Raw genomic sequence first — 230,686 nt, forward strand, 5'->3', positions numbered from 1 at the left:
TCATGAAAGACATAAAAGATGTAACATTAAAAAATATAGACAGCGGGGTGATCCGGGGAGAAAAAACCCGAGTCCTGGCCCCTTTAACGAAAAAAACAGGCACATTACCCCTGGAGGTACGGGAACGACTTCAAAAGATCATGGATGAATATGCCGGGGGCATTTCCATGAATTACGCGCTTCATGAGGAAAGGCTGCTGGAAGCAAGACGATTGTTAAAATGCCTAAAGGACCGCATGAAAGACGTGGCAGCCGTAAATAATTATCATCTGGTTGAGGCCTTAGAATGTATAGACAGAATTGATGTTGCAAGGGTGCTGGTAGAACATCTGATCTACCGCAAAGAGTCGCGATGGGCATGTTATCAGACCAGACTGGATTATCCACAAAAAGATAATAGCCGGTGGCTTACCTTTGTTAATTCCATTTATAATTCAACTATGGACGAAATAAAAATGGTGGAAAGGCCTTTGTGCTCATGAGTATCTACATCGATGAAAACATTTGTAACGGATGCAAAGGATTGCCAGAGGCACGATGTGAACGCATTTGTCCCGGAGACTTATGTTATCGCAAGGAAAATACGAAAGCGGCGATTCGTGACCAGTCTGCATGCTGGACCTGTGCATGCTGTGTGAAGGAATGTCCGGTGCAGGCAATTGAACTGAGGCTGCCTTTCCAGGTGTGCAGCGACGGATCTTCTTTAAAAGCGCGACTGAAACGTGACAAAACGATTTGGACAATATGGGATGCCGAAGGACATCAAGAAGAATTTATTATTCAGGCAAAATGTTTGAAAGGAGATTAAAGAATGGCAGTAAAAAACATTGCCCCGCATGGGGGTAAACTTGTCAATAGAATTGTTTCTATGGAAGAACGGGAAATGTTGCTGGATAAAGCCACTCACTACGACATGAAAAAAATCCAGCTCAATTCTCGTGAGATGTCAGACCTCGACATGATTGCGGTCGGGGCAATGAGTCCGCTGGAGGGATTTATGTGCAAAGCGGATTATGATAATGTGGTGGACAACATGAGGTTAGCCAATGGATTACCATGGTCAATCCCGATTGTTCTCGCAGCCACAAAGGAGGAGGTCGAAGGACTCAAACCAGGCAAGGATGTTGCCCTTATGGATCAAGCTAACGAGGTGATCGCTATTTTACATCTGGAGGAAATCTTTCATCACGACAAACCGAAAGAATCCTTAGAAGTCTATGGCGTTGATGATAAAAAACATCCTGGCGTGGATTATGTTTATAAAATGGGAGAATATCTTTTGGGTGGTAAGGTTAGTGTAGTCAACCGAACAAAACCCTCCGATTTTTTATCATATCGGCTGGACCCACTTGAGCTGAGGGCATTGTTTGTGAAAAAGGGCTGGAGGCGCGTGGTTGGATTCCAAACTCGTAATCCTGTACATCGCGCTCATGAATATATCCAGAAATCCGCCCTGGAGATCGTGGATGCCATCCTTTTGCATCCTTTGGTAGGAGAAACAAAAAGCGATGATGTGCCTGCTGATGTGCGGATTAAGAGTTATGAAATTCTTTTAGAGAAATATTATCCAAAGGACAGGGCAATGTTATCTGTTTTTCCCGCAGCTATGCGGTATGCGGGGCCTAGAGAGGCCATCTTCCATGCCCTCGTGAGAAAAAACTATGGCTGTACACACTTTATTGTGGGGCGAGACCATGCGGGGGTAGGAAATTATTACGGAACATTCGACGCCCACTATATCTTTGATGAATTTGATCCGCATGAGATAGGAATTACACCGTTATTTTTCGATCATACGTTCTATTGTAAGGCCTGTAACGGTATGGCTTCCTATAAAACATGTCCTCATGATTCATCCAATCATGTCATTTTGAGTGGCACAGAAGTCCGTAAAATGCTGAGTACAGGGCAAGCTCCGCCACCCACCTTTACAAGACCAGAGGTTGCAAAAGTACTGAGTGAATATTACCAGAAGTTAAAATAGCTTTCGTAATTATTTTGCCCAAAAGCCGGAGTGGTATAGGTGATAGAAACCATGATTAATGAGGCCTTCGGCTATTTTTCAATGTAGAGCGAAGAGGATCTTCGCTCTACAACTGCACCTTTGAAATTCCTATACAGCAAAAGTACAGGGGCGAACGACTGTTCGGCCCCTGTACTTTTGACAATACTGAATCACAGGCATTTAAGTTTGTTTATAACCCTTTCGCAACGGTAATGCCTCTCGTCGCAACAAATGATTTGACGGTCACAAGGTCATGATCGTCCCGTGCAACAATCGTTACTATATTAGGTCCTTCCTTCAAAAGCAGGTTTGTATTAATTTCCAGCCGGCTCTGTTCTTTCTGTGCAGGAAATTTATTGGATTTGAAAAAAACCTTATCGTTATTAATCAGGACGTAGGCATGTTTCACATAGATATCGTCTTCTATGGTGACTGATAGTGGTAATTGATCATTTCCAAATAATACATTCGATAAGGATTTGCTCATGGTAATTACTGGCGGCACTCGTTGCAGAAAAGGTTCTAAAGCGCTCGGTTCGGTCCGTGCACCATTCGATTCAACAACCCCTTTTGCTGATACCCACCCGTACCGATCACCTGGAAGCGTTATCCGGAACCATTCCGGGTTTTTTGCATCATATGTCAAACAAGTTCCATCCTTCATCATTGATAACACCGGCGAATCAAAAGACGTTCCCCCATACAGTGGGGTATGATTTCTCCGCACCTTCACAAGACCGGAAGACGGGGTCATTTTCGACTTGCTTGCTACGACGGGGAAGGTGAGTTTGTTGGTTACGAACGTCCCGAAAATCATCTCGGAGATAACCACATCGACACTGAATTTGTCCAAAGGCATTATTTCCTTTACAACGAAAGACAGTTTTACTTCTTTTGTTTCTCCAGGACTTAATGTCCCGATTTCCGCCCTGCCGTTCTTTATGAAAACTTCCTTATTACTTAAATCTTTTAAGGTGACTACATTTTTTTCAGCAGTCCCTTCTCCAATGTTTTTTACGAGGACAAGGAGGTCTATATCCTCTCCTGTCTGTATTAATCCATCCCCATTATTTTTTGAGGAGTTCTTTACCGTATCCAGAATCTGATATGAATAAGCAAAAAGTGGCCGCAGAAGCGCCTCGGTAACTATATTAAATTTGATATCCTTGGGATTACGGCTATTCAATTCTTCAAACTTGATAGAGATTTCGTCTTCTCTGTCGAGAGAATTTTTGGGGATTTCTATTGTTGTAGAATATGACTTAGTACTTCCCGGATCTATTTTGCCGAGGATAAACTCGAGTTTGTCGAAGAGTCCGTTTTTGCTTGATGATATGCCGCGCAACTGATGCAATGGCGTTTCTCCGACGTTTGCCACGTTTATGGTAAGCGTAATCTTATCGCCGGCCTTTACTCGTCCGTTTGCAGGATTTGTGGAAAAAGAAACATTCGTTTTTGCCGTTCCAGTGCTTGTACCAGCAGACCAATCAATATCAAATTTTTGAAGCACTTGGGCAATTTTCTTTTCCTCCGACCTGGCAGTTTCCTCTATAATGGACGAAGAATTTCGCAAAAATGCTTCCCGCTGCCAGGCTGTTGCATTCGTAAGTAATTTTTTGGCAAAAATGACATGAAAGTCCGTGTTAAAATCCGGCAGTTTATAGGGATCCTCCGCCTCCTCCTCCGATTCTTCGGTTTTCTCCTTTTCCTTGGTTTCTAAATAGTACTTGAGGATGGCATAAGGAGTTTCGTCTTTGCGATGTTCATCAAGATGTTGTTTGAGGTCTTCTTCGCGGAGGGCAACAATGCCCCGGAAAAGGTTAATAGTATCTTTTGCAACGGTCACAGGGACTAGTTTAATGTCGGGTGTAATACCCACCGACTGAATATCAGTAGACAATGGGGTGAGATATTTAGCGATGGTTAATTTTAATGCCGAACCATCCATAAGTTCAATGAGCTGCTGTACAGAACCCTTGCCAAAGCTTCTGTCACCAACAATTACCGCACGGTCATTTTCTTTCAGCGCCCCGGCAACAATTTCAGCGCCTGAGGCGCTTCCAGCATCGACAAGCACCACGATTGGATAAAGCGCTTCGTCTGTATCAGTTTTTCTCGCTTCTTGTACCTCTTTTGGATGTCCACTCGGACCGACCGTGATAACAATGGCACCTTTCTCGAGAAATTTATCGGCAACCTCTATGGCTTGGTCCAAGAGCCCCCCGGAGTTATTTCTCATGTCAATAATCAACCCCTTTAATTTATTATTGGATGTTTTCAAACGTTTTAAGTGTTCGTTCAGACATTGAGAGGTATCGTCCTGAAAGTTTCTTATCTTTATATAGCCTAAATCACCTTCCAGAGATGCGGATTCTACCGTTGGAATAACAATAATTTCCCGTTTGAGAGTAACCAGCTTGGGCTGGGCTGCCTTTTCGGTGAAAACTGAAAGCGTAACTGCAGTTCCGGGATCCCCGCGTAATTTTCCAACGGATTCCGTAAGGTTCATGTTAACGGTTGACTCTCCGTCAATTTCAATGATTCTGTCTCCAGCCTTCATGCCGGCCCTTGCTGCTGGAGTGCCCTCAATCGGAGATATTACCGTAAGTACGCCTTCCCGCAAACCGACGACCATCCCCAACCCACCAAACTTGCCTGTAGTGCCTATCTTAAACTCATTAAACTCCTTGGGTGGCAGAATAACGGAGTGTGGGTCCAGTTGTGTAAGCATACCGTTAATTGCAGTGTATTCAATGTCGTTTGCGGTAAGAATTTCCAAGGGTTGACGATTCGTATTGATAAAGGCAAGAGCGTCCTGAAGAATCTCAATCATATCTTTAGAACGGTGAATTTTAGAAAGATCGTATGTTTTTGAAACATCATCGACAGTAACCTTTCCTGTGGTGGTACTTTCTGAAAAGTCTACCAATACTTCCGGTATAATCCTTTCCTCCCACGAAAGCGCCTCTTTAAGCATTTCCACTGTTTTGATACGCTCAGGGTCCACATACAATCTATTCACATAGGAACTAACTATCCCTGATAACCGAAACTTGTAATTCGTATCTTCCTTTGCTGCCCGTTTTTCAAAGTGCGGTTCCAATCCAAAGGTTGTATTAAAGCCTGTGAAAAAGCAGAAAAAAGAAGGCAAGGATAGGAATATTGTCAGCAAACAGGTAAAGGTAATTTTTGATTTCATGCGCTGTCCCTTTTGGAAAAAATGGTATTCTCGTGATTATTTTGAAGAAAAAGCAAAACGCCTTTTTTTCTCGCTGATCCAGTATGACGAGAGGATTTTTCTATACTTTTTCTTCTAACGACTTTACAGTTTTTCTTTTACTCTTAAGTATAAAAAGAGAGGAAATATTTATCAAGGAAATACTCATGGTATAATCTTTCCCATAATCACCGGCTCCTTTGCCCCTGTAGCGGAGGGGATATTATTTCGGTTTCCGGAAATCGTTTCATTGGCCAGGATGGCAAAGGCGAGGGCTTCCTTAACGTTGGGTGCGATACCAAAGGTATTGATGGAATATATTTTCATGGAAGGAGGAAAATATTGAATAAGAAATTTTATAAGGGTGGCATTATGGACTCCACCGCCTGAAACGATTATTTCAGATATATGATGCTTCGGTAAAATCCACTGCTTGTAACTGTCTGCAATGGTGCGCGCCGTAAACATGGTAACGGTTGCCAGGATGTCCCGGCCTTCGATGCCGGAACGTACAGCATTTTTGTACAGATTGTCCGCAAACGGTCTCCCGAACACTTCCCTTCCGGTAGTCTTTGGGGGAGACTCTATCAGATACGGGTGCGCAAGAAGGGCGGTCAAAAGCCTGTGATTTACCGATCCTGTTGCAGCGAGTCTGCCGCCCTGATCGAAGTGAGATGCATTATTTGTGACAAGCTCCGTAATGCGATCAATCACCATGTTGCCCGGCCCTGTATCGAAGGCGATTACGTCATCAATACCGCAGTCACGGGGCAGAAAGGTAACATTGGCAATTCCCCCGATATTTTGCAAGACACGCCCCCTTTCCTTATCTCTAAAGAGGATGAAATCAACATACGGAATAAGAGGCGCGCCTTGCCCGCCAGCCGCTATATCCCTCGGACGAAAATCGGCAACGGTAGTAATACCTGTCTCCTGGGCAATGACAGAAGGTTCACCAATTTGCAGCGTCGAAGAACTATACTGAGTATTGATAGAATCATCGAATATACCCTTTTTTCCTGAAAAGGGATTCGCCACAGAGGGAATAGAAGGATTGGGCAAGTGATAGATAGTCTGCCCATGCGAACCAATAAGGTCAATATCCGTGACAGGAACGCGTCCCTTGTTTGCAACGGATTTCGCTGCTTCCGCAAAGAGTTTCCCAAGGTAAAAATTGAGCTGGCAGACCTTATCAACTGTGCCCGTTTCGCGATTGCTGGTTTCAAGGATGGCGTTGCGAGTTGTCTCGTGATACGGATAGGTCTCAAAGTCCAGAATGTTTGCCTTTGTATCTATTCCATTCCCGGTAATTTCCACAAGGCAGGCGTCTATACCATCGGCAGACGTTCCCGACATGAGACCAATGACTTTTTTGGGGTCTTTCTGCCGTAACCGCAGGAGTTTATTTAACATTTTTGGGTTTAATGGTGAGGACTGGACCGGCTTTTATAGAGTTCTGCCTCACGATCAGCGTCACCAAGCATTCCCTTGGAACGGTACAATTCTTCGAGTACCTTGTGCACATCTACCATGTCAGGATTAACCTCAAGCGCTTTTTTAAGAGACGACTCGGCGTTGTTGAAGTCCCCTTTTTCTTTATATACCAGGCCAATGGCGTAATGAAAGTCTGCCATGTCCGGACGTACCGTCAATGCCTTTTGCCACACAGAAATAGCGTCATCCATTTTCCCGAGTTTCGTATAGGCAATACCCAAATTGTAATATATCTCTATTTTTTGCGGGTTAATTTCAATGGCCTTTGTCCATTCTGCAACAGCATCATTGAATTGTGCCTTTTTTGTATAAAGAATACCCAGATTGTATCGTGAATTTACTAAACCCGGATTCAGATCAATGGCCTTACTGAATGATTTGATCGCATCCTCCTCCTGCTTTTTGTGGACATACACAAGCCCCAAACCTTCGTGTGCCTCTGCATAATGGGAGTTAATGTCAAGGGCTTTTTTGAAGAAAGAGATCGCTTCGTCTGATTTCCCTTTTTTGTTGAGGATATTCCCTTGCCCAACAAGAGCTTCTACCATCGAAGGGTTCAGTTCCGATGCCTTTTTGTAAGCTGCAAGAGATTCATCAAGCATGCCCTTTTCATCGTATAAGAGACCCAGATTGTAATAGACCACTGCATCGTTTGGATTGGCTTCCAGAAGTCTTTTGTTCCTTTCAATTTCTTCATCTGCCATGGTTTTCTTGTGGACGGCAGGCACTTCTCCCTCAAACCTGATAGAGGCAGCATGTTGGGTTTCGGGTTGTGTGTCAGATTCTTTTTTTCCACAACCAAGGCTACAGCAAAAGAGAAACGTTATAACAGGAAGCAATGAAAGAATATATTTTCTAAAATGCACCATAAAAATCCTTTTCTTTAATATATTTTATAAGGTATCTTGATAAAGGACATTGTTTCCGGATTTCCGCTTTCAGAGGAATGCTAATTATTTTATTATATAGTGTAATGGCCATTCGTCAATCTGAAATTATGAATCGTTAACGAAAGCACTCTCATATGCAAAATCATGGTCTAACAAGGGCTTTGGGATTTTTCGATGTAATTTGTTTAGGCATTAATAGCGTAGTGGGCGCCGGTATTTTTTTATTACCAGGGCAACTTTCCAGCCTGGCCGGAAGAGATGCTTTATGGGTGTTTCCATTATGCGGTATCCTTTGCTTCGCTATTGCCCTGTGCTTTGCAGAAATGGGCGGCATGTATAATGAAACCGGCGGTGCATACCTTTATGCCAAAGACGCCTTTGGTCCATTTGTGGGTTTTTTCGTGGGCTGGATGATATGGCTTTCATCGATCATTGGATGGGCCTCGGTTGCGAGCGGTTTTGGCCTTTATTTGGGTTATTTTCTCCCAACAGAAAATGCGTGGGCAAGCAAAATAATTGTTACCATCCTGATTGTAGGGTTAAGTACCATTAACTATTTTGGGGTAAAACCAGGGGCAAGGACGATTAATTTCTTTACCATAGGAAAACTCTTGCCTTTGCTTATCTTCATTGGTGTGGGATTATTTTTTATCCGCAAAAATAATTTTTCTTTATTAAAGGGGAATGAATGGGAATTCATGAGGAAAGAGGGACTGGCAGTATTTTCTCATGAAAATTTTAGTGCAGCAGCCATTATGGCTTTGTATGCCTATACCGGGTTCGAGTTTGTCGTAGTACCTGCCGGAGAGATGCGGTGTCCCCAAAAGGACATTCCGCGTGTACTGTTTTTTGTACTGATGCTCGTTACCGGTTTGTATGTTACCATTCAGATCGTAGCCACAGGGACGTTTCCCGGACTTGCCTCATCAGACAAACCTTTGGCAGACGCTGCGAGATATTTTATGGGGGCGATGGGTGGCGTCATTATTGGCACCGGGGCTTTGCTTTCTATTGGGGGTATCAATGCCGGGATTGCCCTGACCAGTCCCCGGAGTCTTTATGTGCTTTCTGTCGATGGATTTCTTCCCCGAATATTTTCCAGTATACATCCGACATATCATACCCCTTATTGGGCCATTATCGTCAACACGGGTTTAACGCTTATATTAAGCTTAACAGGCAGTTTCAAATATCTGATTGCGGCAAGTGTTATGGTAAGTATCCTCCAGTATATTCCCACCTGTTTGGCTGTCATTATACTGAGGAGACACAAACCAGAGTGGGAGAGGAGTTACAAGATACCTGGTGGGTACTGTATTCCCATCTTAGCATTGGTGATTTGTGGTTGGCTGATATGCCATGTGGAGCCGAAAGTAATAGCGGCAACGGCTGTAGCGATTGTTGTATCGTTGCCGTTTTATTTTAAGAGAAAATGAGTAAGATGAATTCATTTGAAAGATACCATAAATATTTATAAAATATTTATGCTGATACATGCAATAAATTTGTGGAGAGAATACATGTCTAGAACAACCATAACATTGCCCAATTCATTGTTGGACGAATTGATGTCAGAAGTTGAGGCAAAAAGCAAAACCGAGGCCGTTGTAAAAGCCATTAAAGATGAAATACGGATGAAAAAGATGGAAAAAATAAAGGCAATGGCTGGCAAGATGGAATTCACAAAATCCGCAGACAAACTCAGGCACGAAGATGAAAGACTCAGGTAAGATTCTGGTTGATACATCGGCATGGATTGAGTTTTTTAAAAAAAAGACCCCTATTATAGGGGTGTTTTGGAGTTAATAGATAATGCCAGGATTTGTTGTGTGGGGATTGTGTTTGCTGAGTTGTTACAGGGTGCAAAGTCCCAAAAGGAGCTTGACGTCTTAAAGGAGTTTTTGTATGTATTTGATTTTCTTCCCGAAACTACGGAAATGTGGAGAAAAGCTGGCGAGTTGTCTTATTTACTCCGGCAGAAAGGCAAGGTGGTTGGACTTTCGGACTGTTACATTTCTGTAACTGCAAGTTCAAATAATGCAAAACTTTTAACTCTGGATAGACATTTTGAGGTCATTGGAAAAGAAACCGGGTTGAATTTATATGAATTTTAAGCACCCATTTGATCATGATAAGGATTTTACACATACTACTCGTTAGTGCACTGGCGGTTATCACTTTTCTCAATTCACTGGACAACGCCTTCGTCTATGATGATGTCTTTACCATAACCAATAATTATTTCATCAGAGATTGGGGGAATTTTCCGGCCTTATTTACTCATGATTATTTTAACAGCTCTGGAGAAGTTACCTATCGTCCTGTCGTTACCCTTTCTTATTTCATCGATTACTCGATATGGCGACTCAACCCCCTTGGGTTTCACCTGACCAATATCCTGCTTCATACCATCAGTGCAATACTTGTTTACACGCTACTTTCCCGCATAGTCAGGAACCGTGTCGTTCCGTTTCTGACAGGTATCTTATTTGCCGCACACCCTATATTAACAGAGGCTGTAAATGCAGTTAGTTACCGGGAAGACCTTTTAGCCGCTGTCTTTTTTCTTGTTTCCCTTTTGTTGTTTATTCAATCAACATTCCGAAATCTGCACTCTAAAATCCGCAATTACCTGTATCCCCTTTCCCTGTTTTCATACCTTCTGGCACTGTGTTCCAAAGAAATGGCAATTACCCTGCCTTGTATTATCATTCTTTTTGACTGGGTCTTTGGTGGTACTAACAGGATAAAGAAAAATGCTGTAAAATTTTATCTGGGATTTATGCTTATCAGCGGTTTTTATCTCTTTTTAAGATTCGTCTGGCTTCACAATCCTGTAGAGAAACAGTTGATGCATCCCGGTAATAGTTTTCTGGTAAACCTGCTAACCATGCCAAAGATTCTTGGGTCATATATAAAACTATTATTCTTTCCCGTCTGTTTTAATGCTGACTATATTGTACCGCACACCAAAAATCCGCTTGCAGCGACTTTTATTTGTAGCATTGCGCTTTTGAGCGCAATCGGGGTAATTACCTACAGATTGTATAATCATGCAAGGCATCTCTTTTTCTTTCTCCTCTGGTTTTTTGTTACCCTGGTTCCCACCATGAATATTATCCCTATAGCCAACATTATGGCAGAGAGATACCTTTATCTCCCCTCGGTAGGATTTTGTACGGTACTATCATGCATTTTAATAGGAATCCGGAGACAGGCATGCGCTTTTGTGCTACGGAAAGATGGGAAAATGGGAAGAGGGAAAAATGGGAGTCTCAACTTCACTGCCCCATACCTTCCCAATCGCTCAAATTCTAACCCCAACAGGGCGCTTTCCGTATTCACAACGTGTCTGATATTAACCCCGGCTGTCCTTTATTCACTATCCTCAATTAAGAGAAATGAAATCTGGAGAGACCAGCTTACGTTCTGGTCAAAAACCATAGAGGCTTCCCCTGATAGTTCCAGGGCTCGTAATAATCTGGGTATGATTTACCTCCAGGAAGACAAAACAGATTCAGCAATTCGTGAGTTTCAAACGGCAATAGCTATTGAGTCAGATCCTGAATATCATCACAATTTAGGGATGGCTTACCAGAAGAAAGGCAGGGGAGAAGAAGCACTGGAAGAATACCGTCATGTTTTAGCAGTAAATCCGAACTCTGCCATTACCCATAATAATATGGGCAATATCTTCATTGATAAAGGAAATCTTGATGAAGGCATTTCAAAATTCAAAGAGGCCATTCAATTAAAGCCAAATTACTACGATGCCCACTTCAATTTGGGACTTGCTTATTTCAAGAAGGGACTTTTGGACGCTTCCATGGATGAATTCAAGCTGGCCATCCATTACGAACCAGATCATGCCGAAGCACATAGCTGCCTTGGTACAGTCTATGCCAACAAGGGCTTATTTGATAACGCAATTAAGGAAATTGAGGAGGCCTTACGACTAAAACCCGATTATCCCAATGCATATAAAAACCTGGGGATAATCTATCTCAATTATAAAAAAGATGTTCAAAAGGCTTTGTACTTTTTCCACGAATTTCTGAGGTTGGATCCTAAGAATAAGGAGGCGGATGCGATAAGAAAGACTATTGAAGAACTTCAGGTATCGCGCTAAATATAATACGTTTTCTGCGGTCTTTGTAATAGGACGTCTATTTCCTTCTTTCTCTGTTCAAATTCCTTGTTGCCAGTTTAACGATATCGAAAAGACCTGAGAATCTAGCCGGGGCGTGTTGCCAAAGACAAAGATACGCCGGGGAGCGCCCCGTTCTTCTTCACCTAGGATATTGTAAAAAGGATAGTTTAAGGCCGTATGGATAGCGATATTGCCTAATGCAGAGCCATCGATGCCCACAACGACAAGGTTTTTAATTTTCTTTGATGCTTTATAAGTTTAAATTCCCGTTAAACTGCAGACGTCTGTCAACCTTATTTCTTAATTCATCTTCATCCAGGGCAAAGGAAGGGCAAATCTCGATTAAACCAATAACATTGCCTTGCGAGTCTGTGGGAATAGAAATGCCTGCCTCTCGCAGCCATCGTCCAAACAAATTAACCATATCCTGTCGCGATGTAGCCGGAGAGTTTTCCCCCTCCATATTTTTTACGGGTGAAAACTCATCTTCCCGAAGAACTTCCATGATCACGCTTTTCTGTACGTGTTTTAGTATATCAAAGATGAAACTCTCGAATTTAATGGCATTGTTCTTCTCCGGAATAATGGTCATACCATTTTCATTCAGATATGGTACCCTTTTTATCGCGGCATGATAAGGAGGCGTCTCTCCTCTCTGGTGTACTTTCTTAAGAAACTCAATGTTCATCATATGTACCGCAATATTCGCGGCATTAAACGTTAATGTGCCATCCTCTTTTTTTGCATACATATCCTCCCGGCTCAGTTCACTGTATTCAATCACCTGTAAATGCCCGTTGATGTTCACTACAATTCCCACCTTTTCTTCGGGGTGGCATTTTTTTACAATTTTCAATGACATCTCTGCATGGTTCATGAGATGATAGCCAACAAAAATGGGATCGGCAATCTTTATCAATACGTTATCCACCTGATGATAGAAGATATGCTTAATACCCCGTCTCTCCATGTCGTCAAGAATGCCTTTTTCTCCGAGAGCAATGATTGTTCCCCCATGACCATTAGGACTCATTACAATATTTGATTTAGAATCCATGAGTAAATTTCCCTGAAGGTCCACAACAGGGAGCATACCCTGGGTAAAAAAGCACACCTGTTGAGGGTCTAACCCAAAGAACCGGTGCGACTGAAAGAAACCTTGAGTCGTAGGGCCATTGTTTTCACTCGTCATGATATACCACGGAATGCAGATGCTGTACCTTTGTTGAATTGCACGTATCTTTTCTGCATGCAGTTGAAAGATGCTCTTTCTGACAATTGGCGTAATGGGAAACGTCCCCTTAGGGCCATTGATTCCTAATCTTGTTCCATCTCCACCAGCGACGGTAAGGATGGCAACCTCGCCTTTCCGTAAAGAACCTTCTCCAATCTGTTTCGCCCTTTGTGCAGTTCCTTTTTCAAAATCGTTTTTGGGAATGGGTATAATGTGTGGCGGAGTTATATTACCCCGAACTGGTTGTGGGGTCTTCAAAAGGGCATCGTTGACAAGATCCTTTATCAGGCAGAAATCAATAGAGGCTGTCTGGCTGATCAGCTTCTTCTTTTCTGAAGGGGTTATTTCATTCCACCATCTGAAGATATGGGCTTGTCCCGCATCAAAGGCATTCTTAATATAACTTTTGTAGGCTGGATACTCTTTTTCCGGTGTTTTTCTCTGTAAGGTTTTATTATTAACCGGAGAATCAATAAGAGAATTAGGAAGATTCATGAGTACTTCTCCTGATAGTGAGTTAATAAAACAAAGATAACTATCTGATTTTTTATTGAATATCTATGCTCTTTCATTCCAATGTATGATGTTGATCTACATTTTTTCTTTAATGTTATACCACAATGTTATACCACCTTTTGCCTCTTGAGATGTTATTAATAGCTCACTTTTTCAAAAAGTCCACAAGACAGATTAAAATCTTTAAACTTATCAGACCGGTTAAGTATTAAAAAGCTTTTTGGTGATTAGAGGAATTATCGACAAAAATGCTAAGAATTTTATAAGAATGAAATGATTATAGGTCTAAATTATTTACAGTTACACGTAAAACACCTTTGCAAACATCCTTTAAAACAAAAAAGCCTTACTGCAAAGATATTTATTTAAAAACATCTTCGGCAGTAAGGCTATCTTACAACACGTCCTTGTAAGTTTAAAGACCCTTTACTTTGCGCCCCCTGATCGCTCAGGGTTTGCCTTTGTCGTAATGTCTCTTTTATTTTAGAATTGCTTGTCTTATACCATTTATAAAATCATCTGTCAAACAAAAATTTAAACATTTTTAATCATAGGTCAATTCATAATCTATGGAATTATAACTAATTTCTCTTCAATAACAAGGATTTTTGCATCTAACATATTTAACCCTTTTGGGAATTTACCCTTGAAATAACTCTGGAATAACAGTAACCTTAAGCGTAATACTTATAATCGGAAAAAGAGAAAATATTTTTAATGAAAAAAACAGTAATTATTATCGCGATCATTGTCGGTTTTGTAATCGGAATAACAGCAACTGCTTACATCCTTATCAAACGGGCAACCTCTGATGAAGCAATAAAGGGCCGTTTGTTAAGCATGTTGAGAGATTTTGGAGAGGCTAAAATTGATCACGCGCATATGGATTTTTTAGAAGGGATTGAAATCGATAATCTATCGTTTGTTGGGACATCGGAGGATGTCCGGGGTAAGTCTCTTAAAATCCCCAAGATCGTATTAAAATACAGTCCCAAAAGTCTTTTCAAAGGCAAGCCCGTCATTATCAATGCTATTATTATTGCCCCCGAATTGACCGTAGAAAAACCAACAGACATTTGGTCACTCCTTGATGCCATCAAGGCAAACTTTGATAAGCTGGAAATGCCTGCCTATACGGACGCATTAAGGCAAGGCATAGAGATCCGGAACCTGAAGATCCATATCAAAGAAGACCCTCAGGCAAATAGCCCGGAAATCAAGCTATCGGGAATTGATATCACGTTTCTCCCATACGCTGGCTCTTTTCAAGACCTTTTGATCAAAGGAGATATCAGTGATGAATTTTTGGGGAATTACTCATTTACCATGAAACTGTATCCCGGCATCCCCAAACTTGATGTTGAGGCCTATGCAAATAATATTGAGATGAACGAGGACTTTTTGAGTAGATTTCCTTATATTGGCAAGATGCTCTGGAACGATTATAAACCCACGGGAAAGGTCAGCGTATCCTGTAACGCGAGTTTTCATAATCGGGATCAGCAAAAAAAGATGGACTATGGAATCAGCATCCACATCAACGGACTGGAGGCTATGTATACAGATTGGCCGATCCTGATTTATAATCTGAATGGCGAGGTAGAATTGAATCCAGAAAAGCTGTATCTTAAGGGGCTTGTGGGTTATATCAAATGTGGAAACTATACCTCTCAGGCCGAATTCAAAGGAGAGTTTAATCTCTATGGCCCTCAAAAAACCTTTGTAATAACGATTCCTAATTTATATGTAAATCAGGAACTGCTGGAAAATATACCTGAATTCGGCAAACAGGTATGGTCAAAGGTGCAGCCTATTGGTTTAGTAGGCCTGACCCTTCAGCATAACGAAGGGGAAAATCAGGAACGTAATTATTTCCTGACGGTGAATTGCAAGGGATTAGAAATAAAACCTCAGGATTTTTCCCGGCCTATATCGTATGTGAATGGAGAGTTCAAGTTAGCCAATAACGTCATCGTGTTTAAAAATACCAGTGGTTTTATCCAATGCGGGGATCAGTCTGTTTTTGCTGAAATGAATGGCGTTTACGACATGAATAGCGGCCGAAAGATATTCAATCTCCATGCCCCGCACCTATCCATCACAGAGTCCTTTTTGAAGGACCTCCCCAACAAGGAAATTGGTGAAAAGCTTTGGACAAATTTGCATCCAGCAGGAACGGCAGATATTAGCGCCAATTTTCAAGGTTTCGGCGAAAAGAAGGCCGATGATTATACCATGGAGATCAACCTCAAGGATTGCGAGATTTTGGCCGGCGCATATAACATCCCTCTTTGGGGGGTGTCAGGAAGACTGGAGATCAATAAGAGGGGATTTTTCAGCAAGCACATCGACGCCAAATGCTGTGGAGGACATGTAGAAGGGACGCTATCTATCCAAACAGACACTAACCCGCATCAATACAAGGGAGAATTAAATTTTTCAAGGGTTGCGCTGGAAGAACTGTCTCAAAAGGTCACAAAAACAGAAAATTCGTTGTCCGGGTTGCTTTACGGCAACATAAAATTTCAGGGAAATGGCACAGATCCCAAAAATTTTCACGCTGAGGGACAAATCAATGTAAATGAAGGGTATCTCACTGAGGTACCTATCATCCTGAGCGTTTTTGACTTTCTAAACCTCAGTTTATCTAAAAAGGAAAGTTTTCACAGTGCAAAAGCAAAGTTTATGGTCAAAGATGGCATAATTCATATTGAGGACGGAAGGGTCTTTAGCGATACAATAGAACTCAATGGTCGTGGAAATATCAATTTTGACGGTAATATTCACATAGATGTTGTTGCCGGATTCAACAAGGGCTTATTTTCTCAGCTTCCTATTGTGGGGAAGTTTTTTGACTTAGTGGTGGGTGGCGTGCGAAAACAGCTAACGATGGTAGAAATCAAAGGCACATACTCAAATCCAGAAAGCCATTCAGTCCCTTTTAAGCCCCTCACCCAGTCAATCAAGAACATGTTCGAGGTACTACCGAAGGAAAATCATGAAATTACAAAAGCCACCGAAGGCAGGAAAATAGAGAACGACTCTCTTTGATATATGCTGGAACATTTCTTTTCACCAGGAACAGTTGCTGTCATTGGCGCCTCCCGCGAAGAGGGGAAGGTAGGATACGATTTACTCAAAAATCTGGTCACGTATGGGTACAAGGGGAAGGTCTACCCGGTAAATCCCCATGCAGAGAATATCCTGGGCATCAAGACCTACACAAGCCTTAAGGAAATCAACGACACGATTGATCTCGCGGTAATTGTTGTGCCCGCTCCACATGTGCTGAAAGTGGTGGACGAATGCAGCGCCAAAGGGATTGATTCGATCATTGTTATCAGCGCCGGCTTTAAAGAAAGTGGTATTGACGGGGCATCGAGGGAGCGGGAATTACATCAGAAAATCAAACAACATTCGGTACGTATGCTCGGACCAAACTGCCTCGGTTTGATCGATACGCAATCATTCCTCAATGCCTCTTTTGCCGCCGATATGCCAGCACAGGGTAATATCGCGTTCATTTCCCAGTCAGGGGCGCTTTGCACTTCAGTCTTGGACTGGGCAGTGAACGAATGTATCGGATTTTCCAAATTTATCAGCATGGGAAATAAAACCGACATTGATGAGGTAGACCTTATACAAGTTATCGATGAGGATATCCATACGAAAGTTATTCTTGGGTACTTAGAAGGGGTAAAAAACGGAACGGCATTTATGAATGCCGCAAAAAAAATCACGAAAAAAAAACCCGTGATTGTAATAAAATCCGGGGGTACAATGGCAGGCGCAAAGGCAGCCTCATCGCATACGGGAACATTGGCTGGCGCAGAAAATGCTTTTGATACGGCATTTAAACAGTCAGGAATTTTGCGTGCAAAAACAGCTGAAGAACTCTTTGACTATGCCAGAATATTCAGCCATCAGCCGCTACCCAAAGGACCACGCATAGCATTGATCACAAATGCCGGCGGACCAGGAATTATTGCAGCAGATGCGGTGGAACGGTCGAAACTGGAAATGGCGTCATTTTCAAAGAATACCATAGACCTCCTCCGCGCCGCCTTACCGGCTATGGCAAATATATATAACCCCGTCGATGTGCTGGGAGATGCAAAGGCAGACCGGTATAAATTTGTTATCGAAAAAGTAATAGAAGACCCCAATGTAGACACAATTCTTGTCATTTTGACGCCTCAAACCATGACGGAAATAGAAAAAACGGCAGAAGTAATAGGCGAGATTGCAAACCGTACCGACAAGCCCATCGCAACCTCCTTTATGGGCGGCAAACGGATTGGAACGGGCTTAGAGGTTATGCGACAGAGAAAAGTGCCCAATTATCCATTCCCTGAGCGTGCAATATCAGCCGTCGAAGCTATGTACAAACACACCTTATGGCAAAAAAAACCTGCGTCAAAAATAAAAAAATTCATTATTCAAAAAGAGAAGGCAACATCAATCGTTGAGAAAATAAGGCAAATGGGACGTCAATATTTGTGCGAAGATGAGGCAAAGCAGGTTATTGCGGCCTATGGCTTCAGGATTCCCCAAAGCATCCTTGCTTCCACAGAAGCAGAGGCAGTGCAGGCCGCGGAAGAGATTGGATACCCGGTTGTCGCAAAGATTTCTTCACCGGACATCCTTCATAAATCTGATTTTGGCGGAGTGAAAATCGGAATAAAAGATGCGGCAGAGATCCGGAGGTTTTTTTCTGATGTTACCCAAAAGGCGCAAAGGCTTATGCCATCAGCCGAAATAAAAGGCGTCCTGGTGCAACAGATGATTACAGGCGGCAAAGAGGTAATCCTCGGGATGTCCCGCGATCCACAGTTTGGTCCCTTGTTGATGTTTGGCCTCGGTGGTATTTATATAGAAGTGCTAAAAGACGTCACGTTCCGGATAGCGCCCATTGGGCCAAATGAAGCAGAAGAGATGATTCATGAGATTCGGTCTCTTCCGCTGCTAAAAGGTGTGCGTGGTGAAAAACCTGTGGATATAAATGCCCTTGTTGATGCTATTTTAAGGCTTTCTCAGTTGGTGACAGATTTTCCCGATATTCTGGAAATGGATATAAATCCCTTGATTGTTTTCCCTGAGGGAGGAGGCGCCATGGCCATAGATGCGCGCATGACGATATCGCAGACAGCAAATTATACTCAAAATGCTCACAAAATGTAAATTTTATACAGGGGGGTGGCACGGACAAACTCCGTTTGTCCGTGTTGAACTTGCATACGTTACCTATGAATCATCCATTTTGAAACGTAGATATACAACACAGTGTAATTATTGCAAGTCTAAATGGAAAGTGAAAATGCAAACTGTAACACAGGGGCTGGGTAACCCCGCCCTTACCTTTTTGCTGTGCTGTCAGGAGTTTCCTCCTGACAGTTTATAATATGTTTTTAGTTATGTATTTGGCACGAAAATACCTCTCACCCTAACCCTCTCCCACAAGGGTCAAGGGAACTTTCCCTCCCTTGGCTTCGTCGTGAGCTCTGTCGAACGATGGGAGGGATTAAGGAGGGTGATATATTTTCATGCCCTTTTGCGAGCTATTATGGCTCATGAATGTTTACTGTATAAAAGGGGGTTATTATGATACCCGTATTTATTGCCTCTGTTTCGCCCTTTTCCGGAAAGAACTTAATTTGTCTCGGCTTAGGATTAAAATTCAAGAGGGACGGCTACAAAGTCGGGTACTTTAAACCCGTCGGATTTTCACCCGTTCTTATTGAAGACATACTTACTGACGAGGACGCCGCCTTCCTTTCAAAGGCGCTGGAAGTTGATGGGCCGCTCCAATCCATTTGCCCTGTGGTGTTAACTGATGAAATTATTGGACGCCTGATACGTGGAGAGGAACTGAATATTCGCCAGAAGACGTTGACTGCCTTCAATCTTGCATCACAGGGAAAGGACATCATGGTTACGCGGGGGGTGGGAAGATTGTCGGGTGGCACGTGTCTGCGGTTTTCAGAATTGGATTTTATCAAGGAAACACATGCAAAGGTAATCTTTGTGGATAAATTCCAATCTTACATTGATACCCTTGACGGATTTATCTACGCATCAAAGATGTTAGGGGATCAATTGCTGGGTGTTGTGTTTAATTTGATCCCCTCAACAAAGATAGGTTATATACGGGAACTCCTAGTTCCCTTTCTCAAAAACCATGGTATTACTACCTTGGGAATTATCCCAAAAGACCCGATCCTTGGCGCAGTGCCAATCAGAGAAATTGTCGACACCCTTAACGGAACCGTTCTCTGTTGCGAGGATAAAACAGATGAATTGATTGAACATTTCATGATTGGAGCCATGAATGTCGAGAGCGCCTTGAGTTATTTTCGAAAGGTACCAAACAAGGCCGTCATTACCGGAGGCGACCGGAGTGACATTCAACTGGCAGCCCTCGAAACCCCCACAAAGTGTCTCATCCTCACGGGTGAACTGTATCCAAATGCCTCTATTTTGGGTCGCGCACAGGGGATTGGCGTACCGGTTGTTGTGGTGAGATCGGATACCGCAGCGACACTTGAGGCTTGCGAAAACCTTTCAGGGTACGTGAGCCTGCATTCGAGGTCTAAGGTACAGCGCGCCGCTGAAGTGGTAGCGCGGGAAATAGATTTTAAGACCATTTATGCTCAATTGGGGTTATCGAAATAAATATGACTTCAGTTATGGGAAATGCCGTAAGTAAGCTGCCATGCTTTTGTTGTAGCGGGACTGACCAAAAAGTTCCCAAATTCGATTTCTTTATACAACCATTTGCTCTGTTGTTTGCCAGAGATACACACTACAAGCCATGCCAAAATCTGCGAAGCCACAGATACATATCCCTGCTTACTACCCCTCCCGCTTACTATTGCAGGTGTCGGGCTCTGCTGGGACAAGTTTAAAGGTTATTCCCCCGTCAGACATCAATTTCTAGCGGGGCTTGTCATGAGGGACAGGCCTTGGGCGAAAAGCCTCAATCTGTTTTTTCCTAAAACAGATGGTTGATTAACAACTACACTTGTAGTATATTGTAAACATATGGAAATAGTTTTTGATTCTTCCACGCTGATACTTCTGGCAAAGATAGAAATATTGGGGATTGTTTCCGGAGATGTTCATATAATAATTCCCGAAATGGTAAAGGCTGAATGCGCCCGCAAAGATAGCCTTGATGCCAAATTGATTTCTGCTCTTATTGGTAACCATAAAATTGAGATAGTTACAGCAAATAAAAAGGCCGTTGGCATGCTGTGCAGAGATTTCAGAATTCACGCCGGTGAGGCTGAATCTCTTGCTGTTGCGTTAAAGAGACAATTATCGCTCGCAGTGGATGACTTGCCGACTATAAAAGCGTGCAAGATACTGAACATTCAATTTACAACAGCAATACACTTTTTAGTAAATATTGCAGAAAAAGAGAAAATTGATAAAGAAAGGGCAATCGTGAAACTTGAGAAGCTATCTTTATACGGACGATACAGTAAAAGAATAATAGATAATGCTACTAAAAGGCTGAAAGGAGACAAATAATGTCGGTAATAAGTTTAAGACTGAAAGACAGGGAGATAAAGAGAATCAACGAACTAGCCAGAATGGAACATAAGGATAAGTCCACAGTTGCGAGAGAACTGATAGATTACGGCTGGGAATTTCTGATGCTCAAACTTTACAGGGAGGGCAAGCTGTCTTTAAGCGCTCTGGCAGATAAGCTTGAACTTTCGGTAAGCGAGACAGTAGATTTATTGTCAGAATTCGGAGTTGAATCTCCCATAGATTATGACGATTATTTAAAAGGATTTGAGGTATTCAAATAAACATACATGCCGGAAACAAGCAAGGTGACGGATACAGATACCCGCTTACAACTGCAGGTTCAGGCATTGCAGGGACACGTTTAAAGGTTATTAATCCGCAATTTGGCTGAAAGCGGGAGATACTTTGCTCTATCAGATGGAATATAAAAGATTAAATTTTTAGAATTTCTTAAAAGGTAACAACCGATGCCAAAGAGAAAAGGGAAAAATGCCGAAACGACAAATCAATCTGAAGCGAAGGCATATCGTCATGCTGAGGCGGATTCTCCTTTACGTCCGGATGTAGGCATTCAGGCGCAGTTCAGGAAGAAAAAACCTCCCAAAACTTACCGATATGATTCTTCACTTTCTCCTGCTCTGGATTGGGACGGACAAAACTCAACACGAGAGTTGGGTGAGTGGCTTATTGCCATGATTGAAAAGGCGGCTGTGCTTCCAGCGCCACATACCTTTGACAAGCCCCAGGAGTTTAATAATTCTGCAGGACATGTTATTTCATCCGTCAGAGGACTGAATGACGCCGTGGAGCAGTTGAAACGTCTCCAAAAACCTTTTCTTAACTGGACAGGCAAGGCCGAGCGGCTTTCATTTGACGTGCCGACGCTACCACTCTTTGTCCACGAGCGTCTCTCCACGAAGGCGATTATTGAAACCCTGAAAGGACACAGGAAACAAGAGAGACCCAAACAATTGTCGTTGTTTGATCTCTTTGGCGATGAACAGAGATCGGTTACCGACCAGGTGTTGAAGGCTTATGAATACCGGGACAAGTGGGTAAACCGTATGATTCTCGGCGATTCCCTTGTGGTGATGAACTCCCTCCTGCACTACGAAGGACTTGGCGGTCAGGTGCAGATGATCTATTTTGACCCGCCCTATGGCATCAAATTCGGCGTCAACTTCCAGCCGTTTATTCGCAATCGTGTAGTAGATCATAACAAAGATGAGGACATGACCCGTGAACCTGAGATGGTAAAGGCTTACAGAGATACATGGGAACTTGGATTACATTCATACCTTACTTATTTACGTGATCGTTTATTAATAGCACGTTATCTCCTTTCTCCGACAGGAAGTATTTTTGTTCAAATAAGCGATGAAAATTTACACCATGTTCGAGAAATAATGGATGAAGTGTTTGGCGAGAAAAATTTTGTAGCAGTAATCCCTTTTAGGAAAACCGGCAGTCAAGACAGTAAATATATTGGTATAATCAATGATTTTTTGCTGTTCTACTCAAAAGATATAGACCAATTGAAGTTCAATAAACTGTTCGCTAAGAAGAACGTCGTTTTAGATGATCAATACAACTCCATCCTCTTGCCCAATGGGGAAACTCGAAAACTGACTAAAGAAGAAAAACTAAATCTTGAATTGATACCAAAAAGTGCAAAAATCTTCCAGGCTACATCACTTCAATCTGATGGACGTTCGGAAAATGTAGATTATCGTTTTGAATTTCAAGGTTCGATTTATGAACCCAACCCTAAGAGCCATTGGAAAACTTCTCTTGATGGACTAAGAAAATTAGCGGAAAAGGGGAGAATCATAAAAATTGGGAAAGGTATCCGTTACTTGAGGCTTTTAAGCGACTTTTCTTTTACAGAGTTGACAAACTTTTGGGACGATACTTACGCTGCTGCGGATATGGAATATGTGGTACAAACATCAATGGAAGTTATTCAACGGTGCATGTTGATGACAACTAAACCGGGTGATCTCGTGCTTGATCCAACTTGTGGAAGTGGAACAACGGCTTATGTTGCAGAGCAATGGGGCAGGCGCTGGATTACCATTGATACAAGCCGAGTTCCATTTGCGCTTTCACGGCAAAGATTACTTACTGCTACATATCCCTATTATCAGCTTAAAGATGAATCCAGAGGCCCTTCAGGTGGATTTGTTTATGTGCGTAAACAGAATAAAAAGGGTGAAGAAATCGGTGGTATTGTCCCGCATATAACTCTTGGAAGCATTGCCAATAGTGAACCGCCCGCCGAAGAAGTGCTTGTTGACCGGCCTGAAATAGACAACAAAGTTATCCGTGTAACAGGCCCATTCTGTGTTGAGGCGACAATCCCAACGCCTGTTGACTGGGAGGGCGATGGCGTAGAAGACTCTGGTGCTGGTACTGTCGAACAATACGGTTCATTTATTGATCGTATGCTTGAGATATTGCGCAAATCGCCAGTGCTTCATATAGGAGGCGGTAAGAGCGTTACCCTTAAAAACATCCGTCCCCCTGCAAAAACATTATCACTATCCGCAGAAGCAATAGTTGTAAATGGAGATGAAAAACCTGTAGCGTTGCTCTTTGGCCCTGAAAATGGCGCTGTTAGTGAAAAGCTTGTACACGAGGCGCTGAAAGAGGCGAACTTGAGAGGTTACACCCATTTGTATGTAATTGGGGTTGGCATTCAATCAAACGCCAGGATACTGATTGAGAATGCTGTAAATATGGATCTTATTCCGGCAACTTACGTTCAGGCAACTCCCGATATTATGATGGGAGACCTCTTGAAAAACATGCGTTCCAGCCAGATCTTCAGCGTCTGTGGGCTGCCAGAGGTAAGGCTTACAAAGGTAAAACCCAGCGCTCCTTCACCCCAGCCCTCTCCCACAAGGGGAGAGGGAGTCTCTATGTATCAGGTAGAGTTGCTTGGGCTTGACGTCCTCAATCCCGTGACTATGAACATTTACAAACGAAGCGGAAATGACGTGCCGGCATGGTTTCTGGATACGGATTACAATGGTCTCTGTTTCCACGTCTGTCAGGCATTCTTTCCACGCACCAGTGCATGGGATAACCTCAAGCGTGCATTAAAGGGTAGTTATGATGAAGGCGTATGGGATCACCTGGCAGGAACGAAAAGTGTTCCATTTGAGGCTGGTGAACATGGACAGATTGCGGTAAAGGTGATTGACGATCGCGGGAATGAGCTAATGGTTGTGAAGAATCTGAAGGAATCTGTATAACGACCTCTGTCATAAATGGCAGAATTATAACGCTGTCTTTCAGTTTGACAAAAGGAGAAGAACCTCGAATAACTCTGCACTACAAAACAGAGACAAAAAAACCTATCGTAACCCCAGCCTTCAGGCTGGGGGCTAAAAACGAACAAAACCGGGCTTTAGCCCTGATCCAGGGGGGAAAATATGGCATTCGTTAAAATAATGATCCATGCCGTATGGGGTACAAAAAATAGAGAGCCTTATCTAACGAACGATATCAGGACGGTAATCATGAACCATATCAAAGAGAATGCGAAAAATAAAGAAATCTTCATTGATACCTTGAATGGTTATACAGAGCATTTACACTGTCTCCTTGGATTAAATGCGGATATGAGTATTTCAAAAGCAATGCACCTGATAAAAGGTGAATCGTCTTTCTGGATAAACAAACAAAAAATCACACCGTATACGTTCGAATGGGCAGATGAATATTTCGCAGTTTCCGTGAGTGAATCAATACTTGATAAGGTAAGATTATACATCAGTAACCAGGAAGAACATCACAAGAAGGTTACCTTTAACCAGGAATATGAGGAATTCATCAGGAAATACCATTTTGGAAATCACGGCTAAAGCCGTATTTGATCGATATTAATGATCTCCGCCATAAATGGCGGAGTTATACAGGATGTCCCAGAATATATCTACACAGACGATGCTATCCTAAAGGAGCTTGAAAACAAAGAAACTATGAACAGCTATGAAGTTGAACAACCTATCCTGAATTCACCCTATGATGAACCTGCCGAACATTGGCATATTGAGGAAGGAAGACTGCCAGAGATAAGAGCGGGACGCCGTCAGGCAGGGTATTTTTACCGTGACCCAAAAGCGCCCATATCTTTAGGAGAACACGAGGCGCGGGGACAGTGGGTTGAGTTAGCGCTTGTAAACCTGATACGCAAACAGATGAAGGATTGGCGTACAAAGAACTATCCTGGCGTGACAGGGACAACCCTTGAGCTTTTAAAATACTGGCAGCGTGAGGGCAGGCAGCACCGGCTTTTCTTTGCACAAATAGAAGCCGCTGAAACGATCATCTTTTTAAACGAGGCGCGTACAGACTATCTTCAGGGAATTGAAATACCGCTTGACGAGATAAGCGACGAACGAAAAGCCGAAGGCTACATTGCTTTCAAAAGGTATGCCTGCAAGATGGCCACCGGCGCTGGAAAGACAACCGTAATGGGGATGCTTGCTGCATGGAGTATTCTGAATAAGGTCAATGACAGGGGTGACGGAAGATTCTCAGATGTGGTGCTTGTGGTCTGCCCCAATGTCACTATCCGCAATCGTCTTCAGGAACTTGACCCGACAAGAGGCGAAGCAAGCCTATACCGCACGCGTGACCTGGTTCCGCAACACCTCATGTCAGACCTGATCAAAGGCCGGGTACTGGTAACAAACTGGCATGTGTTTGAACCGCAGGGGATTCAGGTAGGAGGTGTGAGCGCCAAAGTCAGTAAGGCAGGTGTGCCTGTACGGATCAAAGGGACGATAACCATAGGACCAAAGACAACCATTGCACGGGGCAAGCGGTATCTGACATCGGATGAATTAGATCGCCAGGTCGCTGCAGGGTTAATTACAATTTTGAGTGAAGAGCGGGACAAACAGGGGAATCTTAAGAAGGTTGCTGTTGAGTCTGTCAAATATGTTGAGAGCGATACGGCTATGGTAAGCCGTGTGCTTGGAAAAGAAATCGGTGGAAAGCAAAATATCCTCGTATTCAATGACGAGGCACATCACGCCTACCGTATTCGCAAACCCGAACCGGATGAAACAGAAGAAGATATTTTCGGCGAAGAAGAGGAAATCGAAGAATTCTTCAAGGAGGCAACTGTCTGGGTTGACGGTCTGGACAGGATACATAAGCTGCGGGGTATTAATTTCTGTGTAGACCTTTCTGCAACCCCGTATTATTTAGGCCGTGTCGGTCAGGAGACAAACCGTACATTCCCATGGGTCGTGAGTGATTTTGGCCTTACGGATGCGATTGAATCCGGACTGGTAAAAATCCCTCAACTAGCAGTTCGAGATACTACAGGCGCTGAAATTCCCGGATACTTCAACATATGGCGTTGGATACTTCCACGCCTTACTCCCGCCGAGCGCGGCGGCAAGAAGGGAACTCCTAAACCTGAGGCGATTCTTAAATGGGCAAACACACCTATTGCAATGTTGGCAGGACTCTGGGAAGAACTAAGGCAGGAATGGACAGAACACAGCCAGGACACCCGCCCCCCTGTTTTTATCCTTGTCTGTAAAAACACTAAAATAGCAAAGGTGGTTTATGAATGGCTTGCGGAAGACAAACCACCGACCGGCATACCTTCTTCTGGAATCGATGGGTTTCTCAATCGTAATGGAAATATACTCACCATCAGGGTGGATTCAAAAGTAGTGCATGAAACCGACACTGAAGGCGCAAAAAGTGACGAATCACGCTGGATGAGATTTACCCTTGATACCGTGGGAAAGACAGATTGGCCCCGTGATAATCAAGGACGCGTAATTTATCCGGAAGGGTTTGAAGAACTGGCAAAGAAACTTGGTCGGCCACTTCATCCACCGGGCAGGGATGTGCGCTGTATTGTAAGCGTTGGTATGCTAACAGAAGGTTGGGATTGCAATACAGTTACTCACATTGTCGGGCTGAGACCGTTTATGTCACAGCTTTTATGTGAGCAGGTAGTAGGACGGGGACTGAGGCGTTCAAATTATGAAGTCGGAGAAGACAGCATGCTCTCTGAAGAGGTTGCTAAGGTCTTTGGAGTCCCTTTTGAGGTAATTCCCTTCAAGCAGAACAAGGCTGGCACTCAAACTACTCCAATAAAGCGATATCATATAACAGCCGTACCCGGAAAGGCTCAATATGAGATAAAATACCCACGTGTTGAAGGCTATCAGCAGGCTATCCGCAATCGTATTACGGTGGACTGGAATGCTGTTGCACAATTGCAGCTTGACCCAATGAACATCCCACCGGAAGTGGAGATGAAAGCGGGCATTCCCAATAATCAAGGACGTTGCGCGCTTACAGGTCCAGGAAGAATTGAGAATGTGGATCTAAACCCGTATCGTGCAGGACGGCGTTTTCAGGAACTGGTCTTTGAACTGGCACGTGACCTGGCGAGGGATTATACAAAACAGCCTGGATGCACAATACCTGCACATATCCTTTTCCCACAGATAGCAAAAATTACAGATAAATATCTTAAGGAAAAGGTTCGACCTATTCCACCAGCAAACATCCTGGATGTGTTCCTGTCTCCTTATTATGGGTGGGTGATTGAACGACTGGTGGAGGCCATAAAGCCAGATGCATCGCAGGGAGAAGCCCCAGAGATACCACGATATGAAACAAGTCGTGGACCTGGCTCTACGGCTGAGGTGGATTTTTGGACAAGCAGGGATGTTCGCGAAGTCATGCACTCCCATGTAAATTATGTTGTTGCCGATACAAAGAAATGGGAACAGGCTGCCGCGTATATTATTGATAAGCATGAGAAAGTTGATGCATTTGTCAAAAACGCCGGACTTGGTTTTGCCATTCCATATTTACATAACGGTCAACCTCATGACTACATGCCCGATTTTATCATTCGCTTGAAATGTGAACCCCCTATTCAGCTTATCCTCGAAACAAAAGGATTCGACGAACTCGCAGAAATAAAGTCACAGGCTGCAAAAAGGTGGGTGGATGCAGTTAATGCTGAAGGTAGCTATGGAATATGGAAGTATGCCGTTGCCAGAAAACCGGAAGAAGTTTCAAAGAGGATTGAAGAAGCGGCGGTGTAACCTTTCACCGGCAAACAAAAGATGGACATGAAAAAGATCGGGAACCTGACGCTAAAAAAGATATAGAAACTCGTAAGGATAATTTTCATCAACACTTGATCGCGATAAATGCTTTAGAAACCGTGTTGCTTTTACGGCAAAAAAACAGAAAGGCGTATTGAGCGGATAATTACCAAGGTGTGGAGAGAAGATGAAAAACTATGAAGCTTAGGTTATTTCCATCGATAGTGATTTTTCTTAGTTCTTACTCACCCTTAGCATTAATATTAATAGTTAAAGATTTCGATTTGAATTCATACCCTTTTAAGCATCCTTATTTTGCTTTTGGGGTTTTAATTATTGCTATTTTAAGTGTAGTTGCTTTATTTTTTGTCATCAAAAATATCAAAAGTGGTTTTCACATAAAAATAGAAAAAATCAGTAATTGTTCAAACGAATTAATAAACTACACAATTCCATATATAGTATCCTTTTTAGGACTCGATTTAAGCAGATTGCATGATATAGCGGCCTTTTCCATTTTTATGATTTTACTTTGTCTTCTCACTATTAAAACACAAAGCCTGTTTATTAACCCCATATTGGCGGTTTGGGGGTATGGGTTATATGATATCCAATTTACAGAAAATAATGTTTTAAAAAATGGCATATTCTTATCAAAACATGACTTGAGTATTGGCAAGTCTTATAGAATACAAAAATTATCAAAATTTATGTACATCATTACTGGAATAATAGAGGAGGGGCAAAATGAGTAGCACTCCGAAGGGAAAGCTTAAAAAAATGAAGTCTTTGGATTTGGATAACGCCAGTGTATTCTTATGGATAATAAAAAGGAAATTAAAAGATAAAAAAGCTGATTATAGTGTTTTGAATGCTGAAATTGAAAATAAACTGTCTGAAAAACTTAAAAAGATAGTAAAGGAAAAATTTGGTAGTTGTAATCAACTAAGAGATTATTCCCACCTTACTGAAGATCAAGACGATGATGTGTTAACGTTAAATTATAAAGAAACTGATTTTCCACAGATTTTTTTAAAAATACAAAAGGGAAGCGATAATCCCAAAGTAGAAAAAACAGAAGATTTATTTGGCACATGGGCTTATGTTATTGAGATAAAACATGATTTTCAGCTTTTAACTTTTACGAAAGTACCAGAAACCTGGGATTTAAAGAAAAAGAAAGGCTTGATGAATTTAATTTTTATAGAGAATAAATTCAAGGATTTAGAAGACAACTCGATTTTTAGAATTCAGAGAAAGATAGACTTCTTCTGTTTTGAGGATATCATTTTTGTTTTGGACAAGAAAAAATTTGAAACGGGTTTAAATTTTAGAGAAGGAATGAAGGCAAATAGAGACGAAGTATTAAAGGATTTCGAAGCATTTGGAATAATTGATGATATAGAAAAACTAAGAGAACGAGTTGGCGAAAACATGAAATACTTACGCAAAATATCGATGATAAAAAATAACGGCTATTATAAAAATGAAGACTTCATAACAAGATTAATTCAAGTAAATATGAAAGAAAAGTGGGGATTAAAAATAGAAGCTAACAAAATTATTATAACCGAGGATAATTTCAATGATGTCTTAACAATACTTAATAATGATAGATTGAAATCCCCAATTACAGAGGAGACTTTTGATGTGCATGTAAAAAGATCTTTAGGAAGGGGCTAGGTGATAATTGCGCTAACAATAAAAGGAGAGAATAAAATGAAAGCTAATTTTGAAGAGTTAAACGAAGTGACAAGAAAATTTATGCTAGAAGAATTTGAATTAGAACAGAGATCAGGAATTCCTTATATTAGTCCACGTTTATCAGATACGGGTAGAATAATATTTCCAGAATTGATGAGAAAATCAATCACATCAGGAGATCCCGAGTCTCTCGAAATATCTTTAAAACATCAAGAATATTGGAATGAAAAGGAGGAATATACGCGCAATGGTATAACAAGAGAACGAAAAATAAATCTCAATCAAGTAGCAGAGCAGTTAGCATTTTCTGAATTCAATACTTGGTATGTTCGGGGATTAGTAAAAAGACTCATCGGAGAAGGGATAGAAAAGTGCCAGATATATAGGGTAAAAGACGCAAAATGGGAGCCAAGCGAATGTAGTAAACATGAAGGACAGATTGTTGATACAAAAGTTATATATAAAGGCCATAGAGCTAAATATTGGCCCGTAATTAATGAATCTGTTTTTTCTATTCCAGCGCAGGCGGGATGTCATCATTCAATAAGAAGAGTAAGATAAATGCAATTATTTAAGATCAATTTTGACAAACATCAAGATTTTGAACTTAGGAATATCAAGCCTTTAATGGGTATATGTGGTCTTTATTTTATCTTCTTGAAGGAGACCGAAATACCATATCCTTTTGGGAAGTCGAGGTTGATATATATCGGCATGAGTGAAAAGAAGACTAACAGTATAGGCAAGAGGCTTGCAGATCACTTCGAGGGTACATCTGGCAATGAAGGAATTGTTAATTACAAGAATACGGAAGGGCTTTATTTTACCTATCTGAACTTTGAAATGCTGAAGCAGATATGGAAACACCGGATAGAAGATTTGGAAAGTTATTTTATTCTTGATTTTGTAGATAAATACGGCGTTTACCCAATCTGCAACAATAAGAGTAGTTTTGAGATTAAAAAACACGATGTGCCAATAGTTTTAGAGATAAACTGGAAGTACTTTGAAAAAGAGGGCATAGAACATGGCTGAACAAATCAAGAGTGGACAGGAAATACTTGATGAATTCTTCTCACAAATAGGGAACATTGAGGGGGTGGATCAGGATGTTGCCCAAACTGTTTTGAGGTTATATCAAGAAGGCAAGCTGACAAATACAAATCTATCAAATGATTTGAGCACAATAAGGGAAAAGGAAGAGCATGAAACTTAAAAGCCTTGAAATAAGCGGATTTAGAGGAATCAGAAAAGATATTAGTATCGATCTTGATTCATCCAGGTCAATCCTTATTTACGGGGATAATGGCAGCGGAAAGAGTTCTATTGCCGATGCCTTTGAATGGTTCTATTACGACAAGATAGAGCATCTTTCATCAGAAGAAATAGGAACTAAGGGTGTTTCCGCTTTAAGAAATATTTTCCTATCAGATAGCAATGATGCTTACGTTGAATTGAACTACTCTGATTCAAAATGTGATTCCAGAAAGAGATTATTTTATAAGAAATCAAAATTAACCAGTGAGTATTCAAACGCTTCACAAAATTTTAATGATTATCTAACCACGTCTTTAAAAGAAAATCTTATTCTCAGATACAAGGATTTATTGAGGTTTATTTTATCTACCAAGGCGGAGAAGCTTGAGGAAATTTCACAAATAATAGGTTTTTCAGAGGTTTCAAAGATAAAAGGTATTCTAAAAAAGGCTGTCAATGATCTAAAGAAAGAACTCAAGCTGAAAAATTTTGACTATCATATAAATACCAAGCAAGCCCATATAATAGAGCAAATCGGTCAAAATATTACGGATGATGAACAATATCTGGGTGCTATAAGAGAATTAGTCATACATCTGAATCTCCCTATTGAAGTTAAGGACAATTCAAGCATAGATACTATTTTAGGGCTTCTCAAGAAACCAGAGGATAAAGAAGCGGTTACACTGCAAATATCCTATGAAAAAGTTATTGAGAATTTAAGTAGCTTTAAGGTTTCTTTCAACAGTATATGCACATCTTATAAAGCATTCTATGAAAAGTGTCAGCAGATTGCACAAAATCAAGAAACGTTCAAAAAAATAAGTCTTGAACCATTATTGTCACAGGGACTTTCGATTCTTGAGAAGAGGTTATATGAAGATGATAAATGCCCACTTTGCTTGCAGGATAAAAGCAGAGATGAATTAATTGATGAGTTAAGAAAGAGGATTGAGGAATTATCCATTTTTAAAAAGGAAAAAGACGCTGCAGAAGAGGAAAAAAATTTAACACAACGGCTTATTCAGGGTGGCTTAACGGAGATAGAAAATGTCTTAAAAGAGAAAAGTTTACTTTTAGAGGAAAATTCTGCCTTAAGAAGAGAAATTGAACAGATAAAAGAAACAATTTCAACAGCTTTAGAAAAAATCAGAAAGGCATCTCTTTCAGAAGTTGAACTAATCAATAAGCTAGAGGATTTTATCAGTTTAGATATAACCGCTCTTCAAAACTCAATTTCCGCTCTTACCTCAAAAAAAGAAAAAATAATTACGGGAAAAAAAGATGACATCATATTTACGGTTTATAGCAAGATTATATCTGTCGGGCAGTCGTACAGTGAGATTAAATCTTATCAAAAGGCTTTAAAAATTCTTACACAACAGCAACAATCTATGGAGCTTATTTATAATGAATTTGTAAAAAGGCAAAGAGAAGGGCTTTGCTCGTTTTTAGAATCTATATCTAAGGATATCAACGATCTCTATTTATTTATGAACGTCTCTGAAAATGTAAGCGAAATCGAGCTTATCCCGATTGACGAGAATGAAGAGTTTGTAGGAATAACCCTGCAATTTAAATTTCACGGCAAACCGGAATCGCCACCCCATAAGTATCTCAGTGAATCACATTTGAATTGTCTTGGGATATGCTTGTTCTTAGCGTCTGTAAAAGCCTTTAACAAGCTCAACAAGTTTATTGTCCTCGATGACGTAATATCCAGCTTTGATACAAATCATCGTGCTCGCTTTGCAAGACTTCTGGTAGAAAAATTCAATGATTACCAGATATTCCTTTTTACTCATGAAAAAGACTGGTTTGAGATTGTCTCGAATATGGTTAAAGGGAAAAATTGGCTGATTAAAAAACTGAAATGGGATCATGAAGATGGAGTATATATAGAAGTACCACTATCTGCTCTTATAGAAGAAATTGAAAGCAAGATAAAAAAACCAGACGTTAGCGGCTTGGGTAATCTGATTCGCAAATATCTTGAACGGCTTTTGAAGGAGATTTGTTTTAATCTTGAGGTAAAGGTGAGATTTCTTTTTAACGAACATAATGAAAACAGAATGGCCAATGAATTGCTGTCAGAATTAAAAAGCAAACTGAAAGATAGGAAATGTGAATTAAAAGATCAGACTGTCTTTGGAAGGCTTAATGCCTCAATGTTTCTCGGCAACAGGACCTCCCATGATAGTACATTTACTGAAAGCATTGATGACATGAAAATGTTTTACGGTGACGTTTTGGAGTTGGAAGGGCTTTTCAGATGTGATCAGTGTAACAATCTTATTTCCAAAAAGCATTATGACGCTGTTGAAAATACAGTAAAGTGTTCTTGTGGCAAAATTAAATATAGTTGGAAAAAATAATGGGACAAAACATTTAAAAATAAATAAGTCCAGCGACTCTTTTAAAAAAATTCGTTGCCAAACTTGACAAAGAGATGGAGGCATTTGAAAGTGTAAAGCTTTTACGGCAAAAGGTAGAAATGTGCATTGGACGCATCATTGCTGAAGTGTGGAGAGAAAATAAATAAAATGATACATGGGTAATAATACAAACCAAGAAACAAATTAATAACGGAGGTCAATATATGAAGGCGGTAAAGAAATTCATTGAAGTAAAAAAAGACAAGAGTGTAACAGTCAAATATCTTCCTTTTAAACCGGGAAGTAAGGTTGAAGTAATAGTGATCCAGACCGAAAGCAAAGAAGATGTTTTTGATTATATGAATACTATCGTAAAAAAGAAGAAAATAAGTCCCAAGAGTTTAAAAGAAGTTGAAAGAATTGTGCATGAGGCTAGAGGGCTGAAGTGATACAGAATTTGGTATTAGATACCAATATCCTTATTTCAGGGTATTTATGGGATGGAAAACCCCGCCAGGCAATAAGGCTTGTCAAATCGACTGATTTCAGGCTTTTACACTGCAAAGATTCTATAACTGAACTGGTTAGAGTTTTATCGGCAAAATTTCAACTTAGCGCACCAGAAATACATGCAGTTGTTTTAGACATAAAAGGCATGGGAAAAAGCATTCGTGTATTCTCAAAAGAATGTCCTATAAAAGAAGACCTTACAGATAATGTATTCATAAATCTTGCAATTGACGGTAATGCAAAAATTATTGTTAGTGGGGATTCGCATCTTTTAAATCTTAAAGAATACAAAAAAATCAAAATTATTACAGTTTCTGAATTTTTAAGCCGCTATTCATAAAAATCGTTGCCAAACTTAATAAAGAAATGGAGTCGTTTGAAGGTGTAAGACTTTTACGTCAAGAGGCAGAAAACCGCATCGAGAATATTATTGCTGATATTTGGGGAAAAGAAATTTATCAGTAAAGGTGATAAAAAGGCCTTTTGGAGATTAAGACAATGATTATAATGATAAAGCTATTTGTTACAGATGATTGTAAACACCTTCATTTGTGTGTTGTTCAATGCTATAAAAAAGTTTAATGTCGCTAGTAAATACGCTTTTTATTGAATTCGTTTCTCTTGATATTAAGAATTTTTTTAATAATAGAGAATAGATACTAAATAAAATTCCAATTTATCTTGAAACTGTGTTTTAATAATTAGATGGCGATTGTATAAAATACTTCACTTTCAATATGGAAGGAAAATCATTATGCCTCTAGCACAAAAAACAAAAAAACATCCCTACATTGTTTCTCTGAAAACCCATTGTGGTGGAAGTCCTGTTATTGCGGGTACTAAGTTTCCTGTGCGGTCTGTTGTATTTTATATTCTCAGACAGGGTATGACACCAGAAGAGCTTGTAAAGGAGTTTTCGCATCTTACCCTTTCACAAGTCTATGACGCACTTTCCTATTATTGTGAAAATAAAGAAAAAATAGATAAAGAATTAGCCATTAAAGAATCTGATTTAAGGCAAAAATAGCATATGTCTGACGTATCGTTATACCTTGATGAGGACGTTAGAGTACTTTTAGCAGAAGTGTTACGCAATAGAGGTTATAATGCCTCGCATGTTCTTGAAGTTGGAAGAACTGGCAAAAGTGATCCGAATATTAATTTTCAAAGATATTCAGACCATCCTTGAAAAGGCCCGTTCAAAGTCTTTCAAGGCTGTTAATACGGCAAGGCTCTTCTTGAAGGGCTTTCCGAAAAACTCAGCTGAGAGTACGGGGAAGGCTTCAATATAACCAATCTCAAATATATGCGTCAATTTTATCTTGCCTTTCCAATTCGTCACACACCGCGTGGCGAATTGACCTGGACGCATTACAGACTGTTATTAAAGTTAGAAAAAGCAGAAGCACGAGAGTTTTATGTAAACGAGCCAATCGGAATACTTCTCTGTGCCCGAAAGAATGATACCGTAGTGAAATTCACGCTTCCTGAAGGGCAGAAACAGATATTTGTCTCTAAATACGTCCCCTACCTGCCCACCGAAGATGAGCTAAAGGCCGAGTTGCTCCGCGAGAAGGAGATTGTTGAGATGGAATTCAAGCTGAAAAAGGATATTTCATAAAAAATAGAAGGCGTGCGCTTCCTGTGGCAAGAAGCGAAAAGGTGGATTGAGAGGATTATTGCAGAGGTGTCGGGAGAGGAAAATATCACATGAAACTTTTCTCAATAGAAGGCATCATTGAACTTCTCCAGCAGCTTAATGAAAAGCAGGCGGATGAGCTTGAGGGCCAGCATCATGATTTTAAAGAGTGGAAAGGTCATGGCAGGAGCGCAAAATGGTACAAAGTTTAACAAGATGAATTGCGTCATATTTGCGCCTGGTGCAAATATATTGCTAATGGAAAGTTATTACTTAACAAATTCTTACTAAAAAATTTAGTTTTCTACTGTTTAAGACACAATATATGAGGTATGATAGTTTTTTTACAATAACTATGCAGGTTGGTGTCGTATTGCAAAACCCTGCAATTCCATAGATATTTGCCGTTTATTATCCTGTTGAAGATAAGCATGGGCTGGAATGATTATGAACAAACTTTATCAACATTATGAAACTTCTTTTGAGTGATGTAGCTCTTTTTGCTAAAATAATCTATGTCAATTATCGAGGTATATATACAAAGGGCTTTTAAACTCATTTCAGGGACGGTATCTAAAAAAGATTGGCATGGAGTGAAATGGAATTTTCTTTGCCAGAGTGAGAAAATGAGATATATCCCTAAATATTTAAAAAGTGTGCTTTCTATCTAAGGAGTTTTTATGTTCAAGGATTTCAAAAAAATACCGTTTAAAATGCCAAAGAAGTTTTCCATCTGGCATATTATTATCACCTTTGGATTCTTTATCCTGCTGCAGATGTATTTGATGAATCCCGGAGTAAGGGATATCACGTACAGCGATTTTAAAAAGTTGATCAAAGAGGGAAATGTCCTGGAATGCCGTATTACCCATACGATGATTCGTGGCAAACTGAAAGAGATTGAACGTGGCACCACAAAAAATGCCATCTTCATTACAGCCCGCGTGGAAGACCCGGAGCTGGTAAAAGACCTGGAATCCATGGGTGTGAGGTATGCGGGGCATTATGAGAGTCCATGGTTCAGGACGTTCTTTTTCTCCTGGGTGATGCCACTATTAATCTTATTTGTGATCTGGCGCTTTGTTTTTAAACGGTTCGGTCCCGCCAGCAGTATCATGACCTTTGGCAAAAGTAAAGGGCGCCTCTATGCGCAGGAAGACCTGAATGTTACCTTTGACGACGTAGCGGGAATCGACGAGGCCAAGGAAGAGCTACAAGAGATTATTGAATTTTTGAAGACACCTGAAAAATTTCGCTCCCTGGGGGGGAAAATACCGAAGGGCGTTTTGCTCGTGGGCGCCCCCGGAACAGGGAAAACCCTCCTGGCGAAGGCTGTGGCTGGCGAGGCAGGAGTGCCCTTTTTTAATATGAGCGGTTCAGAATTTGTTGAGATGTTTGTCGGCGTAGGCGCTGCGCGGGTGAGGGATCTGTTTAATCAGGCGGATCAGAAAGCGCCATGTATTATCTTTATCGATGAACTTGATGCCCTTGGCAAGGCACGCGGCTCAAATCCTATGGGCGGACACGATGAGCGGGAACAGACATTAAACCAGTTGCTGGTGGAGATGGATGGATTTGATTCCAATAAAGGGGTAATTATCATGGGCGCCACCAATCGTCCCGAGATGTTAGATACCGCTCTTTTACGGCCAGGAAGGTTTGACCGTCAGGTGGTCGTTGACCGGCCCGATCTTCATGGTCGTGAAGCAATACTGAAAGTGCACGTAAAGGATGTAAAATTGGAAAAGGAGATTAATTTGCATTCCATTGCCGCCATGACACCGGGGTTTGTCGGCGCAGACCTTGCCAATCTCGTGAACGAAGCAGCCCTGCTTGCAGCGCGAAGAAATAAAAAGGCAGTGGGTATGCCGGAATTTGAAGAGGCGATTGACCGCCTTATGGCAGGCCTCGAGAAGAAGAAGCGCCTGATGAATAAGAAGGAAAAGGAGATCGTTGCCCATCACGAATCAGGCCACGCGCTGGTTGCGTGCTCGGTGCCGCATGCAGATCCCGTTCGCAAGATATCAATGATCCCCCGTGGCATCGGGGCGCTGGGATATACCTTGCAAAAACCGACCGAAGACCGATATCTTATGACCAGGACGGAACTTCTGGACCGGATAGCAATATTACTTGGAGGGAGGGTTGCAGAGGAAATTACTTTTAACGAAATATCGACAGGCGCACAGAACGATTTAGAAAAGGCCACAGAGATTGCCAAGTTGATGGTCAAGGAATACGGTATGAGCGATAAGATGGGTTTGGTGACCTTCGAGCAAGGCGACAGGCCGCTCTTTTTGGGCGGAGGATTTGCCGCCAGTAAGGAATATAGCGAGGAGACGGCACGGGAAATAGATTTGGAGATTAAGAAGATCATGGACGAATCGTTCCATCGTGTAAAAGCATTATTGACTGAAAAAAAGGAAATTTTACGGGGTATGGCAAAGACGCTTATGGAACAAGAGGTGATTGAGGGAGAAGAGCTGAAAAAACTCCTGGAGGAACTTCACAAGGCCAATGGAAAAAATGCGCCTGCTACACAGTCATCTTGAGTCTTTTTTGGAATAGCAACTGGATTTTATGATATTCTCGGGGAAATAAAGAATGGCGTTGAAGACATTTATCAGCAAATATAAGTATTGCGCTATTGGGATTTTGATTGCCATGAATTGCTCCGCGGTAACTGTTTTTAAACTGAACGGCCTCGCTTTCGGCCTGGTAGTTCTGGCCTTTTGCTGTACCCTGCAGTTTCTGATTAATGACGAAGAACCCGACAAATCGACCGAAAAGGAATTGGATGCCATTTCCGAAAGATTATTCCACAGGGTCATGAATATCGTTCCGGAGATTGTTTACGTCTCCATGTTTGACGGTTCTGTAAAATATATCAGCGATGGGATAGAAAAGCTGATAGGATACAAACCGGATGAAATTTACAAAACACGAAATTTGTTACTCCATCTGGTGCATCCCGATGATAAAGAAAAGGTGTCGAAACAGATACAAAACCTGCAAAATGGAAGTGAGGCAACGATAGAATATCGGTTATTAAAAAAAGACAGGACATATGTTTGGGTCTCCGATTATCTGAATACCATCAAAAATGAATGGGGCAATGTAACCCACTACAACGGCATTCTGGTTAATTTTGATGAGAGGAAAATAACCGATAAGAATTTGCAAAGCCTGAACGCCAGGATACACCAATTAAATGACATGGTCAATCATCATGCGGTGCGAGATAGCCTAACGAATATCTACAACAGGCGATATTCACTCGTAATCCTGCAGAATGAATTTAACCGGGCACGCGCACAAAATAAGGCATTGTCCTGTCTGCTGATGGATATCGACCATCTTGAACCGATCAACAATCGATATGGATATTTCATTGGAGATCGTATTATTACAGAAGTCTCAAAATGTCTCCAAAAACATATCAGATCATCTGATGTGGTCTCCCGGTTTGGGGAAGACGAGTTCCTGATTATATTGCCGGAAATTGATAGTGGAGAATTGGACAGGATATCAGGTCTCTTGGTAAATGCAGTAGAAAATTGTCTCGTAAAAGACGAGGAAAAGAATCTGAATATTGATTTTAGGGTAACGGTAGGGACAAGTTCTGTCACTACGCTGACAAAAAACATCACCGATTTAATTGAACAGGCAGGCAAGGCGCTCTATGCTGCCAAGGTGTCGAAGAAGGCGCGTTCGAAAGGGCGGCCGGTCGCTGAACTGAAAAGATGAGAAAGACAAAAGTTTCTTTTCACAAACGGGGCGATGGAACTCTGCCGGAAATCATTACCATTATCCCGCTGAAGGACGATGTGGTTTTCCCGCACCTGATTCTTCCGTTAGACCTGACCGGAGAAGGGTTGGTAAAGGCTATAAACGACGCCACCATCAAGAACGAATTTATTGGCGTTGTAGCATTAAAGTACGGTGTCGATTCGCCAAAACCCAATGACTTTTACGAAGTTGGAACCGCCGTTAAGGTCGTTCAGGTATTAGAAGCTACTTCAGACAATGTAAAAGTCCTTATAGAAGGCGTGATGCGAATCAAGGTCATGGATTATGTGCAAACAGAGCCGTATTATAAAGCTCGGGTGGAAGAAATTCGTGAATTTACGGAAAAATCTGAAACGATCGATGTACTTGTGCAGAGTGTTATCACACTCTTTAAGCTGAGCGCCATGCTGGGAAAGACCTTGCCTAAAGACCTGATTTCTATGATCGATACAGTCAATAATCCATCAATACTGGCAGATCTGGCAGCCATTTATCTGGAATTGCCTGTGAATGAAAAGCAGAAATTACTGGAGATGATTGATCCCCAGAAGCGATTGAGGGTCGTATTCCACTACCTGAACAAAGAAGTCCAGTTGAAAGAAGTTCGGGGGAAGATTGATGAAGAAGTCGCCAAAGAAATGTCAAAGACCCAGCGGGAATACTTCCTGAGAGAACAGTTAAGAGCTATTCAGAAGGAATTGGGACAGGAAGACTCCCATATGGAAGAACTCAATAAACTGGAAGATAAGATTAAAGAGGCAAAGATGCCCAGGGAGGTAGAAGATGTGGCTATGAAAGAACTAGAAAGATTAAGGGACATTAATCCCGCATCGGCAGAGTATCCGGTTTCCCGGACATATCTGGATTATCTCATTAACATTCCCTGGAACAAAAAGACGATCGATAACCTGGAGATCAATCAAGCAGAGCGGATTTTGAATGAAGACCATTACGGTCTGGAGAAGGTTAAAGCGCGTATCCTTGAATTCTTGGCTGTACACAAATTAAAGGAAAAGTTGAAAGGTCCTATACTCTGCTTCTGTGGCCCTCCGGGAACGGGGAAAACATCATTAGGAAAATCGATTGCACGTTCTCTGGGCAGAAAGTTTATTCGCATCTCTTTGGGGGGCATTCGCGATGAAGCCGAGATCCGGGGGCACAGACGTACCTACGTGGGCGCATTGCCCGGACGCATTATGCAAGAAATCTGCCGTGCGGGATCTAGTAATCCTGTATTCATGCTGGATGAGATTGATAAAATCGGTGCAGATTTTCGGGGAGATCCTGCTTCCGCCCTATTGGAAGTCTTAGACCCTGAACAAAACGTTAGTTTTGTGGATCATTATCTCGATGTTTCTTTTGACCTTTCCCATGTGTTATTCATCACAACGGCAAATATCCTTGATACCGTTCATACTGCACTGAGGGATCGGATGGAGGTCATATATCTCCCCGGATACAGTGAAGATGAGAAATTGAAAATAGCACACCAATTCCTGATCCCAAAGCAAATCAAAGAAAATGGATTAGAAAACCATCCTGTCATATTCCAGGATCAATCCATTTATAAGATCATTCGGGAATATACCCGGGAGGCAGGGTTGAGAAACCTCGAACGTGAGATTGGGTCGATCTGTAGAAAGATTGCCAAGGAGATAGTTGCCGGCAAACAGGTCACAAAAGAAATAGCGCCGGAGATAGTAGAAAAATTTCTTGGCCCAAGAAAATACTTCTATCAGGTCGCCGATGAAGAAGACAGGGTGGGAGTAGTTACGGGTCTTGCCTGGACAGAGACAGGCGGAGATATAATCTTTGTAGAGGCATCCCGTATGAAGGGAGAGAAAGAGCTGACTCTTACGGGACAATTGGGCGACGTCATGCAGGAATCGGCCATTGCCGCACTCAGTTATGTCCGCAGTAATGCAAAGCGACTGGCTATTGACGAGAATTTCTATGATACTTCAGAAATTCATATCCACGTCCCTTCCGGCGCTATACCGAAAGACGGGCCTTCTGCGGGCATTACCATGTGTATGGCGCTGATTTCGCTCCTGACAGGCAGACACGCCAGGAGAGAAGTGGCGCTTACCGGTGAGGTCACATTGACGGGAAATGTGTTGCCGATTGGAGGGGTGAAGGAAAAGGTGCTTGCGGCCATAAGGGCCGGGGTAAAGACGATAGTACTACCCTTAAAAAACAAAGACGACTACGAAGAAATTGATAAGGAAATCCGTGACAAAATCCGGTGTGTTTATATCCAAAAGATCGATGATGCCATAGATACGGTACTAATTCAAAGGCAATAGAGAGAAGGAGGGAGAAATCCGTGATCAACATAAAAAATATACTCTGCCCAATTGACTACTCGGTATATTCTGAAATGGCTTTAAAATATGCAATCGAATTTGCCGAAAAATACCTGGCAAAGCTCTACCTGATACACGTCCTAGATATTCGTATTTATGACATTAATGATCCGGATCTCTATAACGTTACTATAGTAGACGCAGAAATGATAAATAAGTTGCGGGAAAGGTTGCTCAAGTGTGTGAATGAAGATACGAAAGGCAGGATATCGGTTGAGGCTGTTATTATCCAGGGGATCCCTTTTGCCGAGATCATCAAGGCATCAAAAGAGTATAAGATTGACTTGATTGTGATCGGCACGCACGGTAGGACAGGTCTCTCCCATGCCATTATGGGCAGTGTGGCAGAAAAAGTAGTCCGCAAGGCCCCCTGTCCGGTGCTTACGATAAGACATCCTGAGCATGATTTTATCATGCCGTAGTGTGTAGGTTTTTAAAAGAAAGCGGAAAATGAGCTTATAACTTGAGCACTTTATGACTAAATATATACTTATAGACCACACCGCGGATATCGGGATCGACGTGTTCGGGGCCACATTACAGGAAATATTCGCAAATGCGGCGTTTGCATTATTTGATATCATTACGGACTTATCGAAAGTGGAAGGGACGATCGAATATACAATAAGCATTTCCGGGATAGATAAAGAACAACTCCTCGTCAATTGGTTAAGTGAATTATTGTACCTGCATGAAGTAAAAAATCTCCTATTCAAGGATTTTTATGTTGCAGACGTTCAGGACACTCAATTAAACGCATCAGCGCGGGGTGAGATATTTGCCGAAGATAAACATGTGATTAAAACGGAGATCAAGGCCGTTACCTATCATTGCTTATCGATCGTCCAGGAAGATCACCAATGGAAGGCTCGGATTATATTTGATATATAGGTAAGCAGTAGGGGCAAAACGTCTGTTCGCTCCTATATCGTTTATCCATTTAGCTGAATGCTAAATGCTTATGTTTATGAAAAGGGGTTTTGTTTTATGACAGATGACAAATATAAAATTCAGAAGATAGATGACTATCGCTGGCGAATTCCAAGGGAAGGCAAGATGCGGGTAGATGGCATTGTGTACGCCGATGCGCACATGCTGGAAGATATTCAAAAAGACGAAAGTTTGCAACAGGTGATTAATGTCTCTTTTCTTCCGGGGATTATAAAACATTCGCTCGCAATGCCAGACATCCATTGGGGGTATGGTTTCCCTATCGGAGGCGTAGCGGCATTTGATATGGACGAGGGTGTGGTTTCCCCCGGCGGCGTGGGCTATGATATCAACTGCGGGGTAAGATTACTGAGAACCGGGTTGTATCGTGTTGAGCTTGTCAATAAGCTGGAATCTGTAGTGAATACCCTATTTGCCAATATCCCATCTGGGGTAGGGTCCCATCGCAAAGATTTGAAACTTTCTCAACAGGAAGTAAAAAACGTGCTCAAGAACGGCGCGCGATGGGCGGTCTCGCTGGGTTACGGCACAAAAGAAGATTTAGAACATATCGAGGAAAAGGGATGCATTGCGGGGGCTAACCCTGAACTGGTTTCAGGGCGGGCCATTGAACGTGGCCTGGCTCAATTGGGCACCCTTGGTTCCGGAAATCATTTTGTGGAGGTTGGCTACGTATCAGAGGTTTATCATGTGGAGATTGCACGTGTGCTGGGACTCGAAAAAGATGGCATTACCATCGTGGTGCACACGGGCTCAAGAGGATTGGGTTATCAGGTTTGTGACGACTTCCTTCGGGTCATGATAAATGCAGCTCGAAAATATAGCATAGAACTTCCGGACCGGCAACTCTGCTGTGCCCCGATTAACTCTCAGGAAGGGCGGGAATATCTTGCCGCAATGGCCTGCGCGGCCAATTATGCATTTGCCAACCGGCAGATGATTACCCACTGGGTTCGTGAATCCTTTGAAAGGGCATTACACATTGGTCCAAAGGAGTCCAAAATTTCCCCGGTCTATGATGTGTGTCATAATATTGCCAAATTTGAAGATCATATCGTGGAAGGTGAGAAGAAGCGGTTGTGTGTGCATCGGAAAGGGGCAACACGTGCGTTTCCACCTAATCATCCCGATACCCCCGATGCATATAAAGCAGTGGGTCAACCCGTTTTGATACCGGGGGATATGGGTCGTTGTTCCTATGTGCTTGTGGGCACTGAGAAGGCATATGCTGATACCTTTGGGAGTACCTGTCACGGGGCAGGAAGGGTGATGAGCAGAGGTCAAGCGACGAGGACGGCCAAAGGCCGAAGCATTGCCCAGGAGCTGAAGGAAAAAGGCATCCTTGTCCGTGCCGACAGCCGTGCCACGCTGGACGAAGAGATCCCAGAGGCATACAAGAATGTAACTGAAGTTGTGGATGTCGTCGAACACGCCGGTATCAGTAAAAAAATTGTCCAGTTAAAGCCGTTGTGTGTTGTTAAAGGGTAGCTTGGTAGTCCTGAAGTGCATTTTGGCAAACCATACAGAGTTGGTGCAAGAAAACTGTACGCATTGGACTTAATTAGAAAAAAAGAGATATATGCGACTGAAAAGATTTGAAGACAACTTTTTGTGTTGTCGAGCCCTACAGGTATCGCATCCGTCATATTGACAAATAATGTTTTAGAACGGTACACTTTGGATACTTCACAAAACATTGAGATATATGCAGCACAAAGGTTTCAGATGGTGCAGTACCAGCTCGTAAGCCGTGGTATTCAGGACGAGCGCGTGCTAAAGGTGATGTCGGAAGTGCCCAGACATCTTTTTGTGCCAGAATCATACCGGCACGCTGCGTATGATGATTGCCCTTTGCCCATAGGAGAAGGGCAGACGATCTCACAACCCTATATGGTAGCTATTATGACACAATGCCTTGAATTAAAAGGAAAAGAGAAGGTATTGGAAATAGGGACAGGTTCAGGATATCAAGCTGCAATACTGAGCAAATTGGCAAGCCATATTTACACAATAGAGCGGCATGTAACACTTGCGTCAAGAGCAAAAACTATTTTAAAACAAATGGAATATGATAATATAGACGTAATCGTGGGAGACGGGAGCCTGGGATTGACAGAGAAGGCGCCATTTCATGGGATCATTGTCACGGCCTGTGCGCCTCATGTCCCAGAGTGTTTATTAGATCAGCTTGAAATCGGCGGGCGATTGGTAATACCCATTGGCGATCCTTACAATCAGGTATTATATCAGGTTCTGAAAACGAAAAACGGGGTAGAAAGCCGAGCCATCTTGGAATGCGCCTTTGTACCTTTAATCGGTGAAGAAGGCTGGAAAACGGAATAATCATATTGGAAAATATACATTATCTGAAGAAAGACAATAATGCCTAGAGATATTCCCGTTGGCAACGGTTCATTATTGGTTGCATTTGATGCGGACTACACCATTCGAGATCTCTATTACCCACGTGTGGGAAAGGAAAATCACGCGCTGGGAAATCCAAGCAGATTTGGTGTGTGGACCCGTGAAGGGTATTCGTGGATCAATGCACGCGATTGGAAGCTTTCCCTGGGATACCAAAAAGAAACCCTCGTAACTAACGTACGGGCGTTTCATGAAAATCTGGGTCTTCAGCTTGCCTCCAACGATGTTGTTGATTTTGAGAAGAATATCTATATGCGCAAGGTGACCGTTCGGAATCTAAAAGATAAAGAAAGAGATGTCCGTCTTTTCTTCCATCAAGACCTGAGTGTAATGGAGAACGAGATTGGCGACACGGTATTTTATGATGCAAAGCTAAATTGCCTCATCCATTACAAAGGTCCGCGCTATTTTTTGGTGAACTGTTCTGCCGGAGACGTCTGGGGCGTAAGGGAATATGCAACGGGAATCAAGAGACATCGGGGCGCAGAGGGAACATGGCGTGATGCCGAGGATGGCATTCTGGAAAGGAACCCCATAGCGCAGGGGTCTGTGGATTCAACAATCGGTATTCCGTTGAAAATTCCGTCTCTCGGAGAATCTGTTGTGTATTACTGGATCACTGCCGGCAGGAATTACGGTGAGGTTGATGCCCTGAATGACATTATTTTAAGCGAAAAACCACAAAAGATAATTGACAGGACGGCAAGTTACTGGCGCCATTGGGTAAATAAAGAGGAATTTAACTTTGGAAACCTGCCAACTGACGTCGTTGATCTTTTTAAGAGGAGTCTGCTGATCCTCATGACACAGATTGATAGCGGTGGCGCTATTATCGCCGCAAATGACTCAGACATCCGACAATATGCAAAGGACACCTATAGTTATATGTGGCCAAGAGACGGCGCGCTGGTATCCCATGCACTGATGAAGGCGGGATACACCAACGCATGCCGGAATTTTTTTAACTTTTGCGCAAACGTTATTACACCATACAATTTCTGTGCAAGCGTTATGGTGGAGAATGGTTTTTTATTGCACAAATACAATCCTGACGGCTCTTTTGGCAGTTCCTGGCATCCATGGGTAAAGGGTGAGGAGATACATGTGCCGATTCAGGAAGACGAAACAGCCTTGCTTCTCTGGGTACTATGGCAATACTATAACCTGTACAGAAAGATTGATGAAATACGCCCCCTCTATCACTCCTTTATTGAAAAAGCAGCGGACTTTCTTGTGAGTTATCGAGATGAACAGACGGGGCTGCCACTTCCCTCCTATGACCTGTGGGAAGAACGGCGTGGTATCCTCTCCTTTACAACAGCCACCGTATATGGCGGACTCATGGCTGCCGCAAACCTTTCTGATATATTTTATCACACTGAAAAGGCGACGTTATACAGACAGACTGCAACACAGATTAAAAAGGCAATCGATCAACATCTTTACAGCGAGAAACATAAGAGATTTTTGCGCATGATCTATCCAAAGGAAGACGGGGAATATGAGATCGATGCAACAATTGATGCCAGTTTGTATGGGATGTTCGCTTTCGGTGTATATGATTCCAATGATATCAAGATACAAAATACGATGGGAGCAATCGAAGAGGTCTTATGGATCAAGACCAAGATAGGAGGAATTGCACGGTATGAATATGACCAATATCAACGTGTCGGAAATGATGACACGATTCCGGGAAATCCATGGATAATCTGTACCATGTGGTTAGCACAATACTATGCATCAACGGCAAAGTCTGTTGAAGATCTCGAACGTGTGGTAAATTATCTACGCTGGGCCGTGTCCCGCGCATTGCCCTCCGGCGTGCTGGCAGAACAGATAAATCCATATACCGGAGAACCTATTTCCGTTTCTCCGTTGACGTGGAGCCATGCTACCGTAGTACAGACGGTAATGGATTATCTTGAAAAGCTGCAGGAATTACATACCTGTGATCGATGCGGGAGGTCGATATTCCGTTATGATCGGGCAGGTCGGCAACAGGTAAAAAAACATTCTCCGACACAGGGAGGAGAAATTTCTGACCAGGAACAGATCCAATACCTTGATCAGGCAAGTCTGAAAAAAGGCAGTGACAACATTCATGTGAGCGTGGATCAAAAGCAGTGTGTTGGTTGTGGAATTTGTGTTGAGAAATCACATGGAGTTATGGATGTGGTCGAGGACAAGGCAAAGATTATTGCCGAGAAGGCGGCAGACTGGGATATCCCGCCAGGATTTGAAAAGTGCTGCCCGTTAGGGGCAATTACGGTGGAAAAGAAATAAAAAGGAGTGGGAGAGTTTGCTCAAACCGTGTCGCTGGTTACCACTGATAAAACCATTACGGATTCCAAACTTGTGTCAGTGGTTTGGCAAGTGTTCTTTCAGCCAATTTAAAGATCATGCGGTGTTTAATGCGAACACCTTGTGGCCTCTTCTTTGTATCCGTTATAATCTCGCCTTGAAAGTTATCTGTGAACTTTCTCCCCAAAAGGCCATGACATCAGAGGCATCGAAGTTCACCAAGGCATGTTCTACCAGTTCAGAGTAGATCTCAACCAGGCTTTGCCGATCCTTGAACATCACATCGGTAGCATATTCCCCTTGATCCAGCGCCCAATAATATCCTTTGGAAAATATCTTTTTGATTCAGGGCAGAACGGCATTTATTTGCCGGAAAAGAGCATCAAATGCCTTTGCAAAATTGACGCCAGGAAAGAGACATCATTGATTTGCAAGGAATAGCCATATTACTGGCAAACTGAAGACCAGGAATTGTGCCACAATGACATTATTAAATGGTTGGATTAAAAGAAGAAGATGATATAATAATATAGAAAATTTTCAACTTTTCAGAATTCATTTTTTCACTCTATGCAGGAAAATATTTCATGACAAAAATATATATGGACAATGCTTCGGGTACACCCATGCACCCGAAGGTAGTAGAGGCTATGATGCCGTTTTTAAAGGAGGGTTTTGGCAATCCCTCGAACCTGCATCAATTTGGAAGAATTACGAATGATGCCATACAAACAGGACGGGGACAAGTAGCCAATCTTATTAACGCAAAACCGAATGAAATCACATTTACATCGAGTGGTACGGAGGCCAACAATTTTGCCCTGAAGGGCATACTCGCTGCCCACAAAAAGAGGGGAAATCATGTTATCACCTCACAGATTGAACATTTTTCCGTGCTTAATCCCTTAAAATCATTAGAAAAATCAGGATACGAAGTTACCTATCTGCCTGTTGATAAATATGGGATGATAAATCCCGACGATGTTAAAAAGGCAATGAAAACCACTACAACAATGGTGTCCATAATGTATGCTAACGGAGAGATTGGAACGATTGAACCAATGAAAGAAATCGGGGTAATCACAAAGGAAAAGGGTGTCATTTTCCATACTGATGCCGTTGCCGCAGCAGGAAACATACCCATTGATGTCAGAGAAGCAAATATTGATGTCCTGAGCATGTCTGCCAATCAATTTTACGGCCCGCCGGGGGTTGGGGCGCTTTATTTAAGGGAAGGAGTAAGAATACTCCCTTTCATGGAGGGTGGTGTGCAGGAAGGTGGCCGCAGGGCAGGAACGGAAAATATTATTGGCATTGTGGGTATGGGAAAGGCCTCTGAACTGGCAAAGACAGAAATGACCCAGCGCATGGATAAGGTTCAGAACTTGAGAAACCAGCTAAGAGATGGCATAGTAAAAAATATTAATCATGTGCATATCAATGGACACCCGATGAATCGCCTGCCGGGGAACCTCAGTTTGTGTTTAGAATATATAGAAGGTGAATCGGTTTTATTATTCCTGGATATGCAGGGAATAGCTATTTCCAGCGGATCTGCATGTACCTCCCGGTCGCTCAAGGCGTCTCACGTCATCATGGCCACGGGCGTAGACGCTGCACTTGCACAGGGAACGGTACTTTTCAGCTTAGGAATTGATAATTCCGGGGATGATGTCAAATACGTCCTGGAAAAGCTGCCTTCCATCGTTGAACGGTTAAGGCAAATGTCCCCGTTATATACGAAAGGGAAGTAAAGTCTTTACAATATCTTATATTTTACCAAAGTGATGTGAGGTAAAAAAGATCAGGAGGTCTATCATGGTGACGGTCATTATAGAAAAGAAAAAATATACCTATGAGGATTATCTGAAAACCCCCGATGATAAGAGGTATGAACTTATCAATGGAGAATTACTTATGACCCCCTCACCGATTCCAAAGCACCAACAAATCTCCGGGAAACTTGAATTTATGTTGAGAAAGTTTATTACAGAAAATAATCTTGGTGAGGTGTTTGATGCGCCATGCGATGTTTACCTTGACAATGAAAACGTAGTGCAGCCCGATATACTGTTCATCTCTCAGGATAGATTGGGTATTATAGGCGAAAAAAATATACAGGGTGCACCCGATCTTGCAATAGAAATAATTTCAGAAAATAGTGTTTACAGGGATATGGTGCAAAAAAAGAGACTCTATGCGAGCTTTGGCGTTAAAGAATATTGGATAGTACTTCCAAAAGAGGAAGAAATAGAGGTCTATGTCCTGAAAGATAACACCTACCAGCTTTATGATACCTATAGGAACACCGGTATTCTTGAATCACCCTCTCTGAAAGGTTTGAAAATAGTTTTAAAGGAAATATTTTGAGATTAGGAGTTCTAATATGCAATATAGCGCAAAGGTAATGGATCATTTTGCAAATCCCCGCAATGTAGGAGAGTTCCCTGATGCTGATGGTGTGGGGGAGGTTGGAAATCCAGCCTGTGGCGACATTATGAAGATGTCCATCAAGGTCAAGGATAACGTAATTGTCGATGTGAAATTCAAGACCTTCGGTTGCGGCGCTGCCATAGCAACCAGTAGTATTTCCACAGAAATGATTAAGGGAAAGACCCTGGACGAGGCCTTACAACTTACCAACAAGGCAGTGGCAGAGGCATTGGATGGGCTGCCCCCGGCCAAGATGCATTGTTCCGTACTTGCCGAAGAGGCTATTGAGGCAGCCATCGATGATTATCTCAAGAAGACGACTGGTAAAGGACTTGAAAAGAAGAAGGAACATGCACACGATGAACATCATGGGCATTAAATTCGATTCCATAAGAAATTGTTTCAAAAAAGATCGGTTTATTCGTGAAAAAAATTGAGCAACTCTCTATAACGTAAATCAAAATTTAAAGTAGGAATTTTTCATGCAGGCAGATGAAACACTGGATTGTTATGGGCTCATGTGCCCTATGCCCATCTTTAAAACTTCCAGCAAAATCAGGAATGTTGAAATAGGGAAGGTGCTTGAGGTCATTGCCACAGACGAAGGTATCAAGAAGGACATTGTTTCCTGGTGCAATACTACAGGAAACGAACTCCTGGAAATCAAAGAGGAAGATGGAGAAATTCACGTTTTTATCAGAAGGCGAAAATAGGTATTGCCATAAGTAAATCCGTAGGGACATGGAGCGCCGTGTCCCTAGCTATCCCAATCTGATAAAAAAAGCAAAAACAAGCCATCTCTTATGGCCCCCCCTAAGCAGTTATACGGTTATAATTCTTCATTTCTCTTCTTTTCCCTTTTCAATGCTCTTTCGAATCAACTTGCGCAGGATAAAGCTACGTTCTGCACCACCCAAAAGTATTTTTAGATTTTCGTACAGGGTCGGATCCGCTATCAGGGCACCCACAGTACCTTCCCCATCGGCAATCTTTCCGGTAATCTCATGCAGAGACCCGGTAGTCTTAACCAGTTTTTCCATGAGTTGTTTGCCTTTCGGGTCGTACATAAGGGAATAGAGTAATCCGTCGCCTTTTTGGAAGGCATTAATACTTTCATTGAGTGACGCAGAGATTTTGTTTAATGATTCTGCAAAACCGCCCTCCTCAAGCTTTTTAAAAATTTTTGAAAAGGATTCAACGGTGCTGAGAGAGTTCTCAAGTGCAGCGGTATAATTGATCGGCTCTATACTTTTTATTGAATCGCCATCCTCCACCACAGGCTCAAGGCATGCACCAGACATAATTTCCACATAAGAATCCCCCGTCACATAGCTCAACCACTTAATAGTAGCAAAGGAATCACGGGTTATATTTTTCTGAACCGATTTATCCACCTTTAGTAACACTTCAATCCCTTTACAAGGCAATTCATTGGGCAAAACAACGTTCTTTACCTGTCCTATTCCCACACCCATAAATCGTACCGGGGCACCTGGCTTCAATCCGTATACATTCAGAAACTTCGTTTTTACTGTAATCTGAGGCGCAAAATATCCTTTTTGAGAACCGAGAATAAAGACCATGGCGCCAAAGCCTGCCAAAGTTATCAGGGTAAAGATCCCTGCCCGCAATTCAGCAAATTGTTCTTTTGTCATACGAAGCCCCTTTACTCACAGATAGTGCCACTGATAAAATCTTTCACAATCGGTATCTTGGAGGTTGCAAGTTCCTTCCATGTCCCAACGATAATAATCTTTCCCTCATGAAGCATGGCAATCCTGTTGGAAACGGTTTTCACACAGTGCAGGTCATGCGTCACAACAATTGTGGTAACCCCCAACTTCTTCTGCAATTCAATAATCAACTCATTAATGCGTTGTGCTGTCATCGGATCTAGTCCTGTCGTGGGTTCGTCGTACAAGATAATATCAGGTTCTGTAGCAATCGCCCTTGCCAGTCCGACCCGCTTCTTCATCCCACCGCTCAATTCTGCCGGCATCTTGTTTTCAATACCGCCTAATCCCACGAGCTGTAATTTTTCAGCTACCCGTACTCGTATTTCTCCCTCGGTAAGTTGAAGGTGCTCCCGGAGCGGATAAGCGATATTTTCAAACACCGTGAGTGAGTCAAAGAGGGCCGCCCCCTGAAACAACATCCCCACATGTTCCCGCAACTGAATCAGTTCGTCTTCCCCCATTTTGGTCACATTTTTACCAAAGACCATAATGTCGCCTTTATCAGGCTTCATAAGCCCAATTAATTCTTTCAGGAGTACACTCTTTCCAGAACCACTCCCACCAAGGAGGGACATAATTTCGCCCTCCAGGATGGACAAGTTTATCCCATTATGGACCGGAAGTCCATTAAAGGATTTGTGGACATTTTTAAATTCGATAATTACCTTAGACATTAAATCTGCGGTATCAAAGTTTTTTCATTGGTCTTATGATTACATTGCTAGAACAGAATCAGAAACAATTTTGTCAGGAAAAAATCAGAAATCAGGATCAGGATCGATATGGTCACGACGGTAATGGTCGTAGAACGGCCGACACCCGTTGTGCCTCCGGTAGTTTGCAGGCCAAAATAACAACCAAGCACAGCAATAAGAAACCCAAAAAACACCGTCTTCCCAATGCCACTCAATAAATCAGAGATCGTAATCGTTGTTAAAACGGAATCGATATAGAAAGTACGATCTATCTCAAGCTCAAACAGCGCAATAATCATACCCCCAAATATCCCAACGATATCTGCCGTAACTGTAAGCAATGGTAATGTAATCATTGCGGCGAGTATCTTGGGGGTCATCAGTTTTTTCACAGGGCTTGCCCCCAGGGCACGCATGGCATCGATCTGTTCCGTTACCTGCATGGCGCCAATCTCTGCCGCAATACCGGACCCCACCCTTGCGCCTACCATGATTGACGCCATGACAGGACCCAACTCCCTGACAAGGGATAAGGCAACTACACTGCCGACATATATCTCGGCACCGTACATACTTAATCCATAAATCGTCTGCAAAGCCATCACCATCCCTGTAAACAGGGCAATGAGATCAACCAACAGCAGCGATCCTGCCCCGAAGTTGTCTATTTCCCGGAGTACCAGCTTCAGGTTGAACGGGGGTACAAAAATCCCCACAAATCCCTTGATCGCCAACAAGGTCACCTGACCCACCGAGAGGATAAACTTTTTAGCTGCAACATCGATGGATAATAAAATATTCATAGGTTATTCTTACTGTCCCTTAATAATAAGTAACCGCTTCTCTAAGTATCGTTTAATATTTCCACAAAACCTATGTTCACAAGGAATTATTTTTTGTAAATCTAAAAGTCCTTACCATATTCTCAAAATCACCCTTCACAGAATCAAATGAATCTGCCGGAGCCCAGTACACCAGATCGTAAACCTTATCTCCCACCTTGATGACATAGGAGTTGATCTTTAATTTGTTATTGTCCATTTTACCCTCTAAAATGGTATGTAGCGCACTTTGATTATCTACAAGCACAGAGTCCTCCGATACGATTTTCTTGGCTGTCATTCCAATAAGAAGATGTCTCTTGAGCATTTCCAGAGAAAACCCTTTATTTTCTATTTTACTGGAGATGATGGCAATCATGGCTTTATATTGTTTATGCCATAAGGCTATATCCACTTTATCTGCCATAACCGGTTCCCATCCATTTCCAGGTATGCCTACAGTATATCCTTCGTGCCGAGGGAAAAAGATGCCCTCTTTAATTTTTAGCGCGGCGCAACCACAGACATAAAGGAAACTTGATATGCTTAACCAGCAGATTGCCTTTTTGATTGAAAAACAACTCACTATGGGCTCCTTTTGTTACAAAAACATCTTGATAAGAGTTAAGTCCTTATATACATTCGGTTTCTTTCTGTCAAGTATTTTTCAAAAGAAAGGGTGTCTGTCTTTTGAGTAACAATACTTGACATATCGTTACCATTCATTTAACATAGAAAAACTATGATTTCAGTTGATACAGCGATAAAGATTGTTGCGGATACCGTCGAACCACTGCCATCCAGAACAGTACCCTTTGAAAATACCCTGGGGTTCTGCTTAGCCCAGGATGTGCAATCCGATATCGATATGCCTCCCTTTGACCGCTCGGCAATGGATGGCTACGCTATCGTTGCGGAAGACACTACTGCCGCTCCCTTGGAACTAGCCGTTATTGAAGACATTGCAGCGGGTCACATGCCCACAAAAAAGGTATTACATGGACAAGCATCCAAGATTATGACAGGAGCCGCCGTACCTGAAGGGGCAGATGCCGTGGTCAAGTTTGAGGAAACAGAAGATATCTCAAATAATCGTGTAAAAATTCTCAAGTCCGTTCGCAAAGGTAGTAACATCTCAAGGCGCGGCGAGGACATGCAGGCAGGGCAAACCGTTCTTCACAAAGGTATGCCTATAAGGCCTCAGGAAATTGGCATCCTTGCTATGGTGGGAAAATCCCGTGTAGAGGTATTCTCTGCACCAACGGTAGGCATCATCTCTACCGGCGATGAGCTGGTGGATGTGGGATGTAAGCCTTCCACTGCACAGATCAGGAATAGCAATGGTTATTCTCTGTCTGCACAGGCCAGACGTTTAAAGGCAGAGGTTGAAATCCTGGGTATTGTTAAGGACACGAAGGAAGAAATTTCAGATATTATGCGCAGGGGTTTGCAAAAGGATATACTGATCCTTTCAGGCGGCGTCTCCATGGGGGAATACGACCTGGTAGGAGACGTAATGAAGGATTTCAACACAAAGATCTATTTTGAGAAGGTGGCGTTAAGACCCGGGAAACCTGTCATTTTCGGCAGAAAGGACAAAACCTTTATCTTTGCCCTACCGGGAAACCCGGTAGCATCTTTTGTTACCTTTGAATTATTCATTTACCCGGCCATCCGAAAGATGATGGGATTCTCCGACATCCACAGGACTATGCTAAAGGCATCTTTGGAGACTGAGATACTCGTTAAGAGAAAGCGTCGTGAATACCGCCCCGCATCCCTTCGCATGCATAATAACGCATGTCTGGTTTCTCCGGTAGAATGGCATGGCTCTGCCGACCTGTTGGCTACTACCAGGGCCAACTGCCTGCTTATCGTCCGCGAAGACGCAGAAAAGCTTGCCTTAGGGCAACTGGTCGACGTTATACCCCTGGATTAAATTAGGCCTTCGGCAATTTTTTATCGCGAAATATATCAACCTGTAGGGACACGGTGCACCGTGTCCCTACTTTGAATTCCTTACGTTAAATTATGCCTTTGGCAGTTTCCAAAACCTTGAGCAAAACAAATTTTGTAAAAATCCTCATCCTTTCCCTCCTAACCATTCTTTTTTTATGCCTTTCTTTTCCACCTGCTGACCTGGGGTATCTTGCATGGATTGCTTTTATTCCATGGCTCTTCCTTATGGTAACCGAAGAAAGGTATATTTGCCTTACTGCCTTGTTTGTCGGGGCGGTATTCTTCTTTATCCAGCTTTCGTGGTTACGCCATATAGCTATTATTGCCTGGATTTTGCTGAGTTCGTATTGCTCTGCATATTTTCTCACCTTTGCATTCTGTACCCGATTTATTGTCTTTAGATTGAAATATCCACTCGTTATCGTTGCACCCGCAATATGGATAGCGCTTGAATTTATACGATCATTTCTCCTTTCCGGATTTCCCTGGTTTTTTATTGGACATACACAGTCTCAGTATCTGCCGGTAATACAGGTCGCCGATATCACCGGCGTTTACGGCATCTCCTTTGTCATTGTCACGGCCAACGCGGCTCTTGTCGATCTCATAATCTGCTACCTCATAAACAGGCGCAAAATCCCCCCCCTCTCCCCCCACCCTTACAAAGGAAGGGAAAAAGAGTCGATAAAAAATTTATTGAAAAGGGAATATTTTGCAGAACAATATGCTAAGTGTTTGCTCCCTGGACGAAAATGTATCTTTTTCAACCTGACGTGCACCCTCCCTCTAACGCTCCTGACGGCTGTCCTGTTATACGGGTTGTACTGTCTCAATCACTATGAACCTGAAGAAGGTCCCATCGTATGCATGGTACAGGGGAATATACCCCAGGATTTAAAATTTGAGTCTACCGAAGAAGATCAAATCCAAATCCTAAAGAAATATGCTGACCTTTCAAAGGGTGTTAAAGGGAGAGCAATTGACTTGCTTGTATGGCCAGAAACGATGATGCCCGGATTACTCAACATCAACCCTGAGCTCACGGGCAGAAAAATCGATTTCCTGTCCCAGCTAACCGCTACCCAATTAGCACAGGATTTAAACACAAACTTACTTTTCGGAGGGATCGCCCTAACCCTGGCCGGAGAGGAACAGGTTTATTTTAACAGCGCCTATTATTATAACAGAGGCGGAACCTTATTAGACCGCTACGACAAGGTTCATCTTGTGCCATTCGGAGAATTTACACCCCTGAAAAGATATTTCCCTTTCCTGGCGAATCTTGTGCCTTACGAAATTGGTTTAACCTCTGGTAACAAGAGGACATTATTCCATTTGGATACCCTCAAAAATGGAAGTTTTACGTTTGGTTCGTCTATCTGCTATGAGGATACAGTGCCATCTTTGATCAGAAAATTTAAAAAAGACGGGGCAGATTTCATGTTAAATATAACGAATGATGGCTGGTTTCGCGATAGCGCCGAGCTTGACCAGCATCTTGCCATTATGGTATTTCGGGCAATCGAGAACCGCATCTGTATGGCACGCGCAGCCAATACCGGCATATCTTCCTTTGTCGCTCCCGATGGCACTATTTATGACAAGTTATCAGACGGCAGGGGAAGATACAGAGAAATTAGTGGCACGCTCATAAACTGTATAAAATTCGTGAAAAAATATAATCCTTTCTATACCATCTACGGGGATTGGTTTGCAATTCTTTGCACAGCGGCAACGGGAATTGTACTTTTCATAGCCATCTTGAAATCCAGGGTTATTTGTTACCAAAATTCCAGGAGGGGAACCAGCTAACCAGCTTCTTTCTCCAAATTTTTTCAACTTACTTTTTAGGGGGTTAAGAGATTTCCACTTGACATTTTATAAATAATAACCGTATAATTAGATTTGATTTAGTACTAACTATAAAATACAACAATACTTGTGAAAAATGCACAGTAAAATCGAGTTCCCAGCAGAAAAACAATACTCCGAATGCACCCATTAGATTTCATATTAGGTTTTGTCTCAACGGACATGGGGATCGACCTTGGTACGGCGAACACGCTTGTTTGCATTCCTGGACAAGGGATTGTGTTGTCGGAACCGTCTGTTGTTGCGGTAAAACCAGGAACGAATAAGGTTCTGTTAAATGGGAACGCGGTAGGAAACGTTGCCAAGTCCATGCTGGAAAAGGCGCCAAGCAGTATCTCTGTTATACGCCCGCTCAAAAATGGCGTCATAGCGGACTTTGATATCACCGAGGCAATGCTCAAATATTTTATTACAAAGGTACATAAACGCAAGTGGGGCGTTCGGCCAAGGATATTGATTGCAATTCCATCGGGTATTACGGCTGTGGAGAAACGGGCGGTAGTCAATTCAGCAGAGCGCGCCGGTGCACGAGAGGTTTACCTTGTCTCTGAGCCGAAAGCGGCAGCAATTGGAGTAGGCCTACCGGTAGGCGAACCTGTAGCAAGCATGATCGTTGACATCGGCGGTGGAACTACAGAAGTCGCGGTCATCTCACTAGGTGATATATTCACGCACCAAAGCCTCAGGATTGCAGGAGATGAATTTGACGAATCCATCGTCCAGTATATACGGAAAACCTATAATCTGGACATTGGACACCGCACAGCAGAACAAATAAAGATTGAAATCGGCTCTGCCTATCCTTTGGAAGAAGAACTTTCCATGGAGGTCAGAGGCCGTGATGCCATCGCAGGGTTACCCCGGGCAACGACTATTACCTCTGTAGAGATCAGAGAAGCCTTAAAAGAGGCCTTCGATAAAATTGTAAGCGGCGTGAAGTCTACCCTTGAAAATACAGCCCCGGAGTTAGCATCGGATTTAATAACCAATGGTCTGGTATTAGTGGGTGGTGGCGCATTGATCAGGGGCATGGACAAACTCCTGGCAGAAGAAACGGGACTACCTGTACAAGTGGGTAATGACCCACTGACAGCCGTTGCAAGGGGAACGGGTTATCTCCTCGAAAACCTTGATTTATTTAAGTCTGTTTTACAGGATGAGGACATCCACTCCTAGTTTCAGCGATCTCATAAAAAATCCCCTTGTAACCATCAGTACCCTTTTAGCAGTATCCCTGGTCTTGCTATTTTCATCGCCAAAATTTTCAAATCGTATCAAAATGACCTGCGTTGCCCCCATCAGACCAGTGCAGTGGGCAACCTGTTTCTGCAGTAATTCAGCCAGTAATTTTTTTGATAAAATCATCTCTGCGTGGCAAGATGCGCACGGGAAGAAACAACTGGAAGATCAGGTAACCCAGTTCAAAAATAAAGTTGTAGAACAGCAGGATACCATATACAAATTACAAAATAAATTACACACCTTATCAAAATTCCAGACAGAAAATAAAAATACCAAAACAAAATTGATACCGGCAGACATAATCGGATATGACACATCAAATTTGAGAAAAAGCATCATCATCAATGCCGGCTCAAAACATGGTGTAAAACCCGATGACATAGTCGTATCAAATAATGCACTTGTTGGAAAAATTACCTTGGTAAGCGGAGGAAACAGCGTTGTTCAGCTTATTACAGATCCCGCGTCGCGCATACCTGGAAGGATTGTTCAAACGCGGGAACAAGTCATTGTTGAGGGGGATGCTACGGTTTTTTGTAAATTAAAATATGTACCGCGCTGGGCAAAGTTAAAAACCGGTGATGATATCGTCTCTTCCGACATTGGCGGATTCTATCCATCATCTCTGCCGATAGCTACGGTAATGGAAAACAAAACGAAAGATGGCGACCTCTTTCAATCGGTAAAGGTATTGCCCAAGGTAAACATTTCAAGAATTGAGAGCGTACTTGTCGTTTTGAATTAAGACTCATGTAGACCGAAGAAACTGTCGCTCTACTTTCTGTATCGTACAGATTTTTACAAACGAATATACTGGTATACAATACATTATGCGGTGGCTTACATTTTTTTGTATCCTATTCTGCATCTCTCTCTTTCAGTCAACTATGATACATTGGATCAATCTCGGATCGGCAGTGCCCGATCTGTACTTTCCTTTCGTAGTATTTTATTCCTTTCTGACAGATGTGAAAAAAAACACCCTTGCAAATTGGCTCACGGGCTTTTCAAAAGATCTATTTTCGGAAGGAAGCCTTGGAATAAATTCCATATTTTTTGTTGCTCTCGGTTTTTTTATCTGGTCCTTCAGAGACATACTGTTTCGGGGACATTTGGCTACCCAGGTTCTCATCACATTTATCTTTTCCGTCATATACAACATCCTTTACGCATTGTACATCTCGGTCTCTTTTCATTCACTCCGTTTTCCATCAACACTCTGGATAATCTTTTCCTGCTCCTTTTATACAGCTATGCTTGTCCCTATCCTGTTTTGGATATTTAATAAATTTCAGCCCACCCGGAAGCTTTTTTTCAATCAAGGGTAAATAACCGATGTATCCCTTTCGTTTCAAGATGATACTCATTATTTTTTTCCTGCTTTTTACCGGCATTGTTGTCCGGCTTTTTCAACTCCAGATTATTGAGAGTGATAAATACAAGGGCATCTCCAAAACACGCCGCCTTACTTCTTATGCATTAGATTCCATACGGGGTTCTATTGTTGACAGACATGGAAATGTCCTTGCGGTAGACCATCATACCTTTGATATAACTGTCCAATACAAGAACTTACTCTATTGCGCCATCACGTACAAGAACAAAACAATCTCACGGATTCCTGAGATGGAAGTGCATAAAAAGACAAAAAAATCCTGCAAAGAATGTCATGAGAAGCAAGATGTCTGGCTAAAAAAACTATCCCAATTGTTAAATATCCAGCCGGAGAAATTGTTGGAAGGCACAAACCAGATAATCGAAAGGGTGGAGAAACTGAAGCAAAATATAGAAAAAAAATATGGCAGGGCCGTTCGCATCAAGGAGGAAACGGACTTTTACCCCGTTGCTGCCAATGTTGCCTGGGAAAAGGTTATTCAAATAGAAATAAACCAGGACAATTTCCCGGGTACACGTATTACTCCCAAACCAAAAAGAATTTACCCTGAACAAGAGCTGGCAGCACACATTTTAGGCTATATGAGTAACCTCAACGAGGACGAATGGAAGGTACACAGCAACAACTGGAATAATTTCATCCTGGCATCCAGCAGTGCCGGCGACGATACCTCTTCGTTACTTTACGACGGTTACGCTAAAAATGATACGGTAGGAAGGGCAGGCGTTGAATCACAATACGAGGAAGAACTGCGCGGACTACGCGGCAAAAGATTTGAGGAAATTATTTGCAAAAATACACAAATTGAAAAAACCGTATTGGAAAGACCGTCCATTCCCGGGAATACCCTTTATCTGACTCTCGACAGTCAAATACAAGCTCATGCAGAAAAATCACTTGGTAAAAATCTCGGCGCTATTGTTGTTATGAATCCAGGGACGGGAGAAATACTCGCCATGGCAAGCAACCCGCGCTTTAATCCCAATACTATCGATAAAGATTTCAGCAAACTTATCAGGCGCCCCTCAAAACCGTTTCTCAATCGGGCTGTACAGGGTGCATTGCCACCAGGGTCTATCTTTAAGATTATTACAGCAACAGCCGCCCTGAGTTCAAATTCCATAACCACCCAAACCCCTTTTGAGTGCCCTGGTTATACGAAGTACAAAAATATCGTTTTTAGATGCTGGTCAGACTATGGTCATGGATTAGTTACCCTGGAAGATGCCATCCCCTATTCATGCAATGTATTCTTCTTCGAGACGGCAAAGATGCTTGGCGGAGATACCTTGTATGCATGGGCAAAAAAATTCGGCATCGGTGAGAAGACGGGTATCGATCTTCCTCATGAAAAAAGCGGGAATTTGCCCAAAACGGCTACTACGGCATCTGTCATGAACGTTGCCATTGGGCAGGGGGCATTACTCACCACGCCACTTCAACTGGTTCGGGCATACGCTGTTATTGCAAATGGAGGCACACTGGTACAACCTCATCTATTATTAAAAATCACCAATAGCCGGGGGGAAACTGTCCGGTCATTTCAATCAGAGAATACACAAAAACTTCAAATACCACCCGCTATTATAAGCACCCTGCGCATGGCTCTTCAGGATGTAGTTACCCGCGGCACTGCCAAAGACAAAGGACTGGATATATACAAGGTCGCAGGTAAGACCGGCACCGCAGAAACAGGACGCCACAAAGACAATCATGCCTGGTTTGTCGGTTATGCGCCCTACGATAACCCGCAATACTGTTTTGCCATTCTCGTGGAACATACATCAGGACATGGCGGAGATATTGCAGGTCCCATCGCCACGGAGCTTATGTCGTATCTGTTTCCCGAAATGAATCCGGCATCGTAGAATTTTAATTTAGGCCCTGGTGACTTATAAATACAAATTTTCATGACAGGTATCCACCCCCCTCGCCCCCGCCAGCGGGGGACAGTTGATTGTCCCCCTCAGTGAGGGAGATTAAGGGGGAGGAACCTTTTGTTTGAAATTCCTGCAAAAATAATTTTTACATTTTTATCTGTATTTTTCATCTTAAATCTTTTATCTTTAATTTCTTTCTTTATAAAGAGGGTTAACGAATGAAAGGCATCATCCTGGCAGGTGGCAGGGCTACGCGGTTGTATCCGGTAACAAAAGGCATCTGCAAACAATTGCTCCCTGTGTATGACAAACCGATGATTTATTATCCCTTATCGGTCTTATTGCTGACAGGGATAAAGGATGTCCTTATCATTTCTACTCCTGAGGCACTTCCCAGATTTAACGACCTGTTAGGCGATGGGAAAGATTACGGAATAAAAATCGGCTATGCTCAACAACCAGAACCCAAAGGATTGGCCGAAGCCTTCATTATCGGGGAAAAATTTATCGGCGGTGACAGGGTCTGCCTCGTTTTGGGTGACAATATCTTCTTTGGCCATGGCCTTTCAGACATCCTCAAAGAAGCCGCTGCTCAAAATGAAGGAGCAACGGTCTTTGGATATTATGTAAAAGACCCGCAGCGATATGGTGTCGTTGAATTTGACAGGAATAACCATGTCATCTCCATCGAAGAAAAACCAGCACATCCAAAATCTAATTGGGCAGTTACAGGGCTCTATTTTTATGATAACAGCGTGGTCGAAATAGCAAAAAAAGTGAAACCGTCGAAACGGGGCGAACTGGAGATTACCGACATCAACAATGCGTATTTACAGAAAAACCAATTAAAGGTCCAGTTAATGGGACGTGGTTATGCCTGGCTTGACACGGGGACGTACGATTCGTTAATTGATGCCTCCCTCTTTATAAAAACCATTGAGGACAGGCAGGGATTAAAAATTGGCTGTATCGAAGAGATTGCCTACCGGATGGGGTTTATCGATGCTGAGCAGGTGCGGAAGTTTGCAAACCAGATCAATACCAGTTACGGAGAATATTTAAGGAAAATATTACAGGAAGGATAGCAACATGCCTTTCTCTTTTACAAAACTGGAGATACCAGAGGTACTCGTAATCGAACCAAAGGTATTTCCCGATTCCCGGGGCGTTTTCGCGGAACTCTATAAATATCCCGATTTTTCAGACTGTGGTATAACAAAACACATCGTCCAGATCAACTACTCGAAGTCTGAAAAAAATGTGCTGAGAGGACTCCACTATCAGAAAAACCCCATGGCTCAAGGGAAGATCATGCGGGTAATATCCGGTGAGATTTTTGATGTTGCTGTAGATATACGGCAAGGGTCTCCCTCTTACGGAAAATGGGTGGGCGAAACATTATCATCGGAAAATATGAAAATGCTGTATATACCCGAAGGGTTTGCCCACGGATTTTGCGTGCTCTCTGATACAGCGGAAATTACCTATCAATGCACAAATACCTACTCTCCGGAAAATGAAAGGGGAATTCTCTGGAATGACCCTGATATAAATATACCATGGCCCGTAAAAAATCCGCTTTTATCTGAAAAAGACGTCCGGTTCCCTTTGCTGAAGAAGGCGGATAATAATTTTCGTTTTGCTTAGACTGGCGAGTGATACGATGTCTTTACCCTCTTTTTTACCACTTTTAATTACCGGTGTGACCGGGGTGCCCGGTTATAGCGCCTTTCAGTATTTTCATGCAAAGTACCCAAACCACGTTACGGCTATCCGTCCCGTCCGATACTGGCCGCTAAGAGGAGAAGGTATTATTCCTCTGGATATAGAAGACCGTAAAGGACTTGCGGAATTGATGAAAAAGAAACGGTTCAGGTCTGTTTTGCATGGAGCAGGTTCCTGCGCCTTAAAATCCTGTGAGATGAATGCCGTGCTGGCCTATCGTGTGAATGTGCAGTCGGTCTTAAATGTACTGGAAATGATCGGGGGGCATGAAGTTCGGCTGGTTCATCTCTCTACAGATTTAGTATTCCCGGGAAAACCGGAAGGATTATACACGGAAGAGGATCCCGTATCCCCCGTCACGATGTATGGCAAGACTATGGCCATCGCCGAGGAAGTTGTTCTGCTCAGGTATCCGTCTGCGGCAATTTTCCGGATATCGCTGCCCATGGGGGTCAGCGTAAACGGACATGCCGGGGCCATTGATTGGATACTGTCCCGGTTTAAAAAAAATAATCCAGCCACGTTATATTTTGATGAAGTACGGTCGCCTTTCTATTGTGAAGATTTCAATAGGATTATGGAGCTAACCCTGGGAAACGAAATCAAGGGCATTTATCATCTCGGTTCGCACCGGCATCTCAGTCTTTATCAGATCGGACAAATTGTAAACAAGGTCGGCGGTTATATCCCACACCTTCTGAAAGGGTGCATGCGGAAAGAGGCCGGCCCAATGCCCCCGAGGGCAGGAAATGTAACGATGAGCAACCGGAAACTCATCCATGCTTTGGGGGCAGACCCATTCCGCAAGTGGCCTTACCTTGAAGACCATGTCCCTGACGGAAAAGACTGGCATCATCACCGCCCTTCCCATATGGTTTTCCATTCGGAACAAATTCATACATGTCTCTACCGAATCCCCATTGCCTGTTGAATTGGGACATACTTCAGCCCAACTTTCTGCGAAAGTGGGTTAGCTACTGTGCCCCGCTGGCGGGGGTAAGGGGGTGGAAAGGCGTAAGTAAGAATCCGTGCAGGTTTGCAATTTGAAGCCGTTATTGTGCCTGTACTGTACCAGGAAAATTTCCATGACAAAGCCAAATATTATTTAGCAGGTTACCGGAATTATTCTTAGGGGTCGTACAAACGGTACGGGTGTGGAAATTGCCATTGCTAAAAACATCGTTTTTGCGCAAATGGCCTTGACGCTATCTGATTTAAACTGTATTATTGCCGGAAAATAGATCAGAAAGATAAAAATAAATGTTGTGCTACATGAACCCGCGCAAGTGGTGTTACAATTAAACACAGGAGACGAAATCATGAGAGACGAACAACTGCTAGAACGGATTACGACGAATCCCAAAATTATGGTTGGAAAGCCTGTTATACGGGGAACACGTCTGACGGTCGAATACATTCTGAATCTGCTGGCGCACGGGGCAACGGTGGAGGAAATCCTCCAGGAGTATAAAGGTCTTATGCGAGAAGACATTCAAGCCTGTATTTTATTTGCTACCAAGGCGCTGGAAAATACCACGTTTATGCCGTTAATCATGGAGTCGGCGTAGATGCGCTTTCTTGTGGATGAGTGTACAGTACCTGCCGTTACTGAATGGTTGCGTAGGGAGAAACACCAAGATTGCGGTTTGCTCACAAATAATGCACAGTCCAGAAGGGTAAGCTCAGCTCGCATCGACATCTCACCCTCTATCAGATCGGACAAATTGTAAATAAGGTCGGTGGTTATGTCCCACACCTTCTGAAAGGGTGCATGCGCAGAGAAGCAGGACCAATGCCCCCGAGGGCAGGAAATGTCACGATGAGCAATCGGAAACTCATCCATGCTTTTGGGGCAGACCGTTCCGCAAGTGGCCTTATCTTGAAGACCATGTCCCTGATGGAAAAGACTGGCATCACATGACCGCCCGGACCACATGGTCTTTCATCCGGAGCAGATTCGCAGGTGTCTTTATCGGATTCCAGTTGCTTGCTGAATAATTTATACTACTTCACTGTAGAGATGCAGAGGGTTTACAGAAAAATAATTACGAAGACGCCAGTAATCTTTTATAGAACTTTACTTTAGATGGTTTTAAGATTTTTCTTTATAGAGTTGAAAAGCCACAAATCACTGGATATACTCATACTGCAAATGTACCTGTTTGTAATAATCGGGATTACATTACAAATCTAAAATACATCACACCGAGACTCAATTATGCCAGATCAAAACTTAGTGGCTTTCAACCCAAAGCATATCCAAGAAGAAATTATTGACCAATATTTCGCAAAAGACAACAATCGGCCTTGGATTGTTGGGTTTAGTGGCGGAAAAGATTCTACCATGTTGCTACAGTTAGTATGGTATGCTTTAAAAACCATACCGGTAGAGTCGCGAACAAGGAAAATTTATGTTGTCTGCAACAATACATTAGTAGAAAATCCAAAAATTCTAGAATACACTGAAAAAATATTGGATAAAATCCAAAAGGCGGCTGTGGAGCAATCATTGCCAATAACTGTACATCGCACTGCCCCCAAACTTGAAGATACATTTTGGGTAAATTTGATAGGGAGAGGGTATCCGGCACCAAATAATGTTTTCAGATGGTGTACTGAAAGAATGAAAATCAACCCGACCACACAATTTATCCTTGAAAAGATTTCTGAAGAAAACGAAGTAATAATTCTCTTGGGAACAAGGAGTGAGGAGAGTGCCCGAAGGGCAAAGAGTATAAAGAAATTTGAGATTCAGGGACAAAGATTAGGAAAACACATTTTGCCTAGTGCATATGTTTATGCGCCCATCAAGAATGTGCTAACGGAAGAACTTTGGCAGTACCTTTCGCAAGTTCCTTCACCCTGGGGAGCTTCAAATAAGGAATTAATTACTCTTTACAGAAATGCTAATAATGGTGATTGCCCACTCGTAATTGATAATACCACTCCGCCCTGTGGCAATAGTCGTTTTGGTTGTTGGGTTTGTACCGTTGTTAATAAGGACAATTCAATGGAAGCCTTGATTGAAAATGGCGAAGAATGGATGGAGCCTTTGATGGAACTTCGTGATTTATTGGTTACCTCACGGGGCAGCGAAGAATACCGTGAAAAAAGAAGGCGGGACGGTACAGAGAAAGAAGGTATTTTGGGACCGTACAAATCTTGGTTCAGGGCATTCTTCTTAGAAAAACTATTCCTTGCTCAAAAAGAAATCCAACAGACGCAACCGAATATTACCTTAATAAGCTATCAGGAATTAGTGGCTATCCAAGTTACGTGGTATAGAGATAATATTTTTAACTATAAAGTATCTGATATTTACAACAAGGTGTTCGGAACCAATATTGTCCTGAATGCGGGCGATGACAATTTAGTAAGAGAAAAAGAATTGCTGAAAGAGTTATGTAAGGAAAACCCTAAAGATTTTGAATTAATCAATGACTTGCTTGCGTTGCAAAAGACAAAAACAATTTTAATGAACAACAGAGGATTACAAAATGTACTGGAAAACCGGCTTGAACAATTTGTTCGGGGAAAAACGGGCTAAATATGTTTGTTGATAAAATTATTTTGGAAGATTTCCGTATTTACTATGATTATCATGAATTAAATTTTTCTAAGAGCAGCAAAAAGAATGTTTTTATTATATCCGGGAGCAATGGTTTCGGGAAGACTACACTTCTCAATTCGTTAGTTTGGTGTCTCTATGGCAAGTTGATGGTGGACGTAGATGAAAAGTTTAGAAAAGAAATATATGAATCCGGTGGATATAAACATTTTGCCATTGAAAATTTAAACAAGCTTGCACGAGAGAACGGAAAACTTTCTTATCAGGTTTCCATAACATTATCAGATATTATTATTCCTTCTTTGCCCTGTAAAGAAGTTAAAATTACAAGAACTTTTGACGTTGAAAAGGGTGAAGATTCTGTGGAGGTTTTAGTAGATGGAATGGAAAATGAGCTTACACGGGAGGTCGGACAAGAAATCTTTATCAACGATTTTATTCTCCCGAAAGAAATTGCCAAATTCTTTTTCTTCGATGCTGAAAAAATTGTGTCCCTTGCAGAAATAAAGTCCATTGATGACAAACGCAATCTCAGCAAGGCATATTCGGAAGTATTAGGGATAAAGAAGTATGAAGATTTGAAAACTAATTTAGAGGATTTAAGGATCCGCTTTAAACGAAACTCAGCTTCTGAAAAAGACAGAAATAAATTTGAAGAACTCCAAAAAGAAATAACACAATTCAAAAACGTAATTCAGGAATGCGAAAGACAGATTACGATATTACAGGAGGAAAAGGCCTCTAAAAAACGATCATCGGAACAGTATCAGGAAAAACTTATTCGTGAAGGAAATACCATCACGGTTGAAGAATTAAACGACCTTAAAAAACTAAAGGTGAAACTTACAGAGGAAGCGGATGCAATCAAAGCGAAACTAACAGAACTGTTGGACCTTATTCCTTTTGCCAATGATGAATATTGTTCCGAGTTTATTGGAGTAAGAATCAAACGATTTTTCTCGGATCAACTTGCTGCTTAAGAGTGAAAGATAAAATCAAAAAGTTATCCTATTATATAAACGCTTTTCAAAAGCTAAGAAGGGATTATAAAAAGGGAGGTGCTCCCCATAAACCTATCTTGCTTTTAAGCATCATTCAAGCATATGAAAATAATCTGATTGCAAGTAATAAAATTTACATTACTCCAGAATTGGTTGGCTTCTTCAAAAGCAATTGGGCTACTTTAGTAAAAACCGACCACGATTTAACATTTGCACTTCCGTTTTATCATATGAATTCTGAACTTTTTTGGAGAATTATTCCAAATGCCGGGTGTGAAAAATGGATAGAAGCTAAAGGCTCAATGAGAAGTTTCAAAAATTTAAACACTGCGGTTGCATATGCCGAAATTGATTCTGAATTATTTGAATTACTTAAAGGAAAAGAAAACAGAGAGATTTTAAGACAAACTTTATTGGACAAATATTTTCCAGACACGAAAGGTAGTTACACGAGTCACAATGAAAACGATTACCTAAACAATTTAACAAGTGAAATTTTGGAAGAGGAATCAGCAGAATATCGTAAGCATGTTCAAGAGTTGAAAAAGAAGTTGGATGAAGAGAACTATCAAGAAGAGATTTATTTAAGAGGAGGTATCTTTAAAAGAGAGATACCAAAAATTTATAACAACACCTGTTGTATTTCTGAATTTAGGGTGGATGCAACTATTAGTATCTCAATGATTGATGCGTGTCATATCATCCCATTTAGTGAAAGTTATGATGACACAATAAAAAATGGGATTGCTTTGTGTCCTAATCTACATAGGGCATTTGACAGAGGGCTAATTTCAATTGATGATAATTACAAAGTAATTGTTTCAAAGAAATTTATAGAAAGCAAAAGCAGTTATTTATTACGACAATTTGAAGGTAAAATGATTTTATTACCTACAGAAAAGAAATTTCATCCCAGCATTGAAAATCTTTCTCAACACAGAAATTACCACAAGGATAACTTATCATAATTGCTATTAAAAATAGATAATCACTTCCTATAGTCTTTATATCTAAAACTTCCTTTGGAAACAAACCAATTATGACAATTATTGATAAATCATTAGAAGTATTTAAGGAATACAAATCTAATTTTGATAAATATAGAACAGAAACTCTTTCAGAATCTGATACACGGAGTAAAATATTAGATAAATTGCTAATCGATGTTTTAGGATGGTCTGAAACAGATATAAAAAGGGAAGGATATGTAAAAGTTGGTTTTTTTGATTATGAGTTAAGCACTTCCACTATAATGTACCCCAAAAACTGGACAGTATGTTAAGATAGAAAATCATGCCTGGCTAAAGGCAGGCATGGAAGAGAAAAAGGTTTGGAAAGGGGGTATAAAATAAGAGGTGGAGAGGAAGCAATATAATGGGGAATTTAAGGCGAGAGTAGCGATAGAAGCGATAAAGGGGGAGAAGACTGCAAACGAGCTAGCAGGGCAATATGGGGTACACCCAACGCAGATAGCACAGTGGAAGAAGCAGGTAATAGAAGAGATACCGAGGATATTTTCGCTGAAGAAGGTGCAAGATGCCAGAAAGGAGGATGAATTGCGTGCGTCGTTGTACCAGCAGATAGGGCAATTGAAGGTTGAACTGGATTGGCTGAAAAAAAAAGTTGGGATCAACGGTTGAGGAAAGGAAGAGGTTAATAGAGCCAGAAAATGAGGAGATAAGTGTAAGTCGGCAGTGTGAGTTACTGGGGATATCCCGTTCAGTCTTTTATTATAAGGCGATTGGTGAGAGTGCATATAATCTTCAATTGATGAACCTGATAGATGAGTATTATACGGGGTATCCGTTTTATGGGGTAAGGCGGTTGACGGCATGGTTAAGAAAGGAAGGGCATGAGGTAAACCCTAAGAGGGTAAAACGGTTAATGAGGAAGATGGGATTATATGCGATCTATCCGAAGCCTTGGCTAAGTAAAGGAGGTGAAGGACACAAGAAATACCCATATTTACTCAGAGGATTGAGTATAGAGTATCCAGATCACGTGTGGTGTGCGGATATAACGTACATACGGCTCAATCAGGGGTATGTATATCTCATGGCAATAATGGACTGGTATAGTCGGTATGTGCTGTCGTGGGAGACATCAATAACCCTGGATGTGGGATTTTGTCTGGAAGCATTAGACAGGGCAATAAGGAAGGGATGCCCTGAGATATTTAACACGGACCAGGGATCGCAGTTTACGAGCAATGCGTTTACTGGGAAATTAGAGGGAGCCGGGGTAAAGATCAGCATGGATGGAAGGGGACGAGTGTTTGATAACATTTTTATAGAGCGTTTGTGGAGGTCGATAAAATACGAGGAGGTGTATTTAAAAGACTATAAGACGGTAAGAGAGGCAGTGGATGGTTTAAGGAGGTATTTTGATTTTTATAACAACGAGAGATTACATCAGTCGCTTGAATACAGAGCGCCAGCAACGCTGTATTGTAGTAACAAAAAGGCACGGAAAGGAGAGATGGTAAATACTCTTGAACTGACCGGGTAAAAATGGCAAGAAAGCAAGAACGGAGAAATGCACAGCGGATGAGCAGAAAAACTCCATTCCGCTCCGCTCCATTCCGTTTTCCTGCTCATCAAATAATTAAAAGATACTTCGCATAAACAATACTAAAATTCTATCTTATTTTTATTAAATAATTGTCTAGACAATGGGGTACACCTTACACTTTCAAATTTGTTATAGAGGCCAAAAAAACTTTAGAAGTCTTAAAATTACCTGATAAAGGGGATAAATTTAAAATAAAAACTCTATTAAAAGGTAATGGAGAATTCATAAAACAGATTAGAAATTACATCATACATAGAGACTTATCTTATGGTGTTATCTCAAATGGACATCAATTTATTATCGGAAAATTTGTCAATACAGATGGTAGTAGTTGGGAAGAAAATGAATGTTACGTTTTTCAAACCTTGGATAAAATTGAAAAAAACTTCATCGCTTTTTATGGGTTGCTTTCAAAAGAGAGTATTTTACATAATGGAAGAATTAAACTCTTCGAAGATTCTCACATAGGCAAAAGAATAGCTAAATCTTCTCAAATTGATAAGAGAGATGAAGAGCTTATTAGAAATGATCTTAGTGCTCATATAGTACCAATCATATCACAGATATTTAGAGAGATTGATAATCCCGATGAGCTAAATAATTATGAGACGTTAAAAGCTTGCTATATTAAAAATGAAGATGTAGAAAAACATAACTCAGAGCTAAATATTCTTTTTGAGGACAACCCGCCAACTTTTGATGCAAGAGTTCTGCGAGTTAGAAACACTGAAAACACTCAAAAACAGATTAAAGAAGCTATTTGCCAACAACAAAATAATATATTTGATCCAATCATAATTATAGGCGGCAAAGGTGTTGGAAAAACAACGTTTATCAAATATTTTACAGAAGTTATCTTAACTAAAGATATAAAAAGAAATAGACCCATTCTTTATCTAGATTTTAGAAATTATACAAAACAACAAATACAAGATACCAAAACAATATATGCAAATATCCTAAACCAACTATATGAGAAATATACAGACTTAAATCTAAGTAATTTTAATATCTTGAGAACAATTTACCAAAAAGAGATACAGAGAAAAATTGATGGTATTTGGAATCCATTTAAAGATAAAAAAGAAGTGCTAGATAGTAAAATTTCTACTTTTCTTGAGGAATTATTAAAAGATAACATTGAAAATTTAATTAAAGTCTCAAAATATCTAATATCTAAATGTAGAAAAAAGTTATGCGTAATTTTCGATAATGCAGATCAACTTGACGGTGAATCACAAAAGGAAGTGTTTCTTCTTGCACAAAGTATTCATAGAAACGTTGATTGTTTAGTAATAATTTCTTTAAGAGAAGGTTATTTTTACCGATGGAAGAATAAACCCCCGTTTGATGCTTATCATTCAAATATCTTTCATATTACAGCACCTTCTTATAGAGAAGTTTTGAAAAAGCGACTAGAATATGTTATTAAAAATTTCAATTTTAACAACATTAAAGAAATTAAAGGCTATAACAATAATAAATTATTTGAACTATCAGGAAGTTGCCTTTCTAATCTTTTTAAAAGCTTATATAAAACATTATTTAATGTAGGTAATTCAGAAGTTTTAAGATTTTTAGAAGAGACATCTTATCCTAATATTAGAGACGGTTTAGAAAAATTCAATTTATTCCTCATATCAGGCCATACTAAAATTGTAGATTATATGATGAGTGACTCTTACAATATTCCAATATGGGAGTTTATAAAATCTGTTGCTCTTGAATCTAAATATTATTATCAACACGAAAATCATAGTTGTATATACAACATGTTCAATCCTTGTAAAAACAACAAAAATCATTTTACAAAAATTCGACTTTTGAATTATTTGTATAACATTGCAGAAAGTACCTCTTATAAAGAGCACTATACTGTATGTGATTATCACATAAACTTATTTATTAAAGCTGGTTATACTAAAGAAATTATTTTAAATGAATTATCTGAACTACTTGAATTTAAATTAATTGAAACCAAAAATTTATCCTCTGATATTGAAGATGATTCCAATCTATATGAAAATTCAGAAATAAAAATTACCCAAGCTGGAATTTACTATATAAAAGAATTAATAAATCGTTTTCATTATATCGATTTAGTTTTACAAGATACTCCTATTTATGATGATCAATATTATGAACAACTATTAAATGTATTTCCTCAATCGGATCATTCTGGGAATAGAGATATTAATGCTAGGGTAAACTGTGTTAAGATTTTTTTGGATTATTTAAAAAAACAAGAAATCTTAGATCATACTAGAAACGAATTAAACTTAGGGGAAAAGGCACTAGATTTACAAATAGTTGATTCTATTTACAATGGTGGATTAAAGCATGATTTAGAAAGAATAAAAGTTAAAACTTAAATAAAAAATTATTCCTTTCAATAATATAAATTGAAAATTAATAAAATAAGTACAAATATAAAGCTTAAAAACAGTCTTGACTTACTCTAAAATGCTTTAGTGGAACACAAGATTCATGATATTACTTTATAAGTAAATACAGTATAGGTATTTTCAAAAGTTCCCTTTCCAAATAATCCCTGAGTTCTCCAATCCTTTTTGCATCGGTTTCCATTTCCTGTTTGGCAATTTCAGAAGCTTTCCCTAAGCCGACAATACCAGGGACATTCAGTGTGCCGCTTCTCAGGCCCTTTTCATGTCCACCACCGTGAATTAGCGGGTTTAGTTTTACTTTATTTGGTTGTCTGCATCGTATATACAAAGCTCCAATTCCTTTTGGTCCGTAAAATTTATGACCAGAAAAACTCATTAAATCAATCCCAAGGGCATTTACATTTATCGGAAGTTTTCCCACTGCCTGTGTTCCATCCGTCATAAAAAATGTCCCTTTGGAGTGAGTGATTTCGGCGATTTCCTTTATCGGCTGTACGACCCCAATTTCGTTATTAACCAGCATCACGCTAACAAGAATGGTATCCTCCCGAATACTTTTCCTGACTATATCTAAATCAAGCAGCCCATCAGATCGTACAGGAAGATAGGCAATCTCGAAACCCTTACCTTCCAAATATCGGCAGGTATCCAAAACGGCAGGATGTTCTGTAGCAACTGTTACAATATGTTTACCTTTATCTTTATAGGTTTCAGCTACTCCTTTTATAGCAAGGTTAATTGCTTCCGTAGCGCTGGAAGTAAAAATGATCTCACTCGTTTCACAGCCAATTAAATCAGCCACCATTATCCTTGCATTTTTAACCGCCCCGTGTGCCTCAACACCAAACGGGTGTATACTGGCAGCATTGGCGTAACTCTCCGTTAAAAAAGGCATCATTGCCACTAAAACACGAGGGTCAAGCTTAGTTGTGGCGTTATTGTCTAAATAGATGATTTTGGACATTTTTTGTACTAAAAGCAGTGCAATATTTTAAGGCAGATATATTCGTAATATACCCTTTGCCTCTTTTTCTACAAACAGAAATTCAATAAATTGAGTATTTCCTTCGCTGCATGTTCAGGTATACTGGAACTGCCAACTTTATATTGAAAACAGGGCTGTAGTTAGTTATAGTAAACATCATTCTTGTACCAATTACCACGCTTTTAGATACTTTATTTGAGATTCTTAACCTATCTATGAAATATCAGGAAATAATAACAATCGAACCTGGCAAACGTTGCGGGAAACCGTGTATTCGCGGTATGCGCATTACGGTGTATGATGTATTGTCATATTTAGCGGCGGGAATGACCACACAAGAAATACTAAAAGATTTCCCTTACCTGACGAAGGAAGACATTCAGGCATGTTTGAGTTATGCTGCTGATCGTGAGCGTCAGTTATTGATAACGCAGTCATGAATCTCCTTTTCGACCAAAACCTATCGCCAAAATTGGTTGAAAGTCTTGCTGATATATTTCCAAATTCGACTCATGTATATTTGAATGGACTTGACCGTGCGACAGATAACGAAGTCTGGAGATGGGCGCATGAACATGGTTTTACCATTGTGACTAAAGATGCAGATTTTAATGAATTAAGTATTTTGCAAGGTTTCCCCCCTAAAATAATTTGGATTAAAGCGGGTAACTGTACTACTGCCCAAATTGAGAGATTAATACGAACACATTATGAAGCCATACAACAGATGCAAAACGATCCGAGTGTTGGAATTCTTTTGCTAAAATAGAACGTTCTGTAAAATACCGTGTAAATCATGTTCTGTAAATTAGGCTCTCCATATAAGTTTTAATACCTCTTCTGCTGCATGCTCAGAAGCCCCTGGCTTTCCCATCTTATCCATAAGCAGGGATAACTCGTGAATACAAGCAAGTCTTTTTTGAGGATCGTTGAGTAATTGTATAGCTTGACTGGCAAGCCAGGCGTAATTCTTCCTGCACATGAGGAGTTCCGGAACAATCATCTTTTGGGCGAGTGTATTCACAAGTCCGATGTAAGGGGTAATAAGAAACGGCCTTGCTATGAAATAGGCGAAGGGAGATATTTTGTAAACAATAATCATCGGTTTGAGATAGTAAGCGATCTGTAATGTAATCGTACCTGCACCGGCGATGCAAAGATCGGATGCCTTGATTACTTCATGGACGTTTCCCACCATAATCTTACAATTGACTCCAGACTCTCTTGTAATGGTTTGCACAAGATCAAGGTGTTGTTCATCACTGCAGGAGACAAGAAATTTTACGGAAGGGATTATTTGCTGTATCCGTGCCGCAGATTGCAGTAACAGCGGCAGTATGCGAACAATTTCCTGTTTACGACTGCCTGGAAGAAAGGAGACTATGGTTTCCCTTTGTTTTTTTAGTTCCGAAACAATGCCTTCGTCAATGCCCTCTTTGGAAATCTCATCGAATAATGGATGCCCCACGTAAGTAACAGGAATACCCGCACGTTCATAAAAGGGTTTTTCAAAAGGATAAACGACTATCAGTTTGTCGACCAGCTTCTTCATCTTTTTTACACGCCATGGCGCATGTGCCCAGAGCTGGGGACAAATATAATAAATAACGGGAATCCCCAGTTTTTTCGCCGCCCTGGCCAGATGGAAATTGAAACCGCAGTAGTCGATCAGGATGACGGCATCGGGTCTTTCCTGCTGAAAGAAACGGATGCAATCCCTTTTCATTTGCAGGAAGGTTGTTAACTCCGTTAAGACATGGAGCCACATTAAGGATTTTGTAGACATATCGTGGAGGCAGTGCAAACCTGCCCGTTTCATATTTTCTTTTCCGAGCCCGTAAAATTTTAGAGAAGGGTTTTTTTTCATCAGGCAGCGCATGAGGTTTGCGCCATGGATATCTCCTGATGATTCGCCTGCACTGATAAATATTTTGCAAATGTTAGCCATGGACAATCTTGAGGATATACCGTACAAGGTTTATGATGAAAAATAGGGGCATGAGTAACCAGACAAGAACGAAGACAAAAGAGGTGTCTGTACAAAATATCGCAAAGTACATATCAACAGCGAAGATGATAAGACAGATGATGGGGAGTGCAACAAAGAGTGTTACTATTACAGAAAAGAGGACGGTCTGATGAGAGAATAACAGAAATGAAAGAAAGGTATTAGACGTATAAAACAGAAGAAGCGTACATGACAACAGCCTCGCTTTGGCAAAAAAATAGGTCACCGCAGGCGCTATGAGGGTCACAAATGCAATAATTAACAATACATAAAGTGGCACTTCACTTCCTATCCTTATTTCGGAATCGTACTTTTCCCGTAACTATTCAGCGTATATTCGCTCATAATTGCTATGAGCGAACAAAATCAGGCAATTCGCCATGAAATAGCATCTTTAATGCCTGTCTCAAATTTACCCCTTGTTTTCGACAAGTTGAGAGGTAGCTGCGAATGCGGCAAAAAATCCTGGCTCCCTCCAAAGAACGAAAGCAGCCCGATATTTTCTGCTGAACCTTTGTCATCCTGATGTCGTTTTCAGCCAAATTATTCGTAAAAGGGACGTTTTTATTGTCCATAAACCTCAGGACATCATCCTCATACTTTCGTAATCGTTCCAGAAGATTTCTGGCTTTTGTCCTTTTCACTCGCCCCCTTTTCCCCTTACGGTTTGTTTCATCAGGGGGAGGGCTTTCGGCTTCTGCGTTTTGCAATATCACCCGGTACCTGTGCCGATATTTTTCAGACTCATCGGCGCCCAACATTCCTCCGGCATCGCATGTTGCACGATTTATCTCTTCAAGCAAGGCCTTCATCTCTTTCGCCCACTGCTGCTTATTGTCCTCTTCCCACACACCCTCTAATTCTCTCAGGTGGTGCGCATTACAGAGCGCGTGCGTACAGGGATAGGTGTAATACGCCTTCAAATGGTCGTGACAAAGAATCCCACGAAATTGGGGCAATATTCCTATGCTATCTATTGCCTCTGTCCCTCTCCCTTCGTGAGGATAAAAACATGTCCACTGCCTATTGGATGCGCTATGCAACCAATATCTATCCCCGTTCTTGTTAATACTCGTTTCATCCACATGCAACACCTCTGACTTGGTGAGTTCTGCTTTGCTTTTCTCCTCAAAGATTTCCAGATATTCGTAGGCTTCCTGATTAAAATTGTACAAGGAACCTTCACTCACCGGCATCGACATCTGCTCTTCAAAATACTCCTGAATCCTCTTGTAGGGTATCAGTTGATACTGTGACATATATACTGCATGCGCCTTCAAATCCGCCCCATACTGCGCCGCCTTTGTTATTCCTTCAGGAAAGGGCGCGATAAATCGGTTCCCCTCCGCGTCCTCAACTATCTCTGCACGATACTCTGTTACCTCCCGTGAAATCTTCATATCAAACACCTGGCGCGCTTCGTAACCCACCACCGTATATTCCCCACGCGGCAACTTCCTTTGGTCTACTTTTATCACTTCCACCTTATCAGGGTTCTCAACCCTTTTCAGCGTCACCCCCTCACGACCCTTTTGTCCACCCGCCTTCCTCTCGCCCTTCGCCTTGCTTTCTCTCTTGCGATTCGGATCACTTGAGGGAGGCTTACTGCTGTTGCGACTGTTACGGTTTAAACGACCAACCAGCAGCGTTATTACTACTACCAATAACTCTACCATGGACCTCATGGCTGGCGACAGCACTTTCTCTTCAGAAAGAAGCTTCTCTACTTTTTGGAGCGTTACCTCTATGTCTATATTGTCTATCGTCAATGAATCCGCCTGTATGATGAGCCACCCATTTATTTACTGCGGCTATTATATCACAGGCTTTTTCATCCTTTTTATTGGCGCTATAAGACACGACAAAAGCACGAATTCCTCTTACCAACACCAGCCTGTCCATGTCTGTGCTCTCTCCTCATGTAGGCTGTACTAACCACCTCTACAGGCCATATATGCCACAAACTAATCCAAACGACTCTCTGTCCCGGATATCCTGTCAAACATATTTTAAAATATTTTCACTGAATAGTTACCTTTTCCCTTGAAAAAATCCCGACATTTCATGATATCTAGTTTATTCCATGCCGGGATTTTTTCAAGAGAATTCTTAAGACTTTGGCAAGATGCGATTATCTATTTATGGAAAAAGTCCTGTTTCACACTAAAGGCCAAGCTAATGTGTGGTCGCAGATAAACAAACCAGAATACGATACCCACGAGAACAACACCACCGACGATATTCCCCATAGTGACCGGCAAGAGGTTATTTACAAAAAACCCACTCCAGGTAAGTTGCGAGAGGTCTAATGTTTTCCCCGCCATTTTTTCTGCAGCTGCAACGATGTCTGGATTTTTCCGGAGTACTATCCCGATAGGAATAAAATACATGTTAGCCACACAGTGTTCGAATCCGCTGGCAACGAATCCGCCTATGGGAAATACAATGGAAAGAACTTTATCTGCCACGCTCCTCCCGCTAAAACACAACCAGACGGCAAGGCATACCATTGCATTGCAAAGGACACCCCGTGCCAAAGCCGTCTTAAAGGTGAGATTAACCTTTGTATGGGCAATTAACAGCGCCTTCGCACCGACCATATTATGGAAAAATTCCCATTGGTGTGTTTTATACATCCAGCAGACCATCGTTAAGCTGCCGACTAAATTGCCAAGAAATGAAATGATCCAGTTATTCAGTAGTTCACGCGTTGTAATCCTTTTGCCAACATATCCCATAATAATGAGGCAGTTGCCGGTAAAGAGTTCCGCGCCTCCAATGACAACAAGCATAAGACCAAGAGAGAATACAATGCCTGCAATGAGTGAAGTAAGCCCATAGTGCAGGGTAGAGTCGCATGTTACAAAGGTGGCAAATTGCGCGCCGATTCCAATATAGACCCCAGCCAAAATGCCCAGAATAAAGGTCTGTGCAAAGCTTAACCTTGCCTTTGCGGTAGCGACTTTGTCGATTCGGGAGGCAATTTGCGGGGGTGAATAGGCATCTATATCTATGACCTGGATAGTTTTTGGAACATTATTTTCTACCATATCTTCGGTCTCCTTTATTATTTTTTTGAAGGACGTAAATAGATAAACCAATATACACCTGCAATGAGTACAATACCGCCAAACAGGTTTCCAAGAACGACAGGGAAGAGATTATCTATCAAAAAACCTTTAAAAAAGGTAAGGTTTGAAAGGTCCAATTTTCCCTCGTGCACCTTTTCTGCGGCTGCAAGGACAGCGCTGTTGCCTTTGAGAACAAGGCCCATCGGGATGAGCCACATATTGACGACACAGTGCTCAAATCCACAAGCGATGAGACAAGATATGGGCCAGAGTAATGCCAGTATTTTATCCATATTACTTCTGCCACTATAACATAACCAGATACCCAGACATACCAGGGCATTGCAGAGCACTCCTCTCGAAAAGGCAGCGCCAAATGGTATATTTACTTTGTCATTGGCTGCAAGCACAATTTTAGCGCCAAGGAGATGGTTGTTGATCGTCCATTGGTTGGAGTTGTATATCCATAAAACGAGGGTTAATGCGCCGATAAAATTACCAATAAATGCAATAATTAAATTTCTGGCCAGGTCTTTTCCGGTAATTTTTCTGGCCATAAAAGACATCGCGATAAGACAGTTTCCGGTAAAAAGCTCTGCGCCGGCGATTACAATTAAAACGAGGGCCAGGGTAAAGGCAACTCCTCCTACCAGCTGATTTAAACCATAATTAGAGGTTGCCGTATGTGTTACGAGCATGGAAAGCTGCATCCCCAATGCAATAAATACGCCGGCAAGAATACTTAAGGCAAATGTCGTTAACGTACTCAGCTGCGACTTTGCAACGCCTACTTGTCCCACCCTGTCGGCCATTTTTGCTGGCGCATAGGCATCGATCTCAATAACCGGCATGGCATATTCCTGCGTATTTATACCACTATTCTGCGCATCAGTCATACATTACCTCCCTTCATTTCATTTGTTTAATGTTGAGGATTTCACAATTGTGGTGCAGAGCGAAGAGCATCTTCGCTCTGCAGTAAAAAAGCATAATTTATTATATATAATTAATTCATTTATACTGAATATTCAGCTTACACATATCCCCTGACAGTGAGTAACCAATTAAAAATCATCTGATTTGGAAAAGGTCTGTGCTAAGTACGCTGGCGACGGATTATTGCCCGACGATTTTTGATAACCTTGTTTACCGCCGCAGTTTTATTGCAAAAACCAAAAAATCAACTCAATGCAGATGCGGTTTCTAAAGATAGCATCAAGTTCTGAGATTCAATCTCAGAACTTAATGCAAGGAGTTTAACCTTTCACAGCAGAGGTCATCTGAGGCTGAACAATCTTTTCCTCCTTCTTTAGCGTTGCCTCTTTTGCTGTCGCCGCTTTCACCATGGAAATTATCATATTCACAAAGATAAAACCCCATGCGATGTACGCGGCATAGATGAAATAACTAGAAATATTAGCGATAAAAGGGAGTTGAATAGCCTGAGAAAGTCTTATGGTACAGACTGTATACATGCCTAAAGGGAAGACCATGCCCCAGTAGAGGGGGGAATATTTAAACGGCGTTCTATTATAGATATACTTCCATACCCCAATGATTACCAGAAACGGTATCCACCACGTGCCAAACGACCAGAAAAACAGGGTGAGCCCCTTTGTGAATCCCAGGAAATCGGCATAGGGTCCCTCTATTTTAGGGATATTTATACATAAGATAGATCCGGCCAGGGTTGTGATGGCGAGCGCACCCATATTAATCCAGTAAGGAGGCACAAGCGCATCCGGGGATACCTTGAAAAACACGAGCCGATAAATAATGAGCGTAATAAGGATCATGTAAAGGAAGGAACCAATCATCCACCACACGAATGAGGAAAACATGACAAAGCTGCCAGATCCCCCGAATTTCGGCGCAAGCAAGGCGCCAAGTACGGCGACAGATTGTGTTCCAACAGTGGCGATCAGCCATCCACCATGCATTACAACTTCAATCCTTTGATCACACTTGATAAAGAGCACACTAAAAGCGGACAATGAAACGATCGTCCAGAGAAAGATGCCAAAATACCAAAATATCTTCGCAACTTCCGGTTGGTTTACCACTGTAACGAATTGAGCCCCCAGCACGTTTGTTCCTGCAACGGTGGTAAAAAAAACAAGACTCAATTTCGGATTTGAAAAATCATTGTAGAGATTACTCCAGAACATTCTTACCCGGAGTACTTGGAGCGATAGAACCGTGGCATATGCAAAGAGGTTTATATAAAAGAGTGCATATGCAATACCTTGAAAACCTAAAAGACCGGATGCAATTGAAATTATACCCGTGGACATTACCATTGCAAAATACGCAGGATGGAATGTTTTTATTGAATTCCGAATAACACTCATTTGCTCAATACCCTTTTCTAAAATGTTGACCGATAAGATGACTAACCCCCTAAATAACGAACAAATAATATTCCAAAGTAAATAATTTATTTATATATATTTTCCCGGATGCAAATACCTGTGCATGTTGACTTTATCGATCGGGATGATTTTCACCTCCTATCAACGTCAGTTAAATAACAAAATTGCATTTCAAAGCTGTTATGGGTATTTCAACTTGCTGGCTGAAGTTTCTCCGCTATTTTTGTGGCGTGGAAATAAAAATACATTGCTTTTTGATTATATTCTGCTTTATTATTAACAAGTTTCAATAATTGTTATTTATTATAGCACAAATAAGACAGACTGACAGATAAAATAATTTTCGGAGGTAACTTATGGGAGAGAAAATGATTATTACGAAGGATATGATTATTAATGATGTTATAAAAAAATATCCAAAAACAATTACTATTTTTAGTAAATTTAAGGTGGATTCCTGTTGCGGTGGTGGGGCGAGTATTGAAAAAACGGCGGGAATGAGTGGTGTGGATATAGATTCTTTACTTCAGGCGCTGAATAAAGCTGCAGTATAGCAGAAAGCAAATAGGCCGTGGCTGTTTCATTGCCATTGTGATTTCAGCCGGAACAAACTGTGTTTTAGTATGTCTCCATGGTAAATGCATGGTTATCCACAATTTTTAATATCATTAATTCATGCTGGCAAAAGTCAAGAGTGTTGCCGTTTTCGGTATAGATGCGTACTTGCTGGATATTGAAGTTTATGTCGCCACGGGTGACATGCCTTATATTGCCATCGTTGGTTTACCGGACACTGCGGTTAAGGAGAGCCGTGACAGGGTAAAGGCGGCAGTCAATAATAGCGGTTATAGGTTTCCTTATAAACCCATGACAATAAATCTTGCGCCAGCAGACCGCAAGAAAGAAGGCCCGGTTTTTGAATTACCCATAGCGGTTGGTATACTTATAGCAACACATCAAATCGAGATTCCAGATATCCAGGAATATGCCATTGTGGGCGAGCTATCTCTGGATGGCAGGCTGCGTCCTGTTAAGGGATGTTTATCAATGGCGTTTAAGTGTAAAGAACTGGGGATAAAAAAATTTTTGCTTCCCCCTGAAAATGCGTCTGAGGCTGCTGTCGTTGACGGACTTGACATTATTCCCGTTGAAACCCTGGCAGATACCGTAGGGATTCTGACCAATTCTTCCCCCTTTACACCGTATCGGATTGACCTGGAAGCAGTGTTCAAGGAGTCTTCCGACTACGATATGGATTTTGCTGACGTAAAAGGGCAGGAGCATGTCAAACGGGCATTGACAGTTGCCGTTGCGGGAAGTCATAATGTGATAATGGTAGGACCGCCCGGCGCCGGCAAAACTATGCTTGCACAGCGTATCCCGACAATCATGCCTCGCCTCACCTTAGAGGAAGCCCTGGATACAACCAAGATTTATAGCGTATTAGGCATCCTCGGGCCGAGACAGTCATTAATTGCAACACGGCCTTTTCGTGCTCCGCACCATACGATTAGTACCGCCGGGTTAATTGGCGGTGGTTCATTTCCAAGGCCCGGCGAGATTAGCATTTCACACAATGGCGTGCTTTTTTTAGATGAACTCCCGGAATTTGAACGAAAGACACTGGAAGTGCTTCGTCAGCCCCTTGAGACAGGCAATGTGACGATTTCCCGCGCCTTGAATTCCGTCACCTATCCTGCCAATTTTATGCTGGTATGTGCCATGAATCCCTGTCCGTGCGGATATTACACGGACAACCGGAGAGAATGCCATTGTACGCCGCACCAAATTCAGAGGTACATGTCAAAGGTCTCGGGCCCGTTATTAGACAGAATGGATATTCAAATAGAGGTGCCAGCCGTACGGTATAGTGAGCTTGTTACAGAGAGGGAAATGCAATCTTCTGTGGATATACGGGAAAAAGTGACGGTTGCCCGCACAATGCAAAAAGGGAGGTTTGAAGGCCAGCCAATAAAAGCAAATGCGCATATGTCTTCCAAACAAGTCAAAAAGTACTGTGTAATGGAGAAATCCGCAGAGACGTTGCTTCATCAGGCACTGACGGAATTGGGTCTTTCGGCACGCGGATACACTAAGATTTTAAAAGTTGCACGCACCATTGCAGACCTTGACGAGAGTGAACATGTAAAAGTAGAGCACGTATCTGAAGCGATACAATACCGGGGTCTTGACAGGAGTTTATGGAAATGAACGTCCTTTTGATAGACCCGCCTTTTTATCGGTTTTTCAATTACTATAACCGATATTTCCCTCTGGGATTAAGTTATCTGTCCTCAGTACTGAAAAAAGCCGGGCATCAGGTGACTGTCTATGATGCCGACTGTAACAAAAATTCAAAGGGGATGGATTACACGAGATTGCCTGAAAAATATCGTATCTATTTGAAGGAATTGAAGAACCCGGAAAATCCGATCATAAAGGAGATTTCTGAAACCCTTGCACGATACCAACCGGATGTTATCGGAGTGACAGTTATGACCCCCAAGGCAGCCTCTGCGTTTACCATTGCCTCCCTTGCAAAAAAATATAATGAAAACTGTGCTGTTGTCTTTGGCGGTCCTCATGCAACTTTAAAGGCAGATGAGATCCTGAAAAATACGAGAGGTGTTGATTTTGTTGTAAGTGGAGAAGGCGAGGTTGTATTGGTTGAACTGGTAAACACATTACATACAAAAAATAACAATTTCAGTACCATACAGGGACTTTCCTATCGGCAGGGGGACAAGATTATCCACAACAGTACGAGAAATTTTATTGATAATTTAGATTGTCTTCCCTTTCCAGACAGAGAAACGTTACTCGGCCTGGATACTTATACATCGGAAGATATGGGTTTGCTCATGGGCAGTCGTGGCTGTCCCTATAGCTGTTCCTATTGTGCAACGCAGATATGGACGAGAAAGGTACGGTATCGTTCCTTGGCAAATATTTTGGAAGAAATCAGGTATGTACACCAACGGTATGGCACCCGCCAGTTTACCTTTAAGGACGATTCTTTTACTGTTAACAGAAAGAGGGTCATGGAATTTTGCACTACATTAATTGATACTAACTTAAAAATCAATTGGGACTGCAATACGCGGGTGGATTTAGTGGATTTAGAACTCTTAAAGGCGATGAAGAAGGCGGGATGTAATAGCATCAAGGTGGGGATTGAGTCAGGGAGTGAAAGGATATTAAAGTTAATGGACAAGGGCATTACCCTGAAACGCATAGGAGAAGCAGCAAGGCTTTTTCGAGAAGTGGGCATTCATTGGACGGCCTATTTTATGATGGGTATACCTACAGAGACCAGAGAAGATGTCCAAAAAACCCTGGATTTACTATATACAATAAAACCCAGTTTTGCCTCTATTGGCGTCTATGAGCCATTTCCGGGGACAAAACTCTTTGAAGTCGGCGTTGAGCATGGGCTTGTGAACAGAGAAATGTCCCACGAAGATTTCTTCACCCGTATACCGAGCGACTATTATCTGAAAGACGTGAATCAAAGAGTTGATACCATGGGCTATGAAGATTTTGTCATGCTGGAAAACAAAGTAAAAAGCGCCTTTCATAATTATAATAGAGGCATTATGCGGATCTTTGAGAGGGCAAAGTCCAGAAGTCATGTCTATTTACACAATCCCAGGATCTTTTTCAATGACATTGAAAAATTTTTAGGATGGATACGGTAGCTGTAAATGAAAATTAAAAAAATCGAAAGGTAAAATAAGGTTTTATCCCACATAAAATGAAATTATGACAATAAAGATTTTTAATTATCCCATCGCAAAAAGACTCATTTTGCTCATAGTAGGGGATTTGCTGATTGTCAATGGCTCAATCTTTTTATCGGCGATAATTCGCCTGGGTTTGAGTGGTGGCTGTGAATACCTGAGAAGTAATTCCGCATCATTTGCATTGACAGCCTTAGCTTTTCTCTTTACGTTTTTCTTTTTCGAACTTTACGATATCCGAAAGGATTTCAAATCCATCGGAAATATCCTAACGATTGCCTTTGCGTCTGGCAGCGCCTTTATTATTACAACGTTTTTATTTTATATAAGCTGGTCTTTGCGGATAGGACGAGGGGTATTTATTATCAATGGTGTATTAATTACCCTTTTTATCATCGGCTGGAGGCTTTTATACAGCTATATGCTGGATCAACCCATTTTTAAGAGAAATGTATTAATTATTGGCGCCGGCTGGGCTGGAAAAACTATTTTACAAGAAATAAGCAGGTCGAAAAAATCTGGGTTACGGTTGGTAGGTTTTATTGATGATGACCCGGCGAAGCAAGGGAAACTTATTGGCGGGTTTCCTGTATTCGGTAACCGATATAGTTTGAATACGGTGATACATCAAAATGAAATTGGTTTGGTCGTAAATGCTATTACCCATGAAAAACATGCTGATCTCATTAAGGCACTGATTAATTGTTCTTGGAATGGAGTGGATATTGTCGACATGCCTACCCTTTACGAACAGCTCACGGGGAAAATACCGTTTAAACATATTAATGATATGTGGATGTTGCACGTTGTTATTAGTAAACCCAAATTGTATGGTAAATTGGTTAAGCCCATTATTGAAGTATTTTTTGCATTGATGTTATTTGTGTTATTAATACCGGCCATGATAATTATAGCCATAGTAGTGAAAATGAGTTCCAGGGGCGGTGTTTTTTATACGCAAGAACGTATCGGTAAAGACGGTACAGAATTTACCATAATAAAATTCCGTACCATGGTAGAGAACGCGGAATCAAATACCGGTGCAGTTTATGCAGCAGATAACGACCCCAGGATTACAAAGGCCGGAAGGTTTTTGAGAAAGTGGAGGCTGGATGAGATTCCTCAATTGCTCAATGTAATTAAGGGAGAAATGAGTTTGGTTGGGCCACGGCCGGAAAGGCACATCTTTATCAGGGAGTTTGAGGAAAAGATACCTTTTTATACCCAGCGGCTTGCAGTCAGGCCTGGATTAACTGGCTGGGCGCAGGTAAAGTATCCTTATGCATCTTCAATAGAACAAACAGAAGAAAAATTGCAGTATGACCTCTATTATATTAAAAATATGTCCTTTATTCTGGATGTAGTGGTAGTACTGAAGACGATAAAGGTTGTTTTGTTTGGAAGTGGAAAATGAAAATGATACAAATAGGTGACTCCTTGCTGAGCGTTTACTCTTGTTTTGCCTTCCCGGCCGTTTTGTTCTTCGCTATTTTTTCCTTCAGCCGGTAAGCTTCCTCGATACTATGTAATGCCTCCTGAAGCTCGGGCGATATTTCTAATGCCCGCTTATATTCAGCAATTGCATCCTCGATCTGCCCCTCTTTTTGATAAACATCTCCAAGCATATGGTGAGCAGCAGCCAGCTTTGGATTGTGCTCAATTATTTTTTTCATGTCAGCAGAGGCATCAGGTAGTCTGCCATTTTCCAAGTAAAGTACGCCACGGTTGTAAAGCGCCAAAAGATCGTTTGGCGTAAGCCTTAAAACTTCATTATATTCATCAATAGCTTCTGGCTTCATTCCTTTTTCCGAGTAGATTACTCCTAAGTTAAAATGGGCGCCTGCATGGTTTTTGTTTAAAGACAGCGTTTTTTTGAATATAGAAACAGCCTCATCATAAGCCTTGTTTTTTGTATAGGCTACCCCCAGATTATTATAAGCTTCTCCAAAATTTGGACTGATTTCAATCGCTTTTTTGTATGTGGCAATTGCATCGTCAATCATTCCTTTATCGACATAGGCAGCGCCAAGATTATTATACACTTCTTTAAAATCTTCTTTATTTTGTAAGGCCTCTTTATACGCCACGATCGCTTCATCCTTTTTTCCCTGTAATGCAAGTGATACACCTTTATTGTTATAAAGCATGGCAAGTCTGTTTTTTGCCTCTTTATGGTTGAGGTCTATGGATAGTACCCTTCTATATGTGAGAATGGCATTGTCAGGCGACCCGTTTGATTCATATAAGGAGGCAAGATCAAAAAGCAGACCCGTGTCTTTGGGGATGAAATTGGCGGCCTTTTCAAAAGAGGAAACAGAGTCTGATATTTGCCCTTTTTTCTTGTAAAGGTATGCAATACTTCTATAGCTTTCTGCAAGTTTCGGGTTGATTTCAACGGCCTTCTTGTAAGAGGAAATGGCATCATTAATCATCCCTTTGCTGGCATAGGCATTCCCTAAGTTATGAAATACTTCTGCATCCCGCGGATTCATCGCCAGGGCTTTTTTATAAGAGTTAATGGCATCATCAAAAAGCGCCTTTTTGTTGAAAATATTCCCTAGGTTGTAATATGCCTCGGAATCATTAGGGTTAATTTCAAGAACTTTATTAAATTCACGAATGGCTTCATCGAGATGGGCATTTCTATAGTAAAGAATGCCGAGATTAAAGTGCGCGTTAAGATTGGAAGGGTCCTGCAGGACTATTTTTTGGTATTTTTTCATGATTTCTCTATCGAGAATTTCACCTTCCGGAGATGCAGACATTGCAAGTTTAAGGCACAAAAAGAAGGAAACACCGATCATACCGAAATAGGGATATCTTATTGTATTGCCTTGTACAAACCATTTTTTTTGTAAGTTTTTGCTCATGAAAAATCGCTAAAAGTTATAATATTTTTCTCAATAAGGTGCGTCTTTCATACTCTGAAACCTTTTCTTTATTGATAACTTCTTTTATTTTATGGGGATTTTTTATACCCTTCCATACACTCTTAGCATCTTTTATGCTTATCGTAAGATTGCCAACCCTTAATCGCTTTTGCATCCTTCCTTGTTTGACCGAGATATTATTAATGTCATGGTAAGATATTTCCTTAAATTTTCTTGAAAAAGGGCCTTTTCTAACCAAAACACCCTGATGTGTAATTACATATTTCGTTGTGTAAACGGATAGCATTTTATAAACAATGAAGAGTCCGCTGATTGACAACAGGCATAACCCCGTTATGGTATTGGTGCCAAATGAGGTAAAGGCCAGAAGAATCGAAATTGCAGAAATGGAAAACAATAGCCAGTATTGCCGAACGCTTGGTTTGGAGGATTGAATAATTTGTGTTTCTGTGTTTTTAATAAAAACAGGTTCCTTATTGAGAGTTTTCACAGGTGTTTCTATAGTTTTAATTGACATTAGCTAACCTTCGGGTATATTCCTGAAACCTTCCCATCGATTTGAAGCAAATATCTTGCCAGGGTCTGTTCTTAACGGTTAAAATGCATTCTATCTCAAATTATAGGTAAGGAGGAAGGGTATGTCAAGGTAAATGCGGGGCAATCGTTGAGCGCTGTGCATACCGGGAACATAGGGAAAAACCTGAAATGAAACGTTATACTAGTGAAGTGGATAGAATGGTTTTATGTGGTGAAATATCCAGCTGCCAAAAAAGGCAAAACATAAGAGGGTTGCCCAGAAAGACTTTAAAAAGTCAGTATATTGGGTATTTTTTGTATAAAATTCAATCCCTTTTACGACAAGGGTAATTAGTGCCGGATTCATTAAAATATCGTTCGTGCCGGGAGGAGTAGTATTGCCAATATAATTGATAAGTATACCAATTGTAGCGCTGACAACCAAAGAGAGATACCGGTTTCCTTTCACAAGGGTGATACAAAAGATCACGAATGAATGCGATGCTATGGATTCTATTACTGCATAGAAACTCCTGTAAAATTCGTAAGAGGTAAGAAAGTAAGGGATGAGAAACATAAATAAGAGGGGATCATTTTTCGAATCTTTTCTGTGCATCAGCAGGAAGAAAGAAATAGGGGCAATGAACTTAAGCACATCATTGTCGCTCCAATGACCAATATCGCCTAAAAAAATGCAGGCGACACCAATAGCCGTAGACAGGAATAAAAGTACTACTTCCCTGGAATTCCAGCTGATAACCCACCGAACTAAGAGAAAAACTAATGCTGATTCGAATGCTGTAATACATTCTTTAAGCCAAAATACCTCGCCGTGGATATAAAGCAGGCCTTCAATAGTATCAAGTATAAGTTCCATGATAGTAAATCAAAAAGCTGTGACTGTAAACGACGCCGCATTATTACGTAGATTGACCTTGCTGAGAAAAATCCTTATTTAAATATCTATCTGAAAGCAGGGATTACGGAAGGGTTACAATTCCAGATAGTTACGATGTTAAAAGAGCTCATTATTTTACTACCTATTTCCAAAATTTAAAATGAATTTTTTGCGCTTCTTGGGTTCGGCCACCTACAATTCGACGCAATTTCCGCAAATTGCCTGTATCTCCCCCCCCTATCATTCGGCGAGCTTTCGACTGGACTCACGCCGAAGACTCACAACGAAATCCCCCCTTGCGAAGGCGGAAGGAAAGGTGGTCATAACTTGTCTTATGCTGCGTATTTTGGCTGTTGCAGGGGTATTGTAATGATGAATTTACTTCCAACGTTTACCGTACTTTCAACTTTAATGGACCCATGATGAAGATGAACAATATGCTTGACGATGGAAAGTCCCAGCCCCGTTCCACCCATTTCCCGTGAACGGGCCGGGTCAACACGGTAAAATCTCTCGAAAATACGTGGGATATGCTCTTGCGGAATGCCAATACCAGTGTCTAATATTTCAAACCGGACGGATTTATTGACGAGTTCAACCTTCAAACCTATTCGGCCACCTTTCGGGGTATATTTTATTGCATTGTCGAGTAAGTTGGTCAGCAACTGGCGCAAGAGGTATTCATTTGTTTCTATTGCCGGTATGCGATGGGGTATATCCAGCTCAAAAGTTTGGTTTTTTCCCACACAGTGCTCCTGATACTGTAAAAAAATATTGTCTATACAAGGATGTATATCCAATGTGTGAAGTTCTATCTTTAAATCGTGGGAGTCCAGCCTGGATAGTTCTAAAATATCTTTGATCAGATTGTCGAGTCTCTGTGTGTGTTTCATGATAATAGTAAGAAATTCTTGTGTATCTTCACGTCGCAGTACCTTATTTTCGAGTAATGTTTCTACATATCCCTTAATAGAGGTAAGGGGGGTCCTGAGTTCGTGGGACACATTGGCAACGAATTCCCTGCGGGTATTTTCCAGTTTTCGCAGTTCGGTAATATCGTGGAAAACCATGAGTATTCCGTATGTATTTTTATCGATCTGGATTGGAGAAAGATGTGTTTGCAGTAATTTTTTTTCGGGCGAAGGAATCTCGATTTCGGATGTTCTGGTTGCTTGAATTTTGATTATTTCTCTGACCAAATTGCACAGTTTTTCATTTCTTATCTTTTCCCACAAATAGTCTTTATCCAAAACAACCTTTGATATGCCAAACATGGTTTTTGCTGCATTGTTGATGAGGATAATTCGTTCCTCCAGGTCTGTGGTAATAATGGCATCACCCATGTGAGCCATGATAGCGTCCAGTTTATTTTTATCATCCAGGATCGTTTGCATCCTGGATTGAAGCTCAATGCCCATAGTATTGATTGCATTTGCCAGGTCTCCCATTTCATCTGAAGAAGCGATCTCTGCTTTTCGTGCAAAATTGCCGCGTGCAAAATTTTGCGCTATTCGAGTAATATTTAACAGGGGAGATGTATTTATTCTCAAGAGGACAAAACCAATGACCAAGGTTATCGCAAAGGTAAGGAGTATGTATAAAATAATTGTTTTGATATCAGACTCCGGACTTCCGGTTAATTGATTCGAGTAATGCCCTTTTATGACCTTGCTCACAAAATATCCTATGAGCGCCAAACCTAGGGATAAAAGGGAGATAAAACTGGTAAAAATTTTCCAAAATAATTTATTTTTAAACATGCTGATTTATTCCCTGAATTTGTAACCAATTCCCCGTATCGTGATTATACGGTTTGCAAAGGCCTTTAATTTTTTCCTTAGAGAAGCGACATGTACATCAATCGTCCGGTCAATGACAAATGTCTCAGAGCCAGAAACTGCATCGAGTAATTGATCCCGTGTAAATACTCGCCCTGGCTTGCTGGCGAGTTGGTGAAGCAGCTTGAATTCTGTAAGGGTCAGTGGAATGGGTTCATTCTTTATGGTCACCTCATGTTTATACAAGTCGATGATAAGGTCACCTATCGCAATATAATCTTTTGCTGTCGAAACAGTTTTTGTTCGCCTGAGGACTGCCTGTACGCGCGCCACGAGTTCTTTTGGGCTAAAGGGCTTTGTCATATAATCGTCGGCGCCCAGTTTTAAGCCCATCGTTATATCGGCCTCCTCCCCTTTTGCCGTTAACATTACAATGGCAGTGTTAGCAAGTTCCTGATCTGCCTTTAATTTCTTGCATACCTCAAGACCATCAATTCCGGGTAACATGAGGTCTAATATGACAAGCTCCGGCCTTTCTTTTCTGGCCAGGAACAACGCATCTTCACCATTAAAGGCAGATATTACTTTATAACCGTCTTTTTCAAGGTGATAGCGGATTAATTTTACGAGGTCTTGCTCGTCATCTACAACAAGGATCTTTTCTTTTGACATGGGAGTATCTTATGCCTCAATTCAGTAACAATCTGCTCAATGCATTTTTCTGCCTCTTGCCTTCAACTTCTATCAGTTTTTCTTCAGACTTCTTAAATCAGATGCATTAATAGCTAATTCCTTATCTATTTTTTCCTTATTTTCATAATAATAGGAAAGTGCATCATAGACTTGTGGAAGGGTAAGGTGAGAAAACTCTTTTACCAGCTCTTCTGGCGTCATACCCTGCCTGAGGACATAAAATACAACAGACCGTACGGGAAACTTGGTGCCAGCAATGACTGGGCTTCCGCCGCAATGGGTTTTAAGAGAAACAATGTAGGGATGTTTTTTTGTTTTCTATGTTAGGGGCATAAAGATTTTCCTTATATAAAGACCTTAATATAATTACCGTCAAATTATGAAAACACCGTATTCAAATAAACTGCAAAGATTGAATATTTTCCATTGAGGATAGTTTCATTCAATATTTCCTCTCCCCACACTTCTGCAATAATCCGTTCAATCCGCGTTTCAGCCTCTTGCCGTAAGAGTCGCACGCCTTCCAATATCTCCATCTCCTTATCAAGTTTGGCGCGGAGCAGTATTACTTTCCCTCGTCCCCACAATGTGCCAAATTCGATGAGTCCGCCAAAATCTTTATCGCCAGAAAGTAATATCAAATCGTACCTTTCAGAATATTCTAAAATCTTTAGATCATCGCACCCGGCAAGTTCTACTTCCGGAATAAAGAGAATCTCAAAGCCTGCTTTGCGTAGTTCGTTGATAATGCCAATATGGATATTTCATCTGCAAGTATTTTTATGGTTACTCTTTGTTTACAAAAACATTTACCTCTTCTCCCTGGAATTGTCTTGCGGCAAAATCCAGAGCCGCATCTAATCCTTCTTCCGTCGGTGTTGGATAACCTCGAAGGATTTCCTCTCGGGTCATGCCTGAAGCAATATTTTGCAGTATCAGGGCCACAGATATTCTTGTACCCTTAATGATAGGCTTGCCATTAAGAATGTTTGGATCGCATACGATGAGACTTTTTTGTTGGTGACCATTCATTTCTCTCCTTAAAAACTTTTATACTGTAAATTTGTTAGCTAAAGATATTCTATTCATTTCTCAATATTTTAACAATAAATGGTTCGTGCGCGTTTCCGCCTCTTGCCTGTTTACAAATAGGACGCTGAGCGTTGCTTCTACCGATTCATATCGTCTTCAATAAAAACCGGGAAGATGTCCAAATTGTTTTAAAAACTTCACTTTGTTTCAATCCACTCAATCAGTGACATTATCGAGTTCCACCCACTCTCTACAGTGTTATAATCAACAGGTTGAGTAACGCCACTATCGTCTCGATATGATAGTTCACCCCTGTGAGCGATCTTGTTCCGGCATCTAAATAGGTGGTCGATGTCCTTATATTGGTCGGGGTGGTTGGCGCGAAAACTCCTGCTAAACGCCTCTTCAGCAATCCCTAATTTCAGGACGCCAAGCTGCCCCATGCGTCCAGGGGCGCCCTTGCTAACAAATACTAGTGGGCATTTCTCAACTATATTTCCAAGATGGTCAGTCCACTTGGCGTTCTGAAAGACACGATGTTTAGATGGTAGTTCCATCAAAAAAGGCGTTTTTCAAATGGAATTTGAAAAATCGTATCAATCGATTGATCGCTTTACAGGCTGCATCACCATATTGTTCAATTCTCTTGTCAAAGTATGCAGCCTGTATAGTGTAGTCTTTTTGGCCCTTTTCGTCAGGTATGATCGCTGGTGGTTTCTCATCTTCATCTTTTGAAACACTTACCATAGCTCGGCGGAGCACGTAAGTCCAATATGCGTCTTTGGCCCCTTCGCCCGTTCTGATGAATCTACCACGAGTTGCACAGCAACATCGAACTCCCCAATAGTGCAGTCAAGACGGATAACTTGATCTTCCGGCCATCTAACCAGACACTGTCCTGGCAGATCAACTTCAAAGCGTGCAAATAGTTTACTCATGCTCTTTTCTCAGCGTTTAACACTCCAGTTGTACAACCTTGCTTCAGCAAAGTTGGAAGGCGAACCCGGCCCAAAGTTCTAAATTTCTATCATTTCCCATATAAATCAGATCTCTTAACATTAGTAATGTTTTTGTTTTCGCAGTATTTCTTTATTGTTTCAACAGTCCAATCATCTGCTCTTGGATCTATTCTCACTGCTTCAATAAAACCATCCTCCATTGATGTATAAATAATTTGCCTTTTGTTTAAAAACAATTCTAATAGTTTTCTATTTAACATTTTAATATTAATCATATCTTCTAATAATTCCGTCTGTTTTTCAGAAGATGCGCCAAATAAAAAACCACCTTCTTTTTCAAACCCACGTAATATTCCATGGTGTAAAAAGGCAGATCTCAATTTCCCATAAAGACGTTTAATAAATTCAACATGATTGTTAACATTATTTCCCGTCAGTAAATCTTTAACAAGCTTTTCTATTTCGGATATACGGCTTGTTTCATGCTTCTTACTTATTTTTGTTCCACATTCTTCGCAGGCAATATTACCATTACAAATTATCTGAGAGGCATTTGCTAATTGATCAATTGAAGATAAATAAAGCATCATATAAAGGGTATATTTTAAGTGAAAATTTGGAAGTCTTTCAATCTCTTGAGCCCATGTGTAAGTGTTAAGAGAATTATCAAATTTCTTGAAATCCTCGTTCTTCAGTTTTTGCATCAACATACGATAACTTGCTACTCGACTAATAGGGCTTCTATCAGATACAAGTCCATGAATAATAGTGGGATCGTAAAATATATTACACTTATAATCATCATATAAGTCTTCAAAGTTATTATACTGTTCGATATCTTCCGTTAAATATTCAACTGGGAGGCCTGTAGCAAGCCATATTAAGTTTAGTAGTCTTTGCACATTTTTATAATAATTATTTTCATTTATTTCTTCTTCTGTCTCTAAATATAAACAAGTCGGACCTAAATTATTTGATGAAGTAATATTTTTTGAGTATCTACCAGCAAATACTACAGACCTTTTGATGTCTGAGTCTCTTAAAGGTATTATTTCATATTGAACTGGTCGTTCGAACAATCTCATCTGGGCTGCAATATGGCCTTTTCTTCGGGCAACTCCATGTAAACTGTTTTCCTCCGCATCTTCGTTTCCTCACTGATCCCATTCCTCCCGCCTGAATCTGACGAACAACTCCAGGTAATGACCGGGCGAGCAGTTTTCGATAAGATCGTAGATCTGATTTGGTTTTCGTGAATGCTCCCTCTTCCGGGATGAGATGATGTTTACCTGAGTCCGCCCCGGTTGAAGCGTTCTCATATGCCCGCGAACACCAAACAAGACGAGTTCTGTAACATTTCGAAAATAGAATCCACCCCCCCCGGCCGTCAGGACCTCCGTCCTTCCTGATCTTATACCAGACGATGTTGGTTTTGTAAGTAAAACCCCAACGTTTCATAGCCTCGAGGCCTTCGGCGAGCAAGGCATTTGGAACCCAGAGATAAAGATGCGAGTTCGCAGCGGCAACTTGAGACACCGGAATTTCGCAAATCTCTTCAATGGTCATTGTCGGATAGCGAAGGAGTCTCTGGTGCTCTGGCGCCATCTTCCCGGTGCGGTTCTCGAAACGCCAGGGAGGGTCAGCCAGAATAGTTGAATAAAGGCCACAGGCCTTAGACATGGAATCCTGTGCTGCCGTGGGCTGAGTAATATTAATAATCTTCTGCATAAAGATTTCTTCTGATTCCAAAGACAAGAAGAGGACATCCGGCGCCGCCTCCGCCTTGAATTCTCGGAAGAAGTTTAGGCATATGTGTGGTCGAGTGGCTCCTTATGATGCCCCACAACCAAGACTATCAAAAATCTCCTGCAACCCTATTTCAAGTGCAACCCGGTTCTTGAAACAATCAACTTTAAATGCTTTTATTACGATTTTTGATGGATTCTACACCAGAATTTAACTTAACAATTTTATCCCACAGTATCTTGCTACCATCTGAACTGCAAAACTCATCCATGAATTGCTTGGTAAATTTATTCACAACCTTTACATACTCTGCCAAGAATTCTTCATTCTTTTCCTTTGCTTTCATCAATTTCGCACAATTTTTTGGTTTAAGGTTTGATATTTGATGCATACATTGTATTGAGAATGGCTTCGTACCAATTTATGTGATTTCCTATTTTACCTTCGACCAATCGTAATTCTTTCGCTGTTAGTTTCCTTTCCAATTCCTGTTCTGCAACGTTTTGAACATCTTCAATGTAGAGCCAGGGTAACCAATTAAAGTAGTTTGAATTTGCGAATTTGTTTGTTTGCGTGTGCCGTAAGTCATTCCTAACGTCAGAATATTTTTGATTTTGTCTTTTATAATTTTCTAAATGTGAATTATTCCCTTTCCACAACAATGAGGACACTGTTTTTCTTTAACCTGTTTTATATTTTTGAATGATGCCCACCATACTCCTTCTTCCCAACGCCAATCTTCAAAACTTTTGAATTCTTTGATTGGGATTTTCATTTTCTTCGCAAAACTTTTAAGTGCTTGTTTTTGGGTGGCCGCTTTAACATATTCTTGCCCCCAATCATCTATTTCAGCGTATCTGAGTTTGTAATTTATTTCAAAAGTTTTTTTCATATCAGTATAAATATGTTTTTAAAAACTAAACTATTAATGATTTTAGTTCTATCATTCGTTCAACATTATATTCACCGTCTTTAAAAATGGACTGATTAAATTTTCTTGTTAAACGATTGTTATTTTTTACTTTTTGACTAATGCTTGTTTTGTTGCTGATTAATTCAATTTCGCTAATCAAATTCCATTCTGTTAGATATTGGATGTAATCATTTTTGCCGGTTGTTTTATTTGTGCTATTATTTAAAAACTCATACTTTTCAGCAAATTGAGGAGTAGCAATTCTATTGATAATATCTATCAATTGTTGCATTGTGTCAGTATCTCCTGAAAGAAAGTCCCATAATTCAGATGCTAATAGGAATTCATTTTCTGAAAAATATTTTCTAAATCCCACACAATAATCCATAAATCTTTGTTTATCATATCCTGTTGGCGTATCACTCAAAGGATCGAAAGGGAATGCCAAAAAATATCGAATAACTTTGTCTGGATAAATATTTTTTAATGCTATTTTTGCTTCTAAAACTTTCTCTTTTTCAACTTTAAAAACACCTTTATTGGGTTTAACTGTTTTTAATTCAATGCATACGATTTGCTCATCGTCTTGGAAATAAACATCTGCGATAAAATCAGTTGCATCCATAGTGGGTATTTCGCGAATTGAACATTCGTCATTTTCTTGGTTTAAATCAGGTTTGCTGTACCCGTTTGTTAATTCTGTAATGATTCTATTGATTATACTTTTCTGATTTATAGAAATTTTCAAACCAGTTCTTTTGTTTGCCGTAAATTCCTTTTTCTCGCCACCGCAAAGAATATGAGCGGTTTTTTCTAAAAATGAAACGTCAACAGCTCTATCAATTCCTTCCTCGAAAACTTTTGGAACACGGCATCGTCTGATTCGTCTATAAATTTATGGAAATAGCTTTTGGGGTAATCTTTGCAGTAGCACGGTTATCTTTCTTAAGCCTTATCATAAGCTTCCAGGAATTCTTCCCTGGAAATACCTGCTTGGGTACAAATTACTCTGAGGGTAGAAGCCTTTATCTTTGTATGATTTGGCATGGTCAAGGGGGTTTTGCTTCCGTCGGGGTTATCACGTATCATTGAAATATGTTCTCTTTCTCGCACAATTCGAAAGCCTAAAATTTCCAGTGCCTTGATCACCCTACGTTTCGGTGCATCAACAGGAAATTTTATCATCAGACTTCAATTCCCGCCTCTGCAACAAATGCCTCAAGTATTGGAGGGTCGATATTAAACATTTCACTTCCAAAACTCTCAATATGAAACCGAATTGCTGATTTTATATCAGAAAGGGCTTCCTCATAAGTTTCGCCCTGCCCAACGACAACACCTTTGAGTCCTAAAGGATAAGCCACGCATCCATCCGGATGTTTTTCTACAATAATCTTAAATTGTCTCATGCGTTTCCCTCTTTTAAATACATCTCTATTATTTACCGATTAGCTTACCTTGTATATTTAAGCGATTCGCAAAATATTCTCAAGATAAATCTGAAGTACTTGCTGAATTAATGGGTTACTCTGTCCTTTGCTTTTATCGGGTTTGAAGTATATGCAATTTTTAAGGCTGTGAACTCTGTGGTTTAAATGCCATATCTCAAAACGTCAACAACTCAATCAGTTCCTTCCTCGAAAATGACTTGAACACGGCATCGTCGGACTCGACGATGGAGTTCATGAGGGCGGCCTTGGTGGTGATCATGGAGTCGATCTTTTCCTCCAGGGTGCCTCTGGTGATGAGCTTGAAGACCTGAACGCCTCGGGTCTGGCCGATGCGATGGACACGGTCGGTGGCCTGATCTTCCCGCGCGGCGTTCCACCACCGGTCGTAGTGAATGACCACCGAGGCAGAGGTCAGGTCAATACCCAAACCGCCAGCCATGAGGCTTCCCAGGAAGACGTTGCAGTCAGGGTCGTTCTGGAATCTCTCGACAACCTTGCCGCGATTCATAGTGCTGCCACGCAAGGTCTCGTATCTGACGTCGATGTTATTCAGCCAGTCACCAATAATATCAAGCATCTCCAGATATTGTGAGAAGACCACGACCTTTTCTCCTGACTCCAGGGTCTCTTCCATGATCTCCTTGAAAAGCTCGAATTTGCCCGATGTGGCGCTTTTGGGGCTAGTGCCATTCAATATCAGCTTTGGATGGTCACAGAGCCGTTTCAATTTGGTAAGCAAGGCAAAGATGTGGATGTATTCCACCGGTTGACTTTCATCCCTTAACTTTGCAATAAGCTTGCTTCCCCGTTCACTAATTATGTCTTTATACATGACAATCTGGGCTGGCGCCAGGGTGCAATAGCGCTTCTCTTCAGACTTTGGCGGGAGTTCTGTGAGCACGTCCTTCTTGAGCCGCCTCAATTTAAAAGGGTGGATGATCTTTTTCAAAACCTCTCGTTTTTCGCTATCCTGATATTTTGTGATGGGATTCTCGTACCGTTTTCTGAAGTCATCTATGCTTCCCAGATAGCCTGGCATGAGGAAATCAAAGATCGACCATAATTCTGTCAGCCGGTTTTCGATAGGGGTGCCTGTCAGCGCCAGGCGGCGCTTTGAGTTAAGACACTTCGTTGCTTTGCACATCTGGGTATTGTGGTTCTTGATCTTTTGTGCCTCGTCCAGAACTACGTAGTTCCATTGAACCTTGTTAAGAACTTCCGCATCACGGGAAAGGATGCTATAGGTGGTTAATACAACAGAGGGCGTGTTGCCTGAAAAGAGGGTATTTCTTTCTTTTCCGTAAAACAGGGCTATCTTCAATTCGGGTGCATAAATCTGGAACTTTGATTTCCAGTGATCCAGCACAGATGTAGGACAGATGACCAGGTTGGGCACGTTCGGTTCGGTTTGTAAGGCGGAGAGGATCACCACCATTGCCTGATGCGTCTTGCCCAGCCCCATCTCATCAGCCAGGATACCGTTAAAACCGTTCGTATGCAGGAACCAGAGCCAGTCATAGCCCGACTGCTGATAGGCGCGCAATTCCCCTTTGTAGGAAGAAACGGCAGGCGCCGGTTGTGGCGGTGTGATACGGTCAAAGTTCGCCAGGTATTTTTGTGTCTCGTTGCATGCGGTTACCTTTACTTCCTTGCCGTATTCTGCACGAGTGCGCAGGTATCCCAATTTGGACATCTTGATACGTCCATTTTCAATAATACCGCTGCCGCGCTGCCAGAGGTCCATGATGTCTTTGGGAATTTCTATATAGGCAGTGTCCTTTCTTATGCAGTGGTCTTTATCAAGACATGATAAGATTTCAGAAAGAGTGACGGTGTGCCTTCCTACGGTATAGGTTGGATCCAGCCACAGCCAGTCATTGCCACAAGACTCCACCTGCACATGGGAAACGTCCGGGCTGTCATGAACCTCTATGCTTTGTAATCTTTCAGAAGACTTAAAGGAATCGTCATTGAGTAATGGGTCGAGATCGTGCTTAAGGAAATCAATCGCGGCTTTTTCTTTATAAACCAGCGGTTTTTGTTTATTGAAATAGGGTTTCAAGGTGTAAGGAATGGGCTCGATTGGTCTGTAGGCATTGTTCTGCCATACCCACTGTTCACCGATCCTGTTCCCAGCAGCTTCTTCCCACCGGACGGCCTGCTCATCTTTTTTGCTGGAGCCCTTTAGTTTTAGGATGGGGGATAATTCTATATGTCCTTCTGTGTTTATATCAGCATGGAGATAGGGGACGAGTGGATTCTTATAAAGCTTGACCTTTCTTGCCCGTTCCGATAATTCCACGGTGTTGCTGGAAAATCTTGTTATCTTTTCGAAAACATGCGGGCTTTTTTCTGCTGAGATGTGAACCACGGTTTCGCCGCATTGGCCCGAAACGAGTTTAAGTTCGAGCTGTGGTCCACCGTTGAGCATGTCAACCTTGATGTTGAAATGGCCGAAGTCAGAAAAGATTTCGGTTAACATATCCGTCTGGTTCGGTTCATACGAAGAAAATGGCGAGATCCTGGTAAAAATATTGTCCGGGTCAAAAAGCGTTTTTTGTTGCGGATAGAGTGGTTTATTATGACGTTTCGGTTTATTTCGTTGTGCAATCCACTCCAGGAGAGTAGCAACAATGTGCTTACATATCTCTCCATCCGAGGCATACAAACACTCACAATCCATTTCGTATATTTCTTTTTCATTGGCAAGGATAAAGACGCTGTACGGTACCGATTCGCTCCCTGCAACTTCTGCCGTTAATTCTCCGTCATTATCATATCTTAGATTATGCACACGGCCACTTTTGTAATACGAAAGTCCACGATTGAAGACGCCATTGTTGGCAATAGATTTAATATGTTCTGGTGTGATGGAATCAAAAAAGAATTTCTTCATAAGTTCAAACTTTTGTAAAGAGGGTATAAAGAATAGGGGATTGTACTCAGATACAACATATATATCAATTTGTAAGCAAAAAGTCAACTAATGACCTTAAGTTTTATATCATCTTTTTGACACAAAATTGTTTTTAAAGATTATGGATAAGGAATCTCAATATTAAATGACATTTTTTGTTCTCCAGAAGGCTTTTCCTTCTCTTTTTCATTTTCTTAAGTGCCAATTTCTCCTCACTCTTTTGTGGTTGCCGACGTAGCTATGCCTAGTCAGCTACGTCGGCAACCCCGTATGATAGACAACCTATCTTTGAAATAGACTCAGATAGCGCTGCAAGAATCTTGTAGTCAAGTCCGGTACATAGAATAGTTTCAGGATGAACGAAGTCTCCTGCGATACGAAACATCCTTAGCGATTCTCCTCAGTGCCTTCTGAGCACATACCTTTTCCTATTCGACGGAGGAAATGCGCCGGCTCCATCACTTCAGGCCGTACCTGCCTACGGAGGGCTTCACGAACAAAAGCCACATGATCCACAAGGTGCAATTCCGGATACACCCGGTCGATTGCTTCAATCAGCACCAACTCCTCAACGGCGATGGCTATTCCTGGATCAAACCAGTGTGCAGGCTCTTGCCATTCCCACCCCTGTTTCAATGCCTTACCACCGATTCCGGCTACTGACTTAGCTCGAATGTCGGTCGTGAGTCTCTCCTTAAAGAAATGGGCTGGCTCCATCCAGTCTGTCCGCAGTTTTAAATGGAGGGCATCAAACCAGATTAAGTACAGATTGTAGCTCCCCGCCGCTACCTTCCATGGGTCCGGCAGCGGTCCGAATACTTTGGATAACTCTTTATCAAAAAGCGTATCTTTGAGGTGCTCTGCTCCCATGCACATACGCTTAAATACCCCCTTATCTCCTATCTCGAACACGACAGGCACAGTGGTAGTTACCACAAACCCGATTTGCCGTGATATCCTGTCAAATGCATTATCAATTTCCTTCTGAAATTTCTCCCGAATCCTGATGTAGATGTCGATCAAGTCGTCGTATAGCCTTACGACGGCTGGATGTGCCGGTTCCACCCAATCACGTATACGAGCAAAAGTTTTTTCGTCCATATTGCACCTCCTTATGATTGTGTAATGTCAAATGTGAGAGAAACTCGTCTTCCCCTCATTTTTTACTGACAGCTTCAAGTTATTCCGTTCAAGTCCCCCTTAGTAAAGGGGGATTCAGGGGGTTGTGTTTTTCCTGGGCTATTTTACAACCCCCTAGCCCCCTTTTCTAAGGGGGATTTTTATGCTTCATACTACCCAGAAACCCGCTTAAAAAAATGAAAATTCCCTGTATAATTAAGGTTTTCCATAGTACCCTATAAAAACTTCTTCTTTTTTTATTTCCCCCTTGTCTCCTCCTGGCAAAGGAGGGGATTTAGGGGTGGTTAATCTGTTTGCGGTTTAGCCGCACCATGGGATAGTTCTGGGAAATAAGTTCACCTCCTTTCTTCTTTTGGTTCTGCAAATCGGCTCTTAAATACGTTATAGGGAATTGGCGCTGACGTCACTCCCAACAAATCTGTCTCATCCATCCTTTCGGCCTCTGACGTCACAAATTCCAACTTCTCCAGATTGTCCCTGCTAGAATATGGCATAGGTTTGCAGTTCAGGAAGGACAGCGCTCCGGTATTTGACATAAACCTCGGCACCCTGGCATCCTGACCACGACGGTCGTACGTGTTGCTCAACCAACGCAGAATCGACTCACCCTGGACATGCAAGCCCCTGCTCCTTTCGTCAACACGTTCTCTCATCTCGCGTGCAAAGCCCCGTATCATGACATGATCGTTCGGATCTGCGGTTGTCACGAAGTCATAGATCTGGCAGAGACACTCGTAGGTATCAAGGTTGGTCTGCTTGATAAAGTTACGCACAGATGCACGCAGTGTTTGCGTTAGCACTTCCGGGTGGAAGCGCCGCAGGAGCTGGAAATAGAAATCCACTTGCATATTGAAGTAGTGCAGTCCGAAATCGCTGAAATTGCGATCAAAGAATGTGTAGTTAGCGATTTGATGGAAAGCCTCCGAGCGCGGGTCTTTAAGCCGGTAATCGTATCCAAAGTAGTCACCAAGCAACCTGCCTTCAGTCTTCAGTTTTGCCTCTAACCCGGTACCGGGGTAAGCCTCTGCACGGCAGAAGTTAAATGGATTCTCAATATGCCGTTCGATAAAACGTAAGTTGACCAGGATGTCATCTAAGACTGTGTCAGGCTCAAACATGAGTAAGTTATAGGCGAGATGCACATCAAAGTCATTGAGAATACGCAGTGCATTTAAAATCTGATCGAGGGTGCATTTGCGGTTCAGATTGCGTAGCCCATTCTCATGGGCGTTTTCTACTCCTAAAAATACGCGAAACAATCCAAGGTCGTCCAGCACGCGGATTGAGTCGTGGGTAATGCTATCGGGTCGCGCCTTGACCGCTATGGCAATTCCTTCGATTCCTTCCCGCTGCAGTCCTTCTCGCAGCTCCTCAAAGCGGCGAAGAGCCTTTTCTGGTTTTGGGAGAAAGAAGTTGTCGTCCTGGAAATTAAAGATACGAACATCATGATGAAAGTAGAGATCCTTCATCTCTGCTACGATGTTCTCCACGTTTCGCACCCGAAACTTCTTTCCGCCTCCCCTTTCATACCAGGCGTTGATGCTGCAAAAGGCACAGTTGCGCCAGCATCCCCGGCTGGTCAGAATGCTGGCAATGGGCTTATCAAAATATTCATGGAATGTTATACGTTTTGGAAATGATAATGCGTCAAGATTATCTTGATTGTCCGTTGCAAGGTTGGTTGTTACTGATCCATCAGATTTTCGATAGCAAAGGCCATATACCCTGGATAGATCTTCTAGATGATCAGCCAACATACTAACGATATGTTCGCCCTCACCCAGACAGACCGAATCAAATGCGGTAAAATCCCTGAGCAGATGCTCTGAGTTGAACGAGGCGAAGGGACCACCTGCCGTCAAGTGACCATGATAACAGCCTTCCCGGAGCGCCTGCGCCAGGTGGCAGAATTCTCGCGCGCGGCCTGTGAACATCATAGACAAGCCGGTGATCTGTGGTGAAAAGGCGATTACCCGCTTTACTGCATCCGATATGTCAAACTCTGAATTGAAAGGAACGATTTCCACTTTATGTCCTTTGTGTTCTAATGCAGAGGCTATGTATCGGAGACCAAGGTTTTCTTCCAATTCTGCGCCTACCAATGCAACTTTCATAAATCACCTCTTTCTTGTAATTAAATTAGGACTTCAGCTATTTTTCAATGTAGAGCGAAGAGCCTCTTCGCTCTACAACCGCACCTTTGAAATTCCTTGTATAATAGGCCTACAGCAACTTACATTTGGCCACCTCCCTCTCCCCCCTTTTACGGGGGGATTATGGGGGGTATTTGAAATTGCTGTACATCAATGAGTCGTTATACGATAACTTTACCTTAGAAAATCTTTGAATGTTCCGTTTGAGGGGCGCGGCATAAAGCGCCGCTCCCCTCAAACGATAGTTAGGCAAAACCGCTCGGTCCGTGTTTTACCTCATTTTCCTCGAGCCGGGATGCCAAAGCAGCAGTTAGACTTCCTGTGAAATTGGCGACTCCTCCAAACAGAATCCGATATCAGCTGTGACGCAAAACGCAATCCCATGGCTGCCATAGTTGGTGCGGTCGCACACCACCATGTGAATGACGTATCCGCAGGGGTCCATGCCGGCCGTGTCCAGCCTCCAATGGCCAGACTCGCCTGTGGTAGGCACCGTTGGGAAGGAACGGCTGGTCGCGAAGGTGTAAGTAATTCCTCCGTCACCCGAGAGCATGACCGTGGCCCCATGGGCTGGCCCATCTGGGATGACGTCGAGGCTTATGCTCCCGAAGTGCTGGTTCACCAGGTCGCTCGTGCCAGGGTCATGAGCCTCATACGTGCCGGTCAGGATCGTCCCCACGGGGAATTTACCGCAGTCTATAGCCGGAACGGGGTTGCCGTTGAACTCGGCGCCGGTGATGGTCAAGGTAACCGGGGCGTATGGCTGAAGTGCAATATTTGCCGCAGGAACTGACGATGGGGCGGTGTTGTCAACGCGTACCCTGATTACCTGGGCGCCGGGATAGAATGTGGGAGGACTGACATTCGGATCCTTCGCCTCCATCCTGATTTCCCATTCTCCCTCCATTGATGCGTTCGTCAGCCACCTGGCGAGTTTATCTACCAGCAGGAAGCGGGTGGAGGGAGCCGTGTGGTCTTCCAGGTACTCATACCAGCCCTCGCCAAGGCCATCCGCATCGTCGGTGGCCGTGAGGTTGAGGTTAAATATCGTGTCTCCAGGCGATTCCTCCAACTGTACTGCACCCACGAATTTTGTGACATCAACGTCAACCGTGTTGGTAAGCGGATGCCAGGTGTCAATACCGTCGTCTTTTCGTACCAGGATTCTGTACTTTAGCGGCAAAGCCCCGCCGCCAAAAGAATCAGGCAGGGTGCCCGCAATACGTCCGGTGATGGTAATACCACCTCCAAAGGGGCTCAAGTTCACTGAAAAGATACCAATCTCCGCATCGCCTGTAGCCAGCCCGGTTGCTGGATCAATGTCATCAACCGAGATGTCGCCAACGGTCTCGATAACCGGGGTACGTGCCTCCGCCTTTCCGTGCCGTAACTGGATAAGGCACTCCTCGCGGTTTCCCCAGACCGGGACATAGTTCGGGTTTGCGGGGGGAGGTGGGGTCTCCCAGGATAGAATGGCGCGTAGACGGACGACCTTCGGCCCGGCCTCACAGGGCACTAGATATTGGGTGAAGTCTTTTTTGAGAAAAACAGCATACTGGACGTCCTCCGGCGGGATGGTCTGGAGGTCGTGGACCTGTACGGTGGCCGTGCCCATATAGATGAAACCACTGCCGTCTCCGAAGTCGATCCAGAAGGCTACGTACTCCGTTGACCCCTTGCCGCATAGCCCGCCGGAATAACCGTAAGGCCTTTTGACCGTGAGTACCGCCTCCAGCAGATCACGCTTGGAGCGAAGCCCGATGCACTTTAGCTCTTCAAAGCTGGTGTCTCCGTCCGTTACGACCTGAAGTTTGCCGAAAAGATCCGCGATTTCATTCGCGTTGAGTCCAAGGGACGCTAAAGGGCTGTCCCCGTTTGCTGTGACTAAGGCTGAGGTTGTTGTCTTAGCTGCCAGGAGCTTCTGTGCCTCTGCGAAGCCGAACCGGTGGACTGGCACGCCCTTGTCCGCATAGAGCGCCTTCCTCTGTGACAACGTTGGCGTCGCCAAAGGAGCGGCTTTGACCTTTATATTTGGGTCCAGGCCGGCAATAATTGGGCCAATCGGGTCGGGGATCTTGACCTGAAGGTTTTCCAGCCCTTTTGGCACATCACCCACGAAGAAAGAGTACTTGGGATGAATCTGTACCTGGACGGTCATGACGTTCCCATAGACCGGCGTCCAATTGGGTTGATTTGCCGGCGGCGGCGTGTCCCAGGAAAGGATGGCCCGCACCCTGACAATGTTCTCGGTGGAGCAAAGCCTCTTGAACGGGGTGAAGTCCTTCCTCACGGCGTAACAGAGGGGCTTTTCTCCGGGGATGTTATGGACTCTCACGCTGTCCATTCCCACATCGTGCCAGACCCCGTTGTCGAATATGTCTACGTAGAATCGGACATACTCAAATGACCCCGGGCTGCAGATATCGCCTCCGTATCCAAACTCCTGCTTAACGTGGAGCGCGGCTTCCAGACGGTTGGATGGAGGGTTTAGCCCTACGCACATAAGCTCTTCGTAAGTCGTAATGCCTTGCAATAATTTGACTGGCTTATATGGACTCAGCTCCAGGTTGCCGAAGTAGTTGGGGTTTTGCAGGATCAGCGAACGAAACTGTGCCCGCTCTCGTTCTAATGTTGGTATATTTTCTGAAGTTCCACAAGTTTTCATCACTATCTCCTCCTTTGTTAAGCGGATGATTTTGCACCCACGTCTTTACTGACCATGGTAAGACCGCATCGAACCGATGCGGTTAGATCCACGGTTGTAACGCGTAAAATGTGGATCGTTCGGCTAAGCAATATTTCCGGAATAAATCACAAAAGCATTCGTTTGCATTCACCTCCTTTCATAAGGCAAGAAGAGCCAAGACGGCGCATAAGGCGATTTTGACGAAGCATAGCAAAGGCGGCAACCCTGAGTTGGGCGAAGTTGTTCAGCTATCAACCGCACGCTAGGCGCCTTTTCTGATATTCTTAAAACAAAGAAGCCTTACTGCAAAGTTTTTACTAAACATCTTCGGCAGTAAGGCTATCTTTTTCACTAAAGGATAAGGATCGTCTTTAACTACATCCTTGTATGTTGAAAGACCCTTTACATTGCGCCCCCTGATTACTCAGGGTTTGCCTTTATCGTATGTCTTTGTTTATTTCATTACCATCTACGTCTTCATGTAGTGCTCCACAGGTTGGCGTTAATGACAAGAAACACACGGCCAGTTAAATGGTAAATGGTTTCTGTTTTTCAAAGGCGCGGTTGATCTCACCCACCCGGAAATAGTTTGGCGTTTGGTCGGGTGGCATGCGGTTGACGATGGCGCGGCGAAAGGCCCGGTATCCCTTTTTAAATTTTCCTTCATTCCAGACCTGTAACAAATTAGCAGTAAACAATCCGTTAAACGTACCATCGGCTGACAATTGATTGTCCTGACAGCCGGATATGAGGATTACGGAGGCATTGACTGCATCACGTGATTCCTTTAATTGAGGATCTTTTAAGATAGGATCATAAAATTTTTTGTTGTCACGATACGTGCGTACCGCCACTTCCATCGGCATGAAACGATACCGAATTTCCGGAGAGATTCCCTTTAAGCCCATTGTCCTCATGGCAGACTGATAATAAGCAAGCTTCGTTACCGTGCCACTGTGACAACTATCAGAAAAGACCAGGATACGCACACCCTGCGCAAATTTACCAAGCAAGGAGTAAATTTCGTCATCAACCAGTTCTCCATCATAGAGGCACCACGTTTCATCCTGTGCATCAGCTTCATCGCTGTTCAGGTCGGGGAGTTGGCCGCCGTGACCTGAATAGCTCAGCATAAAGATATCGCCGGATGTTAAAGTGCTGGCCGCCTTGTTGATTCCATCGATGACATTTGCCCGGGTGGCTTCTTTGGTGAGCAGGGTTTTTACGTCAAACCCTTTTGATCTTGCAATCTCCGCCATGTCTTTGGCGTCCGCTTCGCAGGCATTGAGTTCTCCCGACCATCCGCCATAGTGCGCCGGGCTAACGGCATTTAATCCCGTGGTTAAAGCAATCCCTTTTGACATAAAGTCCTCCTTTTTGGTTAAGTTTGTAGGTAAGGGTCTGTTGCAAAATAACTATAAAAACTCCTGCGGGTTCAAGTTGTAACTTGAACCCCACGTTTTATATTATAGTAAGGGTAATGCGGATGTCGATAATGGTTATCATCGTGGTTTCTTCTTTGATGATTCTGACAGTACAAAACGAATTTCTCGGTTTTTCGATCCTAAGTTGAGGATTCCATCGCCGTCGATATCTTTGATGTGTTGGCGAACCTTCTCAAGGCCTTCTTCGTCATTCGGATCATTATTGGTTTGCAACCTATCGTGGAGATAGCCAATCCAGGGCCGACCCTTTGTTTTTCCACACTCAAAGACACGAACGGCATGTCCGCCAGTGGGATTACCGTTATTGTCATCATAAGAAAAAACCAATTCCACATCTTCCCCTTTTTTAATCTCGTCACAGATAAATTTAAAGGTTACTTTAGCACCTCTATCTTTAGATTTAATCCCGCTGCTTCTGAAGTCACCGTTAGGAAGCGCTTCATCGGGTGGGTTTCCATAGCCACGTCCCTGGTGTTTGTGGATGAGCTTATTCTTCAAACCATTCTTTTTTAAATAAGAAAACTTTCCTTTCAGCATAGGTGTAAACCATACACCGTCGCCATCATTGCGTGCTGGTGCGCGGCGATCGGCCTCCATATCCAACTGTCCCACCAATGAATCATCACCCTTCAAACCGGGTTTATGGTCGTGGGGAACGTTGACTCCGAATCTGTCTTCCAAGTACTGGAGACTGTTTGCAATCGACATGGGAAAGCACTGATTCTTGGCCGTTTGTACATTCACAGCGTTTGGCTGTGTGTGTTTCGTGTTTTTTCCTCTGGGTCTGAACTGTATCAGATTAGGTGGTGGTGCTTCGCCGATCACCGCAGTCTGAGAATCGCCAGCGCCTTCGGCGTTCCAAAGTGCAACCCCAACATCAAAGTCGCCTCTTTCACCGTCGGAAAAATCGTCTTGCGGACTAGAAGCAAACTCTATGTGAGCGCTTAGTTCACTAACATCCGTAGGGGTACTGAGACCAAGGCTGAAGTATGTTGTGACTGTACCGTAGTTCACGTCAACAGGTAGATTCTGAACAACCCATCCAGCATCGGAGAAGATATTGAGAAAGCCGCTGGATATATCAGTTGAAGAGGACAGAAGCTCTGGATTTGCACTGACGCGGCCCCAATCTGAATTTTCCTGGGTTACAGCAGAAAAGACGAAATCCACTTGCTCAAAGTTAACACCCTGTCCGGGCCCCACGGTAATGCCATCCGCATTAGCGAGGGTTACCGTGGTATTGGCGGTGAAGATCCAAAGTCCGATTAACACCGGTAATATCGTTGTGATCCTCTTTGTTACCGTGAACCTTTTTTTCATTGTCTGTTCCCTCCTTAACTAATTATGAGTGTCCTGCAAGGCTTGAAAAGCCTTGCAAATAGCCGTATTCCAGCCTTTTTTCATCTTTAAAATCCTCCTTACATCTGGTATACTATTGCTTAGCCACTTGGGTGGCCTGGTGCCACAGTAATCATCAATCATCGACAAACTCGCGAATCTGCGATCCGATTGCCGTGGTTATCCTTTTTGACTGCTCTGTATTGCCCGACACCTCGGCGAGCTGATATTGTGTTACCGCTCGATCAATTACCGCGCGCGAAAGGAACGCAGCATACCAGGGCTGCGGTCCTGGTCCATAGCGCCAGGGATCAGGGTGAGGGCTAGCTCCGGGTGGGAGTGGCTGCGGGTTCAGCAGCGCCCATGACAAGTCGCGGAGAGCTTGGGCAACCGGACCGATAGTACCATACTGCCCCCATGGATCATCGGGGTTTGGATAAGGCACGGCATCGAGCAAATTAACCAATGCGGTTTTCGTGAGAGTGATGTTTTCATTCATGGTTTGATTTCTCCGTTTGTTTTTCCTGCCGAACAGCATTACGTAGGTATACGAAAAGTTGCAACATAATACGGCTTAGTACCGATAATACGCTTAGTGGTAACTTGTTATAGCCCTATTTGGTCATATAACTAAACCCCTTTTTTTACCCGTTAAAATAAAAAAGCCTTACTGCAAAGATATTTTATGGAAAACATCTTCGGCAGTAAGGCTATCTTTTTCGCTAAAGGATAAGGCGCGTCTTTAACTACATCCTTGTACGTTGAAAGACCCTTTACTTTGCGTCCCCTGATTACTCAGGGTTTGCCCTTATCGTATGTTTTTGTTTATTCCTTCACTTTGTAAGACCAGCATTATCACATGCGATTCAAAATAACACGATATCGTTAGATGTCAAGAAAAAAATAATGATTGATATTGAGTTCTCTTTGAAACACTCATATAATAGAGATGAAACAAGGATTAACGAGGTGTTGACAGACAAAAAATAAAAGATGGGTAGTTGTCGTGAACAGAAAAAATAAAATTGAATGTGAGAAGATAGATGCCCTTATTCAACTTGCTATTCAGGAAGATATTTTTACCGGGGATATTACGACTGAAAATCTCATTCCGGAAAACTTGATTGTAGAAGGAGCATTTATAGCAAAAGAAAGCGGTGTTGTTGCCGGGTTGCCCGTTGTTGAACATTTTTTCTCTAAACTCGACAAGAACGTTTTTTTTAAACAATTGGTGAAGGAAGGAGTCTTCATTCATAAGGGTGAGACCATTGCTGTAGTAAATGGCAGATCGAAGGGTTTACTCTCTGGTGAGCGTATTGCCTTAAACTTTCTTCAGAGACTTTCTGGGATAGCAACTCTAACGGCGCAGTTTATTGAACGTATCAAACCTTTAAATACCTTCATAATGGATACGAGGAAGACCATTCCCGGATGGCGATATCTGGAAAAATATGCAGTGGCAGTGGGTGGTGGGGTTAATCACAGGATGGGCCTCTACGACCAGGTGCTGATAAAGGACAACCATCTGGATATAATAAAAAACAAAGTATTATTTAACATATCTTCTCATGATAGTATTATTGAAAAAGCCGTGTCTTTTTTAAAACAACGAATAAAGAAGGGTATTTTGATCGAGGTAGAAACGAGGACGCTGGAAGAAGTAAAGAATGCTCTTACAGCAGGAGTTGATATCATACTGTTTGATAATATGAACATCCAGCTATTGAATGATGCGGTAAAATTGGTTAAAGAGTGGAAATATAATGAGGGAAAACGTCCGCCACTTACCGAGGCATCCGGAAATATTACCCTGGAAAATGTACATCTTGTGGCACAAACGGGTGTAGACAGAATTTCTATTGGCGCTCTTACCCATTCGGCGATGGCTCTGGATATTTCCTTAGAGATATCTATATAAAATTGTTTGCTCGAATTTTTTCAAAAAATGTTTGAATCCGAGAGAGTTGTTCAATAGAATCTACAATTTTGTAAAATTGTTCATAATTTTTCCGATTTTCTGTGAACTCTGCGTTCTGGTTCGAAAATAAGGCCTGACAAATAAGTGTAAGCATAAATATACCAATACCATAGGACAGAAATTGCATTTTCATCGTTTCAGGGTGTTGCTAGCGCAACATGATGACTGGTTCGAAAATTCAAAATTAAGTGTTGACCACTCAAAGGCTTATGGATTTTCATAGTTTCTGGGTGCAGCAAGAGTGGCATGATGACTGTTATGAAAATATGGAACTGAATACTTACGTGGTTGGATGTATCGTATGAAGGCAGTTGTCATAATCCCCGCAAGGTATGCATCGACCAGACTGCCTTTTAAAGTAATCCTGCCGGAAGTCAAGTCTGTCACGGGAAGATATATCATAGAGCATGTCTATCAAAACGTAAAGCAGGCAAGACGAATTCATAAAGTCATTGTTGCTACAGATAGTCAACTTATATACGATATCGTCAAAGGGTTTGGTGGAGAGGCGGAGATGACTTCCGCATTGCATACTTCAGGAACAGACCGGATTGCTGAGGTGGCGGGACGATTAGATGCTGACATCATCGTGAATGTGCAAGGCGATGAACCCGAGATGCATGCGTCTGTGGTTGATCAGGTCATAGATACTTTAGTGGGAGACGATGTTGCGGTCATGGCAACTGTTGCAAATGCGATAACAGATGCAGCAGAATTACGCAATCCGAATGTGGTAAAGGTTGTGCTGGATAATCGTGGATATGCACTCTATTTTTCCCGTTCACAGATTCCTTATGTGCGCGATAGCAGCGATCTGGTCAATGAGCCAGGCATTACATTTCTGCGGCATCTGGGGATTTATGCATATCAGAGGGATTTTCTATTACAATACTCTAAACTTCCAGCCTCGTCTTTGGAGCATGCTGAAAAATTGGAGCAGCTCAGGGCGCTTGCCAATGGTTACAAAATTAAGGTGGCAATTACACAGTATACCTCCAGGGGTATTGATACAAGGGATGATTTGATGACATTTTTGGAAAGATACAGGCATGACTAAGCACATATTTGTTACGGGTGGTGTGGTTTCTTCTCTCGGTAAAGGGCTTAATTCTGCATCCATCGGGATGTTGTTGGAGAGCAGGGGGCTTAAAGTAAGGCTTCAAAAGTTTGATCCCTATGTAAATATCGACCCTGGGACGATGAGTCCGTATGAACATGGGGAGGTATATGTAACTGATGATGGCGCTGAGACGGACCTGGATCTGGGACATTACGAGCGGTTCACCAACAGTAAGACGAACCGGTACTGTAATTTTACGACAGGTTCAATTTATTATTCTGTTATTATGAAGGAACGCAAGGGGGAGTATTTAGGCAAGACGGTTCAGGTAATTCCCCATATCACCAATGAAATTATAGAATGTATCCGGAAACTGGATGGACCTGATACGGATGTGGTTATATCCGAAATCGGGGGTATTGTGGGAGACATAGAAAACCAGCCATTCCTGGAAGCTATCAGGCAGTTTGGCCAAAAGGCGGGCAGGGAAAATGTGCTCTATATTCACCTAACCCTTGTTCCCTTCTTAAGTGCCGCTGAGGAGATAAAGACGAAACCAACTCAGCATAGCGTTGGTATGTTGCGGCAGGCGGGCATTCAGCCCGATATCATCATATGCAGGACGGAAAAACATCTTGGCGCAGAGGTAAAGGAAAAATTATCCCTGTTTTGCAATGTGGACAAAAATGCGATCATTGAAGAGCGGGATGTGAAGCCTTATCTTTATGAGATACCGCTGATCCTTGTTGATCAGGGTTTAGACACATTTATCGTGCAGAAATTGGGGTTAAAAACAAACGGTAATAATATCGACAAGTGGTTGTCAATACTGGAAATACTGAAAAATCCAAGTCAGGCGACAGAGATTGCAATTGTGGGAAAATATATAGCTCATCAATCAGCCTATGAGTCTATTTATGAATCCCTTATCCATGGTGGAATAGGGAACAATGCGCGGGTGCGGGTGCGCAGAGTGGAATCCGAGGAGATCGAAAAAAATGGCGTCAAAGCGCATCTTGAAGGGGTGAAGGGTATCCTTGTGCCGGGAGGGTTTGGTGTGCGTGGTGTTGAGGGTAAGATCGAGGCGATACGGTATGCACGGGAAAACAAGATACCTTTCTTTGGTATTTGTCTTGGAATGCAGTGTGCGGCAATTGAGTTTGCAAGGAATGTATGCAAGCTTTGGGGGGCAAACAGCACGGAATTTGATATGAACACACCTCACCCTGTAATCAGTTTATTGGAAGAACAACGAACGGTGGTTGGTAAGGGGGGGACGATGAGGTTGGGTGCGCAACCTTGTGTCCTTCAGCCAGGCACAAAGGCTTTTCAGGCATATGGGAGTCGGGAGATATCAGAACGGCATCGCCACCGATATGAATTTAACAACAGATATTCGGAGATGTTTGAGGCTAAAGGTGTGGTTTTTAGCGGACACACGCCGAACGAGCAATTAGTGGAGATCATGGAACTCAAAGAGCACCCCTGGTTTGTTTGTGTACAGTTTCATCCGGAATTTAAGTCAAAGCCTACGAATCCTCATCCTCTATTCAGGGAATTTATACGGGCATCCCTGGATCATTGAAAGTGGTCATGGAAGACGTCTTGTGTTTTTGTCGAAGTATTCGTTGTGAATAATTAAAGCTGAATCCCCAGGGTGTTTGCAATCCGACTAAATTCCTCGTTGGTATGAAATGCAATCATAATCCTCCCCCTGCCATTCCTTTCTTTGATGGTAACCTTTGTCCCCAAAAACCTTCGGAATCGGTCTTCCAGATCTTCGATGTGGGGGGTAGATGGCCTTTTTGTAGCAGTAGGGTTGAGTTTGGCCCGTTTTTTTTCTGCCGAAACCATCTCTTCTATCTCCCGAACCGATAACCCTTCCTCGGCTATGCGTTCATAGAGCTGTATCTGTACTTCCTTGTCCTGAATGGCTAATAATGCCCGTGCATGTCCCATGGTTAATGTTCCACGTGAAACATCATCCTGGATTTTTTGTGGCAAGTCCAGTAGCCGGAGATAATTGGTTACAGAGCTGCGGTCTTTTCCCATGGCCTTTGCGACCTGTTCCTGGGTAAGTCCGAACCTGGCGATCAGTTCTTCGAATCCTTTGGCCTTTTCGATGGGATTGAGATCTTCCCTTTGGATGTTTTCTATCAAGGCGATTTCCAGAATATTTGCACCATCGGCATGCCGGACGATTGCGGGTATCTCTTTCAGCCCAAGTTGTTTTGCCGCCCGCCAGCGTCGTTCTCCCGCAATGAGCATGTATCCGTGTGGGAGTGGTCTTACGATGACTGGTTGTAAAATGCCGTGTTTTCTGACGGATTCCACAAGTCCCCGCATCTCTTCTTCGTTGAAGAGGTCGCGCGGCTGAAGATCGTTGGGTTGAATATCTTCGGGATTAAGTCGTACGATTACGTCTTGTCCTCCGTCGGCTTCTATGCCAATAACTCCGCCAAGGAGTGATTGCAGGCTGCGGCTGAGTTTTTCCTTTTTAGACATGGTCTTGACTCCTTTTTCTGGTGGGTTTTCAATTGCATTTCCTGGTTAGGAATGCTAGTATTTAACACACTTTTCCAGGAAAAGATGTTTCACGTGAAACATTCCAAATTAGTGTATGAGATTTTTTTGAATTTGCAAGGGTTTTTATGAACAGATGCGTATTTGCCATTGCAGGGAATACTGGAAGAGAAATTGTCCGGCAGACAATATTTTATTTGATTGGATGTGGCGGAATATTGTTTATATTACTCTCTTTTTCCTTTACTTTATTTGCTTTTGGTGAGGAAACGCGTATGATAAAGGAGATGGGGATATCAACGATCACGATTTGCTGTTTGTGTCTCGCATCGTTGAGCGCCGCAAATACGATATCCAAAGAAATAGAAAAAGGCACTATCATGACCTTGTTGTCCAAGCCCGTAGATAAGGGATCTGTTCTCTTTGGTAAATTTTTAGGGATACTGCTGGCTGTCTCGTCGGTATTTGTGTTGATGAGTCTTATCCTGACTGTTTCGTTGTGCGTAAAGGAGTCTCTCGATTGTCAGGCAGGCGTATTGACGGCATTTAAACGAGTAGGGTATTTAACGGTTTTTCAGCTGATATTTGCATTTTTGCAGGTTGCCATAATGTGTGCCATAGCAACAGCAGGCTCTGTATACCTGCCTGTGATAGCTAACCTGAGTTGTTGTATGGTTATCTACGTTCTTGGGAATGTTATAAATTCTTTCCAGGATATGCTTTATATGAATGGGGATGGAACCCGATGGTGTCTCGCGTTTTTTGGTGTATTTTTCCCAAATCTTGAGGAATTCAGCGCTGTTGGAGTGGAAAATAAGCTTGGGTCGTTGAGTATACATCACTTGGTATTGTTGATGATATACGCAGTGTTGTATACTCTGTTTGTTCTTGTATTAACATTCGTGCTTTTCAATCGTAAAGAATGTCGTTGAGTTGCGTATCTCTCTAATAGTAGAAAGGACTTGTTGTTGATATATGGAGTAATAGGGGACGTACATAGTAACTATGAAGCATTAACGGCAGTTGTTAATGAATTGCGAGAGGAGCGCGTTGATAAAATATTGTGTACGGGAGATATTATCGGTTATGCCGCCGAACCGATAAAATGTATAGACTTAATACGCGAATTAAACTGTATTGTCGTGGCGGGAAACCATGACTATGCAGCGGTGGGAAAATTTCCAGCAGATTATTTCCATAACGATGCAAGGGCAGCAATTTTGTGGACGGCAAAGTATCTCACGGCTGAGTATGTAGAATTCCTGAAAAATTTGCCTTTAGTTATAGAGCTAAACGATATTACCCTTGTGCATGCCTCTTTGAATCACCCGGAATTTTTTGATTATATTACAACTGGGGTTGATGCACAACTTAATTTAGATATCCTAAGAACACAGATTTGTTTTTATGGGCATAGCCATGTTCCTTTAGCCATTTTTGGAGAGAATGGAAGCCTTCGTGTGGATAGAGGGGGTGTTTTTGATTTAAATAACGTCGAGAAGGCGCTTATCAATGTGGGAAGTGTAGGACAACCACGAGATTGGGACATTAGGGCATCTTATGCTATTTATGATGATGAAAAAAAGGTTGCACAGATTAAACGCGCTAAATATAATATCCACGATGCTGTAAATAAAATCTATATGGCAGGGTTACCGGAAATAAACGCCTTGCGCCTCATGGGATAAGCGCTTTCGGCGCCTATGCTTGTCCTAAGTCCTCCCAGATAATTGCTTGTATTTTCCGTTTGATTTATGATCTCCCTTCTCTGGGTTTAAAGGTGTATTAAATATGCCTCCTCTATGTGGTCAAGTTGTTCTATCTCCCTGATGCAGTCTTGAGGTACTGCGGCATCTACGTTTATAATCGTGATGGCATTACCACCGGTCTCCCTCCGGCCAAACGTCATGTGGGCAATATTAATCTTTTTGTCACCAAGAACTCGACCAATATTTCCAATTAAACCTGGTTTATCCTTACCAAAGAGGATAAACATGTGTTCGTCGAGTACTGCCTCGACGCCGTACCCGTTGATATCCACAATCCTTGGTTCATTTTTTCCGAAGACCGTCCCTGATATGGCAGTTTCACCGTTAGCGCTTTTTATCTTTGCGCTAATGAGGCTCGTGAAATCGCTCACACCACTGCTGGTGGTAATATTGACCTGGATACCTCGTTCTGCGATAAGATGTGGCGCACTGACGAGGTTTACACCATCTTCGAGGGCGGGCTTGAGCAATCCAACCATGAAACTATCCGTAACAAGGCAAATATTCTTCTTTGTGATTTCTCCCGTATAAACGAGATCCACAGACTGAATACCTCCGGCGGCGAGTTGGATGAGGAGAGAACCCATCTTTTCCGCCAATGCTATATAGGGTTTCAGAGTGTTAAATTCTTCAATGTTATACGGGGGGAGGTTTACTGCATTTCGAAATCCCTTTCCCGTAAGGGCGTCGGCCATTTGTTCCGCCGCTTCTACAGCAACAGCAAATTGAGCTTCTTCCGTAGATGCCCCCAGGTGCGGCGTCGCAATTACTTGGTCTAGTTCCAGGAGCTTATTGCCTGCGGGTGGTTCTACGTCAAATACATCAAGGGCTGCCCCCGCAACGTGGCCGCTCTTTATGGCATTGTAAAGATCTTCTTCGGAAAGAATTCCGCCCCGCGCACAATTGATAATACGAACTCCCGGTTTCATTATCGAAAATTCCTTTTGTGTAATAAGGTTTTTTGTCTCGCTGTTAAAAGGGACATGAATCGTAATATAATCGGCTTGAGCGAGTAATTCTCTAAGATTTTTTGCAATGTGTATGCTGTATTGAGATGTAATTTCAGGAGAGATGAAAGGGTCGTAACCAATTACCTTCATCTCTACAGCAACAGCGCGTTTTGCAACCTGTCTTCCTACCCGGCCAAGTCCGATGATACCAAGAGTCTTTCCGGCAATTTGGATGCCGGTAAACTTCTTTCTTTCCCACTTTCCCGCCTTTACTGATGCGCAGGCTTGGGGGACAAAACGTGAAAGGGAAAAGAGCAATGCCACGGTATGTTCGGCAGTTGAAGTTATATTTCCTTCCGGCGTATTCATGACCACAATGCCTTTTTTGGTGGCTGCTGGCACGTCTACGTTATCAACGCCAACGCCGGCCCGGCAAATGGCTTTTAGTTTCTCAACTTTTTCCAGCAAAGATGCGGTAATTTTTGTCCCACTGCGCAATATAATTCCATCGCAGTTTGTCATTATAGTCTTTAACTCATCTGCTTTTATGCCGGGTTTGTTTAACGCTCTAATCCCGGCCTTTTCAAGTATTTCAATGCATATGTCTGGAAGTTCATCTGCAATTAAAACCTGCATAGTGTCCTTTCTCACAAAATAGTGTCTTTTCACAGTAATGATAAAAAAAGCAATTATAACAATTTTATTCTTTAAAATCAATTTCAAACTCTGCATTGCTAAGGTGTAGATAAATATTTGCGGTGGATAAGATTTTTTGCTAAACTACTTACCATCTATTTAGAACCATACGTTTTTAAGATGGAGTACTATTCATGAAAGGTATACTTTCCGTTATTGTAAGCATAGTTTTATTCTTCGCCATTTTCAATGCAGGGAATGCTTATGGACAAGGAGGAGAGCAGGAAGTCATGAAGGAGTTTGATGATTTTCAAAAGTCACTTTCGAACTGGATGAAAAACCTGGATAACCTGGGGGCACAATTTACTGCACTTCAAAAAAGTATGGGTGATAGTATGACCCCTTTGAAAGAGTACGAGAAGGTGATAAAAGGGAATGAAGAAAAATTGAATTCAATCGTGTCCAGATTAGAGGCTATAGAGAGGACTTCGTCTGTGGCAGATGTCAAAGGGTTGCTGGATTCGTTTGGCAAGACCCTTGATATCTTAAAAAAACTACTGTCAGATCTTGCGAAGCGGGTTGAGGATCAGGAAGTAAAAACTGCTGTGCTTGAGAAAAGATACCAGGAAGCACAAAGGCCCTTGGAACCCATTAAAAAGGCCATCGATGATTTAAATAAATTAGTGACAGACAAATTGGGTGAACAAGAGAAGAGGATTGCAACCGCTGAAGAAAGTTTGAAAACACGGGTGGCTTCCTTGGATTCCTCGGTAAAAACCTTTGAAGGACAATTGAAGACTATTTCAGATTTGGAAACGAGGATAAAAAAAGTGGAAAAAGGAGGGGTTGGTGTTGCGGGGACAGTGACTACAGAGGCACCACCAACCGTGCCAGTTCAAGTACCTGCTGGAACCGAAACCGTGAAGGTTGCAGAGGGTACGGAAACAGTGGAAGTAGTAAAGGAACATGTTCCTACACCAGAAGAAGAGGGTTTTCAAGAGATAGGAGACGGATTTTATGTACGAAACGTGAGACTTCTTCCCTTTGGGTCATCTTCACAGATCAAAGGCGAGATAAAAAATTTGTCGGATAAAGACCGGAGCATCGCAACATTTGCAATTCGGGTTTTTAACGTCTCTGATACACTTTTATTTACTCAGGATTTTTCAATCAAGACTTTTAAGAAGGGTGACGCTAAGACTTTCAATGAAATCGTCTCCGGATATTCACCTCTGGAGATTGCCAGGTATGAAATTGTCACAAAGAGGAGATACTAAAAGGTGATTATGAAAAAAGGTTTTACAATGTTGTTTATACTATTTTGGGGTATTCTTTTAGCAGGCGAACTGAAGGCAGAGGAAGAGAAGTATCCAGACATGGTCTATGTGCCATCTGGCGAATTCGTTATGGGTGACAATACGCGGTATAATTGGACTTTCCTGCTGGCGTATAATATTTATGATGGACCGGAACATACGGTCTATTTGGACAGCTTTTATATTGATATATACGAAGTGACCAATGAACAGTATAAAAAATTCGTTGAGGAGACTGGATACCATAGACCAAATTGCTGGAATGATGCCCGGTTCAATCGGCCAAATTATCCTGTTGTAGGCGTTACCTGGGAGGATGCTGCTGCATATGCAAAATGGGCCGGGAAAAGGTTGCCAACTGAAGCCGAATGGGAAAAAGCGGCACGAGGCACGGACAAGCGTTTATGGCCGTGGGGAAATAAATTTGATAAAGAGAAATGCACTGTGTGGGAATCTGATTACAGAGAGGGTGGTCTGAGAGGGACAACCCCTGTGGGAAAATATGAGAAATCGAAAAGCCCCTATGGATGTTTCGACATGGCTGGAAATGCCTGGGAATGGTGTGCAGACTATTATGATCAAAATTATTATTCTGTATCCCCGCCCAAAAATCCTTCTGGCCCAGATTCTGGCTTACAGAGGGTTATTCGCGGGGGCAGTTTTCTTTACTTCGGACATTATGCGCGATGTGCCGCCCGTTATCGGGTGCCATGGTATGCGCAAAGTCCACAAATTGGATTTCGCTGCGCAAAAACGGCTGAAAAATAAAACTGCTGATGAAACAGAAGGCCTTGTTTCGATTATAGTACTTTCTCGAAATGAACCTTCGTTTCCCCTCCTTCTTGCACTAAAGATTCTAAAAATAAATCCACTTGAAGAGTGGGGTATTTTTCTATCAATAGCATCCTTGCTTTTCTTAAATCGGCTGTGTGAGTTTCGAATTCAGCAATTTCTGATCCAAAAGATGCCGAACCACCATATGCGCCGCAATCCCTGTGGCTAATAACTACAACCCGGTTTATGAGATGAAGTCTTACGGAGAGAGCAAATTTGCTAAAAAGCAGCGCCCGTGTTTCCGGGTTTACAAGGTTATAAATACTTCCTGGTATAGAAATATGGTCATAATTGTCCTTCAGTCCTAACGTATCATTTATAAACTTCTGGTTTGCAACGGCAAAGCGATAGTCAATACAGGTAATTACTAAGGTATCACAATCAGATCTTGCTGCCGCTGGTTGTACTGCGATAGCTATCTGTTGATTATCCACCAAGAGGTCAGATGAAGATGTTTTATTAGATGCACAACCAATAGGGATTGCTAAAAATGCAGTAAAAGCAAGACAAATTGCCATCCCATTTTTTTTAACAATAAAAAGACCCATTTTTAAACCGATGTGCTTTTGTTTGCGTGCATTTCCTACTTCTGCCGGGCTGTCTGCCGGCCTCTCGGCTGCCTTTTCTTTTGAAAATTTTTGCATGTCTCCCTCTTTTCTAATTCCACGGGCGCATCACAGAAATGCAATGCTCACAATATTTGCTTAAAATTGTATATGCGTTGATGGTCTTTGGACAGTACCGTGGCATAATATAAATATACTTTTAGATGTGGAAATCTTAACCTCATGAGTCTTCGCGCCTTTTTTAAATCTTTGCAAATGGTTTTATACTCAACGAGTGGTTCTGAGAAGTTTTTAGATCCTCCATAGCCGATACTGCAGTCTTGATGCCCTAGAATAACCACACGCTTTACGTGATGTAAACGGACAGAAACACCAAAGGTGTTTAAAACAAGGTTTCTCGTCCTTGAATCAAGCAAATTACGTATAGAACCCGGGATAGATATGTAGTCATAATTACCCTTTAATCCTAATCGGTTATTTATAAATTCTTGTGTTGCTGTTGTGAACCGAAAATCAGTGCAAGTAATTACTAACGCATCACACCAGTGGGTTTTTTTGTCAAAAAACGTTGAATACTTTACGGTTTTGTGTGTTTGTATTTCATCAGTTGACTCATCAGTTGCCAGAGAGGTATTTGTTGTTGATAGAGTCACGATACATGACAGTAGCAGGGCAGTGATAAAACAACAGTTTCGTAGATTCTTTTGCATGTATTGCATCATACGGTATTCTCGGTAAAATGTAGTTGAAGTTAAGAGGGACTTTAATAAAAGTAATTAATTTAGCGTGCATAAAGCAGCAAACCATATTCCAAATAAGAGATTGGCCATAAGTGTTTAACTTGCAATACGATAGCTGAAATGAGATGCTTTTGAAAGATTATGTGCGGGAAAAGAATGGCGCAAATAAACCATTTTTGTGTCGTAAAAAATAAAAATCAAATACACGGTTATTTGGTTTTTCCTGTGTCCGTGCCCCTCGGCTGGTTTAACATTTCCTGGATTTGTTTGAACGTCTTTGTATCTACACGAAGCTTTCCTTTGATATCTGAAACCCCCAATCGTGTGGCCATATCATCGACATCGAGAAGATTTATATCAAGACTTGATATATTCACATCTGCAAGGTTGACATTGCGGGCTGCTTCCAGTGCTACAATAATGTCTCCGCCCATGCCTGAAATTGCCTCTCTTCGCAACCGTTCTCCCTCTGCCTGCGATTGTTTAATTAAAAGATTTCCGTCTGCTTTCCGTTGCTGCTTGTAAAGGTCGCCTTCTGCCTTCTTCTGTATTAAATATTTGTCTGCCTCGGCGAGAAGTTCTATTGTCTTTTTTGTGGTTTCGGCATCAAGTACGGTGATTGATCTCTCCTTATCACCGGTAATCTTTTGGGCAATGGCTTCTGTGTCCGCATCGATCGTTTGAGTAATACCTCTTTGTTCGGCAGCAAGCGCCTTTGATTTGTTCAGAACGTTATCAAGTTCAGCTAATTTGATGTTTTTAATCTTTCTTTCCAGTTGCGGGTCAAATCGCAATTCTAAAATGAGCACATCAATTATGTCAACATGGCGGGGAACTAGTCTCTCCGTAAGCTGTATTTTAAATTCTGCTGCCCTCTTACGTTTTTCTTCCGGATTGTACAAATCTCGTTCCACCATTTTACCGAGCACACTTCTGGCGATATCGCGTGTCTCATTTTCTACGATGATCTTGTACCGTTCTCCAACGCCTATATCCTGACGCAGTTGCCACGCCTCTCCTCTTTTAATTTGATATTTAACGATTATATCGGCTGAGACATCGTAATCATCTGCGGTTCTGATAGCAGCTTCCTTCCGCTCGTCGTGTCCCAGGCGGGAAGGCTCTTTGGCAAGTTCGAGTGTTTGTACTGTGCTGTCATAAAGATCCCATTGATCAATAGCAGTAACTGCCCTGTGCCATCCTGGTCCGTAATCCTTCTGCACGATACCTCGTTTTACACCCCATATGATTGTTCTTACACCAACTTGATCGACGCCTACTTTAATAACAAAGAATTTTATACCAATGACAAACGCTGCAATAAATGCGACGATTCCAATAGGAATTATATATTTTGCGGTAATCTTGCCTATGTGCATTTTCACCTCTTTATTGATCAACGTTAATTGAAAATAGTAAACTTAATCATGGAGATTTGTCCGGCCCAGGCTTTAACGGACTAACCAATGCTGCATCTGGAGGTTCTGGGAACATATAATCGATCTTGGGGGCATCTTCAATATATTTAAATCTCTGTATGCTTTGCGGTGTTTCAACACCCTGCCTGATAATTGGGGTACTTCTGATAATTGCCTGTTTTAGACGTTTGGCATATTCCAATCTTACCAAATTCCTTCCCCCATCTCCTTCTCCCTCTAGTGCGTTGCGTAATAAGCGGACACCTTCTGCTTCAGTCTTTAGTGTAGCAAGAATTGCTTCCGCATCTTTTGCAAGCCTTTCATACTCAGCATCAGCTTCAAACCTTGCTCGGATAAGATATGCATCGGCATCCTGTTTTTTGGCCTCTGCACTACCCCTTGCATCCATAATGCGTTTATCGCATTCCCCCCGAAATCTTGCTACTTCTACTTCCAGCTTTTTCGTTTCCTCAACAACAACCTTTCGCTGGTTTTCTCTTGCAGCGGAAGCCCTGGTTTTTTGTTCTTCAACCTCTTTGTCGGCTAATCTTCGTTCCTGGATCTTTTCAGCATATTCCCTATAATAACGATAGTCGCTTAAGTTTATGGATGTTACCAAAAAACCATGGGGTTCCAACATCTTGTTAATCTCGTCCCGTGCCTTTTGCGCCTTGACGTCACGTTTGGAAGCGATCGGAAACTCGTCCAGTGTTAATTCCCCATAACAATAATAACAAATGGTTCGAGCATAATCGTAAAGCCATTTTTGTTTAAAGACATCTCCCACTCCGGTGTTCTGGACAACGTGTACAGCATAATCGGGGTTTAACATGTACTGTATTTGTAAATCTAATACTACATCACCGCCATCAATTGATTTAACCGTTAATGGGTTGCCCTGCGGATGTTTTTCGTCAATTTCGGCTGAGGTCATTTTTAAAACCTGTTCGCGTTTATCTAATACGTAAATATCCTGAATGAATGGGTAATAAAGGACGGCGCCAGCCCTGTTTATTAATTTAATACCACCGGTAAGATTGTTTACAATTACAGCTACTTCGTCAGCGGCGATCTCTTTCCAGCTTAATTCCCTTCCACCATATATCCCACCAATTATTATGCCGATAATAATCAATGTTATGATTGCTTTTCTGTAAATATGGTAATGCGTGGTTTTTGGCTTAAAATACTTATCCATAATTACCCTTTTCTGCTTAAGATGTTTATTGCCGAAGTATTATAATTTTTTTCGTTTGTAAAAATTAGCTCAGCATTATAAAAGCAAGTCTTCGTAACGTCAATAAAAAAGTAAAAAAGAATAGTCGCTGGCATTGTAAAGGAATGCCATGTTTTAGTATTTGTAAATTAAGTTGTGATGAATCTCGTGGGAGTCGCCAGGTGCTTTGTTTGTAATATTTTTAGTGTGCCAGTTTGTATGAATTCGCAAAAGATTATGCAGATTGTAAAGCAAATTTCATTATTGTAATGCGGGTGTAGTCGTGGTGATGTGTTAGGTTTTTGTTATGGTGTATCGATATCTGATTCTAAGTGTTATATATCACAAATACTAACGTTGGGTTTAGCTGCTCTCTGTGTTTTTGGAATAAAATTTGTTAATGCCAATCATATGTATAATATATGCTCATGCCAGTAGGTGTACAGATTTTGCGGATGCCTAATCGATAATATTTGGTGAAAACAAAGCGGTTTTATGAATGCCGGCAAAAATAAAATATATTTACTTGACATCGATTTGTTTTGTTATTAAAATAGGCCGCTCGAATGTTTAGATAATTAGAAATATTTAGTAGGGTAAGAAACGAGGAGGAGGAGAAAGGAGGCCAAAATACCTTGGTTGACGTTTAATAGTGATTTAGGTTTTCTGGTTAATTGGTAGTACGTTGGGGTCCGAATTACATTAATCAATGGGAGGTGAATATAATGAAACATAGATTGTGGAAGACATGTATTGGTGGGTTTACTGCTGCCGTCTTCTGCGTTGTGACCGGCGCCCAGTCATTTGGGGCAGATGCCAAGTCGTTAGAGGACATGGAAAAAGAATTGAACGCGCTAAGGGCTTCTGTTTCGGCTTTAACAGAGCAGATCGAGACTGTCAAGCAGGAAAAAACGGTAGCTGCAGTATCTTCTGACACGAAGGAGGATGTTGAAGCATTAAAAAACGAGGTTAGCACGTTAAAAGAAGAGATGAAGACTGCCGCACAAGCAGAGCAGGCAATAAAGGCAGAAGACATCGCGGGTAATGTATATTCTGAATTTGCCAAGAAGGTGAAGTTGGGTGGGCAGATTAGAACGAGGGCAGAATATGCCAATGGTTTTTATCAGGTTCCAACAAGCAATGCAACCTTGGGTGGCGCAACGGGCATAGTTGGACGCGGGAAATCAACCGATGATGATTATGTGATGAATCAGACAAGGCTCTGGGCTGACGCCGATGTGAATGAGCACTTGAGGGTATTTATCCAGCTTCAGGATGCAAGGGTGTTTGGCGCCGAAGGAACCACCGTTGGGTTTGCCAATCCTGGGGTAGAAAACAGTATTTTCGATCTTCATCAAGGTTATTTTGATATAAAGCAACTTTTTGATCTTCCGCTGACTGTGAGAGTTGGTCGCCAAGAAATTATTTGGGGTGACCACAGGGTTATTGGTAATTTTGTATGGTCAAATGTAGGCCGTGTATTCGACGGTGGCAGGATTATGTGGGATACCGATGCCATTCACGCTGAAACGTTTGCGGTAAAGGTGGATGAAGATGGACTTTTTGCCACAGACGGAGATGATAGCTCAGATGAAACTGCATATGCTGCCCAGTTGGCATTTAAAAAGCTAGTTCCTGGTGCATTGTTAGAATTGATGTACATCCATAAAAACGATCAGGATTCGTTAGCGAACGTTGCGACGGGAAGCGGTTATGCAGTGCCTGGCGACGGTCCCGTAGAAATCCATGACATCGGTGCAAGAATTGACGGAAAGGTTCCTAATCTTGAGGCTATAGATTATACGTTGGAATCACATGGTCAGTTTGGCGATTATGGCGATCAGAATCAAAAGGCATGGGCGTTTGCTGGTAGAGTCGGGTACACGTTTAAAGATTTGGCGTGGACGCCGCGTTTTGGTTTTGAATATGATTACGCGTCCGGTGATGATGATCAGGATGACAACGATCATGAAACCTTTGATAATCTTTATCCAACAAATCACTGGCAGGGTAACTATGGGTTTATTGATCTGCTTTCCTGGCAGAACATGCATGATTTCAGATGGAATGTTAAGGTGGTACCGACAAATAAGTTAACCGTGCAGGTAGACTACCACTATTATTTGCTTGCCCAAGAGGAAGACGGGTGGTATCTTGCTAATGGAACCTTAGCTGTCCCCAGACCTGGCGTAGGCTATGATGATGATAGCGATGATTTAGCTCAAGAAGTTGATCTGACCGTAAGTTATCAATTGTATAAAAATATTGGTATCCTTGCCGGCTATTCTTTCTTCAAGGCTGAGGACTGGATTAAGGATAACATAGATGACATTGATACGAGCTGGGGATACTTGCAGACTACAGTCACATTTTGAAGTGTGAAAGCTTGCCGATTGTTTCCTATCGGCAACAGTTGTTTAACGTTGTAGTCTTCTTGTTATAGTGCATAATGGGTGTTGCCAAAGCAACACCCATTTTTTTTGAAAGAATTAATGGAAATGGGAAATCGATATTATCCAACCTTTGAAGAATTTAAACGATTGTCTGAGAAAGGCAATGTTGTGCCCGTCTACAGACAATTGTTTGCAGATACCCTTACTCCGGTCTCTGCATTTCAAAAGATTTCAGATACTGAATATGCCTTTTTGCTTGAAAGCGCAGCAGGTGGAGAAAAGATTTCCAGATATTCTTTCCTTGGTACAAATCCGTTTTTAGAATTTACCTGTTTTGGCCCTCGGGTTGAAATAAAACGGGGAAGCAAGGGTGAAGTAGTGCTGTACGCAAACGACCCTCTGTCGGTTCTACATAAGGAAATGAAGTCGTATACCCCCGTGCAGGTGGAAGGATTGCCTGATTTTTTCTGTTGCGGGGTAGGATATGTTGGATACGATACGATACGGTATTATGAGTCATTACCTAATATGCCGAAGAACGATTTGTTGCTTCCAGACATTCAGATTATGTTTTATGACTCAGTAATCATATTCGATCAATTGACAAAAACCATTAAGGTCGTTTGTACTGCAAAAATTGGTGATGGTTCTCTGGAAAACGTGTACGCCCAAACAATCAATAAAATTGACCGCATCATTGAAAAAGTACGAACACCGGTGATGTCATTAAGCGATGATATCGCAACAGAAAAGGAAGTTAGTATTTCGTTTTCTTCAAATTTTGAAAAACCAGATTTTCTCAGGGCGGTAGAACGATGCAAGGAATATATTCGTGCGGGTGATGTTTTTCAGGTTGTTGTCTCACAACGATTTAAGACACAGACACATGCTGACCCATTTAATATTTACCGCGTTTTGCGTGTGATCAACCCTTCTCCATATATGTTTTATCTGAAAATGAATAACCTGAAGCTTGTGGGGTCATCTCCAGAAGTTATGGTGAAGGTCGATGGACGGAAAATTATCGTAAGGCCTATTGCTGGCACAAGGAGAAGGGGAAAGGATGCTACAGAAGATACGTATTTTGCCCAAGAGTTGATTGCCGATCCCAAGGAGCGGGCAGAGCATATTATGCTTTTGGATCTGGGGAGAAATGACGTGGGAAGGGTGTCGCGTTATGGCAGCGTGCATATTGATGAAAAGATGGTGATTGAAAAATATTCACACGTGATGCACATAACATCCAGTGTGTGTGGAGAACTGGAGGAAGGGAAAAGCGCATTTGATTCTTTGAAGGCATGTCTGCCTGCAGGTACCCTTTCTGGGGCGCCTAAAATAAGGGCTATGCAGATTATTGATGAAATTGAGCCAACAAAGCGTGGGCCGTACGGGGGGGCAGTAGGATATTTTGATTTTTTTGGTAACATAAATACCTGCATAACGATACGAACGATTCTGTTAAAGGGTAACGACGCATATATTCAGGCAGGGGCTGGAATTGTGGCAGATTCAGTACCTGAGCGGGAATATGAAGAGACCTTAAATAAGGCAAAAGGATTGTTGAAGGCGATAGAAATTGCCGAAAAAATAACATGAACGACCAGAATTTAAAAGATCGAGCTGAAAAGAAGGTATCGGGCGTTTGATTGGTTGCAAGCATTTTTTTCCTGTTTAGATCTAGCGCCTCTGGCACATATCGCGTATACTCATACTAAGCACAAAATTACCTTCAGAGAGATATTTAAATGAGCCTCGCTAAAATTTTACAAATCATAGGCATTATTGTGGTACTCGATGCCCTTTACTTTGGCATCGCGAAGGACTCTATGAAGCTGGAAGTCCTTCTTTTATTCATTGGTGGAATGATTTTCTATGTGGGACGTATCTTTGAAAAAAGGAAGTAGCGTATCTCGTCGATGGATTGATGAATTATTGCACTACAATAACATTTACTATCCTCGTTGCATATTTCAATAACAGACAAGGCGAAAGATTATTTTTTTTCTTCGATTATTTCCGTCGTGAAGGTATAAATCTCTACATCTTTCTGTTTCCAGGCGTTGGCGGGTAAACCAGCTTTGCTTGCACAGCAATGGGACAGAAATTCTTCTTTACTCCAGCCTGTTTCTGTTGCTACCTGAGGCAAGAAGCATCCTACGTGTAAGCCTTTTTTAATAAATACACCCTGTTTTCCAAGTTCAAAATCGAGTGGGTTGTCAATTAACTTTAGTGGGGATAAAACAGAGATCTCTATTTCCAGGTGGTTTAACTCCGATGGTTTGATCCGGTTGAATTCGAATCGAGGATCCTCTGTTGCCGAAGAAATTGCCATTTCAGAAACAGATTGATAAAGAGGCATATCAGATACGAAACGACCAATACAACCGCGGAGTTGTCCGCAAGTTTTCAGGGTGACAAAAACACCCTGTCTTCCCTGAAGGTTTGCATGATCAGTGGAAAAGGTCGGCCTAGGTTTTTGTTTTACGGCAGCCTCAATGCTCTTTCGGGCGATGTCTAAAATAATTTTTTTGGTTTGTTCATCCAAGGGAATTAGTATTTTCAGTAATTAAAACATGATGTAAAACAAAAAATCAGTTTTAAAAGAAGTAGAGTTCAGGTTCTGTCCCCTTCATGAAATACGTCTGCGGTAAAAATATAAAATTCCATACCATCCTCTTTCCAAGCATCGCGTGATAACCCTGCTTTTTGACAAAGGTGGCACAATGTTTCAGCCCTCCCCCATCCTTGTTCTACGGCAACCTGTGGAAGAAATACGGCGCTGGCAGGTCCTTTTCGAATAATAATTCCATCTTTGCCAACCATGAATTCAACCGGATCATGTATCTTTTCCAGGGGGCTCAAAACTGAAATCTCTATAGTTATATCAGAGACTTCCTTGGCGTCGACAGGGGGAAATCTCCTGTCATTCGAAGATGAGTTAATTGTGTTTTCAATAACGCCCTGAAAGAGAGATGTCCTGGGGAGTATGTGCCCAATACAACCACGCAGTTCGCCGGATTTTTTTAATGTTACGAAAACCCCGTATTTTTCTTTTAATCTCAGGGGTAATTTGTCGGTTACATGGTCAAGTTTTTGAGAAGTACCTGTTTTTGTGTAGGTCTCCAGGGTATTCCGGGCCAGAGATAGTAAGAGCACCTTTTCTTCGCTGGTTAAAAGGGATTGTTGGCTGATGGACGTTTTTTCCTGCGGAAGCGGAATATGTAACCCTGATTTGACTTCCGAAGACTTTGTGAATAAAATGGATGCATAGCTTACAGAAAAAGAAAAGTCCCTGGATTGGTGTCCGGAGGTATCGTAGTTTAGAATCTCTCCTGATGCATTATCAGGTAATAATTTCAAAAGCAATTCGATCGGCATAATTCCACAAGCGTTTATCCCAGTTTCTTTTCGGTAGGTTTTGAGTCCTTCAAAATCTTTATTCAGAATTTTGTCAAATGCACCATAGTCTAGGGCCTTAATATTTTTTTCGATATCTTTTCTGAAAGGAATGTAACCGTATCCTTCACCGTAATGGGTAAAATCAGAACTTACCACCACAATAGTTTTATCATCTATCAGCGGTTGCAAAGCATTTGCAACCCGTTCAAAGTCATCCTCAATCAATATACCGACCATAATAGGCACTAATTTAAAAGTGTTGAGGGCCATTTGCAGGAAAGGTAATTGAGTTTCCATGGAATGTTCTCCCTGGTAAGCGCCTTCATAAGAACCAAAAAGGATTGCTGGTTTGCGCGAGACATTTGACGATGAGTCTTTGGAAGTATCAAGGAGTTGTTTACATGCATCCAGATCTATAGGAATGAGACCTAAAGGGGTTTTAATGTTTTTTGCATTAAGAATGGAGACGCCCCGAAATCGTTTGCCGCTTCGAAAATGACTGGGTGAAAGAATAATGACTCTAGTAAATCCTGAATCCTTGAGAGCGTTATATCCATAAGCTGCTACTTGACCCGAGTATTGGTATCCCGCATGTGGTGAAATCAATGCAAAGGGTTTTTTTTTTGTGTTCGATAGGAAACGTTTTTAAAAAAGGCATTTATTTGATCTTTCAGAGCAATTTCGTTGCCGGGATAAAAGCGCCCCGCTACCTGTGGCTCCCACACCTGTCCCGGTTCCGTTTGGGCAAGTAATACAGATGAGGTTAATAGGGCAATTGAGAGAATGCCGAATGTGCGTGATGTTTTCATAAGTATATTCCCTTTATTTGAATAATTTGACGACAAAGAAGCCCGCAATCAGTAATACTACAAATACAATAGATATGATGTTAAAGTACTTATCTATGAATTCCTTAATTTTCGGTCCAAAAAGATAAACAAGTCCGGCCACAATGAAAAACCTTCCCGACCGACTGACTGTCGAGGCTATGATGAATGTCCACAGATTGATCTTGCATACTCCTGCTGCAATGGTAAAGAGTTTGTAGGGAATAGGTGTGAATCCAGCGACAGATACAGCGGCAAATGCGTTGGCGTTATATTTCTCTTTGACAAAGTTAAATTTGTCCATAATGCCATAAAAATTAAGTATTGGTAATCCTACATATTCAAAGAATTGGTATCCGATAAAATAACCAAAACAACCGCCTGAGATAGAGCCAACCGAACAAATTGCTGCGTATTTGAAAGATTTTCTGGGAATCGAGAATGCGAGTGCCATCAAGAGCACATCTGGTGGTATCGGAAAAAAAGAGGATTCGCAAAAAGCCAATGCAAAAAGGGCGATCGATCCATAGGGGGTATGGGCCCAGTGCAACGTCCAGTCGTAAAGCCTTCGGTGTAGCCCGGCTTTTTTGGCAAGGGATAATCCAACTTGCTCGGTATGATTCATAAAAACTCCTTATATTTATTGTTTCAAAAATTACAGAACACAGATTTTTATCGGTCGAACGAGTAAAAAATGATTCGATATTTTTCCAAAAAAATATCATAGCACAAATTGCCTTTTCAGTCACTAAATTTTCAGCATATTGTCGGGCAGAAGTCAAGCGAAATCTAACTAAGGCTGTAAGAGTTTTGATTTGACAATACAAAGCTTTTCGCTATAATGAAAAGGCTTAATATTACATATTGGGAATAGCTTGCATCTGATAAGAAAGGTAAATACGTACTTGCGAAGTGACAAAATTACTAAGGGGCTTGAACGCGTTCCGGCTCGAGCACTTTTGTATGCAACGGGTTTAAGCAGAGAAGATTTGGGTAAGCCGTTCATTGGAATTGCTAGCAGTTTTACAGATCTTATTCCTGGCCATGTGCACATGCGACCGCTTGAAAGGGCAATCGAAAAAGGAATCCATGCGGGTGGCGGCGTTAGCTTTATTTTTGGTGTTCCAGGTATTTGTGATGGGATTGCGATGGGTCATGCTGGTATGCGTTATTCCCTTGCATCAAGAGATCTTATTGCCGATATCATTGAGTGCGTAGTGAGTGCCCACTGTTTGGATGGGTTGGTAATGCTGACTAATTGTGACAAGATTACTCCGGGTATGTTGATGGGGGCTGCCAGGCTGGATATCCCTGGGATAGTTGTGACTGCTGGTCCGATGATTTCTGGGCGCTATGGTAAACAGAAGTTGTCGTTAGTGAAAGATACCTTTGAGGCGGTTGGAAGAAGGCGCAAAGGAGAGATTAGTGATGAAGAACTGTCTTGCCTGGAGATGGATGCTTGTCCCGGGCCTGGCTCATGTCAGGGTCTCTACACCGCTAATACTATGGCCTGTGTATCTGAGGCATTGGGGATGTCGTTACCAAGATGTGCCGCGTCTCTGGCAGTTTCTTCAGAAAAAGAACGGATTGCTTATAAGAGCGGACAGCAGGTGGTTGAATTGGTTAGAAAAGGCATTACTGCCAGGAAGGTTATGACTCGGGAAGCGTTTGAGAATGCCATAATGGTTGACATGGCACTCGGTGGTTCTACCAATTCCTGTTTACATATACCGGCAATTGCTAAAGAGGCAGGGGTGGAGGTCGATTTAAAGTTGTGTGATTCCATCAGTGCGAGGACTCCTCACATAACAAGCTTGCAGCCAGGGGGAGAATATTTATTAGAGGACCTGTATTATGCAGGGGGTATTCCTGCGGTCATGAAACGTTTGTGTGACGGCTTGAATGACTGTGCTACGGTTAGTGGTTTAAGTGTAAAAGAAATTGCAGAGGCAGCAGAAGTTTATGATGAGGATGTTATCAGAACAAAAGAAGATGCGTATCATAAGGAAGGTGGAATTGCTGTCTTGTATGGAAGTTTATCACCTGATGGCGCCGTGGTTAAGCAGACCGCCGTATCCGAGAAGATGATGAAGTTTAAGGGTGTGGCGAAGGTATTCGATAGCGAAGAAACTGCAATGGCGGCCATTATGGGTTCACAGATCAATAGTGGTATGGTTGTGGTGATACGTTATGAAGGGCCGCGCGGGGGGCCGGGAATGAGAGAGATGTTGTCTCCTACCGCTGCACTTGTTGGTATGGGTTTGGGAGAATCTGTGGCGTTGATTACGGATGGGCGTTTTTCGGGCGGTACACAGGGACCGTGTATCGGACATGTATCCCCAGAAGCTATGGTTGGTGGCCCTCTCGCATTGGTAGAAGATGGAGACGAAATAATTATAGACATTCCCGGGCGAAGAATGGATCTGAATGTTCCGGAAAAAGTGCTCGTAAAACGTAAGGCAAAATGGGTACCGCCCAGGCCGAAGGTGATGCAGGGGTTGTTGGCGAGATATGCAAAATGTGTAACCTCTGCTGACAAAGGAGCGGTATTGACGGTAGAATAAAAAGGTCGTGCGGGAGTTTTATATACGTAAATCTCCTGAAGTGGATGCTACCCGGTGGTGTAATGGTAACACTAGAGATTTTGGTTCTCTCATTGGAGGTTCGAGTCCTCCCCGGGTAGCCATTGTATTTTATATAGGGAAAAAATAACGCTCGGCGGTTTTGTGTCTTTTTTTGAAGAAGATGAAAATGGGAAAAACCACAGCGGTTATTCTTGCGGCAGGAAAGGGAACGCGTATGCGATCCCCGATTCCCAAGGTGCTGCACGAAGTGTGTGGAACGACCCTTTTGGGATGTGTTATTGAGGCTGTACAAGAGGCAGGGATTTCGCAGATAGTTGTAGTCGTAGGAAACAAAAAGGACGCAGTAAAAGATAGCCTTCGAGGGGTGCCGGTTAAAATTGTAGAACAGCAGGAGCAATTGGGAACGGCGCATGCCGTAATGGCTGTAAGGCATTTTCTTTCCGATATGAGCGGTGTTGTTACGGTGTTAAATGGGGATGCTCCTCTTGTAAAGCCACAGACAGTGAAAAGGTTGGTTGCTGTGCATGCTGAGACTAATGCAGATGTGGCGTTGTTGACCGCCTGTTTGAATAGACCGCAAGGATATGGTCGGGTGTGTAGGGATGCTCGTGGATATATAAATGGAATTATCGAAGAGAGTGAGGCAAGTGCAGACGAATTAAAGATTAGAGAAATCAATGTCGGTATGTATGTATTCAGAGTACCTTCCCTTTTGGAAGGTCTGGATGCTATTGCGCCCCATAATAAAAAAGGCGAGTTATATTTGACTGATATTATCTCGATCTTTTACGATAAAGGGAAGAAGATTGTGGGGCTTGAAGGTATAGATACTACTGAGGTCTTGGGAATAAATACCCAGCGGGAGTTAGCTGAGGTAAATCGAATAAGACATGATGAAATAGTGCATTTTTTTATGGATAAAGGCGTGACCATTGTAGACCCCGCAAGTACGTTTATTGAAAACCATGTCGAAATTGGGGAGGGAACGAAGGTGTATCCCTTTACCTATATTTGCAAAAACGTGGTCGTTGGTCATCGGTGTCGTATTGGGCCTTTTGCATATTTAAAGTCTGGTATAAGGATAGAAAATGATACAGATGTCTGTAATATGCTGGAGAAAAGTAGGGCTTTTTTCTGTGAGAGATAGAAAAATAACATGGATAAAAAAAGAAAACTGGATGAAATAAACCATTTAAAGATTTTTTCAGGAAATGCAAATCCTGCTCTGGCAAGGAGAATTTGTGACCACCTGTCGATTCCAGTTGGAAATGCCTATGTTGGTCGTTTCCCCGATGGAGAAATTGACCTGAAAGTAAATGAAGATGTTCGTGGTGCTGATGTGTTTTTAGTACAACCGACATGTCCTCCTGTTAATGAGAATTTGACGGAACTGCTTGTATTTATAGATTGTCTCAAGAGGGCATCGGCTGCACGGATTACGGCCGTATTGCCGTATTATGGATACGCAAGAAAAGACAGAAAAGACGAGGGGCGCGTGCCCATAACGGCAAAATTGGTAGCGAATCTTATCACCGAAGCGGGTGCCGACCGTGTGCTTACCGTGGACTTGCACGCGGCTCAAATTCAGGGATTCTTTGATATTCCGGTTGACCACTTGCTGGCTTTTCCTGTACTTTCAAAATATTTTGAAAGGTTAAAATCAGAGGATCTGGTGGTGGTGACGCCCGATGTCGGAGGTATAAAACTGGCCAGAAATTATTCAAAGAAATTAGAGATCAAGATGGCGATTGTGGATAAGCGAAGGGTAGGGCCGGAAGAGACTGAAGTTGGATTTGTAATAGGTGATGTAGCCAATAAAAATGTTGTAATGATTGATGATTTGATAGCCACGGGGGGTTCAATTGCTCAGGCTGCAAACGTCCTGAAAGAAAAGGGTGCCAGGGATATTTATGTGGGTGCCACCCACCCTGTGTTTTGTGGTGCCGCAGTGGAAAAATTATCGGTCGCACCGATTAAGGAAATTGTAGTAACAGATACGATACCCCTTAACGAAAAAGCGAAAGGATTAGATAGTAAAATAAAAGTATTATCTATTTCCGGGCTTTTAGGAGATGCGATTATGAGAATTCACCGTCACGAATCGGTGAGTTCTCTCTTTGTTTATTAATTTATATTTTTGGAGTGTGATAGATGGCGATTTTCGATTTAAAAGCGGAAAAAAGAACAACGAAGGGAAGTAAAGGAGTTAAAAAACTAAGAATGGTTGGAGAAATTCCAGCTATGTTATATGGTCATAAACAAGATAATGTAATGCTTTGTCTGAAGGAAGATGAATTTACGCGTATATTGCACACCGGAACAAGGATGATCCGTTTAACATATGACAAGAAGAAGGAATCGGCACTTATAAAAGAGGTGCAATATGATAATCTTACAGACCGTGTACTTCATGTGGATTTTTCGCGTATCGATCTGGATGAAAAGGTAAAGCTGCGAGTGCCAATTGAGCTGGCTGGGGAATCGGTTGGCGTGAAAGAAGGTGGCGTATTGACCCATGTCATGAAGGATATAGAAATAGAATGTCTTCCAACTGCAATACCAGAAAAGATAAAAGTAAATATATCAGAATTAGGTTTAGGCAAGGCTATCCATGTTAAAGAATTATCTGCGATGGAGGGTATACAGTATACGTCGGATGCTGAGGCAGTTGTTGTATCTATTCATCAGGTTGTGGAGAGAAAAGCCCTGCCTGAAGAGGAACTGCTGGCAGAGCCTGAAGTTATCGCCAAGAAACCGAAAGAGGGAGAAGAAGCAGAGCCGGAGAAAAAGGTTTAGTGTGTGTCTGAATGAAAATTATTGTTGGACTGGGCAATCCTGGAGAAAAGTATTTAAAGACGAGGCATAATTTTGGCTTTATGATAATTGACCGACTAGCGCAGCAGCTTGAAATGGTGTGTAATCAGAAAAAATTTCAGTCTTTCTTTTGTAAGAAGACTGTGGAACAGGAAGAGGTTGTACTTTTAAAGCCGCAAACATTTATGAACCTGAGCGGGAGTGCTGTGAGGGAAGCAGTGGATATGTATAAATGTGCATTACAAAACCTCATGGTTGTATGTGATGATTTAGATTTACCTTTGGGAAAAATACGCATCAGGCGCAACGGTGGTTGCGGAGGGCATCGGGGTTTGGAATCCATCGCTGCTGGTTTGGGAACCACAGGTTTTTCCCGATTGAAGGTTGGGATAGGACGCCCTGCCGTGGGAGATCCAGGCAACTATGTGCTTTCCGTGTTTTCATGGAAAGAGGAAGTAATAGCGTTGGAAATCACCGAAAAGGCTTGTCTTGCCCTGAAATCTTGGATTTTTGAAGGGATCGAGGCGTGTATGAACAAATTTAATTAAAACGGGCCTTTTGTTGTTTCTCTGTAGAGGTAGAAAGAATTTTTGAGTTTTCGTAAAATATTAAAAGTAGGAGGATAAGAATTTGAGGATGTATGAAGGATTGTTTTTAATCGATAATGCACATGCCAATATGGAATGGGATACTGTAGTCAAACATATCCATGATATTCTGCAAAAGAACGGTGCGGAGATCCTGAAAACTGAAAAATGGGGTGAAAAAAAGTTGGCATACAAGGTCAGTGGGCATAAGCGTGGAACATACCTGCTGATCCATTTTAATGCAAAAAATACAGCTATAGCACTGATCAAAAGAGATTTTCAGCTTTCTGATTATATTGTTCGTTCCCTTATTGTAAAAGATGATAAGATTGAAGAGTTGTCTCAAATAGGTGTAATCGAAACAGTAGTAACAGCGGAAAAGGATGCCAGCAAAATGCCTGAAAGTGCAGGTGCTGATGTATCGGAAAAGAATGATGTGTCTGTAAATATTGCAGATAAAGGATAGAATTTTAAAGACGCAGGCCGTACTTATGGGTTCATAACGTCTGAATGACGGTTTATAAATGCATCTTATAAAGGGGTAGATAAAAAGTTTTTTCAAAAGGAGCAAAGTATGGCAAGCCTTAACAAAGTCTTTCTCATGGGAAATCTCACTCGGGACCCGGAACTGAGATATACCCCTGCGGGATTGGCGGTTGCAAGTTTCGGAATTGCGATTAACAGGGCGTGGACTGCTAAAACTGGAGAACAAAAGGAAGAAGTATGTTATGTCGATATCAATATCTTCGGGCGCAGGGCGGAGGTTGTTGGTGAGTATTTCAGTAAGGGAAATCCGATTTTCATTGAGGGGCGCTTGCAGTTTAATCAATGGGAAACCAAAGACGGGCAAAAGCGGAGTACGCTTCGTGTCGTTGCGGATAATTTCCAATTCATCGGAGGAGTGGCCAAGCGTCCCGAGGAAGGGATGGGTGCCTTATCGAAAGAAGGCAAGTCACCGGAGGGAGCACCTGAAGATATTAATCTTGATATTAATAATGAAGAAATACCATTTTAGAATTGTTTTGTAGAATTTTCAAATAGGATGGAGAATTATGAGTAAAAAAAGATTTAATAAAACAAGCAAATGCCGGTTTTGCAGGATGGGAATCGAGGAGGTAGATTACAAAGATACGCAAAATTTACAAAAACTTACAACAACACAGGGAAAACTTTTTTCGAGAAAGCGTTCCGGGAATTGTGCCCATCATCAGCATTCGGTGAAGACTTCTATTAAAAGGGCGAGATTTATGGCGTTGCTTCCATATGTGACTTAGGAGGGGATAATAATGGAATTGTTGCTGAAAAAAAATGTAGATAAGCTTGGTATGATTGGCGATGTTGTAAAGGTGAAGGAGGGCTATGCCAGGAATTACTTGTTGCCAAAAGGGTTGGCGACTACGGTTTCTCCTGCTAACCTAAAACAGATAGAAAAAGAAAAAATAAAGATGGAGTTGCAGTTAAAGGAAGAAAGAGTACGGCTGCAGGGGGTATTGGAGAAAATTTCTGCTGCCTCTTGTACGATTTCAGCAAAGGCAAATGAAGAAGGCAGACTCTTTGGTTCTGTTGCGGCTGCTCAGATTGCGGATGCATTAGCAAAAGAAGGATACCCGGTGGACAAGGAAATGATAAAACTAGATAGCCCAATAAAAGACTGTGGGGTGTTCAATGTTACAATTGCTTTGAATCCGGAATTGCAAACGAAGTGTAAAGTGTCAGTGGTAAAAGAGGATGTAGGTCAGCCAGAATAGGCATAGTTTCCCTTGAAGGAAGTGACGATGGTTGTTGAGTCTATACTTGAGCGCACGTTGCCGCAGAGCATTGAGGCCGAGATGAGTGTCCTGGGTGCGATGTTGCTGGATAATGAGATTATTAGCCTTGTTATACCAATAGTGAATAAGAAGAGCTTTTATAAAACGGCTCATCAGGAATTGTATCAGACAATAGTGGAGGTTTATGATAAGGGGCAAACGGTTGATCTTGTCGTTCTCAGAGAAGAACTGAAAAAGCGTTCATTGTTGGAGAAGGTTGGTGGTGTAGAATATTTAATGGATCTAGAGGAGGCCGTCCCCACAATAGGGAATGTAGAATTTTACGCGAATATAGTACGTGAAAAAGCCATCAAAAGGAATCTCATCGAAGTTGCAGCAACTATCCAAAAACAGGCCTTTGATGAAGGCTGCGATACCGGGAACCTGCTTGATAACTCAGAAAGGGCTATCTTTGATATCACCCAGAAGAAGTTCAATACCGCATCCACAAAACTAAACGAAATCCTCAAAGAAACATTTAGCCGCATTGAAAATCTCCATGACAGACAAAACAGATTAACAGGATTATCGACCGGTTTCTACGATCTGGATGATCTTACGTGTGGCCTGCAGGCATCGGAGCTCATTATTGTTGCAGCAAGGCCAAGCATGGGCAAGACAAGTCTTGCACTGAATATAATCGAACACGTGGGGGTGGTAGACAAGAAACCCGCCGTACTGTTTTCCCTGGAAATGTCAGCGCAGCAGGTAGCACAAAATATGCTTTGTTCCCATGCACGGATAGATGCGCACAAATTGAGAAAGGGTTTTTTAGAGGATAAGCAATGGAGTGATCTCTCGTATGGACTGGGATCGCTTTCAGAGTCGCCTATTTTTATCGACGATACGCCAGGTCTTACCGTATTGGAGTTACGTGCAAAGGCACGGAGATTGAAAGCTCAGTTTGATATCCAATTGGTTGCAGTGGACTATTTACAGTTAATGGAATCCTCGCGCGCGGAAAATCGACAACAAGAAATTTCCATAATATCACGCGGTTTGAAATCACTTGCCAGGGAATTGTCGATACCGGTAATTGTCGTATCTCAGTTAAACAGATCCGTGGAGTCCCGGGAGGGCCATAGGCCAAGGATGTCTGACTTGCGCGAGTCTGGGTCAATTGAGCAGGACGCGGATGTTGTTATCCTTTTGCACAGGGAGGATTATTACGATCCAGAAAAGAAGGATGGTACGGCAGAACTCATTATTGCCAAGCAGCGTAACGGGCCTATAGGTGTGGTAAAATTGGCATTTCTTTCGCACTTCATGCGTTTTGAAAATTTAGCCTCCATGGGTAACAAATGAAGTTTCGCAAGGTTTTATTGCAGGCTGCGAGTTTAATCGTAGTGCTTGTTATAACCTTGTGTTTTTGGCATACGGGAGTTCTTTCGGCGGTCACGCAAGAAAAGACGACTCGGATTATTAAAAAGATTGAAATCAAAGGAAATCACCGGATTAGCACGGCCGCAATAAAAAGCAGTATCCGGGTAAAAGAGGGTGATCCTTATGATCCGCAGATGGTAAGCCAGGATGTAGATGCGATTTGGTCGTTAGGGTTCTTTGACAACATAGAAGTGTCGCTTGAAGAGATACCCGCAGGGTTAAAGCTGGTATTTCTTATAACTGAACGGACTGTAATTGATGAAATACAGTTCCAGGGCAATACGCGGATCAAGACCAAGAAACTGAAGAAGCAAATTGAGATAAAGCAGGGAGACTATTTAAAACAGTATCTTCTGAAATTTGATGAAGATAAAATCAAAGAACTTTACATCAAGAAGTGTTTCTATAGAGTGCAGGTGCATGCGGAAACTAAAGTTGTTAATGGGAAAACGGTGGTGATTTTCAATATTGACGAAGGTACCAAGGTTCGCATTGCCAGGATAGCATTTAAGGGAAATAAAGGTTTAAAACGAAGAAAACTCCTGAAGCAGATGGAAACCAGGCAAAAGCATTTCCCAACCTTTATCTTTCCTGGCCGGTTTGATCAAAGGAAGTTCCAATCCGATATTGACAAGGTGAAAGAATTTTATATGAATAACGGATGGTTAGACGTCGATGTTGGCTGGGAAATAGCGTACAGTGATGATGATAGCAAGATGTACATCACTATTCATATAAAAGAAGGTGAAAGGTACTATGTGGAGAGCTTGCAGGTAAATGGGGCAGCCCTGTTTACGGAAGAAGAATTAAAACAAAAATTGAAATTGCAGGAGGGAGGGCCTTTCTTTTTGGACGCCGTTGAAAAAGACACCTACCAGATCCGCTTAACTTATGGGGAACAAGGGTACATTACAACCGCTGTGAAAGAGAAACATACCTTTAGTTCGGAAGGCGCAAAGGTAAACGTTTCTTTCACGATAGATGAAAAAGATAGGCATTATATTGAAAAGATCAAAATAACAGGAAATGATAAGACGAGAGATAATGTTATCCGGCGGCAGTTGACGTTTTATCCCGGTGAAAAGTTAGATACAGAGAAGATACGTGATAGTCAGAGGCGTTTGGCTAATACAGGATATTTTGACATGGAATCGGGTATGCCGGCCGGGATTAATTTCGAACAGGGTTCTGAGCCAAATAAACAAAATATTCTGGTCGAGGTGAAAGAAGGAAGGACGGGAATGTTGCGGTTTGGTGGAGGTTATGGAGCAAACGTAGGGGCGTTCGGCGATGTTTCGTATACAGACAGGAATTTTGATGTTACTGATTTGCCGAAAAGCCTGAACGATTTCGTACAGGGTAACGCCTTTCGAGGTGCTGGCGAAATATTGACTTTGCGGTTTAGTCCGGGGTTTTACCGGACAGAAATTATGGCGTCTTTGACCAATCCTTCCGTATTCGACTCTCCTTATAGCGCAGGAATAAGTTTATTTGACTATCTCAGATGGTATCGTGAATATCAGCAGCAGATTATAGGATCGAGGGTTTCTGGAGGAAGAGAAATTCAAAGAGATTTTTTTGTGAGATTGAGTCCGGAATTTGATATTATAGATATTAATAGAAGGGACGATAAAGAAGACACTCCTCAGGACGTATTGGACGTTGAAGGGAGTCATTTGAAAGCCGGCGTTACTTTATCTGCAAATATAATCAGAATCGATAATATATTTATGCCTGCGAGAGGGTATGATGGGGAATCTTCAGTTGAAGTCGCCGGGTTGGATGTGGATATCGTTAAATATAAATTTCAGACAACAAAATACAATACGCTCTTTGAAATTCCCAAATGGGGAAAACACGTTGTTGCCTATGGTGGCTCTTTTGGGGTTGTAGAATCGACTTCCGGGTCAGAAGTCCCTATATTTGAAAGATTTTTTGCCGGTGGTTACGGTTCTATCAGGGGATTTGAGTATAGGGGTGTTTCTCCAATCGATGAAAAAACCGATGATCAGATTGGTGGGAATGTATTGCTTTTGTTGAATGCCGAATATCTGGTGCCTATATATAGAGATATTATTCGGGCGGCAGTTTTTGTTGATAGTGGAAAGGCTGATAAGTCAGTCAGTGATATCAGTTTTGATCACTTCAGGTTATCCACAGGTCTTGGACTAAGATTGAGTATTCCTTTTCTTGGTCGTTCTACTATTTCACTTGATTACGGTATTCCTGTCATGAAAGAGGATGGGGATGAAACCCAGTCGTTTTCATTTAATTTTGGAGGAGGCAGTAGCTTTTAATTATGGAATTAGAAAAACCGGTAAAGAAGATTGGCAAAAAAACAATGATTCTTTTTGCCATAGCAAGTCTTGCATGTTTGTACCTGTTCTCATTGAATAGTATACAAGCAAAAGAACCTGGCGTAGCCAGTTCTTCTTCAAAAAGTTTGAAAGTGGGAGTCGTTGATTTGAATACGGTATTTGAGAAGTATGAAAAAAGGAAGATGTTTGACGCCCAGCTCAAAGAGCAGGAAAAGCAGTACCAGAAAATTGTTAATGACAAAAAGAAAGAGCTTGTGAGTTTGAGCGAGAAAATACAATTGCTGGATTTGGGAAGTGATGCCAGAAAAAAGATGAAGAGACCTTTGAAAAAAAGAATATGGAATTGGAGTCATACGCAAAGTTTGCAGAAAAGAGTCTCATGAAAAAGTACAAGGATTATTTTGAAAGCCTCTATACGGAAGTTTGTAAGGAAGTGGAAGATATTGGCAAGCGCGAACAATATGATCTCATTATTAAAAAGGAAGAGCCGGAACTGCAGAGCGGAGGGATCAGTGAATTGCAGTTTAAGGTAGGAATAAAAACAGTCTTATACCATTCCACTGAGGTCGATATTACCACCCAGGTAATTGATAACTTGAACAAGAAATATTCAGCAGCGAGCAAGGGAAAGTAGTTTGTGGGCAGTACACAAAAGACAATTCAGCGAGAGGTCGAGTGCGCAGGTGTGGGGATGTTTCGTGGGGGAGCTACAAAACTCCGCTTTAAACCAGCACCGTTAAACTCGGGCATTCATTTTGTTCGTGTAGATTTGCCTAATCGACCGCTGGTGCCAGCACACGTACATGCCTTATCTAGCAATTATAAACGCATATTTTTAAAAAATAAAGAAGCGGAGGTTGAGAGCGTAGAACATTTAATGGCAGCCTTGGCAGGGTTAGGGATCGATAACATCGAAATCGAGATAAACGGCCAGGAAATTCCGGCAGGGGATGGAAGCGCCAAACTATTTGTGGAAATTCTCAAAAAGGCAGGTATTGCTGAACTGGGTGGTAAAAAGAAGACTTTTACTGTAAAATCTCCGATTGTCGTGAGTAGCGGAAGCGCAAGTGTTATGGCAATGCCTTGTGAAAAAGGCTTACTATTATCATACACGCTGGATTTTAACGGCTCTTTTATAAGGCAACAAACGTATGATATCGAGTTTACGGAAGAAAATTTCTGCAAAGAGATTGCACCAGCAAGGACATTTGGTTTAAGTACCTATGTTGAAGAGTTCAAAAAACTTGGCTTAGGAAAAGGGGTTACGGATGACAATAGCATTATTGTGCATGAAGACGGAAAGTTGACAAAGCCGATTTCTATGAAGCCCGCCGAATTGAGATTTCCTAATGAATTTGTAAGGCACAAAATTTTAGACCTCATAGGAGACCTTTATCTGGCCAATGTATTCATTCAAGGGCGAATTGTTGCAAACAGGTCTGGCCATTCGCTGAACGTTCAGCTAGCAGAGAAGATTGTAGGAGCAGCATAATTCGGCTGAACAGTGAATGATGATAATATCGAGAAAACATGGGAAACATACAAGGGGAAAGCGAGATGAAAATTCATAAGTCGGCAATCGTGCACCCCAACGCAGTTTTGGGCAAAGAAGTCGAAGTAGGGCCTTTTTCTATAATAGGTGCGGACGTTACAGTCGGGGATGGGACAGTTATAAAAAATCACGTTACTGTGGTTGGAAATACTATCTTGGGAAGAAATAATGTCATCTATCCCAATGCCGTTTTGGGTGCAGAACCGCAGGACCTTAAATATCATGGTGAGCGTACTTTGCTTGTGCTGGGGGATCACAACGTGGTGCGGGAAGGCGTAACCATTAATATAGGTACAGCGGGTGGCGGAGAAAAAACAGTTATAGGTGATAACAATTTTTTCATGGCATGTGCACACATTGCCCACGACTGCATAATAGAGGATAACGTCCTTTTGGCGAATGGAGTGTTACTGGGCGGCCATGTTGTGATAGAAAGAGGTGCCAAGCTCATGGGGCTTGTTGGTATACAACCGTTTGTGACCATCGGGAGGCATGCATATGTGGGAGGTCATACTCGGATTGTTCAAGATGTTCCTCCGTATGTAATTATTGAAGGTCATCCGGCAAAGATACGTCAGGTAAATGTTATTGGATTGGAGAGAGATGGCTTTTCAAAAGAACAGATTGGTGAAATCAAAGAAGCATTTATGACGTTATTTCGCTCTCGCGAATTGAATAAAAGCAAGGCCCTGGAAGAATTGGAAAGTAAAAAAGACATTTCTCCTGAAGTTAAGTATCTTATCGCATTTTTGAGAAATATGGACAAGGGTAAGTTCGGAAGGTATCGGGAATCTTTTCGATATTCGATGGTAGCGACAACGTAAATATGTCCAGATTAAAGGTTGCAGTAGTCGGTGTTGGCCATCTTGGAAAGGAACATGCAAGGGTCTATGCAGAGTTGCCTGGAGTAGAGCTGATTGGAGTAGTCGATATACAGCGGAAACAGGCAGAAAAAATAGCCCAGCAGTACAACACACAATGTTTCACAAATCATAGGGAAATAATCGATAAAGTTGCAGCAGTAAGCATTGCGGTACCCACAAAGTCGCATTACATCATAGCAAAAGAATTCCTGAAACACGGAGTTCATGTTATGATCGAAAAACCTATGACGGGGACGGTATTAGAGGCAAGAGAATTAATAGGTATTAGCAAGGCAAATAGATTGGTGCTTCAAGTGGGATATATAGAACGATTCAATCCTGCAATAGCCGCAATTAAAAAACTTTCAATTAATCCAAGGTTTATAGAGTGTCATCGGCTAAGTCCGTTTACCTTTCGTTCTGCTGACATTGGTGTTGTGCTGGATTTGATGATACATGATCTTGATATTATCCTGCACATAACAGGTTCGAAGGTAAAGAAATTCGATGCCGTGGGAGTGAATGTTATTTCGGATAAAGAGGATATTGCTAATGTCCGCATTCAATTTCAGAACGGATGTGTGGCAAATGTAACCGCAAGCCGGGTATCGCTTGCATCCATGCGTAAGATGAGGTTATTTTCGCAGGATTCATATATTTCTATTGATTATCAGAAAAAGGATGCATTAATATATAAAAAATCGCCAGAATTAACATTGAAGGCGTTGAACATTTCCGAAATGGATGTTTCGACTATTGCTGATTTGAAAAGTTATGTATTTGGTGATCTCTTAAAGGTAGAACATATAAAGATGGATGATTATGAACCACTGAAGAAGGAACTTGAATCTTTTGTGAATTGCATTGTGGAGCATAAAGAGCCTGTTGTTTCCGGCGAGGAAGGCTTAAAGGCTATTGAGGTCGCAAATGATATTTTGTGCGAGATAGAGAAAAATCTTAAACTCGCTTACAATAGTGGGTATGGAGGATAAAATATGACATCATTTGATTTTTTACATATTGATGCCGAAATTGTTCAAGGTAAGGTTGTAGGGAAGGCAGGGGGGGTGCTTGGCAAGATGTTGCAACCCTATGTGGACCAGTTTTTTGAAAAGATTAATTCCCTGAAGGTAATTGCCCGGGTTAACGGTATGCAGGTGTACAACCTTTACAATCCGCCTTTTCCCAGCCAGGCGGGTATGCGGTTTCTCGAGAGAAAGTTGAGAATGATGTTGTATAAGATGGCATTTCCCGTCACAGCGAATCTGGCGATAACGCACAAATGCCAGTGTCAATGTATCCATTGTAGTGCAGACCCATTTATAGATCCTACCAAAAAAGAACTCACCGTGGAGGAAATAAAAACCGTAGTGGATGGGGCATTAGATCTTGGTGCAAGTCTGATTATCTACGTGGGTGGAGAGCCGCTGCTTCGGGAAGAACTCTATGATCTCATTAACTATGTTGATAAAACTAGGGCTATCCCGATGATATTTACCAACGGATTGCTCCTGACAGAAGAAAATGTTCAAAAACTCGCTAAGGCAGGTTTGTTTTCCTTAAACATCTCTATAGATAGTAGTGAACCTGAATTGCATAATGAGTTCAGGGCTGTACCAGGATGTTATCAAAAGGCGTTTGAAGGAGCCGAGCGTTGCCGAAAGGCTGGTATCTTGACCGGGATTTCCACGTATGCAACGAGCGAGAGTATCAAGACAGGAAAGGTGGAAAAGCTCTTAAAGATTGCTCAAGAACAGGGATTTTCAGAAGTCACAATTTTTGATTGCATACCGTCCGGCCGATTCTTAAAAGACACGTCAAAAATACTAACTGCAGAAGACCGGAAACAATTGATTGCCCTTACGAAGAGATATCATGAGATGGACCATCTTATGGGAATAAATTGTATGTCTATTATTAATTCACCAAGGGGCGTGGGTTGTTATGGAGCCCAATCACAATTCTATATGACTGCATACGGTGACATCAACCCTTGTGATTTTAACCCGATCAACTTTGGGAATGTGCGTGAAATGTCCATCCAGGATATATGGAAAAAGATGGTAACGCATCCGGATTTCAGCAAGAGATATCCCACTTGTCGTATGCAGAGCAAGGCATACAGGAAAAAATATATTGATCCACTTCCCAAAAATGTGCGGCTGCCCGTAAAAATAGAAGATATTGCACCGGTTGAATTAGTTGATCTGGAGACAACCCTTGCAGGAGTAAGCTAATGATTCGTTTCCTGAATCACTTTACTTAAATACAATCATTAAATAATTTTTCTTATTTCAGCGTTCTTTCATCTTTTTTATGGGAGGGAAATTATGGGCAGTGAGGTTCTTATCACGAAGAAAATGAGTACGGGAGAAGTGACGAAGAAATATCCTGCAACAAAGGCGGTTTTTACAAAGTATTTTGGAAAAGGATGTTTCGATTGTCCTTCCTTTGGTACGGAGGATATAAATCTTGCATGCATGATGCATAATACCGATGTTGATAAATTCGTTAAAGAGTTGAACGAAGCTGCAAAACAAGAGGCTGGCAAGACTTCATGAATAGAATGTCAAAGATTGATTTAACATTGTTCTTGTGAAGTGGGAAACTTCATAATTGTCATTACGCAACAAGATTCAGTATCAAGAAAATTTGAGGAGGCTATAAAAACATTTGGAACCAATCGATATAGAGAAAAAGATACAGTTTAATAAAGATCACTTTATTCCAAACATTCTTTATGCTTCGCCAAAGGTAAAAATACCGTTGATTTGTATGGAACCTGGCCAAGAAATACCACCGCATGGGGGACACAGTATTGGTATCTTTTATGTAATAGAAGGTAAGGGAATATTTACACTAAACGATCAGAAGATTGACATGAAAAAAAATATGATCTTTGTCGCCCCTGAAGGAGCTTCCAGAGGAATGAAGTGTGTGGAAAGAATGGTTGTTTTAGCCATTAGTCTCGGGTAATGAACAATGAATTAATTTAACAAGGAATGATCATGAGTAAAACACAGCCTGTCATATTAGATGTGAGAAATATTGTGCCCCGTGAAAGACACCCAAAGATATTTAATACCTTTGATAGTCTGAAAAAGGGAGAGATTATGGTCTTAATAAACGACCACGACCCGAAACCTTTGAAATATCAATTGGAGGCAGAACGGAGCGGGCAATTGGACTGGAAATATGTTGAACAAGGGCCGGAAGTTTGGAAGGTAGAAATAGCAAAAAAATAACAAGAACTGTATGACTATTGAGATAAATTTTTGGCATAATCGTTTTAACAAAACATTATTGAATAAAAAGGAGAGAAGGATATGAGCAAGGGGATAAAATTTATTATCTCTATGAGTATACTCACCCTGTTTGGCTGTATCCAGTTTGGTTGCGAACAGGCGGCTGTGAAAAAAGCAGAAGTCGTTACCATCAAACAGGGAGAAGAAAAGGAAATTTCTGCGAAGCCGAAAGAAGAGGTGAGGACAGAGATCCCCGCTCCTGGTCCCGCAAAGAAAGAGGTGACTGCGTCTCATCCAAAGGATAAGAGGACAATTCAACAAATTATTTCAGAGATAACAGGTGAAAAGATTGGTTCAGACAACTCTGGTGACTTGTACCACGGAGGTTTAACGGCAACCTACACAGGTCCGGAAGAAACGTTACCTGGCGAAGGTAAGTTTGGGAAGCTGTTTGGGTTTTTACCCATTATCCGATGGTATGATCCTGATCATTACTACACGCCAAATATGAATGTCTCCGGAGAGTTTAAACACGAAGAATGTATTATGTGTCACACAGTACAGACACCAGGTATCGTTGCGCAATGGAAAAAGAGTAAACATGCATCCACCGAAAAGGGTGTTGTTGGGTGTGACAAGTGCCATGGAAATAATCACCAGCAGCTGTATATGCCTTCCTGGAAGCATTGTGGTGAGTGTCATCCGGAACAAAAAAATGGTCACCGTGCTGGCAAGATCGGTTCACACACGCATGCATTCCATGTGAGTGTAGTGGAAACCCCGTGGCAGATAGCAAAGCCGGCTGCAGAGGTGACGGCATGCGCCACATGCCATGGTATAGCTGAGAATCGGTGTGATGGATGTCATACAAGACACGATTTTTCCGTGGCAGAAGCCCGAAAACCCAATAACTGTGGTATCTGCCATACAGGCCTCGATCATTATGAATACGAAATGTATAAGGAGTCGTACCATGGGATGATCTATGAGACCGAGCAACATACATGGGACTGGACAAAACCCATGAAACCAGCTAATTATAAAACTCCAACCTGTGCATATTGCCATATGAAGGATGGTGAACATAATGCTCAAAAAGCCTCTACCATAAACAGCCATATGGGTACATCGCTTGTAGACCGGGGAGCACCCAAATTTAAGGAAGCTCGGCAAAATTGGATTAATACCTGCAAGGGTTGCCATTCACCCAGATTTGCATCTGACCAGTTCGAGGCTATGGATGAAGCTGTGAAAGTAAGTTTTACCAAGTGGCGTGAGGCCATGAAGATCGTGGTCGATCTTTACAACGATGGCATGCTGGATCCTATGCCGAGTGATCTGGCTCCGGACTATGCAGGACATTATACCTTCAGTCTGCTCGGTGGTGAGGGCAGGATGTACAACGTTTCTGATGTAGAACGTACTGCCTTTGAAATGCTGGTCTATATAACCAATGCCGTATATAAGGCCATGGCTCACGGGGCTATGTACGGCGCTACCTACGGGAAAGGCGCCTTCTTACAGGACCGTTGGCTTGTTCAGATTAAGGCTGAGGCCAGCAGACTGAGGAGACTCAAGGCGCTGGAGGATCAGGTAGGTATCCAACATAAGGCATATGACTTCTGGAAACATGGCGAATATACGGATCTGCTCTTGGGATGGAAGAGGAAGCCAGGAGACGTAGACAAGTCTGCATGTAACCATGAGGGTGAAAACTGCCTCGTTGAATAATTTTTCAAAAGAGTGGGTTTTTAGAAAATCAACAAAAAGGCTTAATCCGTTTTTTTGGATTAAGCCTTTTTCTTTTTAAATGAAAGATTAAAATAAAGCGATATCTTTTTAATCAAGAGACAGTAAGTTCTCTAACATGTGTGATGTCCCTTTTACTAACTGTTCGTATTTGAGATGAAAGCAAAGTTACAACAGCAACCGTTCTGCCGTCAAGTGTCATAAATTCGACTTCAAATGCTTCACCTTGACGATGAATATGAACAACCGTACCGACATCGCCAGCCTGTAAACCATCCTCCGGTAGATCTTTCAACAAAACAATTCGATCGTGCTCTTTTATCATGGTTTCCTCTCCAGATACAGAAAATACTTATAACATCAAAGCTCACCTGTCGCTATGGAGAGCCAGCGGAATAATAGTCGGGAGGAGCGACTTGTTAGAAGTCAATTATCACGATACTTTCAATAACAACAACTTGACATCTTTCGTTAATGATACTTTTTTGAAATAAAAAGCAGGATAAATATAATCTTCTCCACTTTCATCAATAATTCTTATATCTCCATCATCCTCTACCGCTTTGTCTGGGATAACTTGATATAATTTATGCAATTCCAAGGAAGCTTGATAGCCTTCGTTGTTAATGCAAACTACAAATTTAGTTTTATTAATATTCATTTTATAAATACCTCTTTCTTTTAATTTCTTTTTTGCCAATTCCATGTGCTTCATACCAATGTAATTCCGCCATTTTATTTCTGCCATGTGCGAATACGATGTTCCAATTCCTCGTAGGATGCATCGTCAGGTTGTGATTGAATTGCTTCAGTCATTCTTTTTTTTTGACTGTTGCCATTGGTTTTCTTCCTTTGTGTTTCACTGGGTGTAACGCCAAAAATCAGCAGCGAGTGTAAGAGTCGGCTGGATTTAGTTCTTAAACGGCCCTATTTCTTAATGACCTCGACGGACTTGTTATCTTTGTTCAAAATATACGTCAACCAATAATCTGAAATTGCTTAGCTTGTCCTCGCTCGGAGCATCCATAATTAAGGCAATAACATTGATTTGATGCTGAAGGTGTCGTGCCAGTTGTCCAAAGAGTCTGCCATAATCACTTTGCTGAGGATCTTTCTTGATCTCCACTGCATATTTTTTGTTTACCAATAAATCGAAATTGCTTTCTCCAAATTCCTCGTTGAGTTCATACCCTACTTTTTCTAAATGTTTTCGTAGTTCTATTTTGTATTCTCCCTCACTATTCCTTCGTCGGGCGGGCGACCACATTCTAATATCATCTATTATCTTTTGGAATTCGCGATCGTTCTTATCCATTTTTGATTTCGATTGATCGGTTAAACAATTGATATATTCCAATACTTTCTTATAGCGGTCCATACCTTCTTGTTCTGCCCAAGTCTTAAACTTCAATGGGAATTCTGACCATTTGATAAAGTGAGGGGGCTTTTCTAATCCTGAGATAGATGGCTTTAGTCCATGGTGTATCCAATGGGAGGACGAAGGCAATTTCCCCAACTCCATTGCTAAAGCCCCTACTGCTGCATGATTTTTTCCAAAGGCGTTCTCTCCAAATTCAGTTTATTTGTGCTGTTGCCACATTCGATCTGTAATTTGGAGTATGCGTCGTCGCCGTAAACCCTTATCAGCTTTCTATAATTAAAGCCAGCGAATTCGAGATACTCTTTTACAGTAGGGATTCTATGATGAGTTTCCTTGTATTCTCTGTACTTTTGGATGCAGTACTCTTTTGATATCTCAGATTGGGTTTTCATCTTTCGTCCCTTTAACATGTATCCTTATTCAATAATTGTCGGCATTTTCTAACACTGGATTGTTGATGTCAGGCACAAATCGGCAGAATTTAGGTAAAAATTACAGATTCTGAAACGATCTGCTAGCTGCCCAAAAATTTCTCAAACCGGTCTATCCCTTTTTCAATATTTCCCATGGAGGTTGCATAGGAAATCCTGATGTATTCATCAGACCCAAAGGGGGCGCCGGGGACAAAGGCAACATGTGCCTTTTCGAGTAACAGGTTTACTAAATCAAAAGAGTTTGTGACGGACTGTCCGCCAATCTTCTTTTTGTACAAATCAGACACATTGGGGAAGGCATAAAAGGCCCCTTGCGGAAGTAAACACGACACCCCTTTTATGGCATTGAGCCGCTCAACGGTATATTTTCTTCGTCTATCAAATTCACGTACCATCATTCCCACAGAATCCTGACTGCCTTTCAGCGCCTCTACACCTGCCAGTTGGGTAATAGAGTTGGCTCCGGAAGTTGTATGGTCCTGTATATTGGTTGCTGCCTTAATGATTTCTTCGGGACCTGCGGCATAACCTAAACGCCAGCCCGTCATGGAATATACCTTTGAAAAACCGTTTATCGTAACGACCTTTTTATAACATTCCTCATGAAATGATGCCGGGCTGAAATGTTTGGCGCCGTCGTATAATATCTTTTCGTAAATTTCATCGGAGATGACGTAAAGTCCTTTTTCTACGGCAAAGCTTACGATTTCCTGAAGTTCCTCTTTGGTATAAACCATACCCGTTGGATTACTGGGACTGTTCATAAAGAGTAATTTTGACCTTGGTGTGATTGCCCTGGCTAGGGATTCCTTGGTAATCTTGAAATGTTCCTTGTCTGTAGTCTTCAGAAATACGGGGGTTGCACCTGCCATGACCACCATTTCCGGATAACTTACCCAATAGGGAGTTGGAATGATAGCTTCGTCTCCGGTGTCACATAAAACGAGGACAATATTCAGAATGGCTTGTTTTGCCCCGGCAGATACGATAATCTGTGAGGGATTATATTTTAAGTGATTTTCCTTGAAAAGTTTTTCGCAAATGGCTTCCTTTAATACCGGTGCACCTGCGGTAGGGGTGTATTTCGTGTAGCCGTCTTTAATTGCCTTGATGGCTGCATTTTTCACATTTTCAGGTGTATCGAAGTCAGGTTCTCCTGCGCCAAAGCCAACTACATCGATGCCTTTTACCGCTAGTTGTTTGGCCTTGGCGGTGATGGCAAGCGTTGCCGATGTCTTTACCTCCCTGGCAATCCTGGATAACGCCATATACAAATGTCTCCTTTTCTAATAATATTCTTTTTTCCTGTAAATAAAATAATCTCAGAGAAGCTGAGGCCCTGAGAATTGAAATTAAAATACTATCGAGGCAAAGCCTCAGACCAATGAAAAACATTTGGAACCACAGATTTCGCAGATTACACAGATTCTGGATTATTGAATTTCACCAGATTATTGAGATTTTCATCTGTGACATCTGTGCAATCTGTGGTTTAAGACATTGCTTATTCTAAAAACATTTTACCTGGATTTAATATACCCTTGGGATCCAGCAGGTGTTTAATATCTTTCATAATTTGCAACTCTTGTGGTGGTACCTCAAGTGACAAAAATCTTGATTTTACATTTCCTATTCCGTGTTCTCCGGAAATAGTTCCACCAAGTTTAACGGTATTACGGAGGATTTCCTCAATCATCCTTTCTGCCAGTAACCGTTGCTGCTCCCCTTCGTGGTACATAACATTTACGTGAATATTGCCATCCCCAATATGCCCGAAGGAAGCAACTTTTAAGGAAGGATATCGTTTGTTGATATCGTTTATTCTGTGCAACATTTCTAATATCTGGCTCCGTGGAACGCAGATGTCTTCATTGATTTTATAAGGTGCTATATGATAAAGTGCGGGTGATATGGCGCGCCTTACTTCCCAGAGTGCGTCCCGTTCCTGAGGATTTTTTGCGGAGCTAACCATCAGTGCATGATTTTCTGTAACAATTTTTTCTATGAGAGAAACTTCTGTTTTAACACTGGTATCGTTTCCATCAATATCTATGAGCAAAATGGCATTCACTTCAGCAGGGATTTGAATTTCCTGCTTATATCCCTTAATACAGGCAATACTTGATTTGTCAATAAATTCAAGTGCCCGGGGCAAGAGACTATTGGAGATGATCTGGTTTGCGGCTAAAACCGCATCCTGCGGCTCTGCAAAAAAGACTAAAAGTGTTTCAGCCTTTTCCGGGAGTGGAAGCAGTTTTACTGTGATCTGCGTAAAAATGCCCAGCGTACCCTCTGAACCAACAAACAGACGGGTGAGATCATAACCCGTAACGCTCTTCAAGGTCTTGCGACCCGTATGGATGATACTTCCATCGGCAAGGACAACCTCCAGTGATAGAATATAATCTCGTGTAACACCATATTTTAGACCCGTGATTCCGCCTGAACATTCAGCCACATTGCCGCCTATGGTAGAGAATGGGGCGCTGGCAGGGTCTGGTGGATAAAAGAGTTTGTATTTAGCTACCTCCTTTTGTAGTGTTTGGGTGACCACTCCCGGTTCCACGGTAGCTGTGAGGTCTTCAGGAATGATCTCCAGTATGTGATTCATTTGGGTGAAATCTAATACAATCCCCCCTTTTACCGGTACAGCTCCACCGGTAAGCCCTGAGCCTGCACCCCTGGGATAAACAGGTATTTCATGCTCATTTGCAAACTGTAATGTGCTGGAAACGTGTCGGGTAGATTGTGGCCGTACAACAACGTCTGGCACATATTTTTGTTTGGAGCCATCGTATGAATAACATATCCGGTCTTCCAGTGCGTGAAGCACATTTTCTCTTCCGATGAGCCGATGCAGCTCTTCTATTAATGCAGTCGTTTTTGGCTTTTTAATTGTAACAGCATCCATTGAATAGTTTGTATAGTCTGGAAAATAGCCTTGCTCTTTTAATTCCCTATCAGAAGGAATGGATTTTCTTCCTTTGTAGGCAAAGGCTTATGGGTGTTTACTTTATTAAATTTGGAGAAATAAGTCAAATCCTTTTCCACTTACAAATATACTCAAGATGCTCATAAAATGTGAATTTTAAATTGATAACAGGGTGGCACGGACAAACTCTGTTTGTCCGTGTTGAACTTGCACAACATTGTTTATGAATCATCCATTTGAAATTTGGATAGACAATACAAGTCTGACCATTGCAGGCACAAAACATTATGCAGTATTACAAAAACACGGACAAGCATAGCTTGTACGTGCCACCCGTTAGATTATGGTTACTATATATCAAGTTTGTAAATCACAAATTGTGAGCCTCTTAGGTATAACACGGAATTACCATAACTTTTGACATTTAAAACCGCAGGATTGTTTTCTAATTTAATTGGTTACAGATATATATGAATTTGTGCATGGAGATGTTATCTTTTCTCCCCGGTAAAGGAAAAGATAAAAGTAAAAGAGAGGTCAGATTCGTAGGATTAATAAAGTAAAAACAAAGGGGGAGCTATTTAGAATAAAATAATAGGTAACATTTTAGCCGTTTGAAAATTGTTTTTAAATAAACCGCCACCGCTTGTTCCCAAACCATGTGCTGAACTTGTTGAAGCATCCGTTTGGAAACACAATTACAGAGAAACTGAGTTTCTTGTCCAGTACACTCCCAAACAGGATTTTGGGAGCGAGCAGCTAAAAAATTAGGTTTTACCGCCTGTGTAGCGTGAACTTCAGTTCGCAGGACATCGATATAAAGGCCTCTGGAACGGCTAAATATTTTCCACGTTTTTTCTTTCTATCCATCCCCCACCGACGACTGCATCATTATCATAAAAAACAACTGCTTGCCCTGGCGTAATAGCCCTCTGTGGTTCTTCGAACACGACACGTACCTTATCTGGTTTGTAAGGATAAACGGTAGCGTGTGCCGGGACGTGATTGTATCGTATCTTCACCTGTACTTTCAACGGTGTATCAAGTTTATCAAGAGGTATCCAATTTAGATCTGATGCCATCAATTCGTCTTCCAGAAGTTCGTCATCGGTGCCAATCACAACAGTATTTTCCCGTGGATTAATATCGACCACATATCGTGGTGTTCCCAGGGCAACACCGAGTCCCTTACGTTGTCCAATGGTAAAGAATGGTGCTCCGGGGTGTTCTCCTAAAATATTTCCCTGGGTATCTTTGATAGGTCCTGGAGTTATACAATTTCCGAACCTTTCGTATAAAAGGGTGTGATAGTTATTATCCAGGACGAAACAGATATCCTGGCTTTCCGGTTTGTCCTTGGTTTTTAAATTTAAGTTCTTGGCCACTTCGCGAACAGACTCCTTATTTATCGTACCTAATGGAAAGAGGGTTCTCGAGAGTTGTTCCTGAGTTAATGAAAACAACACATAGGATTGATCTTTACGGGCATCAATGCCTTTTTTCAGGATATACCTGTCCTTTGACCTTTCCACCCTTGCATAGTGTCCGGTTGCGATAAAATCGGCATTTAGCATCCTTGCAAAATCCAACAACCGGCCAAATTTGAGTTCCTGATTGCAGAGAATACACGGGTTGGGCGTTCTGCCATTGAGGTATTCGGTGCAAAAGGTATCGATGATGCGATTAAAGGCGTCCTTAAAGTTTAAGACATGGAATTGAATACCCAGCTGATCTGCGACACTTCTGGCATCATTTGCATCCTCAAGGCTACAGCAGACTTTTGTCTTGGTTATGGAGTCAAGTTTGTCAATACCCAGACGCATGAATAGGCCGATGACCTCATAGCCCTGTTCGACTAGAAAATGTGCGGCAACACTGCTGTCAACGCCACCGCTCATGGCAATAACAACTTTTGTCTTCATTTAATTATAATTTAAGTGGCACTGGGGTAAAGGATACGAAAAATATGATAAACAGGATAATGCCGAGTATCCTACGTTTGGGGTCGAGTGTGGTGTGTTCGTCTATAGGGGCGGGGTGTCGGAATCCAAAAAGCAAAAGCAATACGGCAAAGACCATCCATCCCGGATACAGCAATATGGCAATTACACAAAAAATAAGAATACCTATCGTATAAACAATTTTACTTTTTTTACCCAACAAGGCGTACATGATGTGCCCGCCGTCAAGCTGTCCGATCGGCAGTAGATTGAGCGCTGTAACAAACAAACCCGCCCACCCGGCAAAGGCAACAGGGTGAAGATAGATATCCATACCTTCAGGGAGATTTCCCAATACGAGTTTGGCAATAAATGAGAACAGAATCGGTTCTCCGAGTCCGAGGTATTGGGAGGAATCGCTGGGTACGGGACGCACATCAGAGAGGAAGAGTCCAATAATGATTGCCGGAATGGAAAATAAAAGTCCAATCAGGGGGCCAGTTGCACCAATGTCGAATAAAGCCCTTTTGTCCGGTATAAGCCCCTTCATCTTGATCACTGCCCCAAAGGTGCCAAAGGGCGGAAACGGAAGGGGGAGAAAATAGGGCATCGTGGCTGCAACATGATACTTTCGGCACATGAAAAAGTGTCCCAATTCATGAGAAAGAAGAATCGTCATTATGGTAATGGAGTACCATAATCCATTAACATAATACGTGGTCAAAAACGTTGCAATAAAGAGCAAGACATGGATGCGAGCCTTGCCAAAGAAGTTTGCTGGATTGAATTCTTCTAGTGACATTTGATTATTTGTTTCGAAATTGTTTTGTAATAAATTTAACAGGGAATTTCAGATGTACTCTTTGTCATTCCCACGCAAGTGGAAATCCAGAGGTCTAGATTCCTACTTTTACAGGAATGACAATCTTTGCTAGTTCAATCGTCCTCAATTGAATCGAAATGTTTCGGTTCAGGCTACAAGCCTAAACCAGCAGAGAAGTAAGATGTTCCGTAATTTAAGAATGTTATCAGAAAAAGACATCAAATTCAAACGGTATTTGAATGCTTTCTAAATGAGGTGGTCTTTGAAAGCATAATGATAAAATTTGATTCGTTATAGAGATAATTTCTCTGATTTCCAATATAATTCTGCTGCTTTCTTGCTTGACATCCGCCATATCGTAAGAATAATATGCTTGTAATTATAGAATAAAGATAAAAATCAATGTTAGGGCGAGAAGAGAATGAGAGAAAAATATAAGCCAGTTGCCTTGAAGAATGCGCCCATGGAGTATGCGCCAAGCAATGAACTCGGCGTTGTCTTTCTCTTTGCGCATGTCGCGCGCCTGCTCCAATTTCGGATTGAGGAAATACGCCCCCAATTTCCGGACTGCACTGCCTACCGGCGAATGGGAGACTCGGAGAAGAAAGCCAGAATAGAGTTCGAGTTCAGATCAAGCAGTTTTAAGGTACATGGTCATGATCAGGCTAAATGCGATGTGATTGTGTGCTGGCATCATGACTGGCCAGATGTCCCCGGCTCGATTGAGGTCATCGAACTGAAGCGACATTTTGGAGTTGCCCGAAAAGTCTGGATCCAACAGGCAATCAAGAGTCAACAGGAATATCTCGACGAGCATGATCGCATGGAATGGGCACTGTCAAAACGAGCAACCCCCGGAGACTTATTGCTGATGTACAAGTGCGCTCCAGTTTCCGCCATTACGGATGTATTCGTGTTTTCAGGAAACGACATTGCGCGGGGTGGCGCAGGATGGCGCGAAGGGGATGCATATTTCGGCGAGATACGCAGAATTTGCCACCTTGGATCACCGGTATTCCTCGACGATCTTCGGAAGCATAGGGTGCTCAAAACAGCATCGTTTGTCCGCCGCAATATGCAAGGTGTCGGCTTGCTGGCAACGGAATACTGGCCATACTTGTATGATATGATTCTGGAGCGAAACCCAGCGGCGAGCAAGAAACTAAATCAGCTAAGACCAGACAAACTATAGGAGAATGCCCAACCAAGGTGTGCAGGCGACGCTGTACCCGGGCGTTATGTAAAAAATCATGACTGCCAGGTAGCCAGGTAGGGTAGGCACCGCCTATCAAAAATTGAGCAATCGGGGTGGATTCTGCATGAAGGATATGTTCTCGTGAAAACGGGAATTGGATCGAAATGGTTTTGACAAAATAATCGGTAATTGGCGTGGTGCGTGTACGACATCCAACGTTAAATATTCGGTTGTCTGTCGCTTTGGAACTGTGAGATTGATTTTGGCGGGCAATGCCCTGCCCTACCTGATTCTAGAATATTTTATGGAGATAAATATGGTTTGCATACCAACACATAGAGAGCCAACCCATCCTGGGGAGATGTCCTTAAAGAATTTTTAATCCCTGTGAGTATCACCTAGCGGGAATTGGCAAAGGAAATTCATGTTCCATACCAGGGGATTAATGAAATCATCAACAAACGCCGTGGTGTGACACCCAGTACAGCTTTACGACTTGCAAAATTCTTTGGGGTTTTAGAAGATTTTTGGATGAATCTGCAACTCAGATGGGATATATACAAAGCGAAACTTCATGAGGCAAAAGAATTAAAGACAATTAGATCCCTCAGGATGAATGGGTCATTGGTACATTCGTAAATTTAACCATGAGATGTCCAACACGTCAGTGCGGTGAAATCGAACCACACGGTGCTTTTTAGCCTTTTGATAGTTTGAAGTCTGCAAATCAGTTTTTGCTTCATTTCTTCCGTTTTAGTTCCAGCTTGTTCAATTTGCCTTTTTTCTTCCTTGCGCTTTCTGCGGTCTTCTTTCTTCTTTTTAAAACAAATCTATATTTGTTTTGAATGAGGGTACTCTGGCTAACCATTTCATATTGAAAATCAGTTGATAATTGCTTCCTGTGTGCTATAATTTCATTTTGAAATGGTGTCGTCTTCAATTTTAAATATGATATTTACCGCAGAGTACGCAAAGGACGCAGGGAAGACTTTAAAATTAAAAACTTGTTCCAGACAGGTTCAGGAATTAAAGTTTTTTCTTAAAAATCTCTGCGAATTCTGCGCTCTTTGCGGTGAGATGAACTATTACTAATTAATATTTGGGAGATTGATATACATGTCTGAACAACGGAAAAAGGTGGTGCTGGCCTACTCGGGCGGTTTGGATACCTCGGTGGCAATCAAGTGGATTCCCGAAAAATATAACATGGATGTTATTACAGTGACCATTGATCTTGGCGCCGTAAAGGACCTGGATGCCATCCGGGAAAAGGCTTTAAAGATTGGGGCTAAAAAGGCGATTGTCATTGATGCAAAGGATACGTTTGTCAAATATTTTATCTTTCCAGCATTGCAGGCGGGTGCCTTATACGAGGGTGTTTATCCGTTGGCAACGGCCTTAGGGAGACCACTGATTGCAAAATTGTTGGCAGATGTGGCACATGAAGAAAAGGCAGATGCCGTGGCACATGGTTGTACAGGGAAAGGGAATGACCAGGTACGTCTGGATGTATCCTTGCAGGTATTGAATCCTAAGTTGCAAATCATTGCCCCGGTACGTGAGTGGAAGATGACGCGTGATGAAGAGATCAGATATGCCGAGGAACATAATATTCCGGTAGAGGCAAAGATCAAGAGTCCGTACAGTACGGATGAAAATCTCTGGGGGAGAAGCATTGAGTGTGGGATACTGGAAGACCCTTGGGCTGAACCACCGGAGGAAGTCTACAAATGGACAAAGAATGCAAATGATGCCCCGGATGCACCTGAATACATGGAGATTCATTTTGAAAAGGGGGTCCCTGTGGCTATTAACGACGAAGAAATGGATGGGGTTACCATTATCAATACCTTGAATGCGAGGGGTGGAAAGCACGGTGTTGGCCGTATTGATCATTTAGAGAACCGACTGGTAGGTATTAAGTCTAGGGAGATTTATGAATCTCCAGCTGCTATCATATTACACACGGCCCACAAGTCGTTGGAAGGTATGATTATGACAAAAGATGCCTTGCGGTTTAAGGATATTGTCTCTTCGCACTATGCGGATTTGATTTATAATGGACTCTGGTTTTCTGCCTTTCACCAGGATCTGGTAGCGTATGTGTTAAGCAGTCAGAGGCTTATGAAGGGGACGATCCGCATGAAATTAACAAAAGGGACATGCACCGTTGTGGGACGTAAATCACCGATGTCCCTTTATAGCGAAAAATTGGCCACGTATCAGAAAGAAGATACCTTTGATCACAGCGCCTCTCTTGGGTTTATTAAGATATATGGTTTACCGGTAAAGATACAGGCCCAAAAGCAAATGGATGTTTTAGCAGGGAGGGAGGCATTACATCTGGATTCAATCATGCCGCCGAAGGTTAAATCTCTAGGCAAGGCAGAGGGGGATAAAAAAAGGTGAAGTAATGAAAATACTGCTCATATTCCCACCGTCGTGGCACCCTTCACAGCCCTACCTCAGTTTACCCTCTTTAACGGCTTTTTTAAGACAAAGCGGTGTATGTGACGTCGTCCAGAGAGATATTAACATTGAGTTACTGGATGTTCTCCTTACGGAAAAGACTTGTGGTGAATTTTATCAGAGGATTGTTGATAAATTAAGACGCATGGATACTATGAGAGCGGCGCCCCACTGGGGAGCTGCTCCTGGTGAACGTGAAAAACGCCAGGCCCTGGTTCATGCAGTGGAAACAATTCCTGATATTATGAAAAAGGTAGAATCTGCGAAACGTACCTTAAGGTCAGAGGGTTTTTACGATCTCGATCGGTACATTGAAAGTATTAATGTTGTTAATGAAGTTCTCGGGATCATATCAACCCTGTACTATCCCTCATCGCTGACCGCGCTCAACAACGATATGCGGTATTCTGTGTATTCCTCTCAGGAAATTTTTAAGGCACTGGATAATGAGGAAGAAAATATCTTCCTTAATCTTTATAAAGACTATTTTCTTCCTTCTATCCTGGAGTTCTCTCCAAAATTAGTGGGTATTTCCATTACCAGCACTTCTCAGATCATTCCGGGGCTCACCCTTGCAAAACTGATAAAGGACCGCAACAAAGAGGTTCACATTACCATAGGAGGAAGTGTTTTTACGAAGCTCATTGAAAATTTGAAGAAGGTGGATAGCCTCTTTTCGATTGTGGATAGCTTTGTTGTTTTTGAAGGCGAGCATGCCTTGCTGGAACTTGCAGGGCAGGTCGATGGTAAGAGGGATTTTAAAAAGGTACCCAATCTGATTTATCGGGAAAACAACGCCACCAGGATCAATGAGCCATTTTATGCGGAAGACCTGAATAGGCTTCCTACGCCCGACTTTGATGGGCTTCCCCTGAGGCTTTACCATGCCCCTGCATCCGTCCTTCCCGTGCAAACATCAAGGGGGTGTTATTACAGGAAATGTGCCTTTTGTAACCTGCATCTTGACCATAGGAATTTTCGATTGCGGAAGGCGGATTTACTCCTGGAAGATATCAATAAACTCTCGCAAAAATACCATACGCCATATTTTTTCTTTACTGACGAATCCGTTCCCGTCAATCAATTGCGGGAGATATCTCAAGGCCTGCTGGAAAACAAATGGGATATAAAATGGATGGGAGGGGTGCGATTTGAAAATGCCCTTAATGATGACGCGCTGGGGAAGATGTATAAATCCGGATGTCAAAAATTGGTTTTTGGCCTGGAATCATACAATCAACGTGTGTTGGATTTAATGAAAAAGGGGATAAAGGCGGACATTGTGAAAAGGATATTGGATGGATGCCTGAAAGTAGGCATAGCATTCCACCTCTATATAATTATTGGATTTCCAACTGAAACCGAAAAAGAGGCATTGGAGACACTTGATTTTGTACTCAGGAAAGAATATCTGGATTCGCCGGGTTTTTCCTGCCTGCCGTCCCTTTTTGGAATGGAAAAGGATTCTCCGATTACTCAAAATCCCTCGGAATACGGGCTGGCGAGCATCATGGCGCCCGGAGGAGAGGATTTGGGATTAGGTTATTTTTACGAAGTAGTGCAGGGCATGTCGCCGGAAGAAGCTGAGAGGATGTATCAATACGTTATCAGTCAATTAAGTGAGAGTCTCTGCCCCTTTCCGTATAATTATTCAATGTCCGATGGGCTGTTATATATTACTCACAATAAAGGAAAATGTTTTCATTAAAGTCTATTAAAAACAAGCTCATACTGATACTTTTAGTATGTTCATTTACGCCATTACTGTTGTTGCGTTTTATGGCCTTCCCCAAGGCACAAAAGGATCTGGAAGAGGCCTTGATACGAAACTTGGAGGGGGTAAAGCAAAAACAGACAGAAATTGTAAAAATGTGGTTTGGCGAAAGGAAGCATGACGCAAAGATTGTCAGTAAAAATGTCTCTGCCGTATGGGAACGAAGTGTGGATGGCAGGAGCAGGGATTTTTCAAAGCTCTATGAATATATCGAGATGATTAAAACAGAGTACGGGTATAAATCCGTATATATTATCTCACGGGATGGCACAGTGCTTGTGTCCACAGAGAGGGAACAGGTGGGTTCTAACATTATGAGCCATGATTATTGCAGAGAGGCGTTGAATGGACGTATTTTTATATCCAGAATTCAACGTCTTCTTCCGGGCGAAGGCGAGAACAAAAAGGGTGATGGTGACGAACCGATGATGTTTATATCAGCTCCGCTCATTGGTTCTGACAACCTTATGTTCGGGGCGGTTATTCTCAAGGTAACAACATTACCACTCAGCGAAATTATGAAAAGTGCGAAACTGGGAAAGACAGGGGAAACCTTTCTCATCAACAGAGAGGGCTTTATGCTCACGGAGTCGAGATTTGTTGATGCGATAAAAAAGGCTGGCCTGGTTTACCAAAGGACGGCATTAGAGTTAAGGGTGGTAAATCCCCATACAGGAAAACTCACAGATGGCGCTCAAAAATGTCTGAACGGTAAAGACGGATACGATATGGAAGGTTATATAAATTACGATGGCAGGAAGGTGCTGGGGGCATGGTGCTGGATTCCGGAGCATAATTGTGGTTTACTTGCGCAGATCAATATCAAGGAAGGGTATGGGGCGGCTTACAGCTTGAAAAGATTTGTTCTTTCAATGCTGCTGGTGTTGGCTTTCCCATTGCTCCTGGCCGCATTTTACTTCGGCAAACGGATTTCAGATCCCATCCTCAATATAACAGAGGTAACGAAAAAAATCACCAGCGGAGATCTGGGACAACGGGTAAAAGGGAGTGGCAAAAAAGATGAAATTAGTGAATTGTCGCAGTCGTTTAATATTATGGCGGAATCTTTAGAGGAAAAAACGGTCAAATTAAAGAATTATACGATTGATCTTGAAAATACCGTAAAAGAGAGAACCCTTAAGCTGCAGGAGACAACGAATTTTTTAAATAGTATTTTGGCTGGTTCAACGGAATATTCAATTATTGCGCAGGATTTGAATGGAAATATCCTTGCGTTTAATGCGGGAGCAAGCCTGATTTATGGCTATGGACCGGAAGAAGTGATTGGAATAGCCAATGTGAGAGATCTTCATACTGCCGAAGATGTGCAGTTAGGGAAGGTGGAGTATATTCTGGATGTGGCGCGGAGAACGGGCCGATATGAGGGAGAGGTTGTAAGAAGGAGGAAAAACGGCGAGATATTTCCTGTTCATGTCACTTTTACATTACGACGCAATGAAAATGGGTATCCAATCGGGTTTGTAGTAATATCAAAAGACATTACAAAAGAGAAATTGGTGGCGCTTGAAAAAGAAATTGTAAATAATGTCAATAAGGTAATTGCATCGGGTTTAGAGATTAAAGAAGTTTATAAAAATATTTACCTTGAACTGAAACGCATGATCGATTTTACCTGGTTCGGTGTCGCGAGTCTCATCGATGGGACAGAAATTACGGAGAATTTCAATATTGTTGAGGGGGAATTATTATCCACTGATTGGTTCGCAAGCTGTCAGTCTCCATTTCATGCAACGGCACAGGGTATTGCCATGAAGAAGGGCGTGCCCGTTGTTGTTGCAGATACGGTTGGGGGAGAATATCAGTTTGATCGGGAATTATGCGAGAAGGGTATACATGCATATTTGTGTTTTCCATTGAAATTAAAAGGAATTACCACGGGAGCTATTACGCTGGGGAGCAAAAAAAAAGATGCTTTTACGGAGGTGCATTTTGGATTATTGAATCAAATTACACCACAATTAGCTATTGCCATCGAAAATACAAGACTTTTCCTGTCGATAAGGGAATCAGAAAAGAAATATCGGGATCTGGTGGAAAACGCGCCGGAAATGATCCATGAAATCAGTCTCGAAGGGAAATTTATTAACGTAAATAAGACGGAATTGAATAAATTGGGGTATTCAATAGAAGAGATGAGGCAGATGACGCTTGAAGATATTGTGCCAGGTGAATGCCGCGAGGAAATAAAGAGACATATGAAACGGATCAAAGAAACCGGGAGCAGTGAATTAGAAACGGTATTTCTGGCAAAATCAGGAAAGGAAATCAATGTCGAGATTAACGGAACAGGTCTTTATAATACCAAAACGGGCGAAAGTATTTGTGTGAGGGCATTTGTAAGGGATATTACAGAAAGGAAAAAGATGGAGGAGCAGGTACGGAGATCTGAAAAATTGGCCTCAATGGGTGAACTTGCCGCGGCAATTGCACATGAGATCAGAAATCCCCTTGGTGCGATCTGCAACTCGGTGGGAATTCTGGACACCCATTTGAAACTGACGGGGCAGGATAAGAATCTCCTGGAGATGATCGTTGGGCAATCTGAAAGATTGGATAGGATTATCAGCGATTTCTTAACCTTTGCGCATCCGCGTGAACCTTCCTTTTCTCTTCAGGATATTCGGGAAGTAGTTAAAAATACCATTTTCCTGTTAGAGCAGGATAGCCGATGTACTGACCAGATCGAGATAAAGGAGATTTATGAAAGCATATTGCCGAAGGTATATATTGATACGGATTTAATCCACCAGGTATTGTGGAATTTGTTTATAAATTCTCTGCAGGCTATGCCAAATGGGGGACAGATCAGGATAATGGTAAGGAAAACTAGTCTCTTTTTACGAGATGCTGTGGAGATTGTGATATCAGATACTGGGGGAGGTATACCTGCCCATGAGTTGGATAAAATATTTGAACCTTTTTATACGACGAAATCAGAAGGCACAGGCTTGGGTCTCTCAGTGGTCCAGCGTATTATTGATGACCACGGGGGAACTATTGATGCGAAGAGTAAAGAGGGCAAGGGGACAACCTTTTATATTAAGTTGCCTGTCGGAAATGAAAAATTGGCAATCCAGAGTACCTTTTTAATGGGATGATGTAAGAGTTATGGAAAACGGTAAAATCCTTGTTGTGGAAGATCAAGATGCCATGAGAGAATCCCTCGTGATTGCTTTTAGAGATGAAGGATATCAGGTTGAAGGCGTTGCAAGCGGGGAAGAGGCCATTCAAAAATTGGATAGTCATAATGTATATGACCTGGTAGTTACAGATTTAAAGATGAAAAAGGTTGACGGTCTGGAAGTGCTCAAGGCGGTAAAAGCTGCAAATCCATCCACGGAAGTGGTGCTGATTACTGCTTATGGTACTATTAGCACGGCAGTTCAGGCAATTCGGGATGGGGCATACGATTATGTGACGAAACCCTTTCGTCACCAGGAAATCTTGAAAGTTGCAAAAAAAGCGATTGAAAAGAAGAGCTTGAAGGACAGGGTCAGGTACCTCGAAGGAGAAATTAGAGATAAATATAAATTTGAGGGTATTGTGGGTAATTCTAATGCCATGCTGGAAGTGCTAAAAATAACTTCACATGTATGTCGTACTGAAAGTACAGTCCTGATAACGGGGGAGAGTGGGACAGGAAAAGAGCTCATTGCGAGGGCTATTCATTACAATAGTCTTCGAAAAGACGGCCCGTTTGTTGTAATCAATTGTGGTGCGTTACCGGAAAATTTGCAGGAAAGTGAACTATTTGGGCATATGCGAGGGGCATTTACGGGGGCTGTGAAAGATAAGGTTGGGTTATTTCTGCAGGCTCAAAAGGGGACGATTTTATTAGACGAGATTGGTGAGACTTCGCCGTCAACACAGGTAAAACTCCTGAGGTTCTTACAGGATGGGGAGATCCGCCCGGTTGGTGGAAACAAAGCCATATATGTAGATGTAAGAATTATTGCGGCCACCAATGAAAATTTAGAAAAAGCCGTTGAGTCGGGGAAATTCAGAAAAGATCTCTTTTATCGAATTAATGTGATACGTATTCATCTTCCTCCCTTGAGAGAACGGAGGGAAGATGTCCCGCTTTTGGTAGAATATTTTTTGGAAGAAATTTTAGAAAAACTGAAAAAGGGAAAAAGGGTATTTTCCAAAGAATCAATGCGGGCGTTGGTGAACTATGATTGGCCTGGTAATATCAGAGAGCTTCAGAACATAATAGAGCGGGCTGTTACTTTGTCTAAGAACGAGATAATAAATGCAGACGAACTTCCGCTTCCTGTAGAGGAATTTGCTGCACTTGCCAGAGATCCTCTGGAAGATCAGAAGAGGAAATCGTTCATTGTAACAACGCTCGCAGAACAGGAAAAAAATGCAATCATTGAGGCACTGAATAAATACGGCGGAAATCAAACAAGAGTTTCTCAAATACTTGGGATATCAACAACAACTCTTTGGAGAAAGATCAAAAAATATCGGATTAAACCACAGCACGAAATTTCGGACACCATTGGCACATAATTTCATCCTGAAACTATTGTTGCATAATGGAATGTTTTTGTGAACGGGTAAAGCCCGAATAATAGAAATACAAAAGAATATTGTTGTTTTAATAAGATATTGATTCAATGCCACTTATATGAAATATAGGTGGCATTTTGTTTTTGATGAGAAGTTGGTATATCTTTCGTTATGATAAATAAACGGAAATTTCACTTTCCAGTTATGTGAGGATAAACAGGTACCACAGATGTTTAAGAGGAAGAAAACTGCCAGGGTTAAAAAAGTTATAGACGTTAAGTTTGAGGTAAAGGAAGATTTTGAAGAAGCTAAAGGGAGTTTTTTGTCGCGTTTTAAAGGGTATTCAAATAGGGAGAATAGAAACATGCCGATAATGGACGAGATAAGTAAGATTAGTACGTTTATAAAAAAGTTACCCAGATCGCCCCAACCTGCGATCCCTGCGCGGGAGGTATGGCTTTCTTTATGGGGTGCGTTTTTGGGGGTGGGATTTACAGCGTTGCTCGCGTATCTCTGGAAGTGCCCGACGCTATTGGGGCCATTTGGCGCAAGCGCCGTATTGATTTATGGCGCTTATAAAGCGCCACTCGCACAGCCGAGAAATGTATTACTCGGCCATTTTCTTGCAGCATGCATTGGTGTAACGATACATGATTTTTTTGGCACTGCGTTCTGGTCTATTGCGCTTGGTGTTGCCCTCGCACTTGTGCTTATGACGGTTACCTATTCGATCCATCCGCCAGCAGGTGCAACGGCGTATGTGGCCGTTCAGACCGGGGGGTTAGGTGTTGGATATATGTATATCTTGAATCCCGTTATTTTGGGCGCTTTTATTTTGATATTAATTGGTGTCATTTTTAATAAGATGGGGAAAAGGGATTATCCGACACATTGGTGGTAATAGTATGAGCGACACAATGGATGGGCACTTATTCATGGATTTGGGGAAGTAATTTGTTAAATTACGGAGAAAACTATGTATATCTCGATTAAAAATCGGCTTATTTTTTTGCTAATCGTATTCACGTTGCTCCCATTTGTTTTGTTAAGAATCATAGCATATCCGAGGGTTCAGGCGGACCTTCAGGAAGTGCTTATAAGAAATCTTGATGGTGTTGGTCATAAACAAGCTGAATTGGTAACTTCCTGGGTGCAGGAAAGGATGAAAAATGCCCGCGTCATCGCAAACAACCCATTGATGGTCAAATGCGCAAAGATCACAAAGGAGGATAAAGATTTTGCAGATATCGTCCAATATCTTGAGGTAGTAAAGGATGAGTATGGTTATAAAGGTGTTCTTGTAAGTAATGATAAAGGCTTGGTAACAGTTGCTACGGCGGAAGAAGGCATAGGAACCGACATTTCGCAAATGGATTACTTCAGGGAGGCACTACAAGGAAATACATTTATATCGAATGTTTTTCCATCTGAAATCCCGCTTGCCAATGAATTGGGGGAGAAAGAGCTGGGTATGCCTACGATGTTTGTTTCGACGCCACTTAAGGATCGTGATGGAGTTGTAGTTGGCGTTGTTGCCATTAGAGTAGACGAAAAGACCCTGAACGATTTGATGTTAAGTCTTCATTTGGGGAAGACAGGAGAGACATATCTGGTAAATAAAGATGGGTATATGATCACCGAATCGAGATTTGCTGCACATTTAAAAGAGATGGGATTGGTTAAAAAAAGGTGCGCATTGGAATTGAAGTTGGTTAATCCAGAAACTGGAGAATTAACCAGCGGTGTCCAGCAGTGTATTGCAGGGAATAGTGGATTTGATGCGAAAGGTTATAAGGACTATAGCGGCTTGACGGTTCTTGGTGTATGGCGCTGGTTGCCGGAGTTTAATTGGGGCGTTATTGCTGAAATCGACAGGGACGAGGGGTATGGAGCCGCCTATAATCTTAATTATATTGTGAGTTCAGTGTTGTTGGTGATTGCATTTCCCATTGTAATTGTGGCGTATATTATTGGCAGAAAAACCTCGACACCGATTATTAAGCTGACTGAAGTAACGAAAAAGATGGCCTCCGGGGATTTGTCGCAAAGGGTTGATATAAAGAGGGAAGATGAGATTGGTGAATTAGCGAATTCCTTTAACGTGATGGCGAAATCTCTGGATGAAAAGACGAGGGAGGTAGTGGAGTCCGAAAAACGATATAGAGAATTATTTAACTCCATAAAGGAAGGTATTTATCAATCTGAACCTGGCGTTGAGGGTGTATTTACATTTATCAATAAGTCCGGCGCAGAAATATTGGGATACAGTAGCCCGGAAGAAGTGATCGGGACAAAGGTAAAAAATATCTATGTAGATCCGGAGGACAGAAGACGCCTCTGTGAGAAACTTGAAAAAGATGGGGTGTGGAGGGAATTTGTATCCCTTTGTAAGAGGAAGAATGGTGAAAGTTTTTATGCAGAACGTACAAGTAATATGCTGAGGGATGAGAAGGGAAGCCCTGTAGCTATCTACGGGGTACTCAGGGATATCTCAGAGAGGAAGAAGGCAGAGCAGGAGATTACCGAATCAGAAAAGAGATATCGCTTGTTATTCGATTCCCTAAAAGAAGGTGTTTATCAATCTGAACCCGAAGTGGACGGTACGTTTATATGGATTAACCGAGCCGGAGCTGAAGTTCTGGGTTATAAGTCTCCTGAAGAAGTAATTGGAATGAAGGTAAAGGATATTTATGTGAATCCGGATGACCGCATAAAGGTGGTTGAAAAGCTATCCAAAGAAGGCGTTTGGAAGGGTTTTGTATCTTTTTGTAAGAGGAAAAATGGCGAACGCTTCTATATGGAACGGACATCTAATATGATTGCTGATGAGAAGGGCAAACCTGTTCGCGTTGATGGAATATTTAGAGATATTACCGAACGAAAGAAGCTTGAAGAGGAATTGCAGGAATCTGAAAGACATCATAGACAATTACTGAATTCGTTGAGAGAGGGGATCTATCAGTGTGAACCTACTGAAGATGGGGTATTTACATGGATCAACCAGTCTGGCGCTGAGATACTTGGCTATGGTTCGCCAGAAGAAGTAATTGGCACACGGGTTAAGGATGTATATGTAAATCCCGATGATCGGAAAGAATTGGTAGAAAAGCTTGAAAAAGAAGGGGTATGGAGGGATTTTACATCATATTGCAAAAGGAAAAATGGAGAGCGATTCATTTCAGAAAGGACATGCAATCTCGTGCGCGATGAAAACGGTAAAGCGGTACGAATTGAAGGTGTATTCAGGGATATTACAGAAAGATAAAGCGATTATTTTTAGGAAGATTTTCAAAACGCTGAACTAGGAGCAGAAAATTATGGGAAATGAAATAGTAAAGGGCTTATCCGTTAATGCGAAGACCCTTATTATAATATTGCTGTTTGTGAATGTAGGGTTTGCATCCAAGATGATAAATAAATACTATGCCATGAAGGAGGCAGGTTATATCAGGGAAAAAACCTTCCATGAACAACTCGAAAAAAGGGTGATGAAGGCCTTCGGTTCTATGGAAGAGTTGAATAAGATGGTTAATGATATTACTAGGCAAAAAGAAGATGCAGAAAAGATAGCAGCTTCTTTTAAGACACAGGGCGAGCAACTCAAGCTCGTGAACATGAAGCTTGAAGATGCAAAGGCAAAACTGGAGGAGGAAAAGGCCCGGTTGCAAAAGGAGATATGGGAATTAGAAGATTCGCTGTCCCTTGCAAAGAAAACGCTGAGTAACAAGGATGTGACCATTCGGGAACTCATGGGGAGTCTGGAGCGAGTTGAAAAAGAAAATGCGGCGCTGAAAAAACAGTTTGATGAGCACTCGAAAACGCCAGAATGGAGTCTTCCCAAACAATAAAAGATGATATTAATGGTAAAATCGAAAGATTTTTATGGCAAGGGTTTTAATTATAGAAGAGCAGGAGAAAGCCAGAAAGTCACTGGTAAGTGTCTTTAAGCGAGAGGGTTTTGAAACATGCGACGGAACGGGGTGGGGTGGTGCGGCAGAGTTATTCGGAAGAAATGCCTATGACCTTATTATCGTTGATTTGGGTGTAAGACCTGCTGATGGCTATGAAGTATTAAAGACGATCAGATTCTCTAACTCTGATGCTGAGATTGTAGCAATAATTTCTCAGAATATCTATGATGCAGACCGACTGGCTAGTTGTGGAGTGTATGATTGCATACTGAAGCCTTTCAGACAGAAAGATGTAATCGATATAGGAAAGAAGGCGCTCGAAAAAAAACTATTAGCTGACAAAGTCCGTAACCTGGAACAGATCATGGATATGAACAAAATGATTCTCAGAAAAAAGAGTTGAAGCGGAATTCAGCCAATGGGGGGATTTGCTTGTCTGATTGTTTAGAAATAAGGGAAAGGAGGTATGATAAAAAATTAAAAATATAAAAAGAGTTTTTGCCCGTTAGATGTTGGAAGTTTGTAATAAGAGGAGAAATATGTTAAAAAAGGGGTGTTGTTTTGAAGTTGATATTCACAACAACATTTTAGAGGAGAACAATTAATGTTATATACTGCGAACGTAGATGCAATTGCTGCGGTGTCTCTTAAAAAAGCCACTGCAATGAAACACAGTCTAACAGGTTTTTTGACACTCTCTGTGATGGCTGGTTTTTACATTGGATTTGGTGTTATCCTTGCTTTTATTGCTGCCGCTCCGGTTGCAGCGCTAAATCCAGGGATTGGTAAGATAGTTGCCGGCGCAACCTTTGGTATTGCATTGTCATTAGTAATTGTTGGTGGAGCCGAGCTGTTTACGGGGTATAACCTCCTTATATTTAAGGGAACACTGAGGGGCACTATAACGCTTGGTGATTCCATGCTGGGCTGGTTTTGGACGTACTTAGGGAACCTGGGTGGATCAATGCTCTTTGCGCTTATGGTTATTGCGGCTGGTATCTTTGCTCCCGATCCGTGGAAGTCATTCATACTTAAGGTGGCCACCTATAAATCTACTGCGCCATGGTGGGAACTATTCTTCAGGGGTATCTTCTGTAACTGGCTGGTATGTCTTGCAATATGGTCAACCTTCAGGTGCACGAGCGATTCCGGCAAATTGATTATGATATGGTGGTGCTTATTCGCCTTTATTACGACAGGCATGGAACACAGCGTTGCGAATATGACAATATTGACGATCGCAAATTTATTGCCCCACGACCCTGCCGCAATTTCATGGGGTAAGATGTTTGGTTGGAATCTTGTCTCTGTTACCCTTGGTAACATTGTGGGAGGTACATTCTTTGTCACATTCCTGTATTGGTTCGCAAATGCCATGGATGAAAGGGGCGCCAGGACGATGGAGGCCATAAAAGGAGGTTCCGGAAGCGCAGGTCTTCCTCGAGCAGGCGGGTCTCCTGAGGAGATTAAGGATGTTAAGGTAAAGATGAAGTCGTAAATTCTTCGTGAGAACGTAAAGGTTGTTCGTAAAAAATTCGGATAGAACTAACCAAAAAGGCCAGCATAAAATGCTGGCCTTTTTGTGTGATTGTTAGAGAAAAAAGACAGTATAAAAATTTTATTCTTGTTCGGAGACTTTCCGTTCATTATTGCTGAAAAGCCTCCCCAATAGCGTAAAGTTTCCCGTCATTGGAGCCGATATAAATGGTGCCATCGGCATCAATAGCCGGTGACGATTCTATTGCACATCCTGTTTCAAAGAGCCACTTCAAACTTCCATTGGAATTAAGGGCATACAGTTTTTTATCTCTGGAACCAACATAAATGGTACCGTCAGATCCAACAGCAGGAGATGAATGAACAGAAGAGCCAGTTTCAAAACTCCACTTCAGTTTCCCACTGGAGGTAAATGCATAGAGATTGTTGTCTCCGGAGCCGAAGTATATGGTTCCTTCAGTGTCAATAGCAGCAGAAGAATCGATATCGTATTTGGTGTCAAACGTCCATTCTGTATGTCCGTCTGCACGAAAGGCATAAAACTTGGCATCCTCTGAACCTATGTAAATGTTCCCGTTGGGAGCGATCAGGGGAGAGGCATCTAAGAGGTACCGGGTGCCAAAACTCCAAACAGCCTTACCTTCTGGTTTCATGGCAAATAAATAATAGTCCCCGGAACCAAAATAGATCATACCATCAGGGGCAATGGCAGGTGACGAGACCACGTGATCGGCGGTCTTTTGCGTCCATTTTAATTTGCCGTCCTGGGTAATGGCGTGAAGTTTTTTATCCCAGGACCCGACATAGATCGTGCCATCAGGTGCAATTGCCGGAGAGGAAATGATACCGCCTTCGGATTTATATTTCCAAAGGATACTACCATCAGGATTCAATGCATAAAGATGGCTATCCCAGGATCCAAAGAGAATCGTGCCGTCCTTTCTGATGGCAGGTGATGAATCAACCTCATTCTGTGTTTCGAATACCCATTTAAGTTTACCATTTCGTGTAACGGCATATAGTTTTTTATCTTTGGAGCCAAAGTAAATTGTGCCATCTTCCCCAATAGCCGGAGAAGAGGCAATGGGTCCTTGGGTTTGGAATGTCCACTTTAGAACGGGCTTTTGAATGCTCACATAAGGGCTTCTTCCTGTGTGCTGTATGTCGTGCCTGAACATAGGCCATGGGGTATCGGCAAGTTGTGCGTTAAGGGTGGTCGGTAGAAAGATGAGAGGAAAGAAAAGTACAAATAGCCGGGAGGCAAAAACCTTGATGTGCTGTTTTACCATGCTGAGTTCCTTTTTTGAAAAAATGATTTGCTATTTCTGATAAATACTATTAGAGTACTCCTTTCGTTGATGGGATATCTTTTATGCGTGCGTCTATCCGGACAGCATCTCCTAGCGCCTTGGCAAGTCCCTTAAATATTGCTTCAGCTATGTGGTGAGCATTGCTGCCATAGGGGACATTCACGTGCAGGTTAATGCCTGCATTTGTACTAAAGGCCTCCAGAAATTCTTCAATAAGCTCTACATCGAAATTCCCTATTTTTTCCGTATGGAAGGTAACGTTAAAGACCAGTGCTGGTCTGCCACTGATGTCTACTGCGATATGGGCAAGGGCTTCCTGCATAGGGACGCTTGAGTTTGAGAAACGCCGAATCCCCTTTTTGTCACCCAAAGCCTCTTTTATTCCCTGGCCAAAACATATCCCCACGTCTTCTACCGTATGATGATCGTCCACAATGCGGTCTCCGTTTGCATGAATAGTCAAGTCGAACAGTCCATGTTTGGTGAGTAGATCAAGCATATGATCCAGGAAACCAACGCCAGTAGAAATATGGCTATTTCCATCCCCATCAAGAGTAAGGGTCAATTCGATCTGTGTTTCTTTGGTTTTTCTATGAATCGTGGCTGTCCTTTTTGTCATCTGAATTGCACGGATGTGGATACCGTGTCCTTGTCTAATGATAACAGGTAGGCACTGTTTTTGAATGCGTCGTACCTACAAGTTCTTTTAGATGTTTCAGCAAGATATCGATTTCTTCTCTTGTCCCAATCGTAATGCGCAGGCAGTCATCCAGCCGTCTCAGATTGAAGTATCGTACCAGTATCTTTCGTGCCTTCAATGTTTGATATAAGGTGTGTGCAGAGACTCCTTTCATGCACCGTGCCAGCACAAAGTTAGTTTGGGAAGGATATACAAAAAAACCCATCTCCTGTAAGGATTTTGTAAGGTAGCGTCTTGTTTCCTTTATCTTTTCAGTGTGAGCCTTCATGCTTTTTTGGTCATCCAGTGCTGCAATTACTGCCGCAATGCTGAGTCGGTCAACGTTATACGAATCCTTCACCTTCATCAACCCTTGAATAAGAGGTTCTTGCGCAATGCAAAAACCCAGCCTGATGCCTGCCAGTGAATATGATTTTGACAGTGTGCGCAGGATAAGGATATTGTCGTGTTGTTTGATCAGGGAGAGACAATTATCGTCTGCAAAATCAGCGTATGCCTCGTCAACGACGAGCACACCATCTATCTTGGAGGCAATCTTTGATATTTTGCCTGGTGAGATCATAGTTCCCGACGGAGAATTCGGATTTGCGATAAATGTAACCTTTGCACCTTCTACGATAAAATCTTCAGGAAGAGAATAACCCTCCGTGAAATCGACAGCACAGGCAACCCCATCCTGCAGTTCTGCAAGTGTTTTGTAGAGCATATAAGAAGGGTAAGGAAAAACGACCTTATCGCCTTCGCCTGCAAAGCTCCGTATAATTATGGATAGCAGGTCATCGGAACCGTTTCCCGTCATGACACATTCCGGTCTTGTACCTAATATTTCAGCAATTTTTGTCCTTGCTGCTGTTGCAACCGGATCGGGGTAAAGACGCAGGTTTTCGTTTATCGCCTCTTTAATGGCATTTAGCACCCCTGAAGAGGGTGGGTATGGATTTTCGTTTGTGTTGAGTTTTATGTAAATACCGTCTTTGGGTTGCTCTCCCGGTGTATAACCGGACATTCTTTCAATGTTGGTTCTAAAATAACTCAACGGCATGCTCCTTTAAGATATTTTGGAAAATTTACGAATTGCGATTTTCGATGGGAAAAAATCGTAATTCTAAAATCCGGACCTGGAATTTAGTCTGATTTGAACAGACCGTGTGTGCGCATCCAAACCTTCAGCTCCTGAAATTTCAGCCAAATCATTATATGCAGTCTTGAGTGCCGACCTGGAATACGTTATTACACTAGACCTTTTCAGGAAATCATTTACCGATAATCCGGATGAAAAACGTGCTGTCCCACTCGTTGGAAGTACATGTGAGGGTCCCGCAATATAATCTCCCAGTGCAACTGGGGTGTATGATCCCAAAAAGATTGCCCCAGCATGTTTAATATTACAAAGCAGCGCCCTCGGGTTCTGTGTCATAATCTGTAAGTGCTCTGGAGCCAATTTGTTGGATATTTCAACGCATTCGTCGATGTTTTTTGCTAATATAATAACACCAAATTTTTTCAGGCATCTTTTTGTGTCTGCATATCGTTTGAGTTTTGTTATTTGTCGATTTAATTCTGAAGTTACTTGTTCCACCAGCAATTCAGAGAACGTGACCAGCATTGAGATGCCTGGTGCATGTTCTGCCTGAGATAATAAATCAGATGCGACAAACGAAGGGTTTGCATGGTCGTCCGCTATAATCAATACTTCGCTGGGTCCTGCCAGCATATCGATGCCAGCATATCCAAAGATTTCCTTTTTTGCAAGCGTTACAAAAACGTTCCCGGGTCCTACAATCTTATCTACCTTTGGAATGGTTTCTGTGCCAAATGCAAGGGCAGCAACAGCCTGGGCACCACCCACCTTGTATATTTCACGAATACCTGCCTCCTTTGCAGCAACCAGTCTTTCAGGTGGAATAGCTCCATCTTTAGAAGGAGGTGTAGTCATAATTATTTTGTTGACGCCTGCTGCGCGTGCAGGTATCGCGTTCATCAATACCGTGGATGGATACGATGCGGCGCCACCAGGAACGTATACTCCCACACTTTCTAAAGGAGAATACAAGGTGTCAAGCACAATGCCGCCTGTCTTTAATGGGCTAACTTTGCTGATTCGTATGTGTTCCTGATATGTCCATATATTGGTGATAGCTCGTTGAATGGATTTTACAAACGGGAGAGATATTTTCCTGTAAGCCTCTTCAATTTCGTTGTCTTTTACCCGAAAATCCTTCGGTGAAAGAAAAGCCTTATCATAGAGTTTGCTATATTTCGCAAGTGCTTTATCCTTATGCTTTTTGACGTCATTGATAATTTTTAGTACTGTTGTTCTATTCGTGGATACGCCGGATAAAATGTTTAATTGTTGTTTGCATTTTTCGATTTCCTTGTCAATTTTACATTCCCATGTCCTGAGTATCCGCATCATCGCATTCTCAAAATGAACGAGGCATAATGCCTCGTTTGTCGTATAACACAAATTAGGTATCTGTCTGTTAACTCAATATTACGCCTAAAAATTATATTTTCTGCCGATATTGTTGTCAAGAAAAATGAAACGGCTGATATTGCCATCCGTCTTCAGCAGAACGACTGCTGTGAGGAAAAATAGAAATGGCAAGCACCGTTTAGAAGCATGACAAGAGCGGAAGTATCTTTGTTATAGTGGAAGAAATTTGATTTGCTGTTGTCTTGTAAAATCATCAGAAATTCCTTGACAATTACTCTAGTATCAGTACATAGTTTACGTAATATGATCAATGCATGTTCATGGTGAGATAACTACCTGGGAACGACAATAGATTATGGAAGATGAATTGCTTGATAAGGCAGCAAAATTGCAAAAAATTCTTTAATGCGATATTCTGATTTTTTCTGCATTTTTCGTACTCTGCAGTGAACTATATATGACAAACACCATTCAAGAGGAGGCTGTTAGCATGAGATGTTTTAAAATGATTTTCAATAGTTTTGTTGTAACCATATCCCTTGTTGTCCTGTTTTCACTAGGGGCTTTTGCGGATAATCTGCCTTCGCATGCGGTGCTTCAGGGAGTTCTTCGGGCCGTAGTGAAGGAGAACAATGGGGGGTTTGGTTTTCATATGTGGGCAACCCTGACGGACCGAGACGGCGTGGTAAAAGTAGTCGTATTTTCTGGAAAAGACAGGGGAGATCAATGGCCTGGGAGTCGTGTTATTTCTGCACAAAAGGCCAATACTGCTAATGCATTCAGTCTGCCGGAATTTGCGTTGTCAACTGCAAACCTGTTCTCTGCGGTGCAGCCTGGCGGGAGCTTGTTTGGATTACAGGAGAGTAATCCTGTTTCTCCTGAAGCGGCCTATCAGGGTCCGTCCGAAAAATTTGGCACAGAAAAGGACCCCATGGTTGGCCATAGGATAGGCGGGGTTAATGTATTTGGAGGAGGTTTGGCGTTGTATAACAGCGAGGGAAAAATTGTTGGCGCTTTGGGCGTCAGCGGTGATACCTCATGTGCTGACCACAATATCGCATGGAAGGTGCGGCATGGACTGAATCTGGACTACGTGCCTGCGGGGGTTAGTCCATCAACAGATGACAATATTGTTTATGATATTACCAATGGTATCAGCGCCGGTGGCTGGGGCCATCCGCAATGTTCCCTGGAAGCAGCCAAAATTGCCCAGGAATTTCCCAAAACGCATCCCGTGAGAAAAAAGAAATAATAATTGAAAATCCTTAAACCTGTTTGCGGAAAAAGCACCTTTTTTCATTACAATATCGAGTCTTTCTGTTCGGGGGGAGTGGGTAATATTACGATGAACAACAAACTTATCATTTTATGCTGGATTGTAATCTCATTTTCTCTGTTTTTGCCCTTTAATATGATGGCTTCTGCATCGACAATTGTGCAAATATCGGGAGGCGGTTTTCATAGCCTGGTTTTGAAATCAGACGGCACCGTATGGGCATGGGGATTGAATATGTACGGACAGCTTGGCGATGGAACAAATACAGATAGGAAGATGCCGGTACAGGTAAAGGGGCTGGATAATGTTGCTGCAATTGCAGGAGGAGTGTGGCACAGCATCGCCTTGAAAACAGATGGTACAGTCTGGGTATGGGGAGGTAACTGGGCGGGACAACTGGGAAACGGCACGACTAAGAGCAGGAATATACCAATTCAGGTAAATGGCCTTGGTGGTATCATGGCGATTGCCACGAAAGGACAGCACAGTCTTGCCCTGAGGTCTGATGGAACCGTTTGGGCCTGGGGGAGAAACGCATACGGACAATTGGGAGACGGAACCACTACAGATAAAAATACACCAGTACAAGCAAGTGGGCTTAGCGATGTTGTCTCCATTACCGGAGGTGGGTACCACTGCCTTGCCAAGAAGACAGATGGCACCATCTGGGCTTGGGGACTTAACAAAAATAATCAGTTGGGAGACGGTTCTACAACTGACAGGACAATCCCTATCCCGGTGAGAGGACTTATGGACGTCAGTACTATGAATGGTGGGGGAGATCACAGTGTTGTCCTGAAGAACAACGGTAACGTTTGGACTTGGGGATTTAATCAATATGGCCAGTTGGGAGACGGTTCGACTGATAACAGAAGTACCCCATTCCCCATAAATAAGCTCAAAAAGGTCATTGCAATTGCCGGGGGAGGAGACCACACCCTTGCCCTGAAATCAGACGGAACCGTATGGGCATGGGGGAGTAATAGTTCAGGTCAGTTGGGGGACGGAACTACTACAAAGAGAGACGTTCCCGTTCTTGTAAAAAAACTTGACAATGTCATTTCTGTTTCTGGTGGAGGACAACACAGCATTGCCTTAAAAGCCGATGGAACCGTATGGGCATGGGGATTAAACAAAAACGGTCAACTGGGAGACGGTTCTGTCTTAAATAGAAACACCCCGGCTGAGGTAATCGGTGGTTACCAATTTCAGGATTGAGATACCACTCAAATTGGCGGCATTACAAGTTGGTTTCGTTTTGACTTTTTTTTGTAAAATGATATAATTATTTTTTTAAATAATTTGTTATGGCGGTGATAGCAGGGATAGATGAGGCCGGATACGGTCCTACGCTTGGGCCTATGGTAAGTACCGTTGTTGCGCTTGATGTGCCGGATGAAATGGCAGATTGTTCCTTGTGGGAGCTTTTGAAGGAAGCCGTATCAAATGAACGCAGAGCGCGAAAACGGCGACTTGCTGTTCTGGATAGCAAAAAATTATACAACGCGCACAACGGCCTGAAACCGTTGGAGGATGCGGTTCTTTCGTTTTTGTGGTCAAAGGGTTTAAAGATTGCATCGTTCTTTCAACTGCTGGGCAGCTTATCATGTTACAATACAAATGCCATTGCCCGGTATCCATGGTATAAGGATAAGGATTATCCCCTGCCGTTAACTACGAGCATTTCTGTGATAGTAAATTATGCAGATTTATTACAGTATGTTTTTCGGAAGCACAATGTGCGGTTTTCTTATGCAAGAAGTTGTGTTGTAACTGTTCAGGAGTTTAATGAACAGGTAAGGTCGTTCGGAAATAAGTCTGTTGTCTTATTTAATAATTGCGCAGCACTTATCTCCAGTCTGTGGAATTTATGTGATGGCAATATACGTTTGATTGTTGACAAGCAGGGTGGCAGAAATACGTATACCAGCCTGCTAAAGGCCCAATTGCCCATGGCGGATCTAGAGGTGCTAAACGAAAGTGCCAGGGTTTCGACATACGAGGTGGTTGATACCGGCAAGAGGATGAAGATATCCTTTGTGGAAAAGGGTGAAGATATCTGCATGGCTGCAGCCCTTGCATCAATATTTAGCAAATATGTTCGGGAGTTGTTTATGCGGTTGGAAAATCAATATTGGATTCAACTTCTCCCCGGCTTAAAACCAACGGCAGGTTATTATAGTGATGCGCAGCGATTTTTGTCGCAGATAAGGGATGTTCGGGAAAAAAAGGCGATTCAGGACGATATTTTAATACGTATTAAATAGATGTTTTAAGCCACCGGGGACACAGAGAAAAATTAAAGAGTATTTAGGCCCGGAATGAGAGAAATTTATAAGGGTTTTTGCAGTAGTCTCCATGGTTAAAAGTCTTAACGACGAAAGGAGTTTTTGGAAGAGATGGCAGTAAATCTGGCGGTAGTGGGTGCAACAGGCGCAGTGGGTGAAGAATTTCTCCGAATACTGGAAAGCAGGAAATTTCCGGTTAAAGAATTGAGATTATTAGCCTCGAGACGTTCTGCCGGGAAAAAAATGCAGTTTTGCGGGGTTGATTACACCGTGCATGAATTAACGAAGCATTCATTCCAGGGGATAAAGATTGCCCTTTTTAGCGCAGGGGCAAGCATCAGCAGGGAATATGTACCCTATGCCATCGAGAGTGGGTCTGTTTGTGTAGATAATTCCAGTGCCTTCAGGATGGATGACGATGTGCCGCTCGTAGTGCCCGAGGTGAATCCTCAGGATATTGCCAAGCATCATGGTGTGATTGCTAATCCCAACTGCTCTACGATCCAGATGGTGGTTGCCTTGAAACCGATTCATGATGTTGCACGGATAAAGAGGATTGTTGTGTCAACGTACCAGGCGGTGTCTGGCGCGGGACTTAAGGCCATTGATGAGCTTCGAAAGGAGACTGCAAGTGTTCTTGACGGCAAGGAAGGGTTTCGGAGAAATTTGTTTCCTCATCAGATTGCCTTTAATGTATTGCCTCAGATTCCCCAAAGCAGTGCGTTTCTACCCAATGGATATACATCCGAAGAGATGAAGATGATGAATGAAACCAAAAAGATCATGGGGGATAATAACATTCGGGTTACTGCGACGACTGTACGTGTACCTGTTATCCGTAGTCATAGCGAGTCGGTGAACGTGGAAACAGAGAAAAAAATCTCCGCGGCAGAAGTAAAAAAGCTCCTTTCCGTGGCGCCTGGTATCAGGGTTGTGGATGATCCAGCCAATCAGTTATATCCTTTAGCGACTGATGCAGCGGGAAGAGATGATGTTTTTGTGGGACGCATTCGTGAAGACGAATCCATCGAGAAGGGGATTAATCTATGGATTGTGAGCGATAATCTTCGAAAGGGCGCTGCGCTGAATGCTGTTCAGATTGCCGAAATGTTACTATAAAGTTGTAAGTTAAAAGTTCCAGGTTTTTTATTTTTTCGACTTTCAACTTATCGCAGCATGGCATCCCTCAATACTTGTATGGTGTGTGTGCATTTAACCTCTGAACCCCTTGCAGCGAGAAGGTCTTCGATTTGAAGCCGACACCCGGGGCAACCCGTTGCTACAACCTTGGCGCCGCATTTTTCAATAGCCCTTGCCTTGTGCTCACCAATCTTCATTGAGAGATCATAGTGTAACAAATTAAATACCCCACCTCCTCCGCAGCAGCGTTCCGGGTTTTCCATCTCTTGAAAATCAGCAGAATGCCTCAAAATATCTCTGGGTTGTTTTGAGATGTTTTGACCCCAGTAGAGATGACACGGATCATGGTAGGTAATCTTTGTATTCAGTGTCTTTGTTTCGTAGGTAAAATATTTTTCAATAAATTCAGATATGTCGTATAATTTATCCGTGAATTTTAAGGCGCGATTCCCCAGGATATGGGGATAATCTCTTTTCAGAGTCCTGCCACAGGTTGCGCATGCAGTGATAATAAAATCGACGTTGGCCTTTTCAAATACCTCCACGTTTACTTCAGCCAATCTTCGTGCCGTTTTTACATCCCCCAATGATCTTGCAGGTATGCCGCAGCACAGTTGTTCTGTGGGGATAATTACTGCTGCCCCAAAATGATTTAACACCTCGATTACTGCATCAGCAATATCGGTATAGACGTAATTGATAAGACAGCCTACATAAAACCCCACTTTCATTTTCGGAGATTTTATCTTCTTCGCATTTCGATATTTTTTTAGTACAGTCTCTTTCGCCAAAGGAGGAATCCATCTACCACCCATAAACATGAAAGGTAAGTGCCTCATGGTACCGTGACGCTTTAGTGGAACAAGACGTTGAAAGGTACTGGCGGTTTTCAAGAGCAGATTAAAGAGCCACCTCCTGGTCAAGAACAGTTTGAATACAATCCGTGGTATAAACCATATGCCAAGGTGATTTGCCAGATCGTCAAGCATGGTTTGGATGATGAAATCATAATTAACACCCGAGGGGCAGATACTGGAGCACCGGAGGCATTTCTTGCAGGAGAGGAGATAATCCCTTAAGAGTTCCGTGTGAAAAATTTCGCCGTTTCGTAGTGCATCAGCCAGGCTTATGCGACCTCGTGCCACCATGGATTCGTTACCCGTCTCGATAAAAACGGGGCAGACAGAACGGCATTTACCGCACTTGGCACACTTGTTAATTTCTGTTTCGTACTCCTTAGTAAACATGTATTTCCCCCACCACGATAGTTTTCTTGTGAAAAGATTTTTGGTTTGTTACTAAGGATAATTATAGCAAAGAGAAATAAAAAAGGGAGGCTTAAAAAGCCTCCCTTTTTATTTTAAAAGTATTCCGTTTAATGATGTCTCTTTTTTTCATGATCATCATCATCATCATCATCGTCATCACCGTCATCGTCGTCATCGTCGTCATCATCATTCTTTTCTTTGCCCTTTATTTTCACAGTATCGCTTCCCTCGAAGCTTGTGCCGTTTTTTAATTCACCAGTAACGGTGAGTTCCTGCCTTTCTTTTTCATCTTTTTTCTGATTCCTGTAAAAGTTTACTTGGGAATCGAGATCTAAGTCTTGTGTGTTAAATGTTGCGATAAACCGGTTTTTGTCTACCTTCCCATTAATGGCTTCTGCCCCCTCGCATTCAACGGTATCTTCATCTATGTCGCTAACATTATAGGGCAAAGGTAGCTTGATAAACGCCTTAAACTTACCGTTGCTTTTGAGGTTGATGGTTTCTGGTTTTATTTCAATGACTGCTTGTATAATTGCGGGTGTGGTCATGGGGGTTGCCGTGGGAGCAGGTGAAGGCGTGATAACGGGGGTGGGTGTTGCTATAGTAGATTCTGAGATTATGCCTCCTGGTACCAGGATTGCCAGGATTGAGCCTGTGCGTGCAAGAGAGGGCGTTGGTGTTGTCGCAGGTGTCGCTGTTGGAGAACTCGTTGGCGTTGGTGAAGCGGTTATAATTGGAGTAGGCGTTGGAGACGTCACTGTATTGATTATGACGTTGACAATTTCCAGCTTATCGCCTTTGCTAAGGGTATCAAGGGTAAATTCTAATTCTGCTTTTCCGTCCGTAATAGCAAATGGTTCTGCATACGTTTTTGGGCTGTCATTAATCTCTGTTTCAATCACAAGAATACTGTCTTGGTTGATGAGTTGATCGTCAGCAGATCGTAATCCCTCTATAGATAATTCCACCTTGCCGGTGTCGCTTATGCTGATATTCGCTTCTACTTCTGCTGAATAACTGCCTGAGGATTCACTAGTTAGGCTTGTTTCAAACAAATCTTTGCTATATCCTTTTGTAGCAATCAACAATGATAGAATTGTTACAAAAGAAAACCACCGCAGTAATAGAAAATATTTTTCCATCGCTTTCTTCCTCCTAAATATGATGACTCTTTAACTGCACAGGAATAACTTATAGAAATATTACCTCATTAACGATATTATCGGAGTGTTCCTGAAAAAATTTACTCTTTTTTATATTTTATGGTAGTGTATACTTCGTAATATGGGCAAACTTTTTGCCAGTTCGTATTATCTTTGTTGTTTGGCCTTCTGAATTATTCTTTGTTTGTCTACTTCTTGATGTACTATTGTTTTTGTGTATATAACACATAATTTTGTTTTTACAACTGAAGTATCAAAACAATGTAAAGCAAATTTATTATGATTTAAATAAAATAAGTGCTATTATTTGGTTTGTAACTGCGAGGCTCTTTTGTTCACCGTAGAATCTATGATCACTGCTCCTGGCAGGTTCAGGAACTGGTGCTTGCTTTTCATGGAATGTGGTGTATGTCCCAAATTAAGATTCTTCCCATAGCTGTCATTAACAAAATTGCAGCAGGCGAGGTGATTGATCGTCCGGCGGCTGTCGTAAAAGAGGTAATTGAAAATGCAATTGATGCCGGCGCATCAAGGATTGATACCCATCTGGAGGATGGGGGAAGAAAATCGATACGGATATCGGATGACGGTATTGGGATGGATGCCGAAGACCTTGCTCTTGCATTTCAAAGCCATGCCACCAGTAAACTTCGTAATGCAGACGACCTGTTTGCGATCCATACCCTGGGTTTTCGCGGAGAGGCACTGCCGAGCATCGGAGCCGTTTCGCATGCCAGCATTATCTCCAGGGTAAAAGGATCTTTGCATGGTGCGGAAGTAACGATTGACGGAGGAATTTTGGGTAAAATTAAGGAATGCGGCGCGCCTGAAGGCACACAAGTTGAGGTGCGCGATCTGTTTTTTAACGTTCCTGTCCGCAAGAAATTTTTAAGGACGATACCCACGGAAATGGCTTATATTTCTGAAGTACTCACGAGGTTTGCCCTCTCCTATCCAGCTATTCATTTTACCCTCATGCATAATAACAGGACGGTGTTTAATCTTCCGCCGGTCCGGGATACGGCTGAACGGATTGCAATATGTTTCGGAGAAGAGATGAAAAAGCAACTTATTCCCGTGTTTCTTCGGGAAGAGCAATTTGTCCTTTCGGGATTCATTGCGCCTCCTTTTTTTGACAAAGCCAATGCGAGGATGCAGTTCATATTTTTGAACGGCCGCTACATTAAAGATGGCGCCATCTTTCGTGCCATTAGCGAATCCTATCGCGGGAAATTAATGTATAAGAGATATCCGGTTGTGTTCCTGTTTTTACAGGTAGAGCCGTCTGGGGTAGATGTGAATGTCCATCCAACAAAGACCGAAGTGCGTTTCCGGAATACCAACGCAGTCTACAATTATGTCCTCTCCGCGTTAAAAGAGGGTCTGAATAAATCAACAGCTAAGACGATTGACGTGTCATCTTCGGTTCCGGGATTGGAAAAGGAATTGGTGGCAGCAGAAGATGTTGACCTTGTAAAAAAGTCTCTGTGGGAACAGTTTTCCTTGAGAAAAACGGATGCAAACCTACCGGGTCCTGACTTACAAAAGAGGATAGAGATCCCTCTTGATTCCCCCTATAAAAAGGGGGAATTGATGAGGAAAGAAGGTAAGGGAAGTGTGGAAGGATTTCCGAATGAAGAAAAATCAGGGGAATGCAATACTATTCAAACGGGTATAAAAACAAAGGGGAAAGAAAAAGTATTTCCTGCAGAGGGTATTGGCAAAAAGAAGGTCTGTTTTCAAATTCACGATGCTTTTATTGTTGAGGAGACAGATGACGGATTAAATATTATCGATCAGCACGCATTGCACGAAATAATTTTATACCACGAAATAGAAAGGGGCATGCGTACTTCCCAATCGCCAAGTCAGCGCCTGTTGATCCCGGAACTGGTGGAGTTGAGTCCAAAGGATTTTTTCAACATTATCAGCTTAAAAGAAAATCTGAGAGGGCTGGGGGTTGATGTTGAGGAGTTTGGGCTGCGTACAATTGCAATTCGCTCCTTTCCGCAAGTTCTGCGGCGATTGCATGGCAAGGAATTTATCGAAAGCTTGCTGGCCGGGTTGAGCGATGATGATTACCTGAAGGGGAAAGATAGCATTTTGGATAAATTAATCAGCATTATGGCGTGTAAAGGCGCTATTAAGGCAGGGCAGAGATTGGAACCGTCGGAAATAGAGGAACTTCTGAAAATGAAAAAGAGGATAAATGCATATACGAACAACTGCCCCCATGGCAGGCCCACGGCACTGCATTTTTCTCTGGATGAGTTACAAAAGCAATTCAAGAGAAAATAAGGGGTTCGATACATTTTAAATGATCCTATGTTTTTTTCCAGTGAGTGTTTAGGTCTATATAAACAATGAAAAATCCCTTGACTTTTATTTTTGCGAGTGATAAGATTTTTTTGCATGTATGTACTTTCGAGTTTCCGTAACTAAAGTAAAACAAGGCATTTTTGGTGCATAAATAGTGTTTGAACTCGTCGTTGAAACTGATTTTTCCGCAGCACATAACTTGCGGGAATATAAAGGGCAATGCGAAAGGCTTCACGGTCACAATTGGAAGGTGCAGGTCGTCTTAAAGGCTGAAAAACTGGATAAATTAGGCATGGTAATGGATTTTAGAGATGCAAAAAGGATTATTGGGGAAGTTATCAATAGATTTGATCATGTGTATTTGAATGATCTCCCGGATTTTAAGGTCTTAAATCCTACCACCGAGAATCTGTCCAAAATACTTTATGACGGATTAAAGAATGTCCTACCAATAGGGGTAGGGGTGGCGAAGGTCACAACTTGGGAGTCCGACCGTTGTGGGGCTGCATATTTCGAATAGAGGCTCTTTTACAATTTGAGTGTAAATAGGATGACGGTAATATTACAAGTAGCCTTGGACTTTGTTGACCTTCACAGGGCTGTAAAGGTTGCTGAAGCGGCAATTGAAGGCGGCGCGGATTGGCTGGAGATAGGTACTCCGCTTATTAAAAGCGAAGGGATGAATGCGGTCCGCCACTTGAGAAAATTGTTTCCCGGCAGAACGTTAATTGCGGATATGAAGACAATGGATGCAGGGCGTGCAGAAATGGAAATAGCTGCCAAAGCCGGCGCTAACATCGCCGTTGTAATGGGAAATGCCCCGGTTTCGACTATTAGGGAGTGTATACAAGCAGGGAAAAATTACGGTATAAAAATCTGTGTGGACTGTATAGATAGTAGTAACATTGGGGATTACGTTGCCGATATAGAGAAATGGGGCGCTGATTTTATTGCTGTGCACACCGCCATAGATGATCAAATGTATGGTAAGACACCGTTTGACACCTTGCGACACGTTTGCAGTAAAGTAAAGATACCGGTTGCCGTGGCAGGTGGTATAAACTCTGAAAATGTAGTAGATGCTGTAAATGCTGGGGCAAGTGTTGTAATTGTTGGCGGATATATTAGTAAATCAAAAGATGTAAAAATTGCGACAGAGACTATTAAAAATGCAATGAGAGAAAACCGAAGGGTTTCTACAACGCTATTCAAAAGGGTAACAAGTGAAGGTATCCGTGAAACGTTAAATCGACTTTCCACGGCAAATATCTCGGATGGGAGTCACCGAGCTGAAGGTATTACGGGATTATATCCGATATATTCAGATATTAAATTAATAGGGAATGCCATTACCGTTCGGACGTATCCGGGTGATTGGGCCAAGCCTGTTGAAGCTATAGATATTGCAAAAGAAGGGGACGTGATTGTGATAGATGCGGGGGGAGTTGGGCCTGCTGTATGGGGGGAATTGGCAACCCATAGCGCATTGCAGAAAAAAATAAGTGGGGTAGTTATCAATGGTGCAATGCGCGACCTTGCGGAGGTTAGAAAATTAAATTTCCCCATCTTTACAAAAATAGCGATGCCAACTGCTGGCGAGCCAAAAGGGTTTGGGGAGATTAATATCCCAATCAGTATTTCGGGAATTCACATCAATCCGGGAGATTGGATTGTGGGGGATGACGATGGGTTGATGGTAATACCCGCGTTAGAGGCCAATGCCTGGGTCAATTATGGTATGGATTGTTTGGAAAAAGAAAATAGGATACGGGAAGAGATATTGTCCGAAAAAAGTTCTTTAGGAAAAGTTATAGATGTGTTAAAATGGGAAAGACAATAAATTAAGGTTGGACCTGAGATTCGTTTGAGGTGACTGAATTAATGAAATGTGAATCTTGTAATAAAAAACATGCGACAGTCCATTTAACAGAGATTGTCGGCGCAGTGAAAAAAGAACGACATCTCTGCGAAGAATGTGCACAGAGTATCAATACACAGCTTACAAAAATACCCTCACCTACGGAGATATTAACAAGTCTCATTAATCAGGTAGCGCCAGAAATTAGTGAGATGTCTAAGATCGTTTGTCCTGTATGTGGATTGTCCTATCTGGAATTCCGCTCCCATGGTCGGCTAGGTTGTCCGATGGATTATACGATTTTTAGAAAGGGATTAATCCCGTTATTGGAAAAGATGCACGGCAGTGTCCAGCATGTGGGAAAGGTGCCTTCTAGGGCTGGGAAAGAATTAATTAAAAAAAATGAACTCATGCAATTGCGGAATGAGTTGAACAAGGCTGTCGAAAAAGAAGATTACGAAAAGGCAGCAGAGTTAAGGGATAGGATTTATGAACTTTCAGGCGACACCAGTGAAGATCAGTGATCTTGCTGATAATACAGGAGAGTGGCTGAGAGGTACAGGTCCTGAGTCAGATATTGTTATCAGCAGCAGGATTCGTCTGGCCAGAAATGTGGCGAGATTCCCTTTCCTTTCAAGGGCTAATGTAAAACAGAAAAAGGAACTTGAAGAGATTGTCAGAGATAAAATCAAAGAAGCTGAGATTACTTCGGACCTTCGTTACATAAATCTTGCGGAAATTGATACTGTAGACAGACTTTTTCTTGTAGAACGGCATCTCATCAGTAGGGAACATGCAGGGGGAGAAGGTGAAAGAGGTGTGGCCTTTGGGAAGTCTGAGACGATCAGCCTGATGGTCAATGAAGAAGACCATTTGAGAATTCAGGTAATTCGCTCTGGGTTTGAACTAAAGGAGGCATGGAAGACGATTGACGAGGTCGATAACAAATTAGAGAAAAAGTTAAATTATGCATATTCTTCACGTTTTGGTTATCTGACTGCCTGTCCTACGAATGTTGGTACGGGAATGAGAGCGTCAGTTATGTTGCATCTGCCAGCACTGGGGATGACACACCATATTGAAAAAGTTTTTAATGCGGTAATGAAACTGGGTTTGGTGGTAAGGGGATTATATGGGGAGGGGACGCAGGTTTCCGGAGACTTGTATCAGATATCAAATCAATTCACCCTCGGCAAGTCTGAGTCAGAAATTATTGAAATTATAGAAAGTGTAATTCCCAGGATTACCAGTTATGAGCGGATGGCACGGAAGGCATTGATTTCTGAGAGTCGGGAACAATTAGAAGATCGTGTATGGCGTTCTTATGGTATGCTAAAGGTGGCGCGGATGATTACTTCCGAGGAGATTATGCACCTGCTATCTCAGGTCCGTATGGGAGTTAATTTAGGAATCATTAATGATATTGAAATGAAAACTTTAAATGAGCTTTTCATTTTCACATTACCGGGGCACTTACAAAAGTTGGAAGGGCGTGAACTTACATCTCTGCAAAGGAATATTATTCGTGCAACATATGTAAGAAAACGCCTGGAAAAAGCAGAAAGCTTGAAAGGATAGGTGTATTATGTTTGATCGATTTACTGACCGTGCTCGAAAGGTTATGGCGCTTGCACGCGAAGAGGCCAGGCGATTTAATCACGAATATATTGGTACAGAGCATATCTTGTTAGGACTTGTGAAAGAAGGTAGCGGGGTTGCCGCCAATGTTTTGCAAAACCTGGATATCGAACTAAAAAAGATACGTCTGGAGATAGAAAAAATTGTCCAAAGCGGGTCGGATCTTGTTTCTGTGGGACAGTTGCCTTTTACCCCGCGCGTAAAGAAGGTGCTGGAGTATGCGATGGAGGAGGCGCGAGCGTTAGGGCATAATTATATCGGAACAGAGCATTTGTTGCTGGGTTTGCTCAGAGAACAGGAAGGTGTAGCCGCACAAGTATTGTTAAATCTGGGAGTAAAACTCGAAGATGTTCGGGAGGAGGTTATTGGGCTTTTGGGTTCGGAAGCGGTACAGGGGGGTGTGAATCAGGAAAAAGAGGAAAAGAAGGGGAAGTCGAAGACTCCTGCGCTGGATTCTTTTGGCCGTGACCTTACACAACAGGCCCGCGAACATGAACTCGACCCTGTTATCGGACGACAAGATGTGATTGAGCGTGTAATTCAAGTCTTGTGCCGCAGAACCAAAAACAATCCCGTGTTGTTGGGCGAGGCAGGTGTTGGGAAGACGGCCATTGTTGAAGGTCTGGCGCAGGCTGTGGTACAGGGAAATATCCCTGAATTATTGCGTGACCGTAGGATTGTGGCCCTGGATCTGGCAATGATGGTAGCCGGTACTAAATATAGAGGTCAGTTTGAAGAGCGTATTAAGGCCGTGATGTCGGAAGTCAAAAGGGCGAAGAATATTATTCTGTTTATTGATGAGTTACATACCCTGGTGGGTGCTGGCGGCGCAGAGGGCGCTATTGATGCTTCCAATGTATTAAAACCTGCACTGTCGCGAGGGGAAATCCAGTGTGTTGGCGCTACTACCTTGGATGAATATAGAAAATATATTGAAAAAGACGGTGCTCTTGAAAGAAGATTTCAGACGATTATTGTCGAGCCTCCCTCAAAGACGGAAACGATCGAAATATTAAAAGGACTTCGTGACCGTTATGAAGCGCATCACAAAGTTCAAATTACGGACGATGCGTTAGAAGCCTCAACCGAGCTATCCATTCGTTATATCACGGGAAGATATCTCCCTGATAAAGCGATTGATGTGCTTGATGAAGCATGTGCAAGGGTACGGCTTAAGGCAACCACACAGCCGCCTGATTTAAGACATATAGAGGAAGAGATCAATAAGCTGGAAAAAGATAAAGATGAGTCTGTGGCGATTCAGGATTTTGAAAGGGCGGCCCGGTTAAGAGACAAGGCAGATAAGCTGAAAAAGAAAAAGGAAACCATTGAGAAAGAATGGCGGGAGACCCGCGCTGAGGTTGAAGGTGTCGTGAATGGCGAAATAGTTGCTGAGGTTGTTTCCAAAATGACAGGAATTCCCATGACACGTATCGAATCTGCCGAGGCCAAAAGATTGCTGCGCATGGAAGAAGAACTTCATAAGATGGTGGTTAGCCAGGAAGAGGCTACAAAAGCGGTTGCCAAAGCGATACGTCGTTCCCGCGCAGGGTTGAAGAATCCAAACCGTCCTGTAGCTTCTTTTATATTTGTAGGGCCGTCCGGTGTGGGCAAAACCCACCTGGCAAGGTCACTGGCGAAGTTCCTGTTTGGTGAAGAGGAAGCCCTTATTCAGATTGACATGTCTGAGTATATGGAAAAACATAACATTTCCAGATTGATTGGCGCTCCTCCCGGCTATGTGGGTTATGAAGAGGGTGGACAGCTTACAGAGAAAATCCGGCGTCGCCCGTATGCCGTTGTACTGCTTGATGAAATTGAAAAAGCCCATCCGGATGTATTTAACATGTTACTGCAAATTATGGAGGATGGGAAATTAACGGATAGCTTTGGACGTCATGTGGATTTCCGCAATGTGGTTATTATTATGACTTCAAACATTGGTGCAGATGTTATCAAGAACCAGGCATCTTTAGGTTTCAAAAAAGTGACAGATGCGCATACTTACGAAATGATGAAAGAGCAATTAAAGAAAGAGGTTGAAAAACACTTCCGCCCGGAGTTTTTGAACAGGGTGGATAATATAATTGTCTTCAAACCATTGGATAAGGAAGATTTGAAAAAGATTATTGAAATAGAATTAGTCGGTGTTAAAAAGAGGCTGTATAACTTCAACATCAGCATTACGCTGACTGACGAGGTTTTAGAGTTTTTGATAGAAAAAGGGTACAACCAAAACTTTGGGGCACGTCCACTCCGAAGGGCGATAGAAAGTTATTTAGAGGACCCCCTTTCGGAAGAAATCTTACAGGGTAGATTTGAGGGGAAGAAACTTGTAAAGGCAAGGGTACAGGATGGTAAGCTGATCTTTGACGAGGTAATTGAAACCCCGGAGCCTGCGCTGGCAAATGCTGAAAGCAGCCTATAGGATGAGATGTGACAAAAAGACAAACAAAAGGGGAGAGCAAAAACTCTTCCCTTTTTTATTTTTATGAAATCCGTTGTAGTGTAACAGATTTGCTCATGTAAACATGACAAAAACAAACGTGGTATATGTTTGTCAGCATTGCGGCTGGAAGAGCCTGAAATGGGTAGGACGCTGCGGAGGTTGCGGGGAATGGGACTCGACGATAGAAGAGCTTGGCACGCCTGCCGGTTCTGGTTATAAATCATTTACCATCAGTCGCGAATTGCCACAACCAATAACACAGGTAAAACTGCTTGAATGTCCTAGTATTGAAACAGGGATGGAAGAATTTGACAGGATTCTTGGCGGTGGACTGATTGCTGGTTCGGCAGTATTGATCGGAGGGACACCGGGAATAGGCAAATCTACGCTCCTTTTACAGGTATGTCAGTATATTAGCAAAAAAGGGTATACCACCCTTTATGTGACAGGGGAAGAATCGGTTGCTCAGACAAAACTTCGTGCGGAGAGGTTGTCTATTTTGTCGGATAATTTATTGGTCGTTGCGGAAACAAATCTGGATTTCATTCTGGAAAACATCCACAATACCCGACCAACCCTTGTTGTAATCGATTCTATTCAAATGATTTATAAGTCACAAATAGAGTCCGCACCCGGTACGGTTGCTCAGGTACGTCAATGTGCCAATGATCTCATTTCCGTTGCTAAATCTACAGGTTCTGCAATTTTCCTGGTAGGGCATGTCACCAAGCAGGGCATTATTGCCGGTCCTAAAGTATTAGAACATATGGCTGACACGGTTTTGTATTTTGAGGGAGAAAAATTTCAATGCTACCGCATCTTGCGGGTGGTAAAAAACAGGTTCGGTTCCACCGATGAGATAGGGATATTCGAGATGAGAAAAAATGGATTACAGCCGGTGGATAACCCGTCTGAGATATTTATTTCACAAGGTCGAAGGATTAGTGCCGGCTCTGCTATTATTTCCTGCATGGAAGGGACTCGCGCCTTGCTAGTCGAGATACAGGCGCTTGTCACTAGGGCGAACTTTGGTATGCCCGAACGAAAAGTCAGCGGGGTAGACTATAATCGGGTTTCGATGATCCTTGCCATCCTTGAAAAACGGATAGGACTAAAGCTTGGGGGACAGGACGTCTTTGTGAATATCGTAGGAGGAGTTCAGGTGGATGAACCCGCAGCTGACCTTGGTATTGCCATGACAATTACGTCAAGCTTTAAAGAAAAGGTAATTCCTTCCGATATCGTGTTTGTTGGAGAGGTAGGGTTGGGAGGAGAGGTTCGTAGTGTAAGCCAGATTGAGATCCGATTAAAAGAGGCGCAGAGATTGGGTTTTAAAAGGGCAATTGTTCCAAAGGATAACACAAAGGGGATTGCTAATGACCTGGGAATAGAACTGAGCGAAGTATGTTATCTTTCCGAGGCTGTAGAAATCATAGGATGAATTTCGTGAGAAATCAAAGATTGAAGCACACACTTTTGTTTATGGGAATTGTCTGCATGATGTTCTTTTGTAAGTTTTATGATGCCTATGCAGATACTTATACAGACGGTAGGATTATAGTAAAACACGAGGAATTACCCGTAAAAAAGAATGGCCGTCATATTCAATTTGATCATCCCTATGAAGTGGCAGGGAATGTTATTACCAATGCGTTGTCTTATATCTATTTTGAAGAAAAGGGCCTGTTGAAAAAGAAAGGAACCTTAAGGGTCTTTCAGGACGATGAGATAAGAAAATTGGTTCCCCTGATTGTCCAGGCGCTTTCCGTTGCAACGCCGACACAGGTTGTTACTGTTTCATCCTATTCTGAGCGCATACTTTTGACCGACCAGCAGAATTATTGCGCCATATTTATTTCAGATCGCAATCTTAACATTGCCTTCAGCCGCATTCATATGTTTCAGTCATATAATGATGCCATGTCAGAGAAAAAACGATATACAACGGCAAAAGAGAATCCTTCGCGGATAAGTCACAGCCGCTTTTGGAAGTTGGTCCCGTCAGCAGGACAAAGGTTAGAACCAAGTCATGAAAACTGGCTTGTTATAGACTTGTCCAACGAAATGTACCAACAACCTGTAGCGCAAAGGGTGGGGACGGTTGATGAAAAGATCAAGATGGGTACGTCTGAACTGGATGCCCGCCTGAAGAAGCTGGAAGAAAGAATGGTGGCTGCCGATGAAACGAAAGTAAATAAACCAATAACTTCAGTAAGAGAAAACGGCAGTGAAAGCAAGATAAAAAGTAAGTTGGTCATACTGCGTGAAATGATGGAAGATGAAATTATATCCGAAGAGGATTACGACTACAAAAAAGTCAAAATGCTCAGAGAAGCTATGGGCGATATGAGTATAAAGGAACAGTTGCAGGTGATAAAAGACTTAAAAATCGAAGGGCTTATTACAGAAGACGATTATAACGAAAAAAAGAAAGAATTATTGGATCAATTCTAATTGCCGCGAAAGGGCCGTTTCCCTGCCCGCTTCTTTTTCAGAAAAATTAAATTTGATAAAAAATTCCATATTAATCTTATTATCATTCTTTTATAACTGCCCTCGCAGCTTCGCCCAAACAAGTCCTAAATATTCATGGAAAGCGCTCTCAGTTTTAAAGAATCCGCCTGCGTCCGGGAAAAACTGGAAAGGATTGCTACCTTGGCTTTCTTTGACCAAATAACCTGTAGGGGCGGGAATGGGGCGCATGCCCAATTTTTTAAACAGTGCCATTGAGCGTGGCATATGAACGGCGGAAGTAACCAGAATAAATTCATCATCACCGACGATTGGTTTCATGAATTGCGCCTGGTCTGCCGTATCTTTTGAACATGTCTCTAAAATGATATCTTCATGTTTTACGCCGATGGCCCTGGCAACCTTCTCCAGAGTTTCTGCCTCGGCGACCGCATCAAAAACCTTTCCTCCTGATAAAATAAGTTTGCTTCCCGGTATTTCGTTGTGGAGTCTTATGCCTTCTATCAGACGAACTAACGACGCATCCGAGATTTGACTGGTAACAGGGATGTTTGGGTCAGAGGTGTGTCCTCCGCCCAAAACAACAATCCACCTCACCGATGGGATAATATCACTGCCGGATATATCTGATGTTGCAGCTATGCCGAGCGGCAGATATTGACGCTCTAATGGTCTTAAAAGTACGTTTGGAATACCCCTGTAGCTCAGGATTGTAAATAGAATCACGCCGGCTGTAACGATAAACTTTCCGATCCTTTGTTTTCTGGTAAACAAGAGCAGAAATAATCCAATAACCAATATTTCCAGGCAGAAAGGAACAGGAGAAAAGAATTGGGCAATAATCTTTTTTAAGACAAACATCTTTTCAGAAAGAACTGATAATTTAATTATTATTTCTTGCCAATAATCAGGGTCGAATTGGATTCCAAATCCATCCTTTTTATATCCCTAAAACCGCTTTTTACAAGCCATTCCCGATATTCAGCCTCGCTGTAAGATGCTCCTTCCTGTGTACCGATAAGCATATTGAGGCTGAAGAGTGCTGCAAATTGTGGACTTGTCCTGGTTTCGTCCAGTACAAATTCATGGATTAGCACTTGGCCGCCGTCTTTTAAGGCATCCCAACACTTCTTGAGGATCATGGTGTTATTTGTGGGACTATAAATATGTAAAAGGTTTGAGGCAAGGATCGCATCGTAGGTGCTTTCCCCAAAGGTGTCTTCCAGACAATTACCCGGTTGTGTGCTAACACGGTCGTCCATGTTTGCAGCCGTAATAAATTCCCGGGTGAGTTTGATTACATGCCCAAGATCAAAGACGGTGGCATGCAGATACGGATTGGCCTGTGCAAGCGCGATAGAATATGTACCAGGGCCACCTGCAATATCCAACAACCTATTTGCCTTTTTTAAATCAATCTTTCTGCAAAGTTCCTCTGACTTTACCGAGGCGATGTTATGCATTGCCGTAATAAAAATTCTGAGATCATACTGATCTACTTCTTCGGGTAAATCTTTTATCGAAACAGGTTTTCCGGTTTCTATTGTCTCTCGCAGCATTGTCCAGTTTTCCATCATATTATGGAAATGATGGATGAAATCTCCCAGGTAATGGGGCATTCCTTTGATCAGGTGGAGATTTGATAGGTAGGTATTTTTGTAAGAGCCTTCCTCTTTAGCCAGTATTTCAAGGGAAACGAGTGCATTGAGGAGCATCTCGGTTGCCCGTTCATTGGTGCGGATAGATTGCGAAATTTCTTTCGTGGTGAGCTTGTTTTTGCCAATAAGCGTAAATAGGTCAAATTCTACGGCTGTAAAAAGGACATGAGATTTCCAATAGCCACAACTAAGTTGAAGGAGGTAATCAAAATGTGGATAGTTCGTAGAAGTCATTGTCGTTTAAATGAAATTCCTCCGTTTTTATAGTATAAGATACCTGGATATTCCCGTTTTAAAACAAATGGGTTTGATGCTAAAGTGTTCAAAAAACGGTTTTTCGTCACAGGTATTACCCTCCAGTAACATAATAATTTGCTCTTTCGTAACGGGAAAGGCGGGTAACCAATCAAGCATTTCTGCTGCAAGGCTCATGAGGAAAACAGGAATATGTAGCTTGTGCGGTGGTACACAGAGGACGTCACCAATGATATCAATGATTCGATTAAACTCAATCTTTTCTGGTCCACCCACATCAAAAGTTTTGCCTACGGCGTCTTCTTGTTCTATCGATTTGACAAAGCCCATCGAAACATTTTCTACTGCCACGGGTTGCATCTGATACCTTCCGTTGCCTATTACGGGCACAAATTGTTGGGTTTTTAGCATGCCAGCAAACAGATTGACAAATTTATCTCCAGGCCCAAAGATAATCGAAGGACGAAAAATAGTGTAATCAAGCCCAGCGTTTCTTACGCATTCTTCTGCACGGGACTTGGTTTGTTGATAAGGGGTCTTGCCGTCTGGACGCGCTCCCAGTGCGCTCATCTGAATGAATCGCCTAACCCCCTGTTCTCGTGCTGCCCTGACAAGATTTGCCGTCCCCTCGTAATGCAATTTCTCAAAGGTAATCCCTTTTCCGGGGAACTCTCTGATAATTCCAACGAGATTGATAATGGTATCACACCCTGCTAATTTGCCAGGTAAACTGCTGGGATCTGTAATATCGCCATGCACGATTTCAACATCTTTATAATGCGCAATCTTTTGTTCAGAACCCTGTCGAAGGATGCATTTAACCTGATAGTTATTTTCCAGCAAATCATGAAGTATTTGTTTTCCTACAAAACCCGTACTGCCTGTCAAAAAAACCTTCATCATCTGTTACCTCCTGAATGATGTAATTATGTACTTCCTGCCTGTATTTATGCAGTCAAAAGGGTAGTCAGGGAGTTGCTTCTTACGGCATTCCCGAGGGAGAAACAGCTCCTTATCACTTCTTGTTCTCTTTTCCGAAGAGGGGTGTATTCATAAATAATTTCCCTGAAGAACGCACTTTTATCAGCAGGTATTTTCCTGATGGGAAGGGACAAGGCTCCTGCATAAAAACAACCCCATTTCTCGAAAAACAATGTCCCTCTTGTCCTTAATGCATCTGGCATCCGGAAGAGACCGGAGAAATGTATGTCCATATTTTTTTGTAATCACACGACGATCGAAGATGATCACTACCCCCTTATCCTCACGACTGCGTATGAGTCTTCCGAAGCCCTGTTTGAATTTAATGACAGCCATTGGTAAGGAGTAATCGTAGAAGGCATCACCTCCATATTTTTCGATGGCCTCCGCCCTGGCCTCGATAATCGGTTGTGTAGGTACCTTAAACGGTAATCGGGTGAGAATGACGCATTCCAAAGCGTCCCCCTTGACATCAATTCCCTCCCAGAAGCTGTCCGTAGCAAATAAAACCGAGGTCGTGTCTTTTTTAAAGGCTTCAAGGAGGTTGTGGCGGTTATCCATTCCCTGCCTCAAACAGGTATAACCGAGTTGTGTAATCTGCGGCTCTAACCTTCGATAGAGGGTGTCAAGAAGGCTATATGATGTAAACAGAATTAATGCACGCCCTTCTGAGATTTTCACGGTTTTCAGGATACTCTCATCGAGGGCTGGAACATAACCCGGTTTGTCAGGTTCTGGAATATCCGTGGGAATTCCTATAATAGATTGCCTCTTATAATCAAAGGGAGAATCTACGATTAATTCGGACAGGCGATCCTCCGGCATTTGGTGTAAGCCAATATTGTTTTTAAAGAATCCAAAGGTCTTGCTTATCGTCAATGTGGCTGAGGTCAGTATTATTGTAGTATAATTGTCATACAGATATGCCTTCAAATTGCCGGAAATGGACAGTGGGGCTGCGCAAAATCGAATGACTGGCACCCCTGCATACCTTTTGATTTCCATCCATTTGCAAGTCCTTTCATCTTCTGTAATGAAGGAGGCAAGGTCGCCTGCTACCAATTTCAGACGCGTCTTGCAGGATACAATATCTATCAGCACGGGTGAAAGAGTATCTTGTGCTTTTCTGGATAGTTCCTCAAATGCATTTAACAGAGATGTTAATAGTGACACGAATTTGAGAATGTCCGTGCTTAATGCCCTGAGTCCTATCTCTATAACGTCTTGCCACAGGGTTGTGGAAAACATGCTTGTCGTGATACGTAATTTGGTCTCGTTTTCTTTTGTGTCATCTCTGTGAAAGTTTTTATTCTTCATGTACTCGCTTAGTGCCCTGGAGATATTTTCAAAGACCCCTTGAACGGTATCGTAGAGACGCTGCCTTTCCTCCAGGATCTCTGCGTTGATTCTATTGGTAACTTCCATTGCAATAGATTTATCGTGAATCGAACTCATTTCCTTGAGCTTGTTTTTAAGGTACTGCAGAAGTCCTTTTCTGTTATCCTTTAAGTTAATCAGTCTTCCCAATAGCTTTGTTATCCTTACTCTCGAAATCGTGCAGCTCATATGTGCCGTTGCCACATCCTCAAGGTGGTGTGCTTCGTCAATAATGATTTTCTTAAAAGGCGGCAAGATTGCTACGGCATCATAACCCTTTGTTTCTTTGCGCACGATCAGATCGGCCATCAGAAGATAGTGATTTACCACCAACACATCAGCGCTGGCTGCATTTCTCCGGGCAATATAAAAAAAGCATTCGTCATAAAACTGACACTTCAGCCGCGTGCACTGGTCGGCCTCCGATTGTATTGCTTCCCAGACATCCTCCTGTGGCACAAAATTCAGGTCTGCCTTGCTCCCATCCTGTGTCTTTGTTGCCCATTCCAGCAGATCGTTCAGCTGCTGCCGATCTTTATCGTCAATTAATATGCCACCCTCAGAACGTAAATTATAAACCTTCCTCAGGCACAGGTAATTATTCCTGCCCTTTACCAGCACACTCTTAAAATTGAGCCCACAACACTTTCTGAGTATAGGAATGTCCTTTTCGATTAACTGTTCCTGAAGATTTATCGTGTGGGTAGAAAGTACTACCCGTTCCTGGTTTTTCATACTCCAGAATACAGCCGGGACAAGATACGCCAGCGATTTCCCCGTCCCTGTTCCAGCTTCAATCACAGCAATTTTGTCTGCATTAAACGCATCAACAACCGATTTTAGCATCTCGACCTGTGGCTTGCGATATTCATACTGAGACAAACACCGTGAAAAATTTCCTCCAGGTTGAAATTGTGTGGATAATTCATCAGAGTTTAGCCGCTCACACCCCCGCTCTTTCTTAACCGTTATCACCGGGTATAGATATTCTACGTTGTTATCCACAATATAGCATCCTACCCCAAGTTGTCCCATATATGACGCAATCTCAATGTCCGCATCGGAGGGATCCAGGATACCTTCCGGATGATTATGGATAATAACGTCACCATATCTTGCCTCTTTGATGATGGCAGGTACGGCACGTTTATTTCCCATGGCGTAAACATCTACATCAGTTACCACCTGTTCATTATTCAGTCTGCCCACCAGAAATACCTCGTTTCCACCTGCCTTTTCAACGACGTCACGGATAGACAAGATAGCGTCAGGTGCTATAAAATCCCTGGCAAACCATTTACTTGTTTTCATAATTTAGTGTTTGGAGATTTTACTGTGATCAACTTGTTCCCAGGCTCAGGCTTGGGTGTCAGAAAATCTTAATGTAGTATAAAACAAAATACGCATATTATACAATGAAAAACAGGTTAATTTGACCGCCTGGCACAAAGACACAAAAATTGGAGAACAGTTTCTCTGACATCATTTGCTGATTAAGGCTATCGGATTGTGAATCCCCTTTGCGTCTGGTGTCTTGGAATTGTCTTTTGTTTTATCGCTTGACTCTTTTTCACGTTTTCATATAATAAATTTTTCTTTAATCTCTGAAAGGAAATAATATCATGAAAAAAAATTATCTGTTTACACCGGGACCAACCATGGTGCCACCTGAGGTTGCATTGGCTGAGGCGCAACCCATGATCCATCACAGGACGCCGCAGTTTTCACAAATCTTTTATGAGTTAAGCGAGGACTTAAAGTACTTATTCCAGACAAAGACAGGCGAGGTCTTTACCCTCATGTCGTCGGGAACGGGCGCTATGGAGGCATGCGTTGCGAATGTCTTGTCCAGAGGCAATAAGGCGCTGGTTGTTATCAGTGGAAAATTCGGTGAGCGCTGGGCAGAGTTGTGCAAGTGTTTTGGCATTGAGACTATTACGATTGATGTTGAAAATGGCAAGGCAGTGAATCCGGCAGATATTGACGCCGCACTCAAGAAGACGTCTGGAATTAGTGCCGTATTTACAACTCAGTGCGAGACCTCTACCGGTGTCGTGCATGATATAAAATCCATTTCTTCTCTTGTGAAGAAATATGGGGCACTCATGATCGTTGATTCCATTACAGGGATCGGTGTCCATCAATTTTTCATGGACGAATGGAATATTGATGTTGCTATTACTGGTTCGCAGAAAGGATGCATGATGCCGCCCGGTCTGGCCTTTGTTTGCGTTAACAGCGGCGCCTGGAGTGTTATTGACAAGGCGGATTTGCCCAGATATTATTGGGATTTCCGAAAGATGCGGAAAGAGTTAAAAGACAAGACGACCCCCTTTACACCTGCGGTTTCTCTGGCCATGGCAATGAAGACGGCTATGGATATGATTAAAAAGGAAGGGATTGAGAATGTGTGGAAGAGACACGCCCGCCTTGCCAATGCCACAAGGGAAGGTGCAAAGGCGCTTGGCCTGGAACTCTTTGCCGGGGAATATTCAAGCAACGTGCTGACAGCAATTAAGGCACCCAAAGGGGTAGATGTTGATAAGATTATAAAAAAGCTGCGGGATGAAACAGGGGTAACTTTTACCGGTGGACAAGACGAGTTGAAAGGGAAAATTATCAGGATTGGCCACATGGGTTATGTAAATGACTTCGATATCATTGTTGCCATTGCTGCACTTGAAAAAGGACTTTATGAAGCGGGATATGCCGTAGAATTAGGGAAAGGGCTTTCTACGGTGCAATCGTTGCTCGTAAGTAAGAAATAAAAACAACCATCGGATAACTATCTAGTCATTGGTGTTCTAAGTAGGAGCCGGCGCCCGTTGGCGACTCTGTTGTGTGCACGTCGCTGTGGATTGTCGATCGCTGTTAGGTGGTGGCTCCTGCCTGGCGTGCTATCATTTCCCGAATGCCTTTGAGACTCCTCAGAAACGCACAGGTAATAAGATTTTAGTGTCTTCAGAAAAATATTTTGGCAATTTTGGCAAAAACATTTTCGCTGGCACCATGTAGGGCAACCCTTTGGGCTTGCTTTCTTGCAATAAACACAAGATTTTATCGTGAGTCCAGCCGGACGGTTGAGGCCTTGCCTTGCATTTCTCTCCCGAGCCGGCATTTCAAAATTCAAATATTTGCTACCGATATAGATTCCGATGCCATCAATTTTGCCCGTGCTGGTGTCTACCCGAAAGTATTGTCACAGATATACCACATGAGTTACTGATGTATTTTACCAGTAAAACAGATGATACATATGTTATCAACAGCCGGATCCGGGGAATGGTGACCTTTGCGAACCACAATTTCATCAAAGATCCGCCTTTTTCCAAACTGGACGTAGTCAGTTGCAGAAATCTGTTGATTTATTTAGAGCCCGTGTTGCAGAAAAAACTCATACCGCTTTTTCACTATATACTAAATCCGGAAGGATTTCTTGCTCTCGGAAACTCAGAGACTGTCGGGGAGTTTACTCACCTGTTTTCAGTCGTGGATGAGAAGTGTAAAATCTTTCAGGCTGGAATTTTGGAGAGATATGGATTCCTGATTCCACCGGTACATATCTCGTACGAAATGCGACATGGTATAGCACTGTTGATGGTTTGGAAAAATTTACTCTTTCAAGTATAGGGCTTACGCTTCCGAAGGGCGCAGGACTTCCCGGTCGCGTCTGGTCATCGAAACAGCTGGAGTGGGTGAAAGATGTTGCCCATGATACGAATTTCATAGGTGCGCAGGTCGCTCTGGAAATTGGGTTCAAAGCCGGGCTGGCAATCCCAATCCTTGCAAGGAAAGAAGTCGTTGCGGTGATGGTGTTCTTTGTGTTTGAAGAACGTGAAGAGGATAAACAGCTTATTAATCTCATTTCATCTGTTGCTTCATAATTGGATTTGTTTATTCGGCAAAAACAGGTGGAAGAGATGTAAAAGAAACTGGATGTGCTGCAAAAGGAGTAAAATAGCACGTATTTTTCTCTTGTGGTTATCCAAAACAGCGTCCAATAATGGGCTGAAGTTTGCTATAGTGAGTGAAAAAAAACGTTGACGCAGCCCAGTACTAAAAGCACTGACAGTACAGTTTGATATTTACAATCTATTTCAGGCAAGTTGTATTCAACAATTATGCCTTGACAAACCTTTTGCCTGAAAGTTGTTTCACCAATTTCTTTATTTCGAGGATCATGAGAGTGCTTGATACGACGGAGGTGGGGAGCTTTGCGATGCGTATAATTTCGTCTATGTCTTTCGGGCTGCTGGATAAGAGAGAGAATATTTTTTTTTCCTGAGAGTTCAACGACAGGCTTCTTGGGTCATTTGTTGCAGAATCGTCTGATGTCCTTAGCGTTTCTGCTATTGGTCCTAACTCTTGAATGATATCGGTAATATTCTCGACGAGTTTTGCACCTTCCTTGATGAGTTTGTGTGTGCCCCGGCTATAAATGTTATCAATATTGCCCGGGACGGCAAAGACCTCTTTCCCCTGTTCGAGCGCCCACTGGGCAGTTATCAGGGAGCCACTGTTTAGCGCCGATTCGACCACAAGCACCCCTAGAGACAAGCCGCTAATAAGCCTGTTTCTCGGTGGGAAATTGCGAAAATCGGGTGGTGTGTTCATGGGAAATTCAGATACCAGAGCGCCGTGCCGGGCGATTTGTTCTGCCAGTTCGATATTTTCCCGGGGATAAATAACTCCTAGGCCACAGCCGAGCACTGCAATGGTACGTCCGTTGGATTGAATGGCGCCACGATGTGCAGCAGCATCTATTCCCCGTGCCATACCGCTTACAATACAAAGTCCCTTCTGGGCAAGGAGCCGGCTAAAACGCTCTGCCTGAGAGAGACCGTAATAGGTGCAACGTCGTGCTCCTACAATGGCGAGGGCAAGGATGTCCGATTCGAGGATATTGCCCTTTACATAAAGGACAAGTGGTGGGTCGTAGATAGTCTTGAGGTGTTTCGGATACTGTTCACTCGTGTAAGGCAGGATCTGAACGTCCTTTTCTTTGGCCAGATTCATCTCAGTTGAAATGTCAATGTTTTTGGATTCCTCGACAATAGCGTTTGCTAGCTTTGGACCGATGCCCGGTACTGCCTCTAGTTCTGATTTGGTTGCGCTGAGGATTGCCTCCGAAGAACCGAACCTATCTAAAAGTGTTTTATATGTCCGTATACCAATCCCCTTCGTCATATTCAGACGTAAGAGGGCCTCAAACTCCGTCAATGTGGTCTCCTCAATTAGTCCTTTGGCAGCTTTTATAACAGTAGTGGCAAGGCTCGCCTTGCCACTTGCATAGTTGGTTTGGAATTCCTTAGCATTATATTAAAGAGGCTTATTCAAGACGCGGTATAAAATTTCCTCAGTTACCTGGTCCGATATAATAACCTCACCAATTTTTATGGGCAGGATAAAACGAAGCCTGCCGGAAATGGCCTTTTTGTCGGTGTATAGCGCTTTTACAATGTCCGATGATTTTAATCCTGTATGAATCGGCAACCCCAATCGTTTTATTAATGAAAATTGCCGCTCCAATACCCCATGATCAGTCAATCCCATTTCAACGGCAATCCTAGTGGCGTAAAGCATGCCAATGGCTACTGCTTCCCCATGTCTGTATTTTTTGTAGTCGGTGACCGTCTCGATGGCATGACCGATGGTATGTCCATAGTTTAATATGGCGCGCAGGTGTTTTTCTTTTTCGTCTTCTTCCACAACATTTGCCTTGATCTGACATGATGTGGCGATAATTTTCAGAAGGGCAGTGTCGTTCAGTTGTAATATGTCATAAAGGGACTTTTCTATATATTCAAATAATTCAGCGTCTCTGATTACTCCATACTTGATAACCTCCGCAAGCCCTCCCACAAGTTCTGTCGCCGGTAATGTGGAGAGGGTATCGGTATCGATAAAAACAGCTTTGGGCTGGTAAAAACTCCCGATCATATTTTTCCCTTTCGGGTGGTTCACGGCCACTTTGCCTCCAATACTGCTGTCTACCTGCGCAAGGAGTGACGTGGGCACCTGAATGAAGGGGATACCCCGCATGAAAGTAGCAGCCACGAAACCGCTGATGTCACCCACCACGCCTCCGCCTAATGCAACGATAAGGGAGTTCCTGTCCAGCTTATGATCAAAACATGCGTCATAAAGTGTCAGTGCTGTTTCCAGGGTCTTCTGCTCTTCACCGGGTTTCAGCGAGATAAGCCTGACATCAAATGTATTTCGCACCAGACTTTCCGATACGATATTACCGTAAACCTTTTCAATGTTTTTGTCGGTAATCAGGAGTGTCTTGCACGGTGCTTTCTCTTTTACTAAGGCGTCCCCAATTTTCCCGAGAATGCCTTTGTCGATAGAAATGTTGTAACTATTGGAGGGTAAGTTAACACGTATCGTCTTCATAAAAGTTACTATTACCTGAATCTTGCATAAGTGCAGGATAAAAGATGGTGAAACTATAAAGATTACCTCATTATAATAGGGTAAGTGAGATTAACCGAATAATAAGAGGAGGTCGTCCAGATGGTTAAAAAGTAAAATAAGAATACCGCCAAAAGGGAGGAAAATCAAGAAGAAGGTGTCTGCCCAGCAAAGACTAGTAAAATAGGGCATTCTACGCCGTATGATTATTACAGTGAGCGGTTAAGCCCATTGGAATGGCTTTTGGGGCTGGTAAAGTTTGTGGAAGCTTATAATAAACGCCATGCACTTGCACACTTATTTTCATGACCTTTTGTGAGCCTTTGGCTCATGATTGTTTACTGCGGATTTAATCCGGAATACCGATTCTGTCTGTCCTGTACAGGTTGAGCACACTGTTTCAGTTCTCTTCCACAATCGTTCAGTGGCACTACAGCAGATAATGCTTCCAGATAACGCTCATTGACAATTTTTGATACTTCAGTAGAACGGGATTTATTTGCCGGGAAAGAGCATCAAATGTCTTTGTAAGATTGGCGTCAAGAAGCCTTTCCGCTATCTCTTGTTTCCGCTTTACATCATCAACTTGAATATCATTCGGTCAAACGTTGAAAGTGCCCCCGTGATTTTGTTATAGTATTACCCTGTAAAAACTTCTTTTTTTGTAAGTTTTTCTTCGTACCCTTCGTGTTCTTCGTGATTAAGTTCTTTTGGGTTACGGCTTTGCTGCGCTGGGATATTGCTCTAGAAATTTCTCTATTGCCGTTGCATGGTACGATTCCCACTCTGTCAGGCTTGGAACTCAGTTTTATGAAATCGAACCAGTGGTAGGGAGTAAACGGGAAGGATATATTTGAAAAGCTTGTTGCTTAGAGAATTAATACAAAAAAGGAACAGATAGAGGGTCAGCGACTCTTTTAGAGAAAAATAGTTGCCAAACCTGACAAGGAGCAGGCATAATGGTTTCATCGATGAGGAACTGGATTTCATCCCGTCAATTTCGCTCACAGCTACGATATTAAATACGTCTAAGTAAAGAATTGGACGCAGAGGATTGAGATTGGTAAAATAATACATAAAATGATTGTTACCAAAGGAGAAGAAAATGAGCATTGGGATTACGGTTGAATTAAAAGTGGAAGATATTGCAAATAAATGAAGATCAGACATAAACTTGTTATCCTCCTGGCCGTGCTGCTGGTTACCCTGAACGGCGTGATTGCCTTTTCAGTTTATAAACGAACACGTCAGGAATTTATCAAAGAGGTTCGCGAAAAGGCCAAGTTGATTGCTACGGAATTAGAAACTACCAGAAATTATCTTGCCTTCGCCTTACAAACGTCCAAAATCGGGATTACAGAACAGACAAAACCTTTTATTCCTGCCGTTTCAGGCCATGCCATTGGCTTAAAATTTGCCGAAAAAACCGGATATATTATTAAACAAACAAGTATGAAATATAGAAATTTGTTCAATAAACCCGATCCCTTTGAAGAAATGGTGCTCAGGAAAATGGAGGAAAATCATAATCTTACTGAGTATTGGAATGATGACGTTATAGATGGGAAAAGGGTGGAACGTTATCTGTACGCCTTATACGTAAAAGAAGATTGTCTCCTTTGCCACGGACCAGAAGAAAAAGCCCCAGAATTTATACGAAAAAATTACGATGCAGGTTACGATTATAAAGTAGGAGAATTGCGAGGGGCGATAAGTGTCATTATTCCGAAAGAAATCGCTGAACAGCGGTTCGCAGCGAACGTTGTTTTCTTCATTACCGCCAGTTCTGTTAGTATCTTGTTGCTCGTGGCTATTATCTTTCTGACAACAGGAAAATTTATGAAGCCGATAGAAAGGTTAACGGCTGCTGTGGCTACCATCACAAAGACAGGTGATCTTACCACGAAAGTAGATATATTGTCTAAGGATGAGGTGGGACAGCTGGGCAGGGCATTTAATGATATGTCTACCAAATTGCAATCTACGTATGTTACGCTGGAGCAACGAATTGCCGAAAAGACTGCTCATTTGCAGCAGGCCGTTTTGGCCTTAGAACGAGCGAACAAGATGAAATCGGAGTTTCTGGCCAACATGTCACATGAACTGCGTACACCACTCAACGCCATAATCGGCTTTGCGGAGGTCCTCCGGGATAAGATTTCCGGCGACCTGAATGAAGAGCAGATGGACTTCGTCAATGACATTCACAGTAGCGGCCGCCATCTCCTTCAGATGATCAACGACATATTAGACTTGTCTAAGATCGAAGCAGGCAAAATGGAATTACAGTACGAAGCCTTTCTTGTGTCTGAGGCCATTGAGGATGTGTATACAATATTAAAAGGACTCGCCAGTAAAAAACATCTGGAATTGAAGACTGCAGTATTAACAGATGTGAAAAGCATAGAAGCGGACCGGGTCAAATTTAAACAAATCCTGTATAACCTGCTCTCGAATGCCATAAAATTTACTCCGGAAAACGGGAAAATTACCCTAGAGGCTGGCATTGTGGACGATATGTTGCAGGTATCGGTATCTGACACGGGGATTGGAATGAAATCGGAAGATCAGGAGAAGGTGTTTAAAGAATTCTGGCAGGCAGACAGCTCTTTTGCCAGAAAGTATGAAGGAACAGGATTAGGACTTGCCCTGACCAAAAGGATTGTCGAGATGCATGGAGGGAAAATCTGGTTTGAAAGTGAATACGGAAAAGGGAGTATATTTTATTTTGCATTACCCTTAAATGCCCCGGCCAAACCGATACACCCGAAAGAGAGCGAGGCCAAGCCTCGCCATATAGTACCCACCGGAGAAAAGGGGGCAAAAACCGTTTTAGTTGTTGAAGATGACCGTATGGCTGCTGACCTTCTTACCCTCTACTTAACAAATGCCGGATATAATGTTATCGTAGCTGTGGATGGTGAAGAGGCTATTAAAAAGGCGAAAGAATTCCACCCATTTTTGATTACCCTGGATATTATGTTACCAAAGAAAGATGGATGGGACGTCCTTTCTGAGCTGAAAAATTCTCAAGACGTCACCGATATACCGGTAGTCATCGTGTCGATTGTCGATAATAAAGAACTCGGCTTCAGCCTGGGCGCTGTAGAATATTTAATTAAACCTATCGATAGGGAAAAACTCATTACTACAGTGAATGCCTGCATTCCTATTGAAAGGATTGAGGGCAAACCTATGAAAATATTGGTCGTGGATGATGATGAAAAGGCTGTGAAATATATGAGCGCCATACTTGAAAATGCAGGCTTTGACGTACTGAAGGCATACAGTGGTAAAGCAGGAATCAATCTCGCTGTTAACAGCAACCCGGATCTCATGATACTCGACCTTATGATGCCGGAGGTAAGCGGTTTTGATGTAATTGAAAGGCTCAGGGTTCATCCAATAGCAAAGGGAATTCCTATCATTATTTGTTCTGCAAAGGATATTACCCCTGAGGAAAAAAAAGTATTAAACGGCCATATTTTAGCCATCGTTCAAAAGAGCAGCCATACGAAGGAAGACCTTCTTGCGGCTATTAAGAAGATAGAACAGTTACATGTTAAAAAAGACACCACAGAGGCAGAGAGTTCGTGATACGTTCTGAATCCCCAATTAGTATTTTTCATTTTTCTCTCTGTCCTGTGGTTAAATATGGGATAATCAGTCCTATTTCGATAAGGGAAATTGTATGCCTGACAAAAATGTAATGGTTGTTGAAGACAATGAAAAAAATCGGAAACTCATGCGTGTAGTGCTCAAGGCAAAGGGATACAATGTAATCGAGGCAACCACCGGTGAGGAAGCGTTAGCCATGTTAAAAAATCAAAAACCGGATATTATTCTTATGGATATCCAACTTCCGGGAATAGACGGCCTTACCCTGGCGAAACAAATCAAGGCAGATGCAATTACAAAAGACATCCCCATTATCGCCGTAACCGCTTATGCCATGAAGGGAGACGAACAGAAAATCTTAGACACAGGGTGTAATGCCTATGTCAGTAAACCTATCAACACACAGGAGCTCCCGCTCGTTATAGAAAAATATATAAAAAAATAGATAAGACATGAACAAGGCGAAAATATTAGTGGCTGATGATATCAAACAAAATGTAAAACTGCTCAGAGTGATTCTGACAGCGTCCGAGTATGATGTGATTGAGGCATATGACGGTGAAGAAGCATTAGAAAAAGCGAAAACGGAAAATCCCGATTTAATATTACTGGATATTATGATGCCCAGATTAACAGGATACGAGGTATGCCAGAAGTTGCGTGCGGATGGGACAACAAAAAATATACCTATCGTAATGATTACCGCCTTGCATGAAATGGACGATCGTATCAAGGGAATTGAAGCAGGCGCCAATGACTTCATCAGTAAACCCTTCAATAAAGCAGAACTCCTTGCCAGGGTAAAATCACTGCTCCGCATGAGACAACCATCTGTAAAAAGGGATGAAACACCGGTATTGGATACGATCTTATCTGGTCTGTCAGAAGGTGTAATTGTTGCTGATGAACAATGGAAAATAAAGAACATAAATCAGACAGCTCAGGAACTTTTACATATCCAGACCGACACGAAAGACATGGATCTCATGGCACATCTATCACGTATGAGATTATCTGTCCCCATGGAGACCCTCAGGAATTCTCAGGAAAAAGATACTGATTTTCAAATATTGTCTTCAAATACCCAGCACCCTTTCCATGCAAACGCCAGGATGACAAAGATATTTGATAATCACGGGAATATCACTGGTATTACCTTGATTGTAAGGAGGGAAGGAAATAAATGAATTCAAAACAGAAAGGAAAAATTCACCGGATTGAACAGATTTGTTGTTCAGAAACATCATGCCACCCGTCTTCATTGGGATTTTCGGCTGGAACCTGGCGGGGTGTTAAAAAGCCGGGCAATTCCTAAAGAACCCGGTAAAATTCCGGATAAAAAATACCTTACCAACAGTTGCGTGTAAACTTATTTCAGTTTCTTCGAAAGATGAAATTGGCATGAGGGATATTGCAGATCTGATCTCTATGGATACCTCCCTGTCAGCAAAGGTACTCAAAATAGCTAATTCGGCTTTTTATAATTTTCCATGTAAGATAAGCACGATACAACAGGCTGTGTCGAGAATCGGGATAAATGCAATTCGAAGTCTTGTTCTTTCTGTTTCTTTTTTTTCGATAAAATCAGGGGAGAAAAAAGACGTTTTTAATTATGAGCAATTTTGGGAACAATCTCTGTCCGGTGCTGTTGCTGCAAAACTTATCATGGCAGAGATTGTCAAATCTGATTGGGAAGAAATTTTCATTGCCGCCAAAGTACAATTGCAAAAAATCACCAAAGAACTCCAGGGGAAAAAAACAAAATCCTTGAAAGACTTGCATACGTGGATAGCTTAACGGAAGTATACAACCATGGTTACTTCCAGAGCTTTCTTGAAAAGGAAATTAACCTGTCGGCGCGCAAAAGCTCAACGCTCAGACCGTGGCGGAAAAATTACGTGATTCAATTGCCATACACGCCTTTGCCGACAATAACAAAAAATATCATGTTACGGCGAGTTTTGGGGTGGCAGAAATAAACCCCGCTGTTGATACTTTCACTAAGGATGATCTTCTTAACTTTGCAGACGAAGCTCTATTTGAGTCCAAGAAGAAGGGGCGCAACTCCGTTACGTTGCATACCTCGAAGAAAAAGTGGTTTGGAAGGAAATATATAGATGTTTTTCAGGAGTAGGTAGAAAATTCTCACAGTAATGTAACCTGTCGTACCCACATGAAAAAAGGGTCGTGGTGTACCGCAAACCCTTGATTTTATTGGTAGCAGGGGTGGGATTTGAACCCACGGCCTCCGGGCTATGAGCCCGGACAAGGCATTTCAACGACTTGAATTTGAGACTGGTTTCCCCATAATTACTTAAATAAGAAGAACTTAACATCATTTTATTCATTCCGGTTTTTTCTATTAATTCTATCCATTTTGATAAATTTTAGCACAGTAATTCAATGGGGATTCCGTGTCATAAAAATATTAAGCGCAATTGGAAATGCCATGGAAAGCGCAATTATCAGGCCACACATTTTAGTCTTAAAGTCGTTTTTCTTTATCGTTGTATCCATTTTGTCTTTCCTTGAATCTATTGCTACCACAACAATTTAGCAATGACAAGTGCAACGCCGATGAAAATGGCAACGATGACTGAGAACTTTTTGAGCAGATCGACCTTGAAAGCTTTTGTCCGAAATTCTAATTTCTCTATTTCTGTATAAATAAATATTAATAATTAAATTTTTGAGCCAGAGAGTTGCGTATCAAAATACAATAATGAAGCCCGCAATCTTAAAAATGCTCTACCAAATCCCACCTGTCAGCAGACAGGTCTCGATACTCTCAAAGAACAACAATGTCGCTCATTCGCAATTACTTAACCGGAGAACGCTGATTTATCAGCTACATTCTCGGACAGTCTGTTATACTGACCCCATGGCCCTCAAGTTTCCAGCGTAATTTCGCCGATTCCGCTTGACATCCGCTATGTCATAAAATAATATGTTTGCAATTATGGAATAAAGATAAAAATAGATGTTAGGTTTTAAGGATATATTACTTTATGAAATGAAGCAGGCAGAATATTAAGTATCTCGCCGAGAGGCAGGCTGAAGTAACAAAGGCAAGAATAAATAAGTAACTTCCTTAATTCTGTCCAAGTCCGTTTTTGACGTTTCTAAAGGTACTAGTGAGGCTACCATTAGACTGATGAAAAAACGTTTGAAACCACAGATTATTTATATGCTTATTTTTATGTTTTTACCCCTGAAAACAGCTGCGGCTGAAGTGTATCGTATGACGGTAAGGGCTTATGATAATTGCAAAGTATGCACGGGAAAAACACCAAAACATAAAGCCTATGGAATAACCAAAAGTGGAAAAGTAGCCTCACACGGTACCGTTGCTGTGGACCCGAAGATGATACCGCTTGGAACAAAGTTAAAAATAGAAGGGTATGAGAACAGGATTTTCAGGGCAGAAGACATTGGCAAGGCGGTCAAAGGCAGGCGAATAGAGATATGGATGGAGTCGCACAATAAAGCTTTACGATTCGGCAAGAAAAAGTTGCGCGTATTTGTCATGAAGTAGGTAGAAAGGTAGGGGGGAATATAAGTGGTTTACTGAGGGGCAGTCAGAAGAAACAAAAGCAGGAATAAAGGGAAAGACGCCTGCTTCTACTCAAAATACATAATTCGTATTAATTGTCATTCTGAGGAAGTGAAACGACCAAAGAATTTTAATTTGGCAAATCTTACTGGTATAGCCTGAAAATGAAAAAGGCTACCCAGGAGATTTGTTTTCCTCGGTAGCCTTTCAGTAACCTTTTTCTTGAAGAGTTTATAACTTTTCGATCTTTGCCCCGCAGACCTTATATTCAGCCGTCTGGGTGATATTATCGTATGCATCCTTTGTCAGTTTATTCACTGCGGCCTCTGCAAAATGCATGGGCATCCAGATGACGCCTCTTTTCACCTTGTCAGAAACCTCGGCACGGGCAGTTATCTCACCACGACGTGATGCAATTCTTACCATTTCACCGTCAAATATGCCTAATTCCCGGGCATCCGCTTGATGTACTTCAACGAAACAGTCATTTGTCTTATGGATAATCCCGGCCGATCTCCGCGTCATAGTGCCCGCGCCGTAGTGATAAAGGGTACGCCCCGTGGTAAGTAATAATGGATACTCCCTATCCGGACTCTCGGCAGGGGCGCGGTAAGGCAACACAAAAAACTTTCCAAGACCACGCGGGAATTTGCCCTCATGCAGGAATTTCGTGCCAGGATGTTTTACATCAGGGCACGGCCATTGAATACCGTTCTGCTCGATCCTTGCGTAATTAATACCTGCAAGCATCGGTACAAGGCTGGCAATTTCGTCCCACACTTCTTTTGGAGACGGATAATCCATCTTATAGCCCATACGGGTGGACAGCTCACAGATAATCTGCCAGTCTGGCTTTGAATTTCCAACGGGATTGACACCCTTTCGTACACGTTGCACACGGCGTTCCGTGTTGGTAAAGGTACCGTCCTTTTCAGCAAAACTCGCTGCAGGCAGAACAACATCGGCATATTTTGCCGTCTCCGACAGAAAGATGTCCTGTACAACCAGCAGCTCCAGGTTTTTCAGTCCCTTGATCGTATAGTCCTGATTGGGTTCGCTCATGATCGGATCTTCCCCAATGACATACAACGCTTTAAATTCCCCCTTACTCATACGTTCAAACATGGTTGGCGATGTATTTCCCGGCGTTTTGTTTAAGGTAACACCCCAGGCCTTTTCAAACTTTTCTACAACTTTTTGATCCGAGAACAATTGATATCCAGGTAATTTATCAGGGATACACATGTCTGTTGCGCCCTGGACGTTATTCTGCCCCCGGATGGGGTTCACCCCGGTGCTGGGTTTCCCGATGTGCCCCGTTAACAGGGCAAGATTTGCAATGCTTCTTACATTATCCGTTCCACAAACATGTTCGGTAATGCCCAAGGTATAATATATTGCAGACTTCTCCGACTGGGCGTACATCCTTGCTGCCTTTCTTATATCTTCCGCAGGAATACCTGTAAATTCTGAAGCTTTTTCGGGTGTAATATCCTTAACAAACTCCTTTAATTCCTCAAAACCTTCAGTTCTCGTCTGTATGAATTCTTTGTTTTCAAGACCTTCCGCAAGAATAACATGGGCCATTGCGTTTAACAGCCAGTTGTCTGTTCCTGGTTTCAAAGGAAGATATAACTTTGCATGCTGGGCAAACCAAATCTGTCGCGGGTCTGCGACAATAAAGGTACAGCCCTTGCGAAGCGCCTTTTTCATCTCTAACCCTACAATCGGGTGTGCTTCCGTGGGATTACCACCGATCAGGAAGATGAGTTTGCAATCCTTAATTTCGCTAATGGAATTGGTCATTGAACCGCTACCGAATGACATCGCCAGACCGGCGACGGAGGGTGCGTGTCAAGTCCGGGCACACTGGTCTACGTTGTTCGTGCCAATCGCAGCCCGTGCAAATTTCATTGCCAGATAGTTTTCCTCATTGGTGCATCTCGAAGAACTCATTACGCCAATGTTATCAGATCCATACTTTGCCTTTATTTCACTCAATTTAGAAGCAACGAGATTCAGCGCTTCATCCCATGTCGCCTCTTCGAATTTCCCATTTCTTTTTATTAGAGGCTGTTTTAACCGGTCAGGATGATGGACAAAGTCATACCCAAATCGCCCTTTCACGCACAGGTTCCCGTCATTAGGAATGGAACCTGCCTTTGACGTTACCTTAACGACTTGATTTCCTTTCACGTTTAAATACATGGTACAACCCACACCACAATAAGCACAGGTAGTTTTTACCTGTTTCAATTCCCAGTCTCTGGCCTTTCCAACAGCCTGTTTCTCCACCAGGGAACCCACCGGGCACGTAGATACACACTGGCCGCATAACACACACGTCGTCTCGCGTCGTGGTTTTCCAAAAGGCAACCCTGTCTCTGTAGTAAATCCGCGGTTCTTAAAATCGATAGCATAGTCTTGTTGTACTTCGGCACAGATACGCACACAGCGGCCACACAGGATGCATTTGCTGGTATCCTGTAGAATGGCGGGATTTTCATCTTCTACAATACCACCGTCGGGTTTTTCAAAGAACCGGCTTTCCCTTACCTTATACTCATAAGCAAGGTCTTGTAACGTGCAGGTACCACATTTCTCGCAGGTCATGCAATCCTTCGGATGATCAGAAAGGATCAGTTCTAAAACCATCTTTCGTGACTTCAATACCTTCTCGGAATCAGTCCGGATTACCATGCCGTCAGTAACCTCTGTATTGCAAGACGTAATAAGAGCGCTCGACTTGCCCCTCTCCGCTTCTACCATGCAGACGCGGCATGCCGCAAAAGGTTCCAGGCGCGGGTCGTGGCAAAGTGTTGGGATACGAATACCTATGGAATTGGCTGCCTGCAAGACTGTTTTGCCTTTATTTACCTCTATGGCCTTACCGTCGATATGTAATTTAATTTTTGGAACCATTACCATACCATTATTCTCCTAACTTAGACAAACCGGAATCACACAAAAATACTATTCAATAAAAAAATAAGCACTGTTTCCTTTAACTTACCATAATTCCTGCATACCCCACGACCTGATCGTAATCGCCCGTAATGTCACCGCTGGTTTCATAACGCACGAGATCTGCCTTTTTTGCCCCACGGTCCTTAGAGCATACCAGCATGACAACTGCAGGATAAATGCCACACATCGTAATACGCATGTCGTGTACTTTGCTGTATAGGTCATCCTCATTAAGGGCCAAAACCTCATCAATGGCGATCTGATCTTTTCTGTTAGCAGACGCCTGTGGCTCACGGTGAGTCATATCAGAGGAGGCTACCACCAGGGCATTTGGACGTAATTTCCGTAGCACCAATGATAGATTCTCCCCTATCCTCTTAAGGGCTGCAATATTCCTGGAAGATATAACCATCGCAACAATTTTACTCTGGGGATTAAAGTATTGAATAAAGGGTATCTGCACCTCAGCGGCGTGCTCATAAAGGTGGGCTTCTTGGTCTTTCTCAATGAGATTGCATACATTGACCAGTTCGTTTACCACCTCTTCATCAACCATGACATCACCCAGGGGTGTGCGCCATGACCCGCTTGGCCAGATGGAATACGGCACGCCGTATCCCGTATGGTTTGGTGCTAAGATGACCACGGTGTCGGGTATTTTGATCCTTGAATAAAGATTCCCTGCAACGCGTCCAGAATACATATACCCGGCATGCGGTGAGACGATGCCCAATGCGGTCTGTTTCTCACAATCCTTAATCACAAAACCTTCGATATCGCTCTTTAACTGGGCTGCATCTCTGCTATAAAAACTGCCCGCTACAGCCGGTTGTCTTATCACAGTATCTCCCCATTTGAATTTGTTTGTTATTTGGCGCCTTTCCTGAATAACAATTTTTTACTTTAACATAACATGATGGCACAGTCAAACTTCTTTTACATTGATCATTTATAATTATTGATGAAGATCAAATGGAATTCTCTATTGATTTTATAACTATCGATCACTCTCGGATGTACTAAGTGCAAATTCCATTTTTTATTTGAAAGAGGCATCCATTATCGTTTAAAATTCCACACATAGGTTTTAAAATAATTTACAGAACGGAAATTTATTGTACTTAAGGAGTTCGATTTTGGCAAAGGCATTGGCGTTACTATCAGGCGGTTTGGATAGCACCCTGGCTATCCGTGTTATCCAGCAACAAGGAATTGAGGTGATTGCCCTTAATTTTGTGACTGTATTTTGCCGCTGCACCTCCCATGGCAGCTGCAAACTTGAGGCCGTAAAGGTCTCAGAAAAATTTGGAATACCAATCAAGGTCATCAATACCACGGAACGATTTCTGGATCTCGTGAAAAAACCGAAGTTTGGCTACGGAAAAAATATGAACCCCTGCATCGATTGCCGGATTAACATTTTTCGCATTGCAGGCGAATACATGCGGGAAATCGGCGCCGATTTTATTATCACCGGTGAGGTGTTAGGGCAGAGACCCATGTCCCAGCGAAAAGAAGCCATGAGGATTATCGACAAAGAGGCAAATCTTACCGGACTTGTCCTGAGGCCTTTATGTGCCAAACACATGGAACCTACCATTCCCGAGAAACTGGGTATTGTAGACAGGGAACAGCTTCTTCAGATTCGAGGCCGTTCCAGGAAAGATCAGATACAGCTTGCCGATGTGTTTCAAATCAAAGATTATCCATGTTCTGCGGGGGGCTGCCTGCTCACCGATCCTGAGTTTGCACACCGCATGCGAGACCTGGTCAATACCTGCGATGCAAATGTAAATGATGTCAACCTGTTAAAAGTCGGAAGACATTTCAGACTCAATTCACAAACAAAGGCCATTGTTGGCAGAAATGAAGAGGATAATAAAAAAATCGAATCCTTTTCCAAAGAGGGGGATTTTCTCTTAAGCCTGGTCGACATGCCAGGACCTCTTACCCTTTTGCGCGGCGAAGTCACTGAAGAAATGGTTCACATCGGGGCACGCCTCACGGCAAGGTACGGGAAATCGCACGTATTGCCTTCCTCAAAAGTTTTAGTAAGACAGATGGACAATGATACCTTTCAAAGGATCGTAGAGGTCACTCCGATGAGCCAGGAAGAGGCTGACAACCTCATACTCAAAAAACAGCCTGTCAGCAATGCCCCGCGGGAAACATCAACGGTAACAGAACTTGACATCGGATAGAATTTTTGCTGAATATTTTATTGAACGAACATGTCTGAAACAGATATAAATAATAACAAAGACATTGATACAAAAACAACACCCGAAGTAGGGAACCCTGAAAGCAACATTTCTTATCCTGTTCAAAATAAAAAATACAGGAGCTTTTTTCAGGCAAAATCGATCTTCAGCGACCTCTTCAAACGTTTTGAAAGGGTAACAAAGGGCTCCGCCACGAAAAGGGCTTTCATTAAAACAGATAAGCAACTTTCTGTCATTCTGATCATTGCCTTCGGTGTTTCAGTTGTTGCCCTCATTTGTTACTGGTTCTTCATAGAAAGACCCTATTATAATAATCTCCTTGCCGAAAAAGATGAATTAATCAAGACTCTGAAATTTACCCGCGACAAGCAAAAGAAAATTTACGAAAATGCCGTAGAGTCTTATGAAAAAAGATTAGCAGACGAATATATCCTTAAATCAATCTATGATGATAAGATAAACGACTACGAACAAAAACTGATATCTTACAAGAATGACTATATCTCCGTGACGGAGCATCAAAAACAAGTTGCGGAATTAGAACATCGCATCAAAGAAGAATCTTTAGCCAAAGAACGCCTATCAAAAGAAGACTACGAACAAAAAATCACTGCACTGGAACAAAAAATCTCTGTCCTGGAGGACAAAAATCTCGACCTGAAAACGACGATCAAAGAATCCACAGAATTCATGAAAGGAGAAAAAGAATCATTGGAAGATGCGCTTCTTCTGGAAAGAAAAAAGGCGTCAATTCCTTCTTTGATCCTCTCCGAAACCAAAAACAAGGGCATGAGTAACGCCGCATTGAAAAAGTTAGTCACCATAAAAGACAAGTTAAAGAGTATTGAAGAAATGAATATTGCCTTAAGACCTGAAACGCATTTTGAGATGGGTCTCATTTCCTATTACAACAAACAACACGACGAGGCAATTGAGCAATGGGAAAGTGCGGTATCCTCAAATAAAAACAATCTTAAGGCGTATATCTGTCTTGCAATCGTATATAACGAAGAAAATATGTCCGACAATGCCGTCAAAATCCTGAAACGTGCCCTTGAGATCGATCCAAAGCATGCCACCCTTCATCTCGTACTCGCCCGTATTTACGAGCAAAAAGGCAGCCTGGATGACGCTATTTATGAATACTCCAGGGTACTGGAAATCAGTCCGGAAACGATAGATATCTATAATATCCTTGGGACGCTTTATGAAAAGAAGGGATTGAAAGAAGAGGCCAGAAAATCATTTGCCCAGTATGAAAAATTAAAGAGTGCAAACAAATAATCATAAAAACAAACTATGAGTTTGTGGCTTCTTCATCATGCCTTATAGTATTGACACGAAAATACCCATCACCTTAATCTCTCCCACATTGTTTCATTTGAAAGTAATAAAATCTTTTTTGGTGGCACTACACAGCGGGCATTTGTCCGGAGCTTCTCCTTCCAGTGTATATCCACAGATCTTACAGACCTGGATCGGCCCCAAATCCGCATCGCTGTTTTTATCAACGGATTCCTTTGCCTTTTCAAAGAGTTTTTTATGCATCTTTTCCGTACCATATGCCCAGGTAAATGTCCTCAAAGCTCCCTTTTCTTCTTGAAATTTGGCCACCTCCATGTAGGTGGGATACATTTCGGTAATCTCGAAATTCTCTCCCATGATAGCCAGCTTCAAATTCTTTTTCGTATCACCGGGTCCAAATGCCGCCATACTGTTTGCCACAAACCCTCCTTCTAAATGACGGAGTTCATGGTAATGATCACCAGCATGGACATATTCCGCATGAGAAATGGCACGGAATAATCGGGCCACGTTTGGAAAATTTTCTTTATCCGCCTGATCGGCAAAATGCAGATAGCGCATATGGGCCTGGCTTTCTCCACCAAATGCATTAATCAAATGCTGTTCAGTCATCATCTTCATAAAACACCTCCTTTTTAATATACCAAATACATATTACTTGCCGTTAGATACCTCATGTGACCCTTCCAATCGTTTACCGGGTGTTATCGTATCAGGTTGTGTTAGTGTGGAATTCCCCTTTTCCACAATTACGGGTTGATTTGTTGAAGTGATTTTCTCTTCGCCATCGGGAAGTCGTTTCTTTACATCATTTGTATCAGCTAATTCCTGGTTTGTGGTCAAATCATTTTTTAGCATTTCCTTTTCAGCAGTATGTTTCCAGCCTTCAAACTCGAGGCATTTTTCCCGCAGCGTGTTAATTTCTTCCGCCATCTGCTCCTTCTCCTGGGCCAACGCAGCGCGAATATGCAATAACTTTTTATTAGCAGTGGTTAACTCACGGATCTTTTCTTCAAGTTCTCTTGCTTTACTAACTTGAATTTCCGTTTTGGTCTTCTGATGTTCGTACCTGGAGGCCATATAAGTTGCAAAAAAGAGGCACATGAAGCAGAATAATACAACTCCTATTTTAAGGAAACTTGATGCTTTAGTGCCGCTGGTCATCATAATAGCCCATTATCCTTTTGCTAAAATATCGTATACAACAATAATTTAGAAATAGCATATAGCATTTTGAGGTCAATTGCAAACTGTTTTGAGTTTATCATTATGTGCATCAAATGATTCGGGATACAGGATAATAGCGGTTTAATCCGGTGGCATGTATTTGTTGGCATTTATCTTGACTGGGATACATAAATTTGATATGAGATAAGGGTATTATTTTTTGGCTTTTTTAAAAAGGGTAAAGATAAATGACCGAGTTCATCAGTAAACTTGAAATAAAAAAGATTCATCAATTTGTGCAGAAAACACAACAAATAGCGCAAAAGGTAGACATATTCTGCTCCGCAATTTTATTGCAGGCATGGAGAAGGATGTATTATGTCTTCAATAAACGGGAAATTTATACCTCATTAAAAAGACGACAGGGAAATTGCCTCCGATGTGGGCGGTGCTGCCATGCATCGTTTAAATGCCAGCATCTTGGATACGATGAAAATGGGCTCTCCCTGTGTAAGGTATATGATCGTAAGCCACACATGTGTTCGCTCTATCCTTACAATGAAAGTGATTATTTTTATCATCTGAAACCTACCTGTGGTTATAAATATAATGATGAATAATGGCATCTATGAACCATGAAGAAAACGCCTCTGTATGATACCCACCTCAAACTCAATGCAAAGATGGTGTCCTTCCATGGCTATTTCACGCCCCTCCAATATGACACCATCATCAATGAACACCACAGCGTCAGAAAAAATGCCGGCCTTTTCGACATATCCCACATGGGGAGATTGGAGATTTTAGGAAACAAGGCATTCCCATTCATTCAGCGCATTATTACAAACGACGCTGGGAAACTTGCAGACAGGCAAGTTCAATACACCCCCATCTGCAACGAACGGGGCGGGATTCTTGATGATATCCTCGTCTACAAATGGCATGAAGAACATTTTATGCTCGTGGTAAACTGTGCTAATAAAGAAAAAGACCTCTTATGGCTACAGGAGCAGGCCGTCACCTATCAACCCTTAGAAATACGGGACTCGACTGACAGCACATCTCTCATCGCACTACAAGGCCCCCTATCCATGCGTATGCTTGAAAATGCCTTCAACAGTAAATTTGATTATCTGAAGAGGTTTTACTTTGATGATTTTGTATGGGATGGTATACCGATAGTAATTTCCAGGACGGGATATACCGGCGAGGATGGTTTTGAGATATTTACAGATGCAAAGCATGTCGTGAAACTATGGAATCTGCTCCTTGACAAAAACAGGCAGGATGGCTTGAGACCTGCCGGTCTTGGAGCAAGGGACACCCTGCGATTGGAGGCGTGTCTTTTGTTATATGGAAATGATATGGATGAGACCACGACCCCTCTCGAGACGACCATTGATTGGACCGTGAAATTCGACAAGGGTAACTTTACTGGTAAAGAGGCCATGCTCAGACAGAAGGCAAAAGGGGTTGATAGAAAATTGGCTGGATTTGAGATGATTGACCGGGGGATTCCCCGCAACGGCTATCCTGTATTGAAAGGGAATGAAACGATTGGCAAGGTTACCAGCGGATCGTTTAGTCCCACCACAAATAAAAACATCGGCTTGTGCCTTATAAAATCTCACTATGCCAGAGTGGGGGAGGTGTTGCAAATCCAAATCAGAGAAAATAATTATCGTGCACGTATTGTAAAGACCCCATTTTACAAGGGGGAAATTACTTAGCGCTGCATAGGCGCAACCAAATCCCCTTTAAAAAAGGAGGATGAAGGGGTTGTAAAAAAACTTGAAATTGTTTCGGATTTTGGTATTCAGATTTTGGACTTCTAAATAAAAGATGGTAAAAATTTAATAGGATACTGCATATGGCAAATATACCCAACGAATTGTTTTACACAAAGACGCATGAATGGGTGAAGAAGATAAATCAAAAAGAGGTGATTGTGGGTATCACAGACCATGCACAGCAGCAACTGAAAGACATCGTCTTTGTTGAATTACCTACGATAGGAAAAGCGGTGAAGGCAGGCGCAGCCTGTGCGGTTGTGGAATCCGTAAAGGCCGCCTACGATATTTACGCCCCGATATCGGGAAAAGTCATCAAGACAAATCAACAAATCCAGGAAAAACCTGAACTGGTGAATAAAGACCCTTATGGCGAGGGGTGGTTTTTACACATCGAGATATCCAACCCAAACGAATTGAACAACCTCTTAAGTCCAGCTCAATATCGAGCCGTCAGCGAATCTGGACATTGATTGACACGCCATTCGAGTAAAGTGCTGATACAAAATCAACAACTCGTAGCTCGCGATATGTTCTTACGTTAGGTTGCAGCCTCGTTGCGCTGTGTTACCTAATGAAACCAATGTAATTGAGGGTTTTTGTTTCTCCTTCAAATCTACCCGTGATATTATTTGTTCCTCCACCCTCTTAAACTGAAAATAACCGGGCTATAATACTCAATAAGAGAATAAATCGTGGTATAAAACACCTCCAACAAAGTAGACCAAGAGCAGAACCACGGCAATGCCAATGCTGTGCTTGTGGAGGGCTAATATCGAGTCCTCTCTTGCAAATATAGAAGGCACCACAAAACACATGGCAGCCATGGAGAGATGGATGGTTGTCGTCCCGGTAATGATGGGACTCAGCTTCAGTTCACCAAAATTTACACCACTTACAAAGAGGCTCAACCCCAGGATGAGCAGGATATTACCAATAATTGAGCCAATCAAAGAATATTTCACAATATCGATATCGATCAAACCGCTTTTAATGGCAAGAATTGCAATAACCAGTCCTGCTGCATCACCGAAGGTGGCATTGATAATGCTGGAAAGGTGTTCACCGGTCTTTTCGGAAATTACCTCCGTTTTGCCTCTCCCAGAAAGTGGGCTAGCGGCACCAGAACGGCTGCAGCTAAAATGAAGGTAATGATTGCGGTGAAGTGGTAATTATGGACGATAATGGTAACAGGTATGAGCAGCAGGAGGTAATGCCAGAAGCCGAATTTTGGGAACAATGATAAGATCTTTGCGGTAAGTTTCCAAACTTCCCCGGAAAGATATCATAATAAAAGGAAAAAAATATTTGAATTTTATCGGACAAACAAATTTGTCCATGCCATCCTTTAAGAATTTTCGATGTGATATATATTTTTGATTTTTGTAAGTACAAGGGAAACGATAGGTTCACTCCGCTTAACCCATCCTGCTCATTGATATTATAACCTAATTCAACGGTAAAACAATAGGAAACAACCCCTCTTCCCTTAAAAGCTGGTCGGGGCGACTGGATTCGAACCAGCGACCTCGACGTCCCGAACGTCGCGCTCTAGCCAAACTGAGCCACGCCCCGCATTTATTTCATAATACTTTACCACAAAGAGGCAAAAGGCACAAAGAAAAACATAAAGTGATAAAAAATTCTTTCTCTGTGTATAGCGGGAAAATCTGTGTCCTGATTTATTTCACCTCAATCATTACCTTCTCTACCCCAATGTTCTCGTCGCTATCAAATGCGTTTATGATAAGGGTGTAGTCACCAGCCGTAAGAGGCTTGGTAGTGATTTGAAAGGATTCCTCAAGACTATCGAAGATTCCATCAACAGGGTAGGCAGAGATCCATTCCTGTCCATCGATGGTGTATTGTACCTTTACAATATTGCTGTATTTGTCCTCTACTGTGCCCGAAATGACATATCTTCCCCTGGTTCCCGCTGCGGTATTTAATGACTTAATATCCGGCCTTGAATTATCAACCATAATGGGTTGTATTGTGTTTTCTACGCTAAAAGCGGTCTCAGGCGGATTGTCTGGATCATCACTGGCTGTCAGTCTTACCTGATATTTCCCATCAGGCAACCGCAAGGTATCCCATGCATAAGAACCCTTTTTCTGCGTGTTCTTATCGATAACCTTCCACGCCCTTTCCTCTATGCCTTTATAACAAATGGTCACCTGCAAGGTGTCATTGTTCTGGTCTTCTACCTCCCACTGGATATTTTTTTGCGCTATCTGATGATGCGGTTTTTGGCTGACAGCCGCCTGGGGTTTTGATTCTGCCTTGCTGTCTGTTTTTGTTTCCGGAGGCTTTTGAGACGCAGGAAAAGATTCCTTTTCTACCGTAAAACTAATTATTCTGGGTGGTTGGTTTTTGGGAAGATAGGATAACGACACCATATTTAATACCGGGGTTGAATTGCTATTCATCGTCTGTAAGGTGGCTTTATATTGTATAAAACGTGCAGGGGGACTTGCTATCCTTCCCCCGCTTTCCGTATATGGTGCAGACCAGCCACTCCATGTAGAGTCAGGTTTTTCACAGTTTCCTGACCGTGTTGCCAACGTAATCCCCGTATCCTCTGGCTGCATGTCTGTCCAAGAAATACTTCCCCAATTCGATGGCGCCGTGGTATCAAGCACGTTAGAGATAAAGGCGCCTTCTTTCTTGAAGGACGGTAAGATCTTATAGACCCTTCCAAGATTGCCCGTGCCAAAATAGAGTTCGTTCGTATTTGTGTTGAGACAACAAAGCGCCTGCATTTCTTCCACTTTTGCCAAATTGCTTGAAGTTTCATCCACAGAAACTTTATATACTCCTGGCATATTTCCCGTGACCACATACAGGTTGTTTTGTGAATCAAAAGACATACCAAAGATAAATGCCTGGCTGATTTCTAATAATTTTTGGGCTAGTCCCTCCTGAGTGATTTTGTAAACGTAGTTGGGGGCGGTTGGAAGGCCAGTAGTTCTCGGTGACACCTCAGCGCCTTTAACTGCCGCCCTTTGCTGCTGGAGGGACGAAGTTTGCGCCATGGGTAATTCTTCCGGAAGATTCAGTTCCCACGATTTTTCTTCCTTAAAAACAGAGGTGATGATTCCCGTTTGTAAAGGAGGCTGGGGAGGTGGAGCCACAGGCACCTGTACCGGTGCACCCAATGCTGTTCCGGCATAGATATTATCCATGGAATCCATTGCAAGGCAATGAATTTCTCCTTCGCTTGCATCGTAAAGCACCTGAGCTTGCCCTGACGGTGCGATCTTATATACGAGACCGTTTGGTTCAGTCCCTATATAGATATTACCATACCGGTCAAGATGGATATCCATAAGGTTTGTTTCTGGAGAATCAAAAAGCACTGCGGGGGTACCATCGGGGGATATCTTAAAGAGGATACCATCATTCCCTGTTGCAGCAACGAGATTGGAATTATTATCTACAGACATATCCCATATATAGGATGCGGGCAAGCTGCAAAATATCGTGGTCTCACCCTTATTGTTTATTTTGTAAATAATACCGCGTGGTGCAGTTCCTGCATAGAGATTGCCGTGTTTGTCAACAGCAAGGCTCTGAATATATAATTCAGGTGATTTGAAGAACTCCACGGCTTCTGAACCATCTTTTATCAGATAAACCGTTCCCGGGTCGCCTGTGCCCACATATATTCGGTTTTGTAAATCTTCGGCAAGTGACCAGACAAAGGCACTCCTGATTCCTGTAATTGCCTCTATTTCCGGAGAAAGTCGTATTTCTCCCTTATTGTTGATAGACACATTCTGAGAAGTGCCTTTGCTGAAATCAGATTCTGTCGATTGTGTCCACGTGTTCGTTGTCGTACCATAGGCAAAAGAAGAGAGGATGACAAAGAGAAACGCCACAGCGCAGCATAGCTGCAACCAAAATCCCCCCCTTTGCAAGGGCGGTGAAAAAAGTTGCCGAAAAAAAATGTTTTTACCGAGTAATTCCATAAATACTTTTTGCAATGCAAGGGCTTTCATGATCATTCCTTTTATTTAACCGATACCGGGATAGTTTGATTTCCGTTCAGCACATATGCCGTTGGAACACGGGTTATCACCTCGTCTAAAAGAGGGCCTACCCCGCTTTGATTGGAAAAACTCATAATGGAAAGCATCGATGCCGGAAGCGACGGGAATCCTTCTCCCTTATAGGTAATTCCTTTTTTGGCCAACAGGACGCGCACCATGAGATTATTATTCCGTTCCATGTTTTCGATATAACGCAAGAGCTGTTCAAAATTCGTGGGCAAGTACTTTCCTGCAGACCTTCCCAGATTCAATGCCTGGCCAAACGTAGCATCACAGGCCGTAACATTTAGCATACTTCCCGGAAGGGTATCATCGGGTATGTGCACCATTACCGTTTGATAAAAACTTTCTCCTGTAAAGGGCTTCAGACACACGTCCACCTGGAGTGTGTCGCCGGGCTTCACCTGTTTTTTATCCACCCTAATGGACTCGATATACGCCGTCTGCCGTGTGTCCAATACCGTAATTTTCAGATCAATCCGGTTTATTCGCACTGACTGAAACTGGTTATTGATAATCATGGTAAAGGGCTGGACAATGTGGTTAAGAGAAAACCACGATTGGTCGAGTTCGTAAAAAACATTTTCAACGACAACGGGTTTTTCATATCCTTCGATCAGGGCTGAAAGCCGTATTTTTACAGATTTTTCTCCCACCTTCCTTTCTGTTGATAACACAGCGCTTTGGGCAGCCATCAAGATAAGGCTGGGCGTCAACAGCTTGTTATCTACAATCTCAAAATTGTGTTCGAGTTTTTGCGAACCATCAACCTCGATACGGCAGGGTATCATGCGGGGCGATTCTCCAAGAATACCAGCGATTCCGGCCCTCCTGTCCTGGTATATTCTGCCAATTATTTCTACCGGGGAAGCCATTTTTACGGAATTGGACTGGCTGCAGAGTACGGTATAAACATAGGCGGATGCCATGGGGAGGTCTGCATTTCCCGTTTGTAAAAATGGGTGTCCAAAGGCAAGGACGTTATTTTCATCCACATACGTTACCGTACCAACGACGGCTGCGCTAAGATCTCCCCTGATCAGGATGGCAGCCACCGATGCCCCTGGAACGAGTTTGGATTTCCCTGATGTGCCCGGGTAAGAAGCGAAGCTCCCGCCCTGTACAGGATATAATCCGTGAGCATGAAAAAGGGGGTTCATTCTTTGCAAGACTTCAGTGTCAACGCCTGATACTATGAGCGGAGAAAGGATGGGGGTAAGCTTTATATTACCAAAATCATAGCTCGTTACCCCTTGTGATTCTGGTGTCAGGGAAGGGGTTGGCGTACCTGCAGGATCATTCTGCAACGGGGATGGAAGTTCCCAATCGGTAGAAGCCAGAGAAAGCCCTTTTTCTTGTGTTGGTATGTTAAGCAGGGTGCTTTTCATTTCGTTAATTGGGGTAACACCTGCAATAGCATCTTTTGAAAAACTCCATCCATAGGCAACGGCGCCAATAAGCCGATGGTTAATATAAACAGGACTGCCACTCATCCCGGCAATAATGCCGGATTTTTCCAGAGGACCGCCCGACATTCTGATCAGGATCATGTTGCTCTTTGCTTCCCAGTTTCTCAAAATACCCAACACTTCAACATTAAATATTTCTATCCGCTCACCTGTGAAAACGGTTTTACCATATCCTTTCATACCAGGGGTAATCTCATCGACATTCATAATATTTTCTGCGGCAAAGAGCATGGGCTTACTGATCGAAATAAAGGCAGAAAAAATACCCAGGATTACGAAAAAATAAGGCGATTTATGTATCTTTAGTTCCATGCTGCAAACTCTACCAAATTTGGCAATTTATTGTCAAGGTATAAAAGAGTTGAAATATTTATATTTAAAAATTAAACTATTTTGTATAAGATGTGTATTTGGAATTTTAATCTTACACGAGACAGGTAAGGCATAAGTTCTGATTTATACCTTGAAAGTAGAAACGTAGTTAATGTACTTATCGTGACAGGTAGTTCCTGCGACTGTAGTAATGGACACAATAGTACTTAATCTCAGAGATCAAAATCTTTATTCAAAACACATAGAAGCAGCTGCCCGGGCATTACGGGCGGGCGAACTGGTTGCCTTCCCCACAGAAACAGTATATGGACTTGGGGCTCATAGAGACAACGCAAAAGCCGTAGAGCGTATTTATAAGGTAAAGAAACGGGTCGAAGAAAAGAGACTCACCTTAATGATTGCGGATTCCGACGATGTAAAAAAGTATGTCGACCACTTTTCAAACACTGCAAAGAGGTTGATGGAATTTTTCTGGCCCGGTGCGTTAGCCATTGTTTTCCCTTTAAAGGACGGTTCAGACATTTGTATACGGTTTCCCGATAACACCGTGGCGAGGGATTTGGTCCGGGCTGCAAAGGTACCTATCGTCACTACAAGCGCGAACATTTCCGGATACCCACCCTCCACAGATGCACAACAGGTGCTGATGGACTTTCGGGGGAAGATTCCCATAGTACTTGACGGCGGTTCGACACGGTTTCGTTCCCCTTCTACCGTACTTGGATTAAAAGACGATGCCTTTGAAATCCTCCGCCAGGGTATTATTTCAGAGGCTATGATACGAAGTCGCCTTGAGAAGGGTTTGGTAAAGGTGTAATATTTACACAATCGAATTAGGTTTTTGGCGAAGCGAAGAGTCTCCTTGCTCTGCAACCCCTTTGAAATTTCCAAACGTTGAATTAGACTGATTCCTGGCTTCCCAACACAAGAAAACGCAGGTTTACTGCTGTACAAAATATTGTTATTGTTGCAGTTATACATTGTGGTTTTTTATTTTTTAACTCTCATAAAAATTTTATAAACGATAGTAAAAGAGTCTAGAATGAAAATTGCATTAGCATCAGATCACAGAGGTTTTGATTTTAAGCAGCGCGTGGCATCCATGCTCACACAAATGGGGCACACGGTAAAGGATTTTGGCACAAACAAAAACAGTGAATCGGTAGACTACCCTGATTATGGATTACAGGCGGCACGCGCTGTGGGATCAGGGGAATGCGAACGGGCAATTCTGATCTGTGGCACCGGCATCGGAATGTCCCTCGTTGCAAACAAAGTAAGGGGTGTGCGAGCTGCATGCTGCCATAACCTGTATACGGTTGAGATGAGCCGAAGGCACAATGATTCCAATGTATTGTGCATTGGCGCTGATGTCATAGATGAAGAACTTTTGGAACAGAAGGTCAAGCTGTGGTTAGAAACCCCTTTTGAGGGCGGGAGACACGCCCGCCGCGTAGAAAAGATCATGGAAGTCGAAAACGGGGAAGGAATCTAGGTCTGGGTAATTGGTATTTTTTCTGTAAGTATCCAGATAGATCATACATACAAAACAACAACAGCTTTCATGTTGTACTTATGCCACACTTGTTTGGGAAACCCAGCCGATATGCTGTTCATACTTAATATGTGTTCTGGTTGATGATTCTACCGCTACATTCGTAAGCTATATAAGTTTCCTGAAAGAGATGTCAAAACTTTGACTACTTATTATTATTTACGGCATTGAACAATGTCCTGATTGGCAGGCGGGATTTGCATGCCAGGAACCTACTTCGTCACTGCAATTGATTTCCGGAAGAGCACCAGGCTATATGCAAAGAACCCAAGACCGATGGCAGTTACCATGAGGAACTGTAACCATACCGCGCTCAAGCCGCCGCCGCGATAAATGATCACCTGCGAAAAGCTGACAAAATGCCGTGAAGGCAGGAAGAAAGTGATATACTGCAGCCATTGTGGCTGGCTCTCGATAGGTGTATTCCCGCCCGAAAGAAGCATCATCAGGATGATTACCAGAACGATCAGCAGCGCAAACTGCGCCATGGATCGAGAAATCGTGCCCAGAAATACCCCCAGCGCCGTCGTGAAGAACAGATAGAGCACGACGCCAATGAACCACAGCACAACCGAACCGGCAAACGGCACCTGCAGCACTGTCCTCACCACCAAAAAGAGTGAAAACCCCGTCGCGACGAGAATCATCAGGCCGTTGGCCCACACCTTTGCCATGGCGATTTCGAACGCGGATAACGGCATCACCATCAGGTGTTCCAGCGTTCCATGCTC

At 42.3% G+C, this 230,686-nt stretch carries 206 protein-coding genes, 2 tRNA genes, 6 pseudogenes and 3 riboswitches (2 of these 217 only partly in view); of the genes and pseudogenes, 133 read left to right on the forward strand and 81 right to left on the reverse strand.

Translation table 11 applies throughout. The features are described from left to right. The 3 genes in view from BROSI_RS06220 to sat are tightly spaced (at most 3 nt apart) and all read left to right on the forward strand, a layout consistent with a single transcriptional unit that may run on beyond the window. A protein-coding gene (locus tag BROSI_RS06220; protein WP_052562892.1) for an adenylyl-sulfate reductase subunit alpha crosses the window boundary here: on the forward strand, positions 1-482 show its end. Its footprint begins 1,195 nt before the window's first position; 482 of the gene's 1,677 nt are visible here — the last part of the coding sequence; its start codon lies off the left edge, out of view; the stop codon is at positions 480-482. Then, positions 479-808 carry an adenylyl-sulfate reductase gene (locus BROSI_RS06225; protein WP_052562893.1) on the forward strand — a complete coding sequence of 110 codons (330 nt, stop codon included), beginning with the start codon at positions 479-481 and terminating at the stop codon, positions 806-808. Before BROSI_RS06220 ends, BROSI_RS06225 begins: the two co-directional genes overlap by 4 nt. Before the next feature lie 3 nt (positions 809-811). Continuing rightward, positions 812-1,984: a sulfate adenylyltransferase gene (sat, locus tag BROSI_RS06230; RefSeq protein ID WP_052562894.1), complete on the forward strand. Its 1,173-nt coding sequence runs from the start codon at positions 812-814 to the stop codon at positions 1,982-1,984. A gap of 211 nt (positions 1,985-2,195) precedes the next feature. On the opposite strand, the gene BROSI_RS06235 is transcribed toward sat, so the two are convergent. The 3 genes from BROSI_RS06235 to BROSI_RS06245 form a co-directional block, all read right to left on the reverse strand. Continuing rightward, the gene (locus tag BROSI_RS06235; protein ID WP_052562895.1) at positions 2,196-5,204 is read right to left on the reverse strand and encodes an MXAN_5808 family serine peptidase; all 3,009 of its coding nucleotides are present in this window, start codon (positions 5,202-5,204) and stop codon (positions 2,196-2,198) included. 183 nt (positions 5,205-5,387) lie between these two features. Continuing rightward, positions 5,388-6,635, reverse strand: a complete 1,248-nt coding sequence (locus tag BROSI_RS06240; RefSeq protein WP_052562896.1) for an anhydro-N-acetylmuramic acid kinase — start codon at positions 6,633-6,635, stop codon at positions 5,388-5,390. 8 nt (positions 6,636-6,643) lie between these two features. Further along, positions 6,644-7,585 carry a tetratricopeptide repeat protein gene (locus tag BROSI_RS06245; RefSeq protein WP_052562897.1) on the reverse strand — a complete coding sequence of 314 codons (942 nt, stop codon included), beginning with the start codon at positions 7,583-7,585 and terminating at the stop codon, positions 6,644-6,646. 155 nt (positions 7,586-7,740) lie between these two features. Here BROSI_RS06245 and BROSI_RS06250 point away from each other — a divergent pair, with 155 nt between their 5' ends. The 4 genes from BROSI_RS06250 (at position 7,741) to BROSI_RS06265 (ending at position 11,735) form a co-directional block, all read left to right on the forward strand. Further along, entirely contained in the window at positions 7,741-9,042 is a 1,302-nt protein-coding gene (locus tag BROSI_RS06250; protein WP_052562898.1) for an APC family permease, read from the forward strand. Positions 9,043-9,126: 84 nt separating this feature from the next. Beyond that, complete coding sequence (locus BROSI_RS06255) at positions 9,127-9,336, forward strand: hypothetical protein (RefSeq protein ID WP_052565679.1); 210 nt, start codon at positions 9,127-9,129, stop codon at positions 9,334-9,336. 66 nt (positions 9,337-9,402) lie between these two features. Beyond that, on the forward strand, positions 9,403-9,720 hold the full coding sequence (locus BROSI_RS06260) for a PIN domain-containing protein (protein WP_200891704.1): 318 nt from the start codon (positions 9,403-9,405) through the stop codon (positions 9,718-9,720). 14 nt (positions 9,721-9,734) lie between these two features. Continuing rightward, complete coding sequence (locus BROSI_RS06265) at positions 9,735-11,735, forward strand: tetratricopeptide repeat protein (RefSeq protein WP_052562899.1); 2,001 nt, start codon at positions 9,735-9,737, stop codon at positions 11,733-11,735. Positions 11,736-11,792: 57 nt separating this feature from the next. Here BROSI_RS06265 and BROSI_RS06270 read toward each other — a convergent pair whose 3' ends face one another. Together BROSI_RS06270 and BROSI_RS06275 are read right to left on the reverse strand one after the other, a co-directional pair. Beyond that, on the reverse strand, positions 11,793-11,975 hold the full coding sequence (locus BROSI_RS06270; RefSeq protein WP_052562900.1) for a hypothetical protein: 183 nt from the start codon (positions 11,973-11,975) through the stop codon (positions 11,793-11,795). A gap of 31 nt (positions 11,976-12,006) precedes the next feature. Beyond that, entirely contained in the window at positions 12,007-13,485 is a 1,479-nt protein-coding gene (locus tag BROSI_RS06275) for a UDPGP type 1 family protein (protein WP_052562901.1), read from the reverse strand. Positions 13,486-13,882: 397 nt separating this feature from the next. Further along, a riboswitch (cyclic di-GMP riboswitch) is annotated at positions 13,883-13,976 on the reverse strand. Between the two features lie 247 nt (positions 13,977-14,223). On the opposite strand from BROSI_RS06275, the gene BROSI_RS06280 reads away from it, so the two are divergent. From BROSI_RS06280 to BROSI_RS06290, 3 genes are all read left to right on the forward strand, one after another. Further along, positions 14,224-16,557, forward strand: coding sequence for an AsmA-like C-terminal region-containing protein (locus BROSI_RS06280; RefSeq protein ID WP_052562902.1), 2,334 nt, complete (start codon positions 14,224-14,226; stop codon positions 16,555-16,557). A gap of 3 nt (positions 16,558-16,560) precedes the next feature. Beyond that, complete coding sequence (acs, locus tag BROSI_RS06285; RefSeq protein WP_052562903.1) at positions 16,561-18,687, forward strand: acetate--CoA ligase alpha subunit; 2,127 nt, start codon at positions 16,561-16,563, stop codon at positions 18,685-18,687. Between the two features lie 420 nt (positions 18,688-19,107). Next, a complete protein-coding gene (locus BROSI_RS06290; protein ID WP_052562904.1) occupies positions 19,108-20,178 on the forward strand; it encodes a phosphotransacetylase family protein in 1,071 nt (356 codons plus the stop codon). A gap of 8 nt (positions 20,179-20,186) precedes the next feature. Here the strand turns inward: BROSI_RS06290 and BROSI_RS20180 are convergent, their stop codons facing one another. Continuing rightward, positions 20,187-20,405, reverse strand: a complete 219-nt coding sequence (locus BROSI_RS20180) for a hypothetical protein (RefSeq protein ID WP_162183224.1) — start codon at positions 20,403-20,405, stop codon at positions 20,187-20,189. A 142-nt stretch (positions 20,406-20,547) separates the two neighbouring features. Between BROSI_RS20180 and BROSI_RS06295 the strand changes: the two genes are divergently transcribed. The 29 genes and pseudogenes from BROSI_RS06295 (at position 20,548) to BROSI_RS06430 (ending at position 50,607) form a co-directional block, all read left to right on the forward strand. After that, on the forward strand, positions 20,548-21,039 hold the full coding sequence (locus BROSI_RS06295; protein WP_052562905.1) for a PIN domain-containing protein: 492 nt from the start codon (positions 20,548-20,550) through the stop codon (positions 21,037-21,039). After that, positions 21,039-21,323, forward strand: coding sequence for a ribbon-helix-helix protein, CopG family (locus tag BROSI_RS06300; protein ID WP_052562906.1), 285 nt, complete (start codon positions 21,039-21,041; stop codon positions 21,321-21,323). Before BROSI_RS06295 ends, BROSI_RS06300 begins: the two co-directional genes overlap by 1 nt. Positions 21,324-21,509: 186 nt before the next feature. After that, positions 21,510-24,299 carry a site-specific DNA-methyltransferase gene (locus BROSI_RS06305; RefSeq protein ID WP_052562907.1) on the forward strand — a complete coding sequence of 930 codons (2,790 nt, stop codon included), beginning with the start codon at positions 21,510-21,512 and terminating at the stop codon, positions 24,297-24,299. A 180-nt stretch (positions 24,300-24,479) separates the two neighbouring features. After that, complete coding sequence (gene tnpA, locus BROSI_RS06310; RefSeq protein WP_052562908.1) at positions 24,480-24,911, forward strand: IS200/IS605 family transposase; 432 nt, start codon at positions 24,480-24,482, stop codon at positions 24,909-24,911. Positions 24,912-25,028: 117 nt separating this feature from the next. Then, on the forward strand, positions 25,029-28,139 hold the full coding sequence (locus tag BROSI_RS06315) for a BPTD_3080 family restriction endonuclease (RefSeq protein ID WP_052565680.1): 3,111 nt from the start codon (positions 25,029-25,031) through the stop codon (positions 28,137-28,139). Positions 28,140-28,339: 200 nt separating this feature from the next. Beyond that, on the forward strand, positions 28,340-28,897 hold the full coding sequence (locus tag BROSI_RS06320; RefSeq protein WP_052562909.1) for a hypothetical protein: 558 nt from the start codon (positions 28,340-28,342) through the stop codon (positions 28,895-28,897). Next, a complete protein-coding gene (locus BROSI_RS06325; RefSeq protein WP_052562910.1) occupies positions 28,890-29,825 on the forward strand; it encodes a Kiwa anti-phage protein KwaB-like domain-containing protein in 936 nt (311 codons plus the stop codon). Before BROSI_RS06320 ends, BROSI_RS06325 begins: the two co-directional genes overlap by 8 nt. Then, entirely contained in the window at positions 29,826-30,407 is a 582-nt protein-coding gene (locus BROSI_RS06330; RefSeq protein WP_052562911.1) for a hypothetical protein, read from the forward strand. Next, positions 30,408-30,881, forward strand: a complete 474-nt coding sequence (locus BROSI_RS06335; protein ID WP_052562912.1) for a hypothetical protein — start codon at positions 30,408-30,410, stop codon at positions 30,879-30,881. Further along, positions 30,874-31,062 carry a hypothetical protein gene (locus BROSI_RS06340; RefSeq protein WP_052562913.1) on the forward strand — a complete coding sequence of 63 codons (189 nt, stop codon included), beginning with the start codon at positions 30,874-30,876 and terminating at the stop codon, positions 31,060-31,062. The genes BROSI_RS06335 and BROSI_RS06340 overlap by 8 nt, the downstream gene beginning before the upstream one ends. Further along, positions 31,052-33,478, forward strand: a complete 2,427-nt coding sequence (locus BROSI_RS06345; RefSeq protein ID WP_052562914.1) for an AAA family ATPase — start codon at positions 31,052-31,054, stop codon at positions 33,476-33,478. Before BROSI_RS06340 ends, BROSI_RS06345 begins: the two co-directional genes overlap by 11 nt. 224 nt (positions 33,479-33,702) lie before the next feature. Continuing rightward, positions 33,703-33,927, forward strand: coding sequence for a hypothetical protein (locus BROSI_RS06350; protein ID WP_052562915.1), 225 nt, complete (start codon positions 33,703-33,705; stop codon positions 33,925-33,927). Further along, positions 33,924-34,328, forward strand: a complete 405-nt coding sequence (locus tag BROSI_RS06355) for a putative toxin-antitoxin system toxin component, PIN family (RefSeq protein ID WP_052562916.1) — start codon at positions 33,924-33,926, stop codon at positions 34,326-34,328. The genes BROSI_RS06350 and BROSI_RS06355 overlap by 4 nt, the downstream gene beginning before the upstream one ends. Before the next feature lie 414 nt (positions 34,329-34,742). Continuing rightward, positions 34,743-35,015, forward strand: a complete 273-nt coding sequence (locus tag BROSI_RS06360) for a DUF433 domain-containing protein (protein WP_052562917.1) — start codon at positions 34,743-34,745, stop codon at positions 35,013-35,015. A gap of 252 nt (positions 35,016-35,267) precedes the next feature. Further along, positions 35,268-35,609: pseudogene (locus tag BROSI_RS06365) on the forward strand (PDDEXK nuclease domain-containing protein); the annotation flags it as partial. Between the two features lie 89 nt (positions 35,610-35,698). Next, positions 35,699-35,839 (forward strand): hypothetical protein, encoded by a 141-nt coding sequence (locus BROSI_RS19775; protein ID WP_157842410.1) that lies wholly within the window; start codon positions 35,699-35,701, stop codon positions 35,837-35,839. Positions 35,840-36,307: 468 nt separating this feature from the next. Beyond that, a complete protein-coding gene (gene ftsH / locus BROSI_RS06370; protein WP_052562919.1) occupies positions 36,308-38,179 on the forward strand; it encodes an ATP-dependent zinc metalloprotease FtsH in 1,872 nt (623 codons plus the stop codon). Between the two features lie 52 nt (positions 38,180-38,231). Further along, positions 38,232-39,374 (forward strand): sensor domain-containing diguanylate cyclase, encoded by a 1,143-nt coding sequence (locus tag BROSI_RS06375; protein WP_052562920.1) that lies wholly within the window; start codon positions 38,232-38,234, stop codon positions 39,372-39,374. Then, positions 39,371-41,722: an endopeptidase La gene (gene lon, locus BROSI_RS06380; protein ID WP_052562921.1), complete on the forward strand. Its 2,352-nt coding sequence runs from the start codon at positions 39,371-39,373 to the stop codon at positions 41,720-41,722. The genes BROSI_RS06375 and lon overlap by 4 nt, the downstream gene beginning before the upstream one ends. Before the next feature lie 20 nt (positions 41,723-41,742). After that, positions 41,743-42,204 (forward strand): universal stress protein, encoded by a 462-nt coding sequence (locus tag BROSI_RS06385; RefSeq protein WP_052562922.1) that lies wholly within the window; start codon positions 41,743-41,745, stop codon positions 42,202-42,204. 52 nt (positions 42,205-42,256) lie between these two features. Then, a complete protein-coding gene (locus tag BROSI_RS06390) occupies positions 42,257-42,673 on the forward strand; it encodes an archease (protein ID WP_052562923.1) in 417 nt (138 codons plus the stop codon). 96 nt (positions 42,674-42,769) lie between these two features. Further along, on the forward strand, positions 42,770-44,221 hold the full coding sequence (locus tag BROSI_RS06395; RefSeq protein WP_052562924.1) for an RtcB family protein: 1,452 nt from the start codon (positions 42,770-42,772) through the stop codon (positions 44,219-44,221). 189 nt (positions 44,222-44,410) lie between these two features. Further along, positions 44,411-45,076, forward strand: a complete 666-nt coding sequence (locus tag BROSI_RS06400; RefSeq protein ID WP_200891706.1) for a protein-L-isoaspartate(D-aspartate) O-methyltransferase — start codon at positions 44,411-44,413, stop codon at positions 45,074-45,076. A gap of 39 nt (positions 45,077-45,115) precedes the next feature. Further along, positions 45,116-47,443 carry a glycoside hydrolase family 15 protein gene (locus BROSI_RS06405; protein ID WP_052562925.1) on the forward strand — a complete coding sequence of 776 codons (2,328 nt, stop codon included), beginning with the start codon at positions 45,116-45,118 and terminating at the stop codon, positions 47,441-47,443. 16 nt (positions 47,444-47,459) lie between these two features. Next, positions 47,460-47,708 carry a hypothetical protein gene (locus tag BROSI_RS19780; protein ID WP_157842411.1) on the forward strand — a complete coding sequence of 83 codons (249 nt, stop codon included), beginning with the start codon at positions 47,460-47,462 and terminating at the stop codon, positions 47,706-47,708. Positions 47,709-48,048: 340 nt separating this feature from the next. Then, positions 48,049-49,215: a cysteine desulfurase family protein gene (locus BROSI_RS06415; protein ID WP_052562927.1), complete on the forward strand. Its 1,167-nt coding sequence runs from the start codon at positions 48,049-48,051 to the stop codon at positions 49,213-49,215. 64 nt (positions 49,216-49,279) lie between these two features. After that, positions 49,280-49,831 (forward strand): Uma2 family endonuclease, encoded by a 552-nt coding sequence (locus BROSI_RS06420; protein WP_052562928.1) that lies wholly within the window; start codon positions 49,280-49,282, stop codon positions 49,829-49,831. A gap of 16 nt (positions 49,832-49,847) precedes the next feature. Then, on the forward strand, positions 49,848-50,273 hold the full coding sequence (gene nifU / locus BROSI_RS06425) for a Fe-S cluster assembly scaffold protein NifU (protein ID WP_052562929.1): 426 nt from the start codon (positions 49,848-49,850) through the stop codon (positions 50,271-50,273). 103 nt (positions 50,274-50,376) lie between these two features. Continuing rightward, on the forward strand, positions 50,377-50,607 hold the full coding sequence (locus tag BROSI_RS06430; protein WP_052562930.1) for a sulfurtransferase TusA family protein: 231 nt from the start codon (positions 50,377-50,379) through the stop codon (positions 50,605-50,607). Positions 50,608-50,733: 126 nt separating this feature from the next. On the opposite strand, the gene BROSI_RS06435 is transcribed toward BROSI_RS06430, so the two are convergent. The 4 genes from BROSI_RS06435 to BROSI_RS06450 form a co-directional block, all read right to left on the reverse strand. Further along, positions 50,734-51,549 (reverse strand): MlaD family protein, encoded by an 816-nt coding sequence (locus BROSI_RS06435; RefSeq protein WP_052562931.1) that lies wholly within the window; start codon positions 51,547-51,549, stop codon positions 50,734-50,736. Between the two features lie 11 nt (positions 51,550-51,560). Further along, on the reverse strand, positions 51,561-52,304 hold the full coding sequence (locus BROSI_RS06440; RefSeq protein ID WP_052562932.1) for an ABC transporter ATP-binding protein: 744 nt from the start codon (positions 52,302-52,304) through the stop codon (positions 51,561-51,563). A gap of 47 nt (positions 52,305-52,351) precedes the next feature. After that, entirely contained in the window at positions 52,352-53,128 is a 777-nt protein-coding gene (locus BROSI_RS06445) for an MlaE family ABC transporter permease (RefSeq protein WP_052562933.1), read from the reverse strand. Positions 53,129-53,204: 76 nt separating this feature from the next. After that, positions 53,205-53,732: a hypothetical protein gene (locus tag BROSI_RS06450; protein ID WP_052562934.1), complete on the reverse strand. Its 528-nt coding sequence runs from the start codon at positions 53,730-53,732 to the stop codon at positions 53,205-53,207. Positions 53,733-53,888: 156 nt separating this feature from the next. Between BROSI_RS06450 and BROSI_RS06455 the strand changes: the two genes are divergently transcribed. From BROSI_RS06455 to BROSI_RS06535, 16 genes are all read left to right on the forward strand, one after another. Beyond that, positions 53,889-55,085 (forward strand): molybdopterin molybdotransferase MoeA, encoded by a 1,197-nt coding sequence (locus BROSI_RS06455; protein ID WP_052562935.1) that lies wholly within the window; start codon positions 53,889-53,891, stop codon positions 55,083-55,085. A 92-nt stretch (positions 55,086-55,177) separates the two neighbouring features. Further along, complete coding sequence (lnt, locus tag BROSI_RS06460; RefSeq protein WP_052562936.1) at positions 55,178-56,917, forward strand: apolipoprotein N-acyltransferase; 1,740 nt, start codon at positions 55,178-55,180, stop codon at positions 56,915-56,917. A gap of 180 nt (positions 56,918-57,097) precedes the next feature. Next, positions 57,098-58,153, forward strand: a complete 1,056-nt coding sequence (gene mreB / locus BROSI_RS06465) for a rod shape-determining protein (RefSeq protein WP_052562937.1) — start codon at positions 57,098-57,100, stop codon at positions 58,151-58,153. After that, a complete protein-coding gene (gene mreC, locus BROSI_RS06470; protein WP_162183225.1) occupies positions 58,134-58,964 on the forward strand; it encodes a rod shape-determining protein MreC in 831 nt (276 codons plus the stop codon). The genes mreB and mreC overlap by 20 nt, the downstream gene beginning before the upstream one ends. Before the next feature lie 85 nt (positions 58,965-59,049). Next, the gene (mreD, locus tag BROSI_RS21270; protein ID WP_082059077.1) at positions 59,050-59,547 is read left to right on the forward strand and encodes a rod shape-determining protein MreD; all 498 of its coding nucleotides are present in this window, start codon (positions 59,050-59,052) and stop codon (positions 59,545-59,547) included. A gap of 7 nt (positions 59,548-59,554) precedes the next feature. Further along, positions 59,555-61,483 (forward strand): penicillin-binding protein 2, encoded by a 1,929-nt coding sequence (gene mrdA, locus BROSI_RS06480; protein ID WP_082059078.1) that lies wholly within the window; start codon positions 59,555-59,557, stop codon positions 61,481-61,483. 230 nt (positions 61,484-61,713) lie between these two features. After that, a complete protein-coding gene (rfbA, locus tag BROSI_RS06485; RefSeq protein WP_052562941.1) occupies positions 61,714-62,580 on the forward strand; it encodes a glucose-1-phosphate thymidylyltransferase RfbA in 867 nt (288 codons plus the stop codon). Positions 62,581-62,584: 4 nt separating this feature from the next. After that, positions 62,585-63,142 carry a dTDP-4-dehydrorhamnose 3,5-epimerase gene (gene rfbC, locus BROSI_RS06490; RefSeq protein WP_052562942.1) on the forward strand — a complete coding sequence of 186 codons (558 nt, stop codon included), beginning with the start codon at positions 62,585-62,587 and terminating at the stop codon, positions 63,140-63,142. A 16-nt stretch (positions 63,143-63,158) separates the two neighbouring features. Next, positions 63,159-64,151 carry an SDR family oxidoreductase gene (locus BROSI_RS06495; RefSeq protein WP_052562943.1) on the forward strand — a complete coding sequence of 331 codons (993 nt, stop codon included), beginning with the start codon at positions 63,159-63,161 and terminating at the stop codon, positions 64,149-64,151. Between the two features lie 388 nt (positions 64,152-64,539). Then, positions 64,540-64,788 carry a DUF433 domain-containing protein gene (locus BROSI_RS06500; RefSeq protein WP_052562944.1) on the forward strand — a complete coding sequence of 83 codons (249 nt, stop codon included), beginning with the start codon at positions 64,540-64,542 and terminating at the stop codon, positions 64,786-64,788. A gap of 650 nt (positions 64,789-65,438) precedes the next feature. Next, on the forward strand, positions 65,439-66,767 hold the full coding sequence (dndC, locus tag BROSI_RS06505) for a DNA phosphorothioation system sulfurtransferase DndC (protein WP_200891707.1): 1,329 nt from the start codon (positions 65,439-65,441) through the stop codon (positions 66,765-66,767). Between the two features lie 2 nt (positions 66,768-66,769). Then, on the forward strand, positions 66,770-67,768 hold the full coding sequence (locus tag BROSI_RS06510) for an AAA family ATPase (RefSeq protein WP_052562945.1): 999 nt from the start codon (positions 66,770-66,772) through the stop codon (positions 67,766-67,768). Positions 67,769-67,770: 2 nt separating this feature from the next. Further along, positions 67,771-68,757, forward strand: coding sequence for an HNH endonuclease (locus BROSI_RS06515; protein WP_052562946.1), 987 nt, complete (start codon positions 67,771-67,773; stop codon positions 68,755-68,757). 71 nt (positions 68,758-68,828) lie between these two features. After that, positions 68,829-69,071, forward strand: coding sequence for a hypothetical protein (locus BROSI_RS06520; RefSeq protein WP_052562947.1), 243 nt, complete (start codon positions 68,829-68,831; stop codon positions 69,069-69,071). A 73-nt stretch (positions 69,072-69,144) separates the two neighbouring features. Then, positions 69,145-70,297, forward strand: a protein-coding gene (locus BROSI_RS18985; RefSeq protein ID WP_420886059.1) for an IS3 family transposase whose coding sequence is annotated in 2 segments (ribosomal slippage) — positions 69,145-69,413 and positions 69,412-70,297 — 1,155 coding nt in all. Because the reading frame shifts where the segments join, the coding sequence is not laid out codon by codon here. 152 nt (positions 70,298-70,449) lie between these two features. Next, on the forward strand, positions 70,450-72,732 hold the full coding sequence (locus BROSI_RS06535; RefSeq protein ID WP_052562948.1) for a hypothetical protein: 2,283 nt from the start codon (positions 70,450-70,452) through the stop codon (positions 72,730-72,732). Positions 72,733-72,853: 121 nt separating this feature from the next. On the opposite strand, the gene BROSI_RS06540 is transcribed toward BROSI_RS06535, so the two are convergent. Continuing rightward, entirely contained in the window at positions 72,854-73,729 is an 876-nt protein-coding gene (locus tag BROSI_RS06540; protein ID WP_082059079.1) for a cysteine desulfurase family protein, read from the reverse strand. 236 nt (positions 73,730-73,965) lie between these two features. On the opposite strand from BROSI_RS06540, the gene BROSI_RS06545 reads away from it, so the two are divergent. Further along, positions 73,966-74,190 carry a DUF433 domain-containing protein gene (locus BROSI_RS06545; protein ID WP_052562949.1) on the forward strand — a complete coding sequence of 75 codons (225 nt, stop codon included), beginning with the start codon at positions 73,966-73,968 and terminating at the stop codon, positions 74,188-74,190. Then, positions 74,187-74,519, forward strand: coding sequence for a DUF5615 family PIN-like protein (locus BROSI_RS06550; protein ID WP_052562950.1), 333 nt, complete (start codon positions 74,187-74,189; stop codon positions 74,517-74,519). The genes BROSI_RS06545 and BROSI_RS06550 overlap by 4 nt, the downstream gene beginning before the upstream one ends. 39 nt (positions 74,520-74,558) lie before the next feature. Here the strand turns inward: BROSI_RS06550 and lpxB are convergent, their stop codons facing one another. Then, positions 74,559-75,698: a lipid-A-disaccharide synthase gene (gene lpxB, locus BROSI_RS06555; protein ID WP_052562951.1), complete on the reverse strand. Its 1,140-nt coding sequence runs from the start codon at positions 75,696-75,698 to the stop codon at positions 74,559-74,561. Positions 75,699-75,748: 50 nt separating this feature from the next. Between lpxB and BROSI_RS19785 the strand changes: the two genes are divergently transcribed. After that, complete coding sequence (locus tag BROSI_RS19785) at positions 75,749-75,889, forward strand: hypothetical protein (protein ID WP_162183226.1); 141 nt, start codon at positions 75,749-75,751, stop codon at positions 75,887-75,889. Positions 75,890-76,108: 219 nt separating this feature from the next. Here the strand turns inward: BROSI_RS19785 and tnpC are convergent, their stop codons facing one another. From tnpC to BROSI_RS06580, 4 genes are all read right to left on the reverse strand, one after another. Beyond that, the gene (gene tnpC, locus BROSI_RS06565) at positions 76,109-77,527 is read right to left on the reverse strand and encodes an IS66 family transposase (protein WP_052561421.1); all 1,419 of its coding nucleotides are present in this window, start codon (positions 77,525-77,527) and stop codon (positions 76,109-76,111) included. Positions 77,528-77,893: 366 nt separating this feature from the next. After that, positions 77,894-78,808, reverse strand: a complete 915-nt coding sequence (locus tag BROSI_RS06570) for a formate/nitrite transporter family protein (protein WP_052562953.1) — start codon at positions 78,806-78,808, stop codon at positions 77,894-77,896. A gap of 17 nt (positions 78,809-78,825) precedes the next feature. Then, positions 78,826-79,725 (reverse strand): formate/nitrite transporter family protein, encoded by a 900-nt coding sequence (locus tag BROSI_RS06575; protein WP_052562954.1) that lies wholly within the window; start codon positions 79,723-79,725, stop codon positions 78,826-78,828. 360 nt (positions 79,726-80,085) lie between these two features. Then, the gene (locus tag BROSI_RS06580; RefSeq protein WP_052562955.1) at positions 80,086-81,180 is read right to left on the reverse strand and encodes a tellurite resistance/C4-dicarboxylate transporter family protein; all 1,095 of its coding nucleotides are present in this window, start codon (positions 81,178-81,180) and stop codon (positions 80,086-80,088) included. Positions 81,181-81,557: 377 nt separating this feature from the next. On the opposite strand from BROSI_RS06580, the gene BROSI_RS06585 reads away from it, so the two are divergent. The 4 genes from BROSI_RS06585 (at position 81,558) to BROSI_RS06600 (ending at position 86,355) form a co-directional block, all read left to right on the forward strand. Continuing rightward, positions 81,558-81,755, forward strand: a complete 198-nt coding sequence (locus tag BROSI_RS06585; protein ID WP_052562956.1) for a DUF542 domain-containing protein — start codon at positions 81,558-81,560, stop codon at positions 81,753-81,755. 121 nt (positions 81,756-81,876) lie between these two features. Then, entirely contained in the window at positions 81,877-83,412 is a 1,536-nt protein-coding gene (locus BROSI_RS06590) for a YifB family Mg chelatase-like AAA ATPase (RefSeq protein ID WP_052562957.1), read from the forward strand. Beyond that, complete coding sequence (locus BROSI_RS06595) at positions 83,409-84,899, forward strand: B12-binding domain-containing radical SAM protein (RefSeq protein WP_052562958.1); 1,491 nt, start codon at positions 83,409-83,411, stop codon at positions 84,897-84,899. The genes BROSI_RS06590 and BROSI_RS06595 overlap by 4 nt, the downstream gene beginning before the upstream one ends. A gap of 64 nt (positions 84,900-84,963) precedes the next feature. Continuing rightward, positions 84,964-86,355, forward strand: coding sequence for a sugar transferase (locus tag BROSI_RS06600; RefSeq protein WP_052562959.1), 1,392 nt, complete (start codon positions 84,964-84,966; stop codon positions 86,353-86,355). A gap of 34 nt (positions 86,356-86,389) precedes the next feature. On the opposite strand, the gene BROSI_RS06605 is transcribed toward BROSI_RS06600, so the two are convergent. The 26 genes and pseudogenes from BROSI_RS06605 to BROSI_RS06725 form a co-directional block, all read right to left on the reverse strand. Further along, positions 86,390-87,811 (reverse strand): tetratricopeptide repeat protein, encoded by a 1,422-nt coding sequence (locus BROSI_RS06605; protein ID WP_052562960.1) that lies wholly within the window; start codon positions 87,809-87,811, stop codon positions 86,390-86,392. A gap of 16 nt (positions 87,812-87,827) precedes the next feature. After that, entirely contained in the window at positions 87,828-88,349 is a 522-nt protein-coding gene (locus BROSI_RS06610) for a PH domain-containing protein (protein ID WP_052562961.1), read from the reverse strand. A gap of 201 nt (positions 88,350-88,550) precedes the next feature. Continuing rightward, the gene (locus tag BROSI_RS06615) at positions 88,551-89,225 is read right to left on the reverse strand and encodes a hypothetical protein (protein ID WP_052562962.1); all 675 of its coding nucleotides are present in this window, start codon (positions 89,223-89,225) and stop codon (positions 88,551-88,553) included. A 353-nt stretch (positions 89,226-89,578) separates the two neighbouring features. Further along, positions 89,579-90,922 (reverse strand): two-component system histidine kinase PnpS, encoded by a 1,344-nt coding sequence (pnpS, locus tag BROSI_RS06620; RefSeq protein WP_162183227.1) that lies wholly within the window; start codon positions 90,920-90,922, stop codon positions 89,579-89,581. Between the two features lie 90 nt (positions 90,923-91,012). After that, on the reverse strand, positions 91,013-91,696 hold the full coding sequence (locus BROSI_RS06625; RefSeq protein WP_052562964.1) for a response regulator: 684 nt from the start codon (positions 91,694-91,696) through the stop codon (positions 91,013-91,015). A 72-nt stretch (positions 91,697-91,768) separates the two neighbouring features. Then, positions 91,769-92,014, reverse strand: coding sequence for a DUF433 domain-containing protein (locus tag BROSI_RS06630; RefSeq protein ID WP_052562965.1), 246 nt, complete (start codon positions 92,012-92,014; stop codon positions 91,769-91,771). 80 nt (positions 92,015-92,094) lie between these two features. Beyond that, on the reverse strand, positions 92,095-92,478 hold the full coding sequence (locus tag BROSI_RS06635) for a DUF5615 family PIN-like protein (protein ID WP_157842636.1): 384 nt from the start codon (positions 92,476-92,478) through the stop codon (positions 92,095-92,097). A gap of 25 nt (positions 92,479-92,503) precedes the next feature. After that, the gene (locus BROSI_RS06640; RefSeq protein ID WP_052562967.1) at positions 92,504-92,749 is read right to left on the reverse strand and encodes a DUF433 domain-containing protein; all 246 of its coding nucleotides are present in this window, start codon (positions 92,747-92,749) and stop codon (positions 92,504-92,506) included. A 197-nt stretch (positions 92,750-92,946) separates the two neighbouring features. After that, on the reverse strand, positions 92,947-93,306 hold the full coding sequence (locus tag BROSI_RS06645) for a hypothetical protein (RefSeq protein ID WP_052562968.1): 360 nt from the start codon (positions 93,304-93,306) through the stop codon (positions 92,947-92,949). Then, positions 93,290-93,496 carry a hypothetical protein gene (locus BROSI_RS06650; protein ID WP_052562969.1) on the reverse strand — a complete coding sequence of 69 codons (207 nt, stop codon included), beginning with the start codon at positions 93,494-93,496 and terminating at the stop codon, positions 93,290-93,292. The genes BROSI_RS06645 and BROSI_RS06650 overlap by 17 nt, the downstream gene beginning before the upstream one ends. Then, complete coding sequence (locus BROSI_RS06655) at positions 93,490-93,687, reverse strand: hypothetical protein (protein WP_052562970.1); 198 nt, start codon at positions 93,685-93,687, stop codon at positions 93,490-93,492. The genes BROSI_RS06650 and BROSI_RS06655 overlap by 7 nt, the downstream gene beginning before the upstream one ends. 89 nt (positions 93,688-93,776) lie before the next feature. Beyond that, positions 93,777-94,793, reverse strand: coding sequence for a hypothetical protein (locus BROSI_RS18990; protein WP_082059081.1), 1,017 nt, complete (start codon positions 94,791-94,793; stop codon positions 93,777-93,779). Positions 94,794-94,862: 69 nt separating this feature from the next. After that, positions 94,863-95,388: pseudogene (locus tag BROSI_RS06660) on the reverse strand (MT-A70 family methyltransferase). A 31-nt stretch (positions 95,389-95,419) separates the two neighbouring features. Then, positions 95,420-95,518, reverse strand: a complete 99-nt coding sequence (locus BROSI_RS21275; RefSeq protein ID WP_200891710.1) for a BglII/BstYI family type II restriction endonuclease — start codon at positions 95,516-95,518, stop codon at positions 95,420-95,422. 567 nt (positions 95,519-96,085) lie between these two features. After that, a complete protein-coding gene (locus tag BROSI_RS06675; RefSeq protein ID WP_052562973.1) occupies positions 96,086-96,346 on the reverse strand; it encodes a beta/alpha barrel domain-containing protein in 261 nt (86 codons plus the stop codon). A 25-nt stretch (positions 96,347-96,371) separates the two neighbouring features. Continuing rightward, positions 96,372-97,262, reverse strand: a complete 891-nt coding sequence (locus tag BROSI_RS06680) for a TdeIII family type II restriction endonuclease (protein ID WP_082059082.1) — start codon at positions 97,260-97,262, stop codon at positions 96,372-96,374. A gap of 50 nt (positions 97,263-97,312) precedes the next feature. Continuing rightward, a complete protein-coding gene (locus BROSI_RS06685; protein WP_052562975.1) occupies positions 97,313-97,552 on the reverse strand; it encodes a type II toxin-antitoxin system HicA family toxin in 240 nt (79 codons plus the stop codon). After that, entirely contained in the window at positions 97,552-97,776 is a 225-nt protein-coding gene (locus BROSI_RS06690) for a type II toxin-antitoxin system HicB family antitoxin (protein ID WP_052562976.1), read from the reverse strand. The genes BROSI_RS06685 and BROSI_RS06690 overlap by 1 nt, the downstream gene beginning before the upstream one ends. Before the next feature lie 196 nt (positions 97,777-97,972). Next, positions 97,973-100,714, reverse strand: a complete 2,742-nt coding sequence (locus BROSI_RS06695; protein ID WP_052562977.1) for a DEAD/DEAH box helicase — start codon at positions 100,712-100,714, stop codon at positions 97,973-97,975. A 265-nt stretch (positions 100,715-100,979) separates the two neighbouring features. Then, entirely contained in the window at positions 100,980-101,120 is a 141-nt protein-coding gene (locus BROSI_RS19790) for a hypothetical protein (protein ID WP_157842415.1), read from the reverse strand. Between the two features lie 2 nt (positions 101,121-101,122). After that, positions 101,123-101,836, reverse strand: coding sequence for a hypothetical protein (locus BROSI_RS06700; RefSeq protein ID WP_052562978.1), 714 nt, complete (start codon positions 101,834-101,836; stop codon positions 101,123-101,125). Between the two features lie 374 nt (positions 101,837-102,210). Continuing rightward, the gene (locus tag BROSI_RS06705; RefSeq protein ID WP_052562979.1) at positions 102,211-103,989 is read right to left on the reverse strand and encodes a B12-binding domain-containing radical SAM protein; all 1,779 of its coding nucleotides are present in this window, start codon (positions 103,987-103,989) and stop codon (positions 102,211-102,213) included. A gap of 349 nt (positions 103,990-104,338) precedes the next feature. Further along, positions 104,339-106,693, reverse strand: a complete 2,355-nt coding sequence (locus BROSI_RS06710; protein ID WP_052562980.1) for a hypothetical protein — start codon at positions 106,691-106,693, stop codon at positions 104,339-104,341. Between the two features lie 347 nt (positions 106,694-107,040). Continuing rightward, a riboswitch (cyclic di-GMP riboswitch) is annotated at positions 107,041-107,160 on the reverse strand. 81 nt (positions 107,161-107,241) lie between these two features. Beyond that, the gene (locus BROSI_RS06715; RefSeq protein ID WP_052562981.1) at positions 107,242-108,078 is read right to left on the reverse strand and encodes a caspase family protein; all 837 of its coding nucleotides are present in this window, start codon (positions 108,076-108,078) and stop codon (positions 107,242-107,244) included. A 138-nt stretch (positions 108,079-108,216) separates the two neighbouring features. Further along, on the reverse strand, positions 108,217-109,479 hold the full coding sequence (locus tag BROSI_RS06720) for a hypothetical protein (protein ID WP_052562982.1): 1,263 nt from the start codon (positions 109,477-109,479) through the stop codon (positions 108,217-108,219). A 154-nt stretch (positions 109,480-109,633) separates the two neighbouring features. Continuing rightward, entirely contained in the window at positions 109,634-109,996 is a 363-nt protein-coding gene (locus BROSI_RS06725; RefSeq protein WP_052562983.1) for a hypothetical protein, read from the reverse strand. 198 nt (positions 109,997-110,194) lie between these two features. Further along, a riboswitch (cyclic di-GMP riboswitch) is annotated at positions 110,195-110,314 on the reverse strand. Positions 110,315-110,503: 189 nt separating this feature from the next. Here BROSI_RS06725 and nadC point away from each other — a divergent pair. From nadC to BROSI_RS06745, 3 genes are all read left to right on the forward strand, one after another. Continuing rightward, on the forward strand, positions 110,504-111,415 hold the full coding sequence (gene nadC, locus BROSI_RS06730) for a carboxylating nicotinate-nucleotide diphosphorylase (RefSeq protein ID WP_052562984.1): 912 nt from the start codon (positions 110,504-110,506) through the stop codon (positions 111,413-111,415). A gap of 361 nt (positions 111,416-111,776) precedes the next feature. After that, complete coding sequence (gene kdsB / locus BROSI_RS06740; protein ID WP_052562986.1) at positions 111,777-112,532, forward strand: 3-deoxy-manno-octulosonate cytidylyltransferase; 756 nt, start codon at positions 111,777-111,779, stop codon at positions 112,530-112,532. Further along, positions 112,525-114,120: a CTP synthase gene (locus BROSI_RS06745; protein WP_052562987.1), complete on the forward strand. Its 1,596-nt coding sequence runs from the start codon at positions 112,525-112,527 to the stop codon at positions 114,118-114,120. Before kdsB ends, BROSI_RS06745 begins: the two co-directional genes overlap by 8 nt. A 53-nt stretch (positions 114,121-114,173) precedes the next feature. Here BROSI_RS06745 and BROSI_RS06750 read toward each other — a convergent pair whose 3' ends face one another. Further along, a complete protein-coding gene (locus BROSI_RS06750; RefSeq protein WP_052562988.1) occupies positions 114,174-115,040 on the reverse strand; it encodes a ParB/RepB/Spo0J family partition protein in 867 nt (288 codons plus the stop codon). Between the two features lie 146 nt (positions 115,041-115,186). Here BROSI_RS06750 and BROSI_RS06755 point away from each other — a divergent pair, with 146 nt between their 5' ends. Further along, complete coding sequence (locus tag BROSI_RS06755; protein ID WP_052562989.1) at positions 115,187-115,990, forward strand: ABC transporter permease; 804 nt, start codon at positions 115,187-115,189, stop codon at positions 115,988-115,990. Positions 115,991-116,026: 36 nt separating this feature from the next. Beyond that, positions 116,027-116,746 (forward strand): metallophosphoesterase family protein, encoded by a 720-nt coding sequence (locus tag BROSI_RS06760; protein WP_052562990.1) that lies wholly within the window; start codon positions 116,027-116,029, stop codon positions 116,744-116,746. An 86-nt stretch (positions 116,747-116,832) separates the two neighbouring features. On the opposite strand, the gene serA is transcribed toward BROSI_RS06760, so the two are convergent. Continuing rightward, positions 116,833-118,413, reverse strand: coding sequence for a phosphoglycerate dehydrogenase (serA, locus tag BROSI_RS06765; protein WP_157842416.1), 1,581 nt, complete (start codon positions 118,411-118,413; stop codon positions 116,833-116,835). A 194-nt stretch (positions 118,414-118,607) separates the two neighbouring features. On the opposite strand from serA, the gene BROSI_RS06770 reads away from it, so the two are divergent. Together BROSI_RS06770 and BROSI_RS06775 are read left to right on the forward strand one after the other, a co-directional pair. Next, the gene (locus BROSI_RS06770; RefSeq protein WP_052562992.1) at positions 118,608-119,690 is read left to right on the forward strand and encodes a hypothetical protein; all 1,083 of its coding nucleotides are present in this window, start codon (positions 118,608-118,610) and stop codon (positions 119,688-119,690) included. Between the two features lie 9 nt (positions 119,691-119,699). Further along, positions 119,700-120,497, forward strand: a complete 798-nt coding sequence (locus tag BROSI_RS06775) for a formylglycine-generating enzyme family protein (RefSeq protein WP_052562993.1) — start codon at positions 119,700-119,702, stop codon at positions 120,495-120,497. A gap of 32 nt (positions 120,498-120,529) precedes the next feature. Here BROSI_RS06775 and BROSI_RS06780 read toward each other — a convergent pair whose 3' ends face one another. The 4 genes from BROSI_RS06780 to BROSI_RS06795 all read right to left on the reverse strand — a co-directional run bounded on the left by BROSI_RS06780 (position 120,530) and on the right by BROSI_RS06795 (position 124,485). Next, the gene (locus BROSI_RS06780) at positions 120,530-121,207 is read right to left on the reverse strand and encodes a carbonic anhydrase (protein ID WP_052562994.1); all 678 of its coding nucleotides are present in this window, start codon (positions 121,205-121,207) and stop codon (positions 120,530-120,532) included. Between the two features lie 47 nt (positions 121,208-121,254). Continuing rightward, positions 121,255-121,839 (reverse strand): carbonic anhydrase, encoded by a 585-nt coding sequence (locus BROSI_RS06785; protein ID WP_157842418.1) that lies wholly within the window; start codon positions 121,837-121,839, stop codon positions 121,255-121,257. A gap of 239 nt (positions 121,840-122,078) precedes the next feature. Further along, a complete protein-coding gene (locus BROSI_RS06790) occupies positions 122,079-123,248 on the reverse strand; it encodes an SPFH domain-containing protein (RefSeq protein ID WP_052562996.1) in 1,170 nt (389 codons plus the stop codon). Between the two features lie 46 nt (positions 123,249-123,294). Then, positions 123,295-124,485, reverse strand: coding sequence for an SPFH domain-containing protein (locus BROSI_RS06795; RefSeq protein WP_052562997.1), 1,191 nt, complete (start codon positions 124,483-124,485; stop codon positions 123,295-123,297). A 743-nt stretch (positions 124,486-125,228) separates the two neighbouring features. Between BROSI_RS06795 and BROSI_RS06800 the strand changes: the two genes are divergently transcribed. The 3 genes from BROSI_RS06800 (at position 125,229) to BROSI_RS19795 (ending at position 128,800) form a co-directional block, all read left to right on the forward strand. After that, positions 125,229-126,878, forward strand: coding sequence for an alginate export family protein (locus BROSI_RS06800; RefSeq protein ID WP_052562998.1), 1,650 nt, complete (start codon positions 125,229-125,231; stop codon positions 126,876-126,878). Positions 126,879-127,001: 123 nt separating this feature from the next. Then, complete coding sequence (gene trpE / locus BROSI_RS06805; RefSeq protein ID WP_052565688.1) at positions 127,002-128,492, forward strand: anthranilate synthase component I; 1,491 nt, start codon at positions 127,002-127,004, stop codon at positions 128,490-128,492. A gap of 149 nt (positions 128,493-128,641) precedes the next feature. Continuing rightward, the gene (locus BROSI_RS19795; protein WP_157842419.1) at positions 128,642-128,800 is read left to right on the forward strand and encodes a hypothetical protein; all 159 of its coding nucleotides are present in this window, start codon (positions 128,642-128,644) and stop codon (positions 128,798-128,800) included. Between the two features lie 89 nt (positions 128,801-128,889). Here BROSI_RS19795 and amrA (BROSI_RS06810) read toward each other — a convergent pair whose 3' ends face one another. The 4 genes and pseudogenes from amrA (BROSI_RS06810) to BROSI_RS06825 all read right to left on the reverse strand — a co-directional run bounded on the left by amrA (BROSI_RS06810) (position 128,890) and on the right by BROSI_RS06825 (position 131,747). Continuing rightward, on the reverse strand, positions 128,890-129,441 hold the full coding sequence (gene amrA, locus BROSI_RS06810) for an AmmeMemoRadiSam system protein A (protein ID WP_052562999.1): 552 nt from the start codon (positions 129,439-129,441) through the stop codon (positions 128,890-128,892). Between the two features lie 68 nt (positions 129,442-129,509). Further along, positions 129,510-130,157 carry an AmmeMemoRadiSam system protein A gene (amrA, locus tag BROSI_RS20985; RefSeq protein ID WP_261338899.1) on the reverse strand — a complete coding sequence of 216 codons (648 nt, stop codon included), beginning with the start codon at positions 130,155-130,157 and terminating at the stop codon, positions 129,510-129,512. A gap of 3 nt (positions 130,158-130,160) precedes the next feature. Then, positions 130,161-130,910 (reverse strand): annotated as a pseudogene (amrB, locus tag BROSI_RS20990) (AmmeMemoRadiSam system protein B); the annotation flags it as partial. Positions 130,911-131,117: 207 nt separating this feature from the next. Beyond that, a complete protein-coding gene (locus BROSI_RS06825; protein WP_052563002.1) occupies positions 131,118-131,747 on the reverse strand; it encodes a YqaA family protein in 630 nt (209 codons plus the stop codon). Between the two features lie 280 nt (positions 131,748-132,027). Between BROSI_RS06825 and ilvD the strand changes: the two genes are divergently transcribed. The 21 genes and pseudogenes from ilvD (at position 132,028) to BROSI_RS06935 (ending at position 150,008) form a co-directional block, all read left to right on the forward strand. Further along, positions 132,028-133,686, forward strand: a complete 1,659-nt coding sequence (gene ilvD / locus BROSI_RS06830; RefSeq protein ID WP_052563003.1) for a dihydroxy-acid dehydratase — start codon at positions 132,028-132,030, stop codon at positions 133,684-133,686. A 48-nt stretch (positions 133,687-133,734) separates the two neighbouring features. Then, a tRNA-Gln gene (locus tag BROSI_RS06835) sits at positions 133,735-133,808 on the forward strand. 65 nt (positions 133,809-133,873) lie between these two features. Further along, a complete protein-coding gene (locus BROSI_RS06840; protein WP_052563004.1) occupies positions 133,874-134,854 on the forward strand; it encodes an NTP transferase domain-containing protein in 981 nt (326 codons plus the stop codon). Positions 134,855-134,863: 9 nt separating this feature from the next. Then, the gene (locus BROSI_RS06845; protein ID WP_052563005.1) at positions 134,864-135,835 is read left to right on the forward strand and encodes a ribose-phosphate diphosphokinase; all 972 of its coding nucleotides are present in this window, start codon (positions 134,864-134,866) and stop codon (positions 135,833-135,835) included. 23 nt (positions 135,836-135,858) lie between these two features. Beyond that, positions 135,859-136,503, forward strand: coding sequence for a 50S ribosomal protein L25 (locus BROSI_RS06850; RefSeq protein WP_052563006.1), 645 nt, complete (start codon positions 135,859-135,861; stop codon positions 136,501-136,503). Between the two features lie 11 nt (positions 136,504-136,514). Further along, positions 136,515-137,069: an aminoacyl-tRNA hydrolase gene (gene pth / locus BROSI_RS06855; protein ID WP_052563007.1), complete on the forward strand. Its 555-nt coding sequence runs from the start codon at positions 136,515-136,517 to the stop codon at positions 137,067-137,069. An 88-nt stretch (positions 137,070-137,157) separates the two neighbouring features. Continuing rightward, positions 137,158-137,574: a 30S ribosomal protein S6 gene (rpsF, locus tag BROSI_RS06860; protein WP_052563008.1), complete on the forward strand. Its 417-nt coding sequence runs from the start codon at positions 137,158-137,160 to the stop codon at positions 137,572-137,574. Positions 137,575-137,682: 108 nt separating this feature from the next. After that, positions 137,683-138,123, forward strand: a complete 441-nt coding sequence (locus BROSI_RS06865; protein ID WP_052563009.1) for a single-stranded DNA-binding protein — start codon at positions 137,683-137,685, stop codon at positions 138,121-138,123. Between the two features lie 37 nt (positions 138,124-138,160). Next, positions 138,161-138,382, forward strand: coding sequence for a 30S ribosomal protein S18 (gene rpsR / locus BROSI_RS06870; RefSeq protein ID WP_052563010.1), 222 nt, complete (start codon positions 138,161-138,163; stop codon positions 138,380-138,382). A gap of 12 nt (positions 138,383-138,394) precedes the next feature. Continuing rightward, positions 138,395-138,856, forward strand: a complete 462-nt coding sequence (rplI, locus tag BROSI_RS06875) for a 50S ribosomal protein L9 (protein ID WP_082059086.1) — start codon at positions 138,395-138,397, stop codon at positions 138,854-138,856. A 27-nt stretch (positions 138,857-138,883) separates the two neighbouring features. Continuing rightward, positions 138,884-140,221, forward strand: coding sequence for a replicative DNA helicase (dnaB, locus tag BROSI_RS06880; RefSeq protein ID WP_052563011.1), 1,338 nt, complete (start codon positions 138,884-138,886; stop codon positions 140,219-140,221). Continuing rightward, the gene (gene bamA / locus BROSI_RS06885; protein WP_052563012.1) at positions 140,218-142,596 is read left to right on the forward strand and encodes an outer membrane protein assembly factor BamA; all 2,379 of its coding nucleotides are present in this window, start codon (positions 140,218-140,220) and stop codon (positions 142,594-142,596) included. Before dnaB ends, bamA begins: the two co-directional genes overlap by 4 nt. Before the next feature lie 203 nt (positions 142,597-142,799). Further along, a pseudogene (locus BROSI_RS06895) lies at positions 142,800-143,251 on the forward strand (OmpH/Skp family outer membrane protein). Positions 143,252-143,254: 3 nt separating this feature from the next. Beyond that, positions 143,255-144,109, forward strand: a complete 855-nt coding sequence (gene lpxC, locus BROSI_RS06900; RefSeq protein WP_052563015.1) for a UDP-3-O-acyl-N-acetylglucosamine deacetylase — start codon at positions 143,255-143,257, stop codon at positions 144,107-144,109. A 65-nt stretch (positions 144,110-144,174) separates the two neighbouring features. Further along, positions 144,175-144,993, forward strand: a complete 819-nt coding sequence (gene lpxA / locus BROSI_RS06905) for an acyl-ACP--UDP-N-acetylglucosamine O-acyltransferase (protein ID WP_082059088.1) — start codon at positions 144,175-144,177, stop codon at positions 144,991-144,993. Between the two features lie 2 nt (positions 144,994-144,995). Next, on the forward strand, positions 144,996-146,024 hold the full coding sequence (locus tag BROSI_RS06910; RefSeq protein WP_052563016.1) for a Gfo/Idh/MocA family protein: 1,029 nt from the start codon (positions 144,996-144,998) through the stop codon (positions 146,022-146,024). Positions 146,025-146,027: 3 nt separating this feature from the next. Beyond that, entirely contained in the window at positions 146,028-147,269 is a 1,242-nt protein-coding gene (locus tag BROSI_RS06915; protein WP_052563017.1) for a radical SAM/SPASM domain-containing protein, read from the forward strand. A 93-nt stretch (positions 147,270-147,362) separates the two neighbouring features. Next, a complete protein-coding gene (locus BROSI_RS06920) occupies positions 147,363-147,593 on the forward strand; it encodes a DUF1858 domain-containing protein (RefSeq protein ID WP_052563018.1) in 231 nt (76 codons plus the stop codon). A 112-nt stretch (positions 147,594-147,705) separates the two neighbouring features. Next, the gene (locus BROSI_RS06925; RefSeq protein ID WP_052563019.1) at positions 147,706-148,008 is read left to right on the forward strand and encodes a cupin domain-containing protein; all 303 of its coding nucleotides are present in this window, start codon (positions 147,706-147,708) and stop codon (positions 148,006-148,008) included. A 32-nt stretch (positions 148,009-148,040) separates the two neighbouring features. Beyond that, positions 148,041-148,277 (forward strand): DUF2249 domain-containing protein, encoded by a 237-nt coding sequence (locus BROSI_RS06930; protein ID WP_052563020.1) that lies wholly within the window; start codon positions 148,041-148,043, stop codon positions 148,275-148,277. 81 nt (positions 148,278-148,358) lie between these two features. Continuing rightward, positions 148,359-150,008 carry a multiheme c-type cytochrome gene (locus tag BROSI_RS06935; protein WP_052563021.1) on the forward strand — a complete coding sequence of 550 codons (1,650 nt, stop codon included), beginning with the start codon at positions 148,359-148,361 and terminating at the stop codon, positions 150,006-150,008. A 112-nt stretch (positions 150,009-150,120) separates the two neighbouring features. Here the strand turns inward: BROSI_RS06935 and BROSI_RS06940 are convergent, their stop codons facing one another. The 8 genes from BROSI_RS06940 to BROSI_RS06975 form a co-directional block, all read right to left on the reverse strand. Then, on the reverse strand, positions 150,121-150,351 hold the full coding sequence (locus BROSI_RS06940) for a DUF4926 domain-containing protein (protein WP_052563022.1): 231 nt from the start codon (positions 150,349-150,351) through the stop codon (positions 150,121-150,123). A 108-nt stretch (positions 150,352-150,459) separates the two neighbouring features. Beyond that, entirely contained in the window at positions 150,460-150,774 is a 315-nt protein-coding gene (locus BROSI_RS06945) for a hypothetical protein (RefSeq protein WP_200891712.1), read from the reverse strand. A 207-nt stretch (positions 150,775-150,981) separates the two neighbouring features. Then, positions 150,982-151,548, reverse strand: coding sequence for a hypothetical protein (locus BROSI_RS06950; RefSeq protein ID WP_052563023.1), 567 nt, complete (start codon positions 151,546-151,548; stop codon positions 150,982-150,984). Positions 151,549-151,559: 11 nt separating this feature from the next. Continuing rightward, positions 151,560-151,799, reverse strand: coding sequence for a hypothetical protein (locus BROSI_RS06955; protein ID WP_052563024.1), 240 nt, complete (start codon positions 151,797-151,799; stop codon positions 151,560-151,562). Between the two features lie 122 nt (positions 151,800-151,921). Next, complete coding sequence (locus BROSI_RS06960; protein WP_052563025.1) at positions 151,922-153,109, reverse strand: pyridoxal phosphate-dependent aminotransferase; 1,188 nt, start codon at positions 153,107-153,109, stop codon at positions 151,922-151,924. A gap of 236 nt (positions 153,110-153,345) precedes the next feature. Further along, on the reverse strand, positions 153,346-154,752 hold the full coding sequence (locus tag BROSI_RS06965) for an FAD-binding oxidoreductase (protein ID WP_052563026.1): 1,407 nt from the start codon (positions 154,750-154,752) through the stop codon (positions 153,346-153,348). An 857-nt stretch (positions 154,753-155,609) separates the two neighbouring features. After that, positions 155,610-156,695 (reverse strand): tRNA 2-thiouridine(34) synthase MnmA, encoded by a 1,086-nt coding sequence (gene mnmA / locus BROSI_RS06970; RefSeq protein WP_052563027.1) that lies wholly within the window; start codon positions 156,693-156,695, stop codon positions 155,610-155,612. A gap of 4 nt (positions 156,696-156,699) precedes the next feature. After that, positions 156,700-157,515: a site-2 protease family protein gene (locus BROSI_RS06975; protein WP_052563028.1), complete on the reverse strand. Its 816-nt coding sequence runs from the start codon at positions 157,513-157,515 to the stop codon at positions 156,700-156,702. Positions 157,516-157,957: 442 nt separating this feature from the next. Between BROSI_RS06975 and BROSI_RS06980 the strand changes: the two genes are divergently transcribed. The 11 genes and pseudogenes from BROSI_RS06980 to BROSI_RS07030 all read left to right on the forward strand — a co-directional run bounded on the left by BROSI_RS06980 (position 157,958) and on the right by BROSI_RS07030 (position 172,919). Next, positions 157,958-158,728, forward strand: coding sequence for a hypothetical protein (locus tag BROSI_RS06980; protein WP_052563029.1), 771 nt, complete (start codon positions 157,958-157,960; stop codon positions 158,726-158,728). Positions 158,729-159,047: 319 nt separating this feature from the next. Then, positions 159,048-159,370: pseudogene (locus BROSI_RS21280) on the forward strand (HigA family addiction module antitoxin). Positions 159,371-159,847: 477 nt separating this feature from the next. Next, positions 159,848-161,140 (forward strand): argininosuccinate synthase, encoded by a 1,293-nt coding sequence (locus BROSI_RS06990; protein WP_052563030.1) that lies wholly within the window; start codon positions 159,848-159,850, stop codon positions 161,138-161,140. 4 nt (positions 161,141-161,144) lie between these two features. Further along, positions 161,145-162,908, forward strand: a complete 1,764-nt coding sequence (locus BROSI_RS06995; RefSeq protein ID WP_052563031.1) for a B12-binding domain-containing radical SAM protein — start codon at positions 161,145-161,147, stop codon at positions 162,906-162,908. Next, positions 162,896-166,093 (forward strand): PAS domain S-box protein, encoded by a 3,198-nt coding sequence (locus tag BROSI_RS07000; protein WP_052563032.1) that lies wholly within the window; start codon positions 162,896-162,898, stop codon positions 166,091-166,093. Before BROSI_RS06995 ends, BROSI_RS07000 begins: the two co-directional genes overlap by 13 nt. A gap of 10 nt (positions 166,094-166,103) precedes the next feature. Next, complete coding sequence (locus BROSI_RS07005) at positions 166,104-167,510, forward strand: sigma-54-dependent transcriptional regulator (protein WP_052563033.1); 1,407 nt, start codon at positions 166,104-166,106, stop codon at positions 167,508-167,510. 229 nt (positions 167,511-167,739) lie between these two features. Next, entirely contained in the window at positions 167,740-168,411 is a 672-nt protein-coding gene (locus tag BROSI_RS07010) for an HPP family protein (RefSeq protein WP_052563034.1), read from the forward strand. A 75-nt stretch (positions 168,412-168,486) separates the two neighbouring features. After that, positions 168,487-170,775, forward strand: a complete 2,289-nt coding sequence (locus BROSI_RS07015; RefSeq protein ID WP_052563035.1) for a PAS domain S-box protein — start codon at positions 168,487-168,489, stop codon at positions 170,773-170,775. A gap of 52 nt (positions 170,776-170,827) precedes the next feature. After that, a complete protein-coding gene (locus BROSI_RS07020; protein ID WP_052563036.1) occupies positions 170,828-171,358 on the forward strand; it encodes a hypothetical protein in 531 nt (176 codons plus the stop codon). A gap of 34 nt (positions 171,359-171,392) precedes the next feature. Then, positions 171,393-171,824 carry a response regulator gene (locus tag BROSI_RS07025; RefSeq protein WP_052563037.1) on the forward strand — a complete coding sequence of 144 codons (432 nt, stop codon included), beginning with the start codon at positions 171,393-171,395 and terminating at the stop codon, positions 171,822-171,824. Between the two features lie 201 nt (positions 171,825-172,025). Then, positions 172,026-172,919 (forward strand): formate/nitrite transporter family protein, encoded by an 894-nt coding sequence (locus tag BROSI_RS07030; RefSeq protein WP_052563038.1) that lies wholly within the window; start codon positions 172,026-172,028, stop codon positions 172,917-172,919. A 148-nt stretch (positions 172,920-173,067) separates the two neighbouring features. Here BROSI_RS07030 and BROSI_RS07035 read toward each other — a convergent pair whose 3' ends face one another. The 4 genes from BROSI_RS07035 to hisD form a co-directional block, all read right to left on the reverse strand. Next, positions 173,068-174,207: an outer membrane protein assembly factor BamB gene (locus BROSI_RS07035; protein ID WP_082059089.1), complete on the reverse strand. Its 1,140-nt coding sequence runs from the start codon at positions 174,205-174,207 to the stop codon at positions 173,068-173,070. A gap of 49 nt (positions 174,208-174,256) precedes the next feature. Continuing rightward, the gene (gene hisB, locus BROSI_RS07040; RefSeq protein WP_052563039.1) at positions 174,257-174,847 is read right to left on the reverse strand and encodes an imidazoleglycerol-phosphate dehydratase HisB; all 591 of its coding nucleotides are present in this window, start codon (positions 174,845-174,847) and stop codon (positions 174,257-174,259) included. Between the two features lie 34 nt (positions 174,848-174,881). Further along, complete coding sequence (gene hisC, locus BROSI_RS07045) at positions 174,882-175,964, reverse strand: histidinol-phosphate transaminase (RefSeq protein ID WP_052565694.1); 1,083 nt, start codon at positions 175,962-175,964, stop codon at positions 174,882-174,884. A gap of 69 nt (positions 175,965-176,033) precedes the next feature. Then, positions 176,034-177,344 carry a histidinol dehydrogenase gene (gene hisD / locus BROSI_RS07050; protein WP_230400652.1) on the reverse strand — a complete coding sequence of 437 codons (1,311 nt, stop codon included), beginning with the start codon at positions 177,342-177,344 and terminating at the stop codon, positions 176,034-176,036. A gap of 511 nt (positions 177,345-177,855) precedes the next feature. Between hisD and BROSI_RS07055 the strand changes: the two genes are divergently transcribed. From BROSI_RS07055 to BROSI_RS07070, 4 genes are all read left to right on the forward strand, one after another. Next, positions 177,856-178,617: a GlcG/HbpS family heme-binding protein gene (locus tag BROSI_RS07055; protein ID WP_052563041.1), complete on the forward strand. Its 762-nt coding sequence runs from the start codon at positions 177,856-177,858 to the stop codon at positions 178,615-178,617. A 93-nt stretch (positions 178,618-178,710) separates the two neighbouring features. Continuing rightward, on the forward strand, positions 178,711-179,859 hold the full coding sequence (locus BROSI_RS07060; protein ID WP_082059351.1) for an RCC1 domain-containing protein: 1,149 nt from the start codon (positions 178,711-178,713) through the stop codon (positions 179,857-179,859). Between the two features lie 89 nt (positions 179,860-179,948). Further along, positions 179,949-180,908, forward strand: a complete 960-nt coding sequence (locus BROSI_RS07065) for a ribonuclease H family protein (protein ID WP_052563043.1) — start codon at positions 179,949-179,951, stop codon at positions 180,906-180,908. A gap of 132 nt (positions 180,909-181,040) precedes the next feature. Continuing rightward, positions 181,041-182,048 carry an aspartate-semialdehyde dehydrogenase gene (locus BROSI_RS07070; protein WP_052563044.1) on the forward strand — a complete coding sequence of 336 codons (1,008 nt, stop codon included), beginning with the start codon at positions 181,041-181,043 and terminating at the stop codon, positions 182,046-182,048. 47 nt (positions 182,049-182,095) lie between these two features. On the opposite strand, the gene BROSI_RS07075 is transcribed toward BROSI_RS07070, so the two are convergent. Both BROSI_RS07075 and BROSI_RS07080 read right to left on the reverse strand, forming a co-directional pair. Continuing rightward, complete coding sequence (locus tag BROSI_RS07075) at positions 182,096-183,316, reverse strand: (Fe-S)-binding protein (protein WP_052563045.1); 1,221 nt, start codon at positions 183,314-183,316, stop codon at positions 182,096-182,098. 128 nt (positions 183,317-183,444) lie between these two features. Beyond that, on the reverse strand, positions 183,445-184,479 hold the full coding sequence (locus BROSI_RS07080) for a hypothetical protein (RefSeq protein WP_052563046.1): 1,035 nt from the start codon (positions 184,477-184,479) through the stop codon (positions 183,445-183,447). Positions 184,480-184,908: 429 nt separating this feature from the next. Between BROSI_RS07080 and mutL the strand changes: the two genes are divergently transcribed. The 8 genes from mutL to BROSI_RS07120 all read left to right on the forward strand — a co-directional run bounded on the left by mutL (position 184,909) and on the right by BROSI_RS07120 (position 195,218). Next, the gene (gene mutL / locus BROSI_RS07085) at positions 184,909-186,798 is read left to right on the forward strand and encodes a DNA mismatch repair endonuclease MutL (protein WP_052563047.1); all 1,890 of its coding nucleotides are present in this window, start codon (positions 184,909-184,911) and stop codon (positions 186,796-186,798) included. Positions 186,799-186,973: 175 nt separating this feature from the next. Next, positions 186,974-187,339, forward strand: a complete 366-nt coding sequence (queD, locus tag BROSI_RS07090; RefSeq protein WP_052563048.1) for a 6-carboxytetrahydropterin synthase QueD — start codon at positions 186,974-186,976, stop codon at positions 187,337-187,339. Positions 187,340-187,369: 30 nt separating this feature from the next. After that, positions 187,370-188,659, forward strand: coding sequence for a 3-hexulose-6-phosphate synthase (hxlA, locus tag BROSI_RS07095; protein ID WP_052563049.1), 1,290 nt, complete (start codon positions 187,370-187,372; stop codon positions 188,657-188,659). A gap of 41 nt (positions 188,660-188,700) precedes the next feature. Further along, positions 188,701-189,201 carry a UvrB/UvrC motif-containing protein gene (locus BROSI_RS07100; RefSeq protein WP_052563050.1) on the forward strand — a complete coding sequence of 167 codons (501 nt, stop codon included), beginning with the start codon at positions 188,701-188,703 and terminating at the stop codon, positions 189,199-189,201. Continuing rightward, the gene (locus tag BROSI_RS07105) at positions 189,167-190,255 is read left to right on the forward strand and encodes a protein arginine kinase (protein ID WP_230400653.1); all 1,089 of its coding nucleotides are present in this window, start codon (positions 189,167-189,169) and stop codon (positions 190,253-190,255) included. The genes BROSI_RS07100 and BROSI_RS07105 overlap by 35 nt, the downstream gene beginning before the upstream one ends. 7 nt (positions 190,256-190,262) lie before the next feature. Next, positions 190,263-192,743 (forward strand): ATP-dependent Clp protease ATP-binding subunit, encoded by a 2,481-nt coding sequence (locus tag BROSI_RS07110; protein ID WP_052563052.1) that lies wholly within the window; start codon positions 190,263-190,265, stop codon positions 192,741-192,743. Between the two features lie 103 nt (positions 192,744-192,846). Then, positions 192,847-194,205 (forward strand): DNA repair protein RadA, encoded by a 1,359-nt coding sequence (radA, locus tag BROSI_RS07115; RefSeq protein ID WP_052563053.1) that lies wholly within the window; start codon positions 192,847-192,849, stop codon positions 194,203-194,205. 5 nt (positions 194,206-194,210) lie between these two features. Further along, positions 194,211-195,218 (forward strand): SHOCT domain-containing protein, encoded by a 1,008-nt coding sequence (locus BROSI_RS07120; protein ID WP_157842422.1) that lies wholly within the window; start codon positions 194,211-194,213, stop codon positions 195,216-195,218. A 90-nt stretch (positions 195,219-195,308) separates the two neighbouring features. Here the strand turns inward: BROSI_RS07120 and BROSI_RS07125 are convergent, their stop codons facing one another. The 4 genes from BROSI_RS07125 to BROSI_RS07140 form a co-directional block, all read right to left on the reverse strand. Next, entirely contained in the window at positions 195,309-196,097 is a 789-nt protein-coding gene (locus BROSI_RS07125; RefSeq protein WP_052563055.1) for an ElyC/SanA/YdcF family protein, read from the reverse strand. A gap of 29 nt (positions 196,098-196,126) precedes the next feature. After that, positions 196,127-197,128 carry a methyltransferase gene (locus BROSI_RS07130; protein ID WP_052563056.1) on the reverse strand — a complete coding sequence of 334 codons (1,002 nt, stop codon included), beginning with the start codon at positions 197,126-197,128 and terminating at the stop codon, positions 196,127-196,129. Between the two features lie 27 nt (positions 197,129-197,155). Continuing rightward, a complete protein-coding gene (locus tag BROSI_RS07135) occupies positions 197,156-198,052 on the reverse strand; it encodes a complex I NDUFA9 subunit family protein (protein WP_052563057.1) in 897 nt (298 codons plus the stop codon). A gap of 180 nt (positions 198,053-198,232) precedes the next feature. After that, positions 198,233-200,818, reverse strand: a complete 2,586-nt coding sequence (locus tag BROSI_RS07140; protein ID WP_052563058.1) for a helicase C-terminal domain-containing protein — start codon at positions 200,816-200,818, stop codon at positions 198,233-198,235. A 311-nt stretch (positions 200,819-201,129) separates the two neighbouring features. Here BROSI_RS07140 and BROSI_RS07145 point away from each other — a divergent pair, with 311 nt between their 5' ends. The 3 genes from BROSI_RS07145 to BROSI_RS07160 all read left to right on the forward strand — a co-directional run bounded on the left by BROSI_RS07145 (position 201,130) and on the right by BROSI_RS07160 (position 203,391). Next, entirely contained in the window at positions 201,130-202,275 is a 1,146-nt protein-coding gene (locus tag BROSI_RS07145) for a pyridoxal-phosphate-dependent aminotransferase family protein (protein ID WP_052563059.1), read from the forward strand. 457 nt (positions 202,276-202,732) lie between these two features. Continuing rightward, the gene (locus tag BROSI_RS07155; RefSeq protein ID WP_052563061.1) at positions 202,733-203,137 is read left to right on the forward strand and encodes a CheR family methyltransferase; all 405 of its coding nucleotides are present in this window, start codon (positions 202,733-202,735) and stop codon (positions 203,135-203,137) included. Then, positions 203,047-203,391, forward strand: a complete 345-nt coding sequence (locus tag BROSI_RS07160) for a GAF domain-containing protein (RefSeq protein ID WP_230400728.1) — start codon at positions 203,047-203,049, stop codon at positions 203,389-203,391. The genes BROSI_RS07155 and BROSI_RS07160 overlap by 91 nt, the downstream gene beginning before the upstream one ends. Positions 203,392-203,626: 235 nt before the next feature. Here BROSI_RS07160 and dprA read toward each other — a convergent pair whose 3' ends face one another. After that, a complete protein-coding gene (dprA, locus tag BROSI_RS07165) occupies positions 203,627-204,727 on the reverse strand; it encodes a DNA-processing protein DprA (RefSeq protein ID WP_052563063.1) in 1,101 nt (366 codons plus the stop codon). A 99-nt stretch (positions 204,728-204,826) separates the two neighbouring features. Further along, on the reverse strand, positions 204,827-205,906 hold the full coding sequence (gene aroB / locus BROSI_RS07170; protein ID WP_052563064.1) for a 3-dehydroquinate synthase: 1,080 nt from the start codon (positions 205,904-205,906) through the stop codon (positions 204,827-204,829). A gap of 1,173 nt (positions 205,907-207,079) precedes the next feature. Here aroB and BROSI_RS07180 point away from each other — a divergent pair. The 7 genes and pseudogenes from BROSI_RS07180 (at position 207,080) to BROSI_RS07205 (ending at position 213,077) form a co-directional block, all read left to right on the forward strand. Then, positions 207,080-209,521, forward strand: coding sequence for a response regulator (locus BROSI_RS07180; RefSeq protein WP_052563066.1), 2,442 nt, complete (start codon positions 207,080-207,082; stop codon positions 209,519-209,521). A 94-nt stretch (positions 209,522-209,615) separates the two neighbouring features. Next, positions 209,616-209,987, forward strand: coding sequence for a response regulator (locus BROSI_RS07185; RefSeq protein ID WP_052563067.1), 372 nt, complete (start codon positions 209,616-209,618; stop codon positions 209,985-209,987). Positions 209,988-209,994: 7 nt separating this feature from the next. Further along, positions 209,995-210,729: a response regulator gene (locus BROSI_RS19800; protein WP_082059092.1), complete on the forward strand. Its 735-nt coding sequence runs from the start codon at positions 209,995-209,997 to the stop codon at positions 210,727-210,729. 27 nt (positions 210,730-210,756) lie between these two features. Next, a pseudogene (locus BROSI_RS19000) lies at positions 210,757-210,891 on the forward strand (DNA polymerase ligase N-terminal domain-containing protein); the annotation flags it as partial. Positions 210,892-210,943: 52 nt separating this feature from the next. Beyond that, positions 210,944-211,339 (forward strand): HDOD domain-containing protein, encoded by a 396-nt coding sequence (locus BROSI_RS20415; protein ID WP_052563069.1) that lies wholly within the window; start codon positions 210,944-210,946, stop codon positions 211,337-211,339. 85 nt (positions 211,340-211,424) lie between these two features. Further along, on the forward strand, positions 211,425-211,676 hold the full coding sequence (locus tag BROSI_RS20420; protein WP_052563070.1) for a GGDEF domain-containing protein: 252 nt from the start codon (positions 211,425-211,427) through the stop codon (positions 211,674-211,676). A 1,020-nt stretch (positions 211,677-212,696) separates the two neighbouring features. Next, the gene (locus BROSI_RS07205) at positions 212,697-213,077 is read left to right on the forward strand and encodes a 3D domain-containing protein (RefSeq protein ID WP_052563071.1); all 381 of its coding nucleotides are present in this window, start codon (positions 212,697-212,699) and stop codon (positions 213,075-213,077) included. A 249-nt stretch (positions 213,078-213,326) separates the two neighbouring features. Here the strand turns inward: BROSI_RS07205 and fdhF are convergent, their stop codons facing one another. Both fdhF and amrB (BROSI_RS07220) read right to left on the reverse strand, forming a co-directional pair. Beyond that, a complete protein-coding gene (fdhF, locus tag BROSI_RS20750; protein ID WP_082059352.1) occupies positions 213,327-216,017 on the reverse strand; it encodes a formate dehydrogenase subunit alpha in 2,691 nt (896 codons plus the stop codon). An 82-nt stretch (positions 216,018-216,099) separates the two neighbouring features. After that, positions 216,100-216,903 (reverse strand): AmmeMemoRadiSam system protein B, encoded by an 804-nt coding sequence (gene amrB, locus BROSI_RS07220; RefSeq protein ID WP_052563074.1) that lies wholly within the window; start codon positions 216,901-216,903, stop codon positions 216,100-216,102. A 295-nt stretch (positions 216,904-217,198) separates the two neighbouring features. Here amrB (BROSI_RS07220) and BROSI_RS07225 point away from each other — a divergent pair, with 295 nt between their 5' ends. Next, positions 217,199-218,263 (forward strand): hypothetical protein, encoded by a 1,065-nt coding sequence (locus BROSI_RS07225; RefSeq protein WP_052563075.1) that lies wholly within the window; start codon positions 217,199-217,201, stop codon positions 218,261-218,263. A 30-nt stretch (positions 218,264-218,293) separates the two neighbouring features. Then, positions 218,294-219,568, forward strand: coding sequence for a tetratricopeptide repeat protein (locus BROSI_RS07230; protein WP_052563076.1), 1,275 nt, complete (start codon positions 218,294-218,296; stop codon positions 219,566-219,568). Positions 219,569-219,661: 93 nt separating this feature from the next. On the opposite strand, the gene BROSI_RS07235 is transcribed toward BROSI_RS07230, so the two are convergent. Next, positions 219,662-220,210 (reverse strand): rubrerythrin family protein, encoded by a 549-nt coding sequence (locus BROSI_RS07235; RefSeq protein WP_052563077.1) that lies wholly within the window; start codon positions 220,208-220,210, stop codon positions 219,662-219,664. Between the two features lie 33 nt (positions 220,211-220,243). Continuing rightward, positions 220,244-220,756 (reverse strand): hypothetical protein, encoded by a 513-nt coding sequence (locus BROSI_RS07240; RefSeq protein ID WP_052563078.1) that lies wholly within the window; start codon positions 220,754-220,756, stop codon positions 220,244-220,246. A 371-nt stretch (positions 220,757-221,127) separates the two neighbouring features. Here BROSI_RS07240 and BROSI_RS21285 point away from each other — a divergent pair, with 371 nt between their 5' ends. The 3 genes from BROSI_RS21285 to gcvH all read left to right on the forward strand — a co-directional run bounded on the left by BROSI_RS21285 (position 221,128) and on the right by gcvH (position 223,019). Then, on the forward strand, positions 221,128-221,376 hold the full coding sequence (locus BROSI_RS21285; protein ID WP_420886069.1) for a YkgJ family cysteine cluster protein: 249 nt from the start codon (positions 221,128-221,130) through the stop codon (positions 221,374-221,376). 15 nt (positions 221,377-221,391) lie between these two features. Continuing rightward, the gene (gene gcvT / locus BROSI_RS07250; RefSeq protein WP_052563080.1) at positions 221,392-222,486 is read left to right on the forward strand and encodes a glycine cleavage system aminomethyltransferase GcvT; all 1,095 of its coding nucleotides are present in this window, start codon (positions 221,392-221,394) and stop codon (positions 222,484-222,486) included. A gap of 140 nt (positions 222,487-222,626) precedes the next feature. Further along, positions 222,627-223,019 (forward strand): glycine cleavage system protein GcvH, encoded by a 393-nt coding sequence (gcvH, locus tag BROSI_RS07255; protein WP_052563081.1) that lies wholly within the window; start codon positions 222,627-222,629, stop codon positions 223,017-223,019. A gap of 204 nt (positions 223,020-223,223) precedes the next feature. Here the strand turns inward: gcvH and BROSI_RS21290 are convergent, their stop codons facing one another. The 4 genes from BROSI_RS21290 to BROSI_RS07275 all read right to left on the reverse strand — a co-directional run bounded on the left by BROSI_RS21290 (position 223,224) and on the right by BROSI_RS07275 (position 228,379). Next, complete coding sequence (locus BROSI_RS21290) at positions 223,224-223,628, reverse strand: hypothetical protein (RefSeq protein WP_082059096.1); 405 nt, start codon at positions 223,626-223,628, stop codon at positions 223,224-223,226. Positions 223,629-224,043: 415 nt separating this feature from the next. Next, a tRNA-Pro gene (locus tag BROSI_RS07265) sits at positions 224,044-224,121 on the reverse strand. Between the two features lie 107 nt (positions 224,122-224,228). Next, complete coding sequence (locus tag BROSI_RS07270; protein WP_052563083.1) at positions 224,229-226,547, reverse strand: hypothetical protein; 2,319 nt, start codon at positions 226,545-226,547, stop codon at positions 224,229-224,231. 11 nt (positions 226,548-226,558) lie between these two features. Next, positions 226,559-228,379: a SpoIVB peptidase S55 domain-containing protein gene (locus BROSI_RS07275; RefSeq protein ID WP_052563084.1), complete on the reverse strand. Its 1,821-nt coding sequence runs from the start codon at positions 228,377-228,379 to the stop codon at positions 226,559-226,561. Between the two features lie 211 nt (positions 228,380-228,590). Here BROSI_RS07275 and BROSI_RS07280 point away from each other — a divergent pair, with 211 nt between their 5' ends. Beyond that, positions 228,591-229,217, forward strand: coding sequence for an L-threonylcarbamoyladenylate synthase (locus BROSI_RS07280; protein ID WP_052563085.1), 627 nt, complete (start codon positions 228,591-228,593; stop codon positions 229,215-229,217). Between the two features lie 225 nt (positions 229,218-229,442). Continuing rightward, positions 229,443-229,895, forward strand: coding sequence for a ribose 5-phosphate isomerase B (gene rpiB / locus BROSI_RS07285; protein WP_052563086.1), 453 nt, complete (start codon positions 229,443-229,445; stop codon positions 229,893-229,895). 272 nt (positions 229,896-230,167) lie between these two features. Here the strand turns inward: rpiB and BROSI_RS07290 are convergent, their stop codons facing one another. Continuing rightward, on the reverse strand, positions 230,168-230,686 hold the final stretch of the coding sequence (locus BROSI_RS07290) for an ABC transporter permease (protein WP_052563087.1). Its footprint extends 606 nt past the window's final position; the window shows 519 of its 1,125 coding nt (coding positions 607-1,125); the start codon falls outside the window, past its right edge — the gene reads right to left on this strand; the stop codon is at positions 230,168-230,170.

Origin of the sequence: Candidatus Brocadia sinica JPN1, assembly GCF_000949635.1 — a bacterium.
Classification (GTDB): Bacteria; Planctomycetota; Brocadiia; order Brocadiales; family Brocadiaceae; genus Brocadia; species Brocadia sinica.

What these genes read in the sequence shown, in the direction of transcription:
- BROSI_RS06995 (WP_052563031.1), top strand. Translation starts at nt 161,145, where the DNA reads ATGAAAATACTGCTCATATTCCCACCGTCGTGGCACCCTTCACAGCCC.
- BROSI_RS21285 (WP_420886069.1), top strand. Translation starts at nt 221,128, where the DNA reads ATGTATTATGTCTTCAATAAACGGGAAATTTATACCTCATTAAAAAGA.
- mnmA (WP_052563027.1), bottom strand. Translation starts at nt 156,695, where the DNA reads ATGAAGACAAAAGTTGTTATTGCCATGAGCGGTGGCGTTGACAGCAGT.
- BROSI_RS07020 (WP_052563036.1), top strand. Translation starts at nt 170,828, where the DNA reads ATGGGAAATGAAATAGTAAAGGGCTTATCCGTTAATGCGAAGACCCTT.
- gcvH (WP_052563081.1), top strand. Translation starts at nt 222,627, where the DNA reads ATGGCAAATATACCCAACGAATTGTTTTACACAAAGACGCATGAATGG.
- BROSI_RS06235 (WP_052562895.1), bottom strand. Translation starts at nt 5,204, where the DNA reads ATGAAATCAAAAATTACCTTTACCTGTTTGCTGACAATATTCCTATCC.
- BROSI_RS06575 (WP_052562954.1), bottom strand. Translation starts at nt 79,725, where the DNA reads ATGACTGATGCGCAGAATAGTGGTATAAATACGCAGGAATATGCCATG.
- BROSI_RS06915 (WP_052563017.1), top strand. Translation starts at nt 146,028, where the DNA reads ATGACATCATTTGATTTTTTACATATTGATGCCGAAATTGTTCAAGGT.
- BROSI_RS06435 (WP_052562931.1), bottom strand. Translation starts at nt 51,549, where the DNA reads ATGACAAAAGAACAATTTGCTGAATTGCGGGCAGGGATCTTTACCCTG.
- hisD (WP_230400652.1), bottom strand. Translation starts at nt 177,344, where the DNA reads ATGATGCGGATACTCAGGACATGGGAATGTAAAATTGACAAGGAAATC.
- BROSI_RS06705 (WP_052562979.1), bottom strand. Translation starts at nt 103,989, where the DNA reads ATGAAAGTTGCATTGGTAGGCGCAGAATTGGAAGAAAACCTTGGTCTC.
- BROSI_RS19790 (WP_157842415.1), bottom strand. Translation starts at nt 101,120, where the DNA reads ATGTTTCGTATCGCAGGAGACTTCGTTCATCCTGAAACTATTCTATGT.
- BROSI_RS06650 (WP_052562969.1), bottom strand. Translation starts at nt 93,496, where the DNA reads ATGGTAAGTGTTTCAAAAGATGAAGATGAGAAACCACCAGCGATCATA.
- BROSI_RS06455 (WP_052562935.1), top strand. Translation starts at nt 53,889, where the DNA reads ATGATTTCAGTTGATACAGCGATAAAGATTGTTGCGGATACCGTCGAA.
- BROSI_RS06865 (WP_052563009.1), top strand. Translation starts at nt 137,683, where the DNA reads ATGGCAAGCCTTAACAAAGTCTTTCTCATGGGAAATCTCACTCGGGAC.
- BROSI_RS06405 (WP_052562925.1), top strand. Translation starts at nt 45,116, where the DNA reads ATGCCTAGAGATATTCCCGTTGGCAACGGTTCATTATTGGTTGCATTT.
- BROSI_RS07270 (WP_052563083.1), bottom strand. Translation starts at nt 226,547, where the DNA reads ATGAAAGCCCTTGCATTGCAAAAAGTATTTATGGAATTACTCGGTAAA.
- BROSI_RS07025 (WP_052563037.1), top strand. Translation starts at nt 171,393, where the DNA reads ATGGCAAGGGTTTTAATTATAGAAGAGCAGGAGAAAGCCAGAAAGTCA.
- mrdA (WP_082059078.1), top strand. Translation starts at nt 59,555, where the DNA reads ATGTATCCCTTTCGTTTCAAGATGATACTCATTATTTTTTTCCTGCTT.
- BROSI_RS07155 (WP_052563061.1), top strand. Translation starts at nt 202,733, where the DNA reads ATGTATTTTACCAGTAAAACAGATGATACATATGTTATCAACAGCCGG.
- BROSI_RS07010 (WP_052563034.1), top strand. Translation starts at nt 167,740, where the DNA reads ATGTTTAAGAGGAAGAAAACTGCCAGGGTTAAAAAAGTTATAGACGTT.
- BROSI_RS19785 (WP_162183226.1), top strand. Translation starts at nt 75,749, where the DNA reads ATGAGTAACCAGACAAGAACGAAGACAAAAGAGGTGTCTGTACAAAAT.
- rplI (WP_082059086.1), top strand. Translation starts at nt 138,395, where the DNA reads ATGGAATTGTTGCTGAAAAAAAATGTAGATAAGCTTGGTATGATTGGC.
- BROSI_RS06250 (WP_052562898.1), top strand. Translation starts at nt 7,741, where the DNA reads ATGCAAAATCATGGTCTAACAAGGGCTTTGGGATTTTTCGATGTAATT.
- BROSI_RS06745 (WP_052562987.1), top strand. Translation starts at nt 112,525, where the DNA reads ATGACTAAGCACATATTTGTTACGGGTGGTGTGGTTTCTTCTCTCGGT.
- BROSI_RS06625 (WP_052562964.1), bottom strand. Translation starts at nt 91,696, where the DNA reads ATGTCAAAAGAAAAGATCCTTGTTGTAGATGACGAGCAAGACCTCGTA.
- BROSI_RS06850 (WP_052563006.1), top strand. Translation starts at nt 135,859, where the DNA reads ATGGCGATTTTCGATTTAAAAGCGGAAAAAAGAACAACGAAGGGAAGT.
- BROSI_RS06965 (WP_052563026.1), bottom strand. Translation starts at nt 154,752, where the DNA reads ATGGATGCTGTTACAATTAAAAAGCCAAAAACGACTGCATTAATAGAA.
- BROSI_RS07035 (WP_082059089.1), bottom strand. Translation starts at nt 174,207, where the DNA reads ATGGTAAAACAGCACATCAAGGTTTTTGCCTCCCGGCTATTTGTACTT.
- BROSI_RS06540 (WP_082059079.1), bottom strand. Translation starts at nt 73,729, where the DNA reads ATGTCCAAAATCATCTATTTAGACAATAACGCCACAACTAAGCTTGAC.
- BROSI_RS06645 (WP_052562968.1), bottom strand. Translation starts at nt 93,306, where the DNA reads ATGGAACTACCATCTAAACATCGTGTCTTTCAGAACGCCAAGTGGACT.
- BROSI_RS07110 (WP_052563052.1), top strand. Translation starts at nt 190,263, where the DNA reads ATGTTTGATCGATTTACTGACCGTGCTCGAAAGGTTATGGCGCTTGCA.
- BROSI_RS06825 (WP_052563002.1), bottom strand. Translation starts at nt 131,747, where the DNA reads ATGAATCATACCGAGCAAGTTGGATTATCCCTTGCCAAAAAAGCCGGG.
- BROSI_RS06960 (WP_052563025.1), bottom strand. Translation starts at nt 153,109, where the DNA reads ATGGCGTTATCCAGGATTGCCAGGGAGGTAAAGACATCGGCAACGCTT.
- rfbA (WP_052562941.1), top strand. Translation starts at nt 61,714, where the DNA reads ATGAAAGGCATCATCCTGGCAGGTGGCAGGGCTACGCGGTTGTATCCG.
- BROSI_RS07240 (WP_052563078.1), bottom strand. Translation starts at nt 220,756, where the DNA reads ATGATGACCAGCGGCACTAAAGCATCAAGTTTCCTTAAAATAGGAGTT.
- bamA (WP_052563012.1), top strand. Translation starts at nt 140,218, where the DNA reads ATGAAGTTTCGCAAGGTTTTATTGCAGGCTGCGAGTTTAATCGTAGTG.
- BROSI_RS07130 (WP_052563056.1), bottom strand. Translation starts at nt 197,128, where the DNA reads ATGACTTCTACGAACTATCCACATTTTGATTACCTCCTTCAACTTAGT.
- BROSI_RS06685 (WP_052562975.1), bottom strand. Translation starts at nt 97,552, where the DNA reads ATGATAAAATTTCCTGTTGATGCACCGAAACGTAGGGTGATCAAGGCA.
- BROSI_RS06935 (WP_052563021.1), top strand. Translation starts at nt 148,359, where the DNA reads ATGAGCAAGGGGATAAAATTTATTATCTCTATGAGTATACTCACCCTG.
- BROSI_RS06910 (WP_052563016.1), top strand. Translation starts at nt 144,996, where the DNA reads ATGTCCAGATTAAAGGTTGCAGTAGTCGGTGTTGGCCATCTTGGAAAG.
- BROSI_RS06390 (WP_052562923.1), top strand. Translation starts at nt 42,257, where the DNA reads ATGACTAAATATATACTTATAGACCACACCGCGGATATCGGGATCGAC.
- BROSI_RS06605 (WP_052562960.1), bottom strand. Translation starts at nt 87,811, where the DNA reads ATGAGCAAAAACTTACAAAAAAAATGGTTTGTACAAGGCAATACAATA.
- sat (WP_052562894.1), top strand. Translation starts at nt 812, where the DNA reads ATGGCAGTAAAAAACATTGCCCCGCATGGGGGTAAACTTGTCAATAGA.
- BROSI_RS06395 (WP_052562924.1), top strand. Translation starts at nt 42,770, where the DNA reads ATGACAGATGACAAATATAAAATTCAGAAGATAGATGACTATCGCTGG.
- BROSI_RS06990 (WP_052563030.1), top strand. Translation starts at nt 159,848, where the DNA reads ATGTCTGAACAACGGAAAAAGGTGGTGCTGGCCTACTCGGGCGGTTTG.
- BROSI_RS18990 (WP_082059081.1), bottom strand. Translation starts at nt 94,793, where the DNA reads ATGAGATTGTTCGAACGACCAGTTCAATATGAAATAATACCTTTAAGA.
- BROSI_RS06280 (WP_052562902.1), top strand. Translation starts at nt 14,224, where the DNA reads ATGAAAAAAACAGTAATTATTATCGCGATCATTGTCGGTTTTGTAATC.
- BROSI_RS06945 (WP_200891712.1), bottom strand. Translation starts at nt 150,774, where the DNA reads ATGGCAGAAATAAAATGGCGGAATTACATTGGTATGAAGCACATGGAA.
- rpsR (WP_052563010.1), top strand. Translation starts at nt 138,161, where the DNA reads ATGAGTAAAAAAAGATTTAATAAAACAAGCAAATGCCGGTTTTGCAGG.
- BROSI_RS07030 (WP_052563038.1), top strand. Translation starts at nt 172,026, where the DNA reads ATGTTATATACTGCGAACGTAGATGCAATTGCTGCGGTGTCTCTTAAA.
- serA (WP_157842416.1), bottom strand. Translation starts at nt 118,413, where the DNA reads ATGCAGGTTTTAATTGCAGATGAACTTCCAGACATATGCATTGAAATA.
- BROSI_RS07180 (WP_052563066.1), top strand. Translation starts at nt 207,080, where the DNA reads ATGAAGATCAGACATAAACTTGTTATCCTCCTGGCCGTGCTGCTGGTT.
- BROSI_RS07060 (WP_082059351.1), top strand. Translation starts at nt 178,711, where the DNA reads ATGAACAACAAACTTATCATTTTATGCTGGATTGTAATCTCATTTTCT.
- BROSI_RS06345 (WP_052562914.1), top strand. Translation starts at nt 31,052, where the DNA reads ATGAAACTTAAAAGCCTTGAAATAAGCGGATTTAGAGGAATCAGAAAA.
- BROSI_RS07075 (WP_052563045.1), bottom strand. Translation starts at nt 183,316, where the DNA reads ATGTTTACTAAGGAGTACGAAACAGAAATTAACAAGTGTGCCAAGTGC.
- BROSI_RS06640 (WP_052562967.1), bottom strand. Translation starts at nt 92,749, where the DNA reads ATGAATGGTCACCAACAAAAAAGTCTCATCGTATGCGATCCAAACATT.
- BROSI_RS19775 (WP_157842410.1), top strand. Translation starts at nt 35,699, where the DNA reads ATGAAACTTTTCTCAATAGAAGGCATCATTGAACTTCTCCAGCAGCTT.
- BROSI_RS06570 (WP_052562953.1), bottom strand. Translation starts at nt 78,808, where the DNA reads ATGGTAGAAAATAATGTTCCAAAAACTATCCAGGTCATAGATATAGAT.
- BROSI_RS06775 (WP_052562993.1), top strand. Translation starts at nt 119,700, where the DNA reads ATGAAAAAAGGTTTTACAATGTTGTTTATACTATTTTGGGGTATTCTT.
- BROSI_RS07100 (WP_052563050.1), top strand. Translation starts at nt 188,701, where the DNA reads ATGAAATGTGAATCTTGTAATAAAAAACATGCGACAGTCCATTTAACA.
- BROSI_RS06320 (WP_052562909.1), top strand. Translation starts at nt 28,340, where the DNA reads ATGAAGCTTAGGTTATTTCCATCGATAGTGATTTTTCTTAGTTCTTAC.
- BROSI_RS06780 (WP_052562994.1), bottom strand. Translation starts at nt 121,207, where the DNA reads ATGCAAAAATTTTCAAAAGAAAAGGCAGCCGAGAGGCCGGCAGACAGC.
- mreC (WP_162183225.1), top strand. Translation starts at nt 58,134, where the DNA reads ATGAGGACATCCACTCCTAGTTTCAGCGATCTCATAAAAAATCCCCTT.
- BROSI_RS06275 (WP_052562901.1), bottom strand. Translation starts at nt 13,485, where the DNA reads ATGAATCTTCCTAATTCTCTTATTGATTCTCCGGTTAATAATAAAACC.
- radA (WP_052563053.1), top strand. Translation starts at nt 192,847, where the DNA reads ATGACAAAAACAAACGTGGTATATGTTTGTCAGCATTGCGGCTGGAAG.
- BROSI_RS06800 (WP_052562998.1), top strand. Translation starts at nt 125,229, where the DNA reads ATGAAACATAGATTGTGGAAGACATGTATTGGTGGGTTTACTGCTGCC.
- BROSI_RS07015 (WP_052563035.1), top strand. Translation starts at nt 168,487, where the DNA reads ATGTATATCTCGATTAAAAATCGGCTTATTTTTTTGCTAATCGTATTC.
- BROSI_RS06445 (WP_052562933.1), bottom strand. Translation starts at nt 53,128, where the DNA reads ATGAATATTTTATTATCCATCGATGTTGCAGCTAAAAAGTTTATCCTC.
- BROSI_RS06950 (WP_052563023.1), bottom strand. Translation starts at nt 151,548, where the DNA reads ATGGAGTTGGGGAAATTGCCTTCGTCCTCCCATTGGATACACCATGGA.
- BROSI_RS06415 (WP_052562927.1), top strand. Translation starts at nt 48,049, where the DNA reads ATGACAAAAATATATATGGACAATGCTTCGGGTACACCCATGCACCCG.
- BROSI_RS06610 (WP_052562961.1), bottom strand. Translation starts at nt 88,349, where the DNA reads ATGTCAATTAAAACTATAGAAACACCTGTGAAAACTCTCAATAAGGAA.
- BROSI_RS07105 (WP_230400653.1), top strand. Translation starts at nt 189,167, where the DNA reads ATGAACTTTCAGGCGACACCAGTGAAGATCAGTGATCTTGCTGATAAT.
- BROSI_RS06245 (WP_052562897.1), bottom strand. Translation starts at nt 7,585, where the DNA reads ATGGTGCATTTTAGAAAATATATTCTTTCATTGCTTCCTGTTATAACG.
- BROSI_RS07275 (WP_052563084.1), bottom strand. Translation starts at nt 228,379, where the DNA reads ATGGAACTAAAGATACATAAATCGCCTTATTTTTTCGTAATCCTGGGT.
- pth (WP_052563007.1), top strand. Translation starts at nt 136,515, where the DNA reads ATGAAAATTATTGTTGGACTGGGCAATCCTGGAGAAAAGTATTTAAAG.
- nifU (WP_052562929.1), top strand. Translation starts at nt 49,848, where the DNA reads ATGCAATATAGCGCAAAGGTAATGGATCATTTTGCAAATCCCCGCAAT.
- BROSI_RS06725 (WP_052562983.1), bottom strand. Translation starts at nt 109,996, where the DNA reads ATGAATGAAAACATCACTCTCACGAAAACCGCATTGGTTAATTTGCTC.
- BROSI_RS06500 (WP_052562944.1), top strand. Translation starts at nt 64,540, where the DNA reads ATGAGAGACGAACAACTGCTAGAACGGATTACGACGAATCCCAAAATT.
- BROSI_RS20415 (WP_052563069.1), top strand. Translation starts at nt 210,944, where the DNA reads ATGAGGGATATTGCAGATCTGATCTCTATGGATACCTCCCTGTCAGCA.
- rpsF (WP_052563008.1), top strand. Translation starts at nt 137,158, where the DNA reads ATGTATGAAGGATTGTTTTTAATCGATAATGCACATGCCAATATGGAA.
- BROSI_RS06255 (WP_052565679.1), top strand. Translation starts at nt 9,127, where the DNA reads ATGTCTAGAACAACCATAACATTGCCCAATTCATTGTTGGACGAATTG.
- BROSI_RS06700 (WP_052562978.1), bottom strand. Translation starts at nt 101,836, where the DNA reads ATGGACGAAAAAACTTTTGCTCGTATACGTGATTGGGTGGAACCGGCA.
- BROSI_RS06340 (WP_052562913.1), top strand. Translation starts at nt 30,874, where the DNA reads ATGGCTGAACAAATCAAGAGTGGACAGGAAATACTTGATGAATTCTTC.
- BROSI_RS07185 (WP_052563067.1), top strand. Translation starts at nt 209,616, where the DNA reads ATGCCTGACAAAAATGTAATGGTTGTTGAAGACAATGAAAAAAATCGG.
- BROSI_RS06795 (WP_052562997.1), bottom strand. Translation starts at nt 124,485, where the DNA reads ATGGATAAGTATTTTAAGCCAAAAACCACGCATTACCATATTTACAGA.
- BROSI_RS07005 (WP_052563033.1), top strand. Translation starts at nt 166,104, where the DNA reads ATGGAAAACGGTAAAATCCTTGTTGTGGAAGATCAAGATGCCATGAGA.
- BROSI_RS06930 (WP_052563020.1), top strand. Translation starts at nt 148,041, where the DNA reads ATGAGTAAAACACAGCCTGTCATATTAGATGTGAGAAATATTGTGCCC.
- BROSI_RS06955 (WP_052563024.1), bottom strand. Translation starts at nt 151,799, where the DNA reads ATGAAAACCCAATCTGAGATATCAAAAGAGTACTGCATCCAAAAGTAC.
- BROSI_RS06550 (WP_052562950.1), top strand. Translation starts at nt 74,187, where the DNA reads ATGAATCTCCTTTTCGACCAAAACCTATCGCCAAAATTGGTTGAAAGT.
- BROSI_RS06940 (WP_052563022.1), bottom strand. Translation starts at nt 150,351, where the DNA reads ATGATAAAAGAGCACGATCGAATTGTTTTGTTGAAAGATCTACCGGAG.
- BROSI_RS07000 (WP_052563032.1), top strand. Translation starts at nt 162,896, where the DNA reads ATGTTTTCATTAAAGTCTATTAAAAACAAGCTCATACTGATACTTTTA.
- BROSI_RS06240 (WP_052562896.1), bottom strand. Translation starts at nt 6,635, where the DNA reads ATGTTAAATAAACTCCTGCGGTTACGGCAGAAAGACCCCAAAAAAGTC.
- BROSI_RS06615 (WP_052562962.1), bottom strand. Translation starts at nt 89,225, where the DNA reads ATGGAACTTATACTTGATACTATTGAAGGCCTGCTTTATATCCACGGC.
- BROSI_RS06420 (WP_052562928.1), top strand. Translation starts at nt 49,280, where the DNA reads ATGGTGACGGTCATTATAGAAAAGAAAAAATATACCTATGAGGATTAT.
- BROSI_RS06580 (WP_052562955.1), bottom strand. Translation starts at nt 81,180, where the DNA reads ATGAGTGTTATTCGGAATTCAATAAAAACATTCCATCCTGCGTATTTT.
- BROSI_RS07065 (WP_052563043.1), top strand. Translation starts at nt 179,949, where the DNA reads ATGGCGGTGATAGCAGGGATAGATGAGGCCGGATACGGTCCTACGCTT.
- BROSI_RS07080 (WP_052563046.1), bottom strand. Translation starts at nt 184,479, where the DNA reads ATGGAAAAATATTTTCTATTACTGCGGTGGTTTTCTTTTGTAACAATT.
- dndC (WP_200891707.1), top strand. Translation starts at nt 65,439, where the DNA reads ATGCCAGATCAAAACTTAGTGGCTTTCAACCCAAAGCATATCCAAGAA.
- BROSI_RS06980 (WP_052563029.1), top strand. Translation starts at nt 157,958, where the DNA reads ATGAGAGAAAAATATAAGCCAGTTGCCTTGAAGAATGCGCCCATGGAG.
- BROSI_RS06840 (WP_052563004.1), top strand. Translation starts at nt 133,874, where the DNA reads ATGGGAAAAACCACAGCGGTTATTCTTGCGGCAGGAAAGGGAACGCGT.
- acs (WP_052562903.1), top strand. Translation starts at nt 16,561, where the DNA reads ATGCTGGAACATTTCTTTTCACCAGGAACAGTTGCTGTCATTGGCGCC.
- rfbC (WP_052562942.1), top strand. Translation starts at nt 62,585, where the DNA reads ATGCCTTTCTCTTTTACAAAACTGGAGATACCAGAGGTACTCGTAATC.
- BROSI_RS06585 (WP_052562956.1), top strand. Translation starts at nt 81,558, where the DNA reads ATGGGAGAGAAAATGATTATTACGAAGGATATGATTATTAATGATGTT.
- BROSI_RS06350 (WP_052562915.1), top strand. Translation starts at nt 33,703, where the DNA reads ATGAAGGCGGTAAAGAAATTCATTGAAGTAAAAAAAGACAAGAGTGTA.
- BROSI_RS07135 (WP_052563057.1), bottom strand. Translation starts at nt 198,052, where the DNA reads ATGATGAAGGTTTTTTTGACAGGCAGTACGGGTTTTGTAGGAAAACAA.
- trpE (WP_052565688.1), top strand. Translation starts at nt 127,002, where the DNA reads ATGGGAAATCGATATTATCCAACCTTTGAAGAATTTAAACGATTGTCT.
- BROSI_RS06375 (WP_052562920.1), top strand. Translation starts at nt 38,232, where the DNA reads ATGGCGTTGAAGACATTTATCAGCAAATATAAGTATTGCGCTATTGGG.
- BROSI_RS06300 (WP_052562906.1), top strand. Translation starts at nt 21,039, where the DNA reads ATGTCGGTAATAAGTTTAAGACTGAAAGACAGGGAGATAAAGAGAATC.
- kdsB (WP_052562986.1), top strand. Translation starts at nt 111,777, where the DNA reads ATGAAGGCAGTTGTCATAATCCCCGCAAGGTATGCATCGACCAGACTG.
- BROSI_RS19800 (WP_082059092.1), top strand. Translation starts at nt 209,995, where the DNA reads ATGAACAAGGCGAAAATATTAGTGGCTGATGATATCAAACAAAATGTA.
- gcvT (WP_052563080.1), top strand. Translation starts at nt 221,392, where the DNA reads ATGAAGAAAACGCCTCTGTATGATACCCACCTCAAACTCAATGCAAAG.
- BROSI_RS06545 (WP_052562949.1), top strand. Translation starts at nt 73,966, where the DNA reads ATGAAATATCAGGAAATAATAACAATCGAACCTGGCAAACGTTGCGGG.
- mutL (WP_052563047.1), top strand. Translation starts at nt 184,909, where the DNA reads ATGTCCCAAATTAAGATTCTTCCCATAGCTGTCATTAACAAAATTGCA.
- BROSI_RS19795 (WP_157842419.1), top strand. Translation starts at nt 128,642, where the DNA reads ATGAGCCTCGCTAAAATTTTACAAATCATAGGCATTATTGTGGTACTC.
- BROSI_RS06655 (WP_052562970.1), bottom strand. Translation starts at nt 93,687, where the DNA reads ATGAGTAAACTATTTGCACGCTTTGAAGTTGATCTGCCAGGACAGTGT.
- BROSI_RS06595 (WP_052562958.1), top strand. Translation starts at nt 83,409, where the DNA reads ATGAACGTCCTTTTGATAGACCCGCCTTTTTATCGGTTTTTCAATTAC.
- hxlA (WP_052563049.1), top strand. Translation starts at nt 187,370, where the DNA reads ATGACGGTAATATTACAAGTAGCCTTGGACTTTGTTGACCTTCACAGG.
- lon (WP_052562921.1), top strand. Translation starts at nt 39,371, where the DNA reads ATGAGAAAGACAAAAGTTTCTTTTCACAAACGGGGCGATGGAACTCTG.
- BROSI_RS06305 (WP_052562907.1), top strand. Translation starts at nt 21,510, where the DNA reads ATGCCAAAGAGAAAAGGGAAAAATGCCGAAACGACAAATCAATCTGAA.
- BROSI_RS06770 (WP_052562992.1), top strand. Translation starts at nt 118,608, where the DNA reads ATGAAAGGTATACTTTCCGTTATTGTAAGCATAGTTTTATTCTTCGCC.
- mreD (WP_082059077.1), top strand. Translation starts at nt 59,050, where the DNA reads ATGCGGTGGCTTACATTTTTTTGTATCCTATTCTGCATCTCTCTCTTT.
- dnaB (WP_052563011.1), top strand. Translation starts at nt 138,884, where the DNA reads ATGGTTGTTGAGTCTATACTTGAGCGCACGTTGCCGCAGAGCATTGAG.
- BROSI_RS06290 (WP_052562904.1), top strand. Translation starts at nt 19,108, where the DNA reads ATGATACCCGTATTTATTGCCTCTGTTTCGCCCTTTTCCGGAAAGAAC.
- BROSI_RS06325 (WP_052562910.1), top strand. Translation starts at nt 28,890, where the DNA reads ATGAGTAGCACTCCGAAGGGAAAGCTTAAAAAAATGAAGTCTTTGGAT.
- BROSI_RS06590 (WP_052562957.1), top strand. Translation starts at nt 81,877, where the DNA reads ATGCTGGCAAAAGTCAAGAGTGTTGCCGTTTTCGGTATAGATGCGTAC.
- BROSI_RS06690 (WP_052562976.1), bottom strand. Translation starts at nt 97,776, where the DNA reads ATGAGACAATTTAAGATTATTGTAGAAAAACATCCGGATGGATGCGTG.
- BROSI_RS07140 (WP_052563058.1), bottom strand. Translation starts at nt 200,818, where the DNA reads ATGAAAACAAGTAAATGGTTTGCCAGGGATTTTATAGCACCTGACGCT.
- aroB (WP_052563064.1), bottom strand. Translation starts at nt 205,906, where the DNA reads ATGAAGACGATACGTGTTAACTTACCCTCCAATAGTTACAACATTTCT.
- BROSI_RS06715 (WP_052562981.1), bottom strand. Translation starts at nt 108,078, where the DNA reads ATGTCAAAAGGGATTGCTTTAACCACGGGATTAAATGCCGTTAGCCCG.
- BROSI_RS06600 (WP_052562959.1), top strand. Translation starts at nt 84,964, where the DNA reads ATGACAATAAAGATTTTTAATTATCCCATCGCAAAAAGACTCATTTTG.
- tnpA (WP_052562908.1), top strand. Translation starts at nt 24,480, where the DNA reads ATGGCATTCGTTAAAATAATGATCCATGCCGTATGGGGTACAAAAAAT.
- BROSI_RS07070 (WP_052563044.1), top strand. Translation starts at nt 181,041, where the DNA reads ATGGCAGTAAATCTGGCGGTAGTGGGTGCAACAGGCGCAGTGGGTGAA.
- BROSI_RS06920 (WP_052563018.1), top strand. Translation starts at nt 147,363, where the DNA reads ATGGGCAGTGAGGTTCTTATCACGAAGAAAATGAGTACGGGAGAAGTG.
- BROSI_RS06495 (WP_052562943.1), top strand. Translation starts at nt 63,159, where the DNA reads ATGTCTTTACCCTCTTTTTTACCACTTTTAATTACCGGTGTGACCGGG.
- BROSI_RS06975 (WP_052563028.1), bottom strand. Translation starts at nt 157,515, where the DNA reads ATGTCACTAGAAGAATTCAATCCAGCAAACTTCTTTGGCAAGGCTCGC.
- BROSI_RS07205 (WP_052563071.1), top strand. Translation starts at nt 212,697, where the DNA reads ATGAAAAAACGTTTGAAACCACAGATTATTTATATGCTTATTTTTATG.
- BROSI_RS06675 (WP_052562973.1), bottom strand. Translation starts at nt 96,346, where the DNA reads ATGAAAAAAACTTTTGAAATAAATTACAAACTCAGATACGCTGAAATA.
- BROSI_RS07055 (WP_052563041.1), top strand. Translation starts at nt 177,856, where the DNA reads ATGAGATGTTTTAAAATGATTTTCAATAGTTTTGTTGTAACCATATCC.
- BROSI_RS06360 (WP_052562917.1), top strand. Translation starts at nt 34,743, where the DNA reads ATGCCTCTAGCACAAAAAACAAAAAAACATCCCTACATTGTTTCTCTG.
- ftsH (WP_052562919.1), top strand. Translation starts at nt 36,308, where the DNA reads ATGTTCAAGGATTTCAAAAAAATACCGTTTAAAATGCCAAAGAAGTTT.
- BROSI_RS07145 (WP_052563059.1), top strand. Translation starts at nt 201,130, where the DNA reads ATGAAAAAAAATTATCTGTTTACACCGGGACCAACCATGGTGCCACCT.
- lnt (WP_052562936.1), top strand. Translation starts at nt 55,178, where the DNA reads ATGCCTTTGGCAGTTTCCAAAACCTTGAGCAAAACAAATTTTGTAAAA.
- BROSI_RS07235 (WP_052563077.1), bottom strand. Translation starts at nt 220,210, where the DNA reads ATGAAGATGATGACTGAACAGCATTTGATTAATGCATTTGGTGGAGAA.
- BROSI_RS06440 (WP_052562932.1), bottom strand. Translation starts at nt 52,304, where the DNA reads ATGTCTAAGGTAATTATCGAATTTAAAAATGTCCACAAATCCTTTAAT.
- BROSI_RS06510 (WP_052562945.1), top strand. Translation starts at nt 66,770, where the DNA reads ATGTTTGTTGATAAAATTATTTTGGAAGATTTCCGTATTTACTATGAT.
- BROSI_RS06295 (WP_052562905.1), top strand. Translation starts at nt 20,548, where the DNA reads ATGGAAATAGTTTTTGATTCTTCCACGCTGATACTTCTGGCAAAGATA.
- rpiB (WP_052563086.1), top strand. Translation starts at nt 229,443, where the DNA reads ATGAAAATTGCATTAGCATCAGATCACAGAGGTTTTGATTTTAAGCAG.
- BROSI_RS06720 (WP_052562982.1), bottom strand. Translation starts at nt 109,479, where the DNA reads ATGAAAAAAAGGTTCACGGTAACAAAGAGGATCACAACGATATTACCG.
- BROSI_RS06845 (WP_052563005.1), top strand. Translation starts at nt 134,864, where the DNA reads ATGGATAAAAAAAGAAAACTGGATGAAATAAACCATTTAAAGATTTTT.
- BROSI_RS06710 (WP_052562980.1), bottom strand. Translation starts at nt 106,693, where the DNA reads ATGAAAACTTGTGGAACTTCAGAAAATATACCAACATTAGAACGAGAG.
- BROSI_RS06790 (WP_052562996.1), bottom strand. Translation starts at nt 123,248, where the DNA reads ATGCACATAGGCAAGATTACCGCAAAATATATAATTCCTATTGGAATC.
- BROSI_RS06265 (WP_052562899.1), top strand. Translation starts at nt 9,735, where the DNA reads ATGATAAGGATTTTACACATACTACTCGTTAGTGCACTGGCGGTTATC.
- BROSI_RS06430 (WP_052562930.1), top strand. Translation starts at nt 50,377, where the DNA reads ATGCAGGCAGATGAAACACTGGATTGTTATGGGCTCATGTGCCCTATG.
- BROSI_RS07280 (WP_052563085.1), top strand. Translation starts at nt 228,591, where the DNA reads ATGGACACAATAGTACTTAATCTCAGAGATCAAAATCTTTATTCAAAA.
- BROSI_RS06520 (WP_052562947.1), top strand. Translation starts at nt 68,829, where the DNA reads ATGACAATTATTGATAAATCATTAGAAGTATTTAAGGAATACAAATCT.
- hisB (WP_052563039.1), bottom strand. Translation starts at nt 174,847, where the DNA reads ATGACAAAAAGGACAGCCACGATTCATAGAAAAACCAAAGAAACACAG.
- BROSI_RS06695 (WP_052562977.1), bottom strand. Translation starts at nt 100,714, where the DNA reads ATGAAGAAATTCTTTTTTGATTCCATCACACCAGAACATATTAAATCT.
- BROSI_RS06315 (WP_052565680.1), top strand. Translation starts at nt 25,029, where the DNA reads ATGAACAGCTATGAAGTTGAACAACCTATCCTGAATTCACCCTATGAT.
- lpxB (WP_052562951.1), bottom strand. Translation starts at nt 75,698, where the DNA reads ATGGCTAACATTTGCAAAATATTTATCAGTGCAGGCGAATCATCAGGA.
- BROSI_RS07230 (WP_052563076.1), top strand. Translation starts at nt 218,294, where the DNA reads ATGTCTGAAACAGATATAAATAATAACAAAGACATTGATACAAAAACA.
- BROSI_RS06225 (WP_052562893.1), top strand. Translation starts at nt 479, where the DNA reads ATGAGTATCTACATCGATGAAAACATTTGTAACGGATGCAAAGGATTG.
- mreB (WP_052562937.1), top strand. Translation starts at nt 57,098, where the DNA reads ATGCACCCATTAGATTTCATATTAGGTTTTGTCTCAACGGACATGGGG.
- BROSI_RS06335 (WP_052562912.1), top strand. Translation starts at nt 30,408, where the DNA reads ATGCAATTATTTAAGATCAATTTTGACAAACATCAAGATTTTGAACTT.
- BROSI_RS06785 (WP_157842418.1), bottom strand. Translation starts at nt 121,839, where the DNA reads ATGCAAAAGAATCTACGAAACTGTTGTTTTATCACTGCCCTGCTACTG.
- BROSI_RS21275 (WP_200891710.1), bottom strand. Translation starts at nt 95,518, where the DNA reads ATGCCTAAACTTCTTCCGAGAATTCAAGGCGGAGGCGGCGCCGGATGT.
- BROSI_RS06750 (WP_052562988.1), bottom strand. Translation starts at nt 115,040, where the DNA reads ATGTCTAAAAAGGAAAAACTCAGCCGCAGCCTGCAATCACTCCTTGGC.
- BROSI_RS06755 (WP_052562989.1), top strand. Translation starts at nt 115,187, where the DNA reads ATGAACAGATGCGTATTTGCCATTGCAGGGAATACTGGAAGAGAAATT.
- lpxA (WP_082059088.1), top strand. Translation starts at nt 144,175, where the DNA reads ATGAAAATTCATAAGTCGGCAATCGTGCACCCCAACGCAGTTTTGGGC.
- BROSI_RS07125 (WP_052563055.1), bottom strand. Translation starts at nt 196,097, where the DNA reads ATGTTTGTCTTAAAAAAGATTATTGCCCAATTCTTTTCTCCTGTTCCT.